The organism is Bacillus sp. FSL R5-0422 (assembly GCF_038610765.1).
In the GTDB taxonomy this organism is placed as follows: domain Bacteria; phylum Bacillota; class Bacilli; order Bacillales; family Bacillaceae; genus Bacillus; species Bacillus pumilus_O.
The window spans coordinates 2,591,310-2,821,995 of sequence record NZ_CP152014.1 but is presented as its reverse complement, the minus strand read 5'-3'; the positions used below and the strand labels follow the sequence as shown (position 1 = coordinate 2,821,995).

General features: G+C 41.4%; 240 protein-coding genes, 22 tRNA genes, 3 rRNA genes, 2 pseudogenes, 2 riboswitches and 1 other annotated feature (1 of these 270 running past the window's edge). Of the genes and pseudogenes, 190 read left to right on the top strand and 77 right to left on the bottom strand.

All coding sequences use genetic code 11. The features are described from left to right. Window positions 1–106: 106 nt before the first annotated feature. Window positions 107–313, top strand: coding sequence for a hypothetical protein (locus MKX52_RS14535; RefSeq protein ID WP_012011136.1), 207 nt, complete (start codon window positions 107–109; stop codon window positions 311–313). A 46-nt stretch (window positions 314–359) separates the two neighbouring features. Here MKX52_RS14535 and yumC read toward each other — a convergent pair whose 3' ends face one another. Then, the gene (gene yumC, locus MKX52_RS14530; RefSeq protein WP_012011135.1) at window positions 360–1,358 is read right to left on the bottom strand and encodes a ferredoxin--NADP reductase 2; all 999 of its coding nucleotides are present in this window, start codon (window positions 1,356–1,358) and stop codon (window positions 360–362) included. A 391-nt stretch (window positions 1,359–1,749) separates the two neighbouring features. Between yumC and MKX52_RS14525 the strand changes: the two genes are divergently transcribed. The 4 genes from MKX52_RS14525 to MKX52_RS14510 all read left to right on the top strand — a co-directional run bounded on the left by MKX52_RS14525 (window position 1,750) and on the right by MKX52_RS14510 (window position 4,369). Beyond that, window positions 1,750–2,967: an NAD(P)/FAD-dependent oxidoreductase gene (locus tag MKX52_RS14525; protein ID WP_161985489.1), complete on the top strand. Its 1,218-nt coding sequence runs from the start codon at window positions 1,750–1,752 to the stop codon at window positions 2,965–2,967. A 129-nt stretch (window positions 2,968–3,096) separates the two neighbouring features. Then, window positions 3,097–3,222 carry a YuiA family protein gene (locus tag MKX52_RS14520; RefSeq protein WP_157957789.1) on the top strand — a complete coding sequence of 42 codons (126 nt, stop codon included), beginning with the start codon at window positions 3,097–3,099 and terminating at the stop codon, window positions 3,220–3,222. Window positions 3,223–3,303: 81 nt separating this feature from the next. Further along, window positions 3,304–3,624, top strand: a complete 321-nt coding sequence (locus MKX52_RS14515; RefSeq protein ID WP_216887763.1) for a YuiB family protein — start codon at window positions 3,304–3,306, stop codon at window positions 3,622–3,624. 100 nt (window positions 3,625–3,724) lie between these two features. Next, on the top strand, window positions 3,725–4,369 hold the full coding sequence (locus MKX52_RS14510) for a 3D domain-containing protein (protein ID WP_342490914.1): 645 nt from the start codon (window positions 3,725–3,727) through the stop codon (window positions 4,367–4,369). A gap of 42 nt (window positions 4,370–4,411) precedes the next feature. Here MKX52_RS14510 and MKX52_RS14505 read toward each other — a convergent pair whose 3' ends face one another. Further along, complete coding sequence (locus tag MKX52_RS14505; protein ID WP_003212726.1) at window positions 4,412–4,888, bottom strand: divergent PAP2 family protein; 477 nt, start codon at window positions 4,886–4,888, stop codon at window positions 4,412–4,414. A gap of 325 nt (window positions 4,889–5,213) precedes the next feature. Between MKX52_RS14505 and MKX52_RS14500 the strand changes: the two genes are divergently transcribed. From MKX52_RS14500 to MKX52_RS14490, 3 genes are all read left to right on the top strand, one after another. After that, window positions 5,214–6,704 carry a leucyl aminopeptidase gene (locus MKX52_RS14500; protein ID WP_119125313.1) on the top strand — a complete coding sequence of 497 codons (1,491 nt, stop codon included), beginning with the start codon at window positions 5,214–5,216 and terminating at the stop codon, window positions 6,702–6,704. Between the two features lie 141 nt (window positions 6,705–6,845). Then, the gene (locus MKX52_RS14495; protein WP_058013775.1) at window positions 6,846–8,174 is read left to right on the top strand and encodes a Na+/H+ antiporter family protein; all 1,329 of its coding nucleotides are present in this window, start codon (window positions 6,846–6,848) and stop codon (window positions 8,172–8,174) included. Window positions 8,175–8,350: 176 nt separating this feature from the next. After that, window positions 8,351–9,127 carry a sporulation protein gene (locus MKX52_RS14490; RefSeq protein ID WP_342490913.1) on the top strand — a complete coding sequence of 259 codons (777 nt, stop codon included), beginning with the start codon at window positions 8,351–8,353 and terminating at the stop codon, window positions 9,125–9,127. Window positions 9,128–9,184: 57 nt separating this feature from the next. Here the strand turns inward: MKX52_RS14490 and MKX52_RS14485 are convergent, their stop codons facing one another. From MKX52_RS14485 to MKX52_RS14475, 3 genes are all read right to left on the bottom strand, one after another. Continuing rightward, on the bottom strand, window positions 9,185–9,781 hold the full coding sequence (locus MKX52_RS14485) for a biotin transporter BioY (RefSeq protein ID WP_216887759.1): 597 nt from the start codon (window positions 9,779–9,781) through the stop codon (window positions 9,185–9,187). 115 nt (window positions 9,782–9,896) lie between these two features. After that, window positions 9,897–11,033 carry an alanine dehydrogenase gene (ald, locus tag MKX52_RS14480; protein WP_044140831.1) on the bottom strand — a complete coding sequence of 379 codons (1,137 nt, stop codon included), beginning with the start codon at window positions 11,031–11,033 and terminating at the stop codon, window positions 9,897–9,899. A 110-nt stretch (window positions 11,034–11,143) separates the two neighbouring features. Beyond that, a complete protein-coding gene (locus MKX52_RS14475; RefSeq protein WP_012011124.1) occupies window positions 11,144–12,373 on the bottom strand; it encodes a PucR family transcriptional regulator in 1,230 nt (409 codons plus the stop codon). A gap of 404 nt (window positions 12,374–12,777) precedes the next feature. Here MKX52_RS14475 and MKX52_RS14470 point away from each other — a divergent pair, with 404 nt between their 5' ends. The 8 genes from MKX52_RS14470 to MKX52_RS14435 all read left to right on the top strand — a co-directional run bounded on the left by MKX52_RS14470 (window position 12,778) and on the right by MKX52_RS14435 (window position 24,154). Beyond that, on the top strand, window positions 12,778–13,071 hold the full coding sequence (locus tag MKX52_RS14470) for a WXG100 family type VII secretion target (protein WP_003213769.1): 294 nt from the start codon (window positions 12,778–12,780) through the stop codon (window positions 13,069–13,071). A 95-nt stretch (window positions 13,072–13,166) separates the two neighbouring features. Beyond that, window positions 13,167–13,406 carry an EsaB/YukD family protein gene (locus MKX52_RS14465; RefSeq protein WP_003213579.1) on the top strand — a complete coding sequence of 80 codons (240 nt, stop codon included), beginning with the start codon at window positions 13,167–13,169 and terminating at the stop codon, window positions 13,404–13,406. A 14-nt stretch (window positions 13,407–13,420) separates the two neighbouring features. Beyond that, window positions 13,421–14,737 carry a type VII secretion protein EssB gene (gene essB, locus MKX52_RS14460; protein ID WP_342490912.1) on the top strand — a complete coding sequence of 439 codons (1,317 nt, stop codon included), beginning with the start codon at window positions 13,421–13,423 and terminating at the stop codon, window positions 14,735–14,737. Between the two features lie 51 nt (window positions 14,738–14,788). Next, a complete protein-coding gene (gene essC / locus MKX52_RS14455; RefSeq protein WP_342490911.1) occupies window positions 14,789–19,264 on the top strand; it encodes a type VII secretion protein EssC in 4,476 nt (1,491 codons plus the stop codon). After that, a complete protein-coding gene (gene esaA, locus MKX52_RS14450; protein WP_342490910.1) occupies window positions 19,261–22,158 on the top strand; it encodes a type VII secretion protein EsaA in 2,898 nt (965 codons plus the stop codon). The genes essC and esaA overlap by 4 nt, the downstream gene beginning before the upstream one ends. Continuing rightward, window positions 22,148–22,633 (top strand): type VII secretion protein EssA, encoded by a 486-nt coding sequence (gene essA, locus MKX52_RS14445; protein WP_251184352.1) that lies wholly within the window; start codon window positions 22,148–22,150, stop codon window positions 22,631–22,633. Before esaA ends, essA begins: the two co-directional genes overlap by 11 nt. 98 nt (window positions 22,634–22,731) lie before the next feature. Beyond that, entirely contained in the window at window positions 22,732–23,475 is a 744-nt protein-coding gene (locus tag MKX52_RS14440; protein ID WP_342491895.1) for a (S)-benzoin forming benzil reductase, read from the top strand. A gap of 145 nt (window positions 23,476–23,620) precedes the next feature. After that, window positions 23,621–24,154 carry an HD domain-containing protein gene (locus MKX52_RS14435; RefSeq protein WP_003212819.1) on the top strand — a complete coding sequence of 178 codons (534 nt, stop codon included), beginning with the start codon at window positions 23,621–23,623 and terminating at the stop codon, window positions 24,152–24,154. Here the strand turns inward: MKX52_RS14435 and MKX52_RS14430 are convergent. Beyond that, complete coding sequence (locus MKX52_RS14430; protein WP_012011117.1) at window positions 24,151–25,635, bottom strand: alpha/beta hydrolase; 1,485 nt, start codon at window positions 25,633–25,635, stop codon at window positions 24,151–24,153. The genes MKX52_RS14435 and MKX52_RS14430 overlap by 4 nt on opposite strands. A gap of 182 nt (window positions 25,636–25,817) precedes the next feature. Between MKX52_RS14430 and MKX52_RS14425 the strand changes: the two genes are divergently transcribed. The 9 genes from MKX52_RS14425 (at window position 25,818) to MKX52_RS14385 (ending at window position 32,198) form a co-directional block, all read left to right on the top strand. After that, complete coding sequence (locus MKX52_RS14425) at window positions 25,818–26,054, top strand: YuzF family protein (RefSeq protein ID WP_003213721.1); 237 nt, start codon at window positions 25,818–25,820, stop codon at window positions 26,052–26,054. A gap of 185 nt (window positions 26,055–26,239) precedes the next feature. After that, window positions 26,240–27,343 carry an AI-2E family transporter gene (locus tag MKX52_RS14420; RefSeq protein WP_012011116.1) on the top strand — a complete coding sequence of 368 codons (1,104 nt, stop codon included), beginning with the start codon at window positions 26,240–26,242 and terminating at the stop codon, window positions 27,341–27,343. Between the two features lie 66 nt (window positions 27,344–27,409). Then, a complete protein-coding gene (locus MKX52_RS14415; protein ID WP_003213446.1) occupies window positions 27,410–27,631 on the top strand; it encodes a spore germination protein in 222 nt (73 codons plus the stop codon). Window positions 27,632–27,730: 99 nt separating this feature from the next. Continuing rightward, a complete protein-coding gene (locus MKX52_RS14410; protein ID WP_012011115.1) occupies window positions 27,731–27,952 on the top strand; it encodes a spore germination protein in 222 nt (73 codons plus the stop codon). A 97-nt stretch (window positions 27,953–28,049) separates the two neighbouring features. Beyond that, window positions 28,050–28,298 (top strand): YueH family protein, encoded by a 249-nt coding sequence (locus tag MKX52_RS14405; RefSeq protein WP_041815892.1) that lies wholly within the window; start codon window positions 28,050–28,052, stop codon window positions 28,296–28,298. A 27-nt stretch (window positions 28,299–28,325) separates the two neighbouring features. Then, window positions 28,326–28,733, top strand: coding sequence for a YueI family protein (locus tag MKX52_RS14400; protein WP_342490909.1), 408 nt, complete (start codon window positions 28,326–28,328; stop codon window positions 28,731–28,733). 60 nt (window positions 28,734–28,793) lie between these two features. Next, the gene (locus tag MKX52_RS14395; protein WP_012011112.1) at window positions 28,794–29,345 is read left to right on the top strand and encodes an isochorismatase family cysteine hydrolase; all 552 of its coding nucleotides are present in this window, start codon (window positions 28,794–28,796) and stop codon (window positions 29,343–29,345) included. A gap of 17 nt (window positions 29,346–29,362) precedes the next feature. Continuing rightward, window positions 29,363–30,832 carry a nicotinate phosphoribosyltransferase gene (locus MKX52_RS14390; protein WP_088000858.1) on the top strand — a complete coding sequence of 490 codons (1,470 nt, stop codon included), beginning with the start codon at window positions 29,363–29,365 and terminating at the stop codon, window positions 30,830–30,832. Between the two features lie 139 nt (window positions 30,833–30,971). After that, window positions 30,972–32,198, top strand: coding sequence for an HDOD domain-containing protein (locus MKX52_RS14385; RefSeq protein ID WP_012011110.1), 1,227 nt, complete (start codon window positions 30,972–30,974; stop codon window positions 32,196–32,198). A 31-nt stretch (window positions 32,199–32,229) separates the two neighbouring features. On the opposite strand, the gene MKX52_RS14380 is transcribed toward MKX52_RS14385, so the two are convergent. After that, entirely contained in the window at window positions 32,230–32,583 is a 354-nt protein-coding gene (locus MKX52_RS14380; protein ID WP_088000860.1) for an inner spore coat protein, read from the bottom strand. A 505-nt stretch (window positions 32,584–33,088) separates the two neighbouring features. On the opposite strand from MKX52_RS14380, the gene degQ reads away from it, so the two are divergent. The 6 genes from degQ (at window position 33,089) to MKX52_RS14350 (ending at window position 37,907) form a co-directional block, all read left to right on the top strand. Further along, the gene (degQ, locus tag MKX52_RS14375) at window positions 33,089–33,229 is read left to right on the top strand and encodes a degradation enzyme regulation protein DegQ (RefSeq protein ID WP_003213123.1); all 141 of its coding nucleotides are present in this window, start codon (window positions 33,089–33,091) and stop codon (window positions 33,227–33,229) included. Window positions 33,230–33,380: 151 nt separating this feature from the next. Continuing rightward, on the top strand, window positions 33,381–34,304 hold the full coding sequence (locus tag MKX52_RS14370) for a polyprenyl synthetase family protein (protein ID WP_342490908.1): 924 nt from the start codon (window positions 33,381–33,383) through the stop codon (window positions 34,302–34,304). Further along, window positions 34,273–34,452, top strand: coding sequence for a competence pheromone ComX (gene comX / locus MKX52_RS14365; protein WP_313960228.1), 180 nt, complete (start codon window positions 34,273–34,275; stop codon window positions 34,450–34,452). Before MKX52_RS14370 ends, comX begins: the two co-directional genes overlap by 32 nt. A gap of 13 nt (window positions 34,453–34,465) precedes the next feature. Continuing rightward, window positions 34,466–36,772: an ATP-binding protein gene (locus tag MKX52_RS14360; RefSeq protein WP_012011106.1), complete on the top strand. Its 2,307-nt coding sequence runs from the start codon at window positions 34,466–34,468 to the stop codon at window positions 36,770–36,772. A gap of 80 nt (window positions 36,773–36,852) precedes the next feature. Then, entirely contained in the window at window positions 36,853–37,494 is a 642-nt protein-coding gene (locus MKX52_RS14355; protein ID WP_003213500.1) for a response regulator transcription factor, read from the top strand. Between the two features lie 23 nt (window positions 37,495–37,517). After that, a complete protein-coding gene (locus tag MKX52_RS14350) occupies window positions 37,518–37,907 on the top strand; it encodes a hotdog fold thioesterase (RefSeq protein WP_342490907.1) in 390 nt (129 codons plus the stop codon). Window positions 37,908–37,992: 85 nt separating this feature from the next. Here the strand turns inward: MKX52_RS14350 and mnhG are convergent, their stop codons facing one another. From mnhG to MKX52_RS14315, 7 genes are read right to left on the bottom strand one after another with little or no spacing between them, the layout of a single operon-like run. Beyond that, the gene (gene mnhG / locus MKX52_RS14345) at window positions 37,993–38,367 is read right to left on the bottom strand and encodes a monovalent cation/H(+) antiporter subunit G (RefSeq protein ID WP_003213369.1); all 375 of its coding nucleotides are present in this window, start codon (window positions 38,365–38,367) and stop codon (window positions 37,993–37,995) included. Continuing rightward, a complete protein-coding gene (locus tag MKX52_RS14340) occupies window positions 38,351–38,632 on the bottom strand; it encodes a Na(+)/H(+) antiporter subunit F1 (protein WP_012011105.1) in 282 nt (93 codons plus the stop codon). Before MKX52_RS14340 ends, mnhG begins: the two co-directional genes overlap by 17 nt. Next, on the bottom strand, window positions 38,632–39,111 hold the full coding sequence (locus MKX52_RS14335) for a Na+/H+ antiporter subunit E (RefSeq protein WP_012011104.1): 480 nt from the start codon (window positions 39,109–39,111) through the stop codon (window positions 38,632–38,634). The genes MKX52_RS14340 and MKX52_RS14335 overlap by 1 nt, the downstream gene beginning before the upstream one ends. A 6-nt stretch (window positions 39,112–39,117) precedes the next feature. Next, on the bottom strand, window positions 39,118–40,596 hold the full coding sequence (locus tag MKX52_RS14330; protein ID WP_342490906.1) for a Na+/H+ antiporter subunit D: 1,479 nt from the start codon (window positions 40,594–40,596) through the stop codon (window positions 39,118–39,120). Further along, on the bottom strand, window positions 40,589–40,930 hold the full coding sequence (locus tag MKX52_RS14325; protein ID WP_012011102.1) for a Na(+)/H(+) antiporter subunit C: 342 nt from the start codon (window positions 40,928–40,930) through the stop codon (window positions 40,589–40,591). Before MKX52_RS14325 ends, MKX52_RS14330 begins: the two co-directional genes overlap by 8 nt. After that, a complete protein-coding gene (locus tag MKX52_RS14320; RefSeq protein WP_012011101.1) occupies window positions 40,930–41,361 on the bottom strand; it encodes a Na(+)/H(+) antiporter subunit B in 432 nt (143 codons plus the stop codon). Before MKX52_RS14320 ends, MKX52_RS14325 begins: the two co-directional genes overlap by 1 nt. Then, window positions 41,358–43,763 (bottom strand): Na+/H+ antiporter subunit A, encoded by a 2,406-nt coding sequence (locus MKX52_RS14315; RefSeq protein ID WP_342490905.1) that lies wholly within the window; start codon window positions 43,761–43,763, stop codon window positions 41,358–41,360. Before MKX52_RS14315 ends, MKX52_RS14320 begins: the two co-directional genes overlap by 4 nt. A gap of 218 nt (window positions 43,764–43,981) precedes the next feature. Between MKX52_RS14315 and MKX52_RS14310 the strand changes: the two genes are divergently transcribed. Next, window positions 43,982–44,191 carry a hypothetical protein gene (locus MKX52_RS14310; protein ID WP_012011099.1) on the top strand — a complete coding sequence of 70 codons (210 nt, stop codon included), beginning with the start codon at window positions 43,982–43,984 and terminating at the stop codon, window positions 44,189–44,191. 71 nt (window positions 44,192–44,262) lie between these two features. Here MKX52_RS14310 and MKX52_RS14305 read toward each other — a convergent pair whose 3' ends face one another. The 7 genes from MKX52_RS14305 to malK all read right to left on the bottom strand — a co-directional run bounded on the left by MKX52_RS14305 (window position 44,263) and on the right by malK (window position 53,248). Further along, window positions 44,263–45,600: a 2-hydroxycarboxylate transporter family protein gene (locus MKX52_RS14305; protein ID WP_003213451.1), complete on the bottom strand. Its 1,338-nt coding sequence runs from the start codon at window positions 45,598–45,600 to the stop codon at window positions 44,263–44,265. 175 nt (window positions 45,601–45,775) lie between these two features. Beyond that, entirely contained in the window at window positions 45,776–46,735 is a 960-nt protein-coding gene (locus tag MKX52_RS14300; RefSeq protein ID WP_003213713.1) for an ABC transporter permease, read from the bottom strand. After that, on the bottom strand, window positions 46,736–47,782 hold the full coding sequence (locus MKX52_RS14295; RefSeq protein ID WP_003212654.1) for an ABC transporter permease: 1,047 nt from the start codon (window positions 47,780–47,782) through the stop codon (window positions 46,736–46,738). Then, window positions 47,775–49,310 (bottom strand): ABC transporter ATP-binding protein, encoded by a 1,536-nt coding sequence (locus tag MKX52_RS14290; RefSeq protein ID WP_211064046.1) that lies wholly within the window; start codon window positions 49,308–49,310, stop codon window positions 47,775–47,777. The genes MKX52_RS14295 and MKX52_RS14290 overlap by 8 nt, the downstream gene beginning before the upstream one ends. A gap of 159 nt (window positions 49,311–49,469) precedes the next feature. Continuing rightward, window positions 49,470–50,552, bottom strand: a complete 1,083-nt coding sequence (locus MKX52_RS14285) for a BMP family protein (protein WP_342490904.1) — start codon at window positions 50,550–50,552, stop codon at window positions 49,470–49,472. A gap of 394 nt (window positions 50,553–50,946) precedes the next feature. After that, window positions 50,947–51,654 (bottom strand): response regulator, encoded by a 708-nt coding sequence (locus MKX52_RS14280; RefSeq protein WP_044140812.1) that lies wholly within the window; start codon window positions 51,652–51,654, stop codon window positions 50,947–50,949. Further along, entirely contained in the window at window positions 51,647–53,248 is a 1,602-nt protein-coding gene (malK, locus tag MKX52_RS14275) for a malate sensor histidine kinase MalK (protein ID WP_088000875.1), read from the bottom strand. Before malK ends, MKX52_RS14280 begins: the two co-directional genes overlap by 8 nt. 185 nt (window positions 53,249–53,433) lie before the next feature. Between malK and MKX52_RS14270 the strand changes: the two genes are divergently transcribed. Continuing rightward, entirely contained in the window at window positions 53,434–53,991 is a 558-nt protein-coding gene (locus tag MKX52_RS14270) for a YufK family protein (RefSeq protein WP_012011093.1), read from the top strand. 43 nt (window positions 53,992–54,034) lie between these two features. Here the strand turns inward: MKX52_RS14270 and MKX52_RS14265 are convergent, their stop codons facing one another. The 3 genes from MKX52_RS14265 to MKX52_RS14255 all read right to left on the bottom strand — a co-directional run bounded on the left by MKX52_RS14265 (window position 54,035) and on the right by MKX52_RS14255 (window position 57,652). Continuing rightward, on the bottom strand, window positions 54,035–54,445 hold the full coding sequence (locus tag MKX52_RS14265) for a thiol-disulfide oxidoreductase DCC family protein (protein WP_144502867.1): 411 nt from the start codon (window positions 54,443–54,445) through the stop codon (window positions 54,035–54,037). 18 nt (window positions 54,446–54,463) lie between these two features. After that, the gene (locus MKX52_RS14260) at window positions 54,464–56,365 is read right to left on the bottom strand and encodes a transglycosylase domain-containing protein (RefSeq protein ID WP_251184344.1); all 1,902 of its coding nucleotides are present in this window, start codon (window positions 56,363–56,365) and stop codon (window positions 54,464–54,466) included. 108 nt (window positions 56,366–56,473) lie between these two features. Then, on the bottom strand, window positions 56,474–57,652 hold the full coding sequence (locus MKX52_RS14255; RefSeq protein ID WP_254107562.1) for an MFS transporter: 1,179 nt from the start codon (window positions 57,650–57,652) through the stop codon (window positions 56,474–56,476). Window positions 57,653–57,870: 218 nt separating this feature from the next. Between MKX52_RS14255 and kapD the strand changes: the two genes are divergently transcribed. Continuing rightward, on the top strand, window positions 57,871–58,488 hold the full coding sequence (gene kapD, locus MKX52_RS14250) for a 3'-5' exonuclease KapD (RefSeq protein ID WP_041816319.1): 618 nt from the start codon (window positions 57,871–57,873) through the stop codon (window positions 58,486–58,488). On the opposite strand, the gene MKX52_RS14245 is transcribed toward kapD, so the two are convergent. Next, window positions 58,485–58,877: a kinase-associated lipoprotein B gene (locus MKX52_RS14245; RefSeq protein ID WP_012011088.1), complete on the bottom strand. Its 393-nt coding sequence runs from the start codon at window positions 58,875–58,877 to the stop codon at window positions 58,485–58,487. The two genes, kapD and MKX52_RS14245, sit on opposite strands and share 4 nt — an antisense overlap. Window positions 58,878–58,968: 91 nt before the next feature. Here MKX52_RS14245 and MKX52_RS14240 point away from each other — a divergent pair, with 91 nt between their 5' ends. Continuing rightward, window positions 58,969–59,148, top strand: a complete 180-nt coding sequence (locus tag MKX52_RS14240) for a hypothetical protein (protein WP_003213469.1) — start codon at window positions 58,969–58,971, stop codon at window positions 59,146–59,148. Here MKX52_RS14240 and MKX52_RS14235 read toward each other — a convergent pair whose 3' ends face one another. Beyond that, the gene (locus MKX52_RS14235) at window positions 59,149–60,441 is read right to left on the bottom strand and encodes a sensor histidine kinase (protein ID WP_216887739.1); all 1,293 of its coding nucleotides are present in this window, start codon (window positions 60,439–60,441) and stop codon (window positions 59,149–59,151) included. 133 nt (window positions 60,442–60,574) lie between these two features. Continuing rightward, the gene (locus MKX52_RS14230) at window positions 60,575–61,750 is read right to left on the bottom strand and encodes a MalY/PatB family protein (RefSeq protein WP_342490902.1); all 1,176 of its coding nucleotides are present in this window, start codon (window positions 61,748–61,750) and stop codon (window positions 60,575–60,577) included. An 83-nt stretch (window positions 61,751–61,833) separates the two neighbouring features. Here MKX52_RS14230 and MKX52_RS14225 point away from each other — a divergent pair, with 83 nt between their 5' ends. Next, the gene (locus MKX52_RS14225; protein ID WP_342490901.1) at window positions 61,834–62,094 is read left to right on the top strand and encodes a YugE family protein; all 261 of its coding nucleotides are present in this window, start codon (window positions 61,834–61,836) and stop codon (window positions 62,092–62,094) included. Here MKX52_RS14225 and MKX52_RS14220 read toward each other — a convergent pair. Continuing rightward, window positions 62,091–62,921, bottom strand: coding sequence for an alpha/beta hydrolase (locus tag MKX52_RS14220; protein WP_236832128.1), 831 nt, complete (start codon window positions 62,919–62,921; stop codon window positions 62,091–62,093). The genes MKX52_RS14225 and MKX52_RS14220 overlap by 4 nt on opposite strands. 170 nt (window positions 62,922–63,091) lie before the next feature. On the opposite strand from MKX52_RS14220, the gene MKX52_RS14215 reads away from it, so the two are divergent. From MKX52_RS14215 to yugI, 3 genes are all read left to right on the top strand, one after another. Further along, a complete protein-coding gene (locus MKX52_RS14215; protein ID WP_003213765.1) occupies window positions 63,092–63,592 on the top strand; it encodes an Lrp/AsnC family transcriptional regulator in 501 nt (166 codons plus the stop codon). After that, window positions 63,593–64,786, top strand: a complete 1,194-nt coding sequence (locus tag MKX52_RS14210; protein WP_216887733.1) for an aminotransferase — start codon at window positions 63,593–63,595, stop codon at window positions 64,784–64,786. Between the two features lie 197 nt (window positions 64,787–64,983). Further along, complete coding sequence (yugI, locus tag MKX52_RS14205) at window positions 64,984–65,376, top strand: S1 domain-containing post-transcriptional regulator GSP13 (protein ID WP_007500519.1); 393 nt, start codon at window positions 64,984–64,986, stop codon at window positions 65,374–65,376. A 68-nt stretch (window positions 65,377–65,444) separates the two neighbouring features. Here the strand turns inward: yugI and MKX52_RS14200 are convergent, their stop codons facing one another. Further along, entirely contained in the window at window positions 65,445–65,681 is a 237-nt protein-coding gene (locus MKX52_RS14200) for a DUF378 domain-containing protein (protein WP_003212952.1), read from the bottom strand. 144 nt (window positions 65,682–65,825) lie between these two features. Here MKX52_RS14200 and MKX52_RS14195 point away from each other — a divergent pair, with 144 nt between their 5' ends. From MKX52_RS14195 to MKX52_RS14175, 5 genes are all read left to right on the top strand, one after another. After that, complete coding sequence (locus tag MKX52_RS14195; protein ID WP_012011082.1) at window positions 65,826–66,989, top strand: iron-containing alcohol dehydrogenase; 1,164 nt, start codon at window positions 65,826–65,828, stop codon at window positions 66,987–66,989. Between the two features lie 120 nt (window positions 66,990–67,109). Beyond that, complete coding sequence (locus MKX52_RS14190; protein WP_144498460.1) at window positions 67,110–68,282, top strand: iron-containing alcohol dehydrogenase; 1,173 nt, start codon at window positions 67,110–67,112, stop codon at window positions 68,280–68,282. 127 nt (window positions 68,283–68,409) lie between these two features. Further along, window positions 68,410–69,765: a glucose-6-phosphate isomerase gene (locus MKX52_RS14185; protein ID WP_012011080.1), complete on the top strand. Its 1,356-nt coding sequence runs from the start codon at window positions 68,410–68,412 to the stop codon at window positions 69,763–69,765. Between the two features lie 112 nt (window positions 69,766–69,877). Beyond that, window positions 69,878–70,096 (top strand): spore germination protein, encoded by a 219-nt coding sequence (locus tag MKX52_RS14180; RefSeq protein ID WP_012011079.1) that lies wholly within the window; start codon window positions 69,878–69,880, stop codon window positions 70,094–70,096. Between the two features lie 32 nt (window positions 70,097–70,128). Further along, a complete protein-coding gene (locus tag MKX52_RS14175; protein WP_012011078.1) occupies window positions 70,129–70,530 on the top strand; it encodes a YugN-like family protein in 402 nt (133 codons plus the stop codon). Here MKX52_RS14175 and MKX52_RS14170 read toward each other — a convergent pair. Then, window positions 70,527–71,513: a potassium channel family protein gene (locus tag MKX52_RS14170; RefSeq protein ID WP_119125298.1), complete on the bottom strand. Its 987-nt coding sequence runs from the start codon at window positions 71,511–71,513 to the stop codon at window positions 70,527–70,529. The two genes, MKX52_RS14175 and MKX52_RS14170, sit on opposite strands and share 4 nt — an antisense overlap. Before the next feature lie 117 nt (window positions 71,514–71,630). On the opposite strand from MKX52_RS14170, the gene MKX52_RS14165 reads away from it, so the two are divergent. The 6 genes from MKX52_RS14165 (at window position 71,631) to MKX52_RS14140 (ending at window position 75,808) form a co-directional block, all read left to right on the top strand. Further along, window positions 71,631–71,855, top strand: a complete 225-nt coding sequence (locus MKX52_RS14165) for a hypothetical protein (protein WP_012011076.1) — start codon at window positions 71,631–71,633, stop codon at window positions 71,853–71,855. An 81-nt stretch (window positions 71,856–71,936) separates the two neighbouring features. Beyond that, window positions 71,937–72,611, top strand: coding sequence for a zinc metallopeptidase (locus tag MKX52_RS14160; RefSeq protein ID WP_041816317.1), 675 nt, complete (start codon window positions 71,937–71,939; stop codon window positions 72,609–72,611). Between the two features lie 48 nt (window positions 72,612–72,659). Then, window positions 72,660–73,952 carry a hemolysin family protein gene (locus MKX52_RS14155; protein ID WP_012011074.1) on the top strand — a complete coding sequence of 431 codons (1,293 nt, stop codon included), beginning with the start codon at window positions 72,660–72,662 and terminating at the stop codon, window positions 73,950–73,952. A gap of 133 nt (window positions 73,953–74,085) precedes the next feature. Beyond that, window positions 74,086–74,487, top strand: a complete 402-nt coding sequence (locus tag MKX52_RS14150) for a secondary thiamine-phosphate synthase enzyme YjbQ (protein WP_012011073.1) — start codon at window positions 74,086–74,088, stop codon at window positions 74,485–74,487. Window positions 74,488–74,503: 16 nt separating this feature from the next. Next, window positions 74,504–75,535, top strand: a complete 1,032-nt coding sequence (locus MKX52_RS14145; RefSeq protein WP_342490900.1) for a nitronate monooxygenase — start codon at window positions 74,504–74,506, stop codon at window positions 75,533–75,535. A 24-nt stretch (window positions 75,536–75,559) separates the two neighbouring features. Beyond that, window positions 75,560–75,808 (top strand): hypothetical protein, encoded by a 249-nt coding sequence (locus MKX52_RS14140; protein WP_012011071.1) that lies wholly within the window; start codon window positions 75,560–75,562, stop codon window positions 75,806–75,808. Window positions 75,809–75,829: 21 nt separating this feature from the next. Here MKX52_RS14140 and MKX52_RS14135 read toward each other — a convergent pair whose 3' ends face one another. Further along, a complete protein-coding gene (locus tag MKX52_RS14135) occupies window positions 75,830–76,570 on the bottom strand; it encodes a protein-glutamine gamma-glutamyltransferase (protein ID WP_342490899.1) in 741 nt (246 codons plus the stop codon). 156 nt (window positions 76,571–76,726) lie between these two features. Between MKX52_RS14135 and MKX52_RS14130 the strand changes: the two genes are divergently transcribed. The 5 genes from MKX52_RS14130 (at window position 76,727) to MKX52_RS14110 (ending at window position 85,758) form a co-directional block, all read left to right on the top strand. Further along, window positions 76,727–78,718, top strand: coding sequence for a methyl-accepting chemotaxis protein (locus tag MKX52_RS14130; protein ID WP_216887723.1), 1,992 nt, complete (start codon window positions 76,727–76,729; stop codon window positions 78,716–78,718). Window positions 78,719–78,843: 125 nt separating this feature from the next. Then, a complete protein-coding gene (locus MKX52_RS14125; protein ID WP_342490898.1) occupies window positions 78,844–80,835 on the top strand; it encodes a methyl-accepting chemotaxis protein in 1,992 nt (663 codons plus the stop codon). A 177-nt stretch (window positions 80,836–81,012) separates the two neighbouring features. Beyond that, window positions 81,013–82,989, top strand: a complete 1,977-nt coding sequence (locus MKX52_RS14120; protein WP_342490897.1) for a methyl-accepting chemotaxis protein — start codon at window positions 81,013–81,015, stop codon at window positions 82,987–82,989. A 165-nt stretch (window positions 82,990–83,154) separates the two neighbouring features. Further along, the gene (locus tag MKX52_RS14115; RefSeq protein ID WP_342490896.1) at window positions 83,155–85,143 is read left to right on the top strand and encodes a methyl-accepting chemotaxis protein; all 1,989 of its coding nucleotides are present in this window, start codon (window positions 83,155–83,157) and stop codon (window positions 85,141–85,143) included. A gap of 90 nt (window positions 85,144–85,233) precedes the next feature. Then, the gene (locus MKX52_RS14110) at window positions 85,234–85,758 is read left to right on the top strand and encodes a type 1 glutamine amidotransferase domain-containing protein (RefSeq protein WP_012011064.1); all 525 of its coding nucleotides are present in this window, start codon (window positions 85,234–85,236) and stop codon (window positions 85,756–85,758) included. A gap of 82 nt (window positions 85,759–85,840) precedes the next feature. Here MKX52_RS14110 and MKX52_RS14105 read toward each other — a convergent pair whose 3' ends face one another. Continuing rightward, a complete protein-coding gene (locus tag MKX52_RS14105) occupies window positions 85,841–86,824 on the bottom strand; it encodes a Gfo/Idh/MocA family oxidoreductase (RefSeq protein ID WP_342490895.1) in 984 nt (327 codons plus the stop codon). Between the two features lie 201 nt (window positions 86,825–87,025). Here MKX52_RS14105 and MKX52_RS14100 point away from each other — a divergent pair, with 201 nt between their 5' ends. The 4 genes from MKX52_RS14100 (at window position 87,026) to MKX52_RS14085 (ending at window position 90,137) form a co-directional block, all read left to right on the top strand. Continuing rightward, a complete protein-coding gene (locus MKX52_RS14100; RefSeq protein ID WP_342490894.1) occupies window positions 87,026–87,346 on the top strand; it encodes a hypothetical protein in 321 nt (106 codons plus the stop codon). A gap of 43 nt (window positions 87,347–87,389) precedes the next feature. Next, window positions 87,390–88,532 carry an AI-2E family transporter gene (locus tag MKX52_RS14095; protein WP_012011061.1) on the top strand — a complete coding sequence of 381 codons (1,143 nt, stop codon included), beginning with the start codon at window positions 87,390–87,392 and terminating at the stop codon, window positions 88,530–88,532. Window positions 88,533–88,659: 127 nt separating this feature from the next. Continuing rightward, window positions 88,660–89,493, top strand: a complete 834-nt coding sequence (locus tag MKX52_RS14090) for an undecaprenyl-diphosphate phosphatase (RefSeq protein WP_088000908.1) — start codon at window positions 88,660–88,662, stop codon at window positions 89,491–89,493. Window positions 89,494–89,663: 170 nt separating this feature from the next. After that, window positions 89,664–90,137, top strand: a complete 474-nt coding sequence (locus tag MKX52_RS14085) for a hypothetical protein (protein WP_003212767.1) — start codon at window positions 89,664–89,666, stop codon at window positions 90,135–90,137. 161 nt (window positions 90,138–90,298) lie between these two features. On the opposite strand, the gene bioB is transcribed toward MKX52_RS14085, so the two are convergent. From bioB to MKX52_RS14070, 3 genes are all read right to left on the bottom strand, one after another. Beyond that, the gene (bioB, locus tag MKX52_RS14080; RefSeq protein WP_342490893.1) at window positions 90,299–91,294 is read right to left on the bottom strand and encodes a biotin synthase BioB; all 996 of its coding nucleotides are present in this window, start codon (window positions 91,292–91,294) and stop codon (window positions 90,299–90,301) included. Between the two features lie 160 nt (window positions 91,295–91,454). Next, window positions 91,455–91,805: a hypothetical protein gene (locus tag MKX52_RS14075; protein WP_003213146.1), complete on the bottom strand. Its 351-nt coding sequence runs from the start codon at window positions 91,803–91,805 to the stop codon at window positions 91,455–91,457. Window positions 91,806–92,002: 197 nt separating this feature from the next. Beyond that, on the bottom strand, window positions 92,003–92,380 hold the full coding sequence (locus MKX52_RS14070) for a helix-turn-helix transcriptional regulator (RefSeq protein ID WP_012011057.1): 378 nt from the start codon (window positions 92,378–92,380) through the stop codon (window positions 92,003–92,005). 158 nt (window positions 92,381–92,538) lie between these two features. Between MKX52_RS14070 and MKX52_RS14065 the strand changes: the two genes are divergently transcribed. The 18 genes from MKX52_RS14065 to MKX52_RS13980 all read left to right on the top strand — a co-directional run bounded on the left by MKX52_RS14065 (window position 92,539) and on the right by MKX52_RS13980 (window position 103,803). Continuing rightward, window positions 92,539–92,802, top strand: coding sequence for a helix-turn-helix transcriptional regulator (locus MKX52_RS14065; protein WP_342490892.1), 264 nt, complete (start codon window positions 92,539–92,541; stop codon window positions 92,800–92,802). Further along, the gene (locus tag MKX52_RS14060) at window positions 92,799–92,951 is read left to right on the top strand and encodes a hypothetical protein (protein ID WP_186303710.1); all 153 of its coding nucleotides are present in this window, start codon (window positions 92,799–92,801) and stop codon (window positions 92,949–92,951) included. Before MKX52_RS14065 ends, MKX52_RS14060 begins: the two co-directional genes overlap by 4 nt. After that, on the top strand, window positions 92,929–93,171 hold the full coding sequence (locus tag MKX52_RS14055; protein WP_254107545.1) for a hypothetical protein: 243 nt from the start codon (window positions 92,929–92,931) through the stop codon (window positions 93,169–93,171). The genes MKX52_RS14060 and MKX52_RS14055 overlap by 23 nt, the downstream gene beginning before the upstream one ends. A gap of 32 nt (window positions 93,172–93,203) precedes the next feature. Next, on the top strand, window positions 93,204–93,608 hold the full coding sequence (locus tag MKX52_RS14050) for a holliday junction resolvase (protein ID WP_342490891.1): 405 nt from the start codon (window positions 93,204–93,206) through the stop codon (window positions 93,606–93,608). Window positions 93,609–93,620: 12 nt separating this feature from the next. Beyond that, complete coding sequence (locus MKX52_RS14045) at window positions 93,621–93,827, top strand: XtrA/YqaO family protein (RefSeq protein ID WP_012011053.1); 207 nt, start codon at window positions 93,621–93,623, stop codon at window positions 93,825–93,827. A 125-nt stretch (window positions 93,828–93,952) separates the two neighbouring features. Beyond that, window positions 93,953–94,471, top strand: a complete 519-nt coding sequence (locus tag MKX52_RS14040; protein WP_012011052.1) for a sigma-70 family RNA polymerase sigma factor — start codon at window positions 93,953–93,955, stop codon at window positions 94,469–94,471. A gap of 152 nt (window positions 94,472–94,623) precedes the next feature. Beyond that, complete coding sequence (gene terS / locus MKX52_RS14035; protein ID WP_217016318.1) at window positions 94,624–95,268, top strand: phage terminase small subunit; 645 nt, start codon at window positions 94,624–94,626, stop codon at window positions 95,266–95,268. Further along, window positions 95,265–96,578 (top strand): PBSX family phage terminase large subunit, encoded by a 1,314-nt coding sequence (locus MKX52_RS14030; protein WP_342490890.1) that lies wholly within the window; start codon window positions 95,265–95,267, stop codon window positions 96,576–96,578. Before terS ends, MKX52_RS14030 begins: the two co-directional genes overlap by 4 nt. Continuing rightward, on the top strand, window positions 96,575–98,032 hold the full coding sequence (locus MKX52_RS14025; RefSeq protein ID WP_012011049.1) for a phage portal protein: 1,458 nt from the start codon (window positions 96,575–96,577) through the stop codon (window positions 98,030–98,032). Before MKX52_RS14030 ends, MKX52_RS14025 begins: the two co-directional genes overlap by 4 nt. Window positions 98,033–98,070: 38 nt before the next feature. Beyond that, entirely contained in the window at window positions 98,071–99,159 is a 1,089-nt protein-coding gene (locus MKX52_RS14020) for an XkdF-like putative serine protease domain-containing protein (RefSeq protein WP_342490889.1), read from the top strand. Between the two features lie 22 nt (window positions 99,160–99,181). Beyond that, the gene (locus MKX52_RS14015; protein WP_088002015.1) at window positions 99,182–100,105 is read left to right on the top strand and encodes a phage major capsid protein; all 924 of its coding nucleotides are present in this window, start codon (window positions 99,182–99,184) and stop codon (window positions 100,103–100,105) included. A gap of 13 nt (window positions 100,106–100,118) precedes the next feature. After that, window positions 100,119–100,502 (top strand): DUF3199 family protein, encoded by a 384-nt coding sequence (locus MKX52_RS14010; RefSeq protein WP_342490888.1) that lies wholly within the window; start codon window positions 100,119–100,121, stop codon window positions 100,500–100,502. Continuing rightward, window positions 100,499–100,855, top strand: a complete 357-nt coding sequence (locus MKX52_RS14005; RefSeq protein ID WP_058013843.1) for a YqbH/XkdH family protein — start codon at window positions 100,499–100,501, stop codon at window positions 100,853–100,855. The genes MKX52_RS14010 and MKX52_RS14005 overlap by 4 nt, the downstream gene beginning before the upstream one ends. Beyond that, on the top strand, window positions 100,852–101,349 hold the full coding sequence (locus MKX52_RS14000) for an HK97 gp10 family phage protein (protein WP_012011044.1): 498 nt from the start codon (window positions 100,852–100,854) through the stop codon (window positions 101,347–101,349). The genes MKX52_RS14005 and MKX52_RS14000 overlap by 4 nt, the downstream gene beginning before the upstream one ends. 4 nt (window positions 101,350–101,353) lie before the next feature. Beyond that, window positions 101,354–101,809, top strand: a complete 456-nt coding sequence (locus MKX52_RS13995; RefSeq protein ID WP_342490887.1) for a phage portal protein — start codon at window positions 101,354–101,356, stop codon at window positions 101,807–101,809. Next, window positions 101,796–102,008 (top strand): hypothetical protein, encoded by a 213-nt coding sequence (locus MKX52_RS13990; RefSeq protein ID WP_012011042.1) that lies wholly within the window; start codon window positions 101,796–101,798, stop codon window positions 102,006–102,008. The genes MKX52_RS13995 and MKX52_RS13990 overlap by 14 nt, the downstream gene beginning before the upstream one ends. Window positions 102,009–102,011: 3 nt before the next feature. Continuing rightward, window positions 102,012–103,358: a phage tail sheath family protein gene (locus MKX52_RS13985; RefSeq protein ID WP_012011041.1), complete on the top strand. Its 1,347-nt coding sequence runs from the start codon at window positions 102,012–102,014 to the stop codon at window positions 103,356–103,358. A 1-nt stretch (window position 103,359) separates the two neighbouring features. Continuing rightward, the gene (locus MKX52_RS13980; RefSeq protein ID WP_003213309.1) at window positions 103,360–103,803 is read left to right on the top strand and encodes a phage tail tube protein; all 444 of its coding nucleotides are present in this window, start codon (window positions 103,360–103,362) and stop codon (window positions 103,801–103,803) included. Between the two features lie 241 nt (window positions 103,804–104,044). On the opposite strand, the gene MKX52_RS13975 is transcribed toward MKX52_RS13980, so the two are convergent. Continuing rightward, window positions 104,045–104,152, bottom strand: a complete 108-nt coding sequence (locus MKX52_RS13975) for a putative holin-like toxin (protein ID WP_082179342.1) — start codon at window positions 104,150–104,152, stop codon at window positions 104,045–104,047. A 163-nt stretch (window positions 104,153–104,315) separates the two neighbouring features. Here MKX52_RS13975 and MKX52_RS13970 point away from each other — a divergent pair, with 163 nt between their 5' ends. The 21 genes and pseudogenes from MKX52_RS13970 to MKX52_RS13870 all read left to right on the top strand — a co-directional run bounded on the left by MKX52_RS13970 (window position 104,316) and on the right by MKX52_RS13870 (window position 121,218). Continuing rightward, window positions 104,316–104,756, top strand: coding sequence for a phage portal protein (locus MKX52_RS13970; RefSeq protein ID WP_012011040.1), 441 nt, complete (start codon window positions 104,316–104,318; stop codon window positions 104,754–104,756). A 41-nt stretch (window positions 104,757–104,797) separates the two neighbouring features. Continuing rightward, the gene (locus MKX52_RS13965) at window positions 104,798–104,935 is read left to right on the top strand and encodes a hypothetical protein (protein WP_088002055.1); all 138 of its coding nucleotides are present in this window, start codon (window positions 104,798–104,800) and stop codon (window positions 104,933–104,935) included. Beyond that, window positions 104,936–109,039: a transglycosylase SLT domain-containing protein gene (locus MKX52_RS13960; RefSeq protein ID WP_342490886.1), complete on the top strand. Its 4,104-nt coding sequence runs from the start codon at window positions 104,936–104,938 to the stop codon at window positions 109,037–109,039. Next, on the top strand, window positions 109,032–109,700 hold the full coding sequence (locus tag MKX52_RS13955) for a LysM peptidoglycan-binding domain-containing protein (protein WP_012011037.1): 669 nt from the start codon (window positions 109,032–109,034) through the stop codon (window positions 109,698–109,700). Before MKX52_RS13960 ends, MKX52_RS13955 begins: the two co-directional genes overlap by 8 nt. An 11-nt stretch (window positions 109,701–109,711) precedes the next feature. Continuing rightward, the gene (locus MKX52_RS13950; protein WP_012011036.1) at window positions 109,712–110,722 is read left to right on the top strand and encodes a hypothetical protein; all 1,011 of its coding nucleotides are present in this window, start codon (window positions 109,712–109,714) and stop codon (window positions 110,720–110,722) included. Beyond that, a complete protein-coding gene (locus MKX52_RS13945) occupies window positions 110,719–110,985 on the top strand; it encodes a DUF2577 family protein (protein ID WP_088002023.1) in 267 nt (88 codons plus the stop codon). The genes MKX52_RS13950 and MKX52_RS13945 overlap by 4 nt, the downstream gene beginning before the upstream one ends. Before the next feature lie 14 nt (window positions 110,986–110,999). Continuing rightward, the gene (locus MKX52_RS13940) at window positions 111,000–111,422 is read left to right on the top strand and encodes a DUF2634 domain-containing protein (protein WP_342490885.1); all 423 of its coding nucleotides are present in this window, start codon (window positions 111,000–111,002) and stop codon (window positions 111,420–111,422) included. Then, a complete protein-coding gene (locus MKX52_RS13935) occupies window positions 111,415–112,464 on the top strand; it encodes a baseplate J/gp47 family protein (RefSeq protein WP_342490884.1) in 1,050 nt (349 codons plus the stop codon). Before MKX52_RS13940 ends, MKX52_RS13935 begins: the two co-directional genes overlap by 8 nt. Next, complete coding sequence (locus MKX52_RS13930) at window positions 112,448–113,371, top strand: YmfQ family protein (protein ID WP_342490883.1); 924 nt, start codon at window positions 112,448–112,450, stop codon at window positions 113,369–113,371. Before MKX52_RS13935 ends, MKX52_RS13930 begins: the two co-directional genes overlap by 17 nt. A gap of 11 nt (window positions 113,372–113,382) precedes the next feature. After that, entirely contained in the window at window positions 113,383–113,766 is a 384-nt protein-coding gene (locus MKX52_RS13925; protein WP_342490882.1) for a phage tail protein, read from the top strand. Between the two features lie 13 nt (window positions 113,767–113,779). Continuing rightward, the gene (locus MKX52_RS13920; RefSeq protein WP_088002031.1) at window positions 113,780–114,658 is read left to right on the top strand and encodes a hypothetical protein; all 879 of its coding nucleotides are present in this window, start codon (window positions 113,780–113,782) and stop codon (window positions 114,656–114,658) included. Between the two features lie 10 nt (window positions 114,659–114,668). Further along, window positions 114,669–114,998, top strand: a complete 330-nt coding sequence (locus MKX52_RS13915) for an XkdW family protein (protein WP_342490881.1) — start codon at window positions 114,669–114,671, stop codon at window positions 114,996–114,998. Then, window positions 114,995–115,165, top strand: a complete 171-nt coding sequence (locus MKX52_RS13910; RefSeq protein ID WP_342490880.1) for an XkdX family protein — start codon at window positions 114,995–114,997, stop codon at window positions 115,163–115,165. Before MKX52_RS13915 ends, MKX52_RS13910 begins: the two co-directional genes overlap by 4 nt. A gap of 397 nt (window positions 115,166–115,562) precedes the next feature. Then, window positions 115,563–116,777: a hypothetical protein gene (locus MKX52_RS13905; RefSeq protein ID WP_342490879.1), complete on the top strand. Its 1,215-nt coding sequence runs from the start codon at window positions 115,563–115,565 to the stop codon at window positions 116,775–116,777. A 38-nt stretch (window positions 116,778–116,815) separates the two neighbouring features. After that, window positions 116,816–116,928 (top strand): annotated as a pseudogene (locus MKX52_RS13900) (BhlA/UviB family holin-like peptide); the annotation flags it as partial. 265 nt (window positions 116,929–117,193) lie between these two features. Further along, complete coding sequence (locus MKX52_RS13895; protein ID WP_342490878.1) at window positions 117,194–118,276, top strand: pyocin knob domain-containing protein; 1,083 nt, start codon at window positions 117,194–117,196, stop codon at window positions 118,274–118,276. Window positions 118,277–118,413: 137 nt separating this feature from the next. Then, window positions 118,414–118,626, top strand: a complete 213-nt coding sequence (locus MKX52_RS13890; protein ID WP_012011023.1) for a BhlA/UviB family holin-like peptide — start codon at window positions 118,414–118,416, stop codon at window positions 118,624–118,626. An 11-nt stretch (window positions 118,627–118,637) separates the two neighbouring features. Beyond that, window positions 118,638–118,901: a phage holin gene (locus tag MKX52_RS13885; RefSeq protein ID WP_012011022.1), complete on the top strand. Its 264-nt coding sequence runs from the start codon at window positions 118,638–118,640 to the stop codon at window positions 118,899–118,901. A gap of 62 nt (window positions 118,902–118,963) precedes the next feature. Then, window positions 118,964–120,034: an acyltransferase family protein gene (locus MKX52_RS13880; protein ID WP_012011021.1), complete on the top strand. Its 1,071-nt coding sequence runs from the start codon at window positions 118,964–118,966 to the stop codon at window positions 120,032–120,034. Window positions 120,035–120,090: 56 nt separating this feature from the next. Next, a complete protein-coding gene (locus MKX52_RS13875; protein WP_342490877.1) occupies window positions 120,091–120,915 on the top strand; it encodes a peptidoglycan-binding protein in 825 nt (274 codons plus the stop codon). Between the two features lie 114 nt (window positions 120,916–121,029). Continuing rightward, the gene (locus tag MKX52_RS13870; protein ID WP_012011019.1) at window positions 121,030–121,218 is read left to right on the top strand and encodes a hypothetical protein; all 189 of its coding nucleotides are present in this window, start codon (window positions 121,030–121,032) and stop codon (window positions 121,216–121,218) included. A gap of 54 nt (window positions 121,219–121,272) precedes the next feature. Here MKX52_RS13870 and MKX52_RS13865 read toward each other — a convergent pair. Further along, window positions 121,273–121,345, bottom strand: a tRNA-Ala gene (locus MKX52_RS13865). Window positions 121,346–121,417: 72 nt separating this feature from the next. Further along, window positions 121,418–121,975, bottom strand: a complete 558-nt coding sequence (locus MKX52_RS13860; RefSeq protein ID WP_342490876.1) for a GbsR/MarR family transcriptional regulator — start codon at window positions 121,973–121,975, stop codon at window positions 121,418–121,420. A gap of 207 nt (window positions 121,976–122,182) precedes the next feature. Between MKX52_RS13860 and betB the strand changes: the two genes are divergently transcribed. Then, a complete protein-coding gene (gene betB, locus MKX52_RS13855; protein ID WP_342490875.1) occupies window positions 122,183–123,652 on the top strand; it encodes a betaine-aldehyde dehydrogenase in 1,470 nt (489 codons plus the stop codon). A gap of 27 nt (window positions 123,653–123,679) precedes the next feature. After that, window positions 123,680–124,888 carry an iron-containing alcohol dehydrogenase gene (locus MKX52_RS13850; protein ID WP_342490874.1) on the top strand — a complete coding sequence of 403 codons (1,209 nt, stop codon included), beginning with the start codon at window positions 123,680–123,682 and terminating at the stop codon, window positions 124,886–124,888. Between the two features lie 39 nt (window positions 124,889–124,927). Here MKX52_RS13850 and MKX52_RS13845 read toward each other — a convergent pair whose 3' ends face one another. Then, window positions 124,928–125,407, bottom strand: a complete 480-nt coding sequence (locus MKX52_RS13845; protein ID WP_003213650.1) for a DinB family protein — start codon at window positions 125,405–125,407, stop codon at window positions 124,928–124,930. 204 nt (window positions 125,408–125,611) lie between these two features. Here MKX52_RS13845 and MKX52_RS13840 point away from each other — a divergent pair, with 204 nt between their 5' ends. Beyond that, window positions 125,612–126,142 carry a hypothetical protein gene (locus MKX52_RS13840; RefSeq protein ID WP_034620073.1) on the top strand — a complete coding sequence of 177 codons (531 nt, stop codon included), beginning with the start codon at window positions 125,612–125,614 and terminating at the stop codon, window positions 126,140–126,142. Between the two features lie 11 nt (window positions 126,143–126,153). Further along, the gene (locus MKX52_RS13835) at window positions 126,154–127,701 is read left to right on the top strand and encodes a flotillin family protein (RefSeq protein WP_003213366.1); all 1,548 of its coding nucleotides are present in this window, start codon (window positions 126,154–126,156) and stop codon (window positions 127,699–127,701) included. Window positions 127,702–127,731: 30 nt separating this feature from the next. Here the strand turns inward: MKX52_RS13835 and ftsW are convergent, their stop codons facing one another. Genes ftsW through MKX52_RS13820 form a run of 3 tightly spaced genes read right to left on the bottom strand, consistent with a single transcriptional unit; the run spans window position 127,732 to window position 130,675 of the window. After that, window positions 127,732–128,874, bottom strand: a complete 1,143-nt coding sequence (gene ftsW, locus MKX52_RS13830; RefSeq protein ID WP_342490873.1) for a putative lipid II flippase FtsW — start codon at window positions 128,872–128,874, stop codon at window positions 127,732–127,734. Next, complete coding sequence (gene rodA / locus MKX52_RS13825; RefSeq protein ID WP_342490872.1) at window positions 128,871–130,025, bottom strand: rod shape-determining protein RodA; 1,155 nt, start codon at window positions 130,023–130,025, stop codon at window positions 128,871–128,873. Before rodA ends, ftsW begins: the two co-directional genes overlap by 4 nt. A 14-nt stretch (window positions 130,026–130,039) precedes the next feature. Further along, complete coding sequence (locus MKX52_RS13820; RefSeq protein WP_012011012.1) at window positions 130,040–130,675, bottom strand: DUF1232 domain-containing protein; 636 nt, start codon at window positions 130,673–130,675, stop codon at window positions 130,040–130,042. A gap of 168 nt (window positions 130,676–130,843) precedes the next feature. Here MKX52_RS13820 and MKX52_RS13815 point away from each other — a divergent pair, with 168 nt between their 5' ends. After that, entirely contained in the window at window positions 130,844–131,398 is a 555-nt protein-coding gene (locus MKX52_RS13815; protein ID WP_088002053.1) for a GNAT family N-acetyltransferase, read from the top strand. 240 nt (window positions 131,399–131,638) lie between these two features. Here MKX52_RS13815 and thiT read toward each other — a convergent pair whose 3' ends face one another. Then, entirely contained in the window at window positions 131,639–132,214 is a 576-nt protein-coding gene (gene thiT / locus MKX52_RS13810) for an energy-coupled thiamine transporter ThiT (RefSeq protein ID WP_342490871.1), read from the bottom strand. Window positions 132,215–132,312: 98 nt separating this feature from the next. Next, a riboswitch (TPP riboswitch) is annotated at window positions 132,313–132,414 on the bottom strand. A 436-nt stretch (window positions 132,415–132,850) separates the two neighbouring features. On the opposite strand from thiT, the gene MKX52_RS13805 reads away from it, so the two are divergent. The 24 genes from MKX52_RS13805 to MKX52_RS13690 all read left to right on the top strand — a co-directional run bounded on the left by MKX52_RS13805 (window position 132,851) and on the right by MKX52_RS13690 (window position 140,112). Next, a 16S ribosomal RNA gene (locus MKX52_RS13805) occupies window positions 132,851–134,399 on the top strand. 182 nt (window positions 134,400–134,581) lie between these two features. Continuing rightward, window positions 134,582–137,512: ribosomal RNA gene (locus MKX52_RS13800) — 23S ribosomal RNA — on the top strand. Between the two features lie 61 nt (window positions 137,513–137,573). Further along, window positions 137,574–137,689 (top strand): 5S ribosomal RNA (gene rrf, locus MKX52_RS13795). Together the 16S, 23S and 5S rRNA genes with 21 tRNA genes alongside form the textbook arrangement of a ribosomal RNA operon. 490 nt (window positions 137,690–138,179) lie before the next feature. After that, window positions 138,180–138,255 (top strand) — tRNA-Val (locus tag MKX52_RS13790). A gap of 33 nt (window positions 138,256–138,288) precedes the next feature. Beyond that, a tRNA-Thr gene (locus MKX52_RS13785) sits at window positions 138,289–138,364 on the top strand. Window positions 138,365–138,401: 37 nt separating this feature from the next. Next, window positions 138,402–138,477 (top strand) — tRNA-Lys (locus MKX52_RS13780). Between the two features lie 8 nt (window positions 138,478–138,485). Next, window positions 138,486–138,568, top strand: a tRNA-Leu gene (locus MKX52_RS13775). A 30-nt stretch (window positions 138,569–138,598) separates the two neighbouring features. Further along, window positions 138,599–138,670, top strand: a tRNA-Gly gene (locus MKX52_RS13770). Window positions 138,671–138,682: 12 nt separating this feature from the next. Continuing rightward, window positions 138,683–138,768: transfer RNA gene (locus MKX52_RS13765), tRNA-Leu, on the top strand. Window positions 138,769–138,778: 10 nt separating this feature from the next. Further along, window positions 138,779–138,855, top strand: a tRNA-Arg gene (locus MKX52_RS13760). 7 nt (window positions 138,856–138,862) lie between these two features. Next, window positions 138,863–138,939: transfer RNA gene (locus MKX52_RS13755), tRNA-Pro, on the top strand. Window positions 138,940–138,947: 8 nt separating this feature from the next. Then, window positions 138,948–139,020, top strand: a tRNA-Ala gene (locus MKX52_RS13750). Window positions 139,021–139,044: 24 nt separating this feature from the next. Beyond that, a tRNA-Met gene (locus MKX52_RS13745) sits at window positions 139,045–139,118 on the top strand. Window positions 139,119–139,122: 4 nt separating this feature from the next. Then, window positions 139,123–139,199: transfer RNA gene (locus MKX52_RS13740), tRNA-Ile, on the top strand. A 7-nt stretch (window positions 139,200–139,206) separates the two neighbouring features. Beyond that, window positions 139,207–139,299: transfer RNA gene (locus tag MKX52_RS13735), tRNA-Ser, on the top strand. Between the two features lie 29 nt (window positions 139,300–139,328). Next, a tRNA-Met gene (locus tag MKX52_RS13730) sits at window positions 139,329–139,405 on the top strand. 4 nt (window positions 139,406–139,409) lie between these two features. After that, window positions 139,410–139,486 (top strand) — tRNA-Asp (locus MKX52_RS13725). An 18-nt stretch (window positions 139,487–139,504) separates the two neighbouring features. Continuing rightward, window positions 139,505–139,577: transfer RNA gene (locus MKX52_RS13720), tRNA-Phe, on the top strand. Between the two features lie 27 nt (window positions 139,578–139,604). Beyond that, a tRNA-His gene (locus tag MKX52_RS13715) sits at window positions 139,605–139,680 on the top strand. A 9-nt stretch (window positions 139,681–139,689) separates the two neighbouring features. Then, window positions 139,690–139,763 (top strand) — tRNA-Gly (locus MKX52_RS13710). A 17-nt stretch (window positions 139,764–139,780) separates the two neighbouring features. Continuing rightward, a tRNA-Ile gene (locus MKX52_RS13705) sits at window positions 139,781–139,857 on the top strand. A 6-nt stretch (window positions 139,858–139,863) separates the two neighbouring features. Further along, window positions 139,864–139,938: transfer RNA gene (locus tag MKX52_RS13700), tRNA-Asn, on the top strand. A 4-nt stretch (window positions 139,939–139,942) separates the two neighbouring features. Continuing rightward, a tRNA-Ser gene (locus tag MKX52_RS13695) sits at window positions 139,943–140,033 on the top strand. Window positions 140,034–140,040: 7 nt separating this feature from the next. Beyond that, window positions 140,041–140,112 (top strand) — tRNA-Glu (locus tag MKX52_RS13690). Between the two features lie 78 nt (window positions 140,113–140,190). On the opposite strand, the gene MKX52_RS13685 is transcribed toward MKX52_RS13690, so the two are convergent. The 3 genes from MKX52_RS13685 to MKX52_RS13675 form a co-directional block, all read right to left on the bottom strand. Continuing rightward, window positions 140,191–140,667 carry a tryptophan-rich sensory protein gene (locus MKX52_RS13685; RefSeq protein WP_119125277.1) on the bottom strand — a complete coding sequence of 159 codons (477 nt, stop codon included), beginning with the start codon at window positions 140,665–140,667 and terminating at the stop codon, window positions 140,191–140,193. A gap of 85 nt (window positions 140,668–140,752) precedes the next feature. Next, window positions 140,753–141,487 (bottom strand): TraR/DksA C4-type zinc finger protein, encoded by a 735-nt coding sequence (locus MKX52_RS13680; RefSeq protein ID WP_342490870.1) that lies wholly within the window; start codon window positions 141,485–141,487, stop codon window positions 140,753–140,755. Between the two features lie 119 nt (window positions 141,488–141,606). Further along, complete coding sequence (locus tag MKX52_RS13675; RefSeq protein ID WP_012011005.1) at window positions 141,607–142,545, bottom strand: 1,4-dihydroxy-2-naphthoate polyprenyltransferase; 939 nt, start codon at window positions 142,543–142,545, stop codon at window positions 141,607–141,609. Window positions 142,546–142,927: 382 nt separating this feature from the next. Between MKX52_RS13675 and MKX52_RS13670 the strand changes: the two genes are divergently transcribed. The 6 genes from MKX52_RS13670 to menC all read left to right on the top strand — a co-directional run bounded on the left by MKX52_RS13670 (window position 142,928) and on the right by menC (window position 150,366). After that, entirely contained in the window at window positions 142,928–144,346 is a 1,419-nt protein-coding gene (locus MKX52_RS13670) for an isochorismate synthase MenF (protein ID WP_144504916.1), read from the top strand. Then, the gene (gene menD, locus MKX52_RS13665; protein WP_342490869.1) at window positions 144,339–146,081 is read left to right on the top strand and encodes a 2-succinyl-5-enolpyruvyl-6-hydroxy-3-cyclohexene-1-carboxylic-acid synthase; all 1,743 of its coding nucleotides are present in this window, start codon (window positions 144,339–144,341) and stop codon (window positions 146,079–146,081) included. The genes MKX52_RS13670 and menD overlap by 8 nt, the downstream gene beginning before the upstream one ends. Further along, on the top strand, window positions 146,066–146,890 hold the full coding sequence (menH, locus tag MKX52_RS13660) for a 2-succinyl-6-hydroxy-2,4-cyclohexadiene-1-carboxylate synthase (RefSeq protein WP_342490868.1): 825 nt from the start codon (window positions 146,066–146,068) through the stop codon (window positions 146,888–146,890). Before menD ends, menH begins: the two co-directional genes overlap by 16 nt. Window positions 146,891–146,904: 14 nt before the next feature. Next, complete coding sequence (gene menB / locus MKX52_RS13655) at window positions 146,905–147,723, top strand: 1,4-dihydroxy-2-naphthoyl-CoA synthase (RefSeq protein WP_012011001.1); 819 nt, start codon at window positions 146,905–146,907, stop codon at window positions 147,721–147,723. 71 nt (window positions 147,724–147,794) lie between these two features. Next, window positions 147,795–149,255: an o-succinylbenzoate--CoA ligase gene (locus MKX52_RS13650; protein ID WP_342490867.1), complete on the top strand. Its 1,461-nt coding sequence runs from the start codon at window positions 147,795–147,797 to the stop codon at window positions 149,253–149,255. Further along, window positions 149,242–150,366 carry an o-succinylbenzoate synthase gene (gene menC / locus MKX52_RS13645; RefSeq protein ID WP_144459963.1) on the top strand — a complete coding sequence of 375 codons (1,125 nt, stop codon included), beginning with the start codon at window positions 149,242–149,244 and terminating at the stop codon, window positions 150,364–150,366. Before MKX52_RS13650 ends, menC begins: the two co-directional genes overlap by 14 nt. A 106-nt stretch (window positions 150,367–150,472) precedes the next feature. On the opposite strand, the gene MKX52_RS13640 is transcribed toward menC, so the two are convergent. The 4 genes from MKX52_RS13640 to MKX52_RS13625 form a co-directional block, all read right to left on the bottom strand. After that, on the bottom strand, window positions 150,473–150,664 hold the full coding sequence (locus MKX52_RS13640) for a hypothetical protein (protein WP_012010998.1): 192 nt from the start codon (window positions 150,662–150,664) through the stop codon (window positions 150,473–150,475). A gap of 25 nt (window positions 150,665–150,689) precedes the next feature. Then, window positions 150,690–150,848 carry a DUF1540 domain-containing protein gene (locus MKX52_RS13635; protein ID WP_008360682.1) on the bottom strand — a complete coding sequence of 53 codons (159 nt, stop codon included), beginning with the start codon at window positions 150,846–150,848 and terminating at the stop codon, window positions 150,690–150,692. A gap of 68 nt (window positions 150,849–150,916) precedes the next feature. After that, window positions 150,917–151,963, bottom strand: a complete 1,047-nt coding sequence (locus MKX52_RS13630) for a cytochrome d ubiquinol oxidase subunit II (RefSeq protein ID WP_186303762.1) — start codon at window positions 151,961–151,963, stop codon at window positions 150,917–150,919. Between the two features lie 21 nt (window positions 151,964–151,984). Continuing rightward, complete coding sequence (locus MKX52_RS13625; RefSeq protein ID WP_003217550.1) at window positions 151,985–153,316, bottom strand: cytochrome ubiquinol oxidase subunit I; 1,332 nt, start codon at window positions 153,314–153,316, stop codon at window positions 151,985–151,987. 175 nt (window positions 153,317–153,491) lie between these two features. On the opposite strand from MKX52_RS13625, the gene MKX52_RS13620 reads away from it, so the two are divergent. Beyond that, complete coding sequence (locus MKX52_RS13620) at window positions 153,492–153,734, top strand: type B 50S ribosomal protein L31 (RefSeq protein ID WP_088004119.1); 243 nt, start codon at window positions 153,492–153,494, stop codon at window positions 153,732–153,734. Window positions 153,735–153,828: 94 nt separating this feature from the next. Here the strand turns inward: MKX52_RS13620 and MKX52_RS13615 are convergent, their stop codons facing one another. Then, window positions 153,829–154,818 (bottom strand): zinc ABC transporter substrate-binding protein, encoded by a 990-nt coding sequence (locus MKX52_RS13615; RefSeq protein WP_144468887.1) that lies wholly within the window; start codon window positions 154,816–154,818, stop codon window positions 153,829–153,831. 214 nt (window positions 154,819–155,032) lie between these two features. Between MKX52_RS13615 and MKX52_RS13610 the strand changes: the two genes are divergently transcribed. Beyond that, entirely contained in the window at window positions 155,033–155,596 is a 564-nt protein-coding gene (locus MKX52_RS13610; protein ID WP_012010995.1) for a carbonic anhydrase, read from the top strand. A 1-nt stretch (window position 155,597) separates the two neighbouring features. Here the strand turns inward: MKX52_RS13610 and yidD are convergent, their stop codons facing one another. Further along, window positions 155,598–155,822: a membrane protein insertion efficiency factor YidD gene (yidD, locus tag MKX52_RS13605; RefSeq protein ID WP_251183959.1), complete on the bottom strand. Its 225-nt coding sequence runs from the start codon at window positions 155,820–155,822 to the stop codon at window positions 155,598–155,600. Between the two features lie 126 nt (window positions 155,823–155,948). Between yidD and MKX52_RS13600 the strand changes: the two genes are divergently transcribed. Both MKX52_RS13600 and MKX52_RS13595 read left to right on the top strand, forming a co-directional pair. Next, complete coding sequence (locus MKX52_RS13600; protein WP_012010994.1) at window positions 155,949–156,422, top strand: S-ribosylhomocysteine lyase; 474 nt, start codon at window positions 155,949–155,951, stop codon at window positions 156,420–156,422. A gap of 114 nt (window positions 156,423–156,536) precedes the next feature. After that, window positions 156,537–156,971, top strand: a complete 435-nt coding sequence (locus MKX52_RS13595; RefSeq protein WP_251183958.1) for a FixH family protein — start codon at window positions 156,537–156,539, stop codon at window positions 156,969–156,971. Between the two features lie 8 nt (window positions 156,972–156,979). On the opposite strand, the gene ytzI is transcribed toward MKX52_RS13595, so the two are convergent. After that, window positions 156,980–157,126, bottom strand: coding sequence for a YtzI protein (gene ytzI / locus MKX52_RS13590; RefSeq protein WP_041815877.1), 147 nt, complete (start codon window positions 157,124–157,126; stop codon window positions 156,980–156,982). Between the two features lie 131 nt (window positions 157,127–157,257). Here ytzI and MKX52_RS13585 point away from each other — a divergent pair, with 131 nt between their 5' ends. The 4 genes from MKX52_RS13585 to MKX52_RS13570 all read left to right on the top strand — a co-directional run bounded on the left by MKX52_RS13585 (window position 157,258) and on the right by MKX52_RS13570 (window position 158,906). Next, a complete protein-coding gene (locus tag MKX52_RS13585; RefSeq protein ID WP_012010992.1) occupies window positions 157,258–157,695 on the top strand; it encodes a Dps family protein in 438 nt (145 codons plus the stop codon). A gap of 125 nt (window positions 157,696–157,820) precedes the next feature. After that, complete coding sequence (locus MKX52_RS13580; protein WP_003217712.1) at window positions 157,821–158,012, top strand: hypothetical protein; 192 nt, start codon at window positions 157,821–157,823, stop codon at window positions 158,010–158,012. Window positions 158,013–158,149: 137 nt separating this feature from the next. Beyond that, window positions 158,150–158,554 carry a phage holin family protein gene (locus MKX52_RS13575; RefSeq protein ID WP_012010991.1) on the top strand — a complete coding sequence of 135 codons (405 nt, stop codon included), beginning with the start codon at window positions 158,150–158,152 and terminating at the stop codon, window positions 158,552–158,554. 43 nt (window positions 158,555–158,597) lie between these two features. Then, entirely contained in the window at window positions 158,598–158,906 is a 309-nt protein-coding gene (locus tag MKX52_RS13570) for a hydrolase (RefSeq protein WP_151021625.1), read from the top strand. Window positions 158,907–158,935: 29 nt separating this feature from the next. On the opposite strand, the gene MKX52_RS13565 is transcribed toward MKX52_RS13570, so the two are convergent. Then, a complete protein-coding gene (locus MKX52_RS13565) occupies window positions 158,936–159,727 on the bottom strand; it encodes an AIM24 family protein (RefSeq protein ID WP_012010989.1) in 792 nt (263 codons plus the stop codon). 22 nt (window positions 159,728–159,749) lie between these two features. Beyond that, window positions 159,750–160,391: a TerD family protein gene (locus MKX52_RS13560; protein ID WP_251183957.1), complete on the bottom strand. Its 642-nt coding sequence runs from the start codon at window positions 160,389–160,391 to the stop codon at window positions 159,750–159,752. A 248-nt stretch (window positions 160,392–160,639) separates the two neighbouring features. On the opposite strand from MKX52_RS13560, the gene ytkD reads away from it, so the two are divergent. Beyond that, a complete protein-coding gene (gene ytkD, locus MKX52_RS13555) occupies window positions 160,640–161,116 on the top strand; it encodes an RNA deprotection pyrophosphohydrolase (RefSeq protein WP_342490866.1) in 477 nt (158 codons plus the stop codon). 32 nt (window positions 161,117–161,148) lie between these two features. Here the strand turns inward: ytkD and MKX52_RS13550 are convergent, their stop codons facing one another. Genes MKX52_RS13550 through MKX52_RS13540 form a run of 3 tightly spaced genes read right to left on the bottom strand, consistent with a single transcriptional unit; the run spans window position 161,149 to window position 163,717 of the window. Continuing rightward, window positions 161,149–161,943 carry an ABC transporter permease gene (locus MKX52_RS13550; protein ID WP_342490865.1) on the bottom strand — a complete coding sequence of 265 codons (795 nt, stop codon included), beginning with the start codon at window positions 161,941–161,943 and terminating at the stop codon, window positions 161,149–161,151. Then, window positions 161,930–162,700, bottom strand: coding sequence for an ABC transporter ATP-binding protein (locus MKX52_RS13545; protein ID WP_144469131.1), 771 nt, complete (start codon window positions 162,698–162,700; stop codon window positions 161,930–161,932). Before MKX52_RS13545 ends, MKX52_RS13550 begins: the two co-directional genes overlap by 14 nt. A gap of 15 nt (window positions 162,701–162,715) precedes the next feature. Beyond that, complete coding sequence (locus MKX52_RS13540) at window positions 162,716–163,717, bottom strand: ABC transporter substrate-binding protein (RefSeq protein WP_342490864.1); 1,002 nt, start codon at window positions 163,715–163,717, stop codon at window positions 162,716–162,718. Between the two features lie 173 nt (window positions 163,718–163,890). Here MKX52_RS13540 and MKX52_RS13535 point away from each other — a divergent pair, with 173 nt between their 5' ends. From MKX52_RS13535 to MKX52_RS13510, 6 genes are read left to right on the top strand one after another with little or no spacing between them, the layout of a single operon-like run. Next, on the top strand, window positions 163,891–164,619 hold the full coding sequence (locus MKX52_RS13535) for a carotenoid biosynthesis protein (RefSeq protein WP_012010983.1): 729 nt from the start codon (window positions 163,891–163,893) through the stop codon (window positions 164,617–164,619). Further along, the gene (locus MKX52_RS13530; protein ID WP_144459812.1) at window positions 164,588–165,334 is read left to right on the top strand and encodes a lysophospholipid acyltransferase family protein; all 747 of its coding nucleotides are present in this window, start codon (window positions 164,588–164,590) and stop codon (window positions 165,332–165,334) included. Before MKX52_RS13535 ends, MKX52_RS13530 begins: the two co-directional genes overlap by 32 nt. Further along, the gene (locus tag MKX52_RS13525) at window positions 165,319–166,446 is read left to right on the top strand and encodes a glycosyltransferase (protein WP_012010981.1); all 1,128 of its coding nucleotides are present in this window, start codon (window positions 165,319–165,321) and stop codon (window positions 166,444–166,446) included. The genes MKX52_RS13530 and MKX52_RS13525 overlap by 16 nt, the downstream gene beginning before the upstream one ends. Then, on the top strand, window positions 166,443–167,924 hold the full coding sequence (gene crtI / locus MKX52_RS13520; RefSeq protein WP_342490863.1) for a phytoene desaturase family protein: 1,482 nt from the start codon (window positions 166,443–166,445) through the stop codon (window positions 167,922–167,924). Before MKX52_RS13525 ends, crtI begins: the two co-directional genes overlap by 4 nt. A gap of 26 nt (window positions 167,925–167,950) precedes the next feature. Beyond that, window positions 167,951–168,745 carry a prolyl oligopeptidase family serine peptidase gene (locus MKX52_RS13515; protein WP_144468883.1) on the top strand — a complete coding sequence of 265 codons (795 nt, stop codon included), beginning with the start codon at window positions 167,951–167,953 and terminating at the stop codon, window positions 168,743–168,745. A gap of 39 nt (window positions 168,746–168,784) precedes the next feature. After that, the gene (locus MKX52_RS13510; RefSeq protein WP_003217584.1) at window positions 168,785–169,027 is read left to right on the top strand and encodes a DUF2584 domain-containing protein; all 243 of its coding nucleotides are present in this window, start codon (window positions 168,785–168,787) and stop codon (window positions 169,025–169,027) included. A 42-nt stretch (window positions 169,028–169,069) separates the two neighbouring features. Here MKX52_RS13510 and pckA read toward each other — a convergent pair whose 3' ends face one another. Continuing rightward, window positions 169,070–170,656, bottom strand: coding sequence for a phosphoenolpyruvate carboxykinase (ATP) (gene pckA, locus MKX52_RS13505; protein ID WP_012010978.1), 1,587 nt, complete (start codon window positions 170,654–170,656; stop codon window positions 169,070–169,072). Between the two features lie 227 nt (window positions 170,657–170,883). Beyond that, a riboswitch (SAM riboswitch) is annotated at window positions 170,884–171,017 on the top strand. A 195-nt stretch (window positions 171,018–171,212) separates the two neighbouring features. Here pckA and metK point away from each other — a divergent pair. Together metK and asnB are read left to right on the top strand one after the other, a co-directional pair. Further along, a complete protein-coding gene (gene metK / locus MKX52_RS13500) occupies window positions 171,213–172,415 on the top strand; it encodes a methionine adenosyltransferase (protein ID WP_012010977.1) in 1,203 nt (400 codons plus the stop codon). Window positions 172,416–172,563: 148 nt separating this feature from the next. Then, a complete protein-coding gene (gene asnB / locus MKX52_RS13495) occupies window positions 172,564–174,462 on the top strand; it encodes an asparagine synthase (glutamine-hydrolyzing) (protein ID WP_012010976.1) in 1,899 nt (632 codons plus the stop codon). 142 nt (window positions 174,463–174,604) lie between these two features. Here asnB and MKX52_RS13490 read toward each other — a convergent pair whose 3' ends face one another. Beyond that, on the bottom strand, window positions 174,605–175,120 hold the full coding sequence (locus MKX52_RS13490) for a gamma carbonic anhydrase family protein (protein WP_224925534.1): 516 nt from the start codon (window positions 175,118–175,120) through the stop codon (window positions 174,605–174,607). Between the two features lie 45 nt (window positions 175,121–175,165). Between MKX52_RS13490 and MKX52_RS13485 the strand changes: the two genes are divergently transcribed. Beyond that, window positions 175,166–175,945 (top strand): alpha/beta hydrolase, encoded by a 780-nt coding sequence (locus MKX52_RS13485; RefSeq protein WP_012010974.1) that lies wholly within the window; start codon window positions 175,166–175,168, stop codon window positions 175,943–175,945. A gap of 30 nt (window positions 175,946–175,975) precedes the next feature. Continuing rightward, window positions 175,976–177,055, top strand: coding sequence for a tetraprenyl-beta-curcumene synthase family protein (locus tag MKX52_RS13480; protein WP_342490862.1), 1,080 nt, complete (start codon window positions 175,976–175,978; stop codon window positions 177,053–177,055). 15 nt (window positions 177,056–177,070) lie between these two features. Here the strand turns inward: MKX52_RS13480 and MKX52_RS13475 are convergent, their stop codons facing one another. Next, on the bottom strand, window positions 177,071–177,646 hold the full coding sequence (locus MKX52_RS13475) for a class I SAM-dependent methyltransferase (RefSeq protein WP_012010972.1): 576 nt from the start codon (window positions 177,644–177,646) through the stop codon (window positions 177,071–177,073). After that, the gene (locus MKX52_RS13470) at window positions 177,643–178,608 is read right to left on the bottom strand and encodes a TIGR01212 family radical SAM protein (protein ID WP_012010971.1); all 966 of its coding nucleotides are present in this window, start codon (window positions 178,606–178,608) and stop codon (window positions 177,643–177,645) included. The genes MKX52_RS13475 and MKX52_RS13470 overlap by 4 nt, the downstream gene beginning before the upstream one ends. Before the next feature lie 152 nt (window positions 178,609–178,760). Between MKX52_RS13470 and MKX52_RS13465 the strand changes: the two genes are divergently transcribed. The 7 genes from MKX52_RS13465 to MKX52_RS13435 all read left to right on the top strand — a co-directional run bounded on the left by MKX52_RS13465 (window position 178,761) and on the right by MKX52_RS13435 (window position 183,643). Next, window positions 178,761–179,036, top strand: a complete 276-nt coding sequence (locus MKX52_RS13465) for a YtzC family protein (protein WP_088004090.1) — start codon at window positions 178,761–178,763, stop codon at window positions 179,034–179,036. Window positions 179,037–179,177: 141 nt separating this feature from the next. Then, window positions 179,178–179,357, top strand: a complete 180-nt coding sequence (locus tag MKX52_RS13460; protein WP_012010969.1) for a hypothetical protein — start codon at window positions 179,178–179,180, stop codon at window positions 179,355–179,357. 17 nt (window positions 179,358–179,374) lie between these two features. Beyond that, complete coding sequence (locus MKX52_RS13455) at window positions 179,375–179,767, top strand: GntR family transcriptional regulator (protein WP_044142160.1); 393 nt, start codon at window positions 179,375–179,377, stop codon at window positions 179,765–179,767. Continuing rightward, window positions 179,760–180,638, top strand: coding sequence for an ABC transporter ATP-binding protein (locus tag MKX52_RS13450; RefSeq protein ID WP_041815864.1), 879 nt, complete (start codon window positions 179,760–179,762; stop codon window positions 180,636–180,638). Before MKX52_RS13455 ends, MKX52_RS13450 begins: the two co-directional genes overlap by 8 nt. Further along, window positions 180,632–181,624: an ABC transporter ATP-binding protein gene (locus MKX52_RS13445; protein WP_342490861.1), complete on the top strand. Its 993-nt coding sequence runs from the start codon at window positions 180,632–180,634 to the stop codon at window positions 181,622–181,624. Before MKX52_RS13450 ends, MKX52_RS13445 begins: the two co-directional genes overlap by 7 nt. A gap of 20 nt (window positions 181,625–181,644) precedes the next feature. Next, window positions 181,645–182,343 (top strand): ABC transporter ATP-binding protein, encoded by a 699-nt coding sequence (locus tag MKX52_RS13440; protein WP_342490859.1) that lies wholly within the window; start codon window positions 181,645–181,647, stop codon window positions 182,341–182,343. Beyond that, window positions 182,333–183,643 (top strand): ABC transporter permease, encoded by a 1,311-nt coding sequence (locus MKX52_RS13435; protein ID WP_012010964.1) that lies wholly within the window; start codon window positions 182,333–182,335, stop codon window positions 183,641–183,643. The genes MKX52_RS13440 and MKX52_RS13435 overlap by 11 nt, the downstream gene beginning before the upstream one ends. Window positions 183,644–183,706: 63 nt before the next feature. Here MKX52_RS13435 and MKX52_RS13430 read toward each other — a convergent pair whose 3' ends face one another. Together MKX52_RS13430 and MKX52_RS13425 are read right to left on the bottom strand one after the other, a co-directional pair. After that, window positions 183,707–184,405, bottom strand: a complete 699-nt coding sequence (locus tag MKX52_RS13430) for a hypothetical protein (RefSeq protein WP_342490858.1) — start codon at window positions 184,403–184,405, stop codon at window positions 183,707–183,709. Between the two features lie 90 nt (window positions 184,406–184,495). Then, a complete protein-coding gene (locus MKX52_RS13425) occupies window positions 184,496–185,299 on the bottom strand; it encodes an STAS domain-containing protein (protein WP_119125264.1) in 804 nt (267 codons plus the stop codon). A 425-nt stretch (window positions 185,300–185,724) separates the two neighbouring features. Here MKX52_RS13425 and MKX52_RS13420 point away from each other — a divergent pair, with 425 nt between their 5' ends. From MKX52_RS13420 to MKX52_RS13395, 6 genes are all read left to right on the top strand, one after another. Then, a complete protein-coding gene (locus tag MKX52_RS13420; RefSeq protein WP_003217692.1) occupies window positions 185,725–186,054 on the top strand; it encodes a DUF4257 domain-containing protein in 330 nt (109 codons plus the stop codon). A 103-nt stretch (window positions 186,055–186,157) separates the two neighbouring features. Beyond that, window positions 186,158–186,379: a binding site (T-box leader), on the top strand. Between the two features lie 97 nt (window positions 186,380–186,476). Next, window positions 186,477–188,891: a leucine--tRNA ligase gene (gene leuS, locus MKX52_RS13415; RefSeq protein ID WP_342490857.1), complete on the top strand. Its 2,415-nt coding sequence runs from the start codon at window positions 186,477–186,479 to the stop codon at window positions 188,889–188,891. Window positions 188,892–189,020: 129 nt separating this feature from the next. Further along, window positions 189,021–189,923, top strand: a complete 903-nt coding sequence (locus MKX52_RS13410; protein ID WP_342490856.1) for a dienelactone hydrolase family protein — start codon at window positions 189,021–189,023, stop codon at window positions 189,921–189,923. 47 nt (window positions 189,924–189,970) lie between these two features. After that, window positions 189,971–190,720: an NAD(P)-dependent oxidoreductase gene (locus MKX52_RS13405; RefSeq protein WP_342490855.1), complete on the top strand. Its 750-nt coding sequence runs from the start codon at window positions 189,971–189,973 to the stop codon at window positions 190,718–190,720. Between the two features lie 219 nt (window positions 190,721–190,939). Beyond that, on the top strand, window positions 190,940–191,800 hold the full coding sequence (locus tag MKX52_RS13400) for a carbohydrate ABC transporter permease (RefSeq protein WP_087976618.1): 861 nt from the start codon (window positions 190,940–190,942) through the stop codon (window positions 191,798–191,800). A 25-nt stretch (window positions 191,801–191,825) separates the two neighbouring features. Further along, on the top strand, window positions 191,826–193,325 hold the full coding sequence (locus MKX52_RS13395; protein ID WP_342490854.1) for an extracellular solute-binding protein: 1,500 nt from the start codon (window positions 191,826–191,828) through the stop codon (window positions 193,323–193,325). Between the two features lie 45 nt (window positions 193,326–193,370). Here MKX52_RS13395 and MKX52_RS13390 read toward each other — a convergent pair whose 3' ends face one another. Beyond that, the gene (locus MKX52_RS13390; protein WP_342490853.1) at window positions 193,371–194,210 is read right to left on the bottom strand and encodes an aldo/keto reductase; all 840 of its coding nucleotides are present in this window, start codon (window positions 194,208–194,210) and stop codon (window positions 193,371–193,373) included. Continuing rightward, window positions 194,207–195,412, bottom strand: coding sequence for an MFS transporter (locus MKX52_RS13385; protein WP_342490852.1), 1,206 nt, complete (start codon window positions 195,410–195,412; stop codon window positions 194,207–194,209). The genes MKX52_RS13390 and MKX52_RS13385 overlap by 4 nt, the downstream gene beginning before the upstream one ends. Before the next feature lie 155 nt (window positions 195,413–195,567). Between MKX52_RS13385 and MKX52_RS13380 the strand changes: the two genes are divergently transcribed. After that, the gene (locus tag MKX52_RS13380; RefSeq protein WP_003217763.1) at window positions 195,568–195,939 is read left to right on the top strand and encodes a winged helix-turn-helix transcriptional regulator; all 372 of its coding nucleotides are present in this window, start codon (window positions 195,568–195,570) and stop codon (window positions 195,937–195,939) included. Window positions 195,940–195,976: 37 nt separating this feature from the next. Here the strand turns inward: MKX52_RS13380 and MKX52_RS13375 are convergent, their stop codons facing one another. Continuing rightward, window positions 195,977–198,277 carry a helix-turn-helix domain-containing protein gene (locus MKX52_RS13375; RefSeq protein ID WP_342490851.1) on the bottom strand — a complete coding sequence of 767 codons (2,301 nt, stop codon included), beginning with the start codon at window positions 198,275–198,277 and terminating at the stop codon, window positions 195,977–195,979. 231 nt (window positions 198,278–198,508) lie between these two features. Here MKX52_RS13375 and MKX52_RS13370 point away from each other — a divergent pair, with 231 nt between their 5' ends. From MKX52_RS13370 to MKX52_RS13340, 7 genes are all read left to right on the top strand, one after another. Then, on the top strand, window positions 198,509–199,474 hold the full coding sequence (locus tag MKX52_RS13370) for a sugar ABC transporter permease (protein ID WP_342490850.1): 966 nt from the start codon (window positions 198,509–198,511) through the stop codon (window positions 199,472–199,474). A gap of 18 nt (window positions 199,475–199,492) precedes the next feature. Continuing rightward, complete coding sequence (locus tag MKX52_RS13365; protein ID WP_342490849.1) at window positions 199,493–200,614, top strand: glycoside hydrolase family 105 protein; 1,122 nt, start codon at window positions 199,493–199,495, stop codon at window positions 200,612–200,614. Further along, complete coding sequence (locus MKX52_RS13360; protein ID WP_144503620.1) at window positions 200,611–201,135, top strand: lipoprotein YteS; 525 nt, start codon at window positions 200,611–200,613, stop codon at window positions 201,133–201,135. Before MKX52_RS13365 ends, MKX52_RS13360 begins: the two co-directional genes overlap by 4 nt. Window positions 201,136–201,152: 17 nt before the next feature. Then, on the top strand, window positions 201,153–202,445 hold the full coding sequence (locus tag MKX52_RS13355) for a Gfo/Idh/MocA family oxidoreductase (RefSeq protein WP_342490848.1): 1,293 nt from the start codon (window positions 201,153–201,155) through the stop codon (window positions 202,443–202,445). Window positions 202,446–202,466: 21 nt separating this feature from the next. Further along, window positions 202,467–203,150 (top strand): YesL family protein, encoded by a 684-nt coding sequence (locus MKX52_RS13350; RefSeq protein WP_012010947.1) that lies wholly within the window; start codon window positions 202,467–202,469, stop codon window positions 203,148–203,150. A 54-nt stretch (window positions 203,151–203,204) separates the two neighbouring features. Further along, window positions 203,205–203,516: a rhodanese-like domain-containing protein gene (locus MKX52_RS13345; RefSeq protein WP_151022976.1), complete on the top strand. Its 312-nt coding sequence runs from the start codon at window positions 203,205–203,207 to the stop codon at window positions 203,514–203,516. A gap of 101 nt (window positions 203,517–203,617) precedes the next feature. Beyond that, window positions 203,618–203,800 carry a sporulation protein Cse60 gene (locus MKX52_RS13340; protein WP_003217582.1) on the top strand — a complete coding sequence of 61 codons (183 nt, stop codon included), beginning with the start codon at window positions 203,618–203,620 and terminating at the stop codon, window positions 203,798–203,800. Between the two features lie 42 nt (window positions 203,801–203,842). On the opposite strand, the pseudogene MKX52_RS13335 reads toward MKX52_RS13340, so the two are convergent. The 4 genes and pseudogenes from MKX52_RS13335 to MKX52_RS13320 all read right to left on the bottom strand — a co-directional run bounded on the left by MKX52_RS13335 (window position 203,843) and on the right by MKX52_RS13320 (window position 207,632). Then, a pseudogene (locus MKX52_RS13335) lies at window positions 203,843–204,367 on the bottom strand (CbrC family protein). Window positions 204,368–204,493: 126 nt separating this feature from the next. Then, window positions 204,494–206,026: a BCCT family transporter gene (locus tag MKX52_RS13330; RefSeq protein ID WP_144468967.1), complete on the bottom strand. Its 1,533-nt coding sequence runs from the start codon at window positions 206,024–206,026 to the stop codon at window positions 204,494–204,496. Window positions 206,027–206,166: 140 nt separating this feature from the next. After that, window positions 206,167–206,364, bottom strand: coding sequence for a hypothetical protein (locus MKX52_RS13325; protein ID WP_012010942.1), 198 nt, complete (start codon window positions 206,362–206,364; stop codon window positions 206,167–206,169). Next, window positions 206,361–207,632 carry an NAD(P)/FAD-dependent oxidoreductase gene (locus tag MKX52_RS13320; protein ID WP_012010941.1) on the bottom strand — a complete coding sequence of 424 codons (1,272 nt, stop codon included), beginning with the start codon at window positions 207,630–207,632 and terminating at the stop codon, window positions 206,361–206,363. Before MKX52_RS13320 ends, MKX52_RS13325 begins: the two co-directional genes overlap by 4 nt. Window positions 207,633–207,807: 175 nt before the next feature. On the opposite strand from MKX52_RS13320, the gene MKX52_RS13315 reads away from it, so the two are divergent. Further along, window positions 207,808–209,430 (top strand): polysaccharide biosynthesis protein, encoded by a 1,623-nt coding sequence (locus MKX52_RS13315; protein ID WP_144469156.1) that lies wholly within the window; start codon window positions 207,808–207,810, stop codon window positions 209,428–209,430. A gap of 17 nt (window positions 209,431–209,447) precedes the next feature. Then, a complete protein-coding gene (locus MKX52_RS13310) occupies window positions 209,448–210,164 on the top strand; it encodes a pseudouridine synthase (RefSeq protein ID WP_342490847.1) in 717 nt (238 codons plus the stop codon). A gap of 196 nt (window positions 210,165–210,360) precedes the next feature. Here the strand turns inward: MKX52_RS13310 and MKX52_RS13305 are convergent, their stop codons facing one another. Next, the gene (locus MKX52_RS13305) at window positions 210,361–210,582 is read right to left on the bottom strand and encodes a DeoR family transcriptional regulator (RefSeq protein WP_008356419.1); all 222 of its coding nucleotides are present in this window, start codon (window positions 210,580–210,582) and stop codon (window positions 210,361–210,363) included. 371 nt (window positions 210,583–210,953) lie between these two features. Beyond that, window positions 210,954–212,252 carry an NCS2 family permease gene (locus MKX52_RS13300; RefSeq protein WP_144457632.1) on the bottom strand — a complete coding sequence of 433 codons (1,299 nt, stop codon included), beginning with the start codon at window positions 212,250–212,252 and terminating at the stop codon, window positions 210,954–210,956. 95 nt (window positions 212,253–212,347) lie between these two features. Here MKX52_RS13300 and pepV point away from each other — a divergent pair, with 95 nt between their 5' ends. Next, window positions 212,348–213,748: a dipeptidase PepV gene (gene pepV / locus MKX52_RS13295; RefSeq protein WP_342490846.1), complete on the top strand. Its 1,401-nt coding sequence runs from the start codon at window positions 212,348–212,350 to the stop codon at window positions 213,746–213,748. Between the two features lie 23 nt (window positions 213,749–213,771). After that, a complete protein-coding gene (locus tag MKX52_RS13290) occupies window positions 213,772–214,398 on the top strand; it encodes a Type 1 glutamine amidotransferase-like domain-containing protein (RefSeq protein WP_342490845.1) in 627 nt (208 codons plus the stop codon). Between the two features lie 51 nt (window positions 214,399–214,449). Here the strand turns inward: MKX52_RS13290 and cysK are convergent, their stop codons facing one another. Continuing rightward, window positions 214,450–215,382, bottom strand: a complete 933-nt coding sequence (gene cysK, locus MKX52_RS13285; protein ID WP_342490844.1) for a cysteine synthase A — start codon at window positions 215,380–215,382, stop codon at window positions 214,450–214,452. Window positions 215,383–215,473: 91 nt separating this feature from the next. Here cysK and thpR point away from each other — a divergent pair, with 91 nt between their 5' ends. The 4 genes from thpR to MKX52_RS13265 all read left to right on the top strand — a co-directional run bounded on the left by thpR (window position 215,474) and on the right by MKX52_RS13265 (window position 219,050). Then, window positions 215,474–216,025: an RNA 2',3'-cyclic phosphodiesterase gene (gene thpR / locus MKX52_RS13280; protein ID WP_012010934.1), complete on the top strand. Its 552-nt coding sequence runs from the start codon at window positions 215,474–215,476 to the stop codon at window positions 216,023–216,025. A 25-nt stretch (window positions 216,026–216,050) separates the two neighbouring features. Beyond that, window positions 216,051–216,986 (top strand): hypothetical protein, encoded by a 936-nt coding sequence (locus MKX52_RS13275; protein ID WP_088003520.1) that lies wholly within the window; start codon window positions 216,051–216,053, stop codon window positions 216,984–216,986. A gap of 48 nt (window positions 216,987–217,034) precedes the next feature. Beyond that, a complete protein-coding gene (locus tag MKX52_RS13270) occupies window positions 217,035–217,964 on the top strand; it encodes a YegS/Rv2252/BmrU family lipid kinase (protein ID WP_012010932.1) in 930 nt (309 codons plus the stop codon). Between the two features lie 285 nt (window positions 217,965–218,249). Beyond that, window positions 218,250–219,050: a phosphotransferase family protein gene (locus tag MKX52_RS13265; RefSeq protein WP_176372686.1), complete on the top strand. Its 801-nt coding sequence runs from the start codon at window positions 218,250–218,252 to the stop codon at window positions 219,048–219,050. Here MKX52_RS13265 and MKX52_RS13260 read toward each other — a convergent pair. Continuing rightward, window positions 219,047–219,322 (bottom strand): YtzH-like family protein, encoded by a 276-nt coding sequence (locus tag MKX52_RS13260; RefSeq protein ID WP_012010930.1) that lies wholly within the window; start codon window positions 219,320–219,322, stop codon window positions 219,047–219,049. The genes MKX52_RS13265 and MKX52_RS13260 overlap by 4 nt on opposite strands. A gap of 188 nt (window positions 219,323–219,510) precedes the next feature. On the opposite strand from MKX52_RS13260, the gene trmB reads away from it, so the two are divergent. The 3 genes from trmB to MKX52_RS13245 all read left to right on the top strand — a co-directional run bounded on the left by trmB (window position 219,511) and on the right by MKX52_RS13245 (window position 222,886). Next, window positions 219,511–220,152, top strand: coding sequence for a tRNA (guanosine(46)-N7)-methyltransferase TrmB (trmB, locus tag MKX52_RS13255; protein ID WP_342490843.1), 642 nt, complete (start codon window positions 219,511–219,513; stop codon window positions 220,150–220,152). 114 nt (window positions 220,153–220,266) lie between these two features. After that, window positions 220,267–221,115, top strand: a complete 849-nt coding sequence (locus tag MKX52_RS13250; RefSeq protein WP_342490842.1) for an MBL fold metallo-hydrolase — start codon at window positions 220,267–220,269, stop codon at window positions 221,113–221,115. 73 nt (window positions 221,116–221,188) lie between these two features. After that, window positions 221,189–222,886 carry an NAD-dependent malic enzyme gene (locus tag MKX52_RS13245; protein ID WP_119125248.1) on the top strand — a complete coding sequence of 566 codons (1,698 nt, stop codon included), beginning with the start codon at window positions 221,189–221,191 and terminating at the stop codon, window positions 222,884–222,886. A gap of 43 nt (window positions 222,887–222,929) precedes the next feature. Here the strand turns inward: MKX52_RS13245 and MKX52_RS13240 are convergent, their stop codons facing one another. After that, window positions 222,930–223,244 (bottom strand): PepSY domain-containing protein, encoded by a 315-nt coding sequence (locus MKX52_RS13240; RefSeq protein ID WP_003217759.1) that lies wholly within the window; start codon window positions 223,242–223,244, stop codon window positions 222,930–222,932. Between the two features lie 199 nt (window positions 223,245–223,443). Between MKX52_RS13240 and MKX52_RS13235 the strand changes: the two genes are divergently transcribed. After that, window positions 223,444–224,517, top strand: coding sequence for a M42 family metallopeptidase (locus MKX52_RS13235; protein WP_342490841.1), 1,074 nt, complete (start codon window positions 223,444–223,446; stop codon window positions 224,515–224,517). Between the two features lie 213 nt (window positions 224,518–224,730). On the opposite strand, the gene MKX52_RS13230 is transcribed toward MKX52_RS13235, so the two are convergent. Continuing rightward, complete coding sequence (locus MKX52_RS13230; RefSeq protein ID WP_003217634.1) at window positions 224,731–225,177, bottom strand: YtoQ family protein; 447 nt, start codon at window positions 225,175–225,177, stop codon at window positions 224,731–224,733. A gap of 200 nt (window positions 225,178–225,377) precedes the next feature. Between MKX52_RS13230 and MKX52_RS13225 the strand changes: the two genes are divergently transcribed. The 5 genes from MKX52_RS13225 to MKX52_RS13205 form a co-directional block, all read left to right on the top strand. After that, window positions 225,378–226,406, top strand: a complete 1,029-nt coding sequence (locus MKX52_RS13225) for a PTS sugar transporter subunit IIC (protein ID WP_012010924.1) — start codon at window positions 225,378–225,380, stop codon at window positions 226,404–226,406. Continuing rightward, window positions 226,393–226,713: a thioredoxin family protein gene (locus MKX52_RS13220; RefSeq protein WP_003217665.1), complete on the top strand. Its 321-nt coding sequence runs from the start codon at window positions 226,393–226,395 to the stop codon at window positions 226,711–226,713. The genes MKX52_RS13225 and MKX52_RS13220 overlap by 14 nt, the downstream gene beginning before the upstream one ends. Before the next feature lie 19 nt (window positions 226,714–226,732). Then, window positions 226,733–227,545: a DUF1444 domain-containing protein gene (locus MKX52_RS13215; protein WP_342490840.1), complete on the top strand. Its 813-nt coding sequence runs from the start codon at window positions 226,733–226,735 to the stop codon at window positions 227,543–227,545. A 16-nt stretch (window positions 227,546–227,561) separates the two neighbouring features. Continuing rightward, window positions 227,562–228,167 (top strand): YtpR family tRNA-binding protein, encoded by a 606-nt coding sequence (gene ytpR / locus MKX52_RS13210; RefSeq protein ID WP_088003557.1) that lies wholly within the window; start codon window positions 227,562–227,564, stop codon window positions 228,165–228,167. 196 nt (window positions 228,168–228,363) lie between these two features. After that, a protein-coding gene (locus MKX52_RS13205) for a DNA translocase FtsK (protein WP_088003560.1) crosses the window boundary here: on the top strand, window positions 228,364–230,686 show its 5' portion. 428 nt of this gene lie beyond the right edge of the window; only the first 2,323 of its 2,751 coding nucleotides appear in the window; it begins with the start codon at window positions 228,364–228,366; its stop codon lies beyond the right edge, outside the window.

Sequence of the window (230,686 nt, the reverse complement as noted above, 5' to 3'; positions counted from 1 at the left end):
TCGCTCAATTTTGTTACAGCTTGCTCTCACAACTGGCTATTTCCACCCGAAAAGAGTATCATGAGAACCAAACATAAACTGTAGGTAGAAAAGAGGTTGCTGAGGTTTGAGTGAACAAATCAATTGCAGGAACTGTCATGAACTGATTCCGTATCGGTCCAAAACGTGTCCAGCTTGCGGGATTGAGAAGCCGCTTCCGAAAAAGGAACGTGTGAAGGATCGGGTGATTTTGGTTGTGGCAGGGATTGTTGTGGTGCTACTTGCTGCAATGGTACTTGGAATGGCGAATGCCTATATTGGGGTTTTTAAATAGACGAAAAAGGAGTTCCGTTTGTGGGAACTCCTTTTTTTGCTTTCGCTTATTTGTTTTCAAATAAGCTTGTGGAATGAAGAGGCTGTACACGGGCTTTCGGGTCCATGTAGGCTTTCGCATTGTTGACAGCCGTTGGTGCTTCACCAAATCCGCTGGCAATCAATTTGACTTTTCCTTCATACGTACAGATGTCTCCTGCCGCATAGAAGCCTTCAATATTTGTTTCCATTGTGGATTTCACAACGATCGAGTTCTTTTCGATTTCAAGGCCCCATTGTTTAATTGGTCCAAGGGAGGAAACAAAGCCGAAGTTGACGATCACGTCATCTACATCAAGCACTTGTTTTTTGTCGCCTTTGACTTCTTCTAGCACAATCTGTTCAATGCGGTCTTCACCAATAAGCTCCGTTGGGACAAATGGCGTCACGACATTGACTTTCGAGTTGTGAAGGTTTTCTACACTGTGCTCATGTGCGCGGAATTTATCTCGGCGGTGAATAATGGAAACCTCTTTTGCGATAGGTTCAAGCATCAGCGCCCAGTCCACTGCAGAGTCTCCGCCGCCAAGAACGGCCACACGTCTCCCGGCAAATTGGTTCAAATCATTAATGAAGTAATGCAGGTTGCTTCCTTCAAATGATTCTGCTGCATCTAGCTCAAGCTTTCTCGGTTGGAATGCACCGTTACCAGCTGTGATGATGATCGTTTTAGAATAATGAATCTCTTGATTTGTTACAAGTTTAAAGATCCCATCTGCCTGCTTTTCAACCGTTTCAACTGCTTGCTCTAAGCAAATGGTTTGATCAAATTTATCCATTTGTTCCTTTAAGTTATCAACTAATTCTTGTGCGCGGATTTTTGGAAAACCAGCCACATCATAAATGTATTTTTCAGGGTAAAGAGCGGATAATTGACCGCCGAGCTGAGGAAGGCTTTCAATGATTTTCACACTTGCCTGTCTCATGCCACCGTAAAACGCAGTAAACAATCCTACTGGGCCGCCCCCGATAACGGTAATGTCATATACCTTAGAATCTTCTTGCATTCCTTTAATCCTCCCAAATGAAAATTGTTATCACTATATCATATCATACCACATAACGTCGTTTGACTTGTTTTGAAAAACTTGTCGTTTTTTGATGCCGTAGCTTTGAAAAAGAGGAAAAAGTGAGAAAGACCGTTTATCATAAGGATTTTCAGTTTAAAGCCTTGAAAATTGGATCAGAACTCGCTATTATTGTTAAGGGAACTAAATATTAATTTTTTATGAATTTTTGTCGGATACGGTCAAATGCTTTCGTTTTATGTAGGTGAAAGTTCAGATTTTCACATACTTATTTTTTTGTTTAAATTTCATAAAATGCCGGAAAGCGGTTGAGAATAACGATATGTAATTCTTTATCCGTTTTACAGCAAATTTAAAAAAGGTGGATGTGATTCCAGTGAATAAACCGAAAATCGTTGTATTAGGTGCAGGTTATGGCGGATTAATGACTGTAACAAGATTAACAAAACAGCTTGGCACAAATGATGCGGACATTACTCTTGTGAACAAGCATAATTATCATTACGAAACAACATGGTTACATGAAGCAAGTGCAGGTACGCTTCATCATGACCGCTGTCGTTATCAAATCAAAGATGTGATTAACAGTTCCCGTGTCAACTTTGTACAAGCAACAGTTGAAAGCATTAATAAGGAAGAGAAGAAAGTTGTGACATCAGATGGCGAACTTTCTTACGACTACCTTGTTGTTGCGCTTGGTGCTGTTCCTGAAACATTTGGTATTGCAGGACTGAAAGAGTATGCATTCTCAATCTCTAACATCAACTCTGCTCGTCAGCTTCGTGAGCACATTGAACTTCAATTTGCGACGTATAATACGGAAGCTGAAAAACGTCCAGAGCGCTTGACAATCGTTGTCGGCGGTGCGGGCTTCACAGGTATTGAGTTCCTTGGTGAGCTTGGAAATCGTGTGCCTGAGCTTTGCAAAGAGTATGATATTGATCAAAAAGACGTACGTATCATCTGTGTAGAAGCTGCACCAACAGCTCTTCCAGGATTCGATCCTGAATTGATCGACTATGCAATGAACTACCTTCAAGGTAAAGGTGTTGAGTTCAAAATTGGGACAGCGATCAAAGAATGTACGCCTGAAGGCATCATTGTTGGAAAAGACGATGATACTGAAGAAATCAAAGCTGAAACTGTTGTTTGGGCTGCTGGTGTACGCGGTAACCCAATCGTTGAAGAAGCTGGATTTGAAAACATGCGCGGTCGCGTAAAAGTTTCTCCAGACCTTCGTGTACCAGAAAATGATGATGTATTCATCATCGGTGACTGTTCATTGATCATCAATGAAGAAATCAACCGTCCATACCCACCAACTGCACAAATTGCAATGCAGCAAGGTGAAACAGTAGCGAAAAACCTTGGAGCACTAGTGAAAGGTGGATCTCTTGAAAGCTTTAAGCCAGACATCAAAGGAACAGTTGCTTCTCTTGGTGAACATGACGCTGTAGGTGTTGCGTTTGGTAAAAAACTTCAAGGAACAAAAGCTTCAGCAATGAAGAAAATCATCGACAACCGTTCTTTATTCATGGTTGGCGGACCAGGACTTGTTCTGAAAAAAGGAAAATTCAAGTTCTTCTAAACCGACATAGACAAAAACGTGTATCCTCGTGGATGCACGTTTTTTTTTGACAGATTTTCTTACTTGGTGATCGGGAATAAAGTATGGTATGATAAATTATCAGAAAATTTAGATAAGGGAGTGAGCAATATGAACGCACATACAAAAGAAAAAAAGTCCACTTGTCAATATTGTTCGGGGAAAGGATATTTTCAGCTATTGCTCGGCGGATCTGAAACATGTGAGGAATGTAAAGGGACAGGGAAGAAGCTTTAATCCAACTGCTTTTTCCATTGATTGACTTCATCTCTATTTCCAAGTTAAACTAATGATGGGATATTTGGGGGTGGAGATGAAGTGATCAGTTTACCAGTCGTTATTATTTCCGTTATTTTATTTTTCGTGTTATTCTTCGGCATTGGCTTTTTGCTCAATATGCTGCTGAGAATGTCATGGATAATGGCTATTTTATATCCAATTGTATGCCTTTTCATTATCAACAATCAAAAGATGATCGCTTATGTGAGAGAACCGGGCATTGCTTTTTCAGGTATAGGAGACCGCATAGTCTCTCTCGCTGCGGCTGATATTATTATCTTGTTAAGCGGTCTGATTGGTGCAATTGTATCAGGTTTTGTCATCAATGCACTTCGAAAAAGAGGATATCAAATGTTTTAACTCACTTGTAGATAGGCAAGTGGGTTTTTTTTGTTTCTCCTTTGCATAGTTTCCATTTTGTTTGGAAACAAATAGATGGGTAGAGGAGTGACAAATAAAGATGAAAACATGGATGAAACGATTGTTCATGACAGCCCTTTTTATGCTTGCTCTTTTGACGAGCTTTACGGGCATATCTGGAGTTGAGCCAAGTGATGTAGCTGCCTGGGTGAAAGAGGCGGATCCTGGCAAGCAAGTATCTTCTTTTTTCCAACAGCAAAAAAGAGAAACGATGGCACTCAAAAGTGATGAGTTGCGGGCTAATTCTCTCGAAGAAGCGTTTAATTGGAATGATTACCCGAAGCAAAAGGTTGTTGCCACAGGTTATACAGCAGGTGTGGAATCAACAGGTAAAACGAAAGAACACCATGCATATGGCATTACATATTCAGGCGTCAAAGTGAAACGTGATTTATATTCAACTGTGGCGGCGGACCCATCCGTCTTTCCAATTGGAACTGTGCTCTTTATCCCAAACTATGGCTACGGAGTGGTCGCAGATACGGGAAAAGCCATTAAAGGTCATAAGCTTGATTTATACTATGAAACCGTAGATGATGTGTATAGAGAATGGGGCAAAAAAGTGCTCGATGTGTATATCATCAAGAAGGGCGAAGGAACGTTAACGGAAAAAGACTTGAACGAGCTGAATGAAGCAAAATCAATGCAAGTATTCCGTCAGCAGTTTCAAGCCAATAAAGAATAAAAAAGCTTTGGACAAGTTTTAGGTCCAAAGCTTTTTTCGCTTCTACATGAAGTAATAGTCTAAGATGAGTGTCAGTAAGATCCCTGTTAAGCCGCCAAAGAAGACTTCAATCGGCTTATGACCAAGAAGCTCTTTCAATTTCTTTTGCTTTTCTTTTTCTTCCGCACTCGGGAAATTCTTTGCTTCAGAAACAAATCGGTTAAAATCTGTTACGAGCTTGTTCAGTACAGTAGCCTGTTCTCCTGCCTGTCTGCGTACACCTGTTGCATCGAACATGGTAATAATCGCAAAGATGGCGGAAATCGCAAAGATCGATGTATTGAGCCCGTGCTCTAAAGCCACTGCTGTTGAGAGTGCTGTTACGGCTGCGGAGTGTGAACTTGGCATTCCGCCTGTGCTTGTAATGAGCGACCAATCTAGTCGTCTAGAAATGATAAATTGAATCGGTACTTTTACAAATTGAGCAAAAAAGATGGCTGCAAGACTGGCAAGCAGCGGAAAATTCGTCAGTACGCTCATGAACAAGAAACATCCTCTCTGTAAGAAAAAATATCGTGCAAAATGATGGACTGTGTATCCTAGTATGATGAAAAAATGATAGCAGATTCAAAAGCTGCCAAGTCCATGTTCAATTATAACATTAAAGAAAGTAGATGTGGAACGAGGAGACGCGGACGGGCTATCCAAGTTTTCATCGCTTTTTCATGATGCCCTTCCGCGTGTGAAAATATAAATGTTCATCAAGTAAAGACAGACTGGCAATGATCGTATAGACCCGCAAATTTTGATATAATAGAAGTTCCAATGTGAAAAATGGAGTTCATTGAAGGAGCGTGTGATAAATATGTTTTTCTCGACAAATGAATTGCAACATAAAGATACACTGGCGATCGGACTTTTTCAAAAGAGCCAATTATCAGGAAAAGCAAAAGAAATGGATGAATTACTTGAAGGACGAATCACTGAATTATTAAAAGAAGGCGATATTTCATCTAAACGAAATCAGCTTTCGAAGTTTTTCCCATCCCCTGAAACAGGCATCAAACGCATTTATTTTGTCGGCCTTGGGAAGGAATCAGATTACACGTTTGAAGAGGCAAAAGAAGGTTTTGCGCATTTATTTAGAAAGCTTCATCAAGATAAAAAGCAAGCGGTTTCGGTTTTACTGGATACGTTTATTGGAAAGGATTTGCCTGCCCAAGATGCAGCCCATGCCCTTTCTGAAAGCTGCCTTTTAGCTACATATGAATTACAAGATTTTAAACATAAAACAAATGAACCGGATCGCTTTATTGAGTTTGTTTATGCAATGACGGATCATGATACGACTGAAATTCAGGCAAGTCTGAAAGTGGGCGAGGTCTACGGACAGTCCGTCAATTCGGCTCGTACCCTCGTGAACATGCCGCCGAATATGCTCACATCCTCTGATCTAGCTTCGTACGCGGCAGAGCTTGCATATAAATACGAATTTGAGATTGAAATTTTAGATAAAGAACAAATGGAAGAGCTCGGAATGGGCGGGATTCTAGCTGTCAATAGAGGCTCAACAGAACCACCAAAGCTCATCGTTCTGAAATATCAAGGCAAGGAAGAATGGACGGACGTGATTGGGCTTGTCGGTAAAGGCATCACATATGATACTGGTGGCTATTCGTTAAAGCCAAGAGCCAGTATGATTGGGATGAAAACTGATATGGGCGGCTCAGCCTCTGTTTTAGGTGCCATGGAAATCATCGGTGAACTGCGCCCAGAGCAAAATGTCATTGCTGTCATTGCTTCAACCGATAATATGATCTCGGCTGATGCCATGAAACCGGATGACGTCATTGTGTCGCTTAGCGGTAAAACAATCGAGGTACTGAATACGGATGCAGAGGGTCGTCTTGTTTTAGCAGATGGGGTGACATATGCGAAACAGCACGGTGCCTCTGTTCTTATAGACGTGGCGACATTAACCGGAGGAGTCATTGTGGCACTTGGAAATGAGACAACAGGCGTCATGACGAATAACGATGAACTGTATGCCCAGTTTAAAGAGGCATCAGAAGAATGCGGAGAAATGATTTGGCAGCTGCCAATCACCGAAAAAGATAAAAAGCGCGTACGAAACAGCAAAATGGCGGATCTCAATAACTCACCAGGCCGTGATGGACATGCGATCATGGCAGGAGCATTCATTGGTGAATTCGCTGAGAATACGCCTTGGGTTCACTTGGATATTGCAGGAACAGCCACAACAGAAAAGCCTTCATGCTTTGGGCCAACAGGGGCGACAGGTGTGATGGTACGGTCATTGGCCACCTTTGTGGAAAGATTTGAAGGTAAGAAATAAAGGATGAGGCTCTGCCAACTGGCGGGGCCTTTTTTATGTAGGCCATACGCCATTTGACGAAGAAAATTTTCTATGGTAACATACGTTGGTACTTTAATTATCTACTACATTAGTAAACTAAAGGATTTCGGGGGTTTCATCATGAATGCAGTTGTGATAGCGGTTCTTTTAATGTTGATATTAAGCTTGCTGCGGGTCAATGTGGTTATTGCCCTAGCACTTGGTGCTTTAGCTGGCGGACTTGCAGGTGGATTAGGCCTTGGAGGAACAGTTGAAGCCTTTACGGATGGTCTCGGAGGAAATGCGACAGTGGCGATTAGTTATGCGCTATTAGGGGCATTTGCTGCGGCGCTGACGAAAACAGGTCTTCCAGACGCCATGGTTGAAGGGGCAGTGAAGCTTCTAGGAAAAGAAGGCGACTCAAGAAGAAAAACATTATCAAAAGTACTGATCATTCTTGTGATTTTGATCGTATCTTGTTTTTCACAAAACGTCGTTCCAGTTCACATTGCCTTTATTCCAGTCTTAATTCCGCCATTATTAAAAGTGTTTAACGAGCTTCAAATTGACCGCAGACTGCTAGCGTGTGTCATGACCTTCGGACTCACTGCACCATATATTTTACTTCCAGTCGGTTTTGGACAGATTTTCCACGGGATGCTTCGTGATAACATGAAAGAGGCAGGATTAACTGTACAATTATCAGATGTTCCACTAGCCATGCTTATTCCTGTAGGGGGCATGGTGCTCGGACTTCTTGTTTCACTTTTCGTGTATCGGAAACCAAGGGTATATGAGGATCGAGATATCACGGACGTAGAAAAATCAGCTTATACGAAAAAGAGTTTATTGCTTGCAGTGCTGGCTATCCTTGTTTCACTTATTGTCCAGCTTTATTTATCTCAAAGCCTTGGTGTGGAAGGTATGATCTTCGGTGCACTGGCAGGCCTTCTTGTTCTGTTTGCCACAGGCATGATGAAACGAGATGAAGCGGATGCGCTAATTACTTCCGGTATGAATATGATGGCATTTATCGGCTTTGTCATGCTTGTAGCGGCTGGGTTTGCCAACGTATTAACGAAAACAGGAGATATTGAACAACTAGTGAAAGCATCTTCTCAATTCATTGGAAACAATCAAAGCGTAGCGGCCATTTTAATGCTATTAGTTGGTTTACTTGTGACAATGGGGATCGGTTCATCCTTTGCGACGATTCCAATCATTACAACCATTTTTGTTCCGTTATGTATGCACCTAGGATTTAGCCCACTAGCTACCATTGCTATTATTGGTTCAGCTGCGGCTGTTGGGGATGCAGGTTCACCTGCAAGTGACAGTACGCTTGGACCGACATCTGGATTGAATATGGATGGACAGCATCACCACATTTGGGGTACTTGTGTTCCAACCTTCGTATTTTATAATGTTCCGCTTGTCCTATTCGGCTGGCTTGCGGCAATTATTCTTTAACATGAAAGCTTGTAGAGAAAACGTTGTTTTTTCTATAAGCTTTTTTTGTGATGTTTTTTCATTTATTTACTTTATGAAGATTGAAAATAATCAGGACTAAAGTATGAATGAAATGAATCTTTCTTTCTCTTTCTTACGTATATATGCTGATAAAAATGAAAAGGGGAAGATGCGAGATGTCATTTTTTAAAAAGCTAGCGGCAAGTGCTGGGATTGGTGCAGCGAAAGTAGATACCATTTTGGAGAAAAACGCCTATTATCCAGGACAAGAGGTAAGGGGAACCGTCCATGTAAAGGGCGGGAAAATCTCTCAGGACATCCGCTATATCAATGTCAAGATTCAAACACAGTATGTGATTGTAAAAGATGATGAAGAGCATAGAAAATATGTGAATATCTTTACTTTACGGGTGACGGATTCTTTTACCATCCAGCCTGAAGAAAAACATGAATTTCCGTTTTCATTTATTCTTCCTATCGATACCCCGATGACGATCGGAAAAGTAGAAATTGCAGTAATGACAGACCTTGATATCCAAGGCGGAATTGATAAATCGGACTATGACCGCATTTTCGTTGAAGCACATCCTTGGGTGAGAAATGTACTGGGGGCCACTAGAAATCTTGGCTTCCACCTGAACGAAGCAGACTGTGAGCAAGCCCCTTATTTCCAGCGCCGCCTGCCATTCGTTCAAGAATTTGAGTTTATTCCGACATCAGATGACTATCGTTATATGCTTGATGAATTAGAGCTGATTTTTCTGATAGATGAAGGCGGCTTAGACATTGTGTTTGAAGTCGACCGCAGAGCAAGAGGCCTCAGAGGGTGGCTTGAGGAGATGTATAACGATGGAGAACAGCTGGTACGCTACCGCTTCAGTCCAGCAGATCTTGAAGATGTAGAAGTGCTTGAAGGGATGCTAGAAGGAATCATCGATCAATACGCAGAGTAATGATGAAAAAAGAGCCTAATGCATCAGGCTCTTTTTTTCTATGATCAATGTTTGCCCTTATGATGCCGCTTGTTGTTTTCGAAAGGACGTGGCTTTTGAAACAGAGCGATAAATTTTAGGTGCTAGCATCGCAAGTAATATCGTTAATGCGTAATCTTTCACCATAAACCAGATCATAAAGAACCACGTGGTTTGATAAGAAATCGGAGCATTCAGCCACACATTTAATGCGAGGTACGTATAAGTCGTTCCGATCAGATACATGACGGTCGTACCAGCAATAGCTGCAAGTAAAAAGAGGCCAAATCCAGGATTTTTTCTTTTTTCTAAGATGAATCCAGCTAGCCAAGCAGCAGGAATATACGATAAGACAAAACCACCGCTTTTGCCTAAAATCACCCCAAAGCCTGCTGAGAACTGTGCGAATACAGGTGCGCCAGCAATTCCAACCAAGGCATACACAATCATCGCTAATGCGCCAAGCCGTCTGCCAAGCAAAAGACCAGCAAGTACGCAAAAAAACGGCTGCATCGTAAGTGGAATTCCGCCGACCTGTAAAAACGGTACAATGGATGTGATATTCGCTCCAATCGCCATGAGTGCAGCAAACATTCCGACTAACACAAAATCAGCGGTTCTTGTTTTCTGTTGCATGATGTTTCCCCCTGTCTTATCTGTACAAATAGATTAAGGGGATGAGGGTTATTTGTCAACCTGTTTTTTATATTAGTTAACAATGAAACTCGCCCATCAAAAGGGCGGGTCTGTATTAAGCTTCTGTCATAGAAGACGCATCAATCGCTTGATGAACAGGCACATAATCATAGCCAAGATCACGTGCGACTGCTTCATATGTGATATGTCCGTTCATGACATTCACACCTTCTGCAATCGCTTTGTTTTCTTGAATAGCTTTTGCAGCGCCTTTATGAGCAATTTGCAGCGCATATGGAACGGTGACATTTGTTAAAGCAACAGTCGATGTCCGTGGAACGGCTCCAGGCATATTGGCGACAGCATAATGTAAAATACCGTGTTTTTCATAAGTAGGCTGATCATGTGTTGTGATATGATCGATTGTTTCGACAATGCCGCCTTGGTCTATGGCTACGTCTACGATGACGGAACCAGGCTTCATTTGTTTGACCATTTCTTCCGTCACAAGCGTCGGTGCTTTGGCACCTGGGATCAATACCGCACAAATGAGAAGGTCTGCCTCGCTGACTGAATCGGCGATGTTGACAGGGTTAGACATTAACGTTTTCATTTGATGACCAAATTGATCGTCCAGCTGACGTAAGCGTTCTGCGTTTACGTCAATCAGAGTGACATCTGCGCCAAGTCCAATCGCCATTTTCGCTGCGTTTGTTCCAACAACACCGCCGCCTATAATCGTGACCTTTCCTCTTGATACTCCTGGCACGCCTGCGAGCAAGATGCCTTTACCGCCTTTTGGCTTTTCTAAAAATTGTGCGCCGATTTGAGCGGCCATTCTACCTGCCACCTCAGACATAGGTGTTAAGAGAGGGAGTGATTTTCCGTCCGTTACTGTTTCATAAGCAATAGCTGTGACGCCTTTTTGTTTTAAAGCTTCAGCCAAGGAGGGCTCTGCCGCAAGATGCAGGTACGTAAATAAGATGAGTCCTTCTCTGAAATATGAATATTCCTCAGGTAATGGTTCTTTTACCTTCATGATCATATCAGAAGACGCCCACACATCTTTCGCTTGATCAAGAATTTCTGCACCAACAGATACATAATCGTCATCAGTGAATCCGCTTCCAAAACCAGCGTTTGTTTCAATCAAAATCTGATGTCCAGCTGAAAGTAATTGAGAAGCTGCTCCTGGTGTTAATGCCACTCGGTTTTCATTGTTCTTAATCTCTTTCGGAATGCCGATGATCATGTTTATTCCTCCCATGCTTATCTATTCATATTGTATGTCTAGTGTATCCTGAATGTTTAAAAAATGCTTCGGTTGAAATAAAAAATAAAAAAACGCCTCTTTGTGAAATTTCACAAATGGACGTTTTTTAGCTTCATATCAAGGTATATGGTCATTTTCTCATTCATGTTTTTTAAATCGATTTCTGCAATGTCTGTAATACGTTTTAATCTGTAATTCAATGTATTGATGTGGATGTTTAATTGCTTTGCCGCAATATTGGCATTGCTATCACAGTCAATAAACCGTTCAAGGGTTTCAACTAGGTTGGAATGATGCCTCAGGTCGTAATCTTCCAGCTTTGATAAAGAGTAACTGGAGTAAGATGAGCCCCTTCGTTTTTCAGCGAGGACATCTAAATATTGATAAATACCGAGTTCAGAAAAACTGTGTAAACGTTCGGTTTCAACAGGGAAGCGCTCCTTTGTTTTTAATACAGCAAGTGCTTCTTTATAAGATGGCTGAATATGAGAGATGTTATCGTAAATTCCACCAATCGCTGCTTGAACGTGATGGATATGATAACGGTCAGACAGTTGCTGCAGCATGCCACTTGTGAATTGTTTAATATCCTGCAGCGGGTGCTCTGTTTTTGGTGAGACAAGAATAATGAATTCGTGAAAATCCACAGTCGTTAACAACACTTGGACTTGCTGCGTTGTTTCAAGTAAATAAGATAGCTTTTTTTCTGTGTCATCTGTGAGTTCGTCACGAAGCCGGAAGATGATGATGGCATACGTGTCTGGACATCTGATACCGAGTCTTAAAAATAGGTCGAGCATCTCATCTTTTTCATGAATATGACCAGTGAGCATCTTCCAAAAAAGTTCCTGATTGCGTTCCTCTGTTTTCGATTTGCGAATTTGTAAGTTAAGTAATTTGTTTTTTACAGCATGTGCTGCCATCTTCAGAAGGTCCATGTCTTCTTCTGAAAAAGGTTGTGTGGATTCAATTGCCCAGATAAAACCGAGTACTTCTTTGTCCTTCCAGATTGAAATGGCAACCCTGCTAGATAAACCCACCTCTGCAATTTGAGGGACACGAAGCGGTTCGTCTGTTTTAAGAAGTGTAGGAATGATGCCGTCCTTCCAAAGCCGATTAATGACTTTTTCCGGTACACGGCGGGAGATAATGGTTGAAGTTCTGGCGGGATCCGTAAAATCATTATGTGTGCTATAGGCCAACAATCGATGATGCGTATCTTCTATAGTAATAGGGCAATTGAGCACATCACTAATTTGGTCTGCCACATCCTCTAAACGATCAAGACTATACTTAAATGGATCTGTCTTTTTTTTCATAAAAACCCCTGCTTTTTCGAATATTTCACGTACTTACATTATGAAGAGAAAGCGGTACGTAAATCAATAACAAAATGCCATAAATTTAAAAAAGAAATCGCTATGAGAAGCGAGCGCATCATGCTGAAAGAAGGCGAAAAAGAAATAGTACAATAATAATGTAGTAATAAATCAATAGGCGGAAAGATTCAGTGATGTGTGTCTACTCTTATTAAGAATATATGACCAAAAAAATGTTAAATACTAGATAAAGAGCGAAAATACAGTAATTCTATAGACTCATTTTGTAAAATAAAAACAGATTTGTTTGACTGTGTATCATTTCTGTTTTTATAATAATAACGTCAAAAAATAAGTGGATTAGCCCATTATATGGCGGCTATGCACGGGAGGTAATGAGGAATATGTCAGGAATTATTCGCGTAACCCCAGAAGAACTAAGAGCGACCGCTAAGCAATATGGTGTTGAAAGTCAAGAAGTGTTAAACCAAGTTGATCGTCTAAATAGAATGATCTCAGATTTAAAAGGTATGTGGGAAGGTGCTTCTAGTGAAGCGTTTGCTGATCAATACGAGCAGTTAAAGCCTTCATTCATCAAAATGTCTGATCTATTAACAGATGTCAGCAATCAGCTTGATCAAACGGCAAATACACTTGAAAGCACTGACCAAGACATCGCCAGCCAAATCCGCGGCTAATCAAAGGGAATTCCTTTCTAAGTGTGAAAAGCAGAAAAAGCGCCGAGTCTGTCAATGGATGCCGGCGCTCTTTCTATTTTGTGAGGTGGAAATTTGTGTATATCGATATTACCATCGACTTAAAAAATTATGATGGCAGTGTGTTTGATTTGAGACTATCAAATTATTTACATATTAAACAAGTCATCCATATCGCCTGGCAGGCAAAACAAATCTCACTTCCTAAGCGAGAAGGCGGCTGGGTGCGAGTAGTCAATAAGAAAGCTGTGTTTTCAGGCGAATATAAGCTGTCAGACTGTGGAATCACCACAGGAGACAGGCTGGAAATACTATGAAAGGACTTTTGTAAATGGCAGATAAAAAGAGTTCCTATTTAGAAGAACAATTAGAAGCAGTGATGAAAAAAGAGGGCGGCACCTACAGCTTCATTTTTCAAAGAGAGACCATTAAACTCTTAGACGGTTTAGAAGCGGCACCGATCAAAGACATCAACCCTTCATTTAAAAAAGAGATTCAATTAACTGAAGATGAGGTCATGATTTCTATTCAACCCCCTCCTGCCTATCAGGAATTTCGTTTCATCCATGCGAAGGATGAAAAAAGCAAATGGATTTTTTCATACCAGCTTGTCGATGCAGTGTGCAAACACGACGTGAAGCGGCTGCATCCTATTGTTTCTCCTGAAAACATTGTTTTTCATCAAGGCTTAGCTCCTGCATTTTTGCATTACGGCGTCAAAGAAAGCATCCCGCCATATGAAACGGATGAGCAACGTTTACTAAAAGAGGTCAAAGCCGTCATTCTTCGAGTGGTGGACCATGAGTACCAGTTTCAAGAATATGTGGCTTACAGCGAAACGCTGAAACTATCTGAATTGGCAAAAGAAATCAGCGAAACGCAGTCTCTGGAAGAATTGTCTGCCCTCATTCAGCAAAAGATCGAAGCGATTGAAACGAAAGAGAAAACGTTATTAACCATTCCGAAAAAGAAATGGAAGATCGAACGATATATCGGACTAGGTCTGCTTGTCCTATTAATTCCTGCATTGGTGTACACCATTTATACCTTCTTTTTTGCGATGCCGAAACAAGAAGCGTATGTGGAGGCAAACAAATATTATCTCAACAAACAGTACAGCCAAGTGGTGGATACGTTAGAAAAATATTCAGCCAATCAAATGCCGGTTTCCCTTCAATATGAACTGGCCATTTCGTATGTACAAACAAATCAAGGCAATCTGTTACTCGATCAACATAAAAAAGAAATCACAGATACATACACATTGCAGACTGATCCACAATATTTCCTTTTCTGGATTCATATTGGACAAGGCAATAGCAAGGAAGCACTTGATATTGCACGTGTCCTTGGAGACGACCGGTACATATTTACGGCACTCGTCGCCTATCGCAATGACATTCAAAACGATGACAGTCTTTCTGCAGAAGAAAAACAAAAACAGCTAGATCCAATTATTAAGGAAATGGCGAAATATGAAGAAAAAGAAACAACAAAGACAAGCACCAATGACTCCTCAGGCGGTGCAAGCCAAACAGATGAAGCAGCTGAACAAAAAGAGCAGTCAAAAGCTGATCAAGAGAAAAAAGAGAAAGAATCTGAAGTGAAAAAGAAAACCTCTCAGACGAAAAAAGATGAGAAAAAATAATTCTTTCGATACAACTGACAGTTGGTGCTGTCCCATGAGGAGGTGGAGCGTTTGAGTCTTCTTTGGGTTTTTTATGAGGAGGATTATCAAACCGTCCGTTTAGACGAGCAGTTCAATCGAGAAGCCGTGATTGGACCTGAAATAGAGCATACGGTGACAATCCCTTTACTTTCGTTTGATGAAGGAGTCATCCGTTTAACTCCCGATGAACCGAATGATGGTTTTTCCATTTATCATGGTGAAGAGAAGAAAGGCACATTGCTTCCACATGAACCATATAAGCTTGGACCACTGACACTTATTTTAATGGAAGCACATCATGATCAACACATTTATTACCTAGGAAATAGAGTCGAGCTGTCTTTTTCACGTGAGAAAAAAGATGAGATCGATGTGTGGAAAGAACAAGCGCATCCTATGTTTCAAGATGCGAGCCAGTTTACTTTAGAGAAAATCGAAGGAACTTGGTATGTCATGCCTCAGGACGAAACAATTTATGTGAACGGGAAAAAAATTCACGGGGCAGAGCGAATTGATGCCGGGGATGAGCTGTTCTGGAACTTTCTAACGGTGACATTGAAAGATGATGATTTATTGCAGGTGACTGCATATGAACCCTTTCAAACACGTTTGGAAAAAACAAGAGCACCAAGCACAGAAACAAAACAAAAATATCCTTTATATAGACGAACACCCCGTTTAATTTATGATCTGCCAGATGATCGGGTTTCCTTTAGCTTTCCTTCACAGGAGAGTGAAAATAACAGCAGAGGGCTTTGGCTTGTTGTCCTCCCGCCACTTGTGATGCTTCTTGTGATGGGAATTGTTGCGCTTGTCCAGCCGCGCGGAATCTTTATAGTCGTGTCGATGGCAATGTTTATCATGACATTAATCACATCGTCTGTTCAATACTTTAAAGAGAAATCACAACGCAAAAGACGGGAAGAGAAACGGCAGAGAGTCTATTCTCTTTACTTAGAAAATAAACGAAAAGAGCTGCAAGAGCTCTACGACCGCCAGCAATATATTTTGACATATCATTATCCGTCATTTGAACAAATGAAGTATTTAACGTCAGAAATTAGCGGCCGAATTTGGGAAAAAACACTTGTGAGTGATGATTTCTTGCAGTTGCGTCTTGGGACGGGTGCAGTCCCGTCAAGCTATGAACTATCGATGAGTGGCGGTGATATGGCCAATCGTGACATTGATGATTTAATGGAACAAACGCAGCACATGCAACAGGTTTATCGTGAAGTGAAGGATGTACCCATCACATTTGGTCTTGCCGATGGCCCAACTGGATTGATTGGAAAGCCAGCCATTGTAAAAAAGGAGCTTCATCAACTTGTCGGACAGCTTGCTTTCTCGCACAGCTATCATGATTTAAGATTTGTGTTTATTTTTCATGAGCAAGAGTATGAGAATTGGGAATGGATGAAATGGCTTCCGCATTTCCAGCTACCTCATACATACGGCAAAGGGTTTATTTACAACGAACAAACACGTGATCAGCTGTTGTCCTCGATTTATGAAATTTTACGTGAGCGTGATTTAGAAGAAGAAAAAGAGAAGAAGATCTTTACGCCTCACTTTGTGTTTATCGTGACAAATCATGAGCTCATTGCTGAACATGTGATTTTAGAGTATTTAGAAGGCAGCCGAACGGACCTTGGCATCTCCATTATTTTTGCTGCTGAAACAAAGGAAAGCTTAGCTGAAAATATCTCGACGCTTGTCCGTTATATTAACGAAGAAGAAGGAGATATTCTCATTCAGCACAAAAAAGCCGTCCGAATTCCATTTCAGCTTGATACACATGAGCGCATGGACAATGAGCTGTTTGCCAGAACGCTGAGAACATTAGATCATCAAGTTGGAATGACCAATTCGATTCCTGAAACGGTCTCCTTCCTTGATCTATTTCATGCCAAACAGGTAGACGAGATCGGCATTCGTGAAAAATGGCTCACATCAGAAACGGCCAAATCACTATCTGTGCCAATCGGTTATAAAGGGAAAAATGACATTGTAGATCTAAACCTGCACGAAAAAGCACATGGCCCGCATGGTCTGTTGGCGGGAACAACAGGATCGGGGAAAAGTGAATTTTTACAGACGTACATTTTATCGCTCGCTGTACACTTTCATCCGCATGAAGTCGCTTTTCTATTGATTGACTATAAAGGAGGCGGAATGGCGCAGCCGTTCCGAAATATTCCTCATTTACTTGGCACGATCACCAATATTGAAGGCAGCAAGAACTTTAGTGAAAGGGCGCTTGCCTCAATTAAAAGTGAGTTGAAGAAAAGACAACGCTTGTTTGATCAATATCATGTGAATCACATCAATGATTATACGAAGCTCTATAAGGAGAAAAAGGCTGAACAGGCAATGCCTCATTTATTCTTAATCTCTGATGAGTTCGCCGAATTAAAAAGTGAAGAGCCCGACTTTATTAGAGAGCTTGTCAGTGCGGCACGTATCGGCCGAAGCCTCGGGGTTCATCTCATTTTGGCTACCCAAAAACCAGGCGGGGTCATCGATGATCAGATTTGGAGTAACTCCCGCTTTAAGGTCGCACTCAAAGTACAAGATGCGTCAGACAGTAAGGAGATATTGAAAAATAGTGATGCGGCGTCCATTACCGTGACAGGACGCGGCTACTTACAAGTAGGAAACAATGAAATTTATGAATTGTTCCAATCAGCTTGGAGCGGTGCGCCGTATATGGAAGATGGCTACGGATCAGAAGATGATATTGCCATTGTGACAGATACTGGGCTTATTCCGCTTTCAGGAGTTAGTACCGAACCGGCTGTCAAAAAAGAGACAGTGTCGGAGATCTCTGCTGTTGTGGATGAAATTGAACGTATGCAGCAGGAGCTTGGGATTGAGAAGCTCCCAAGTCCATGGCTTCCACCGCTCGAAGAACGGATTCCAAAATCACGTTATGCGTCGAGTGAAGAGCATGTCTTCCATTTTGCGCTTGTCGATGAGCCAGATCAGCAGAGCCAGCATCCACTTTCTTATCAAATGATGGAAGATGGGAACATTGGGATCTTTGGTTCCTCTGGCTACGGAAAATCACTTGCTGCAACAACACTCCTCATGAGCTTTGCAGAGAGATATTCACCAGAAGAATGGCATGCGTATATTTATGACTTCGGAAACGGAACATTGCTTCCGTTAGCCAAGCTGCCGCACACAGCGGATTATTTCTTAATGGATCAAATGAGAAAGATTCAAAAGTCGATGACGCGTCTGCGGGAAGAGGTTGAATACCGCAAGCGGTTATTCAGGCAGCAAGAAATGAGTCATATCAAAATGTACAACGCCTTAAATGAGAAAAAGCTCCCATTCATTTTCATCGTGATCGACAACTTTGACATAGTTAAAGACGAAATGCATGAACTTGAATCAGAATTTATCCAACTGAGCCGTGATGGACAATCATTAGGAATTTACTTCTTGATTACAGCAACTCGGGTAAACGCAGTCCGTCAATCTCTTATGAACAACTTGAAAACAAAGGTCGTCCATTACTTAATGGATCAAGGAGAGGCATACTCGATTATTGGCAGACCGAAATTTAGCTTAGAGCCGATTCCAGGGCGAGTCATTATCAACAAAGAAGAGCTTTACTTTGCACAAATGTTCCTGCCAGTTGAAGGAGAGAACGATCTCGAGCTGTTTGAGCATTTGAAACAAGAGATCCAGCTTCTTCATGATCGCTTTGCATCAGCTGAAAAACCAAAACCTGTACCAATGCTTCCTGATAAACTAACCATTTGGGAGCTAGAGAGTCGCTTAGAAGAACAAAAACAGCCGTATGACATTCCAGTCGGACTAGATGAGGAATCTGTTGCACCTGTTTACTTTGACTTGAAGAAGAATAAACACTGCCTCATCATCGGTCAAACGCAGCGAGGAAAGACAAACGTGACAAAACTGATGCTTGATCAGCTATTAGCAGCAAAACCTGAGAAGCTAGCCGTCTTTGATTCGATAGATCGGGGTCTCTCTCATTACGCAAAAGAAGAGAACATTGATTACCTTGAAACAAAGGATGATATCACCGAATGGGCAGAGGAAATAGACCGTTTATTCAAGGGACGTGAAGAGGTGTACGTCGAAGCTGTGCGCCGTGGAGAGACTGATCAGTTGTCGTTTTCTCAAATTGTGCTTGTGATTGATGGCATTACACGTTTTCAGCAGACGATCGATCCGCGTCTTCAAGACCAATTGGCTGATTTCATGAAGTCATATGCACATCTAGGCTTTAGCCTGATCGCATCAGGGAATCATACCGAATTTAGCAAAGGCTATGATGCACTCACAAACGAAATCAAACAAGTTCGTCATGCCATGTTACTCATGAAAAAATCAGAACAAAACATCATACCGCTTCCGTATGCAAGACAAGAACCAGATATTCAGCCAGGTTTCGGATATTTGGTTGAAAACGGGAAAGAGAAGAAAATCCAAGTTCCTTTATGTGCGGTAGAAAGGAAGAGTGTTCAATGACAGAGCAGCAAAAAAGCTCCATCAAAATCATATCGACGATGATATTGATTCTGGTTCTGCCGGTTTTATTTTTCCACCTCATTGGAGATGATCCGGCAAAACAGAAAAAGAATGCCACACGTAATATTGCTGTGGTCAATGAGGATATGGGGGCGAGCGAAAGTGAAAACACCGCTCGTTTCGGACAAGATGTCGTCGCTGCCTTATCAGAGCGTCCAGATTATACATGGACTGTAGTGAACCGGAGTGCGGCGGAAAATGGATTGAAAAGCAGAAAGTATGACGCTGTCCTCTATATTCCGTCTGATTTCTCTAAAAATGTGCTGAGCTATGATAAAGACCATCCTGAAAAGGCATCCATTCAATTTTCCATTCAAGATCAGCTTAATTCAGTCAATAAAGAGAAAGTGCAAAGAGAGCTGGAAAATGCGCAGAAGAAAATGAATGAACAGATGTCGACGTTATATTGGAGTTTTGTATCACAGGAAATCGGCAATGTTAGAGAAGAGTTTGAGCATATTGTCGGCAAAGAAGTTGAATTCCAAAACACGATGTATCACTTCTATAAGCCGAATTCAAACAAACTATCAGATGCGGTTCAGCAACAGAAGAAACAAATAGAAGAATTAAAAAATGCAATGACCGATTCGCAGAAGCAATATAAAGACGGTCTGAGTACGACAGAAGAAGCAAAGAACCAGTTAAAGGATTTTGTAAAAGTAGTCGATCAATACCAGCAGTATCAAGACAAACAAAAGGACCTCTTGATCAAAGCACAATCGACAAACCAAAAACAAATTCAGCAGGGGCTCAAACAGCTCGCTGATATTCAAAACCAAAATGCCCGCAGCTTCAGTGATCAAATGGGTGGACTCAAAACAGATATCAACGAAGTACAAAGTCAGTTAAACATAACGGACAGCGCCATCCAATCTGTTCAAAAGTCGAGAGAAGACGCTATTCCTAAGCAATCGACGGGATTAACGGAACTTGTAAAGACGTCTCAGGAAGAACTGATTAAAAAGTATGAAGACCGTTACTTAGAAGACTATCGAAATAAAATATCAGCCTTGCAGACAAAGCTATTGGCAAAAAGGCAAGAGTTGATGGACGAGCCTGAGCCTCCAGTTGATTCTGAAGATGACGGGCAATCAGATCAAGATAATGAAAACCCTGAAGAGATTGGAATTAACCTAGATGAAGAAACAAATGAGCTCTCGCAAATTTCAATAGAAATGAACGACCTTGCAGATCAATTAGTAGAACAGGAGACACCGCCTTCTTCTGAAGATGGGGAAGTAGGAGAAAATGATGAAAATCCTGCTCAGCCAGATACCGGCAGCAAGAATTCATCGCAGGATGACCTAAAAGCACTCTCAACTCGCTTAGATGAAGTGAAAAAGAAAATTCAAGAGAAAGCTTCCGCTCATAATGATGAATTAAAAGACAAAGTGAGTCAAATGAGTAAAGAGCTCGAGAAGCTTACAAAAAAAGTAGAAAAGCTTGAAAAGATGTTCCTATGGTTACAAGATCGATATAATGTGATTCCAAATGAAATCAAAAGCCAGGAATCCACTATTTTAAGCAAAGTAAAAGAGCTGAAACGCAGAAACTCACCGATTGGTGGAGCATTTAATGACAATCTTTTTGAGAAAAAATTCGAAACAAAATCAACAAGAACTAAAAAATTAATGGAGTATTCCAATCAACTCTCTCAGCTAGAGCTGATGATCGCAAACGTCTATCAACCATCTAATAACTCTTCTTTATATGACAGAAAAGAAGAGAATATCCAGTCCATCCTCTCCATCAAAAAAGAGGAAACGGAAAACTGGGATACGCTCAAAAAACAAATGCTGACGTCAAACGATGATGTGTCTACTTTTATTGATGAGATGCAGAAGTTTTCAGATGGCTATGCAGAATACATTTCGACTCAGCAGGCAAGCATGGAACAGGAATTAAACACAATTTCTGAAAGTGCGGACAATGTTGCGGAGCAAATGGCTGATCAAGGAGATGCAGTGTATACAGCAGACCTTGCAGGCAGTTCAATTGTTGTCAGTGCGCAGGATTCAATTGGTCAAGAAGTGCTTCGACTTTCTGAAAATATGAGTTCGTTAACCGACCGCCAAAAAGGAGTGGCAGATTATACGAATAACATTGAAGAGAGTGTGACGACGGTCCAAGAAAAAGCGGATACGCTGAATGAAAACTGGAGCAAGAATGTTCATTCTACGAAACTTGTTCAGCAAGATTTGAAAGGTATTTTAGGAAACACATTAAGTGATAAAGGCAACAGCAACTATGTGTATAATCACTTAGCCAATCCGCTGAAAATCAGTGGTGATGTACCAGAAGAAAAAACGCAGACTGTACCCCCAGTGGTCATTTTGATCATTGTGATGATCAGTAGTTTGTTAATAGGCTTTTTCAGCTCGTATTATGCGGCCGCTCCGATGCTGGTGAAAGGTGCACTGTTTGGCATCTTAAATCTATTAGTCGGACTCATGATTAGCTTGTTTGGACTGAACATTTACAAGCTTGCAGATGATCAAGCGATTCAGTGGTCCATTTTTACAATTTTACTATTAGTGGCTTGTTCCGCCTTTATTCGCACGGCGTTCCTTTTCGGCTCTATTGCCGGATGGATGGCAGCAACGGCGCTTATTTTCTTCTTTGTCGCACCATTAATTGATTTGGTGATGCCGAATTTCCATTTCACAAATCCAGTGGCAGACGTGTACCTATCTATCCAATATGGAAATGGAGATCACTTTGGAATGGGTGTGATAGGATTAGTGATTTTAACTGTTCTCTTCATGGTCATCCCACTTGTGACAAAGCTATGGAAAGATAAAACGGAGGAACGTGATGTGACTCATGAGGCTTAATCTGTTCGTGAAAGGGATGGCACTTGGTGTCATGTCCCTTTTTCTCCTCATTCCTGCTGCTTTTGCTGCTGGTGAAGATACGGATACAAACGTCAAGCCGAATGAATATCAAGAAAAAGAACTCGATATTAACTCAAGTATATTGAGGGATCAAACGAAATACGAGCAAAGCAAAAAGACATCAACAGTTAAAACAGACATTCATTTTGCTAAACCGCCTAAAACTCCGGGAGGGTCTCTTTCACCGCAGCTTTTCAGTGATCTAAAAGAGAACCCGCCCAAAACATCAGCTCACATGATGGAAGAGATGAATATCTCTTTTCGTGATGCCGCAGTATCGACACCTTCTGGCGAAGATCAAGAGAAGCAGTCATCTGCACTGCTTCCGATCATCTTTGGTTGCTTCATCGTCTTTGGTATCGTTATGATGTTCATTCTGATTCCAAAGGTCAATGTGAAGGCTGAAAAGAAATAGCCTGTCTCTTTAAAAGAGGCAGGCTTTTCTTTATGCAGATTGCTTGAAGTCGTACCGTTTCACTACGTAAAATAAGGTTATCAAGGGAGGAGATTGTCATTCGAATTTCAATCGTTACAGGCGGATCAAAAGGATTTGGTATAGCACTTGTGAACAGGCTGCTTGCGCGCGGAGATCATGTGTACACAGCAGCAAGAAGTGCATCACCGATTTCTCATCCGAAACTTACACATACACAGGTCGATCTGACAGATGAGAAAGCAGCAGCCCAATGGCTTCAAGATTGTCTCGTGCCGCAAACACTGGCAGCAGCTGATGACATCTTATTTGTCAATAATGCAGGCATAGTGACCCCAATCAAGCGTGTGGGGCAAGGCGGACAGGATATGCTTCATCAGCATTATACGTTGAATCTTGTGATTCCTGTTTTGCTGAGTCATGTATTTGTTCAGCAGACTCAATCATTTAATGGAAAGAAAATGATCGTTCACCTTTCTTCTGGAGCGGCGAAAAATCCTTATAAAGGCTGGAGTGCGTATTGCAGCTCAAAGGCAGGGCTTGATATGTTTATGAGGACTTTGCATGAGGAGCAGAAGGACGAGGCATATCCAATTAACACGTTTTCATTTTCCCCAGGCACGATTGATACAGATATGCAGGGAGAGATTCGAAAATCATCAAAACAGGACTTCGAACAGATTGACCGTTTTCAGCAATTATATGAAACAGGCACACTAAAGAGTCCAGATGAAGTCGCAGGTATTTTGCTTGATCTTTTAGCGGATGATCCAGCTGGCGGCGTCGTATATGATGCACGTGAGTATGGAAAAAAGCAGTCATAACGACTGCTTTTTTCCGTCTTGTACAAGCAAAACCGGCTGATTTGACATAAGCTAATCTTGAGACTCATAGAAAATATAACAGAACATTTGAGTTTCTTTTCAGAATATGTTAGGATGCTAAAAATATAGATAAGGAGGGGTTTCCATGAGAAAGGTTACATTAATGGATGTTTACACCCATCCAGTTGCTCAAAAATATTTAAATCGTTCAGGAAAAGCCCATGCGATTGCTTGTGCTTATCACGCATTCAAGCTGGCGATGAAGGCTGGAATTAACCCAGATCTGGCTGTGAAAGCAGCGCTCCTACATGACATTGGCCATTATGAATGGTATACAGCCGGCGGAGAATGGGATTACGAGACATATAGACGAAATGATATTCATGCCATTAAAGGTGCAGAGCGGGCACATAAACTACTCATACGGCTCGGCGAGGAACCAAAAGCAGCCAAGGATATTGCTCTTGCAATTCTGCTTCATACAGACTCATATTTGCCAGAGGGTGACCTTCATAAGGACACACTCCAACAAATTGTGAAGAAAGCAGATGAAATGGATGAAGAGCCAGGCGGGCATCATCATTACAGACAAATAGATGAATCACTCGCAATGAAAAAAATTGCCGATTTGGATCAGAAAGTGCAGCAGGCACTTCAGCCCATGAAACGCTCTGTTTAATATGGAATGTCACCATGAATCGTTCCGTGCTGATCGACATACAATGTGCGAATAACGGTACGGTTAAACGCAGATGTCCCTGACGTAGTGAGTCCAGTGTATTGTACCGTGACGGAATAGGCACCTTCTTTTTTCAATTGAATAGCTGATGAACTACTTGTTTTCACTGGATGATCCTTTTGTGCGTCTTTAAAGTAATTGGTTTCCACTGACTTGCTTAACCGTTTAATCAGACCGCTTGAATGGGTCGATGCACCCCCTGACTTCGAAGCAGCTTCTTTAATTTCTTCATTTAATGGTGAATCAAAAGATACAAGCAGCAAATAAGGAGCCATTTTTCCAGAGTTCGATTGAATCGTCCATTTTCCAGGAACGGGTTTATTGATTTTCACATGGTGTGAATATGCGCCTTCATATGGGAAAGAAGCTTCCGATGTCTTAAGATTTGTTAAGACGTCTCCATTTGGGGCTATGATTTCGGGCTGCGTCTCCTGCCTTTCATTTAACCACTGGATCGATAAGCCATTCGTTCCTTCCTCTACATAGAACACTTCTGTTTTATCCTTTTCACTTTCTCCACCTTTCACATAAACATCTGTATTGAGCTCAGCAGAGACGGGCTCTTGTTCCTCTTTAGGTTTATTTTCAGCGCTCGAGGCATTTGCCAGCAACTGATGCTGGAACACAGGAAACATACTTGTGCCGTTTTTGATTGAATAGTGATCCCATTTTCCTGTTAAGATATTGTTTGCATATGATAATTTTGTGCTGTTTACCGTGACGGCACCATCATTTGTACCAAAGCTCTTTAAATACATGCCGCCTAAATACAGCGCACCGCCAAATGTACCCCATTCTGAACCAGAGTAGGTGACATATTTATTGGGGAACGCCTCTAGCTGATCGGTTTCACTTCGAAAAGCTGCCATCAGACCAGTTTGCAAAGAATAAAGCGCTTCGCTTTTTTGTCCAAGAATTTGCGCGAGCCAGCCCCCACCCTTGCTATATGCTAAATCCGCAAGCGGTGTCCCGTTATGAGGAGAGCCAAGCGTAATGACCTTTTCCACATAGGGATGGGCTTTGAAATACACCAAGGCGGACTGTGTATCGATCCCTCCTTTACTATGACCAATCACAATGAGTTTTCTACCAAATGCGTCATAGATTTCTTTGAGCTTTTCCGCTAATAGTTTGCCGTTCTTTTTCATGTCCTGATCTGGGTGCAAATCTATGAATGCGCTTTCGTATCCATTCTGAACAGCCTGCTTTGCCATATCGTTTCGATTGGACCAAGTGGAGGAGGAGCTGTTAATACCATGAACAAAAACAAGTGGTGGTTTTGACCCGTCTTTTTGAATGGGCTCTTCTCCTTTATACCACTTTCCTGGCGTCCCTGGGGGATCTCCAATTGTCCCTGCATACACATAACTTGCAGAGGATAGAAAGAGCATGACAGCAACAATACAAATGAGTTTTTTCAAGACAATTCACCTCTTCAAATGATTTAAATTGTTGGCAGCACCAATCTATTATACTTCTAAAAAATGTAAAAACGTACCAATTGTTAAAATATGGTATTAATGTTGTGGGGTTGCCATGAGTGACATTCACATGGGTTCATGCATACGCTGTGGGTAAATACACAAGTAAAGGGGCGGGTAGTATGGCACAACAAGGAAGTCCGCAGCTTGTTTCATTAGTTGATCCATATGTTTATCAAACATTGCAGAAAGTGGTCGGTATGAGATTAATTGTGCAAACAGTGAAAGATACGGTCCGTGGGAAATTGAAGGAAGTCATGCCGGATCATATTGTAATAGAAGCGGGGGCAAAATCAGTTTTTTATGTGCGGATCCAGCAAATCGTGTCGGTGATGCCTGATCACAGTGAAAGAGTGTAACAAGCAGACGCATAGGTGTCTGCTTTTTTTCATGCTTATAGAATGTATATCTGGGAAAAGTGCATGATATACCAATTGTTCTTTTTTTTTCAAAAAATGAGGTTCTAAAAACAAGAAGCAGTTGACAGAAGGTGGGTTGAATAGTAGTTTTTTAATAAGATCAATACGTAACAGGAGGAGCATCTTTGTTAAAATCTAAAGTTCATTTTTGGACATTCCAAATATTACTTGTTTTACTCATTGTGTATGTATCAACAAAGGTTTCGTTTTTATTTCAGCCGATTATTTTATTTGCATCAACGCTGTTTGTCCCCATCTTGCTGGCGGGTATTCTGTTTTTCATCTTTAATCCAATTGTTCGATTTTTGTCCAAGAAAATCCCTAGAACTCTCGCTATCCTGATCATTTATCTCCTGTTCATTGGACTCATCACGTTTATTGTCAATGCTGCTGGGCCGGTGATTATTTCGCAGGTCGGTGGACTTGTCAAAAGCTTCCCTGGTTATGTAACGGACATGCAGAAATTTATCAATGACTTTTCGCATTCTAAAACATTTACTTGGATGATGAGCCAAGATTATGTGTCTGTCTCAAAATTTGAACAGACGGTCGTTTCGACATTAAAAGCTTTACCGGAAAATATTGCTTCAAGCATGTCTGCGGTGTTTGGTGTGATTGCGAATATTGCCTTAGCTGTCATCACTGTTCCATTTATTTTATTTTATATGCTGAAAGACGGGCACAAGTTTCCGGACAAGCTCGTTCAGTTTTTACCAATGCCTTACCGCAAGGAAGGGCTGAAGATCTTCAAAGAATTAAACGACACGCTCGCAGCTTACATACAGGGGCAGATTATTGTCTGTTTGTTTGTTGGAGTCGCTTGTTTTATTGGATACTTATTAATTGGTGTGAAATATGCGCTTATTCTCGGTATTATCATTGCGGTGACAAATGTGATTCCATACCTTGGACCATATCTTGGCGCGGCACCTGCTGTGCTGATTGCCTTTCTTGATTCTCCTGGAAAAGCAGTAGTGACAGTGATTGTCATTCTTGTTGTGCAGCAAATTGACGGAAATGTCATTTCTCCATTGATCATTGGGAAACGCCTGAACACACATCCTTTGACCATTATCCTGTTATTAATTGGGGCAGGAAGCTTTGGCGGCATCCTTGGCATGATTTTTGCAGTGCCTGTCTATGCGCTGCTCAAAGCGATCACCCTGAATATTGTCAGATTGGTTCAGCTGCGTCAGCGCTCTCGCAAAGAGCAGCACTTAAACGTCTAGGGCAGATGCACAACGCTCCCCTTTTTGCATAAGATGATTGTCATAAGCAGATAGGGGGAGATTCTGATGCCTGCAATCGTTGGACCTATTCATATCGAGTCATTAGGAGGCAATGGTGCAGCTACTTTCGGTGATGTACTGGCCATTGCCCCATTAGCTGTAGACCACTCGACTGGCGGGGCAGGAGCCTTTAATTCAGGTGATTATATGTCTCTTACAAGTGATCCGAATGCGACGATGCTTTGGGATTTCACATTGTTTGGCCAGCCTCAATCATTTAATGCATAGAAAGACAGCTGATGCTCACATATCAGCTGTCTTTTTTTATTTGAGATACACGTATTATTGAGCTAGGCATATGATGTGGATAGAAAAGGTGGTGGAGCAATGCCAGCGATTGTTGGACCTATTCATATAGATCGTGTGTACGGAAATGGGGCGGCACATTTCGGTGATGTTTTTGCCATTTCGCCAAAAAGTGTAGATCACTCCGCCGGTGGTTCAGGTACCTATAATGCAGGGGACCTCGTCCAATTTTTTAGCAGTCCAAACGTCACATTTGTTTGGGATTCAAATCTTATTAGTCAGCAGAAGAGTTTCAATGCGTAGCCAGCTCTGAAAGGGAATTCTCTTTTCTGAAGCTGTCTTTTTTTATGGTACAATGGATATGGAAGTAAGAAGGAAAAAGAGGTGTGAACAGAGCCAAATGAAAATTAGAAAAGCACACATCACAAGCGGACAACCAAAGACCTACAATGTATATTTACATGAAAATAAAAAAGAATATAAAACGCTTGTTGCCGTACCTGATATTGAATGGAGTATCTCCATTGCGTACGAGGATGAAAAAGAGCAGCTGATCCATACGCTCGAGCATTCCTTAATGGAAAGAGCAGAAACAGACGAAGCCCGTGAACTTGCACTAAAGATTGTGCACTGGGTCACAGAAATGTAAATATAAAAACCAGGAGTGAAAACAGCGATGAAAGAAGAATCCGTAGACTTTTATTTGCAGCAAGGGATATTTGGACATGCTGAAACAAAACCCGATGAACGAAGAATGTTTCTCGGTTCATTAAGAGAACGAGCGCTTCTTGCCCTGACAAAGGGACAGGTATCACGAAATAAACCGTATCAAGAGGTCGAACAAGTATTAAAGGCCAACCGTCAGGCCACTGTTCTTTTAAATGGTGAGTTGTCCTATGCTTCTTATTCTCAATATGTGAAAATGACTAATGCCGCGGGATGTTCCTTTAAAGTGGTGAATCATCATGAGGCACATTCTCCTTTTGGTCTTGTGATAGAGCTGCCGAATGCGGTCAATCAAGAGCACATCTATATAGAAGATGAGCTGTTTCAAAAGGCTTTTTCTCAAGAATCTGTTGAATAGGTTTCCCTAGTGAAATGAATAAGCTATAATGAGTCAAAAGAGCATATGGGAGAGATGCGGATGGGCAAAGCATTGATTTGTATTGATTATACCGTTGATTTTGTTGCAGACGATGGAAAATTGACATGCGGAAAGCCTGGACAGGCGATTGAGCCTAAGATCACAGAGATCACTTCTTCGTTTATTGATGAAGGGCACTTTGTCGTCTTTGCAGTCGATCATCATGAGGAGCAAGACCCTTATCATCCAGAGACAAAGTTATTTCCGCCCCATAATATTCGCGGGACAAAGGGAATTGAACTTTATGGCAAACTAAGTTCACTATTTCACACGTCAAAGCATTTAAAACATGTCTACTATATGGAAAAAACAAGATACTCTGCTTTTGCAGGCACTCAATTAGAAATGAAACTGCGCGAGCGTGGCATCACTGAACTTCATTTAGCCGGCGTATGTACCGATATTTGTGTACTTCATACAGCTGTTGATGCGTACAATAAAGGCTTCGAACTTGTGATTCACGAGAATGCTGTAGCGAGTTTTAATGAAGCGGGGCACGAGTGGGCACTTTCTCACTTTGAGCAGTCGCTTGGTGCGAAAGTGGTTAAGTAAGGGAAGGAGAATGGAAGTTGGAGCATCGGTTTATTGACGACAGTTTATCACTACATACAGACCTTTATCAAATTAACATGGCAGAAACGTATTGGAGAGACGGCATTCATGAGAAGAAGGCAGTTTTTGAACTCTTCTTCAGAAAGCTTCCATTTGACAATGGCTTCGCTGTATTTGCTGGTTTAGAGAAAGCGATTGAATATTTATCGGATTTCTCCTTCACCGAAAGTGATCTAGCGTATTTAAAAGACGAACTCGGTTATAAAAGCGATTTCATTGATTATTTAAGCGGGTTATCCTTTACAGGCTCCCTTCATTCTATGCGAGAAGGCGAAATTGTTTTTGCCAATGAGCCAATTATGCGCATTGAGGCAACGCTTGTCGAAGCCCAGCTAATTGAAACCGCCTTGCTAAATATTGTAAACTTCCAGACGCTGATAGCGACAAAGGCAGCTCGGATTAAAGGAATCATTGAAGACGAGACAGCACTAGAATTTGGGACAAGACGTGCACATGAAATGGATGCTGCGATGTGGGGAGCAAGAGCGGCTCTTATCGGCGGCTTTCAGGCGACAAGTAATGTTCGTGCTGGGAAGCGCTTCAACATCCCAGTGTCAGGAACACATGCTCACGCACTTGTGCAAGCATATCGCGATGAATATACGGCATTTAAAAAATATGCTGAAACCCATACAGACTGTGTCTTTTTAGTCGATACGTATGATACCGTGAGATCCGGTATTCCGAATGCCATTAAGGTAGCGAAAGAATTCGGAGACAAGATCAACTTTATTGGTGTCAGACTAGATAGTGGTGATCTTGCCTACTTGTCTAAAAAAGCTAGAACGATGCTGGATGAAGCTGGATTCCATGACGCAAAAATCATTGCATCAAGTGATCTTGATGAACATACCATCATGAATTTAAAAGCACAGGGTGCCAAAATTGATGTGTGGGGTGTTGGGACAAAACTGATCACAGCATTTGATCAGCCAGCTCTCGGTGCAGTGTATAAGCTTGTGTCGATTGAAGAGAATGGTCAGATGAATGACACCATCAAAATTTCATCCAACCCAGAGAAAGTGACAACACCAGGACGTAAACGTGTGTACCGCATTATCAACCAATTGAATCATCACTCAGAGGGTGACTACATTGCGCTCGAAGACGAAGATGTTCATAGTGAGGATAAGCTAAAAATGTTCCACCCGGTGCATACATTTATCAGCAAATTTGTCACAAACTTTGTGGCGAAGGATCTACATGTCCCGATTTTCGAACAAGGAAAACTTGTATATGACAATCCGGATATTCAAACGATTCAAGCCTATGTGCAGGACAGCCTCGGACTTTTCTGGGAGGAATATAAACGAATCAGCAAACCAGAAGAATATCCAGTCGATTTGAGTCAAAAATGCTGGGATAACAAGATGCAGTTTATTCATGACGTGAAAAATAAAATTAAACTAGAGCTTTATGAAAGCTAATGTTGGAAGAAAGGAGATCATCAAGTCAGGTGATCTCTTTTTTTATTTTTTGACCGCTTCAAAATGAACCATAAGCACAATCATTTGGTATACTGAAAGCACATCTTGTTTGTCATGGCATAAAGGAGGATTGGAGCAGTTGAGGGTGTTTGTTGCGAGACAGCCTATTTTTAACAGAAAAGAACAAGTCGTATCATACGAGCTGCTTTATAGAGATAGTGAAACCAATACATATAGCGCTGAAGATGGTGACCAAGCGACAACGGACCTCATTATTAATAGTTTTTTAAATATCGGCATCGAAACATTGACAGAAGGCAAAAGATGCTACATTAATTTCACCGAAAGCTTACTTTCGTCTGATCTGCTCACCTATTTTGATCCGCATCAGCTTGTGATCGAGATATTAGAAAATGTCCCGATTACCCCAGCACTTATTATGAGATGTAAGGAATTAAAAAAATGGGGATATACGATTGCACTTGATGACTTTTTTCTAAGCGGATCACATTTCAGTGACAAGTTGCTTGAGGAACTCCTCTATTGCATTGATATTTTAAAAATCGACTTTCTAAAGACCACATCGGAAGAACGTAGAAAAATTCTACACACCTATAAAAAATATCGACTTCGTTTCCTTGCAGAAAAGGTGGAAACGCGAAGAGAATATGAAGAAGCGCTAGAAGCCGGCTTCCATTTGTTTCAAGGGTATTTCTTTAGTGAGCCGCATGTGATATCAGGACGAGCATTATCGACCAGCTTCCATGCGTATCACCAGCTATTAAATGAGCTGAGCAAGGAACAACCGAATATCCAGGTCGTCACCCATTTTATTGAAAGTGACCTTTCGCTATCATATCAATTATTAAAAATGCTTAATTCAGGCGGCATGAGACGCCTTTATCAAATCAAAAGTATCCGGCAGGCGATTATTCTGCTTGGTTTTAATGAAATTAGGCGTTGGATCTTTATTCTTTCATTTAAAGAATTGAATGTTCAAGCCAATTCAAGTCAAAAAGAAATTATTAAAATGTCCTTCATTCGGGCGAAAACATGTGAACTGATTGCGAGTCGTACCGAACGAGAGCACCCAGCCTCTTATATGCTGACAGGTATGTTTTCTCTCATTGATACACTTGTCAGGGCAGATATTACAGAACTTGTAAAAGAGCTGCCACTTTCTGATGAAGTGGGCGAGGCACTGCTTGGTTATGAAAATGATTATTCATTTGTACTAGATGTCGCCAAACGGATTGAACGAAATGAATGGGATCATGAGATGTTAGATGGGAATCTCCCGAAGCAAGAAGCCTACGGATGTTATATAGAAGCCATTGAATGGTGTCATAAAATGTTTGAATCGTAAAAGCCGCCCACGCTGAGAGCGGCTTTTTTTGTTATGCCCACTGTAAAAGAAGAAAAAGTCTGCTAGAGGCAAGAGACAAGTAGATACGAATGCCTTCTGGACTAAAGCGGATGTCGATCCCACTTTTCACACCGATTTGTTTCAGCATGCGGATGACACTTGTCGAATCAGAGCGCTCAGCAGCCTCCATTATCCGTTGTGCAAACGAAAGGGAGCTGGAAATCTGCTGTGTAATAAGTGAAGCATCAGCAACAAGTCGGGCGGATTCCTTTGCGGCTCGTTGAAATGAGTGGGCATCTACTGGAGGAAAAGTCATAGGTGTGCGCGGATGTGCACGGCTCATTGCGGGACCCTGCAAAGCAGGATAAGGAACATAGTAAAACACTTCGTCACCTCTTCTCTCATTGACGTGAAATTGGACGGATATCTGTTCTAAATGTATGTAGAAAATCAGAATAAAGAATCAAAATGATCTTTCTATCTGTATAAATCCAACATAAAAATAGGTACTTTTGCGGTCAATTTCGGTGAATGTCGTCAAAAAATTGCGGTGTCCACAATAGGGTCTGTCGTCTGACCTATAAGACTCAAAACCGAGGTTACAGGAGGGATCGTATGTTCTGTTGTGAGAGAAGCGTGACGAATGATGCCTATTCTTGTCGCAAAAATGACGCAGTTCCTTTGAAATTAAGATAAAAGTATGATTTGAAAAGTCAGAAAATGATGAAAAAAGACCTATTGAATTTTGCGGTATCACGCACACATTTTGTGCATACTTTTCGGTGAAAAAATACTCAATTACATTTACACTGTTATTAACAGATCAAATACTTATGACCCAATCACCATACACAAATACATTGATCTTCCAAAAAAGGAGAGTGGAATCGATGGAAAAGTATGAAATCGAAGAACTTAAACAATTATTATGGAAACTTGAAAACGAAATTAGAGAAACAACGGCTTCTCTTCATAACATTAACAAAAGCATTGATCAGTACGACAAATATGAATATGTGAAAATTTCTTAAAGACTTGATCATCATCAAGTCTTTTTTTTATCCAAATACATACAAAAAAAGGATATATTATTATATAATTGTTAAATAGTGATGTCAGTGGACATTTGCTCATGTCTTTTTAGTAAAATAAAAGGCGGAAGGGTGAGGGACAAGACCGAGTATGCTAAACTATCTAGAGAATACAAAAATCAAGCAGAATATGTCTGATTTTATTCAACATGCAGTCAGGCAGAAGGATTTACAAAAGCTGCTTCTAGAATTTACTGATATAAAGAATGAATTTCCCTTTGGGCAATTAGCTTACAAGCATTATGAGGCATTTGGCGGTGAAGATAAGCAAGCGATTACACAATTGGCAGTAGGGATTGAACTTCTCATCTTATCAGCCGATATATTAGATGATATTGAAGATCAGGATAAAGATTCGTATCCTTGGATGAGGTGTCAGAGCGGAGTTGCGATGAATGCGGCAAATGTTCTTTTTGCATTGAGCTTTGGAGTCTTTTCGAAGCTTGATCATGCAACGGAGCTTTTAAACAGTGTATATTCCTATTCCATTCAGTCAATGCAAGGACAGCATTTGGATATGACAGTGGAGCCGGAAAATGAGCAGGATTGTTTAAATATCATGAGATTAAAGGCAGGATCACTGTTTGTGTTACCCTGTATGTTAGGGGTTATCTTGGCAACAGGTTCTTTTGAAAAGAAGGTAGAAGAATATGCTTATTACCTAGGAATGGCGGAACAGCTTGAAAATGACTATCTAGGTCTTTTTAATAAAGATAATATTGACTTTAAAAGAATGCAAACATTACCGCTAGTTTATTTGAAAAATGAGTTTAATCCATCTAGTTCAGACTTGCTCAGTTATTTTCAATCAAAGGATAAGAGCGTCGGCTCTGAAGAATTAAAGGATAAATTAAAGAAATCAGGTGCTCAACAATATGTATTTATTATGAGAAACCTTCTCAGAAATAAGTGTAAAGAAGCGTTCAAGAAACTACATTTAGAGGCTTCAAAAAAGAAAAAACTGATACTCTTTTTAATTGGAGATGGAGAAGATGAAAATTCAGGAATTGGTTAGTTATTTAGTGGAGAATCCTTCAACATTAAATCAAATCGTTAATGGGAACGCATCATTGCTTCACGTTGATCAAGAAACTGCAAGTATAATTGTTGACGGATTCCAGAAAGAAGACGTTATTAAAGCAATCATATGGTCAACTGCTTGAGTAGATAAATATTATGAGAAAGTTATATTCTAAGTTAACAGTTATATTAGTAATCCTTAGCTTCATCTATGTGATTTACATCTCTTATATCAACGTATTTAATATTTTTGTTGGAGCAGCTGTTAAAGAAAATAGTCATGGTCAACTTGAGGTAGTGGATGTCGATAATTTTACAGATAGCTATCTAGCTGGAGTTAGGAAAGGCGATATCATACTTGAAGTAAATGGGAATAAAAAACCAGTTGAAGAAGTTAAAAGAGGTTTTTTAGCTAATGTTAAAAGTTTAGTCGTTGATAGACATGGTGATAAAATTGATTTAGAGAATGTAAGGTTATTGAGTCAAGCGAATCTGTTTATTTATCTAATACCAGTCATTCTTTATTCCATCTGTCTATTTTGTATATTTATGATTTTAAAAATGAATAAAGTAAACCAAAAAAAATCAGCTTATATTTTAGCTTTATTTCTTTTGGCGGTGTCTATAGGTTATGTAAGTTCTGGTGGTTCTGGAAAAGGAGAGGCTATCAGTCGTATTCTTGTAATCGTTACAATGAATAGTGTACCTCCACTATATATGCACTTTATGTATCAATATTTAAAAGAATTAGGAACAGAAATTATTCGTCGTCGAGTTCTTTTTTATTTGTATCTAGTTCCAGTTACTAACGTTTTATTAGTTTTATTCTATAAAAATAAAGCAGGACCAGTAGATCTATTAGCATATGTCAATTTACTTTCATTTTTTGTTCTGGCTTTCCTTTCGATTATTATCACTATAAGGGCTGCTAAAAAATTGAAAGACAATGAAGTCAGCAATGTACTTCGAGCATTTGCACTCATTTTAATCTCATCATTCAGTCCATTCATGCTATTTTTTATCATTCCTTATTTTTTTGGTATATATTTTATTTCACCTTATGTTGTTGCATCGTTTGTTCTTTTAATTCCTTTTTTCCTAGTCTATCAATTTATGTCAAATAAGCTGTATAATGTTGATTTCTTTATGGGGAGGATTAAATACTACGGTTTTTTAGCGATTACACCAACAATACTAGTGGTTGTTGTTTTTGATTTTCTTCAAAAACCGAATGCAAATTTCTATACAGTGAAATTTACAATCATCACGTACATTCTTATGCTCACCGTTTTCTACTTTAAAGAAATTATCGATTTCCGCTTTCGTTTGAAGCGTTTTTCAGAGAAGCATAATTATCAGGATAGTGTATTTAAATTTACACAGCTCATTCGTGAGGCGTCATCACTTCATCAAGTATTGTATCATTTAAAATACACCATCTTAGAAGTACTTGTTGTGAACAAAGCCTTTGTGCTTGAAGTGAAGGCAGATGGACAAATTGTTGAAATTGATGAATCAATAGAAGAAAGCCAGCTATGGAAAGATTATGTGGATCAATTTCAAGATATTTTAGGTGAAGTTGGTAAAATCATCGCGCTTGATAAAGGGTTTATGATGAAAATTGGTGAGCGGGGCGGTCACTCTTTTGTGATTTGCTGTTTATCTAATTTACGGACACCTAAGCTGACCCGAGATGAAATCTCATGGCTAAAAACATTGGCGTTTTACACAAGTGTCAGTTTAGAAAATGTCGTCAAGATCGAAGAACTGATGGAGCATCTTGAAGATTTGAAACAGCGTGAAGCGAACCCTGCTTGGTTGAAAAAAGTGATGTTTGCGATGGAAGAAAAACAGCGCTCCGATTTAGCGAGGGATCTTCATGATTCCGTGTTGCAGGATTTGATATCGCTAAAAAGACAGTCAGAGATGTTTTTAACGAATTTCCAAAACGATCAATGTCCAACCTCTATTGAACAATCGCTTATCTCTTGGAATGAACAAATGTCTAAGGTGATTCAAACGACGAGAGAAACATGTCATGAACTTCGGCCACAGCTGCTGTACGATTTAGGTTTAGTGAAGGCGATATCGAAGCTGACTTCTCAAATTCAGGAGGAAGCACCATTTCATATTCGGCTGAATACAACACGCTTTGATAAGGAGCTGGACATTGATATTGACTCCCAGCTTAATATTTATCGGATTGTTCAGGAGCTGTTATCCAATGCCTTGAAACACTCTCAAGCCAGCCAAGTGCTCGTGATGCTGATTTGTATTAAAGATCAGGTTGTTCTTCACTATGAGGATGATGGAGTTGGTTTTGACGCAAGGCACCTTGATCAGCACACGATGAGTATGGGTCTCTCTGGAATCAGAGAACGAGTCAAGGCGTTAAATGGGAAGCTTCACATTCATACAGCACCAGAAAAAGGGTTGAAGGTGAAAATTGAAATGGAATTGTAACGATTTATTAAGGAATAAGACTTGGCATCTGCCAAGTCTTTTATATAAAATGGAAGTGAGTGATTTAAAGGGAGGAAGACATGAAGAAGATATTGGTCATTGATGATCATCCGGCTGTCATGGAAGGGACAAAAAGCATTTTAGAATCAGATCAGCAGCTATCAGTCGATTGTTTAAGTCCTGATGCAGAAGCCGCCTTTTTAAAGACGCATGACTTTTCCATCTATGATGTGATTTTGATGGATTTAAATCTCGGGGATATCAATGGAATGGACATTGCGAAACAAATTCTAGAAACCAACCAACAAGTGAAAATCATCATTTATACAGGGTATGAAGTTGATGATTATTTTGAAGAGGCCATTCGGGCTGGATTGCACGGTGCAATTAGTAAAACAGAGACAAAAGACAAAATTATTGAATACATACACCGCACATTGCAAGGAGAAGTTGTCATTCAGCTATCCTATTTAAAGAAATTAATTTCACAGCAGCAAGAAAAGCCAGAACAGGCGCAGGAGACCGATCACGAGTTGTTAACAGAGCGAGAGTGTCTCATCCTGAGAGAAGTGGAAAAAGGATACACGAACCAAGAGATTGCTGACGTGCTACATTTGAGCAAACGCTCGATTGAATACAGCTTGACGTCCATCTTTAATAAGCTGAATGTTGGCTCTCGAACCGAAGCGGTGTTAATTGCAAAATCTGAAAGTGTGCTGTAAACGTGTGAAGGGAGAGAACCCTGATGGAAGTGAGTGGATCAAATACACTGCTTGAGGCACTGGGGATTGAGATTGTAGAGTGTAATGAGTCTAGGTGCGTAGCGACAATGCCAGTCGATCACAGAACAAAACAGCCTTTTGGACTGCTGCACGGAGGGGCATCTGCTGCTCTAGCAGAAACAGTGGCAAGCATGGGGGCTGCGGCTCATTTAGACTTAACTCAGCAAGTTTGCTCAGGGATTGAAATCAATGCCAATCATTTAAAATCTGTACGTGATGGAGTAGTGACAGCGACGGCTGTTCCTGTACATGTAGGTCGCTGTACAATGGTATTTCAAATTGATATTAAAGATGATCGAGACCGGCACATCTGTACGTCAAGATGCACACTTGCTGTCATTGATCGCATATAAAAAAGCTCCCGGTGCAGCGGAAGCTTTTTTTAGTTGGATTCATCCATAAAAAGAAGCTCCTCGCATGTGAGGAGCTTCTTTCGTTTTATAAGTACGAGTCTTCTTTTCGTTTAATCACGAAGTTACGAAAACCGCCATAATCATCTTGTACACTTCGTTTGTCCATCTTGACTCCAGTATTGTAGGCGGCTCTTCCAATCAAGTGTGCACCGACCGGAGCTGTTAAAAAGATAAAGACAATCCCAAGTAGAATCTTCGCAGAAATAATGCCTGCAAGAAACCATTCGTGAAAGAACACCCCAACTAATATGAGGACAACACCAAGTGTCGATGCTTTGGATGCAGCATGCATCCGTGTATAAACATCCGGCAGGCGAAGAACACCAATGGCTGAAATAAGACAAAGGATGGCGCCAAGCAGAATGAAGAAAATGACTATAGCTTTAGCGATGACGATCATTTTCAATCACTTCCCCTTTCTCAAGGAATTTGGAAAAAGCGACAGTGCCGATAAATGCAAGGATACCGAGCAGTAAAATAATTTCAAAGAACGTTGTCGTTTTCAGCAAAATGGAAACGATGGCTGTCATTCCAATTAAATTGATTCCTATCGCATCAAGTGCACTTACACGGTCAGGGATAGAGGGACCTTTGATCACTCGTATAACAAACAGAAGGGTGGATAGGGCAAGAATACCAAGTGAAATTTGTAAGATGATCTCCATTACTTACCACTCACCTCCTGAATCGCTTTTTCAAATGAAACCCGAATATCATGAATGGCTTTTTCTGCATCTTCAATATCCATTGCATGAATGTATAAAATCGACCGATCATCAGAAATATCTATGACTAGCGTACCTGGTGTCAATGTAATCATGTTAGAAAGGATGCTAATTTCCCAATCCGTTTTCAAGTCCGTACGAAAAGCGAAAATACCGGGCTTAATGGTGAGCTTTGGAGACAATACAGTCTTTAATACACTTAAATTGGCAAGAAGCAACTCCCGAATAAATATCAAGACGAGCTTAAAAATTGCATAAAGGGCATAGCCGTAAAAACGCTGAGGGAAGAATCGCCGAAGCATAAAAATGGCGACCATCCCTAGTACAAAGCCTGATACAAAGTCTGCTGCTCTGTATGTATCATTCATAAACATCCAGGTAAAGGCGAGGAGAGCGTTTAATAATATTTGAAAGGCCATGTTCATCTACTCCTTCAGCACAGCTTGAATATATTTTTCTGGTGTTGAGAGCATTTCCGCAGCTTGATTAATATAAGGGGAAATGAATTCTGTCCCTAACCCAATGGCAAGTGACAAGATCACAAGCATTACGCCAGGGTACACCATTCCTTTAATCGACGGTTTCCTTCTTCTCGTATCTTGTTCCTCGCCCCAAAATGCGAGCGTGAAAATCCTCATAATGGAATAAAGGACAAGAAGGCTGGACATTAAGACAAGGATAGAAAAGGTCATGTAACCAGCAGAAAAGCCGCCTTCTACAATCTTTAACTTTCCAACAAACCCACTCAGAGGTGGGATACCTGCTAGAGATAAAGCCGATATGAAAAACATCCACCCTAGTAAGGGCTGAGATTGAATCAGTCCGCCCATCTTTTTCAAGTGATTTGTGCCAGCATACACAAATAGTGCACCTGCCAGCATAAATAAAGCGCCTTTGATCACCATGTCATGAATGAGATAATAAATGGCCCCTTGGAGTGAAGCGGGTGTATTGGCTGCAATCCCAAACAAAATGACCCCAACGGCTGTGACAATGTTATAGATCACTATCTTTTGCACATCGGAATAGGCGAGTGAGCCTATCACACCAAATATCACCGTCAGTGCGGCTAGCCACGCCATAAGTGTATGGGTGAACCCTGTATCGTGTATAAAAATTAATGTAAAGACTCTGGCAATCGCATATAAGCCAACCTTTGTGAGCAAAGCACCAAATAGAGCGGAAATCGCCGCTGGCGGTGCATGATATGATCCTGGCAGCCAGAAATAAAGCGGGAAGATTCCAGCTTTTAAGCCAAATACAATCATGAACAGAATGGAAATAACAGTGATTAATCCTGTTTGCCCTGATTCAGCAATCTTTACACTTAAATCAGCCATATTCAGTGTACCAGTGACTGCATATAAACAAGCGACACCGACGATAAATAAAGCCGATGAGATGATATTAAATACAATGTATTTGAGCGATTCTCGAAGCTGCGGTTTTGATCCACCCAGCACAATGAGCATGTATGATGCCATTAGCAGCAATTCAAAGAATACAAACAGGTTGAAAATATCACCTGTTAAGAAGGCACCACTTACGCCAGCTAACAAAAATTGCACGCCAGAGTAATAGAAAAGCCGCTCCTTTTCCTTCCCAATCGTTTGAAAGGAGAAAAGAACTGTCACTAGCCCGACGACGGAAGCGGTCAGTACAAGGAGCGCAGCAAATTGATCGGCTACAAGGGCAATCCCAAATGGTGCTTTCCAACCTCCTAAATAGAGGGTTTGAATCCCGCTAGTAAAGATGGTTTGGACTAAATACACATTGCAGATAATGGCTGAGAGTGAAGCAAACACACTAAAGCCTCTTGAGAGCATGATGTTCTTATTCATAAAGATCAATAGTGTAGCAGCTAATAATGGTATTAAAATTGGCAGGATCACGAGATTATTCATGCTGATCATTTCCTCTCATTTGATCCATGTCATCTGTTCGCAGCTCTTGGAAGGCACGGAAGGCCATGACAAGTAAAAAGGATGTCACACCAAAAGCAATGACAATGGCTGTTAAAATTAATGCTTGTGGTAATGGGTCTACATAGGATGTGAGCCCCTTAGTTAAAATGGGTGGAGCTCCTTTTTTTAAGCCACCCATTGTTAAAAGAAGCAAATGGACGCCGTGACTTAAAACAGCAGTGCCGACGATGACCCGCAGTAGGCTTTTTGAAAGCATCAAATAGGTCGCCGTCATAAAAATAATACCGACGATAATAGACATTAGAAATTCCATTATTCCTTCTCTCCAATCGTTTGAATAATGGTCATGGTGACACCGACAACAACCAGATAGACACCGATATCAAACAGTACGGCTGTCGCCAGTTCTGTCTTTCCTAAAAACGGCAGTTGGAAATAACCAAATGCATGGGATAGAAAAGGTGCACCGAATAGAAATGATCCCATACCTGTCAGGATTGCGATGAGAAGCCCAGTCCCGGCAACATAGATAAAGTTGAACGGCAGAATGCGTCTAACTGTCTTCAGATCGTAGGCTAAGAGCAGAAGGACGACAGCACTGGCACTCATTAATCCGCCAATAAATCCTCCGCCTGGATTATTATGTCCCGCAAGAAACAGGTGAAGGGAGAAGAGCAGGATGATGAATGCAGTGATTTTGGTTGTGACTTGTAAAAGCATATCATTCGTATCAATTTTTCTCATCGGCGCACTCCTCTCTTCCGTTTTCCTTGTGTCTTTAATAATCCATAAATACCGAGTGCCGCAATCGCCAGCACGGTAATTTCAAACATTGTATCAAAGCCCCTGAAATCAACAAGGATGACATTGACAATATTGTTTCCGCCTGCAAGCTTGTAGCTGTTTTCAATAAAGTAAGACGCAATCGTATCAAGTGACTGATTGCTTGTGGAAGCGAAAGCAAGGCATGTCACAATGACGCCAACACCTACTGAAATGATGAGATTGGTCATTTTAAATTTCCTCGTTTTTTGCTTCATGCTCAGTTGTGGCAAGTGGTAGAAGCAAAGTAAAAACAGTGCAACAGAAATTGTTTCAATAATTAACTGGGTAAGGGCAAGATCAGGTGCCCTGAAAATAACAAAAAATAGTGACAGTGTGTACCCCATGACACCTAATCCGATAATGGCTGTTAAGCGAGAACGAGCAAACACAGTCGTGAGGGTTGCTGCTATCATCACTAATGAGAGAATGACCTCATACGTGCCGATTGGAGCAGCATTCTTCATATTAAATGAAAAGGCATTCTGATAAAACATTACGCCCCCAAGCACGATAATCATGAACCCAAACACATAGACAAGGTAATCACGAAGGAAACCGGTCATATAGCTGCTTGTTAGACGATAGGAGCCTTTTTCTAAGCCTATGAGTGAGCGATCATATAAGGAGTTAAATGACCATTTTTTCTTGAATATATTATATATCGGACGCCATTTTGACAACGTCAAATATCCGATAATTCCTAAAGCGACAACACCCATTGTCATATAGAGCTCTGGCTGAAAACCGTGCCATGCTTCAATTTTGACAACAAACCGTTTTCCTGGATCAAACGCTTCTGGAATAATGGCTGCAATTGCAGGTTCAATGACAGAATAAGCTAGAATATTTGGGAAGAAGAAAAAGGTGACCACAAGTGCAGCAAGGATAATTGGCGGGATGAGCATACCAATCGGTGCTTCATGCGGCTTTTTCTCTAATTGATCTAACTGAAGATTGCCTCTAAATGTTTTAAAGAGAAGCATCATACTGTAAATGAACGTAAAGACACTAGCGAGCCAAGCAATGGCTGGGAAAATAGTGCCCCATGTCGAAATATCTGTAAAGCTGATTTCAGAAATGCGTATCATACTTGTGAAAAACAGCTCTTTACTTAAGAAACCATTAAATGGCGGGAGACCAGCCATTGAAAATGTACCGATTAACGTAATCGTAAAGGTAATCGGCATAATGGTCATTAAACCGCCTAACTTCCGAATGTCCCGAGTGCCGGTTTCGTGATCAATGATACCAGCCGCCATAAAGAGACTGCCTTTAAACGTGGCATGATTAATTAAATGGAAAATCGCAGCGAGAACGGCCGCGCCGAAAAAGGCGGGGTTGTTTTCATGGATTGCAGCTGCTCCAACACCAAGCATAAGCATAATCATCCCGAGCTGACTAACGGTAGAAAAGGCAAGGATGGCTTTTAAATCGTTTTGACGAACAGCGTGGAATGATCCCCAAAATAACGTCACAAGTCCAACGATGGATATGGTCCAAAACCAAACCTCTGATATAGCAAAGATGGGACTAAAGCGGGCTACAAGGTAGATACCGGCTTTTACCATTGTGGCAGAATGTAAATAACTGCTCACAGGGGTAGGTGCTTCCATTGCATCAGGCAGCCAGATATAAAATGGGAACTGCGCTGATTTTGTAAAGGCACCTAGTAAGATCAGGATCATGGCAGGGATAAAGTAAGGTGATGCCATAATGAGCTGAAGCTGATTAACTGCTTCACGAATACTAAATGAATCAGTAATCAGATAGAGGAGGATAAAACCACCGAGCATAGCCAATCCGCCAAAAACGGTAATCAGCAGTGATTTTGTCGCTCCATAACGTGAGCGATCCCGTTTATACCAATATCCAATAAGTAGAAAAGAAGAGATACTTGTCAGCTCCCAAAACAAGTAAAGAACCACCATATTGTCAGATAGAACGACACCGAGCATAGCGGTCATAAACATTAACAAATACGTATAAAAAGAGCCGAGTTGTTCTTTTTCCTTCGATAAGTAGAAAATACTGTACAAGACGACAAGTGCACCAATACCTGTAATCAATAGCGCAAATAACAAACTAAGACCGTCTACATACACAGTGAAATTCATTCCTAGAGAAGGAATCCACTCTACCTGTGAAAATAACGTTCGTCCATTTGATGTCATCGTCATCATTTGGACAAAATAGCTAAATAATAGAATAGGCAAGATAAGAACAAACCACCCTGTATGTATACGCTTTACGTATTTAAAAAGAAAAGGCACAACAAACGCAAGCAAAAAAGGCGATAGGATGGCGAAGTGAATAAGCTGCAAGAAAATAAACCTCCTTCAATCAATATAAATTCACGTTCTAAAGAACTGGTAAATAAAATTATAGCGTAAATACAGACATAGTGCATTGGTTTGAACTGAATTACAGCAAACTGTATTTGTTTTGAGTTCTTTTGACCACAAAAATATTTTATCAAAAATAAAACTCATTGTATATTGTTTTGTATTTCGTACATGCTTTTCTTAAAGGAGCTGATTACATGAAACTAAAAGCGGGCATCAGCTTAAGCATATTCTGCACGATTTTAGGAGGAGCATTCTTCATAGAACGAAATGATCAAAAAAGGTGGCAGGCGGAAAGTGAATGGCCGCTGTTTTCAGAACATCTTCTCTACATGACCTACCAAGAAGCAAGACAATATCCATTCCAGCCAAGAGAATATATACGCGTAGTTTCTGCTGAAGAATAAATCCTTATAGGAGAAAAGAAATATAAAAAAAGCATGTGCCCGTAATAGAGCCCATGCTTTTTATTGTTTGATTAAGTAAACATTCTAAGTAAGATTGTTGCACAGATCACAGTTGCTGCTCCGCCAAGACGTGTAGAAACTTGTGCGAAAGGCATAAGACCCATTCTTCCAGAAGCTGAAAGGATGGCAACGTCACCAGTACCGCCAAGTCCACTGTGACAGCCTGTCACAATCGCAGATTCTACTGGGTACATGTTCATCAATTTCCCAACGAAGTAACCTGAACCAACCATTCCAAGAACGACAGCGATACATACACAAACGAATGGGATAGAAATCACTGTTGCTACATCATCAAGTGGAATGTATAGAATCCCTAGACCGACCATAAGCGGCCATGTAAAGCTTCTTGATACAAACTTGTAAAACTGCTGTGAGCCATCTTGCAAATGCTGAGGCATCACGTTTAAGTATTTGATTAAAGCGGCAAGGACAATCATTAAGATTGGACCTGGAATATGAACAAAGCTTTCTAATAAACCACCAAAAATGAACGTTGTACAAGCAACGAGTACACCAGCACCCATTAACCCAAAATCAACTTTTGGATCCATATCAGGCTGTTCAAAAATTTCATTTGCTTCTTTAGATTTGACAAGACGACCATTCCCGTTTAGTTCAGGACGTTTTTCACCAAGCTTTTTCATTGCGCCAGCACAGATAATGGCAATGACGTTCCCAATGACGGCAGCAGGAATTAATTGAGAAATTAATGACTCTGCTGATACACCAAGAATTTGTGAATAAGCAATAGATAATGGCAAAATCCCTTCTCCTACACCACCGGCAATAATCGGAACAATAATAAAGAAGAACGAATGATGCGGTGTGTAACCAACTAAAAGACCAACAAGAATTCCGGCAGTCACAGCTGCAATTGTACCTGCAACAAGAGGAACAAACATACGAATAAGGCCTTGTACTAAAACAGTTCGTTGCATCCCAAGAATACTACCTACTACAAGAGCAGAAATATAGAAGTAAAGGAAGTTGGACGTTTTCATAAGAGACGTAACCGCTTCCAACGAGTTCGGATTCAGAACATGAAAAAAGACCAGGAACGATGGTACGAATAAAGAAAGAATCGCCGGTCCACCAATATCTTTTAATATCGGAATACGTTGTCCTATATCTCCAAGGAAAATCCCCAAAATCATAATAACAGCGAAACCACCAAGCATATTTGCTGGAATTTTATTAAAATAAGCGGCAGTTAAAATAATCGCTGCAAGTACTAAATACACAGGTAAGTCAATAACACCAATTTTCCAAGACATGATCTTACGGAAAACGCTTTTATTATTGTCAGAATCGTCTGTAATCGATTTCAATTGTTGTGTATTAGCCACATAAACACCCCCAAATGCTATTTGTCTCAATTGTAGAAGATTCTGTGACACTCATCTATTTATTAAACTAAATTAAGTGTAATAAAAGTAAAATAAACAGGAGTTTTTATGTTTTTATCATACAAAAATCCCCTGAAGGTAGTTTATCCTTCAGGGGATTGATCATACATCGTAATTATCGTTTTCCTTTTAAATAAGGTGTCCCAAGTGCTTTCGGTGCATCTGCCCGACCGATGAAGCCAGTAAGTGCTAAAATGGTCAGCACATATGGTGCAATGAGCATATACACGTTAGGTATATCTTGGAATAGCGGCAGGAGAGAGCCAATTATACTTAAACTTTGAGCAAATCCAAAGAATAAAGCAGCGCCCATTGCGCCGAATGGGTGCCATTTACCGAACACAAGAGCAGCTAGTGCAATGAAGCCTTGTCCAGTAATGGTAGCATGTGAGAAATCAAGCGCGATGGTTGACGCATAAACAGCTCCGCCAAGACCACCAAACAGTCCACTAATAAAGACGCCAATATAGCGCATCCGGTACACTTTAATTCCCATTGTATCAGCAGCCATTGGATGTTCTCCAACTGCACGAAGACGAAGACCAAATGGCATTTTAAATAAAACAAACCAAGCAACAACCGCAAGCGCTAAAGCGAGTATGGACGTATAATAAACATCTTTAAAGAAGATATCACCAATAATCGGAATGTCACTTAAAAGGGGAATATCACCTTTATAGAAAGGTTCTGTAATTTTATCTGTTTGAGCTTTCCCATAAATGAGTTTTACGACAAACAGTGTAGCGCCAAGTGCCAGCATGTTAATCGCAACACCACTGACCGTTTGATCTGCACGGAATGTAATGGTCGCAACTGCATGAATCAAAGAGAACAATCCGCCAATTGCCATTCCGACGAGGAGCCCAAGCCACGGGGTCAAGGCGCCAAACGTATCAGCAAAAAACAAGTTAAAGATAATACTGGAAAATGCTCCGACGACCATCAAACCTTCAAGACCGATATTCACAACACCTGATCTTTCTGAAAAGACGCCTCCAAGAGCGGTTAAAATAAGTGGTGCAGCATAGACAAGTGTTGCCGGGACGATGATTTCAAGAATTTGCAGAAATCCCACTTATTTTCCCCCCTTTTTCTTCATTTGGTTCATCACAAGACGGATAATATAGCTTGAGGCGACGAAAAGAATAATGATCGCAATGACAATATCAACGACCTCAGTCGGTACGCCAGATTCAAGTGGCATATTTAAAGCACCGACCTTCAATCCACCAAGCAGCAGTGCCGCAAGAACAACACCAACAGCAGTATTTCCACCTAATAAAGCGACGGCAATTCCGTCAAAACCTACACCGGTAAACGAGCCTTTAATTGAAGCATATTCAAATGTACCAAGACCTTCCATAGCGCCTGCAAGACCTGCAAAAGCACCTGAAATGAGCATCGCATAAATGATATTGCGGCGAACGTTCATCCCGGCATAATGGGATGCCTGCTGGTTCATTCCAACAGCCCGCAATTCAAAGCCTTTAGAGGTTTTTTGAATAATGACCCACATCACGACCGCAGCGATAATAGCGACAAAAATACCATTATGCATCCGAGAGAAATCGGTGATTTGTTCAAAGAAACCAGAGCGAAGTGAGGCAGTGGCATCGATTTTTTCTGTTTTATCTTTATTATTCGTTAAGACATTTGAGATCAAATAGTTTGTCACATGAAGGGCAATGTAGTTCATCATGATCGTGACAATCACTTCATGAACATAAAAACGAGCCTTTAAAAACCCAGGGATGAAGCCCCATAATGCCCCGGCAGCAGCTGCGGTGATAAGTGCAAGCGGTAGATGGATGTACATAGGTGCATGGACAGTTGTACCAATCCATACAGCAGCTACCCAGCCAATGAGCATTTGACCTTCAACACCGATATTAAAGAGACCTGTCCGAAATGCAAAAGCAACAGCAAGTCCTGATAAAATGTAAGGTGTCACTTGTCTGATGGTTTCTCCCATATAATAGGTTTCACCGAAGACGCCATTCCAAAGGGCGCCATAGCCTTCGATGACACTATAACCGCTTGCCAGCATAATAATGGCCCCAACAAAAAGACCAAGTACGATGGCTATAAGTGGAATGAGCAGATTTGTTAAGCGATTAGACATTTGCTTCTTTCCCCACTTCCTGTTGCGTACTTCCAGCCATTAATAGACCAAGCTCTTGCTCTGTTGTTTCTTTTGGATCAACGATGGCAATAATGCTGCCTTCAAAAATAACAGCAATTTTATCACTGACATTGATAATTTCATCAAGCTCAAATGAGATGAGCAGGACGGCTTTGCCTGTGTCTCTTTGCTCAATGAGGCGCTTATGGACAAATTCAATCGCACCAACATCAAGTCCACGTGTCGGCTGAGCAGCAATTAATAAGTCAGGATTGCGGTCAACTTCACGGCCAATAATGGCTTTTTGCTGATTTCCGCCTGATAGCGCGCGCGCCTCTGTATATTCACTCGGTGTTCTGACGTCATACTCGGCAATGATTCGTTTTGCCTTTTGGTAAATATTTTTCATGTTCATCAAGCCAAATTTTGAGTATGGACGCTGATAATACGTTTGTAAGGAAATATTTTCTCCTATTGAAAAATCAAGCACTAGTCCGTGTTTATGACGGTCTTGAGGAATATGTCCTATTCCAGATTCGGTCACCTTACGAGGCGGAAGATTTTGAATGGCTTTCCCATTAAGCAGGATCGTGCCAGACTCTGATTTTTTTAGACCAGTAATGGCTTCAATTAATTCAGATTGACCATTGCCATCGACTCCAGCAATACCGACGATTTCTCCAGCCTTTACTGAGAGGTTGAGATGTTTCACCGCTTCAATACCTCGCGCGTCTTTTACCGTAAGATCTTGAATGTGAAGTACTTCCTCAGCAGGAGAGGCTTCTTTTTTGTCTGTCTTAAATGAAACTTCACGGCCGACCATGAGGCTTGCAAGCTCATCTTTGTTTGTGCTTTCCACATCAAGTGTACGAATGCCTTGGCCTTTTCGAATAATGGTGACGCGGTGACAGGCATCCATAATTTCTTTTAGCTTATGCGTAATTAAAATAATGGATTTGCCTTCGTTGATTAAGTTTTTCATAATTTGTATGAGTTCTTTAATTTCTTGAGGTGTTAAGACGGCTGTTGGTTCGTCGAAGATCAAAATATCAGCGCCGCGATAAAGTGTTTTTAAAATTTCTGCACGCTGCTGCATACCAACAGAGATGTCAGATACTTTTGCGGCAGGGTCTATTTTTAAGCCATAGCGGTCAGAAAGCTCTTGTACTTGCTGTATGGCTTGTTCTTTGTCGATCTTTCCAAATTTTTTGGGCTCTTTTCCTAAGATGATGTTTTCAGCGACGGTGAAGGTATCGACAAGCATAAAGTGTTGATGCACCATACCGATGCCTAAATCACTTGCATCATTCGGGCTAGAGATGGTCACAGGTTTTCCATGAACCTTGATTTCACCTTTTTCAGGCTGGTAAAGACCGAAAAGCACGTTCATGAGCGTTGATTTTCCAGCGCCGTTTTCACCAAGCAGCGCATGAATTTCGCCCTTTTTTAGCTGCAGCGTAATGTTGTCGTTTGCTACAATGCCAGGGAATTCTTTGCGTATATTCAACATTTCAATGACATAATCCACAGGTTTAACCGCTCCTTTTTTAGGGTGCTGATGAAGATAAAAACTAGCAAAAGAAAAGCTGCAAAACGAGGCTGCAGCTTTTCTTTTACCACCTTTTACGAATAAAGAGGAGGTAAAGGAGAAACAAGGGGATAAGACGCGCTTATCCCGATGCTCAAATTAAGCTTTAAAATCTTTTAGTTCATCACGTGTTGCAGGGATTTTAATTTCACCCTTGATGATTTTTTGTTTCCATTCTTCCACTTTCTTTAATACATCTTTACTTAGGTTGTCTTGAGATGGAGAAATGTCAAGAGCGCCTTCTTTCAGACCGTATGTGATCACTTCGCCGCCAGGGAACTTACCATCTTTTGCTTTCGTTGTTAAGTCTTGTACCGCTGTGTCGACTTTCTTCACCATAGAAGTAAGGGTGACACTTTGCTTTGTTCCAGGTACTTTTCCTTCGTCATACTGGTCTTTATCTACACCGATAACCCAAACTTTACGGTTAGGATCCGCTTTTTTTAGGTTTTTCGCTTCTGTGAAGACACCAGTTCCAGTGCCGCCAGCAGCGTGATAAATGATGTCGACGCCAGATTTGTACATGCTTTCAGCTGTTGCTTTCCCGATGTCTGCTTTATCGAATGCACCAGCATATTTCACTTCAACTTTTGCTTTCGGGTTAGCTGCTTCAACGCCTGCACGGAAACCGACTTCGAATTTTCTGACTAATTCAGAATCAACGCCGCCAACAAAACCAATTTTGTTTGATTTTGTAGAAAGAGCAGCCGCAACACCTACAAGGAATGATCCTTCGTTTTCGTTGAATACAATGCTAGCTACGTTGTCTTTTTTCACGACTGCATCAACGATAGCAAAGTGGTTTTTCTTACGTTGGTCTGCAATTTCAGATATAGCATCTTCCATTAAGAAACCAATTCCGTAAATCAAATCGAATTTCTCACGAGCAAGAGTGTTTAAGTTTGTTGTATAGTCAGCGTCTGATTTAGATTGTAAGTAATCAAAGCCGTTTTTACCTTTTTTAAGATTGTTGTCTTTTCCAAATGCTTGTAAACCTTCCCAAGCTGATTGGTTAAACGATTTGTCATCGACACCACCGACATCAGTTACCATTGCAACAGTGAATTGATCTTTATCTTTTTTGTTTTCACCGCTGTTTGAGCCAGAGTTGCCGCATGCTCCAAGGATGGTTCCTGCTGCTACGACTAAGGACAATGCTAGTCCAATTTTGCGCTTCTTCAAAACATAACCCCCTATAAAATTTAAAAGTTTCAGAAAAGTCTCGCGAAAAAAGACCGATCTACCTCTTCTCACCCGTCTGAATAGGGTATTTTATCCTGCTTTCAACTGAAATTGATAGATGGCAGGAGAGAAGATGTAAGACATCAGACTTATATCTCGTTGAACTAATCAATCATAATTTATCATTTCCAATCGAATAAATAAATAGAAATTTGTTTTATTTTTAAAAAAATGTTAAAAGGCGAAATTCAATGTCTTTTTATGTGCTGAAATATGATATAATGCCGCTTTTGTGATGTGCTCTACTACAGTGAAACCACTGATATCAAGGGGGTTGTCACATCGTGTTCCATAAAAAAACATCTGGCCTCTGTACAAGGTCAGATGTGTCAAATTATAGATATTGCTGAATTAAATTCATATTTGTTGTACTGAGTTTATATTGGAAAACAGGACGTCCAATGGTCCCATATGCCATTTCAACATCAACTACTTCGATGTCCTCAAGGAATTTCAAGTATTTTCTAATGGAGACTTGAGAGATTTCTGTATGATTCGCTAGGTCTTCGGTCGTGAAAGCCTGATGACCGAATGATTGAATACTTGTCCAGATGAGTTTGAGTGTGCTTTTGGTCAGGCCTTTTGGCAGAAGGACTTTTTCCGTCTCTGCTTTTTTATGAAAGAGCTTCGCATCTAAATCATTTTGCGAGATGCTGTTCATCGTTTGGTACAAGGCGTGTTTCCGTTTATATTCTGAGAGTGCCGATTGGAAACGTTCAAACTCAAATGGCTTGATTAAATAATCAACGGCTCCGTTTCGCATCGTTTGTTGGACCACGTCGACTTCATTTGCAGCTGAAATGACAATGACATCAACCGAATGATTTTGTTTGCGAATTTCTGATAATAATGCCAGTCCATTTTGTCCAGGCATATAAATATCGAGCAATACGAGGTGAATGGCTTCTGTTTTTAAAATATCCAGTGCCTGCTGAAAAGAGGTGGCGATTCCCTTTAATTCAAAGCCCTCAATTTGGGTCAGGTAGCGTTTGTTCAGCTCCCCAACCATTGGGTCGTCTTCTACTATTAACACATTAATCATGTGAATCCTCCTTTTGTTTATACGGAATGCGGAGACTAAAGGTCGTTCCTTCTCCTTTTTCACTCGTGACAATTAGATGTCCGTTCAATTTTTTGATGCTTTGGTCAACGAAATAGAGACCGAATCCTCTGTCTTGTCCTTTCGTTGAAAAGCCTTGATCGAACATGATGTCTTGTTCTTCTTTTGTGAGACCAACACCCGTGTCTGTAATCTCAATATGAAGCTGCTCCTGAACGTATCGGAATGAGATCGAGATGTTTTTTGTCTCAGTTTGAGAAACCGCATCGAGTGCGTTATTTAACAGGTTGCCAATGACGGTAATGAGATCATGCGTCACTGCTGGGTCCTCTGAATTTGGGACTTGTGTGCTGCATATGACTTCTAAGGTCGCGCCTTGTTCCCTGATATAACTTTGTTTTCCTAGTAAAAATCCTGCTAAAACAGAGTTTTTCACATGGTTGATGATCTCATTTGTTTCCGTCTGCTGATAGATTGCAATATCTTTGATATAAGTGCCAAGGTCATCGTAGTTTTTGAGTTGTACCAATCCTAAAATGACATGAAGCTTGTTCATAAATTCATGCGACTGGGCACGGAGGGCGTTTGCATACATTTTGACTCCGCTTAGCTGCTCCGCCAAATGTTTGACTTCTGTTTTGTCGCGGAAGGTGGCGATTGCCCCGACAATTTCACCTTTTACCGTAATCGGGACTTCATTAAAGACGAGCTCCAGTCCGTTCATTCTCACGTCGCGGTCAAGCAGCGGCTTGCGTGTATCAATGACTTGCTTTAAGCCGCTTGAAGGGAGGAGAACCTGAACATCTTGTTCTCTAGGATCAACCATAATGCCCATATTATGAAAGAGTCGTTTCGCTTCAGCATTGGCGAGCTTGATTTTACCGTGCTGATCGACGGCAAGAATCCCTTCTTTTGTTGATTCTAGCATGGCGCTTCGTTCTTTTAATAATGTAGCAATCTCATCTGGCTCTAGTCCAAACATGATTTTCTTCACTTTTCTTGCCACAATGAGTGCTCCGATGATTCCAGAAAGAAGACTGAGCGATGTGACGAAGTAGAGTGGAAGTAAGCTTTGATGAATGATCAAGTCAATTTCCTTTAACGTAATCCCTACTGCCACAGCCCCGAGCTGCTTTCCATCTTGATCATAAACCGGTACAAAAGCACGCATAGATCTGCCAAGTGTTCCAGAAGCCGTACTAATATGTTCTTTACCTTGTAATGCTGGCTCTTCATCACCGCCAGCAAACCGTTTTCCGATCTTCTGCGGATTTGGATGGGTTTTGCGAATGCCGTTCATATCCATTACGACAACGAATTCGGTTTTGGTGATTCGCTGAACACTTGTTGTATATTGACGCAGTGCTGAATACGATTGGTTTTCTTTTAATGATTTAGCTGTGATCGGAGCCTCTGCGACCATCTTGGCAGTGGAGAGGGCGATGTCACGTTCCTGCTGATGAATGTTCTTCGCTGTTTCTGACCAGATCGTAAAGAAAGTAATACAAAGGGAGATCAGGACAACAATACAAACAAAAATCGTTAGACGTGTTTGCAGTCTTAAAGTTTTTTTCACGAGTATACCCCTAACGCACGATTTTTTCGTAATAGTAATACTTTAACGGGAAAATGTAAGTTTGTGAAGGAATGTACGTGCAAAATCACAAATTTGATTTTGCTGCCAGTTTACTTTGAAAGCATCTTGTCAATCTGTTTTAAGTGAGCCATAATAAATGTGAGCTTATGAGAAAGGATCTATTTATGAAAAATACATATTTGACTGGATATTTTCCGCTGATTTCGATTTTACTATTCAGCTCTGCTTTTTCGATTTTCACAGTAGGGATTACGACTGATTTCTTGAATCAAGCAGGTATTTTAAAAGGGATGATGGAATTCTTCTCGGAACAGGGCATCAGACTTGCTCTTTTTGCTGCTTTTGCACTTGTTTATTTTATGATTTTATCTGCCTTGAAACTGATTGCAGATACGGTATTAGAGCTGGCACTACTCTTTTTCGCGAAAGATCCTGAAGGGGAGAACTTAAAGAAAATTCGGATTGCATCCGTTGTTTATTTATTTGCTGGCTTACTTGCATTTCTACTGACGCAGCAGCTGATTCTGCTTGTCGGACTATTTGTCTTAGCAGGTCTTGTCTATTTTATCTGGGTTGTGGTTCGCATTTATCAATCGCTTTCCATGCTGAATTTAATTGGTTTTATGATGTTTATTTTGCTGTTTTGGGCCACGTTTTTAATCGGCATTTTGTACTTATTTATTAAGCTTTATAACAGTGTTATGGCAAGTCTGCCTTCATAAACAGACAAAGAAAGCATCCTCCACGATCGGAGGATGCTTTTTTTTATGATAGGAACCGTTTTTGTATATCGGGTGTTGGCATCATACAAGATGTTTTTTGACCGAACCATTTGTAGCGATTTTTCGCTATCCGTTCATAAAACCAATCGCGGATAGGGCGCGGAATGGCAAGGAATACATAACTCCATCTGTAGATCCCTTTTAACTGCCGCATGGCTTTTAAGATGCCTGTCGACTTCGTATAAAGGGTGCCTTTTTCAATATAAATAAATGAATTGAATTCATCTAGAGGCAAACCGTTTTCTTTTAAAATGCGCTGTCCTGTCTCTGATTGTAATGAAGCAAACATCATTCGCTCATTTGGATCACGTTTAATCACAAACTGAACAGCGCCGCTGCACACGTTGCAGACACCATCAAATAAAATTAAATGGGGTGGATGTGTTGAATGCATGGCAATCAAACCTCCTGTTTATCTGGCGTATTGCATCGTATTTTTCCAAATACGTAAGTGCGGACTTGAGCTGTAAATAGATTCAACCGTTCCTCTATCTCTTCCAACCCATACACCCATTGTATATTGATCTGTTAGTCCGACAAACCAAATGTCTTTGTAGTCATTGGATGTCCCTGTTTTACCACCGATGTAAGGGGAACTGAAATTCGCTTTTTTCCCTGTCCCGCTTTTTACAACAGAGGCAAGTAATTTACGCATAGTGTCATTTGTCCGCTGAGAATACACTTGCTTCGGTGACTCTTTCCACTTGTAAAGGGTCTTACCATTTAAGTCTGTTACCTTTGTGATTGAATGACTTTGCGTGTAAGCTCCTTGATTACCAAAGACGGTATATGCGTCTGTTATTTCTAGCGGCGAGAAGCCCTTCGTAAATCCACCAAGTGCAGAAGGAAGGCGATAATCATCCGCGACGATATGTTCGAATGAGAATTTCTCTAAGTAGCTAAAGCCTTTTTTGACACCAACTGTATCCAGCATTCGGATCGCAGGAGTATTGTAAGAGTTCTTAAAGGCTGTTTCAAGTGTGACGGTTCCGTATGTTTTGTGACTATAGTTCTGCGGACAGTATCCGCTGCTGCAAAACTTGCCGGCACTGATTTTGCTTGAAGCTGTTGCACCGGTTTGGTCGATATAAGGACCATAGTCTAAAAGCGGCTTAATCGCAGAACCAGGCTGTCTTTGTGCTTGATAGGCGTAGTTGAAATCAAACTTTTTATAGTTCTTTCCTCCAGCAAGTGCGACTATTTGATGCGTTTCATGATTAATGACCGCTGATCCGCCTTCTACACCTTGGTAAGGTAATTGTGCATTAAGCTGATAGACGGCTCGTTGCTGTAAGGAAGGATCAAGTGCCGTATAAATTTTGACACCATCTTGAAGCAGGGCACTAACCTTTTCAGATAATTCTTTTTGAATGGCTTTTTTTGCACCATCTGTTTTCGCTTTCTTCAAGCGTTTTGTAAAGCCTTCCTGATCTGACACAAGATCGGTAAATTCCTCATTGGCATATGTCACATAGTCAGGGTAAAGGTTTTTCTTTTCACTTACGGACAGGCTGATTTTTTGTTTGACGGCTTTTTTGTATTGCTTTTTGGTGATCACACCGTCTTTCTCTAAAATACCAAGTAGTCGTTCTTGGCGCTTCTTTGTGTGTTTGAATTGCTTCAATGGATCATACAGTGTTGGGTTGTTTGGAATCGCAGAGATAAATGCCATCTGTGCAAGCGTTAAAGAACTAAGCGGCTTATCAAAATAGTAATTAGCCGCAGAACCGACACCGTAAACACCATTACTGAAATAAATCGTATTTAAATAGCTTTCGAGTATTTCATCTTTCGAGAATTTCCGCTCTAATTCGTAGGAATAGAGCAGCTCTGTAAACTTTCGGGTGAACGAACGTTCATGGCTTAAATATAAATTACGAGATAATTGCTGTGTGATCGTACTTGCGCCTTGACTGATGCCATGGTTTTTCACATTTGAAGCAAGGGCACGCACAACCCCCATAAAGTCAATGCCTTTATGGTCATAAAAGTTCCGATCCTCTGAGCGGAGGAACAGCTCCTTCACATGATCAGGGATTTTATCATACGTGACGAATACGCGGTTCTCATCGTTTGATACGATCTCGGAGATGAGAGAACCATCCCGATCATACATATAACTGTTTTGGGAAAAATCTATCTTTTCCAGCTTGATTTTTTGATCAAGCACTTCGTTCACAGGCTTCACACTTGCAGCTTCTTCCTTTGATAGATAAAAAGTCAGAGCAAACAATGGAATGAGGGCAGCAAGTAATAACCAACCAATTATTGCACGAAACATGAGGTCACTCACTTTCTTCAATTTTCTAGCCATATCGTACCATTCTTTTGCGAATACGAGAAGGTTATTTTTAGAAAAGAATGGGCTTGAAGTCTAGTGAATAAGGCTTCTACACAAGAAAAAAGAGTATCTGAAGTTGGTTCAGACACTCCTTTCTTTTGCCTTCGACTGTGAGCGAACCGCCCATAAAAATAATGCACCAAACAGAAAAATTCCGGCGGTGACATAAAAGACAGCTGGAATTCCGTAATGACTCGCGACAATGCCACCAATCACCGGACCGACAACATTCCCAAGAAAACGGAAGCTAACATTGTATCCGAGCACTTCCCCTTGCATAGAGGCAGGCGCTTTGATCCGAATATACGCCGTCGTACATGGAATAATCCCGCCGAGTGCCATCCCGTATAGAAAACGGAAAAGGACTAACATCGCATAGGAATCCGCCATTGCTTGCGGGATGAATAAAATAGAGGAGAGGATCAGAAGGGCGAGCAGCACCTTGTCATGACCAATTCGATCTCCGAGATCTCCCCATTTTCGTGTAAAGAGCAAATTGCCAAGTCCAGTTGCAGAGAACGCAAGACCCGCATAAAATGCGAGATTAACAGGGCCGTGTAAATCATGAATGTATAAAGCCAAAAGAGGCTGAATGCTAAAGTTCCCTACTTGTGTAATAAACGTTAAGAGCATCGTGACGACTAGCAAAGGCTGTTTGAAAATATGAACGAGTACTTCCTTCCGTGAATAAGAAACGCGCTTCGCTTCTTTCGAACGGATGGGCTGTTCTTTCACTCCGAAAATAATCACAATGGCTGACGCATAAATGACAGCCGCTGTGAGGAAAAACGTATAAATAAATCCGACGCTGTCTGCCATGAATCCGCCCATTAATGGGCCAAACAATCCTCCGGCTACATTACTCATCTGCATCGTACCAAGGGTTTTACCCGCAGTTGCCTTTTCCGTCTGTGCAGAGATGAGTGCCATTGAAGTCGAGATAAAGCCTGTGACAAGCCCCATAAAGAGCCTCAGGGCGAATAGTTGATAAACAGTTTGCACAAGCCCCATTAATAGAATACTTGTCGCTATTCCAATCCCGTTAATAAGCAAAATCTTTTTATAGCCATGCCGATCTCCAATTCGTCCCCAAATCGGAGAAATTAGAAAGGCCGTTAAAAACGTGACGCCAAAGACATAACCGCTCCATCTCTGGACAAATTCATTTGAATAACTGCTATCAAGAGATTCTATGTAAAGTGATAAAAAAGGGACGATCATTGTAATGCTGGCAGATACAAAAAAGTTCACAAACCACATGATGTACAAGTTTTTTTTCCTGTTTGTGATAGAGACCACCTTCTTTAAATATTTCGTGTTCCTTAATAATTATAAAGGAAAATAACCAATCTTTCATCTGATGGATAGGTTGGGCATAGTGAATCTGCATTATTTTCAAGAAAATGAAGTGATTTCAAGGTCCGTCTTAATATAATGGTATGAGAATGAAAAACTGACGAAAAAGTGAGGTGAGAATGGTGGAACAGAAGACGGTGCTTGTGGTCGATTTTGAATTTACGATGCCTGATGGAAAGTATCACCCGCAAAATTTTTTCCCTGAAATTATTGAAGCTGGAGTAGTGAAAGCGGCAAGTGAAACGATCATAGACACGTTCTCTAGCTACGTCAAACCGAAAAAGTTCCCGAAGCTGACGAAGCGATGTAAATCGTTTCTCGGTATTACGCAGCAGGATGTAGAGAGCGGAATTTCCTTTGAGGCGTTTATCGAGAAGCTTGTGTCGCTTGATGGGGGAGAGGATTGTGAGATTATTACATGGGGCAATATGGACATGAAAGTGCTGAAGCAAAACTGTATGCTCAATCACATTGGCTTTCCTTTTAAGGGCAAGCTGAGGGACCTTGCCTTTGAATATAAAACCTTTTTTGGTGATCGCACACTGACGGGGCTTCGCAAGGCGGCAAAGGAATACGGCAGCGAAGGAGCTGGTAAGCATCATAAAGCACTTGATGATGCCATGACGACTTATCAGCTGTTCACCCTTTTTGAAAAAGACAGATCCTATGTGGAAAATCCGCAAACAACCAAAATTGGTGAGCTGATCGATTTCTCTCACTTTTTTGATTCGGCTGATTAGCGGGCGTCTTCTGGAAAATAATCTTTTTCGAGAGAAGATAGGCATGCCCTTGATTTTTCTGCCCATTTTGAATCATCCGCATGAAGCGCTTGTTTTAATTTTTCTACAGCTTCTTTTAGTGATACTTGATAATCTGGTATATCGCCATCATAAGGCTTCACCATATGATGAGGGATATTCGTCTGTTCACGATAGGCCAAAGCCCGTCTTTCTTGGAAAAAAGGCACGTCTGCTTCTTTTGGGTGATGCAGGTCGCCTTGAGTGGGATGTGTCAGAACGGCTTTCACTTGAACGAGATAGGCCGAAGGTTTTACTGCTGTCACTTCCCCAACGTAAACACCTGTTTTATAAAATCCTTTCACAACTTGTCCAATTTGAATGTCTGTCATGTGAAATTCCTCCATTTCCTTCTCGCAGGAAGGTATTTCATTTCTTTTAGCCAATATAGTGAAGTAAACGAGCAAAAGGGGGGAATGGCGAATGCTGTCGTTCATCGCACTCTTTCTACTGTATTTTCCTGAAGATAAAAGGGAGTACATCCCAGCGGCAATCACCACGGTGATTTTCTTTATGGCTGCATTTATTTGCTTTCGTCTGATCGTTCGTGCGTCTAAGAAACAGGAACGAATAGATGAAAAAAAGACAAAAAAAATGGATTGATCATTTTCTTCTTGTATCTTCAGGAAACTTCACGGTAACGGTTGTACCAGACTGAAGCGAACTTTTGAAACGAATGGTCCCATGATGATTTTCAATGATAGAAAATGTCACGGTCAGTCCAAGTCCAGTTCCTTTATTTTTTAAGGTGTAATAGGGTTCGCCAAGCTTTTTCATTTGGCTTTCTGTCATTCCTACCCCGTTATCCACGAAATAAATGCATATTTTATGATTTTCTTTGGAAGCAAAAAGTTCAATTTTCCCTTCGTGTTCTGGGGCTGCTTCAATCGCATTTTTGATTAAATTAATCATGACTTGTTTGATCTTCGTTTCATCACCTTGAATGTATAAGTCTGGTTCAATGGATTGATGAATCGTGACCGATTTGAAATTCGCATAGGATGTCATCAGTGATGCACATTCCTCGAGTAATTTAGATAGGTTGAGAGATTCAATTTGATAATAATTTTGTTTCGCAATGTCAAGATAACTCGTAATAATATCCTGCGCTCTGTCTAACTCTGACAAAACGAGATTTTTATAATCTTTATTGGCGGCCGGCTCTTTTGTATTGTCACTAGAAAAGAGCAATTGAATAAAGCCTCTCACCACTGTCAGTGGATTGCGTACTTCATGGGCAACGCTTGCAGCGAGTTCACTTACAATGGTCAGCTTTTCTGATTGGACGAGCTGTGTTCTCATTTGCGCATTTTCTTTGACGAATTCAATGGAATAGATACTTAGCACGAGAAAGAATATGTAGTAAAGAGTTGAGAAAAACAACTCAAGTAACTTCTGCTGCATGATAAAGGCCGGGCTGTATTCCATTAAGCTGACCGCAAATAGTCCAATGTAAATAAAGAATCCTTTGGATAAACCGATAAGCACTCCATACATCAGCTTTTTCAGCTTCGTATATTGACGCCATTTCCGGTAAAACAAAAATGGGATGAAAAAGTAAATTGGTACGACAATGAGTCCAACCCATAAAAAAGAGCCATACATCACGAATTTGACCATGGAACTTATCAAGATAGCAACGATCCCAGCTGTGTAACCTCCGTATAAAATGGCAAGTACAAGAGGGATAGATTGAAGGCCAGTCTGCAAGTCTAAAATCGAACCAACTGGATACATAATACATAGTGCTGAAGAGATGGATGCGAATACTGTGACGAGCAGTTTATTCGTTTTTGGGAAATGAGCAGGGGTCCGGCTTAGCCATAGTGCATGATATAAAAAAATTGGAAATAGAATAAAAGATACATGGAGCAGAAAATCCTTGAACATTTCCATTTAAATGCTCTCCTCGTAAATAATTGTAATTCCTCTCATTATATCATTTCATGTACAAAGTAGATATGATAAAAGGAGGGTTTTTTTCTTTAAAAAGAACACCCGTGAGGATGTTCTTTCGATCATATAAGTCTTATTCAGATGATGGCGTAAACGCTTGATGAAGGCGTTTCAATCCTTCTTTGACTGTTGAAGCAGGGCAACCGAGATTCATCCGAATAAAGCCATCTCCCTCGAGTCCATACACGTGACCAAGCTCTAGGATCACTTTGCCTTTTTTCAGCAAATTGCGTTTCAATTCCGCTTGACTGAATTGATAATCCCGAATGTCCATCCATAATAAATAAGAAGCATCTGGTTTCATATAACGCATGTTTGGAAGATGTTCGTCAATATAGTCCATTGCCATTTTCATATTGTTTTCGAGATAAAGAACAAGTGCATCCAGCCACTCATCCCCATGGCGGTATGCTGCTTCCATCGCAGGAATCGCAAATGCATTCAGTTTAGCCAGTCCGTTTCTTTGCATTTCATTGTTGAAAAGGGTTCTTTTTTCTTCATCGGAAATAATAATGGCTGATGCTTGGAGGCCAGCTAAATTAAATGTTTTACTTGGTGCAATGCATGTCACTGTGATATGTGCTATGTCATCAGAAAGACTAGCAAATGGCACATGCGGCTTTCCGTATAGCATCAAATCAGAATGAATCTCATCTGAAACGACTGTAACACCGTGCTTGATACAGAGGTCTCCTACTCGATTTAATTCCTCTTTTGACCATGCTCTTCCTGACGGATTATGCGGATGACAGAGGAACATCAGCTTCGCTTCTGGTCTGCTTAATTTTTTCTCTAAATCATCAAAATCCATGACATAGCGGTTGTTTTCTATTTTTAAAGGATTGGTTGAGACTGTTCGTCCATTTCGTTCAATCATTTGATAAAAAGGTGTATACACAGGGGACTGTATGACGACTTCGTCACTTGGTTCTGTATAGGCTTGGACTGCAAAACTAAGTGCCGTGACAATCCCAGGTGTGAAGGTGACGGCTTCTGTCTGGATCGACCATCCGTGCCTTCTTTTGAGCCATTCAGCTACTGCCTGCTGCGTATCCTGATCTTGAAAAGCATAGCCAAATACACCGTGATCCAATCGCTTTTTTAATGCATCAAGGACGACCTGCGGTGCTTTAAAATCCATATCTGCTACCCACATTGGCAGTGCATCTGTTGTAAGGAATAAAGACTCTGCTTGATCCCATTTCACTGATTTTGAACCTTTACGTATGATCTGTTCGTCGAAATTCATGAAACCCACCTCTAGCCGTTTTTCAACCATTGTTGGTTGTGCTAAAATAAACATCACAAAATTTATTATAAGCGGTGATACCGATGAAAGATAGTCAAGCTGTAGAAGAGATGATTCAACTTATTAAGGCATGGGACCCTTTTCAATATGGGGAGGACTTTTATGAAACGGAGCCTGCTGACGTCATCAGTGCATTATACGACGCAGAAGACCCTTTATCTTTAGCAAAAGACATTCAAGCCATTTATCATCACTCATTTGAGCAGCTCCTGCCTTTTGAAAGCTGTCAACATATAGCGAATCAGCTTTTCGTCATACGAGACAGCAGCTCCTGCACACGCTAAGACAGACTGAAATGTCCAATTTGATCAGACACAAAGACCGGATTTTCCTCAGGAACGAGGTGCCCGGTTTTTTTTAATGCATGCAAGGTTGAGTTTGGCAGATCCTTGTGCAGTCTTTCTCCTATTTGGATCGGAACAATTCGATCTTCCTCACCCCAAATGAGTAGCACAGGTGTCTCCATTTTCTTGAGGACATCAGAGGTCAAATCCCCTTCGCGATGCCGAATCAAACGGAAAATCCCTCGGAAAATTTGATCATCAGAAAAAGGCTTTAAATATCCGTCCACCATTTCTTGATCAATAATGGAATGATCATGCACAACAGCCGTCAAATTTTTCATGATGCCTTGCTTCAAGAGCTTTCTTTTTAGATAGAGATAAAAATAAGGAATATATGTGCTGTAAACAAGTGATCTCTTTGATTTATTTAAATATCCTGAGCTGCACAAAAGGACTGCCTTTTCAAATAGGTCTGGCCGTTCAGATGCGGCGTATAAAGCAATTTGACCGCCCATCGAATGACCCACAAGGATTGCATGCTGAATCTGTAAGTGACCAGCTAGCTCGATAATGATCTTTGCCATGTTGCGATAGCTGTAAATAAACGTATTCGACTTCTCGGACTGTCCAAATGGCGGCAGATCGATTGCGATTAAATTGAAGTCTTGTTTCAAAAGCGGGATGAGCTTTCGATAGCTGAAGGTAGAAGAGAAAAGACCATGAATTAAGATCAATGTTTTCTTCCCCTGATTTGGATAGTGCTCGTAATAGATGTCTAAACCGAATTTACTTTTCATATAAGCTGGCTGAACAATGTCCACAATCATCACTCCGATACTTGATACTCTCTCTGTTAGGTGACTGTATTGTACCCTAAAAAGTGGATTTTAAGCTATGGTTAGCATCTTTTCCCTGCTTAGCATAATGGGAAAAACGTGCTATAATGTTCAGAAGATTTTTTAAAACTAGCTTTTTACAATCTGAGGTGTGAAATCAAATGAAACTAACAGAAAAAGAAACTGAAATATTAGAGATTTTAGATGAAAACAGCCGTGCCGATTTAAATACCATTGCAAAAATGGCAGGCGTGACAACAGAAGAAGCAGAAGCGATTATTCAAAAACTTGAAGATCAAAAAGTCATTATTGATTATTCAACCATGATTGATTGGCGTAAAGTAGACGGTCACGAAGGCGTCACAGCAATGATTGATGTCAAAGTGACACCCAAAAGAGGCGTCGGATTTGATGAAATTGCTGAACGTATTTATCGCTTTCAGGAAGTGGAGTCTGTCTATCTCATGTCAGGCGTTTATGATCTATCTGTTGTGATCCGCGGAAGATCTATGTCTGATATTGCCCGCTTTGTGTCTGAAAAATTATCGACACTTGATTCCGTTGTTTCAACAACTACCCACTTTATTTTGAAAAGATATAAACATGATGGGAAAGTGTTTGAAACAGGAGACGATGACAAAAGAATCGTGGTGTCACCTTAAATGAAAAAGTCTTATTTATCTGAAACGGTACAAAGCATTCAGCCGTCAGGTATTCGGAAATTCTTTGATTTGGCAGCCACAATGGAAGGGGTTATTTCCCTTGGTGTCGGCGAGCCAGATTTCGTGACAGCTTGGAATGTCAGAGAAGCCAGTATTATGTCATTAGAACAAGGACTTACCTCTTATACGGCGAACGCAGGCTTGTTATCTTTGCGAAAAGAATTGAGCGACTATTTATATAAGCGGTTTCACATTGATTACAGTCCTGAAGAAGAACTGATTATCACAGTTGGCGGAAGTCAGGCACTTGATTTGGCATTTCGTGCGATTTTAAACAGCGGGGATGAAGTGATCATTCCAGAGCCTTGTTTCGTAGCATATGGGGCCCTTACGACACTTGCAGGCGGAGTTCCTGTCTATTTAAGTACCTCGGCTGAAAAAGATTTCAAAGCAGACTCTGCGGATCTTCGCACGAAGCTGACGCCGAAGACAAAAGCGATTCTGCTTTGCTCACCATCAAATCCAACTGGCTCTGTTTATTCAAAGGAAGAGCTTGAAGATATTGCTCAATTTGCAAAAGAGCATGACCTTCTCGTTATCACAGATGAGATTTACGCAGAGCTGACGTACGATGAAGCTTTTACAAGCGTTGCGGCCATTCAAGATATGAAAGAAAGAACGATCCTGATTTCAGGCTTTTCTAAAGGGTTTGCTATGACAGGCTGGCGCTTAGGATATGTGGCAGCACCACCAGTACTACGCGATGCCATGCTGAAAATACACCAATATTCTATGATGTGCGCGCCTGCGATGGCACAATATGCTGCAGAAGAAGCGTTGAAAAATGGGCTTGAAGATGTAGAAAAAATGAAGAAAAGCTACAGAAGGCGTCGGAATTTGTTTGTCGGCTCTTTGAATGAACTGGGGCTCGCATGTCACCAGCCAAACGGCGCATTTTACGCTTTCCCGTCCATTAAAAGCACGGGCATGACGTCAGAACAATTTGCTGAGGAGCTGCTCCTAAGTGAAAAAGTAGCCGTTGTCCCTGGTAATGTCTTCGGACCGAGTGGTGAAGGTCATATTCGTTGTTCATATGCTTCGTCTCTTGACCATCTTCAGGAATCCCTTTCAAGAATTCAGCGCTTTTTGCAAGAACGACAAGTGAAAGAAGAAGCACCTGTCATTATTAAATAAAAAAGGCATCAATCCATTTGGACTCATGCCTCTCAAATTAGGGGGGAATACTAGAAAGCATTCTTGTTTTCAGGTATTCCCCCTTTTGAACGGATCTAAACCCAATTAAAAAATATTTTGCGTAAAAGACCGTTCTGTGATATAGTTTTTAATTGCGTATAAACGAATATTAAAACATTTATTTAGGAGTTGTTATCATGGCGACAAAGTTTGAAGTAGGCAGTGTTTACACTGGTAAAGTAACAGGATTACAAGCGTATGGTGCGTTTGTTGCATTAGATGAAGAAACTCAAGGACTTGTGCATATTTCTGAAGTAACACATGGTTTTGTAAAAGACATCAACGAGCACCTTTCAATTGGTGACGAAGTACAAGTAAAAGTTCTTTCTGTTGATGAAAATGCAGGTAAAATCAGCCTTTCTATCCGTGCGACACAAGATGCACCAGAAAGAAAAGAAAGCAAGCCAAAGAAACAAAGACCACAGCAAGTGAAAGAAGAAGCTGCTGCACCACAAGGTTTCAATACACTTAAAGATAAACTTGAAGAGTGGATTGAGCAATCTAACCGTAAAGATCTGATCAAGAAATAAAAAAAGCACCGCTTCAAACGGTGCCTTAGGCTGCCTCGTATAGGCGGCCTTTTTTTATGTCTTTTTGTTTAGCGAACCTCTGGATTCGGCTCGTCGCGGCGAACAGCTTCTTCGCTTGGCTTGAACAACAGACCAAGGTTAACAAGACCTGCAATTCCAACAAGACCATAAATAATACGTGATAATGCAGAGCCTTGTCCGCCAAAGATCGCTGCTACTAAGTCAAATTGAAAAAAGCCGATTAGTCCCCAGTTAATAGCACCGATAATCGTGAGCACGAGGGCAATACGCTGAATAGCACTCATCGTGATTCCTCCTTTCGCTACAGCATCAATACATTTATATTTTGCAGATTTTTAGCCAAACTATGCGTAAGAAAATGGATTAAAGCAAATTACTTTACTTTTGGAATGATTGAGGCGCATAATGTAGCGCGAGGAGGAGATCAAATGGATCGATTTACTTATTGGAACCCAACGAAATTAATGTTTGGAAAGGGAGAAGTTTCAGCCCTTTCAGATGAACTTAAACACTACGGAAAAAACGTATTACTTGTATATGGTGGAGGCAGTATTAAACGAAACGGCCTTTATGACCAAGTTGTCAGCATTCTAAAAGAATCAGGAGCTACAATCACTGAACTTGCTGGTGTTGAGCCAAACCCGCGCTTAACAACGGTAAGAAAAGGGGTTGAGCTTTGCAAGGAGAACAACGTTGACTTTATTTTGGCAGTTGGCGGCGGAAGTGTCATTGATGCTACGAAAGCAATCGCAGCCGGAGCGAAGTACGATGGAGATGCTTGGGATATCGTGACGCGTAAGCATGTCCCAATGGAAGCCATTCCGTTCGGTACGGTGTTAACACTTGCTGCAACAGGTTCTGAAATGAACTCTGGGTCAGTGATCACAAACTGGGAAACAAATGAGAAATATGGCTGGGGAAGTCCAGCAGTTTTCCCTAAATTCTCTATTCTTGATCCAGTGAACACTTTCACAGTGCCAAAAAACCATACGATTTATGGCATGGTTGATATGATGTCTCACGTGTTCGAACAATATTTCCATCACACAGAAAATACACCTTACCAAGACCGTATGTGTGAAGGGCTTCTTCGTACAGTCATCGAAACAGCACCGAAGCTGATTGGCGATCTAGAGAACTATGAGCTACGTGAAACGATCTTATTCACTGGAACCATTGCGCTCAATGGTATGCTGTCAATGGGAGCACGTGGTGACTGGGCATCCCACAACATCGAGCATGCGGTATCTGCTGTTTATGATATTCCTCATGCAGGCGGACTTGCGATCTTGTTCCCGAACTGGATGAAGCATGTCATTCAGGAAAACCCAGGCCGCTTTAAACAATTAGCGGTACGCGTATTCGATGTGGACCCTGCGGGCAAAACAGACGAAGAAGTGGGCTTAGAAGGAATCGACAAATTGTCGGCTTTCTGGACAAGTCTTGGCGCACCGAACCGTTTAGCGGACTATGATATCAACGACGAGAAAATTGATTTAATCGCAGATCGTGCAATGGCACGCGGTGAATTTGGTCAATTTAAAAAGCTAAACAAAGAAGATGTTCTAGCTATTTTGAATGCTTCTTTATAATTAAACAATGAAAAGATAATTGCTTTCGAGCAGTTATCTTTTTTGAGTTCGACGTGTACATATGTTAAAGTAGTCTTTCATGTTTTTGGATATATACGCTGTAAGGAGATGTATCAACAGATGGAAAATTTTATTTACTATAATCCAACGAAATTAATGTTTGGAAAAGGACAACTAGAAGGACTGAAAAGCGAACTCGCTCGTTATGGAAAACGAGTGTTACTTGTATATGGTGGCGGCAGCATTAAGAAAAATGGTCTATATGACAATGTGATTCGCGCATTAAATGAAGCAGAAGCTGAAGTATTTGAACTGTCAGGTGTTGAACCAAATCCGCGCCTCACTACGGTGAAAAAAGGAATCGACATCTGCCAAAATGAAAATATTGATTTCTTATTAGCTGTTGGCGGCGGCAGTGTGATTGACTGTACAAAAGCGATTGCAGCCGGTGCAGAATACGATGGAGATGTGTGGGACATTATCTCAAAGAAAACAACCGCTCAAAAGGCATTGCCGTTTGGCACAGTGCTGACACTTGCTGCAACTGGTTCAGAAATGAATCCAGACTCTGTCATCACAAACTGGGAAACAAATGAAAAATATGTGTGGGGCAGTTCCGTCACTCATCCTGCTTTTTCAATTTTAGACCCTGAGCACACGTATTCAGTGCCAGAAAACCAGACGGTGTACGGCATGGTCGATATGATGAGCCACGTTTTCGAGCAATACTTCCATAATGTCAAAAACACGCCTTTACAGGATCGGATGTGTTTTGCTGTTCTTCAAACAGTCATTGAGACAGCACCAAAACTACTGGAAGACTTACAAAACTATGAGCACCGTGAAACGATCCTTTACGCAGGAACGATTGCTTTAAATGGTACGCTGCAAATGGGTTACTTTGGCGACTGGGCTTCCCATACGATTGAGCATGCAGTATCGGCTGTCTATGACATTCCGCATGCAGGCGGTCTTGCAATTCTCTTCCCAAACTGGATGCGTCATACACTCGATCACAATGTGGAACGCTTTAAAAATCTTATGCTGAACATGTTTGACATCGAGACAGAAGGAAAATCTGATCGTGATATCGCATTAGAAGGAATCGACAAGCTGTCAGCCTTCTGGACAAGCCTCGGTGCACCAAGTCGTCTAGCGGATTATGACATTGGGGAAGATCAGCTGGACAAAATTGCCGACATTGCGGCGAAAGAAATGGAATACGGTGGTTTTGGTAACTTTATGAAACTTGGCCGTGATGACATTCTTTCTATTTTGAAAGCTTCTTTATAATCCTTTGTGCCGTTTCTCTCTATAGAGAAACGGCTTTTTGCTATGGGAGTGACGATCACTTGATTTCAATAGCTAGTTCCGCTAAAGTGAAAGGGACAGAACTAACGTAATGGAGGGCTTACAAGCGATGACACATATTCAATTTGACTACTCAAAAGCGTTACCTTTCTTTCAAGAGCATGAGCTTACATATTTAAAAGATTTTGTGAAGGTGGCCCATCATAATATTCATGAACAAACGGGTACAGGCAGTGATTATTTAGGCTGGGTGGACTTACCGAAGCAATATGATCGCGAAGAATTTGCCCGCATTAAAAAAAGTGCAGATAAAATTAAATCAGACTCTGATGTCTTGCTTGTTGTCGGAATCGGCGGTTCATATCTCGGCGCACGTGCGGCGATTGAATTTTTGAACCACTCTTTCTATAACACGCTGCCAAAAGGCAAACGCAAGACTCCGCAAATCATCTTTATTGGAAACAACATCAGTTCTTCTTATTTAACAGATGTGATGGATCTATTGGAAGATGCAGATTTCTCTATTAACGTCATTTCAAAATCTGGTACAACAACAGAGCCAGCGATTGCGTTCCGCATCTTTAAAAAGCTCCTTATTGAAAAATACGGTGCTGAAGAAGCGAAAAAACGTATTTATGCAACAACTGACAAAGCACGCGGTGCATTGAAAACATTAGCAACAGAAGAAGGCTACGAATCATTTATCATCCCTGATGATGTAGGTGGACGCTATTCAGTGTTAACAGCAGTAGGTCTATTACCAATCGCTGTGAGCGGTGCTGACATTGATCAGATGATGGAGGGTGCGGCAAAAGCAAGCGAAGACTTCGCTTCATCTGAGCTTTCTGAAAATGCGGCATACCAATATGCTGTTGTTCGTAATGTCCTTTACAATAAAGGCAGAACGATTGAAATGCTGATTAACTATGAGCCTGGGCTACAATACTTTGCTGAATGGTGGAAACAATTATTCGGTGAAAGTGAAGGGAAAGATGAAAAAGGAATTTATCCTTCCTCTGCGAACTTCTCAACAGATCTTCATTCACTTGGTCAATATGTCCAAGAAGGAAGAAGAGACTTGTTTGAAACAATCGTGAATGTAGACAAGCCTCGTCATGAACTTGTCATTGAAGCAGAAGAACAAGACCTTGATGGCTTGAACTATCTAGCAGGAAAAACGGTTGATTTCGTTAATAAAAAAGCATTTGAAGGAACGATGCTTGCTCATACAGATGGAAAAGTACCGAATCTGATCGTCACAATTCCTGAGATGGATGCTTATACTTTCGGATATCTCGTTTACTTCTTTGAGAAAGCATGCGCGATGTCTGGATATCTACTAGGCGTCAATCCATTTGACCAACCTGGCGTAGAAGCTTATAAAGTGAATATGTTTGCTTTATTAGGAAAACCAGGCTTCGAAGAGAAAAAAGCCGAGCTTGAAAGCCGTCTGAAACAATCGTAAGAATAATTGAGGCACACCTTGTTAAAAGGTGTGCCTTTTTTATTTTCTCACGGTTCCTGTGCAAGCCTCCTCATGTTCTGTACATAGAATAATGAGTAGAGGAGGGTGAAACATGAGAACGAATCATATTTATATTCACGATATTTCTGGCCAGGCAATCGTCAACTTTGGCAATGTCGGACGCATTTGTCCTATGAGTGCTACGAAGGAAACAGCAGGTTCCGGCAGTGCGAATGAGACAAATCAATCATCCAATCAAAGCTTATTGGATGCTACTTTTTCAAACAATGTACAAATCACAAAAGGTAGATGTATGAATTCCTCTCTTTAACGAAACCTATTAGACAAAAAGGAGGGTTTCGTATGATTCATGTACCATCCAGGCTGCCTGGTGAAAGCTTCTCACTTTACCATTTAGAAGAGACGATGAAGCCGCTCGGTTATGTGATTAATGGTAACTGGGATTACGATCATGGATACTTTGATTATAAAATTGATAATCGTGATGGCTATACTTTTCTCAGAGTTCCTTTTACAGCTGAAAAAGGCCAGCTCGATCAGCCAGGCGTTGTGGTGAAACTGGGAGATCCATTTCTCTTAAAGCATGTCTATCAAGATAAGTTAGATGATCATGCGATGGTTGGAAATGTTGGCGCATCCTTTAACCAATTCCAAGAACCAAAAGAGAAAGATGGAGATGTATCAAAAGCTTATACTGAAATTGGCTTTTCACTCGTCAAGGAATTAGAAGACGCACTGCTTTAAAGGCTGATCAGTTCATCCTCAGGATGAAGCTCATAATCAAAGGGAGGATTCAACATGGGTCCTTCTTTTTTTTGTATACCGACAACGATCACATGATGCTCTAAAAAGTGATGGAGCGCTGTTAAGAATGTTTCTCCGGTCAATGAAGCTGGAACTGGTATGATGGTGACCTGTTTATGCAAGGTCATATGACGTTTTTTCTGTAACGCTTTGAACTGTTCCTTTAAAAGAAAATGCTCGACCATTAAATGATTGACTGCATCAGAGGTATGAATGACTTGATTGGCGCCAGCACGCTCGGCATTTTTCACATATCGATCTGTTAAGATTTCAATTAAACAGTAGAGCGAGGGATTTAATCCTTTTGCTGCAAGTAATGTTAGAACACTCTGCATATCAGCTGTCACTTCATTCTCGTGCTGATCTGCGGTAATCATCAGTGCATCTGCACCTGAAATATTGGCTTTGCGAAGTGTGCCATCCTCGGTGCCGTGTCCTTTAATAAAATGAACATTCTCTAGAAGAGGTCCTTCCTTCAAGGAGTCATCAATCAGCACAATCGGCATAGCTGGGTCAATCATTTGAAATGACTGAAGCAGTTTGTTCGTTTTCTCATTCCAGCCGATAATGATGAGATGTCCCTTCCCCTTAAAAGCAACCTTTCCTTCTACATAATGGTGCTGCTTGCTGAACACAGCGGCGGCAAGCGTAGCAAAATAAGCTGTGACAAAGCTTGCGCCGATAAAAATTAGAGCCATACCCGCGACTTGTCCTGGCATGGTTTGCGGCACAAAATCACCATAGCCCACTGTAGATACTGTAATGACTGCCCACCAGATTCCATCAAAGATTGTATGATACTGCTTCGGTTCGAGAAAAACGATTAATTGTCCGAAAAAAAGAAGTAAGAAACAAATGATGACGACAATTCGAAGATAAAGTGGCCACCTTAGCCAAGCGATAAAGATACGGTTTGATTTCATCGGACTCTTCCTTTCAGGAGACTGCTATTGTCAGTATGCCCGATTGAGGAACATTTTTTCATCTTCGTCATGTAGTTCCCATATCTTAAAATAAGAGAGAAGAAGGAGGGAATGCGAATGTCGTTCGTTCAAAAGACCGTACTTCTTTTTATCGGTGCTCATTTTTTATCATCAGCGGTGATCTTACTTGTGTTTGACTTAAATGCGGTGAATCATTTTATGAATGATTTTTCATGGCTGCACTTTTTTCAAGATTTATACGGAACGGTCACCTTTTATACAGCATGCTTAGGTGTATTCTTCTTTTTCATTGGCACGGTGATCCCACTTAAAAAGACCTAGTGCTTTTTTCTGTACACCTTACATAAAAGTCATTAAAATTGTAAATAAATATATAAAATAAAAAGGAAGCTGATGAGCATGCTGTTTTTTTATTTTTTAACTTTTGCCGCATTGGGATTATCATTTTGGGCACAATTTAAAGTAAAGAATAATTTTGAAAAGTATTCAAAGGTTGAAGCATCTAGTATGAAAACAGGTGCGGAAACCGCTCGACATATTTTAGATCGCAACGGGTTATACGACGTGCCTGTTGAACCGGTAAGAGGAACTTTGACTGATCATTACGACCCGACGCAGCGTGTGGTTCGCTTATCTGAACCTGTGTACTACGGCCATTCCATTTCGGCCATTTCAGTCGCATCACACGAGGTTGGACATGCCTTGCAGCATCAGGAGTCCTATGGTGCGCTTGTCTTGAGACATAAGATCTTTCCTGTCGTGAACTTTGCATCTGGTGTTGCCCCGCTTCTTTTCCTTGGTGGAATCTTACTTGGCAGCCTTAACTTAATCGGGCTTGGGATCATTTTGTTCTCAGCGGCTGTGTTCTTTCAGCTTGTGACATTGCCTGTCGAGTTTAATGCAAGTTCTCGTGCGAAAGATATCATTGTTTCAGAAGGAATCATTAGAAGCAGTGAAGAAAGAGGCGTGAACAAGGTGTTAAATGCGGCAGCTCTTACGTACGTCGCAGCTGCCCTTGTCTCCTTGTTTGAATTGCTCCGTTTTGTAATGATCTTCCTAAATGGCCGTAATGATTAATTGATGCCAGAGGAGGTGAGCCCTTACCGTTGTTAGGTAAGGGTTTTTTTGTATATTTTAAACGTATTTTTAGTCATATTACTCATTGCTGCGACAGCATTTTTTGTTGTCACTGAATTTGCGATTGTGAAAATTAGAGGCTCTAAAATCAATCAGCTGATTGAAAGCGGTGATAAGAGAGCCATTCACGTACAAAAGCTCATATCAAATCTCGACGAATATTTATCTGCGTGTCAGCTCGGCATTACCATCACGGCTTTAGGCTTAGGGTGGCTGGGCGAGCCGACGGTCGAGCATTTTCTGCATCCGCTGTTTGAGGAGTTGGGGCTTCATTCCGCATTAACCGACATCCTATCGTTTATCATCGCATTTGTGATCATTACGTTTTTACATGTCGTTGTGGGAGAACTAGCGCCTAAAACGATTGCCATTCAAAAGGCAGAAGCAGTCAGCCTTGTGACAGCAAAGCCACTCATCTTTTTCTATAGAGTCATGTACCCGTTTATTAAAGCATTAAATGGGGCGGCACGAGGCATTGTGAAATTATTCGGTTTTCATTCTGTTAAAGAACATGAAGTGGCGATCAGTGAGGAAGAATTGCGCCTTATTTTATCTGAAAGCTATGAGAAGGGCGAGATTAACCAATCTGAGTACAAGTATGTGAATAAAATTTTTGAATTTGATAACCGAGTGGCGAGAGAGATTATGATCCCTCGTACAGAAATTTCAGCGATAGAGATTGAACAGACACTTGATGATGTGACGCATTATATGCTAAACGAAAGATACACACGTTACCCCGTCATAAAAGAAGATAAAGATCATGTGATTGGTGTCATCAATAGCAAAGATGTGTTTAAGGCGAGTTTCCTCAATCAAGATGTGACGATTGAAGACTTAATGCGTCCAGTCATTCGGGTGATTGAAAGTACACCTGTTCAAGAATTGCTCATTTTGATGCAAAAGGAACGAATTCATATGTCCGTGCTCGTAGACGAATATGGAGGAACAGCCGGGCTTGTCACAGTAGAGGACATCTTAGAGGAAATCGTGGGCGAAATTCGTGATGAATATGATCAGGATGAAACACCTCATATCGTCAAAAAAGGTGACTTCCACTATGTCATGGATGGAAAAGCCTTGATTGATGAAGTGAATGATTTATTGGATTTAGCGATAGATAATGATGATGTTGATACAATTGCTGGCTGGATGATGACACATAAATTTGATATTGAAATTGGCGATACGATTGAAGCAGAAGGCTGTGAATTTACCATCATAGATGCGGAAGACCATCATATTCGGACCATTGAAATCAAAAAGATCCACTTTTCCTAAAAACCTCGTAACTCTTGACGAGGTTTTTTTACTTGGTAAACTTTAGGTGAGATAATGCCGTCTACTTATCAACAGTGATTGACTTCACATAAAAAGGGTATGGTTTATAGAAATGAAAAAAGGAGCCGCTCATATGAAAAAAATCAATATTCAAACAAATAGACGCGATGAGATGATCGACGTGACCAGCGAGGTTCATCAATATGTCAAGGAAACAGGTAGTCAAAACGGAAGCGTCATCGTTTACTGTCCCCATACGACAGCAGGGATAACCATTAATGAAAATGCGGACCCAGATGTGAAACGAGATATGCTCCGGAGGCTTGACGAAGTCTTTCCGTGGGAACATCCGAAGGACCGCCATATGGAAGGAAATACAGCCGCCCATATGAAAGCGAGCTATATGGGTGCCTCGCAGCATGTTCTCATCCACCATGGTGATCTTGTCCTTGGCACATGGCAGGGAATTTATTTCTGTGAATTTGACGGGCCGAGACATCGCCATTTTTATATACAGGTGTCATCAAACGAGTAAGAGGTGGGGGAAATAAATGGGGGATATCACGAAATTACTGCAAATCAAATATGGGATCATCCAAGCACCAATGGCAGGAGGAGCCGTGACACCGCAGCTGGTAGCCGCTGTTTCGCAATGCGGGGGACTTGGCAGTTTGGCAAGTGGATATGTGCAGCCTGACCATTTGAGGCAGCAAATCAAACAAGTCAAACAGCTGACCACTCGCCAATTCCAGGTCAATGTATTTGTACCAGAGTCAATTTCTGAAGTCAAAAAAGAGGATGTTGCATTTTGGGAGAAGAAACTGCCAGCAAGATCAGCAGCTGATAGCCTGCCGAGCGAAAAGGAATTGTGGCATGATTTTGAACAGAAAATCAACATTCTATTGGAAGAAGACGTACCGATTGTTTCCTTTACCTTCTCTTGTCCAAATGAAAAAACGATACATCGCTTAAAACAAAAGGGGATCTTTTTAATCGGAACCGCCACAACAAAAGAGGAAGCATTGCTTTTAGAGGAAAAAGGGATGGATGCCATTGTTCTGCAAGGAAGTGAAGCAGGAGGTCACCGAGGCACCTTTTTACCTGCAAAAGGAGATGCTCTTGTGGGATTATTTAGCCTGATCTCTGACGTCAAGCCGATCTGTCATGTACCATTGATCGCCGCAGGCGGGATTACAGATCGAGCAGGTGTGGAAGCCGCTCTAGCGCTTGGAGCAGATGCGGTTCAAGTTGGCACACGATTTTTAGCCAGTCAGGAAAGTGCTGCGGCAGACGTATATAAAAAGGCAATTTTACATGCAGAAACCAGTGAAACAAAGATCACGAGGCTTTTTTCAGGGAAAAGAGCAAGAGGTATTGTGAATCAGTGGATGGAGCAAGAAAGACAAAATGAAGATAGGGTTCTTCCTTATCCGGTTCAGCATGTATGGACGACACCAATGCGAAAAGCAGCCGCTGCGGCGGGAAATCCTGATCAAATGGCCCTTTGGGCAGGACAGGGCGTTGGCCGTATTCACTCGATTTTAACCGTTGAGGAGATCATGCATGAACTGACGCACATATAAAATCATGTTGGGTGGTGTGAAAGGGTGGACATTTTAAGACATTCATACCGAAAAAAAGGACAAATTGAATTTTGGTTTGATGAATTTCCGCACTCTCCTGCCGTCCTTACGCCCATTCGTCATTACTACTTTGTTCGTTATGTAAAATGGAGCCGGCACGACCCGCCGGTCACAAGAAAAGATTTAGAAAAAATGGAGATCCTTGCGAACACGATGCTTGGCACACTGCAAGATTATCGTAAGCGCAAGGCATACAAAAGCCCCTTGTCATAACCACTAGACAAGAGGCCTTTTTTAGCTGCCAAACATTTGCCTGAGATAAATCACATCCATCCGGGTGGTCTGTGGCAATAGATAAGCAGATTGAACAGCACCTGGCCGCCTTCTCTTATTCAATTTATCGATAATTTCTGCCGCTGTTAAAATCCCAAGTCCATGTCCGTAATATTGATCTTCTCCTAAGTAAATCACATTTTCCCCGCGCCACTGTGACTGCTGATAGCTAAACTCTGGATTCTCGAAATATAAGCAATCCCCATAAATAAAATCATTCCCTCGCTCTGTATAAATCGACAATGTATCATAATGCCAATCATACAGGGTGAGACTGCGAAGCCTTCGGTTAAACTTCTCGTCTCCTACCGTTTGCAAGACGCCCATATAAAAGACGATGACAATGGCGGTGGCACATTCAAATGCATATTGTGAGCCATTTTCAAAAATGTCTTTAATGCCCCTAGATGGTTCGACTTGATAGCGTAGCTCTAATGCTCCTGCTTCAGATACGCGCCAAAAGGCTTCATTAGCACGAGACCTTTGAAAAATGGCAAATGAGGCACCACTTTTATTCAAATCTCTTGCAGCATTCATAATATTTGATCTCAATGTGACTTCAAATAACAAATCAGATGCTTGCCTGTAGCGGAATGTATCATTTGAGGCTTGTAACTGCATCAAAATGATCCGCTTTTGTCCTTCTAGCTGAAATGAAGCGAGTTGCTCATTTGTCATTGGCTGTCCTGAAAGGATAATCATATGAAAAGCGCCCCCTTTTGTATTAGCGTATGCAAGGTGCTTGGGCAAGGAATCAATTTGTGGAAATAAACAAAAAGGCATCCTTTTTATTTGAAAAACATGAAAATAATATGAACCTGTCCGATATATAACATATCGTTTAAAAGGAGGAAAAACATGAAAAATGCACTAAAATGGTTGAAAAAACCATCGATTTCTAAGAGACTGATTATTTCATTCACTCTCGTTCTTGTCTTGCCAATTATTACACTCAGTACGATTTCATATCAGATTGCCAAAGAAGAATTAGATCATGAAATCATGTACGGAGCAAACACAAGAGTCAATGAACTGAATGACATGATCCAGCAAAAGCTTGTGAATAAGGAAAATGCAGTAAAACTCTTTACTGAAACATCCTCTGCTGCAGACTTTAAGAAAAACAATCAGGATGAACTGTATGAGCATTTCGAGATATACAGTAAAATCAATGATGAAGATGTGGTTGGGTTTTATGCAGCGAGTAAAAAGCGTGATTTCATTCAGTTTCCTAAAGTAGACATGCCAAAAGGCTATGATCCAACAACGCGCGATTGGTATCAACTAGCTATGCAGGATGACAGTGGTAAGCCAGTCGTTACCAATCCATACATCTCTGCTACAACAAACGGCATGGTTGTCACGATTGCCCAGCGTCTGAAGGACGGATCGGGAGCGATTGGAATTGATATTGATGTGCAAGACATTGTCGATAAAATAAAAGAGATTAAAATTGGACGTCAAGGATATCCAATTATTGCAAATAAAAACAAACAAATTGTGGCTCATCCAGAAGAAAAATCAGGATCTAAGGTCACTGAAAATATTTCATCTATCCTTTACAGCGGAAAAGAAGGAACGTCAACTTATGAGAATAAAGGAGAACAAAAGCGTCTCGTTTTTGTGACAAATGATTTAACAGGTTGGAAAATTGCTGGAACGATGTTTGTATCAGAAACAGAAGAAGCAGCACAGCCAGTTTGGAATTCTGCCATTATTCTTTTAATTTCTTCTTTTATCCTTGGCGGTATTGCGATCTTCTTTATCGTTCGCTCCATTACAATTGGACTTCGAAAACTTGTTGATTTCTCAGAAAAGGTGAGCGAAGGTGATTTAACAGAAACCCTTGAAACCAAATCGAAGGATGAAATTGGAGATCTCACAAGAAGCTTTAGCAAAATGAGTGAATCCCTTCGTGACGTCATACGAGCGGTACAGCAATCTGTCGACAATGTGGCTTCTGCTTCCGAGGAGCTGACGGCTAGTGCCAGCCAAACAAGTCAAGCAACCGAGCATATCACAATGTCAATTGAACAATTTTCAAATGGAAATGACGCACAAAACGAGAAAGTCGAATCTAGTACGAATCAGCTTGTGGCAATGAATGAAGGATTACAAGGCATGTCACAAACGTCATCAGAAGTGGCTTCTGTCTCACTTCAATCGACAGAGGCAGCTGGTCAAGGCGGCCGAATTGTTGAAAGCACAGCGAGCCAAATGAAACATATAGATACATCTGTACAAGAAGCAGAACAAGTCATGAAGCAATTAGAATTTAAGTCTAAAGATATTACGAGTATTTTAAACGTCATTAACGGCATTGCAGATCAAACGAATCTTCTTGCGTTAAATGCAGCGATCGAAGCAGCAAGAGCAGGAGAATCAGGACGCGGCTTCTCTGTCGTGGCAGAAGAAGTGAGAAAACTAGCTGTTCAATCGGCAGACTCAGCGAAAGAAATAGAAAAGCTCATTCAAGAAATTGTGTTAGAAATTGCTAAATCTCAAGATATGTTCAAAACGGTCAATCGAGAAGTACATGCAGGACTTGGTATGACAGAGGAAGCAAAAGAAAGCTTCCAGAACATATATGAGGCGGCAGAAGGAATGTCGAAAAAACTGACGCAATTAAACGATACAGCCATTGATCTATCGAGCGGTTCGAAGCTAGTTTCACAAGCTATGCAGGAGATGCGCCAAGTCTCTAGAGAAAGTGCGGCAAACATTCAAGACATTGCGGCTTCTGCTGAAGAGCAATTGGCCTCTATGGAAGAAATTTCATCTTCTTCCGTCACACTTGCTAACATGGCAGAGGAACTAAAAGAGCTCACAAGTCAATTCAAAATTGATTAAAAAATGATGAAAAAATACCCAGAATTGTCTGGGTATTTTTTTTATGTTTAAACAGCATGTCTAGCCTGTAAAATTAAACCTTTCATCCGATAATAACTTTAGAGAAGTAAAGGGGGAAAGAGAAAATGGGAAAAATGATCCAATGGTTAAAAAAACCATCCATTTCAAAAAAATTAATCATGGCTTTTTTGGTAGTCCTTATCCTGCCAACCACTGCACTGACAATTAGTGCATTTTTTACATCAAAGACAGAGCTAGACAAACAGATTATGGGCAGTGCAATGAGTCAAGTCAATGCATTTGATACTTTAATCAATGAGAATATAGGAAATAAAGCAGATGCTGTGGCTCTGTTTACAGATTCACTCAAAGCGTCTAATCTCCAAGAAAAAAATAGAAGTGCGACCATTAAAGAATTGCAGCAATTTGGAAAAATTAATGAAAAAGATGTTTCCGCTATCTATGCAGGCTCCGAAAAAGGATTGTTTATGCAATATCCTGTTCAAAAGATGCCTGATGGCTACGATCCAAGAGAGCGCCCATGGTATCAAGAAGCGCTCAAGGCAGAAAACGGCAAACAAGTCATCACAAAACCATATGTAGCAGCTTCTACAGGCAAGATGGTCATCACCATTACTCAAAAAATGAAAGATGGCTCAGGTGTTATTGGACTTGATATGGAAATTGACACCCTGATTCAAAAGTTAAAAGAAATCAAAATTGGGCAAAAAGGCTATGCCTTCATCATGGAGAAAGATAAAACAGTTTTAGCAGATCCGACCGAAAAGGCAGGAAGTCAGGTCAATGAGAATCTAGCAAAAATTATTTATCAAAACAAAGAAGGAAGCGGCAGCTATACACTCAAAGACATAGATAAAAAGGTTGCGTATGTGACCAACGAATTAACTGGCTGGAAAATTGGTGGAACGATGCTCGTATCAGAAGTAGAAGATGCAGCAAAGCCCGTGTTCCATACAGCCATTATTGTGTTCAGTGTGACACTTATCGTAGCAGGTACCCTCATCTTCTTTATCGTCCGCTCTATATCTAAAAGGTTATCCAACCTTGCACGCTTCTCGAAAAAAGTCAGCGAAGGTGATTTGCGCGATAAGCTTCAGATCCAATCAGATGACGAAATTGGCCAAGTTGGGAAAGGCTTTAATACAATGATTGACTCATTAAGAACCCTCATTGGTGCCGTCCAAACCTCAGTTGAAAATGTCGCTTCTTCCTCAGAAGAACTGACCGCTAGCGCAGGACAAACAAGTAAAGCAACAGAGCATATTACACTAGCCATTGAACAATTCTCAAATGGAAACGAAAGTCAAAATGACAAAGTCGAATCTAGCTCAGAAGAGTTAGATGAAATGAACCGTGGCCTTCAGCACATGAATGAGTCGGCTGAATCCATTACTGCTTCATCGATCAAATCAACAGATATCGCAGGGGAAGGCGGACAGCTTGTCGAAAAAACTGCTTCTCAAATGAATGTCATTGATCAATCCGTGAAAAAAGCAGAGAACGTCATCAGCGCTCTTGAAAGTAAATCAAAAGACATTACACAAATTCTAGGTGTCATCAATGGAATTGCCGATCAAACGAATCTACTTGCGCTAAATGCAGCAATTGAGGCAGCAAGAGCTGGGGAATCCGGCAGAGGCTTCTCCGTTGTAGCAGAAGAAGTAAGAAAACTAGCTGTTCAATCAGCCAATTCGGCGAAAGAAATCGAGAATTTGATTAAAGAAATCGTTCAAGACATTGATGTATCACAAGAAGTATTCACTGCGGTGAACCGAGAAGTTCAATCAGGCTTAAGCTTCACTGAACAAACAAGAGTCAGCTTCCACAATATTTTCGAAACGACAAAAGAAATTTCTGACAAGCTTCAAACAATGAATCAAACAGTTGTTCAGCTTTCAAATGGCTCTGCACATGTGTCAGAGGCTGTCCGTGAGATTGCAGACGTATCACGTGAAAGCTCGGCAAACATTCAAGACATTGCGGCTTCAGCGGAAGAACAGCTCGCCTCTATGGAAGAAATCAGCTCCTCCTCTGCTACACTTTCATCAATGGCAGAAGAATTGCGTGATTTGATCAGCAAATTTAAAGTCGAATAGACAGAATGAAAAAGAGCCCTTCAGCTAAAGGGCTCTTTTTCCATTGAGTAAATCAAAAGAAGTGGGTAAATTTACTTATTTTGATTAGATTTTGAACATTAAGTCTTGAAAAATAATTCATATTACCTAAGAATAGAAGGGGAAGACCACAAATCATAATTCAAAAGGAGTAGAGTCATGAAAAAAATCAACTTTTTTAAGCACTTTACAATGTCGAAGAAATTAATTACTGCATTCTTAGCGATTCTCCTAGTGCCAATTCTCGTATTGGCAGCATTTTCTTATGAAGTGGCATCCAAATCTCTCAATGATGAGATTATGTCTAGTGCTGCAAATGGTGTTCAGCAATTAAACGAACTGATTAATAAAGATGTACAGCCTAAAATTGATATCGTTTCTTATTTGTCCAAATCAGTGAAAAAGAGCGAATTGACTTCTAAAAACAAGGATTTACTTAAGGTCAAATTAGAGCAATTATCGGAAACCGACGAAGAGATTGTGGAAGTATTCATTGCAGATCAAAATGGTAAACTAACCAAATATTCCGAGATTCATAAAGATAGTGCCGCGAGTGCAAAAAACGAACCTTGGTTTCAACAATTGTTGGGAGATAAGAAACTCATCATTTCAGATCCTTTTGTCGACAAGTCATCTGATGACCTGCTCATCACAATATCAGAACAGTTAGCAGATGGATCTGGTGTGATTGGGATCAACATGCGCCTGAACACGATCATAAAAGATGCAAACAGCATCAAGATTGGTAAAGAAGGCTATGCGTTTGTTGCGACTCCAGATCAGCATTATATTGCCCATAAAACAGACAAGCCTGGGGAGAAATTGACAGGTGATTTCATCACGAAGTTGTATGATAAAAAACAAGGCAGCTTCAAATATGAATACAATGGACAGCCTAAGCAAATGTTTTTTGACACAAATGAATCAACAGGTTGGAAGCTGGCTGGAACGATGTATGTTGGCGAAATTCAAGAAGCTGCACAGCCAGTACTCGACTTAACCATGATCATACTGGCAGTTACGATTGCCATAGGCGGAATCGCGATTTATTTTATTATTAAATCGATCCGAAAGCCACTGATAGCGCTCTCTGAATCGGCTGAGAAAATCAGTCAGGGTGATCTGACCCAGCATATTGAAGTTCGTACGCACGATGAAATCGGAAAGCTTGCGCAGAGCTTTAACGACATGTCAGCAAAACTGAAACAAGTCATTCAAGCTGTTCAAAATTCCATTGAAAATGTGGCTGCCTCTTCTGAAGAGTTAACAGCCAGTGCGGGACAGACCGCTCAAGCGACTGAGCATATTACATCGTCTATTGAACAGTTCTCAAACAGCAATGAACATCAAAATGATATGATTGAAAAAAGCTCAGTCCAGTTGAACGAAATGGATCGCAGCTTATCCCATATGGTCGATACGACCTCTCATATGATGGAATCGTCGATTGATTCGAGTAAAACGGCTCAGGCTGGTGGAGAACTTGTTCAAAAAACAGCAGGGCAAATGCAAACCATCGAGCAGGCAGTGAAAGAAGCAGAGCTTGTAATTCAAGGCTTAGAGCAGAAATCAAAGGATATAACGAACATTCTGGGGGTCATTAACGGCATTGCCGACCAGACCAATCTCCTAGCTTTAAATGCTGCGATAGAAGCCGCACGAGCAGGAGAAGCAGGTAGAGGTTTCTCTGTTGTTGCAGAAGAAGTTCGTAAGCTGGCAGAGCAATCAGGAAGCTCCTCAAAGGAAATTGAAAGCCTGACGAACGAGATTGTAGAGGAAATTGAAAAATCACAGAACATGTTTAAACAAGTAGCGGGTGAAGTACAATCTGGATTAAATATTACAGATGAAACGAAAATTAGCTTTGAGAAAATCACCGATAAAACATCAGAAATGACAGAACAAATGAAACAAATGAACGGAACGGCCAAAGAACTCTCGCATGGCTCAAATGATATTTCACATGCGGTGAATCAAATCAAAGAGCTTTCAAGAGAAAGCTCCGCAGGCTTCCAAGATATCGCAGCATCTGCAGAAGAACAGCTGGCATCTATGGAAGAAATCAGTTCCTCCTCTGCTACGTTATCTCAGATGGCAGAAGAGCTAAGAGAGCTCATTAAACAATTTAAAATATAAGAGTATAGAGAAGCACCTGACGTTTTGGCGTCAGGTGTTTTTTCCATTCAATACATATAATTTGGGTATTTTGGTCTTATTTAGACTTTAATAAGTTAAAAAAGTAAACAACCTAGTAGTACTTCCGATATATATACTATCTTACTAAAAGGAGTTTTCTTTTTTATGAAATTCATACAGTATTTCAGAAAGCCATCTATTTCAAAAAAGCTCGTACTCTCTTTCTTATTTATTCTTTTATGTCCAATCATTGTGTTGGCATTCTCTTCATATCATACGGCGAGTACTTCTTTAAATGATCAAATCATGCAAAGTGCAAAGGAAAATGTCGAACAGCTAGACAAAAATATTACGAAGGTTGTGAAAGTGAAAACAGACGCAGCCGATTTCTTTAGCAAATGGATCACGGAGAAAAAGCTTAAGCAAAAAGGCACAACAGATATTCAAGGGCGCTTTGAGCAGTTCATGAGTATGAATGATGACACAGAAGGTATTTTTGTCGCTTCAAGTGATGGCAAAGTGTTTTCGAGATATCCTAACAAAAAAATGCCTGCTGACTATGTCGCAACGGAGCGGGATTGGTATAAAGACGGCTGGGCGAAAAATGGAGAGCTGTCTGTTTCAGCACCCTATCCAACAGCTTCTACAGGTACGCTTGTGGTCACCATCTCTAAAAAGTTAGAGGACGGATCAGGAGTCATTGCAATGAACCTAGACATTGCGAATCTAGTAAAAGAATCAAATAGCATAAACATTGGGAAACAAGGCTATGCCTTTATCGGAAGTCCAGATCGCACCTTTGTGGCCCATCCTACGAAAAAAGCTGGAACAAAATTATCTGGTGAATGGCTAGAAAAGCTTTATTCACAAGATGAAGGTTCTATGAGTTATATGTTTGAAGGAAAAGAAAAGCAAATGGAATTCACCACAAACAAAGCGACGGGCTGGAAAATTGTCGGTACGATGTTTGTGACAGAAGTGGAAGAAGCTGCACAGCCAGTCTTTAACATGGCCGCTATCATTTTAGCTGGCGCGCTCATCATTGGTGGGATTCTAATCTTCTTGATTATCCGTTCCATTACAAAACCACTTTCTATACTTGTTTCTTCTTCAAAGAAGATCAGTGAGGGAGATTTAACAGAAAAAATTGATGTCCAGTCAAAAGATGAGATTGGACAGCTAGGCACAAGCTTTAATGAGATGAGTGAGTCATTAAGAGGTGTCATCCAAGCAGTACAAACATCTGTAGAAAATGTGGCTTCTTCATCTGAAGAACTGACGGCAAGCGCAGGTCAAACAACAAAAGCAACCGAACATATTACATCATCTATTGAAACTTTCTCAAACGGCAACGAAAATCAAAGCGAAATGGTGGAGCAAAGTGCGGCTCATTTAAAACAAATGAATGAAGGACTGAACGAAGTCGCAGAAACATCTGATGTCATCACAGCGTCATCGATTCAATCAAGAACAGTCGCCGAATCAGGCGGACAGCTTGTGGAGCAAACCGTTGGCCAGATGAAGACGATCGACCATTCAGTGAAAGAAGCTGAAGGGGTAATCAACGGACTAGAACATAAATCAAAAGACATCACAAACATCCTAGGCGTAATTAACGGCATTGCGGATCAAACCAATTTACTTGCACTCAATGCAGCCATTGAAGCAGCACGTGCAGGTGAGTCAGGCAGAGGATTCTCTGTTGTTGCAGAGGAAGTGCGAAAACTTGCAGTTCAATCATCAGATTCAGCAAAAGAGATTGAAAAGCTTGTGAAAGAAATCGTATCTGAAATCGAAACATCTCAAAATATGTTCAAATCAGTAAATGAAGAAGTGAAGAATGGTCTTTCCATTACAGATCAAACGAAAGAAAGCTTCTCACAAATTAATCAGCAAACAGCCGAAATCGCTACAAGAATTAATGACATGAATACAACAGTACGCGAGCTTTCAAAAGGATCTGAGCAAATTTCAAAAGCAGTGAATGAAATTGCAGATGTATCACGAGAAAGTTCAGCAAGCATCCAAGATATCGCTGCATCTGCTGAAGAGCAGCTTGCCTCTATGGAAGAGATTAGTTCTTCTTCTACGACTCTTTCCCAAATGGCGGAAGAATTACGTGATTTAATTAAAAAGTTCAAGATCAACGAATAAGATCAAGTGGTTCTCCTCAAGGGGAACCGCTTTTCTTTTTAAGCGATCATCTCGTACAATAGAGGAAATCGAAAGAATAGGAGAGATGTTATGCGTTTATCAGATAAGAAGGTCATTGCGTTAGTCAGTGATGATTTTGAAGATTTAGAGCTATGGTATCCGGTTCTGCGTTTAAGAGAAGAAGGGGCAACTGTGCACCTTGTAGGAGAAAAAGCAAATCATGAGTACATCGGGAAGTATGGTGTGCCGGCTGTATCTGATAAGGATTTTTATTCCATTCAAGCAGATGAATATGATGCCGTGCTTGTCCCAGGAGGTTGGGCGCCAGATAAATTGCGCCGTTATCCAGAAGTGTTAAATATCGTTCGTTCATTTGATGAAAAGGCGAAACCAATCGGGCAGATTTGCCATGCTGGCTGGGTGCTGATTTCAGCAGGAATCCTGCAAGGCAAAAAGGTGACAAGCACACCTGGTATTAAAGATGATATGACAAATGCTGGAGCAGACTGGTTTGATGAAGCAGTCGTCACAGATGGTCACATCATCTCGAGCAGACGTCCGCCAGATCTCCCTCCATATGTGAAAGCATTTGCGGATGTGTTAGCGGCAACATAATCAATGGTCTCAAAATAAAAAACAAAGGGCGAACTTGCACATCACGTTCGCCCTTTGTTCATCATTTCATGCCCCATTCATTTTATCTATCGGCAGGAAACCTCACGCCCATTTGTTTTCTCGCCTCATCCATGACAGACATGGTTTGAACAGATAAGGCAAATGTATTGACCGGAGACTGACTCATTCCTTGCTGAATACACTCAATAAAATGACAGATTTCATAATACATCGCTGGCTGATCATCTTTGAGAGAGATGTCGGTATGGTGTCCTTGCCGATCGTGGATCGTGATATGCGAAGGTCGGTGGAATTGATCAATCACCATTGTCGCATCCTCTCCTTGAATTTCCGCAGATAGATGAGATGTTGAAATTTTAGAATGAAGTAGGAGTGCTTGATGCCCGTCATATTGCATAAGGACAGAGCCGCTCCCATCTACACCAGAAGAAAGCTTGTAGCCTCTGGCAGTGATTTGATTCGGCAGACCAAATAAATAGATCACTGGGTAGACGAGATACACACCGATATCCATTAAAGAACCATTGGACAATTCAGGCTTAAAAGCATTTGGAATCTCGCCATTTCGATAGGCATCGTATCTTGAGGAATATTTACAGTAATGAGCAACCACTTGCCGAATGGGCCCGAGCTGATCAAGATGCTGTTTGATTTGAAGGAAGTTGGGCAAAAATGTCGTTTTCATCGCTTCCATCAAACACACTTGATGTTTTTTTGCTGTAGCAATCATCTCTTCCACTTCTTTTCGGTGTGAGGCAAATGGTTTTTCGCATAAAACATGCTTTTGATGCTCCATCATCAACATAGCCTGCTCCTTATGAAGGGCATTTGGGCTCGCAATATACACAGCATCAAACGTATCACTTTCTGCCATTTCATGTAAGTTCGTAAAAACTGTACCAATACCGTATTTTTCGGCAAATGCTTGGCCTTTTTCAGCGGACCGTGAATAGACGGCTGTACATGTAAAATCAGCTACTCCTTCACCGGCCTGTAAGAATCGATCTGTAATCCAGTTCGTTCCGATGACAGCAAATCGAATCATGTCGTTCCCTCCTTCTACTTTTCTCTGATTATACATCCTTTGAAAGCGTTTGTATGAAAGAACATTCTTTTTATTGAAAAGCGGATGAAACCTTTATATAGGCTGATGCGTCTTACATAAAGGATATAAATGTACGAAAAGTGGGTAGTTTCTTCCTTCGTTCGGGTAATACTCTGATAGAAGGGAGAGGAGGAAACGACCATGAAGCGCGTCCTACATATAGGAAGTACATACGTCTTTGCGCTTTTATTCATAGGAGCTGGTATTTTTCATGTCATAGAGCCGAGCGGCTTTGCTCTTATGATGCCAGGCTGGCCATTTCCATATGTAATGATCTATGCGACGGCATGCCTAGAATGGCTACTGGCTATCTTGCTGCTTTTGCCCAATGTCAGGATCGTAGCAGCAAAAACCATTGCTGTCTATCTTGTCCTCATTTTCCCTGCAAACTTATTTGCTGCGCGAGAGGGAATTCCATTTCCAGGTCAAGAAAGCACAGATCACCAAATCATGATCAGGTAGTGTACAATTTATTCATAAAATAGCCCGAGTTTGGAGGAACGATATGAATTCTATGCAAATGTGGAGCAGTCGATTTAGAAAATTTTTTCTTGATAACAAGTTTGTTCTCTTTTTACTCGTCCTGCTATTAATCGGATTGAATATCCTTGTTTTCATGAAAACATCCTTTATTTTCACACCGCTCATTGTACTCGTCAAAACCATTGCCTTACCGATTATTTTAACGGGGGTCGTGTATTATTTATTAAACCCGATTGTCAATTTGTTAGAGAGGTTTAGAGTGAAACGGATCTTTTCGATTTTGCTTTTATATATTGTCATTATTGGCATGATTACAGTAACGATTGTGTCTATTATTCCGTTTTTACAAGCGCAAATGATGAGTCTGTTTCATAACCTACCGAAATATGTTGATACGGTAGAAGATCAGATTAGACAACTAACGGGAAGCAACTTCATTACTCAAGCGCAAAAAAACATGAATTTTAACGTCTCTGAATTGGTAAGCAAAGCGTCAAGTCAAGCGACGAAAATTTTGGAAAGTACCTTTACAGGAGTGGGGACATTCTTAGGGGCGCTCACTGAAATCATCATCTCGATCGTGACCGTTCCGTTCATTCTGTTCTATTTATTAAAAGACGGTAAAAAATTACCTGACTATTTCCTAAAATTTATTCCGAATAAGTTTAGAGAACATACACATATCGTGCTTCACGAAATGAACCATCGCCTGAGCTCTTATATTCTTGGACAGATCATTGTCAGCTTCTGTATTGGTGTGCTTCTTTTAATCGGTTATCTGATTATTGGACTTGATTATGCGTTACTACTGGCCATCATTGCGGCATGTACAAGTGTAGTACCTTACCTTGGTCCGACGATTGCGATTACACCAGCAATTGTCATTGCACTTGTGACATCACCAGTGATGCTTTTAAAACTGATCATTGTCTGGACAGTGGTACAGCTCATTGAAGGGAAATTTATTTCACCTCAGGTCATGGGGAAAAACCTTCATATCCATCCGATCACAATTATCTTTGTTCTCTTAACAGCAGGTAAATTGTTTAGCGTAGTTGGCATCATTGTTGCGATTCCGACGTATGCCGTCCTGAAGGTCATCACGACCCACTTGTTTGATTGGTTCAAAATGCGATCAAATTTGTATAAAGAAGAAAAGGTTTAATGTCATAATCTTTTTTTGAAAAAAATATAGTATCATAAAGACGAGCTTTCGATGAAGGAAGCTTGTCTTTATGTGGACATAGATGGTTGACCTGTTCAAAAGATCAGAATTGAAAGGAAAGAAAATCATGAATCTATGGGATTTATTCGTGGCACTGGTTTTAGGAATTGTCGAAGGATTAACAGAGTATGCACCTGTCTCATCTACAGGTCACATGATCATTGTCGATGATCTATGGTTAAAATCAAAGGAAATCATTACGCCAGAGGCGGCAAACACATTTAAAGTCGTGATTCAGTTAGGATCTATTTTAGCTGTCATGATTGTGTTCAAGGATCGGATTTTGAACTTGTTAGGCTTAAAGAAAAATATCACCGAAGAACAAAAGCGCAGCGGGCATAAGCTGACCATTGCTCAAATCGCAGTAGGACTCGTTCCAGCCGTCATTTTAGGATTCTTATTTGAAGACTATATTGATAAATACTTGTTTGACGTGAGAACAGTTGCTGTCGGCTTGATTTTAGGCGCAGTGCTGATGCTTGTCGCTGACTGGATCAATAAACGTAAATCAGAAACAAGCTCTGTCGATAACATGACGTACAAACAGGCGCTTTATATCGGACTGTTTCAATGTTTGGCGTTATGGCCAGGCTTCTCTCGCTCAGGTTCGACGATCGCAGGTGGGGTTATTCTTGGTTTGAATCACCGTGCGGCAGCTGACTTTACATTTATCATGGCGATGCCGATTATGGCAGGCGCAAGCTTCTTAACACTTGTGAAAAATGCCGAATATTTAACAACAGACATGCTGCCATTCTTTATCGTCGGCTTTGTGAGTGCATTTGTTGTGGCTCTCTTCGTTGTTCGATTCTTCCTAAAATTGATCAATAAAATCAAGCTGGTGCCTTTTGCAATATACCGAATCATCCTAGGTGTGATTTTATTTATCCTATTCATGTAATACTGGAAACTACTCTTATTAAAGAGTAGTTTTTTGTTGTTTCAACTCTTTTAAACAGTAGAATTACCCTCTTAATTGGTAGAAAAAGAATTTTTTTCATAAAATAGTGTTTAAGAGACAGGAGAAGGGGTAGTACATAAACATACCAATTAAAGGAGGAGTTAGAAATAATGAGAAAAACAAGCAAATTTTTTGTTAGTTCTGTGATCGCTACGTCAATGGTTGCTGCCCCTCTATCTCTTACGACTTTTGGTCAAACGGCTGAAGCTGCAACGACAACAGGTGTCGATGGAAGTGTCTCGATTGATCCAGTAGCCATTGCCGATAAAATTGAACAAGCAGTAAAATCATCTCAAAATCGTGATGGATTTGTAAAAAATGCGGCTTACAGCGCTTTCTATGAAGCAGGTCAAAACTATAACGTCGTTGTCCAAAACTTAAGCCAAGATCATGACTTTAGTGGACTGAACAATGTGGTTTACTATGATAGTGTTGAATATGATGGTATTACGTTTGGTATTTGGGTATTTGAAGATGGGACGTTCGTCAATAATGGTGACGGCGGCTATATTAACTGGACATTTGTTGGCAGCTTTGACCGTGAGGAAGGAAGCGGCACTGTCGATTTCCATAAAAGATTTTAATTGTCTTCTTTTCAGCGTGATAGAAAACCTTTGCAGCCCTAGGAAGGATGAGCATCGGAGCGGAGCGAATTGAACATTCGTGAGCACCGAAGCGCAGATCTGACAACGAATGCGAGGGTTTGTCTACATGCTGAGTCTGCCGATTCACCGGCAGACTTTTTTTATAATGCACATTCTTCTATGTCAAAACCTAAATCTTCAATGATGTGATGATCCGTTTGAACCTGCTGACCTTTTGTTGTTAAATAATCACCTACGAAAATGGAATTTGCGGCATAAAGGGCAAACGGCTGAAGCGTCCGTAAATTGAATTCTCTGCCTCCAGATACTCGAATTTCCTTGGTTGGATTGACAAACCTCATAAGTGCCAACACTTTCAATGCTTTGATCGGATGTGTTCGTTCTTGATGCTCAAGTGGTGTTCCTTCAATTGCATGAAGAAAGTTGACTGGAATGGAATCCGCATCAATGGCTCTGAGCGCAAAAGCCATTTCAACAATTTGCTGGTTGGTTTCACCCATTCCAATAATAACCCCTGAGCAGGGTGACATGCCAGACTGCTTGACCTCCTTAAGGGTCGACAAGCGGTCATGATATGTATGAGTTGTCGTAATGTGAGGATGATGATCTTGATGTGTATTGATATTGTGATTGTACCGATGAACCCCTGCTTCCTTCAGCCGCTTCGCTTTGTCTTCATTTAATAACCCAAGACATGCACACACCTTCAATGGCATGGTCTCCGTGATCTCTTTTACTGCTGCCGTCACCTCCTCTAATTCTCTATGAGAAGGTGCTCTCCCGCTCGCAACAATACAATAAGTCCCCGCTTTTCTCTTCAGCGCCTCACGCGCGCCAGCCACAATCGTTTTTTGATCAAGCATTGTATATCGTTCAACCGGTGCGTTTGAAATGATCGACTGTGAACAATAACCGCAGTTTTCAGGACAATAACCACTTTTTGCGTTAAAAATCATATTTAATTTCACCTTATTTTGAAAAAAATGAAATCGTACTTGATAGGCTGCATGCATGATCGATAATAATTCTCTATCGTCCGCTTCAAGAATATCTAGCCCTTCTTGCAGCGTGATTCGTTCATTTTTCAGCGCTTTCTCTGTTATCGCTTCCCAAGACAAAGTGATTGGTTTTCCCATCATAAGCTCCTCTCATTATGTTAACTTATTTTTATTAAAAGTTAACATAAAGGGTCGTCGTTGGCAAGCATTGGATAAATGAAGTCTAACAATACACGTAGACATACAAAAAGGCGATGATCATGAAGTCATCGCCTTTTTATATGTAAAGTCATGTAGCTTATCGAACAGTAATATAGTTAATCACAAGCTCGCCTAGTGAATTATAGTAAGAAACTGTGACAGATCCGCGTTGTACGGCACGAATCCAAGTGAAGTTCGGAGCTGTTTGATCTAATTGAATGGCATATGTTGCGCCCGACACAGAAATTTGGCTTGCTGGAAGAGAGACGGCGATTGAGGAACCTACAGTAAGCGTGCGGTTCACTGTAATCACTTTATTCATAATAGGAGCTTTTGCAATAACTGGTTCTTTTGGCTGTGCAGCTGCATGAGCACCTTCAGTTTGGAAGAACGTAAGAGCACCTAAAGCAGCTAAAGACAATGTACAAGCTTTCATTAATTTTTTCATCGGTAACACTCCTTTTTTTGGTATATACATATATTAATAATAATAGTATTATATGTCAATTAAAATATGTGAAAAAAAGAGTATTTATGGTGAAAATTGTCACATATTATTCATGAGTCTTCTCTTTTTTAGGGGAAAAAGAGGCATAAAAAAAGCTGGGTGCATCCCAGCAATGTCAAGCTTTATGAAGAGAGATATCAATCGTCGTCTCGCTGTTTTGGCTGACGACCTTTTTGTTTCTCTTTTTCTTTAATGTAGTGAATAAAATCGATGGTTTGTCTTCGTGCTTCTTCGGAAAAGTCGGAGGCAGCCTTAAACGCAATTTGCAAATCAGGATCGTCTGCAAGATCGACATCAGTTCCGCCTTTGTCCTTACCTGTGAGAAGATAGTCCGTTGAGACCCCGTATAACTCGGCGATTTTCACAATCATTTCACCATCGGGCTTTCTCAAGCCATATTCCCAATTTGCATAAGTGGACATCGCCTTTAAGCCGAGTTTTTTAGCAACCGTTGACTTGCTCCATCCATGCTTCTCTCTTAATTCAGTTAAAATCTTTCCAGTCAAATTATCCATTGGAAACACCTTTTTTCATGTTATGAGTAAATTTTATCATGAATTACACGGAAAAGATAAATAATTACACAAAAAGAATAAAAAACGATTGACTTACTCGTTTCGTGTATATTATCATAATGAATATAACTTACACATATTGAGTAAGAGGTGGAAAGATGAAACTTGAAAATTTACGAGAAGAACGCATTTTACAAGGAAAAACACAAACCTATATGGCGAAAAAGTTAGGGTATAAGTACACAAGTGGCTATGCAAATATAGAAATGGGCAGAACGAAGCCTAGCTTAGAAATAGCAAAGCATATTGCAGATTTGCTAAATAGGGGTGTTCAAGAGCTTTTTTTTGATCAAAAGTTACACAAAATGAGTAATTCTTTGAAGAGTGAGGATTTCTTTGAAAAAGGGAGACAACCAAAATGAACATTGAACATCCAATGGTAGCGCAGATGAATGACTTTGGATATCCAAAAAGCTACTGGTCATATGACAAGACACGTTATGGATATCAAACAGAGATTGAGGAAAGTCTGGAGGGATTTGAAGAAAATGAAACATCAGATGACGTTTGATACCAGAAAGGAAGCTCAGCTTTGTTTAGTCCAAGCTGGCGGTTGGATCTCCTTTCATCATCAGAAACCGGTGTTTGTTTTTTCTACAGCAGAAGACAAGCAAACATACATGACCCTATTGGCGGAAAAGGTCGCTGAAGTAACAAAGGAGGAATCAAGACGACATGAAACGATGGAAGAAAATCATGACAATCCTCAAATGTTTGCTCAAAGCGAATAAAAACGAACAAGATATCCGTCAGTGGGAAAAGGATGACGGGAGATCATAATATGGTCATCCATTTCATCATTGAGACAGAGTTATTGTTAACAAAAGATAGATTGATAAAAAGAATACGGGCAGCTGCAAAAGCACAATGCCCACATAAAATAAAAGACGCACTATCACTCGAGATTCGTTTATTTGACGACATGCCGCTTGACATAGCTAACTGTCAAATCAAGCGTACATACGCAGAAAAAGGTTTGATACGCCCAGTGAACGTCAGCATCTTTCAGCCACGACTACATCATATTCAACAAGCACTTCATGCTATTGCAGATAGGGCCCCTCTACAAATTGTCGATTTAAGAGTTTCCCAGTTTTATAGTATGCGTCCAAGAATTGAAATCATTTTAAATACGATAGGTGATGGAACGAAGACCCTCACCAATTAAGGAGACAAGCATATGAACGAGCCAAAACAATTATTCATTCAAGAAAACCAGACGTTTGTCGGTGAGATGGAAACAGGAAAAATTCAAGTCATCGTGTTAGATGGGAATGTAGGAACGGCTTATCAGATAGATGTGCCTGAACATGGAAAAACCATTATACAAACGGCAAAAGGTCATTTTGCAAGAGTAGATCACGAGATTGGTTTTAAAATCAGCTAGATCACTGAACAGATCACAACATCATATGTCCAAGACGGAAAGCCTGCGGACACTGATCAAGACCCTATGAAAAGGGATTGATTGGTGTCCGTTTTTTATTTTCTTAAAAAAGGGAGAGAGCCAACATGCAAGATTTACTTATCGAATACAAACGTGCATTAAAGGATGCGAGAAAAAGATATGAACCATTTAGAGAAAAAGAAGACAAACAGCTGTCAGATCAAGAGAAGCATGATAAAAAAATTATCGCTAGTATGGTCAGCGATCTTGAGTACGTCGTAGAATGGCTTCAAATTGGCAGGCAGCCAGGTGCACGAAGAGGATTAGACAGACGTTCAGTCTATCAGCGTACCATCCTGGCGAATCCAGAAGTATTAGAGGCTTTATCACATGAATATACAATCATCCAAGAAAATGAAAGAGAATTCAGTGAACGAGACAAGAAACGAATTGACGAAGCCCTGTCTGTTTTAACGGATCGAGAAAAGGACGTATTCTTCATGCACACAACACAAGGATTATCGTTTAGCGAGATAGCGGTCATGCTGGATGTGAAAAAAGGAACTGTCCAAAAACATATGGAGAGAGCTCGGACCAAGATGTCCAAAAAAGTACAAGAACGCCTATTCGAAGCAGCTGAATAGGCGTTTTTTCTTTTACAAAATAAATGCATCAGCACTTGTCTTACAGTTGCCACCTATAGTTAGAAAGACCAAACGGATGTTTGCTAGCCCTACACAAATGATTCCTTCACAGGAAATCGTTCGAATTAAAAGGAGGCGGCAGGTGAATGTAAATGAAAGATAAACGGATAGGAGCCAAGCAAGATTATATGAAAGGGATGACGTACCAGCAAATTGCTGATCATTACAATGTCTCAATCCATACCGTGAAATCATGGAAAAGACGATACGGATGGCAAAGGCAAAAAGGTTCGTCAAAGCAGGCACACTCGATCTTCAATCAGTTTTTTTCAGATGAAACGATTGAAATCATGGAGAAAATGGGCGGGCGTACATCGCTTGATTTAATCTGGGATCAAATTCAAATTCAATATGCTGCCATTATTCGGGCGCAGCGCATTATGTATGTGTCCGATCAAGATGACATGATCAAAGAGCTGAAAAAGGCGGCATACATGCCTTCTTCATTAGAAGAAACAGTAGAAGGCATTCAACCAGAGCAAGAAATGAGCACAGAAGAATATTCGTTTCAATTTTCATGGGATCGGCATGCTACCTTTTTAAATGCCCAATCCCGTGCGATGGGAGAGCTCAGGCGTCTCATTAAACAGTTTGAAGAGCTCGCACATGCGAAGGATGAACGAAGATTAAGGCTAAAGCAAATTGAACTGACCATCGAAAAAACAAAAAAAGCAGTGCGCGAAGAAAAAGAGGAAGATCTTCACATCATGATCAAGCGAAAAGAGGATCACTCATGACGCCGTTGATTGAAAAAGAAGTCAATCCTCACTTTGAACACTTTCTATTCGATTGGAATCAGAAGTTTCAATTTTTAGTAGGCGGCTACGGCTCCTCGAAAAGCTATCACATTGCGTTAAAACTTATTTTAAAGTTACTGGAAGAAAAGCGGACAGCACTTGTCATTCGAGAAGTATATGATACGCACCGCGAATCAACCTTTTCTCTCTTACAAGAGATCGTCAGCGATCTTGGCATCGATCATGTGGTGAAGTGCCGCAGTTCGCCGCTTGCCTTGACGTTTCGAAATGGCAGCAGCATCTTATTCAAAGGACTGGACAAGCCTGAGAAATTAAAATCAATCAACAACATCTCGATTATTTGGATTGAGGAGTGTTCAGAGGTTTCTTATGAAGGCTTTAAAGAGCTGCTGGGAAGGCTGAGGCATCCGTCCTTACCGCTTTATATGATGTTATCAACCAATCCTGTTGGTCAAGATAATTGGACGTACAGACATTTCTTTCGAGATGAACAGCTGAAGCGATTTGTCTTAGATGACGAAACCTTATACAAAAAACGCACTGTTGTGATCAAAGATACGTACTATCATCACTCCACAGCGGAAGATAACCTATTTCTCCCTAAAAGCTATGTGAAGCAGCTGGATGAGCTGAAGGAATACGATCCAGACCTCTATCGAATTGCGAGGCAGGGCTATTTCGGCATCAATGGAACAAAGGTTTTTCCTCAATTCGAGGTAAGAAATCATGCTGATGTATTAGAAGCCATTCAACAGATGGATCGTCCGCTAAAACGAGCAGGCATGGATTTTGGATTTGTTGAATCATACAATGCGCTCATTCGATTAGCTGTCGATCATGAAAAAAAGTACTTATATATTTACTGGGAATATTACGACCGCGGGAAAACAGATGATGAAACAGCCGTTGACTTAAAAGAGTTCATTGAATCAAAGGAACTCATCAAAGCCGATGCAGCCGAACCTAAAACCATTCACTATTTCCGGCAGCTTGGATTTCAAATGGTGGCAGCACATAAGTTCCAAGGCTCGCGTTTGCAATATACGAAAAAGATCAAACGGTTTAAGAAAATCATTTGCTCTGATGCTTGTCCGCACTCAATCTATGAACTTCAATCACTGACCTATAAGGCAGATAAGGATGGACGTTTAGAGGAAGATGCATTTCAAATCGATCCGCATACATTATCAGCCATCTGGTATGCGCTGGATGATTATGAAGTGACGGATTTGAAACAGACTGCCTCAGAGCGTGTCCGTCCAAACAGAGAGAGGAGATCCATACAATGAAACAATTGAAAGCAACGATTATGAAGGCAAACATGTCTGATCATACAAAACAAATGTATGCAGATGAATTTTCCTATGAAAAAGATGATATTGTTCCCCCGCCTTACAACATCAATGAATTAAAAAGCATGGCAGAATATTCAACCATTCTTCAGCAATGTATTGATGCGTACAAAACGAATATTTTAGGCTTTGGATTTGGAGTGGAATACGCCTTTGACTTTAATGCAGAAGGTGTAAAACCGGCAAAAAAGAAAGCCGCAGAAAAGGAATGGACAAGACTTGAAGAGTTTACGAAATACATGAACTATGATGAGTCCGCTGATGTGATTCTTGGCTATGTCCTCGAAGACCGAGAGAAAACGGGAAATGGTTTTTTAGAGGTGCTGAGAGATGGACAAGGAAAGCCAGCAGGAATCGAGTATTTAGATGCGCTCCATATCCGCATTTGCAAGCTTAGTGAGCCAGTCGATGTTGAATTCAGTTTCACAGAAAATGGCGAATTGAAGACAATGAATCGAAAGAAACGATTCCGCAAATATGTGCAGGTGATCAACGAAAAGAAAGTCTTCTTTAAGGAGTATGGTGATCCGCGCATTTTGAACTGTGAAACAGGCAAATACGATGACACCACACCAGAGCCGCTTCGTGCAACAGAAGTGATTCATTTTAAAATTGGCAGCGGTACGTATGGGATCCCCCGCTGGATTGGCAACATCGTCAATATGTACGGAGCACGCAAGGCAGAAGAGCTGAACTATCTTTATTTTAAACAAGGGCGGCATGTACCAGGTGCCATCATTGTCGAAAATGGGATGCTGTCAGAATCCTCTTATCAGCAGCTTCAAGATTATATGGACGATATTGAAGGATCTGATCATGCACATAAATTTCTATTGCTTGAAGTTGAAGGTCTCCCGACAGAAAAAGGGTTGACGGGAGAAGAAGATGTCTCAAATGTCAAAGTAAACTTCAAATCTCTAGCCGAGATCCTGCAAGAAGATGCGCTCTTTTTAGAATACGATGAAAAAACAAGAAACAAAATCCGCTCGGCGTTTCGCCTTCCGCCAATTTACACAGGTGAGTCTCAAGACTATAACAAAGCGACAGCAGATACCGCGCGTAAAACAACAGAAGAGCAAGTATTTCAGCCGGAACGACATCTCATCACAGGAAAACTCAATACGCTTTTCCTACCGGATCTTGATATGTGGCATGTCCGTTTTCTATTAAATGGTCCTGATTTTAGAGACCCATTAGAGATTGCCAAGGTACTGACGCCATTTATTCAAGCGGGGGCAGTGTCACCTAACGATTTGCGCGATCTAGCAGGAAGAATTCTCGGAAAAACGTTAGAGGAATGGCCTGAGGAACTGTATCACCGACCTTTAGAAAGCCGTATGAAATCAGCTGAAGAAAAGCCTCAATCAGAGCCGGACCAACTAACGAAATAAACAAAAGCTGTTGCGCTTTTTTGAAAGGGGGTGAACATATGCCAAGAGAACTAAAAAACGCTAAAATTACGCATGTTTCCTACGTGGACAAAGCAGCGAACAAGAAGAAATTCTTTTTGATGAAAGCAAAGAAAAAGCGGCCCGACTTTCAAAAAGAGGTCAGTGTCCTGACAAAGGCAGAAGATGCTCATCGCCTCGTGTACGGTGTCGTGTATGAGCCGAATACGCCTGATGCACATCAAGACTTTATGACAGCAAAGGAAATTGAAAGAGCAGCGCACGGCTTTATGAAGGATGCCCGTCATATTGACAAGCAGCATGATTTTCAGGATGGTGTCGGCGAAGTGGTTGAATCATATATTGCCCCAGCTGACGTTGAAGTGGGCGGGGAGCTCATTCGAAAAGGATCTTGGGTGCTTGTGACAAAGGCCTCCCAAGAGATTTGGGATCAAATTCAAAAAGGCCACATTACAGGCTATTCAATGGCCGGAACGGCGGACATCGTCGCGATAGAAGAACAAGATCGGTTTCTATCTCAAGACACAAATGAGAGAGGGCTTTTTTCTTTGCTGAAAAATTTCTTTTTAAAAGAGGAAGGTGCAAACATGTCACAACCATTTTGGAACATTTTAGACGATCTGCTGGAAGCCTTACAGTCAAGTGATGCTGATGAGGCGGATGTAAGAGCTTCCTTAGAACAGCTCATTCCAATCGTGCAGGACATCCTGAAGACAGAGGATGTACTTCAAGCGATTGGTGAAAGGCCAGCAGATGTACAAAAAGAAGAGTCTGCTTTGACGACGGATCAAGTACAAGAGCTCGAAAAAGCAAAAAAGGCCATCGAAAACGTCTTGCAGCAGGCTGATCAACAGGAAACAGAACAAACAGGGGAAGAACCTGTCCAAAAAGTGCTCGAACAAGTCGTTGCACCAATTCGTCATCAGCTCTCTTCCTTAGAGAAATCAGCCAGCAGAGAAAAAGCAGCGATGCAGGAAGTGCTTCAGCAGCAGCTTTTGCCTATTTCAGAGCGTATTCACATGCTTGAAAAGGCAAGGGGCATATCAAAACAAACAATTCACGATACACAAAACGACACGACAAAACCCATATGGGATGGCTTACTATAAGCCGATATAAGGAGGAAACAGTGTGAGAAATCAAGAGTTGATTCGCAAGGCCGAAATGACACTTGCCAGCTTAAAAACCGGCGGTCTCATGAACGCAACCCAATCCAACACATTCATTAGAATGATGCAAAACACACCAACCGTTTTAAATGATGCCCGCATCATTCCGATGGAAAGTGATTCACAAAAAATTGAAAAAATCGGCTTTGGCCAGCGTATTTTGCGTCCAGCAGAAGAAGGTCAAGCGCTTGATGCAAAAGACCGTGTGGTCCCAGCGACAAGCACTGTCCATCTAAATGCAAAAGAGGTCATTGCAGAAATTCATATGACCTACGACAGCATTGAAAACAATATTGAAAAAGACGGAATTCAGCAGACAATTATGCAAATGCTGGCTGAACGAGCAGCAGTTGATATTGAAGAGCTCATCGTCAATGGAGATACGACTTCATCTGATCCATTTTTAGCCCAAATGGATGGTGTCAGAAAACAAGCAGTCACTCATATTGTGGATGCAAATGGAGCGGAAATTAGCCGCCAAATGTTGAAACAAGCCTATAAAGCAATGCCGTCAAAATATTTACGTGTACCTCAGGATTTCCGATTTTACACATCCCCAAGTTTAGAAGTGGAGTGGAAGGATCAAGTAGCAAACCGCCAGACAACTCTCGGAGATGCGGTGATTCAAGGCGGACTTTCTTCTGCATTCGGTGTACCGGTCAAAGGCCTTGCCAATATGCAGCCATATGACGAAGCGGGAACAGACGTATCAGATATTTTGCTGACACACCCTAAAAATATTATCGTAGGGTTTTCTCGTCATATTCGAATTGAAGTAGAAAAAGATATTCGTAGCCGGAAATTTATTATTGTTCTGACAGCGAAGCTAGACAGCAAATTTGAGGAAGAGGATGCTGTAGCAAAAGTGATGAAAGTGAAAGAGTAGGTGACAGCAGGCCATGATGATTTCTCCTGAAGAACTGCAAGCCTATTCTGTATTTGAGCGTGTGAAAAATCGATCTATAGAAAGACTGACAGCAGATATTATTGAAGCAGAAGCTGCGGTATTTCAGATCGTAGGTCATGATTTCTCAAGCGAAAAATATCAGCCCCTCCCTGAAAAAGCAAGAATCGCATTATTAAAGATGGCCCAATATTTTGCCATGTTGAATGATGATGAATCTATGATGAAGGGCTTTACGTCAGAAAAAATGGGTGATTATTCATATGCAAAGGCAGCTGATCAAGTAAAAGGCAAACCTTATGTATATGCCCTGCTTGTCGATTACATTGAACCATCATTAACTCGCGGCAGTACCAAATTAAAGGTGAGATCATTATGAGTTATCAATCTCTCTTAACAGACCGCTGTGATCTATTTCACCTTGAACATCAGGAGGCTTCCCGAGGAAAATTCGGGATTCCAGCTGATGACTTACAAATGACGCTTTCCTATCCTGATGCGCCTAGCCTGACAGATCTGGCTTGTTATGTCATAGAAAAGAATCAGTCACTTGTGCAAGAAGAGCCAAATACAGTGATTTATCAGTCCTATCTTGTCCATTTCCCTTTAGCAAGTGATATTCGCCTGCATGACAAAATGGTGTGGAATGGCGTCTCACTTAAGTTGCAGCAGCCCAAAATAGTGAAAAATCATCACATTGAAGTGATGGCAGTCAGGAAGGAAAATCTATGAAAATTGATGGACTTGACCGGCTGCTTTCGCAGCTGGAAACAGCGTGTACCGGCGGATTAAAAGCGGAATATCAAGATTGGCTAGAGGACATGGGCCTAGAGCTTTTGGACATCATTCAGGATGAGCTAATCAAGGAAAATGCTGTCGATACAGGCCGGCTTCTTAGCTCCTTTTCGCAAGGAGATAAGGAAAATCATTTTCTCATATCAAAAGGTGGTCTCACGCTTGAAGTGGGAACGCAGCTTGAATATGCCTCCTATGTCAATGACGGACATGCTACTTCTTCAAATGGAGAGCGAAGATGGGTGCCTGGCAGATGGGCCGGCAGCCGCTTTGAATATGATCCGAATGCAAAGACAGGAATGATGCTTGCCTCTCAATGGATAGATGGAAATGGCTACTGGGATCATGCTGTCATGCTTTATGAGCAAATGTTTGAACAATCGCTGGATCGAAAGCTTCAAAGCTGGTTCGATCGACATTTTGGGAGGTGATGAAATGAATCAAGAAGTCGGGGCAATCATGCATTATATTTACACACACTTTCCTGTAACAATGTATGATCGACTTTTACCAGAGCGTTTTCAAGTGCCATCCGTTTATGTACCGCCTGTAACAGTGATCAGCGGTCCAGATACGGTATCTACGTTTATGAAATCTTATTCTTTGCAAGTGAAAGTGTTTCATATGGATTCAGAAAAAGCGCATAACGCGGCAGAAATCATTGTTGATGCATTGCTTGCTGATCGTCAGATGATTCAGATGATGAGTGAAGATGGAGAGGTGCTTGATGATTATGTCCGCATAAAAAGAGTGGATACTAGAATGTTAGATCAAGGCGTAGCAGCGATTGTCCTGACGTGGGATAGCAGTTATTGGTACAACCGAGACAAACTAGCAAGCCTTGAAGACATCAACTTTTCAGATGGGGTGATCAAACGTGAGCAAGACTAAAAAAGCAGAGCCCGCTCAAGTAGCTGGCGAAGAAAAAGAATTTGGCTTTTCATTTGAGGCCTTAAAGGAGCACAGTAAGGATCTTTTTGGGGTAAAACCAGAAATCCTTGAAGGTGCTCTTTTTTATATCAAACATCAACCAATTACAAAAACAGAAGCGAAAAAGCACATTGATGCTTTTTTGTCCAAGGAGGTTTAAAGGATGAACGGAGGCACATTTACACCAGGTACAGAGAAAAAGCGTCCTGGCATTTACTTTAATTTTAAAACAACAGCAGAGCAGCGAATTACTTTAGGCGATCGAGGTACGGTGGCACTTCCTCTTGTGATGAGCTGGGGAGAACCAAAAACCTTTATTTCCGTTTCCAATATGGAAGACTTAAATAAAAAGGTTGGACTCAATATTGATGACAAGTCGCTTCTTCTTTTCCGTGAAGCAAAGAAAAAAGCGCAAACAGTCTTGCTTTACCGCTTAAACGAAGGGGAGCCAGCCAAAGCTGAAATCTCAGAAAACTTTGTGGTTACAGCTAATTATGGCGGTCTAAAAGGAAATGAGATCACCATTCAAGTGGCAGAAAATGTACTCGACAGCACCAAACGTGACGTCATTACTTATCTTGGAACAGATATTGTGGATAAGCAGATTGTGACGGATGTCAAAGATCTTGTGAAAAACAAATATGTTCAATTTTCTGGTGAAGGGGAAGCGGTGATCACAGCTGGTGTGGCACTAAGCGGCGGAAAAAACGGTGTGGCAAGTGTCGCAGATTATACAGCTTTCCTAGAAGCAGCAGAAACAGAATACTTTGATGTCATTGCGCTCCCAGTCGATAATAGTGAGCAATTAAAAGCAACCTTCGCTTCATTTATCGAGCGTCTACGTGATAAGCAAGGACGTAAGGTGCAAGGCGTTGTCGCGAACTATGCAGCTGACCAGGAAGGCATCATCAATGTGACAAGTGGTGTCGTGCTGGAAGATGGAACAGAACTAACACCAGCTCAAACAACAGCTTGGGTCGCAGGGGCTAGTGCAGGTGCAAACTTCAATCAGTCACTCACCTTTGTTGAATACGAAGGAGCAGTGGATACATTAGAACGCCTTGATAATGATCAAGTAGAATACCGATTATCACAAGGGGAGTTCCTCTTCACCTTTGATGCGAGAGATCGCACGGTGAGTGTTGAAAAAGATATTAACTCTTTAACAAGTTTCACAGCTGAAAAGAATCAGCAAATGGCGAAAAACAAAATCATTCGTGTGCTTGATGCCATCAACAATGATTTAACGTTCGAATTAAAAAATCTGATTAAATTACGCAAAGCCAATGGCAATGACATCCCAGCATCCGATGATGGAGTGCAACTTGTGAAAACACTGATTACACAGTATCTCACGCAGCTTCAAGATGGCAGCGGCATTACAGGCTTTAATTCAGAAACAGATATCGTCATCGGTCTCAATGAAGATCGTGATGGGTTTATCATCGATCTAGCTGTTCAACCAGTAGATGCAGCAGAAAAATTCTATTTCAATGTGGAGGTGAAGTAAGATGGCTTTTAAAGCGCAAAATACAATTTCAGGTAAAGAAGGTCGTCTTTTCTTAGAAGGTGAGGAGCTTGCCTTTATCAAAACGTTTGAAGCAAACGTGGAGAAAAATAAATCAGAAGTCAACGTGATGGGCCGAAGAATGACTGGTCATAAAACAACAGGGGCAAATGGAACAGGAACGGCCACATTCTATAAAGTTACATCTCGTTTCGTTCAATTAATGCTCAACTATGTGAAAAAAGGGGAAGATCCTTATTTCACTCTTCAAGCGGTGATTGACGATAAATCATCAGGCCGAGGTACTGAGCGTGTAACATTATTTGATGTCAACTTTGATTCAGCTAAAATTGCTGGACTTGATGTCGATTCAGAAGCACTAGAAGAAGAAGTTCCGTTTACGTTCGAGGACTTTGATCTTCCTGAAAAGCTGAAGAATTCTTTTTAACTTCTAGTTTGATTTATAAGAGTATCGAATATATAATCAATATATAATTATTTGTTGCGCTTGGTTTATCTATAGTGCAACTTGCATAAAATAAAAAGAAGCCAGGATGCGTCAACATCCCGGCCCCAATGTACAATTTTTGGCCCATCAAGTGGGCTGGCTTATCCCTAGGGTAGCCAAAGTAACAGTCAGAATTGAAATAGACCTAACCCTTTAACTTTTCCACGAGCTCAAGGGAGGTCTATTTTTTCTTTTTAAAAAGCGCCAACAATGTCACGACTAAAGTCAAAATGCTTAGGGTATAAATCCCAAAAGCAATCATTAAACTAATCGCTTCGAACGTTGACATAAGCATCACCCCCTTTCTAACGGGGATGAGCCAGACCGCCCTTGAGTAAGCCGTTCAATTAAATTGTACGATGTCTATTATACATGAAAAGATTGGAAAGCACATTCAAAAATGGATGTGCTTTTTTGCATTCAAAAAAACATAACAAAGGGAGTTTTTAAACATGAGCGAAAAACAAACATTTGATCTTTCATTTTTTATGCCAGGACAAACAGTAGAAGCAGAAGAGGTCAAAGTGCCGATTTCTAAGCGTTTTGTTGATAAAAAAGGGAATGTCATTCCTTTTGTCTTTAAAGCCATTACAACTGAACGCATTGATGAACTGGAAAAAGAAAACACGACCTTCAAAAATGTCAAAGGAAGAGGCCGCGTGAAAGACTTAGACAGCCAACGATTCTACGCACGTATTGCCATTGAATCAACGATTTACCCAGATTTCCGCTCAAAGGAACTAAGAGAAGCTTACAGCACACAAGATCCAGTTGAAGTCGCAAAACGTGTATTATCTGTCGGCGGTGAATACGCAAACTGGTTAAACAAGGCCATTGAAATCAACGGATTTGAAGACGAAATTGAAGATTTAGAAGAAGCAGCAAAAAACTAATAAAAGATGGGGATAAAGAAGCCGTGTTTTTATATTACGCCATGCATGAGCTTCACTACTCCCCATCTGAACTCCTAGATTTATACGAATCACCAAGACCGTTCAAAGCACTCCTATTCGGACTCATCAGCTACAAGCTAGACATGCTAGAAAAAGAAGCAAAGAAAGGAGGGAAATAATTGGCGAAACTCACTGCACGATTTGAATTAGAAGACAAAGTATCGAAGAAGCTGCTGCGAATTCAAAAGCGATTTCAAACATTTGAGAAGCAGCTCAAACCATTTAGAAAACCGGTAAAAATAAACCTGGATATAGATGACAAGAAATTAAAAAACTTCAGTTTATCGCTTCGGAAAATATCAATGATCTCCATGAGACTGGATCAAGGAATCTTTCGTGATCTGAAAGCATTAAATAATCAATTAAATATGCTCCCGAATCACTTGGTCATATCCATTCAAGCGAAGGGGCTAGATGTCATTAAATCCAGCATAAATCGTTTCAAGCAAGCGGGAACAAGCCCCATTATGCTGACGTTTAAACTAAATGATCAATTGTCAGGTAAAATGTCATCAATCAAAAAATCTATCTTTCAGCTCATGAACAGAACGTACTATATGAGATTAAACATGGTTGACCAAGCCACCGCTGCAATTCAACGAATCAAAAAGACACTCAAAAGTTTGACGATGTCTAAACACGAAATCAGAGTGTCTGTTCAAGACAATGCAAAGAGTAAGTTGAAAAAACGAGATCAAGCAGAGTCGGTTGTGAAAGAACAAAGCATCAAAAAGGAACCTGAGGCTGTTAGTCCGTCAGTGAAAACGGAAGATCCTAAACAGAGCTGGATCCAGAACCTTGCCAATAAGGGATTAAGTGAAATTCAAAAATATGCAGGTGACGTTGCAGATAAAGTGAAGGAAAAATTGAGTCCTAGAAAGTTTTGGGATGAAAAGGCACTTCCTTGGGTTGAAAATAAAATAGAAGAGTACAAGCAAGATGTGATCGGAAGAATTAAAGAGAAGATTAAATTTAATCCTGAAAAAAAACTAGACCAATTGGTGAAGGCTGGATTAGATCGACTCTTAGGTGCAAGTGATCAATCAAGTGAGAGTACCACTCAGGCACCAACAACAGCACCAACAACAGTACCAACATCAACACCATCAAATCCAGCTCCCAAAACGAAACCTCAGTCACGAGGTGGAAAAGGCTTGTTTCGCAATAGTTGTTGCCCCTGTTGTGCAAGAGGTTTAAGCAGGGGAGGATCTACTAAAACTAAAAATCGAAATGGTCGCTCACCAAGACAGACAAGAAATCCAAATGCTACATCAAGAACCGAAATGAATAGAAGACCTCCAAGTAGATTAGGGAAACTGAAAACAAATGCAGGTAAATTATTTGGGAAAATCCCTAATGGACTAAAGAAAGGTGCGGGTATCGCAGCTTCAGCTGGTGGACTTAAGGGTTTAGTGAAAGGTAGCAAGGGGTTAAGTGGATTAGGGAAAGCGATGAAAAGTATAGGTAAAGGGAGCGGCAAGTTATTAAAGAAAGTACCTATTCTAGGAAGTGTACTTAGTGCAACAAATCTCATCGGTATGAACAAAGATAATGCTGGTGAAAAGATTGGTACGACTGGAGGCGGCATCGCTGGCGGAATGGCAGGTGCTGCAGCAGGTGCAGCTATTGGAAGCGTAGTCCCAGGGATAGGTACAGCCATCGGCGGTCTAGTAGGCGGCATCGCTGGAAGTATGGGCGGAGAATCTATCGGTGAAACAATTGGAAAATGGTTTGATGGCGGCGGGTTTGAAAAGATTGGCCAAAAAGCCATTGAAATTAAAAATCAAATTGTCGAAGTTTGGTCAACAGTCGCGGCTTGGTTCACAGAAAATGTATGGACACCATTAAGCAGTACGGTTGTCACAGTCGCGACATCCATTTGGTCAAGTTTAGTCAATGCATGGACATGGATACAAGAAACGTTCAGTGCAGTAGCAGGCTGGTTTATTGAAAATGTATGGACACCGCTCAGCGACACAGTCGTTACGGTAGCAACGACCATTTGGACAAATCTAGTCAATGCATGGACATGGATACAAGAAACGTTTAGTGCAGTAGCAGGTTGGTTTATTGAAAACGTATGGACACCGCTTAGCGACACAGTCGTTACGGTAGCAACGACTATCTGGTCAAGTTTAGTCAATGCATGGACATGGATACAAGAAACGTTCAGTGCGGTAGCGGGTTGGTTTATTGAAAACGTATGGACACCACTGAGCAGTACAGTTGTTACAGTTGCTACAGGGATTTGGACCGCATTATCAAATGCATGGAAAAAGATACAGTCAATCTTTGGAGTTGTATCGACATGGTTTATGGAAAATGTGTGGAATCCACTTGTAGATACGGTAGGAACCATTAAAGACAGTTTCGCTAAAAAGTTTGAAGAAGCGTATAAATTGGTGACAGATATATGGGGTGGATTATCCAAATGGTTTGAAGACAACATTCAAAAGCCGATTGTAAAAGTAGCAGAAGCTATTGGTGATGGGTTTTCTAAAGCATTTGGTTGGGTTAAAGATTTGTTTAATAAGGCTGGTGGTGGGGTTGATTTTGTATTGAAACATGTCTTTGGAGACCCTGACAAAAAAGCCACAGGCGGCTATATCACCCAACCAACCTTATCATGGGTCGGTGAAGCTGGTAACGAATTTGTCATTCCAACTCAAAATAACCGAGGACGCGGGAAGATGCTGCTTGCTCAGGCTGCTTCTCATCTTGGAATGTCTGTTATGCCAAGCGGAGCAGCTAGAAATCAAGTATCAAGCTCTTCAGCTCCTACAGCAGTAGCTTCATCATCTTCTGTCGGTTCAATAGACGGATCTGTCTCGATGACTGGGAACATTCAAGCCTCCAGCATAGGCGAGCAATTTAATAAGGATTTTGAACAGGGATTAAATCAAAAAGTGATTACACTTGATCAATGGAAGCAAAAGAATATTCAGCAGCCTTTTGCTCAATTGACCTCAGACTCAAGTAAGTATGGTCAGCAAACAGTTGCTGCTTTTGCGAATGGTCAGCAGGTGACACCAACAGGAACAGACAGCTTTTTGCAAAGTCGTGTAAAAGCACCATACCAGCAAGTGATGACAGCATCACCAACTTGGGGTTCTGGAACGGTTAGTGGTTTTGCCACAGGTCAAAATGCCACATCAGTTGGTACTAGCCAATACGTAGATCAGCACATCAAACAACCTTTTCTACAAGCAAAACAAGACTCACCAGGCTGGGGCTCAGGAATGATGGATGCTTTTAACAACGGCATGCGTTCAAAAGCTAGTGAAGTCACACAAGCTGCCAAAGAAATGGCGAAGAAAGTAGAGCAGGCGTTTAGAGAGGAATTAGACATTCATTCCCCTTCACGCGTCATGATGAGTCTTGGGAAATTCGCATCGATCGGTGTCGTCAAAGGACTCGACTCAGTGGATGTGAAAAAATTTGCTGAAAATCAGGCTGGTTCATTAATTGGAGCTTTCAGTGGTATGGGGTCTTCAGGTCTTAGTGTTCAGCAATGGCTCATGGCAGCTCTCATGGCAACTGGCACATCGATGAACTGGCTTCCAGGTCTTATGACCATTGCACAGCATGAATCGAATGGAAATCCGAGAGCAATCAACTTATGGGATTCCAACGCCAAGAAGGGAACGCCTTCTAAAGGCTTAATGCAAACCATTGGACCGACGTTTAACTCCAATAAAGGCAAAGGCATGAATGACATTTGGAACCCAATTCATAATGCTGTAGCTGCCATTAACTACATTAAGGGCAGATATGGAACAGTCTTCAATACACCGGGATTACGAAGTATGAGAAGAGGCGGGCCTTATAAAGGCTACGCAAATGGTGGACTGATTACTCAGGAGCAAGTTGCTAGAGTCGGTGAAGGAAACAAACGCGAATGGATCATTCCTGAAGAAAGAGGCATACGCGGAAGGTATTTATTAACGCAGGCAGCCAAGGCACTTGGGATGCAAGTATATGATCCAGCAAATGCGTCTGCTCCTTTACCAGAATCACAAATGCAGCAAGTCACCTCAGCTCAGTCTTCTAGTCGTGCAGCATCGTCAAATAATAAGCAAATTACCATTCAATTTAATGGGGATCAGCATTTCCATAATGGACAAGATCAGCAATCGCTTGTCGAAAAAATTAGAGAAATGCTCGTAGATGAACTGGAAGTAGAGCTTCATACAGGAACGAAGGGGGTCGTGATTGATGGGTAAATCAGTGTATCAATTGTGGATTTCCCAAGGAAAGGACAAGTTGCGATTCCCTGTCCTTCCATCCGAACTTGAAATCACAAATAACGTACAAAATGAAACGGTAAAGGTTGCCTCTTTTGGAGAACTAACCTTTATAGATGTCCCATCGGCTAAACAAGTATCATTCACTTCATTATTTCCTAAGAAATATTCGCCAATTGTTGAATATAAAAGCATTCCATCACCAGAGAATGCGATAGCGAAAATAGAACGAATGATGCGATCAAAGAAGTCGGTGCGGCTCATTGTAACGGGGACAAAAATCAATATGACGTGTAGCATTGAAAGCTTCACTCATAAAGAAGGATCATATGATATTGGCGATCGTGAATTTACGATCGAGTTAAAGGAATACAAAACCGCATCGCCTAGGAAAATCAAACGAAAGAAAAAAGCAAAACAAACGAAAAAGAAAAGGCCTTCAAAAACACCACCAAAAATGTACACCGTCAAAAAAGGGGATACGCTATGGGCCATTTCAGGCAGATTTTATGGCGACAGTACAAAATGGCGGCGTATTTGGAATGCCAATAAATTAGCGATGATTAAACGGAGCAAACGCAATATTAAGCAGCCGGGGCATTGGATTTTCCCTGGACAAAGGTTAAAAATACCACAATAGGGGGGCTGGCATTGATCGAGCTTTTTGCCATCAGAAGCGGCACCATGTATGAGCTTGTCACAGAGAGTGTGACACTTCAGGGGCAAAGGTATCAAGCCCCTCGCTCTATTCAAGCAAATATTATTACTAAACAAGGCAGTCAAACATATTACCGTGTCTCAGAAGGGGACACGGTTCTTTTTAAATGGAAAGGAAAAGAGCTGTTCAGAGGCATTGTGTTTTCTCGGACGCCTGTTGAAGGAAAACTAACCTTTACCGCATACGACATGCTTCAATATTTGGTGAAAAACCAAGATGTCTATGTTTTTTCAAAACAAAGAGCAGATCAAATTTTGAGACGGATAGGGGCTGACTTTCAAATTCCCATGACTTCCATCGCCAATACCGGTCATGTCATAAAATCGCTAGTGTTTAAAAATGATACGAGCCTATATGACATGATTCTGAAAGCATTAAAAGAAACAAAGCGGCAAACCGGCAGAAACTATCAAATCTATTCTGCTAAAGGAAAGATGGGGCTTAGAGCTTGGCCAGATCCAGAGGACGTATGGGTCATTGAATCAGGTGTCAATCTCATTGACTATCAGTACAGTACCTCGATTGAAGAAACAGCCACTCGTGTTAAGCTGCGCACGTCTGCAGATGAACAGGGGAAAAATAAGAAAAAAGGCAGCAAATCAGAGATTGTAGTGGTCGAACAGGATAAAGCAGGTCAGAGTAAATACGGTATTTTACAACATGTTGAGACGGTTACAGGGCAAATCAACCAACCGCAGCTGCAAAAAAGAGCCAAAGTACGGCTGGCAGAGAAAAAAGGCGTGAAACAAGAAGTCAAAAGCATCCAAGCGCTGGGTATTCCTGAACTGCAAAGCGGTCTTCCAATCTATTTGAAAATCCCTGAAATCAACGTGAAAAAAACCTACTGGATCGATCAAGACAAACATGAATTTAGTGGAGTGAAACACACCATGACAATTGATGTCGTTGAGAAAAATTCCATTCCAAAGGGTGATCAAGCGTGAGGTTAAGTGAAGCAATTAAACGATTAGCAGTGAATGCTGTAGATGCCGCCTCCCCAATTGATCTAGTGGTTGGAGAAGTCACGGCAGTTTCTCCTGTAAGCATCCGGTTAAATGACAACCATAAACTGATCATTCCGGAAGAATTACTGATTTGGCCAAAGCGTCTAAATAAGGGTGAGGATGATGAACTGAAAAGGGGAGACAGCATAATGGTGCTGGCAATGGCAGGAGGGCAATCCTTCTACATCATCGACAAATTGTAAGGGAGGTGATGAACGTGGCACTCTCACCAGAGGAAGAAATTGAAGAAACAGAAGAAGACGAAGAGGTGGAAACCTCAACGACATATCGAATAGATGTTGAAACTGGCAGACTGACAGGTGAAACCATTTCAGGCATTGAAGCAATTCGACAATTCGTTTATATGACACTTAGGACAGAGCGGTATGCACATCCTATCTACAGCCACGACATTGGTACTGAGATTCAGGAGCTTTTAACGGATACAGAAGCCACGGATGAATACAAAGAAATGGAGATTCCGAGGCTGATAGAGGAAGCATTGATTGTGGACGAACGGATTGATCATATTGAAGAGATAGAGGTCACAAAGGAAAATGATTCGTTTCATGTCAAGCTAGCGATTGTCACAGATGAAGGCACATTAGAAATAGAGGAGGTGATGGAGAGCGATGTTTGAGGAACAAACGTACGAAGCACTCATGGAAAGAATGCTAGAAAGACTGCCAGATGACATAGATAAAAGAGAAAACAGCGTCATTTGGAATGCCTTGGCACCTGCTGCCGCTGAATTGGCACAGTCCTATATTTGGCTTGATCAAGTATTCGAACTGGTCTTTGCAGATACAGCACAAGGAGAGTTTTTAGATAGACGGGCTGCTGAAGTAGGAATTGAAAGAAAACCAGCGACTAAAGCGGTTTGGTCCGTAGCTATTCAGCCAGAGGATATCAACATCCCAGCTGGCTCCCGTTTTTTTATTGAAGACGTCTATTTCCAATATTCGAACGATGGCACGCTAGAATGCGAGACACCTGGCAAAGTCGGCAATGGTCAATTAACTGATCAGCCGCTGCTTTCACTTGATACAATCCCGGGGCTTGAATCAATTATCATGAAAGATTTGGTGATACCCGGACAAGAGGAAGAAGATGACGCTTCGTTATACGATCGTTACTTAATACGTGCTAGGCGGGAGGCTGTCAGTGCCAACAAGGCGCATTATAAAAAATGGGCTGAGGAAGTGACAGGTGTTGGCAGAGCGAAAGTATTCCCGCTTTGGAATGGAGAAGGAACAGTCAAAATTGTCATCACAGACGGCAATCTAGACATCGCATCAGATCTGCTTGTTAAAAGAGTACAGGAATATATTGACCCAGTGCCAGGTGTAGGAGAAGGACAAGCGCCTATCGGTTCAAAAGCGACCGTCGAAAGCGCCAAATGGCTGGACATTGACATAGAAGTAGCGGTCGAACTTCAAATGGACTGGACCCTTGAAGGAGCGCAGAAAGAAATAGAAGAAAAGGTCAAAGCGCTGTTGAAATCAATTGCATTTGAAAAGAGTACCATTCGAATGTCCGCATTAAATGATATTTTGTACCATTCAGAAAGTGTATCAGATTATGCAAACGTATTATTGAATGGGGAGTCAAAAAACTTAGTATTGCAGGACATTGAGATACCGCGTCTGAGGCAGGTGAAGGTTATTGAGCAAACAGGATGAAATGAAAAATTACTTGCCGCCATATTTTACAGAGATTTATGAAGTCGATCACCTGCTCAAAACAGAGGCGCCAGAGTTTGAGCAATTGGATGAATCCATTTTCGATTTGACGGATCAGTTCTTCCCTTTGACAGCGACATGGGGCTTGAATAGATGGGAAAGAATGCTGAAGGTGCAGCGAGAATCAGATGATTCCATTGAACTTCGCAGAGCACGTTTACTCAATATGATGTCAAACATTCCACCGATCACGTATCTTTCTTTAGAGAAATCGGTGAATCGTTTTCTGAAAAATCCAAGTGCCATCATTCGTCTGACCACCAATCGCTACCATTTCGCCTTACGTGTCAATTTAGATGATCTGCAAAACACTAGATATATTGTAGACATACTTGAAACGTTAAAGCCAGCTCATTTGGCTTATACGTTCACTGCATTTCATCATACCGATGTAAATGAAAAAAATGAACATCACGTGAGGCTCACACTGCGAAGCAGAGTGGGTTTTTTCGATCATATTCCGATTTTACTCAATGGTGAATTTGTATTAAATGGTGCGTTTTATCTGAGCGGAACACGAGGGACAACAGAGGTTCCGACTCGTTTTCGGCATTCGTTGAAGTTGAGAATGCCGCTTCAGCATAGTTCAGAGAACGCATATCGAATGAATTATGTCATGACTGGAGCGGTACATGAAACGAAGCAAGGAGCGGCATTGACTGTACGCACAAAAAATCAGCTCCAGCAACAAACCAAGAAGAAGATGACGTTCCGTCTGCCAGTACATGTCCAAACTGAGCAAGGTGGAAGCTTACTGATCAAGGATCACTACTGGATTCTCGATGGATCTGTTCCGCTGGACGGATCAAAAATGCTAGCAGCTACTTCTCAAAAAATAGAACTATAAGGAGGATCACAATGGCTGATCAATTAACCGTAACAACACTATATGCACGTCAACAAATGGCAAAGGCAAGAGCAGAAGGAACAAAACTCACAAAAGTCGTCAAAATGGCATTTGGAAATGGTGGGACGAAGGATGGGAAACCGATCTCATTAGACGGCACTGAACAAAAACTCAAAAAAGAACTCGTCCAAAAAGAGATTGATTCATTTACCTTCATGGAACCAGCAAAAATCCGTTACACCTGCACGATCGCCGAAGGAGAACTTGCAGGAGAAGTCATCAACGAACTAGCACTTGTCGACGAAACTGGCAAATTCACCGCCGTCCGAACCATGACAGACAAACAAAAAGACGGCGACATCGAATTTGTTTTTGAGATTGATGATATTTATTAATGGAGGGAATGAAATGGACATCAAATCACCTTTACCGTTTGAAACCTCTGACAAAGCACATGCCAACTTATTTAACCGGATGGTCGACACACTAGTAGAGAATGACAATACGCTCAGGCGACAAATAGAAGGAATCACCAATGAAAACTTATTTAAACTAACAGGGGATCAAGCCATTCAAGATGCATCAGTCAGCGGTGAGGAATATCCTAATGGAATTACGTTCATGGATATTGGACAAGCGAATGATACAGGATATCCTACGAGATTTGGCTTTGTGAAAAATGAAAAATTTAGTAACTTTCGATTTGTTCAATATTATTATGGGACTGGAAACGAAGCGGGTAGTTATTTTGATAGCACAGGTACGTGGTGTCGTCACTGGTGGACAGGATCGGGTTGGACCGACTGGCATAAACTATCTGGGTTCTGTCATGCCAATATAGGTACAACTGGGAAGCAGCTGTTAAACAAGGGAGAGCACCAAAAAGTCCTTTTTAATCGAAAGATAAAAGACAGTCATAACAATTTTGATATCAAAAATAATCGTTTCATCTGTCCCGAAAATGGGATGTATTTAGTAAATGCAGGTGTTTATATTGAAACCTTTCAACGATACGCAAACTTTGAATTAGCGATTTTTTTAAATGGAAAAAGGTATAAAAACATTGCACATCACAGACAAAGTCCTGGAAGCCCATCTGATACATTGAGCTTAAGTACGGGGATTTATGGTGCTGCCAATGTACCGGCTAATAAAGGGGATTATTTAGAAATTTATATGTATGCAGGATATGAAGGAGATGTTAGCCGCTACGTATCTGAGAATTCAGGCTGGTTCAACTATTTCGATATTACGGAATTAGGTGGACGTAATTTCCCGAGAGTATAGGAGGGTTTTGATGATTTTATATGAAGCCATTAAGTACAAATACCCTGATGCGGATCCGCAAAAGGATTTTGAACTGAGAAATGACGGCGAAGGTTCGTATATAAATGAGTGGCATCTAGACATGCCAAAGCCAACGGCAGAAGAATTAAAAAAATGGTGGGAGGAATCACAAGCCAATCCAAGGTATCAACCACCACTTCCACTAGATTATCTAGCGCAAGAAGTAGCAAAAGAAAAACTGATGAGAAAACAGCTTGAACATCAATGTGATCTCCTATCAAACGAATTAAAAGCGCTAAAAAATGAGATCCTTTTCATTAAAGGAGAGAGTGATAAATGAGTTATTGGGTAATGGCATTATATTTCAAATGGGTGACACCTGGATTGGTCAAACAAGCAATTGAACTAGGTGATTGTTCAATGGAAGATTTAAATGCTGGATACGAGCAAAGGGTGCTCACTTTAGAGCAGCTGAAAGAAATAGAACCAAGCTTAATCACTACTTGAAAATGATCTTGGGATAATAGAGCAGTTTTTAAAACATACAAATGATGCGAGAATACACACAGCTGAAACAGAAAAGAAGAAATGTAATGATTCCTAGAGTGATTAGATAACATTATATAGTGGAAGGCAGCATGCTGTTTATTTTGCCTGAAGGTTATCAGCCGCAGCAGGTGATTCATTTGTTGGAGTCGCTTCAGTATATGGACTCTAAGAGTACCTCGATTCCATCTTACCTTATTAGATAAGGGGATATGTTTGTGGAATATTATGTAAATAATGTCAATTAGACAGAGTTTATTAATTTGATTTTAAGTTCAGTACACGGTGAAGTCAAACATCATTACATGTGAAAAACTTACATGAACAAAGTGATAATAGATTTGAAAGGAGAATGATCATGGAGATTAAGACACCACGCACTTTTAAAACAACTGATAAAGCCCATGCTGATCTATTTAATGACATGGTTGAGGCCTTTCTTGACAATGATGTAGGTCTATTAGAGGCAATCAATAAACATATGAACGATATTAATCCACATGCATCAGAAGCAGAAAAGAAAAAATGGAATGATTCTCAGAGCTATAAGATTACAGGGGATAATGGAAGTCATCTAATTAATGTACCAACTGGTGCTAAGATTTTTGATGCGATAAAAGGGAAAGGTATGTGTACTTTTTATGCCGCTTCTGGGGTTGAAGATTCCCCAACCTCAGCAAATATCTCATTGAGAGGATTACAGACAGTAGGTGAAGATAACATTGGTACTGGCTATGCTGTAGATATTGCTGGTAATGCTTATAGCTTTTACTATAATGCTGCACATACTGCTATTAACTGGACAAAGCTCCCGTCAAATGTTGAAAGAAACAAATGGAATGATGGACAATTATCTAAGATTACCTCAGATAATGGAGGGGTGATTCTATCTATTTCTGATGGTGAAGATTTACTGGAAAAGGTTGTTTCTTTAGGCCCGAAGCATGGTACATTTTATGCCACAGGTAAAGCATTAAACAGCCCAACAACAAGATCGTGTCGTGGTATGTATCATTTTACTTCTCAAGATAGTAATGGAAAAGGTACATTTGGATGGGTCATAGCAATAGATTATAACAATTATATGTATACAAACTATCTTGACTTAAATTTGGGTTGGCAAGGCTGGAAACGTGTTTTAACAAAGGAGGATATGTCAAATACTTCTTTTGTGGATTCATATGATCAGAATAATTCTTCAGTTGTAGCCTCGGAAAATATTCCAACAAAACTGCTTTTTGGTGCCACAAGGTCAGATGATTTAGGAGAATATGATCGTTCTCGGTCTGAAATCACATTGAAAAATAGCGGGTTGTATTTAATAAGACTTTATTTAACTAGTACGAATATTCCAGTTGGATCAGATAGTGTTATCTCATGCTATGTGAACGGATCAGAATATCAGCGCTTTGGAAATTGGAACCCAGTTATTTCATCAAGTGTCTATGTGATGTTCCTTCAACAAAAATTTAAAGCAGGGGATAAGTTAACATTTTATATTACACCCAAAAATACTGGTAGAACAATTACTATTGGAACAGCTTATATTACCGTATCTCAATTGAGATGGTAAAGAATATATTAGAATACAGAGGAAAGAAGGTGATTCCAATGGATGTAGATGTGGCGTTAAAATTTTAATGACTCAAGGCCCATTTGCCGTTCACTTTTACTGGATTCTGTTTTATGTGTTCAATACAACAAAGGAACGAGAACAGAAGCTCAATGCACACTAGGTGTTGTTAAAATTATTGGTTCAAATTGCAGGAAGAAAGATTGAGTTTGACTCTGTTGTTATCGGCTCGCATCAAGCCATAGGGATTGATGGAAAAGTCTACGTTCAATAATTCATATGAATTCATTACTTTTGTTTTTCCAGTTGGAAAAAATCAACGAAATATTCTTAAATGTTTAAAAACTATTAAATCAATATTTCCTTCCCAATCTCGTCGGAAGCAAATTAAGTAATGATAGAAAGGAGAGAACAAATTGGATATAAAAACTCCTCGTTCTTTTGAAACGAGTGATAAAGCTCATGCTGATCTATTCAACGATATGTTGAAAACATTGCTTTATAACGACACTGGTATATCAGAACAATTAACTCTTCATATCGATGATTCTAGCCAACACTCTTCAGAAGTAGAAAAAAAGAAATGGAATGAGTCGCAGCTGTATAAAATTACAGGAGATAATGGAGTACAACTTTTAAATATTCCTGTTGGCTCAAAAATTTATGACTCAATTAAAGACAAAGGGACATGTACATTTTATGCGCCCAGTGGAATAGAGGATAGCCCTTCACAATTCGCCATTAGAGGGGTACAGACAGTGGGACAAAATCACATTGGAACAGGCTTTGCGATAGATACATCAGGCAATGCATATTACTTCTACTATAATTCTAGCCATTTATCTATCACTTGGACTCAGATTCCGACAGCAGCTGAAAAAGATAAATGGAACAACAGTCAGCTTCATAAAATAACAAGGGATAACGGTCAACCCTTTTATAAAAGTATAGGTGAGACCACCGACTATAACGAAATTATAGAAACAGGAATGTATCTCATTTATAATGCTGGCCTTAATGGTCCAAAAGAGATCAAAAGGGCATTTATGATTGTTATCAGTTATGGTAATACCCTGTTACAAACTATATATGATGCAGTCAATGGTTTGAACTCTTTTTATAGAATTAGGAAGACTGACTATACATGGACTGAATGGGAAAAACATCTCACGTCTTCAGATTTAAATGCTGCCTGGTATAATGTAAATCTCAATAGTAATATAAACCAATATTCAGCCAACCCATTGAAATATTCTGTCAGACAAAATATTTTATATTTGAGAGGATCATTTGAAATAGTTTCGGCTAATGAAATAGAAATTGCACGTTTAACGTATAAACCATCCTCTTTAACAGTTTTCACTTGTGCGACGGTTGGTTCATATGGGTCTGCAAGGATGTCTTTATCTAAAGATGGTATTCTAAAATTGGATGGATTAATTGCAAACGATCCGTCAAAGGTAACCCGTATTGAAATTAATGAGGAAATTCCATTATGATAGTCATCATTTGATGATACGACTATAGCTTTTTTGTGTAGTTAATATGGATCTTCACAAATGACTATCAAGACATAACATGAAACAAATACGAAGCCTAATGGCTTTATTTTTTTGCCGGAAAGAAGGTGATTCCAATGGAAGTAGATGTCGTACAAAACTTAATGACACAAGGCCCATTTGCCGTTCTCTTTTGCTGGATTCTGTTTTATGTTCTCAACACAACGAAGGAACGAGAAAATAAGCTCAATGCACAAATCGAGGCACAAAATGAAGTGTTAGCAAAGTTTAGTGAGAAATATGACGTCGTCATCGACAAACTCGATAAAATTGAACGGAATTTAAAATAGGAGGAAACATCATGAAAACATTCGACAAAGGCACTGTGATTCGCACAGTGCTTCTTTTTATTGCACTCATCAATCAAACGCTTGTCATGTTTGGGCAGACGGTGCTGCCGATTAGTGAGGAGCAAGTACAAACAGCTGGTGAGGCGCTATATGTAGCAGGTTCCACCATATTTACGATGGTGACAGCCATTATCGCTTGGTTTAAAAACAATTATGTGACCTACAAAGGTCATTTACAAAAAGATACCCTGAAACAAAGAGGGCTAACAAAATAAATGTATAGTTGCGCTGACTTCCTTCTTCGTATATCCTAAAATTGGAGTTGGAGGGAAGCCAGTTGTTAGAAAAAGATTTGAAATTAAGTAATATAAAGGGCTTGTTGATTTTTCTAGTTGTTTTTGGACACTTAATAGAACTCAATAAACAGAATTATTATCAGCTTTTTGTGTTTATTTACGCTTTTCATATGCCGCTTTTTATTTTTATCAGTGGGTATTTAGCTAAAAGAATGAAAATAAGTAAAATGATGAATCTATTTCTTTTATACATTATATTTCAGTCGTTTTTTGACTGGTTTCTTTATTTTATAGGAGAATATAAAACCCTATCCTTTCATTATGGTAAGCCGCAATTTCATTTGTGGTATATCGTAAGTATGCTCTTTTGGTATGCACTAGCTTGGGGATTATCAAAGTTAAGACTAAGTTTAATAGGGAAATTAAGTATTTTTATTATAATATTCATTGTCTGTTTTATTTCACGCCAGTACACAGGTGTGATCGTAGATACAGTGAAAGAGGTTTATCCGAATTTTACATCTTACACTCTGAGTTATCAAAGGACAATTTCATTTGCACCCTTCTTTTTTGCTGGCTTTTTTATGACAAAGGAAAGCTTGAATGCTGTTTATAAGATTGTAAAACCCTCAATGGCAAAGGTGTTACTCATAGTGACAGGATCATTAACAATTTTATTGATTGAGTTCACACCAAACTTAGAGTGGCTATTTCGCGGCAGCTTTGGAATAAAAAGATTTTTGACTCATGATGAAAGTTATTTAATGAAAATACTCCTTCATTATCTCTTGTCAGCTTGGATATGTTTGCTTGTTCTTATCGCAGTAAATAGTAAGAAGAGCATTCTGACAAAGTGGGGAGATTATTCACTAGGAATTTTCTTGTTCCATCCTGTTTTTGTGTTTATATTAAGAAAGACGGAATTCATGAATGAATGGAGCGGAGATACTCAACTTGTTTTTTATTTCGCACTAGCATTTATCATTGTGAGTTGTCTAGGCTCCAATCTTTTTGCGGCAGTCAGTTGGTTCATCACTTCCCCATATAATACAATCAAAAAATTAACATCTTTATTAAAACCAAAAGCAAAAGAAAAAAATACAAATTTCTAAGTCCCTTAGCAGGGGCTTTTTTTAATATTCAATACACTAATCAAAGGAGAAAGAACATGGCTGAAAAAATTGGATTGCAAACTCTTATAGACCGTTCCATTAGAAATATGGGTTCCGGCATTCACAAGGTTGTAAAAGAAAGCGCAATTGAAATGATCAAACAAGCATACAAAGAAGATATCTTTGTTCAGATTACTTCTGGCTACCGTTCGTTTGCAGAACAAAATAAGCTTTACGCTCAAGGTCGTACCGCTCCTGGGAAGATTGTCACCAACGCTAAAGGTGGTCAATCAAATCACAACTATGGTTTAGCGATTGATTATGTTCTATTAAGTGCGGATGGAAAAAAAGCGCTTTGGACAGTTAACGAGAAATGGCGCCGAGTAGCGCAAATCGGGAAATCACTAGGATTTTCGTGGGGCGGAGACTGGAAGAGTTTTAAGGATTACCCACACCTTGAAATGATGGGCAGTTTGACTTTAACACAGCTTCAAGCGGGTAAACGACCTATCTTGGTGTCATTTTTATCAAATAAAGTTTCTGAAAAGCCAATTAAGACAAAGCCAGTTAAAAAACTATTAGCAAATGGTTCGATAAAATCTAAAATAAGTACATCTAAAAAGTCAGACATTTTGCCATCTGGCATCTTAAAAATAACCAAGCCCTTAACAAAAGGACCACAAGTCACGGCCGTGCAAAAAGCCTTATCCTCTCTCTATTTCTACCCAGACAAAGGGGCAAAAAACAACGGGATTGATGGCTATTATGGACCAAAAACGGCGAATGCGGTCAAACGGTTCCAGCTCATGAATGGTCTAGCGGCAGACGGTATATACGGTCCGAAGACGAAGAACAAAATGGAACAATTGTTGAAAAAGTGATGATTCATAAAGTGCTATCAGCAGGAGAATGGATTTTCCCTTGCTGATAGTTAACAAAAAATGACATCATTTATGATATAATCGACCAAATCACTATCATGAGGGGAGAGTAAAATGAAAAAGGAACTGTTCCAAGTCATCATACTGTCAGTGCTGCTCATCTATTTCATTTATCACGGTATGACAAGCGATTTTCCTTTGTCTTACACAATCATACTCATCACGGCTTATGTCTCTGTGATCACGTACCGCATCATAAAAATATTAGGCTTAAGAAAAAACAAAGAACAATCAGAGCTTTAAGAAATAAATACATAAAAAAACCATCCTTGAATTCTCAAGAATGGCTTTTCGTTATGGAGCATAGCGGGATCGAACCGCTGACCTCTACGCTGCCAGCGTAGCGCTCTCCCAGCTGAGCTAATGCCCCGATGTGTTACGACATATTTTATTATAATCAATCCTCCTATAAAATTCAACCTTTAAAACGCACACACATTGTCTATTTTTCTTTCTGATCAATTTGGATATAGTCAAAGATTTCCCCTGAATGAACAGAGTTCGCTAATCGTCTCAGCCAGTCATAATAGGCTTTTGAGCTTTCAAGTTGCTCAATGAGCTGCTGGGCTTCCTCTCTTATATGTGCCTCCAACTGATCATCGTGAGCTACCTCTTGAAGCCGCACTTGCGCTTCTTCAATTGCCGCTAAATTCACCTCGACCTCTCGTTCCCATTTTTGCGGAAAGAAGTTCATGAAAAACTTAAAAAAGTCTTTTTCAGCAACAAAGCTATGTTTTCTTCGGCCGCGGTGAAAGGTCTTTTTGACAATATTCATGTCTTGCAGTTTTTTGACACCCGTACTCATACTAGGCTTACTCATTTGCAGCTCTTCACGCATTTCATCTAGCGTCATTTCCTCATTTAAATACATGGTCCCATAGAGAATACCAGCACTTCGAGTAATCCCATAGAGATCCATCGTTTCAGCTATGGAATCAATGACTAGATCTTTAGCAGCTAAAATACGTTCTTCTGCTTGCGGCTGTTCCTGCTTTTTCATCTTGTCCCTGCTTTCTATTAAGAGAATTCAATACGTTCAAAAAAATCTTTATGGACTATATGTTAACGAAAGAATGAGAAATGTCAAAAGAAATTGAAGCATATCTCCCTTTGACAGAAAAATTTGAACATGATACGTTAATTATGTTCAAAACGTTAAATTTTTATTTAACAAACTTACCAAAAAGAATCAGAGGAGGTTCCTTCTATGAGTCAAACACTATTTATAGATGGACAATGGGTTGGCGCCAAAAGCGGCGACACGCGGGATATCATCAATCCATTTAATCAAGAAGTGATCGCGAAGGTGAGTGAAGGATCAAGAAATGACGCGCAGCTCGCCATTAAAGCAGCGAGAAAAGCCTTCGATCAAGGTGACTGGGCAAACTTGCCTGGAATTGAAAGAGGAAATATGGTGTTTAAGATGGCTGAATTGATTAGACGTGATCTTGATGAACTAGCCAAATTGGAATCGCTTGATACAGGCAAAACATTAGAGGAAAGCAAAGCAGATATGGACGATATTGCGAACGTGTTCCAATATTATGCAGGGCTTGCTGACAAAGATGGCGGGGAAATCATTGCATCACCAATTCCGAACTCGAAAAGCGAATTGGTCAGAGAGGCTGTTGGTGTATGCGGGCAAATTACTCCTTGGAATTATCCATTGCTTCAAGCAAGCTGGAAAATCGCTCCTGCTCTTGCGGCGGGGAATACCATCGTATTAAAGCCAAGTGAAATCACACCGCTCACCACGATCAAAGTATTCAAACTCATGGAAGAAGCGGGCATTCCATCAGGAGTGGCAAACCTAGTCCTTGGACCAGGTGCAACGGTTGGTGATGAGCTTGCTGTGAATGATCAAGTCGATTTGATTTCATTTACAGGCGGTATTGAAACAGGCAAGAAAATCATGCAGGGAGCCAGTGGGAATGTGAAGAAAATCGCCCTTGAGCTTGGCGGAAAAAATCCGAATATTGTGTTTCAAGATGCTGATTTAGACGTAGCGGTTGATCAGGCAATGAATGCTGTGTTTTTCCATGCGGGGCAAGTGTGTTCAGCAGGTTCACGTTTGCTAGTGGAAGAATCCATTCATGATGAATTTCTAGAAGAACTGGTGAAGCGGACGAAAAAAATCAAGCTAGGCAACGGCTTTGATGAAGAAACCCAGAGCGGCCCGCTCATCTCAGCTGAGCATCGAGAAAAAGTAGAAAAATACGTCAGCATTGGGCTAGATGAAGGCGCCAAATTAGAAACAGGCGGAAAAAGACCTGACGCAGAGGAGCTTTCAAATGGGTTCTTCTACTTGCCAACGATTTTCTCAGGCTGCACGTCAGAGATGCGGATTGTCCAAGAAGAAGTCTTTGGCCCAGTATTGACAGTTGAATCCTTCCGTACAGAGGAAGAAGTAATTGAGCTGGCAAACGATACGATTTATGGATTAGCAGGGGCCGTGTGGTCTACTGATATCAGCAAGGCCGAAAGAGTCGCTCATCAATTAAGATTGGGCACAGTTTGGATCAATGATTTCCATCCTTATTTTGCTCAAGCACCTTGGGGTGGATATAGGCAATCAGGTCTAGGACGTGAGTTAGGACGCACCGGGCTCGAGGAATATACAGAGCTGAAGCATGTATATCGTAATACAAAACCCGAAGCGGTTCATTGGTTTCAATAAAAATCACACATTTGGAGGAGATTCTCTATGACATTAAATATGAAAATTGAAAGCATGCAGAAGTTCCATACATTTGAAATTCCGACTGTCATTAAACATGGCATCGGTGCAGTGAAACATGTTGGGGAAGAAGTAAAAGCATACGGTGTTTCAAAGGTATTGCTTGTAACAGACCCGGGTATTTACCTGGCGGGCGTGGTAAATCCAGTGATTGCTTCATTAAAAGAAGCGCAAATTGATGTGGTACTATTTGATAAAGTAGAGCCAAACCCGCCAGTCCGTTTAGTGAATGAAGGCTCTGCGTTATATGAAAAAGAAGGCTGTAATGGATTAGTCGCAGTAGGCGGCGGAAGCTCAATGGATACGGCAAAGGCGATCGGTGTAGAAGCGACGCATGAAGGATCAGTCCTTGATTACGAAGCGGCAGAGGGGAAAAAACCGCTTGAAAATAGAATCCCTCCGTTAACCACTATTCCAACAACGGCTGGTACAGGTTCAGAAGTGACGCAGTGGGCAGTGATCACAGATGAGGATAGAGAATTCAAATTCAACACAGGTGGACCGCTCATTGCAGCTCACCTCACAGTCATTGATCCAGAGCTTCATGTATCCATGCCGCCTCATGTGACAGCAATGACTGGAATTGATGCACTTGCACATGCGATTGAATGCTATACAATGAAATTTGCTCAGCCTATTACAGATGCGGTTGCGCTCATGGCCATTGAATATGCAGCTCATTATATTCGCCGTGCCTTTGCCGATGGTGAGGACTTAGAAGCCAGATATGGAATGGCACAAGCCGCAATGCTTGCCGGGCTTTCTTATGGAAGCGAATCAGCTGGCGCTGCACACGCGATGAGTCAAACACTCGGAGGAATGATTCCTGTAGCGCACGGTCAGTGTGTAGCAGCAATGATGGGACCAGTCATGAAGTATAATTGGAAGGGGTATCCCGAAAAATTTGCTCGTATCGCGCAAGCATTTGGTATTGATACTAGCCGAATGTCAACAGAGGAAGCAGCCAAAGCTGCTGTGAACTGGATGTATGATTTAGTGGAAGACCTAGAGGTTCCTTCATTAGAAGAGCAAGGTGTATCAAAAGAGATGATTGACCGCTTATCTAAAGAAGCAATGAAAGATCCGCAAACCATTGGAAACCCAAGAGATCTAAACGAAAAAGCGTACAACTGGATTTATGCTCGCTGTTTTGATCTAACACCTAAAACAGTGTAACAATGAAAAAAGGCTCCCAAAAGGGAGTCTTTTTATGTCTTATAGCTGTTCTTTAATTTCTTTGATTTGATGGATATGGCGTTTTTCATGTGCGCCGATAAAATCAAGATATTGCTTAAGGGATAATTCTTCAAACACAGGGTGTGCAATGACGCGCTTGAAATCATCCTCAGTAAACGTTGATAGAATTTGATTGAGCTGCTCACGTGCTGTATCAAGCTCATCTTTTAGATGTGTAGGTGTCACATGCTTGCGCTCAGGTTCAACAATACTAGGCGCAGTCGCTTTTCTAGAACGATCCTCTGCCATTTCCACCGGCTTTGGCTCATATTCTTTAATCGGTGCTTTTTTTCCTTCAGCAGCTAGATGTTTTGCTGCTACGAGGTCCATCTTTTTTAAATGATCTGCCACCTCTTGAATACTCCAAGTATCATCAGATAATTTTTGATTCAATTGTTCTTCGTTCAAACCTTGCAACTCTTGCCACAATTCTTGTCTTGCATCATGTAATAAACTCATTTTCATCACCTCAAGATCAAATTTTAACATACTGGTACATGACAATCATTCTTGAGCTATCCTTGAATTCCTTTGAAGAATTGTGAGGAAATTTGAAACCTTTACAAAAGTGGTTCGTATTACCTGTTAGAAGGAATACATTGGAGGTGAGCATGGTCTAAATGAAACAAAGGCTGTTCATTTCATGAAGAAAGGGTGAGGAAGATGGATGTGTTTGGGCTGCCACTTCAGACGCTATATTTATACATATTGATGATATCAGGAATCCTGACACTTGTTTTCGTCTTTTTCGGCGATGTGTTTGATGGATTGTTTGAAGCGATTCCTGTTCCATTCCTTCAACCAACATTAATCCTCGCATTTCTTACCTTTTTCTCGGCTGGAGGATTTATCTCTGAAAAAACAGCGATTGTAGGGAGTGGACTTGGCGCAGTCTTATCTGCCATCCTCGCAGTGGTACTTGTGACTTGTTTGAATGTCTTTGTCTTAGTCCCGCTTTCCTCTGCTGAAGAATCTCTCTCATATACGGAGGCCGACTTAAAAGGAAGAACTGGGGAGATCATTGTATCTGTTCCAAAAGACGGGTTTGGAGAAGTGCTGTTAATTAGTAATAGCGGGAAAATCTCAAAGCCCGCCGTCAGTTTCGACGAAGAGGAGATTCCATATGGAACCCGGGTGCTGGTCGTCGAAGTGAACAAAGGCGTCTTATCAGTTATACCAAATGAAGAAATCTAGGAGGGAATGCTATGCCAGGAACAACCATTTTAATTATCATTGGAATTGTGCTTGTGATTTTAATTGCACTTATTGGTGTATTTGTTTCGAAATACCGGACAGCTGGTCCAGATGAAGCATTAATCGTCACAGGAAGTTACCTCGGAAGTAAAAATGTCCACGTCGATGAAGGTGGAAACAAGATTAAGATTGTAAGAGGTGGAGGTACCTTTGTACTCCCTGTTTTTCAACAAGCAGAGCCGCTCAGCTTACTATCTAGCAAGCTAGATGTTTCAACGCCTGAAGTCTATACTGAACAAGGTGTACCAGTCATGGCAGACGGAACGGCCATCATTAAAATTGGTGGATCGATTGAAGAAATTGCTACTGCTGCAGAGCAGTTTTTAGGTAAAACAAAAGAAGACCGCGAAAACGAAGCGAGAGAAGTACTAGAAGGACACCTTCGCTCCATTTTAGGGTCAATGACAGTTGAAGAGATTTATAAAAACAGAGAGAAATTTTCTCAAGAAGTACAGCGTGTCGCTTCTCAAGACTTAGCAAAAATGGGCCTCGTCATTGTATCGTTTACCATCAAAGATGTCCGTGATAAAAATGGCTATTTAGAATCACTAGGTAAACCAAGAATTGCCCAAGTGAAACGCGATGCAGATATTGCGACAGCAGAAGCAGATAAAGAAACACGTATCAAACGTGCAGAAGCAGATAAAGATGCGAAGAAATCTGAGCTTGAGCGTGCTACTGAAATCGCTGAAGCAGAAAAAATCAATGAGCTGAAAAGAGCAGAATTCAGACGTGAACAAGATACAGCAAAAGCAAGCGCCGACCAAGCGTACGATCTTGAAACAGCTCGTAATCGTCAGCACGTAACTGAACAAGAAATGCAAGTAAAGATCATTGAACGACAGAAGCAAATTGAATTAGAAGAAAAAGAGATTCAGCGTCGTGAGCGTCAATACGATTCTGAAGTGAAAAAGAAAGCAGATGCAGACCGTTATGCTGTTGAGCAGTCAGCTGCAGCGGAAAAAGCGAAACGCCTTGCAGAAGCGGATGCTAAGAAATACAGCATTGAAGCAATGGCAAAAGCAGAAGCTGAGAAAGTCCGAATTGACGGGCTTGCCAAAGCGGAAGCGGATCGTGCGAAAGGGGAAACTGAAGCAGAGGTCATTAGACTGAAAGGACTTGCGGAAGCAGAAGCGAAAGAGAAAATCGCTGAAGCATTTGAACAGTATGGTCAGGCAGCGATCCTTGATATGATCGTGAAAATGCTTCCTGAATATGCGAAGCAAGTATCTGCACCACTTTCTAATATTGATAAAATTACGGTTGTGGATACGGGAGGTAACGGAGAAGGTAGCGGTGCCAATAAAGTCACTGGCTATGCTACAAACCTCATGTCCAGTCTGCAAGAAAGTCTGAAAGCATCCTCTGGAATCGATGTCAAAGAAATTATTGAGAACTTTTCCGGCAAAGGCAATGTGAAGCAAAGCATTCAGGAACTAACGAATGAAATCAAACAACCAAGAAAAAAAGAGATCGCTGATACTCAAATAGAAGAATAAAATCAATAGACACCTTCCATCAGAAGGTGTCTATTTGGCATTTGCCCAGTATGGATTCCTTTTTACATATGAAGAAAGATTTACGAGAATACCAGCAGATATCATCATGAACACTAGGGAGGAGCCGCCATAACTAATGAAGGGAAGCGGAATGCCTGTGATCGGAAGAAGACCAAAGACAGCGCCTAAATTAAAGACGGCTTGGAGCATGATCTGAAACGTAAGCCCAATCGTTAACAGTTTTCCAAAAGGGTCTTGTAAAGCATGCACAATTCGCATTGCGCGATACATGATGAGTAGATATGCGCCCATCACAATCAACACCCCCATGATGCCCAGCTCTTCACTGATAATGGCCATAATAAAATCCGTATGGGCTTCAGGAAGAAAGCCTAGCTTTTGAATGCTCCCTCCTAAGCCATTCCCTGTCAGCCCGCCTGAATTCATTGCGAGATACGAATGAATGAGCTGATAGCCATCTCCATCTTCATACTGAAAAGGATCACGAAAAGAAGTCAGCCGCTTCAAACGGTATGGAGCTGTCACTGCAAAAAAAGTGATGCCTGCTGCGGCAATCGATCCTAGTAAAATGAGATGGCGCGTTTTCAGTCCAGCGCACAATAAAATAATGCCGCAGCTTAATAAAATAGACACAGCTGTGCCTAAATCAGGCTGTTTTAAGATGAATAAAAAAACAAAACTTAAAAGGATCAGTGGCGGCATTACACCTCTTTTAAAAGAGGTAATGTACGCCTGTTTTTTCGCGTACACATAGGCAAAATAAATCACCATCACTAGTTTCACAGCTTCAGAAGGTTGGAGCATAAGAGAGCCCAGCTGAATCCATCGCTGAGAATTGTTTTTCACAACACCGATTCCAGGAAGCAGAACTAGAATGAGACATAGCAATGACAGCATGACAAGCCACTTGATCCATTTACGATAAATCTGATAAGGGAAAAGAGCAGCAATGAAGAAAAAGAATCCCCCAATCAGGAGCCATTGCCATTGTTTAATAAAGAAATAGCTGCCTTTCTCATACTTCACTTCTCCTAAAGGATAACTAGCACTGTACACCATCAGTAAACCAAATAAACAGAGGAACGCAATTGTTCCAACAAGAACGAGGTCGACTCTTTTGAGATGAGATAGAAAAAATGTTACCATCTTCAATTCCAATTGTCTCCGAACATATAGGATGATGATCTGATATTGACACTAAACACGAGGCCAATGGCAATCATGTTAGTGAGTAGCGCACTGCCTCCATAGCTGATAAAAGGAAGCGCGAGTCCTGTTACAGGCATTAATCCAATTGTCATTCCTACGTTTTGGAAAACTTGAAACACGATCAGCCCAACGACACCCGCACATATGTACAAACCATAAAGCGTATTCGCGTGCATAGCCACATGAATAATTCGGTAAATCATCATTAAGTACAAACACATCAAAAGGGAGGCGCCGATAAAACCAAACTCCTCACCAATGACGGCAAAGATAAAATCCGTATGCGCTTCAGGGATATTACCGCCTTGTACTTGGTGCCCCTTTGTAAAACCGCTTCCTGATAATTGACCTGATCCAATGCCGAGCATTGATTGTTTTAGCTGATACCCGTATGTTGAATCAAATTCATCGGGAGAGAGCCAGCCATAAATGCGATCAAGCTGATGTGGCTTAATGATTTTTGTGAAATGCTCAAAGTGTTCGTTGTGTAAGTAGACCAAAAATGAAAGAAATGTCACAAAAGAAGCCGTTAATGCTGCCATCATCTTGCTAGAAATCCCTGACACAAGCATCAGTGTAAAGGCGATAGATAATATGACGAGCGCTGTCCCTAAATCAGGCTGAACTAAAATGAGGAAAAAAGGGACAACGGTCCAGCAAACGACTTTACTTGTAGGAATGATACTTTCTTTAAACGAGAATCGCTGATGCTTGTATTGGTTCAGCACAGCCGCTAGAAGCAAGATCACAAAAATTTTCATGAACTCTGATGGCTGAACTTTGATTGAACCGAAGCTGATCCACCTTTGCGAACCGTTTTGACTCGTTCCAAAAAAGTGCACAAGAATAATGAGAAAAATACCACCTGCAAATAACCGAAAAGATAAACGCTCAAGCAATTCATAATCAAAGTATGCAGCTATGGCCATGAGACCAAAGCCGACGATATACCAGAAGATTTGTCTTTTGACGAAATAAAACATATCCTGCGTTTCATACTGCCCCGATCCGCTATATACAGCTATCAGGCTGATGACAAAGAAACAAATGACAGTGAGTAAAAGGATGAAGTCAATGCTGTACTGTTTTTTCATAGCTTCTTTTCCTGTTACCTATTTGTCAGCTGGTCTATGACGATTTTCACAGCCGCAGCATCATCAATGTAGCCGATCGGAAAAATATAATCTGGTATTAAATCAACAGGCATAATGAAATAAAGGAGCGCGCCCCCCATCAGCATTAATTCTCGAGAAGTACCTCGTCCGGTCATGAATAAGCTGTACATGTCTTTCAAATGCTGAAGGAATGGTCCGATGCCGTTTAGCGTCTCCATCTTTTTCTCAAACTTTGCCGAGATCGTTTCTTTTCCCTCGTTTGTTTGGCTATAGGTCTCATATTCGTTTAGCTTTTGTTTCAATTTCGTCTGACTAAATGTACCGTCATAGACCTCCTGATCTTTCAGTGTTGTTTCGATCTCTTCTACCGCTTGGATGAACGTATCACTATGTACCTTTTCGTTTTTGATTGGAAACCCAGCAGCAGCTAATAGTTGATCTAATGATAGGTTGAGAGAATCTGAAAGCCGCTGCAGATGATTCAAAGTTGGTTTTCTTTTTCCGTTCATGATTCGAGACAGTGTCGCTTTATCAATTTCTGTGTATGTGCTGAGCTCTCTTAAAGATAAAGAACGTTGTTGCAATCTTTCCTTTAAAAGAGTCCCAAGCTCAGTTGTTTTAGAATCCATTTTACGCCATCCTTTGTATGATGTATCAACTCTTCTATAGAAGAAGTCGTACTCAATATAAAGGTGTGTTGACAAAATGTCAACGGATATCCTTTACTGGTTGAATTTTAGGAAATAGGAATTTATCATAATAAAGATATGGTGAAAAAATGAGAAGGAGTGGCGCGGATGAAGGTGAGACATGCTGTACAACAAGATATTCCTAAAATCGCCGAAATACATGTGAAGAGCTGGCAGACGACTTATCAAGGTATTATCAATCAGGATTATTTGGATGGTTTAAAAATAGAAGAGCGAGAAGAGAGCTGGAGAAGAATGTCACTTGAAGGGACGTTTGTCGCAGAAGATGCCGAGGGGGTATTTGGTTTTGCTTCTTTTGGAAAACAACGTGATGAGAGGTATCCAACATATGATGGAGAACTTTACGCGATCTATTTATTGCAAAAGAAACAGAGATCAGGAGCAGGAATTGCTTTAATTGCAGAAGGAGTGCGTTATTTAATAGAGAAAGGGTATCAAAATATACTGCTGTGGGTATTTGAACAAAACTCGGCAAAGCATTTTTATCAAAAGCTTCAACCTCATTTTGTCGTTACCAGCCAGTTCGAGCTGGCTGGCGAGAAGCATGATGAAATAGGGTACGGGTGGGAGCTACCTGTATTAAATGACCATCTACACCGAATTAAATCGTCAGCTTCCAATAATAATGAGAGAAAAATGTGAAAAGCACCGCTAGCAACATATAAGAGATAAGAGGAGAAGCTTCTACTTTTCCTTTTATTCCTGCTATCTTTAAAGCTTCATAGAAACCTGCCAAAAAATAAGCAAGACTGAGAATATAACAGCACAGCATAATGGAGTAAGGGTTCATTGACGTACCTCCAACATGAAATCTTCTACTATTAATAGATTCCATAGAGCGCCAATTTATGCATAAAAAAATAACCAGCTGAAATCAGCCAGTTATTTTTTGTGAGGAAAAACCAAACGAGATGCACTTGGTATGAGTATGCAAAGAACGATACTGCAAATAATAAATGAAGGGACCATATATGTGCTGTTATAAATTAAAGAGTAAACCCAACCTGGCGTTCCTTTTGGTGCATTCTGAGAAAAGAAAACAACACCAGAAATAAAGAACGTCAACAGTCTGAAGAAACTTGCAACAAATACGGATAAAGTAATATAGAAGAATTGCTGCTTTCGTTTTTGATCCTGAATGGCTTTTTTAATCAATCCAGAAAATAGGCCACTTAGGGAAATGACAACAGATGCGACGAAATAATCGAGAAATCCTTGAACTGGTGTAGCAATAATAGGACCATTCATCAGCTGAAGGCCTGCAATAAGCACGCCAATGATAAACCCGGTTGATATTCCCCATCTAATAGACATAAGAATGACGGGGATCATAATTAGCGCAAGAGATCCGCCATTCGGCATTCTTAAAAAGAGACCTGATAAGTAATCTAATACAAGTGCAAGTGAAGTCATAATTGCGATTTCCATCAGTCGTACCAATTGGTTTGATTGCTGCATAAAAAAATCTCCCTTTTCATGAATTGAGCAAGGAGAGACCGTGTAAGGATGAGTATGTTATTCATAGAAAAACATATCGAGTTGAATACACCACATGTATTCAAATGAATCCACATTCCTACTTCAGTATTAACTGACAGGTTCAAAGGGTCAGAACAACAAGTGTTCACTCTCAGCACAAAGCTCCCCCTGCGGTTATTTAGTTTTCTTCTATTATAAATATACTAAAGACCTTCTAGATCAACAATAGAGAATTCCTGTGACAATCGATTTTTGTATGATTATATAGGTAGAGATAAGGGAAAATAAATTATTTAGAAAAAATACTTGTTTCCTCTCTCAAAAGGTGTTATATTTGTATTCGCCGCTAAAACAGCGCGGTTATTAAATAACATAAAGAAAAAAGTTATTGACTTTATCTTGATAGAATGTTATATTAATAAAGTCGCCTCTGAGAGACGGCGAAGATGATCTTTGAAAACTAAATAAGACAAAACGTACCTGTTAATTCGAGTTTTTATAAAAAATCCTATGATGTTTCATAGGTAGTCAGTCAAACGCTGACGAGGCAGGAAATGATCACATGCTAAGTTCGCTACATCGTGTAGCAACGCATGTGTGATATGCATCCTGCATACCTCGGAGAGTTTGATCCTGGCTCAGGACGAACGCTGGCGGCGTGCCTAATACATGCAAGTCGAGCGGACAGAAGGGAGCTTGCTCCCGGATGTTAGCGGCGGACGGGTGAGTAACACGTGGGTAACCTGCCTGTAAGACTGGGATAACTCCGGGAAACCGGAGCTAATACCGGATAGTTCCTTGAACCGCATGGTTCAAGGATGAAAGACGGTTTCGGCTGTCACTTACAGATGGACCCGCGGCGCATTAGCTAGTTGGTGGGGTAATGGCTCACCAAGGCGACGATGCGTAGCCGACCTGAGAGGGTGATCGGCCACACTGGGACTGAGACACGGCCCAGACTCCTACGGGAGGCAGCAGTAGGGAATCTTCCGCAATGGACGAAAGTCTGACGGAGCAACGCCGCGTGAGTGATGAAGGTTTTCGGATCGTAAAGCTCTGTTGTTAGGGAAGAACAAGTGCGAGAGTAACTGCTCGCACCTTGACGGTACCTAACCAGAAAGCCACGGCTAACTACGTGCCAGCAGCCGCGGTAATACGTAGGTGGCAAGCGTTGTCCGGAATTATTGGGCGTAAAGGGCTCGCAGGCGGTTTCTTAAGTCTGATGTGAAAGCCCCCGGCTCAACCGGGGAGGGTCATTGGAAACTGGGAAACTTGAGTGCAGAAGAGGAGAGTGGAATTCCACGTGTAGCGGTGAAATGCGTAGAGATGTGGAGGAACACCAGTGGCGAAGGCGACTCTCTGGTCTGTAACTGACGCTGAGGAGCGAAAGCGTGGGGAGCGAACAGGATTAGATACCCTGGTAGTCCACGCCGTAAACGATGAGTGCTAAGTGTTAGGGGGTTTCCGCCCCTTAGTGCTGCAGCTAACGCATTAAGCACTCCGCCTGGGGAGTACGGTCGCAAGACTGAAACTCAAAGGAATTGACGGGGGCCCGCACAAGCGGTGGAGCATGTGGTTTAATTCGAAGCAACGCGAAGAACCTTACCAGGTCTTGACATCCTCTGACAACCCTAGAGATAGGGCTTTCCCTTCGGGGACAGAGTGACAGGTGGTGCATGGTTGTCGTCAGCTCGTGTCGTGAGATGTTGGGTTAAGTCCCGCAACGAGCGCAACCCTTGATCTTAGTTGCCAGCATTTAGTTGGGCACTCTAAGGTGACTGCCGGTGACAAACCGGAGGAAGGTGGGGATGACGTCAAATCATCATGCCCCTTATGACCTGGGCTACACACGTGCTACAATGGACAGAACAAAGGGCTGCGAGACCGCAAGGTTTAGCCAATCCCATAAATCTGTTCTCAGTTCGGATCGCAGTCTGCAACTCGACTGCGTGAAGCTGGAATCGCTAGTAATCGCGGATCAGCATGCCGCGGTGAATACGTTCCCGGGCCTTGTACACACCGCCCGTCACACCACGAGAGTTTGTAACACCCGAAGTCGGTGAGGTAACCTTTATGGAGCCAGCCGCCGAAGGTGGGACAGATGATTGGGGTGAAGTCGTAACAAGGTAGCCGTATCGGAAGGTGCGGCTGGATCACCTCCTTTCTAAGGATATATGGAGCAGCGTGCGTTTTCGTCTTGTTTAGTTTTGAAGGATCATTCCTTCAAAACATGTCTCTAGCGAGACAGGATTGTTCTTTGAAAACTAGATAACAATAAGTAATACATTCACATTGAATGCAATGCAAAGTTCATCACACATAGTGATTCTTTCTAAAGTAAGAAATGGTTAAGTTAGAAAGGGCGCACGGTGGATGCCTTGGCACTAGGAGCCGATGAAGGACGGGACGAACACCGATATGCTTCGGGGAGCTGTAAGCAAGCTTTGATCCGGAGATTTCCGAATGGGGAAACCCACTGCTCGTAATGGAGTAGTATCCATACTTGAATACATAGAGTATGAGAAGGCATACCCGGGGAACTGAAACATCTAAGTACCCGGAGGAAGAGAAAGCAAATGCGATTCCCTGAGTAGCGGCGAGCGAAACGGGAACAGCCCAAACCAAGAGGCTTGCCTCTTGGGGTTGTAGGACACTCTATACGGAGTTACAAAGGAACGATATAAGCGAAGAGGTCTGGAAAGGCCCGCCAAAGAAGGTAACAGCCCTGTAACTGAAATGTTGTTCTCTCCAGAGTGGATCCTGAGTACGGCGGAACACGTGAAATTCCGTCGGAATCCGGGAGGACCATCTCCCAAGGCTAAATACTCCCTAGTGACCGATAGTGAACCAGTACCGTGAGGGAAAGGTGAAAAGCACCCCGGAAGGGGAGTGAAATAGATCCTGAAACCGTGTGCCTACAAGTAGTCAGAGCCCGTTAAAGGGTGATGGCGTGCCTTTTGTAGAATGAACCGGCGAGTTACGATCCCGTGCAAGGTTAAGCAGAAGATGCGGAGCCGCAGCGAAAGCGAGTCTGAATAGGGCGCATGAGTACGTGGTCGTAGACCCGAAACCAGGTGATCTACCCATGTCCAGGGTGAAGTTCAGGTAACACTGAATGGAGGCCCGAACCCACGCACGTTGAAAAGTGCGGGGATGAGGTGTGGGTAGGGGTGAAATGCCAATCGAACCTGGAGATAGCTGGTTCTCTCCGAAATAGCTTTAGGGCTAGCCTCAAGGTAAGAGTCTCGGAGGTAGAGCACTGATTGGACTAGGGGCCCCTACCGGGTTACCGAATTCAGTCAAACTCCGAATGCCGATGACTTATCCTTGGGAGTCAGACTGCGAGTGATAAGATCCGTAGTCGAAAGGGAAACAGCCCAGACCGCCAGCTAAGGTCCCAAAGTATACGTTAAGTGGAAAAGGATGTGGAGTTGCTTAGACAACCAGGATGTTGGCTTAGAAGCAGCCACCATTTAAAGAGTGCGTAATAGCTCACTGGTCGAGTGACTCTGCGCCGAAAATGTACCGGGGCTAAACGTATCACCGAAGCTGCGGACTGTTCTAACGAACAGTGGTAGGAGAGCGTTCTAAGTGCTGTGAAGTCAGACCGGAAGGACTGGTGGAGCGCTTAGAAGTGAGAATGCCGGTATGAGTAGCGAAAGACGGGTGAGAATCCCGTCCACCGAATGCCTAAGGTTTCCTGAGGAAGGCTCGTCCGCTCAGGGTTAGTCGGGACCTAAGCCGAGGCCGAAAGGCGTAGGCGATGGACAACAGGTTGATATTCCTGTACCACCTCCTCACCATTTGAGCAATGGGGGGACGCAGGAGGATAGGGTAAGCGCGGTATTGGATATCCGCGTCCAAGCAGTTAGGCTGGGAAATAGGCAAATCCGTTTCCCGTGAAGGCTGAGCTGTGATGGCGAGCGAAATTTAGTAGCGAAGTTCCTGATTCCACACTGCCAAGAAAAGCCTCTAGCGAGGTGAGAGGTGCCCGTACCGCAAACCGACACAGGTAGGCGAGGAGAGAATCCTAAGGTGATCGAGAGAACTCTCGTTAAGGAACTCGGCAAAATGACCCCGTAACTTCGGGAGAAGGGGTGCTTCTTAGGGTGTTAAAGCCCCGAGAAGCCGCAGTGAATAGGCCCAGGCGACTGTTTAGCAAAAACACAGGTCTCTGCGAAGCCGTAAGGCGAAGTATAGGGGCTGACGCCTGCCCGGTGCTGGAAGGTTAAGAGGAGCGCTTAGCGTAAGCGAAGGTGCGAATTGAAGCCCCAGTAAACGGCGGCCGTAACTATAACGGTCCTAAGGTAGCGAAATTCCTTGTCGGGTAAGTTCCGACCCGCACGAAAGGCGCAACGATCTGGGCACTGTCTCAACGAGAGACTCGGTGAAATTATAGTACCTGTGAAGATGCAGGTTACCCGCGACAGGACGGAAAGACCCCGTGGAGCTTTACTGCAGCCTGATATTGAATGTTGGTACAGCTTGTACAGGATAGGTAGGAGCCTTGGAAACCGGAGCGCTAGCTTCGGTGGAGGCATCGGTGGGATACTACCCTGGCTGTATTGACCTTCTAACCCGCTGCCCTTATCGGGCAGGGAGACAGTGTCAGGTGGGCAGTTTGACTGGGGCGGTCGCCTCCTAAAATGTAACGGAGGCGCCCAAAGGTTCCCTCAGAATGGTTGGAAATCATTCGCAGAGTGTAAAGGCACAAGGGAGCTTGACTGCGAGACCTACAAGTCGAGCAGGGACGAAAGTCGGGCTTAGTGATCCGGTGGTTCCGCATGGAAGGGCCATCGCTCAACGGATAAAAGCTACCCCGGGGATAACAGGCTTATCTCCCCCAAGAGTCCACATCGACGGGGAGGTTTGGCACCTCGATGTCGGCTCATCGCATCCTGGGGCTGTAGTCGGTCCCAAGGGTTGGGCTGTTCGCCCATTAAAGCGGTACGCGAGCTGGGTTCAGAACGTCGTGAGACAGTTCGGTCCCTATCCGTCGCGGGCGCAGGAAATTTGAGAGGAGCTGTCCTTAGTACGAGAGGACCGGGATGGACGCACCGCTGGTGTACCAGTTGTTCTGCCAAGGGCATCGCTGGGTAGCTATGTGCGGACGGGATAAGTGCTGAAAGCATCTAAGCATGAAGCCCCCCTCAAGATGAGATTTCCCATTCCGCAAGGAAGTAAGATCCCTGAAAGATGATCAGGTTGATAGGTCTGAGGTGGAAGCGTGGTGACACGTGGAGCTGACAGATACTAATAGATCGAGGACTTAACCTATATTCTATTGTGAAGTTTGAACATTGTTATCTAGTTTTGAGAGAACATTCTCTCCATCAGGTTTGGTGGCGATAGCGAAGAGGTCACACCCGTTCCCATACCGAACACGGAAGTTAAGCTCTTCAGCGCCGATGGTAGTTGGGGGTCTCCCCCTGTGAGAGTAGGACGCCGCCAAGCTTGTATAAGGATCAGTTCCATTTGGAACTGGTCTTTTTGTGCTTCTTGAGAAAATATGCTGCTGATTGCACTTGTTTGATGAACGTTTCAACACTCCACTCTAGCGTATTTATAAGCAGATGAAACTCTTTAAAAATGAGATCGTGTATTCCAGTTAACTATGAAATAACCAGTAAAGAGTTAGATGAATAGATGATAGAAAAGCTCTGTATTGATATTAGTAGATAATTAATTCTAATTCAGACATAATGGGTATCTAATGTGAGATGCTAATATTTATGAAGGAATTGCCCATTTTTAAAGAGAATATAGAGTGGAGGCGTTTAAGTGATGAGCGTTAGATGACGCTGATTGATTAGAGGAAATAACGGTCATTTGTTAAAAGAAATACGGGATGAAAATTGAAATAAAATTTTTTTAATATAGCCTTTACAAATGATGAAAACCTGTATATAATAATCTTTGTCGGATCGAGAGATTCCTACATAATGGAGGATTAGCTCAGCTGGGAGAGCATCTGCCTTACAAGCAGAGGGTCGGCGGTTCGAGCCCGTCATCCTCCACCATATTTATTCTTACATAATGTTAGGATAGATAAAGCCGGTGTAGCTCAACTGGTAGAGCAACTGACTTGTAATCAGTAGGTTGGGGGTTCAAGTCCTCTTGCCGGCACCAGTTTCATATGGTAAGATAGACAAGTCGCTTTTAAAGCGAGCCATTAGCTCAGTTGGTAGAGCATCTGACTTTTAATCAGAGGGTCGAAGGTTCGAGTCCTTCATGGCTCACCATGTTTCATGCGGGTGTGGCGGAATTGGCAGACGCGCTAGACTTAGGATCTAGTGTCTTTATGACGTGGGGGTTCAAGTCCCTTCACCCGCATTGCCAAATAAAATAAAGAAATCCTGTAATGCGGAAGTAGTTCAGTGGTAGAACACCACCTTGCCAAGGTGGGGGTCGCGGGTTCGAATCCCGTCTTCCGCTTATACCATCCACGCCGGGGTGGTGGAATTGGCAGACACACAGGACTTAAAATCCTGCGGTAGGTGACTACCGTGCCGGTTCAAGTCCGGCCCTCGGCATTATAAATAAGCGCCCGTAGCTCAATTGGATAGAGCGTTTGACTACGGATCAAAAGGTTAGGGGTTCGACTCCTCTCGGGCGCGCCATTAAGATCGGGAAGTAGCTCAGCTTGGTAGAGCACTTGGTTTGGGACCAAGGGGTCGCAGGTTCGAATCCTGTCTTCCCGACCATCTTTTATGGGGCCTTAGCTCAGCTGGGAGAGCGCCTGCCTTGCACGCAGGAGGTCAGCGGTTCGATCCCGCTAGGCTCCACTTTTAAAAGATTATTTTGATCATGGCGGTGTAGCTCAGCTGGCTAGAGCGTACGGTTCATACCCGTGAGGTCGGGGGTTCGATCCCCTCCGCCGCTATAAAGGACCTTTAGCTCAGTTGGTTAGAGCAGACGGCTCATAACCGTCCGGTCGTAGGTTCGAGTCCTACAAGGTCCACCATCTATACGGAGGAATACCCAAGTCCGGCTGAAGGGATCGGTCTTGAAAACCGACAGGGGTGTCAAAGCCCGCGGGGGTTCGAATCCCTCTTCCTCCGCCATATTTTTTAAAAACTTAAATTGATATCATCGCGGGGTGGAGCAGTTCGGTAGCTCGTCGGGCTCATAACCCGAAGGTCGCAGGTTCAAATCCTGCCCCCGCAACCAAAATGGTCCGGTAGTTCAGTTGGTTAGAATGCCTGCCTGTCACGCAGGAGGTCGCGGGTTCGAGTCCCGTCCGGACCGCCATTTTTAAAAAGAATACATGGCTCGGTAGCTCAGTTGGTAGAGCAACGGACTGAAAATCCGTGTGTCGGCGGTTCGATTCCGTCCCGAGCCACTTTTATAAAAAAATATTGATAGTATGGCGGTTGTGGCGAAGTGGTTAACGCACCAGATTGTGGCTCTGGCACTCGTGGGTTCGATTCCCATCAATCGCCCCATACATATTTGCGGGTGTAGTTTAGTGGTAAAACCTCAGCCTTCCAAGCTGATGTCGTGGGTTCGATTCCCATCACCCGCTCCATTTGTATATCCAATCATGGGCCTGTAGCTCAGCTGGTTAGAGCGCACGCCTGATAAGCGTGAGGTCGGTGGTTCGAGTCCACTCAGGCCCACCATGATATTCCGCAGTAGCTCAGTGGTAGAGCTATCGGCTGTTAACCGATCGGTCGTAGGTTCGAGTCCTACCTGCGGAGCCATAATGGAGAAGTACTCAAGTGGCTGAAGAGGCGCCCCTGCTAAGGGTGTAGGTCGTGCAAGCGGCGCGAGGGTTCAAATCCCTCCTTCTCCGCCATTTATCTGGCCCGTTGGTCAAGCGGTTAAGACACCGCCCTTTCACGGCGGTAACACGGGTTCGAATCCCGTACGGGTCATTTTCAAAAGAGGTCTTGTCAAAGATCTCTTTTTTATTTTCTCCAAAAAAGAAAGACCGCCATAATAACGGTCTTTTTTTACATGTTCATGGAATAGATCGTATAAGACAAGTAAGTTGCAAAGAATCCCCATAACACATAAGGAATGAGTAAAATTGGAACGACTTTGCTTAGTTTACGCGAGACGATCACAAGAGCAAGTGCTGTCAGTGCGACAAGCAGGCAATCGATCGTAGCGGCAAATAAATCTTTTTGTGTAAATTGAAAAAAACTGAAGGCCTGATTAAATACATAATTTAAAAGAAAAAGAATCCAAAATGGTAAAGTGATTTTTTGAAATCCATATTTTCCATAAATGATCGCTGCGGACAACGAGATGAGAGCAAATAAGACAGCCCATACAGCACCAATTACACCACCACTTGGTGTCCATTCCGGTTTATTTAATGCATCATACCACTCTCTGTCAATCGGAAACAGGAATCCGGCAACAGAGAATAATGCGTATGTAATAAAGAAAACAATCACTGCCCAAATGATACTTTTTCTTGCCATTAGAATCTCCTCCAATCAAATTCACTCTTAAAGTGATTTCCCACTTATTACATGATATAAACATGAAGCCCCCATTATGAGGGGACTAATGATTTTCTTCTGTATAAGGTTCTTCTTCGTACGGCTTCAAATCACCAAATACGGTCATGACGCCTTCTTCGTCCAATGCTTCTTCATAAGCTTCGTGGGCTTTATTTGGATATACCTTGCTTGCTTTTCCCTCAATATCAGCAGCTGCGAATCCCTCATAGTCTTCGACATAATCTTCATCTTCTGATTGTGTATACACATCATCGTATGTCAATGGAGGAAATTCCATATCGGACGGCGTATCAGAATTTCCGTACCGTTCTACGTCTTGATATGCATCTTCACCATCGTATGCGGCACTTTCTTCATTTTCAAATTGACCTGAGGGTGGACTTAATAAATCCTCTTCAATCGGACGGTTTTGTGAAACGGTTTGTTCTTTTGAATGTTCTGTGCATGTGACGGCACTAGGCAAGGCTTCTAAACGTTCCTTTGGGATAGGGGCTTTACAGACCTTGCAGTGGCCATAAGAGCCGTCTGTGATGGCTTGAAGTGCTTCATTGATGTCTAACAAATGTTCATGTTCCAAACTGTTTAATGCAATATCTTTCCCGCGTTCGAACAGTTCTGTCCCTTGATCACCTGGGTGATTATCATAGGCTGACAGATCTCCGACAGAATCATAAGGAAATGATACTTTTTGTTCATCGTCATGGCTTTTGGCTTCGAGTTCATGCTTTTCATCGAGAAGTCGCTGCTTCAAATGATGTAATTCGTCTTTAGACAACAAATCGATCATCCTTTCATATCAAACATAATGTTAGTATGAGCAATTTTATCTGTAAGACTAGTTCCAATTTGAAGCAATTCCTCATGAAAAAACGCCTGCGGCTGGGCAGGCGTTCTTTGTTAAGCAATATAGTATTGTAAGATCAAAGCGATTGTTAGCAGAAAACCGAAAAATGTATTGGTTTGAGCTGTCGATTTCATGGCATTCATTAATTCAATTGGTTTTTCTTTTTGCTTAAATTCTTTGATAGCTGTATATGCTTTTGGGACACTGAGTAAAACAAGAAGACTCCAAAGGCCGACAATATCTGTGAAGATATAAACAAAAATAAGTACATATGAGATCAAAAACATGGAAAGTAAAATGTTCACTGCCGCTTTTCGTCCAGCAAGGATAGCAAGTGTTTTTCGTCCATTTTCTTTATCACCGTCTAAATCGCGGATATTGTTCGATAGTAAGATGGCACCAACTAAAATAGAAATTGGTAATGAGACAAGAACAGCTTTAGACGTCAGTGTGCCTGTTTGAATATAGAAACTGATCAGAATAATTCCTAGTCCCATAAAGGCACCTGACACAAGTTCTCCAAACGGTGTATATGCAATAGGAACAGGACCGCCTGTATAGAAATAGCCTGCTGCCATACAAATGAGTCCTATCAGTGCAATCCACCAGCTAGACATCATGCAAATGTATACTCCTAGTAGTAAGGAAAGCGCAAATAGTGCATAAGCGAGGCCGAGAACTGTTTTTGGCTTTACACCATTTCTGACAATGGCGCCTCCGATACCGACAGATTTCTCGTTGTCCAATCCGCGAACAAAATCAAAGTATTCATTAAACATGTTTGTTGCGATTTGGATAAACATAGATGCAAATAGCATAGCTAAAAATAGCCCAACATGTATTTGACCACTTGGAAGTGCTAGAACAGTTCCTAAAGTAACGGGAATAAATGCTGCTGTTAATGTATGCGGTCGTAGTAAATTCCACCAAATCCGCCAGTTCTTATCAGGCTTAATCGGTGAAAGCTGATCTGATATCGATTGATGCTGCATAAAATATACTCCTTTAAATAAAAAAATACGTACACGTCCAAATTCCAGTTTAGCAAAGTTCAAAAAGGTGTCAATATATTGATGCGATGAATCCAGAAAAAGATGTTTGCTAATCGTTGCCATATCGAGAGAAAGCTTGATCTTAAAACAAGACTTTCCATTTTTCTTATAGATGCTCTCGTTTCAAGAAGCGGGAGCGAAAAAATCTAGAAAGCGTGATATAATAAGGATTCGAGGTTTTAAAAGCTGTTTTCTTTACTAAGTTCATCTGTTAAGGTTTATAATAGAAAAGCAGGTCATTCGACATATTCGAATGTTCACGTATTTTTTCATGATGGTTTTATTTTTTTATGTTATTTCATGGATTTTGGAGGAATGTATCATGGTGACAACAGTGCAAAGTACTTTCCGGCAGGAAGCGCTTGCGACATTAGAAGAAGCGAATAACGTCAACCATGCTGTTTTGATAAGCTACTCCAGAAGAGTTGACGATCTGGATCCTCTTGCCTTTTTCCAAAGCGGCGAAGCGGATTTTTTAGGCGAGCGCTTTTTTTGGTCTGATCCAGAAAGCCAAATGATATTTTCTGGACTTGGCAGAGCGGCCGTTATTAAATCATCTGAGCAAGGCAAGGAACGATTCGATACAGTCCATCAAGAATGGGAACAGCTGAAGCAGCACATGTTCCATTTTCATGATGAGAAGGAGTTAAGGCAAGCGGCTGTTGGTCCGCTTTTATTTGGTGGATTCTCATTTGATCCTTATGAAGAGAAGGCGCGTCATTGGGAAGCTTTTGGTGAGGCTCATTTTTTTGTGCCATCGATGATGCTCACTGTCTCAAAAGAAGGCACGTTTCTTACGATCAATGAATGGAAGCAGGTGGATGGGAATGTTCATCAGCTCATTCAAGAATTAGAACAAAAAGCCTCTCAATTCAAAACATTACCGCTAAGATATGATGGACAAGCTGAACTTGTTCATATGGAAGAACTAGATGTGAAGGAATGGATGAAGGCGATCCAAGAAGCGACAGACCACATTCGTGCTAACGAATATGAAAAGGTTGTTCTAGCAAGAGAAGTCTTGCTTCACTATAAAAATCAAATTGAACTCGCTCCACTGTTATCAGAATTATTAAAGCATCAAACAACAAGTTATGTATTTGCGGTTGAACAGGGGAGACAAGCATTTGTCGGAGCTACACCGGAACGTTTAGTGAAAAAAAGCGGCGGAGAGGTCTTTTCATCTTGTTTAGCAGGTTCAATTGTTCGTGGAAAAGATGAAGAGGAAGATAAAGCATTAGGCGAGGAACTGTTGCATGATGAGAAGAATTTGATTGAACATCAAATTGTTGTCAATATGATTGAACAAGCATTTGAAGCCAATTGCCTTCGCGTGCATAAACCAAATCAACCTAGTCTTTATAAAACAAAAAATATTCAACATTTGTTTACACCGATTGTGGGAGAAATTAAAAACAGTTGTTCCCTCTTTTCGTTAATTGAACAGCTCCACCCGACGCCAGCATTAGGCGGATATCCGAAAGAAAAGGCGGTTGAGGTCATTCGTGAAATCGAACCGTTGAAACGTGGCTGGTATGCAGCGCCAGTAGGGTGGATTGACTCTCAGGACAATGGAGAATTTGCTGTCGCCATTCGGTCAGGTCTTATTGAGGAAGACCATGTTCGTTTGTTCGCTGGCTGCGGCATTGTAGAGGATTCCCTTGCAAAGCAGGAGTATGAGGAAACACAAGTGAAATTAAGACCAATGCTATCTGCGCTTGGAGGTCGTCCTATTGAATAATCAAATTATGACAACATATATTGGCAGATTGATGGATGAATTTGTCCAAGGTGGCGTACAAGAGGCAGTTGTCTGTCCAGGTTCTCGTTCAACCCCGCTTGCAATGTTGGCTCTTGCCCACCAAGACATCAATGTCCATGTATTAGTGGATGAAAGGTCTGCTGCTTTTTATGCGCTAGGTCTTGCAAAAGCAAGTCAAACCCCAGTGCTGCTTATTTGTACATCAGGTACAGCAGCTGCTAACTTTTATCCAGCCATTGTAGAGGCACATTATTCTCGTGTCCCACTTATTGTTTTAACTGCTGATCGGCCGCACGAATTGAGGGAAGTTGGAGCACCTCAAGCGATTGATCAGCAATTCTTATTCGGTAAGTTTGTTAAATGGTTCACAGACTTAGCATTGCCAGAAGATAGTCAGATGATGTTACGCTATGTTCAGACAGCGGCGGCAAGAGCAAATCATATGTCGATGCAAGAGCCGAAGGGACCTGTACAAATCAATGTCCCTCTGAGAGAACCATTGCTTCCTGATTTGTCTATTCATCCTTTCGACAGAAAAGAAACAGACCGAAAAAAGGTATTAGCTACAGGACAGGCTTACCCAAATGATGATGAGCTATCTGAAATTGTGACGGTCATGAACCGTTCCAAAAAGGGACTGATTGTGTGTGGAGAGCTTCATACTCAGAAAGAAAAAGAGGCAGTGTTACGTCTTTCAAAAGACTTGCATCTTCCAATTTTAGCGGACCCGCTTTCTCATTTGCGAAATGGTCATGAGCATGCAGAGCTTATAATTGATGCGTATGATTCTTTATTAAAAGATGAAGCATTGCAGCAGCACCTATTGCCGGATATGGTGATTCGTTTTGGACCGATGCCCGTGTCTAAACCTTTATTCAAATGGCTGGAAAAACATGCGGAAGTGAATCAGATTGTTGTTGATGCTGCTGGAGGTTTTCGAGATCCTGGACTGAGTGCTTCATACATCATTGAAAGTGATGTGGCAGCTTTTGTAGATGAAGTAGTCAATAGAGCAGATCAACGTGAGGATACAAGTTTTCTAAATCGCTGGCAGCATGCTAATTCATCATTCAGAACGCATGCATCTCATTATTCTGATGAGGATCTGTCATTTGAGGGGAATGTGTACCGTCAGCTTCAGCATCTCTTACCGAAGGAGAGTGTTCTTTTTATCGGAAATAGTATGCCGATTCGTGATGTGGATACGTTTTTTGAAGCGCAATCGAAGCCTTTTCGAATGATGGCGAATCGTGGCGCAAATGGTATAGACGGCGTCGTGTCTACAGCACTTGGCACGTATGCAGCTTTGAAACAGCCAGTCACCTTAGTGATTGGAGATTTATCATTTTACCATGATATGAATGGTCTTCTTGCAGCTAAGTTGATGGACATTCCACTGACGGTTGTGCTGTTAAACAATGATGGAGGAGGCATCTTTTCGTTCCTTCCGCAGGCGTCTGAGGAACCGTATTATGAAAAACTCTTTGGTACACCGACTGGACTGAATTTTGAGTATGCTTCTAAGCTGTATGGGGGAACCTATTCGAAACCTTCAACGAAACAAGAATTCCATGATGTCTATAAGGCACATATAGAAGAGCCTGGACTTCATTTAATTGAAATTGAAACAGATCGGCATTCTCGTGTAAGCAAGCATCGTCAAATGATGGATGACATATTGGAAGAAGTGAAAAAAGAATGTCTTCTTTCATAATAAGGATGCGTGATGGTGTGGCGTACGAGGTGATAGATCAGAATCCATCAGGTGAGAATGCCACGCTATGCTTACATGGTTTTACTGGAAGTGCGGCTTCTTGGAACTTTTTGAATGCTTATATGGAAAATACAAGATTGATTCAAGTCAGCTTGCTTGGACATGGCCGCACGGACTCACCAGAAAGTATAAGAAGATATGCGATGTCGCATCAACTGGCAGATCTTGCAGAGATTTTAAACCAATTAAAGCTTCACAAAGTGAATATTCTCGGATATTCTATGGGAGGACGTATTGCTTTATCATTTGCCTCTCGTTATTCAGAGCGAGTCAACAAGTTGATTTTAGAGAGTACCTCTCCAGGGCTTCGCACGTTTAAAGAGCGGATGGCAAGACTCAAACATGATCATCAGCTCGCTCAGAAAATGAGAGATGAAGGTTTAGTGAAGTTTGTGGATTTTTGGGAGAGTATCCCACTATTTGCTTCACAAAAAACTTTATCAGCTCATGCGCAGGCTCAACTAAGAAAGGGAAGGCTGAAAGCCAACCCGCTTGGACTAGCTCGCAGCTTAGAAGGCATAGGAACAGGTTCGCAGCCCTCTGTTTGGAAGGCATTAAAGCATATGAATTTACCTGTTTTGTTGATTTGTGGAGCGCTTGATGAGAAGTTCTGCAATATCGCCACACGTATGCAGCAGGAGCTTGAAGGCAGTCAATTGATGTTGGCTGAGCAGGCTGGGCATACAGTTCATGTGGAACAACCACATTTTTTTGGTAAAATAGTTAGTGAGTTTATTACCCAAGATTAGAGGAGGAACTATTGATGGCTATTGAATGGCAAACTGAGCGTCAATATGACGAAATTTTATATGAAACGTACAATGGGATTGCAAAGATTACGATTAATCGTCCACATGTACATAACGCGTTTACACCTAAGACTGTGAGTGAATTAATTGATGCATTTTCGCGTGCTCGTGATAATTCAAATGTTGGTGTGATCGTACTTGCAGGTGCTGGCGGCAAAGCATTCTGTTCTGGTGGAGACCAAAAAGTGCGCGGTCATGGCGGTTATGTAGGAGACGACCAAATTCCGCGTCTAAATGTACTGGACTTACAGCGTTTGATTCGTGTCATTCCAAAACCTGTTGTTGCAATGGTGGCTGGTTATGCAATCGGCGGCGGACACGTTCTTCATATTGTATGTGACCTGACAATTGCAGCAGATAATGCGGTATTTGGACAAACTGGTCCAAAAGTAGGCAGCTTTGATGCTGGTTATGGTTCAGGCTACCTTGCACGTATTGTAGGTCATAAGAAAGCGAGAGAAATCTGGTACTTATGCCGTCAATACAATGCACAAGAAGCGCTTGATATGGGCCTTGTCAATACAGTTGTACCATTAGAGCAGCTTGAAGAAGAAACAGTGAAGTGGTGTGAGGAAATGCTAGAAAAGAGCCCGACTGCTTTACGATTCTTGAAGGCTGCATTTAATGCAGATACGGATGGATTAGCTGGAATTCAACAATTTGCAGGAGATGCGACTCTTCTTTATTACACAACAGATGAAGCAAAAGAAGGACGCGATTCCTTTAAGGAAAAACGCAAGCCGGACTTCGGTCAGTTCCCGCGTTTCCCTTGATTCAATCATACCGATGAAAAACAGCTTAGTGCATCAGACTAAGCTGTTTTCTTTTACGAAAAGGAGGTGTCATGATGAAGCAACCGAATTGGCTGCTCCACCGTGCTTATGTAACACCAGAAAGAGTCGCGCTCATTTATCAAGATAAAAAATGGACATTCCGCGATTTAGCTGATGAAGTCAATGAGCTTTCAAATAGACTTGCACAAACATCATTAAAAAAAGGGGAAACGGTTGGGCTTCTGATGAACAACCATCCTCAAATGGTGATGCTTGTTCATGCTTGTTTTTCAATAGGATTCAAAATCGTTCTATTGAACAATAAGTTAACAAAAGCGGAAAGACGCTTTCAACTTGAAGATGCAAAAGCAGCCGCTTTATTTACTGAACCTGTTTATGCCAGTGATCATAAGGGTGAACTTCCCGTTTATACAATGGAGACATTACCTGAAGCAGGTCAAGAGAATGTAAAGAAAATCGAAAACGATTTTGACTTGAACCAAACAGCGACGATCATGTATACATCTGGCACAACAGGACGCCCAAAAGGGGTCGAGCAAACGTTTGGTAATCATTTTCATAGTGCAGTTTCCTCTGCACTCAATATGGGCCTCAGAGAGGGTGATCGCTGGCTTATTTCACTGCCTCTTTTTCATATTAGCGGATTATCCGCTTTATTTAAGTCTGTGATTTATGGGATGACTGTCGTACTTCATCAGAAGTTTGATGTCGATGAAGTAATAGGTTCGATTGAACAGCATCGTGTGACGATGATATCTGTTGTCCAAACGATGTTATCCCGTTTATTAAGCAGACTGGAAGAATGTCCGTCTTCTTTGCGCTGTCTTTTATTAGGCGGAGGGCCTGCGCCTTTGGCGATGCTTCAAGAAAGCAAAGAGAAAGGGTTCCCTGTCTTTCAATCGTACGGCATGACAGAGACTTGTTCACAAATTGTGACCCTTGCGCCTGAATTTAGTGTAGAAAAGCTTGGATCAGCGGGAAAACCCCTTTTTGGGTGTGAGCTGAAAATTCAAGATGGTACACGCATTTGTCGTCCTTTTGAGCATGGCGAAATTATGGTGAAAGGGGCAAATGTCATGAAAGGGTACCTTTACCGTGAAGAGGCGACCGCTGCTGCCTTTGAACAAGGCTGGCTGAAAACGGGGGATATTGGCTATGTGGATGAGGAAGGTTTTTTATTTGTGCTTGACCGCCGTTCAGATTTGATTATTTCTGGCGGTGAGAATATTTATCCAGCTGAAATTGAAGCGGTCCTGTTAACACATCCGCATGTAAAGGAAGCCGGAGTGACGGGTATAGATGATGATAGATGGGGAGAGGTACCAGCTGCCTTTCTTGTCACAGATCATAAAATACCGGAGAATGAGCTCTATGCTTTATGTGAGTCGCATCTAGCAAAATATAAATGGCCTGCCTCTTTTCACTTTGTGGACGAACTGCCAAGAAATGCGTCAAATAAATTGCAGAGGCACAGACTCAAGTCAAAGGGGTTTTTAGATGATTCAAATTGAACGAGTGATTTTATATCATGTTACGATGAAGCTCAAGCAGCCATTTACCACAAGTCTTGGGACCATCTCAGATCGTGAATTTATTATTGTCGAGGTAAAAGATCAAACTGGATTGACTGGATGGGGAGAAGTGTCAGCATTTTCTTCTCCGTGGTATACGGAAGAAACCATTGAGACCTGTTACCATATGCTGAGAGCTTTCTTTATACCAAATGTGCTGACACGCACCTTTACACACCCTTCAGACATACCAGACAGCCTGTACCAATTTAAAGGGAATAGGATGGCGAAAGCGGGAATTGAAGCGGCTGTTTGGGATATTTATGCGAAGCGTGAGAATAAGTCGTTACGAGATGTATTAGGCGGCACCAAAGATAGAATACCTTCTGGAGTTGTAGCAGGGTTAGGACCCGTTGATGACATGCTAAAGCAAATACAGCAATTTGTGGACCAAGGCTATCAGCGTGTGAAGGTGAAAATTAAGCCGGGACAGGATATTGGACTCCTTAAAAAAATTAGAGAATCTTTCCCCCACCTTCCACTCATGGCGGATGCAAACTCTGCTTATGAGTTAAAGGATATAAGCAAACTCAAGCAGCTCGATGACATTCGTTTAATAATGATTGAACAGCCATTAGCTGCAGATGATATCGTCGATCATCGCCATTTGCAAAAGCATTTAAAAACACCGATATGTTTGGATGAAAGTATTTGTTCCTTAGATGACGCTAGAAAAGCTGTAGAGCTTGGCAGCTGTCAGATTATTAATGTGAAGCCTTCACGAGTTGGAGGGCTGACAGAAGCCCTTAAAATCCATACATTCAGTAAAGAGCATCAAATTCCATTATGGTGCGGGGGAATGATTGAAACAGGCATTTCCCGCGCGCAGAACGTGGCACTTGCTTCTCTTCCGCAATTTACTATTCCAGGTGATATTTCAGCTTCGTCAAAATATTGGGAGCAGGATATCATTTATCCTGAAATCAAGGTTGAAAATGGTTTTATTGAGGTGCCTCGTTCCCCAGGAATGGGTGTAGAAGTGGATTATCAAGCGCTTCGTTCTTTTTCAGATAAAATTGACGTGTTTACAAAACATGATTTTGTAATGTGAAAATGAGATATTCACCTTTTGCACATCCATTAAAAACTATATATAGTGAGAGAAAGTCTTTCCTTCCTGTCTCAACAAAAAAGAAAGAGCGGTGATCCGCTCTTTCTTACTCTTCTACCAGTTCGCTGTCATAAGCAAGCTGTCCAATATAGTGATTCATCTCACTTGGCATGTCTGCTGCATGGCCATATTCATAATCCCAAAGATTTAAAAAGGAGTGAGCAGCCTGATAAAATGCGGCTTCGTCCGCATCATGAATTTCGTCAAAAAACGTTTGAAGCAGCCGATCGTGTTTCAATGTGAAGCGCCTCCTTAAATGAGACTTAAAGGTCTTGTGGTTTAAACGTTTTACAATCCGTTTCTTCACTTTTTTCAGCCGTATTTCCTGTGTGGCTGACGACATAGATTGCATCTGCACCACAACGGTTTCCAGCATTCCAATAGGAACAGTTATTGACTTCACAAAGGATTTTTTGACTCATACAGATGACCTCCTTTTGAGTATGTCTTTCTTCTATAATGTAACCGAAATGAACCTCATCCATTCACGTTAATCTTCCTGGCGAATATAGCGCTTATCCTTCATAAACAATCTCCAGAAGAAATAGAACCCAGGAAATAAGATGATAAAACCTACAATATACGTGATAAATAATGCTCTAAATGTCACAGGGTCTGTAAATCCAGACATGATTGTAATATCTGGATAGGCCATATAAGGCAAATGGGCGCGTCCGTACACGTAGCTTGCTAAAAAATATTGAATGGTAATCGCAATGACAGCTAAACGAGGCCTGCCTTTCCGATGCTTAAACCGGCTATTTGGTAAAAATAAAGCCAGCCCTGCTAGCAAAAACATCAAGAGTGATACAAGAAGAATAGGGAAGTTCTGCATCATTTTTGTGAACAGCCAATTTGCCTCGCTTCTTAATGTCAGCATGATGAAAAAGGCCATCATGAGCGAAAGCGGACCCGTAATGAGCGCTCCTTTTCGATAAATGCTGTAAGCTTCATCTTCATCAGCCACATTTGAGAAATCAGCTAAAAGCAATGATGAAAGAAAAAGGGTGCTGAAAATGGCAAAGCCGACAAAAGAATAGACATTTGCACTCGTAAAGACCAGTCCAAGATCTAATGAGTAATTGTTGTTCTGCTTAAAGATGAATCCACCATGAGTAATCGGAAGAACCATGATGAGGATCGATGGAATGATAAAGCCGCTAATCCCTGAAATGTAAGTCACTGCTTTTCTGTATTTTTTAGGAAGAGAATGAGAAAATACGAGAAACCCGCTTCGCAGTGCAAGAAGCAATAATATAATGCTGCCGGGTATTAATAAAACAGTACCAAGGACAAAGGTCGCACCTGGAAACATGCTAAACAACGCAACAACAATTGCGACAATGAATACGTTCGTTACTTCCCATGTTGGAGAGAGGTACTTATTTGCGATATTAGCGGCCTTTGTTTGTTCTTTATTCATATAAATCATGGACCAAAATCCTGCGCCGAAATCCATTGATGCCATCACTGCATAGATAAAAACGAACCCCCATAAGATGGTGATTGCAATGAGTGCATCAGTTGTCACATCCATTTGCATCTAGATCGCTCCTTTTTAAGATTCTGTTAACCGTAGGTCTTCTTCAATCGAATGTTTTCTAAAGTAGTACGTCAGCACAATCACAGTTGCTATGCCTAAGATGAGATAGACGATGGCAAATAGGATAAAGAGTGTGCCAATTGAGCCTGATGATGTGACGACCTCTGAGGTTTTGAGCATTCGGTAAATGACCCATGGCTGACGGCCTGTACAGGCAAAGATCCAGCCGAATTCAATAGCTAAAAGACTAAGGGGTCCGCCGAATAAGTAGAGAAAAAGGAGCCACTTCGGATAATGTTCGCGTTTTAAAATTTTACGATAAAGCAGTGCTAGCACCGCAAACAAAATGAGGACTGAGCCAATAATGACCATGCCATTAAATAACGTGTGTATAAATAAAGGGGGCCACTCGTCACGCGGGAAATCATTTAAGCCTTTGACCACTGTATCAAAGCTATTCCCTGCAAGGAAACTAAGCGCCCAAGGGATTTCAATTGCTCCTTTAATTTCCTTTGAATCGGCATCAGTAAAACCACCTATTGCAAGAGGTGCATGTGATTGTGTTTCAAATAAACCTTCAGCACCTGCTAACTTTTCAGGCTGATATTCGTACAGAAGCTGAGCAGACTCATGACCATTTATGGCCGTGAGAAATGAGAAGAGGCCGCCTACAATGAGTCCAAGAAAAAGAGCTTTTCGATGAAACGTATAGAGTTTCTCATTCTTTCTTGTTTTGAGCATTTTAAAAGCGGCTACTGATGCAATGACAAAAGCACCTGTTGTAAAAGCAGACAGCACGACATGTGTCGCAGTTACGACGAAGCTTGGATTGAAAAAGGCCTTCCAAGGCTCAATATTCGTAATTTCTCCATTGACCATTTGAAAGCCAGCAGGAGTACCTTCAAATGCATGTACGTTTGTGATCAGGATCGCTGAAGCGGCTGCACCAATCACGACAAAAATAACGGTAATAATGCGCATAGCAGGTGATAGGCGATCCGCTGCGTACACATAAATAGACATAAATAATGCTTCAATAAAGAACGCATAAATTTCAATCTGAAATGGCAGTGACATGACTTTTCCGATGACTTCCATAAAACCAGGCCATAGAAGAGCGAGCTGGGTACCAGCAATCGTTCCTGTTGGAATGGCGACACCTAATAATACAGCCTGCGCTTTCGTCCACCGTTTCGCCATGACAGCATAGTGAGGATCCTTCGTTTTTTGGAAGATGAGTTCAGCTAACAAAATCATTAGCGGGATGCCGACGCCAAGCGAGGCATAAATAATGTGAAAGCCCATGGTTGTGCCGAACAGGCTTCTAGCTAAAACGAGATCAGTCAATTTTTTCTCCGCCTTTCTTATCGCTTCTCTTTTTCATGATGTTATTATTCTCCACCATTTTTAGATTATTCTTCCTGACTAAGAAAGCTTGATTTTTGACAAGTTGTAAAAGAGGGAGTAGAATATAAATATAAAACGTAATTATTACGTTTTGACAACGAAAGGAGTTTTGACATTGAAAAGAAATATTCATCCAACCTCACATGAAGTTGTATTTATGGACGTAAACAGCGGCTACCGCTTTTTGAGTAAATCGACAAAGTCATCCAATGAGACAGTAGAATGGGAAGACGGGAAAACGTACCCTGTCATAAAAGTAGAAACAAGCTCTGATACGCATCCTTTTTATACAGGACGCCAAAAATTCGGAGAAAAAGGCGGAAGAGCCGAGTTGTTTAAGAAAAAGTATCAAATGTAATATAAAAAAGCACACCCTACAATAAAGCACACACTACAATGGTGTGCTTTTTTTACAGCAAAAAAACCCCGGATCAACACCCAGGGTTTAACAATTAATCATTTAAAGCAGTTTTCAAGGTTTTTAGGTTTTGTTTCATTAAGCTAACGTAGCTTTCGCCATTTTTGGCGTCATCTTCAGTTATAGATTCTAAATTTTTAAGTGTGAGGCTTTTTGCCCCAATTTCACTGCGGATCGTATCTGAGACTTTGCTGCTGACGTTGTTTTCAAAAATCACATATTGAATGTGATGCTTTTCAGCTTTTTGAACAATGCTTTCGAGCTGCTTTTGTGAAGGCTCTTCAGAAGCGGATAATCCTAATACACTAATTTGCTCAATACCGTAGCGCTTTTCCCAATAACCGTAGGCTGCATGGGAAACAAGGATTTCTTTATGTTTTGCTTTAGATAATGTTGTGTTGAACTCTTGATCTAGCGATTGCAAATCTTTTTTTAGTTTTTCATAGTTTTTTGTGTATTCGTCTTTATGATCTGGATCTAATGAAACGAGTGTATCTTTAATGTTTTTCGCCATTTGCTGTGCATAAACAGGGTCTAACCATGCATGAGGATCTTTATCTCCGTGATCGTGTCCATCATGGTCATGTTCTTCTCCTTCATGATCGTGATCATGATCTTCCTCTTCTTCATGTGAATGCTCTTCTTTTGTCGATAACAATTTGATGCCTTCGGCTGCTTTGACTGTTTTCACGCCTTGGTCTTTTAACGTAGACGCGGTTTTGTCAGCGAATGCTTCAGCACCTGTGCCGCTGTAGATGAAGGCGTCACCTTCAGCCATTTCAACCATCGTTTTTGAACTTGGTTCAAAACTGTGTGCATCTGCATTGGCAGGGTAGACGCTTTGCGCATGAACATGAGAACCGCCAATTTTTTCAGTGAAATCTTGAATTGGGAAAATGGTGGTGTAGACGGTTAGTTTTCCATCTGCTTTTCCTTTTGAAGCATTTGTGCCCGCACTGCTTGAGCAAGCGGCAAGGCCGATCGCAAATAAAGCAGCTATTAACATATAAAAGATTTTTTTCATGTGGAAAATGTCTCCTCTCAATCTATTAGATAGAAATGATTACGATTTAATGTCCTGAGTTATTGTATCGTAATAATTACGATTTGAAAAGAGGAAAATAAAAAATTTTCACCAGAAGATGTTTCCTTTTAAAAAAATACACTGCAAAACGTGACGAAATTTCTCACATTGTGCTATATTTATTTTTAAAAAAAGATAAAGGAATGGACAACGTATGAAACTTTTAGAAGAAATCATCGAATATAATCAACAATTTATTGAAGAAAAGAAATACGAAGAGTTTACAACAACGAAGTTTCCACAGAAAAAAGCTGTCATTCTGTCATGTATGGATACAAGACTTGTCGAGCTGCTTCCACGTGCAATGAACATGAAAAATGGAGATATCAAGATCGTCAAAAGTGCTGGTGCTCTTGTGTCTCATCCATTTGGAAGTATTATGCGAAGCATTTTAGTGGCTGTTTACGAATTAAATGCTGACGAGGTTTATGTCATTGGACATCATGATTGCGGTATGAGCAAAATAGATAGCCAAACACTTTTAAACAAAGCCATTGAGCGGGGTATCCCAGAAAAACGGATTGAAGTACTGGAATACTCAGGAATTGATTTTAAACAGTGGCTCAAAAGCTTTAGTTCGGTCGAAGAGAGCGTGAAGGACAGTGTGTCCGTTGTGAAAAACCACCCACTTCTCCCATCAAATGTGCCTGTGCACGGTCTTGTCATTGATCCTGGAACTGGCAAGCTTGACGTAGTCGTCAACGGATATGAAAAGTAAGTTATTTTTCCTTTTTCGGCGGGACAGGATCGATGCCGCCAGGATGGAGCGGATGACATTTTAAAATCCGTTTGATGGTGAGCCAGCCGCCTTTTAAAGCGCCATGTGTTTTGATCGCTTCTAGCCCGTAGCTTGAGCATGTTGGATAAAACCGGCAGCTAGGCGGTGTAAGAGGGGAAATACATTTTTGATAAAAGCGTATGATGCCGATAAAAATTTGTTTCATAAAGGTTCCTCCTTGTCTGTCTTTCACAGTATAAGAAAAAAGGACAAGGAAGGAAAGTTTTATAAACTAAACTGGTCGGAGAAATATGTTATAATATAGGAAATTGCAATTATAGGAGTGGTGATTATGCCTTCAGTTGAAAGCTTTGAACTTGATCATAATGCTGTAAAAGCGCCATACGTTCGTCATTGTGGCGTTCATAAAGTGGGATCAGATGGAGAAGTCAATAAATTTGATATTCGTTTTTGTCAGCCAAACAAGCAAGCAATGAAACCTGATACGATTCATACATTAGAGCATTTACTTGCGTTTAACATTAGAACACACTCAGAGAAATATGATCATTTTGATATCATTGATATTTCTCCAATGGGCTGTCAGACAGGCTACTATTTAGTGGTCAGTGGTGCACCAACTCCAGAAGAAATCGTTGAACTTCTTGATGCAACATTCAAGGATGCAGTTGAGGTAACAGAGATTCCTGCTGCAAACGAAGAGCAATGCGGTCAAGCGAAACTTCATGACCTTGAAGGGGCAAAACGTTTGATGCGTTTCTGGCTTTCTCAAGATCAAGAAGAGCTTCTCAAAGTATTTGGTTAATCAATCATAAACCGGACATGATGATGTCCGGTTTTTTTGTATTCGATCATGAGATGTCAAAATAGGGGATATTTGTTAAAATGGACATGTCAGTAATAGAAGGGGGAACTCTGGATGCGAAAAATGTTGGGAATGATAGTATTGCTTTTGTTACTAAGTGCATGTGGGAACTCTGCAGCAAATAGTGGCAAAGGGGAAGTGCCTGAACTATTAGAAGTGAAGCTTACAGGACCTGAACAAGTGGAGAAAAATGAAAGCGTTATAGTAAAAGCAGCTGTCACATATGGTGATACGCCTGTCGATGATGCAGACGAAGTTCAATTTGAAGTGTGGAAAGATGGCGATAAGGATAACAGCAAGATGATTCAGCCAAAGAAAGAGAACAAAGGTGTATATGAATTACATACAGCCTTTAAAAAAGATGGCCTTTATATCATACAAGTCCATGTGACAGCTAAACAGCAGCATAATATGCCAAAGATGAACATCCATGTAGGTGATGTGAAAAAAGAGAATTCATCTACTGAAGAAGAAACCTCACATCATTAAGTGTCATTTTATTTCGGGTTAGGACGTTGGTTTGGTTCAGCATCCTGTGGTGTGTCGATTTTATGCTTATATTCATAAGCCTTCGATGTTGTCCACAGCGATAAAAAGACAACGATTGAGATAATGATAAAGCTGATAATCCCAAGTAGCAGCATCTAGCTCCCTCCTTATTTCCATATTAACATATATTTCATGCAGTCAAAATAGAAGAAATTCATGGCAGGTTTCAGTATAATAGGAAAAGGGTATTCTCATACTAAACGCAATTACATAAGGAGGAATAAACATGTCTGAAAAATTATTACACGTCGTCAATAAACAAGTAGCAGATTGGACTGTGCTTTACGTAAAATTACATAACTATCACTGGTACGTAAAGGGAAAAGACTTCTTTACACTCCATGAGAAATTTGAGGAACTTTATACAGAAACAGCGACATACATTGATGATTTGGCTGAGCGTATGCTTGCGTTAAATGGACAACCTGTTGCGACAATGAAAGAATGCTTAGAAATTTCTAGCATTCAAGAAGCTGAAGGAAATGAATCAGCGGAGCAAATGGTGAAAAATCTATATGATGATTTCTCCAATATTGCTGAAGAATTAAAGCAAGGAATGGAGCTGGCTGGAGAAGTTGGCGATGAAACAACCGGTGATATGCTGCTTGCAATTCATCAATCTATTGAGAAACACAACTGGATGCTTAAAGCATATTTAGGTTAATACGTATGTGGAAGGAATGTCGATCGTCAAGAGATCGACATTCCTTTTTTGTTGGAAACGGGACAGACAGCCCATTGAAATCATAGGGCTTTCAGCCGAAGAGAAAAGAGAAGGGAGGGGAGAAAATGTCTTCTATTGCAGGAATGATGAGTCAGCAAGTCGCGAGCATTCAAAAAACACTTAATATTAGTTTGTTGAATTCACAGCTTGCTACGAATACAGCACAAGCCATGGTCATGCTGGATCAAGTCCAGCAGCAGCCTCAAGCTGTTCAGCCAAAGGATTCAGACGCTCGCTTTATCGATGTGAGAGTCTAAAGATGGAAGCCGCCGCACAAGGCGGCTTTTTTTCTTTAAAAGACGACGCCTTTATTTTTTGTCGTCCAAGCTATTGCGAGGAACTGACATATACTATTGAGGTAAGGAGTTCCACTCTGAAAGGATGTTGATGCCAAGTGAGCAAAGATTTAGGCATCTTTTCGTTGTTTACAGTCAGTTTGTCAGCGATGGGCTTTCTGTTTGGTGGAGCAGGATATTTACTGATGATATTAGTAACACTCATGGCGATTGAATTAATTTGTTCAAGCCTAAGAGAATCTTTGACAGGACAGCTCACAATGAAACGTTTTTCTACGCGGCTTGTTCGAAAGATTGTGACGGTCTTTTTAATATCGATGGCGCATTTCTTTGATGTCATGCTGAAGACAAACGGGATGATTAAGGATTTAGCGATCATCTTTTATATTATTTATGAATCTTACCAAATCGTCTCGACAGCCAATGCCCTCGGAATTCCTATTCCACAGTTGTTTATTGATGTGTTGGACATGTTAAAAAATAAATTGCGCAAAAAGCCGTAATTTCTTCGTAACTGGTCATACTAAAGGAAAAAGGATGAATCAGATGACGAGACACACATATTATGTATCCGTACAAGATGGATCGATATCGCAGCATAGAGATGCGGCGGCTTGGCAATTTCAAATAGAAGCAGATGATGATCAAATTTTGCAGCTGAGGGAATATTTCGATGAACAGTATATGACCGATTGGAAAGGCTTCTTTCGAGCGCATGTTCCGTATCTTGAATATCATTATGACAGTCCGAACGATGAAATGGATCGAAAAAGAAAAGAGATATACTCAATGATTTTCGAGCTCGGCAATGAAGAGACAAAGAATTTTATTGAAACAAATGGATTAATGAATTGAAAAAGCATGTAGAGATTTTCTACATGCTTTTATTTTCGCGGTTGTAAGATGCCTCCGATAAGATCACTAAGCCCGCCTCTATTCTCTTGCTGAGATGACTGTGAATTCGTAAATTCATGAGATGAGCCCTGGCTCTGAGGCTTGTAACGGTTATCGTCTAAACCGACCCGTAAGCCGGATGTACGCTCAGATGGCTGAATAATAACAATTTGGTCTTGTTCTTGGAACTCAAATAAGTATGATTCACCAGATGTTTGTCCGATGAGGGTCTTCCAGTTCACATCTAATTTGACCTTCGGTGCTTTACCTGTCCAAGCGACAATGGCGTCAGGATCTACACGGCAAGGAGCTTTTAAAATGAGCGGGTTTCCATTTGTTTTAATGGCGACCTGCGCCCCGTGGCCTTGGTAGGAGAGCTTTGATGTAAATAGTCCTTTTTGTGATAATATCCCAACGCCTACTGGTGTCACACCGTAATGACATTCCTCGGTAAAAGCAAGTAAATCCTCACTTTCTACACTGACATGCTGCCAAGGACCGCTCGGCTCAAGATTAATCACTGTCACGTGCTCGCTGGAATCAGCCAAATAACAAGTGCCTTGTCCACTGACTTCCATCACTTCAAGGTTTTCACCTGTCAATTTCCTGCTGATATGGTTAAATACTTGGCTAACCATATTTCCTTTGTTCGTTCCGAGTAGTCGTTTGCGATATTGAAACGTACCTTGATCGGCAATCATTGCGCCTTTTTTCGCAAAAAAGATTCCGCTTCCTTCTGCTTGTAAAGTGAGTTCTTCTATTGTGTTGAAATGAAATCCCATTGGTGCCTGCTCCTTCCATGCGTCAAGATGTGAATCCGTAGATGCGGCATAAATCATGTAAATCTAGCGTAGTTCCTTGCCCGGTTGCGATGATTTTCCATTCTTCCTTATTTCTGATGAGTTGAGCGCAAATGATGGAGGTACAATACGAATAATCTTCTGTTAATTGAAAGGTACAAATCTCTTGTTGTGAGATTTGATCAGTCAGATGCACATAGGCGTTGGTCACTTGTCCAAAATGATGCTTGCGCTCGTGAGCATCATGTATTGTGGCTGTTACAACGATTTTATGAATATCAGGGGAGACTCTGCTTAATTGCATAATGATCATCTCATTGTCTCGATACCCGCCGCCTACTTGATGATCACCAAGGTGACGAACAGCTCCGTCTAAGCTTTGCTGCTGGTGATAATAGATCAGATGGTTTGGAGACAACAGTTTGTCCTCTTCATTTAAGAGAAACACTTGCGTATCTAAATCAATTGGCTGGCCAGCCAAATCCCAGCCAAGCCCGATTTGAATTTGGTCGATATTCGGATTGTCTTTTGTTAACTCTAGCTTTTGCCCTTTGATGAGATGTTTCTTGATCATCTCATGAGGGGCGTCTTCTTTTTCAATTTTACTGGACGTATGCGCTTGGTCTTTCTCTTGTTTTATCCTCATGCTGTTTTCCTCCTCGTCGTCATAGGACAAACACTCATTGATTTACGTCATTAAGGGATAAAAGGTTTCATGATTAAAATGGGGTGAAGTTGGGGATGATAAAAAGGTTTTAGCAACAATACCTCATTTTAAATACAGACGGAATGAAACCACTCGTTTGTTTCACTTTTGATAAAAATTCTTCAGAGAAATGTGATCTGTGGTATGATGTTTTACAAGAAGCAAGGACAGGATATGAGGGATTTCACATGCATGTATTTAAAGATTATTATCATAATACGGTCAAGCTCTCCTTTGAAAAGAAGCCTTTTTCAAGTCATCCAAAGCATGTTTGGGCCATCTGCCGTTATCAGGGGAAATGGCTGCTCACGGAACATGAGGATCGGGGCTATGAGTTTCCAGGAGGGAAAGTTGAGCCAAATGAAGAAGCAGACCAAGCCGCTATACGTGAGATTCAAGAAGAGACGGGTGCTGTCGTTCGTGAATTAACGTATATTGGCCAATATCAGGTGCTAGGTAGAGAAAAGGTCATCGTAAAAAATATTTATTTCGCTGATATTGAAAGGCTCGTGAAGCAAGACACGTATTTTGAAACGAAAGGACCTGTTCTTTTCGCAGACTTGCCAAGATCCATCGCAAAAAATAAGAATTTCAGTTTTATTATGAAAGATGATGTGTTAAGAAAAAGTCTGGCTTATTTAGAAAAGAACGGTTTGATTCGTTAAAAAAAGCGCAGGGAGATCTCCCTGTGCTTTTATTATTTTTGGAGAAAACGGCGTTCGAGCCATTCCACAAGCTGGTACATGATGGTCGCAAACACGGCGATAATGAAAAGACTTAAGAACACGAGTGTAAAGTTGAAGACTTGAAAGCCGTAAATGATCATGTAGCCGAGCCCTTTTGAGGATACAAGAAATTCTCCTACAATGACCCCAACCCAAGAAAGACCTACATTCACTTTAATGGCAGAAATCATCGTTGGAATACTAGCTGGCAAAATGACCTCTCGAAAGACAACTCTTTTTCTCGCACCAAAGGTTTTCATCACCTTTAAATAATTCTCATCGACCTCTTGAAAGGCAGTGTAAATGACGATCGTCGTTATGATCACACTAATGATCGCACCCATGGCGACGATGCTGATCATACCAGGTCCAAGGGCAACAATTAAAATGGGGGCGAGGGCAACTTTTGGCATGGCATTTAAAATGACTAAATAAGGGTCAAGAACGTTTGCTAATCGGGTGGACCACCATAAGGCGGCAGCGAGCAAAATGCCGCAAAAGGTACCAAGTAGAAAACCGAGCACTGTTTCAAATAATGTAATACTCATATGATTCATTAAAGAACCATCTTGAATTTTTTGCACAAACAATTGGCAGACCGCTGATGGTGAACTGAAAATAAGCGGATCAATGAATCTGAAATGACTGGCAAGCTCCCAAAGCGAAAAGAAGCTGGCGAATATGATGAGCTGATAGATACGTGTGATCCGTTTTTCCATTCGGTATTTTTTGCGATATGCTTCATGTAATAGATCACTGTGTTTCAACTGTTTTCAGCTCCTTCCAAATCGTTTGAAAGAGCTCTTGGAAATGCGGGGTCTGTCTCGCTTCAAAAGGAGAGAGAGCCCTTATGTCGTCTGGAACGGTAAAGATTCGCTGGATAGAGCCTGGGTGTTTTGAGAATAAGAAAATGCGGTCACTCATCGCAATGGCTTCGCCAATGTCATGTGTCACAAGGACTGCTGTTTTTTGATAGTTTTTTAATGTGTCAAAGACGAGATCTTCTAATGTGAGTTTTGTTTGATAGTCTAGCGCTGAAAATGGCTCATCAAGTAAAAGCAGACCGGGATCAACTGCAAGCGTTCGGGCGAGAGCCGCACGCTGCCTCATTCCGCCAGACAGCTCCTTCGGATATTTTTCCTCTACTTCATGTAGTCCAAGCTTAGGTAGTAAATCAAGGGCAGCTGAGACGGACTCATGTGAATCTTGTTTCGCAATTTTTAACCCGAGGATCACATTTTCCTTAATGGTCTTCCAAGGAAACAAATAATCTTGCTGGAGCATATAGCCGATTTGATGCTCCTGTTGATTGGGTTCTTTTCCTTCGATTAAAATTCGACCTTCAGAGGGCGGTGTGATTCCTGCGATGATAGACAGCAAGGTGGTTTTTCCGCAGCCGCTGGGACCAATAAATGAGATGAATTCACCTTGGTCTATCTCCAAATTGATGTGCTGTATAGCCGTTGTTTTTTCTTTTAAAGAGAAGTACGTATGGGTCACATGGTCAATTTGAAGGAAAGACATGTGCTACCTCCTATTCTATTTGTGATCTGTGACCTTCTTTGCAATGGAGGAATCGACAAGTTGTTTGTACGGGATAAATTCCGGCAATTCACCGCTTTTCTTCATGATTTCCTGCAATTTGTTCCATTCCTCTTCATTCAAAAGGGGATCTGTTGCAAAGGAATCTTGCTGTTTGTAGCGTTTGATCGCAGTTGATAAGACATCAAGATCTGTATCAGGAAAATGAGATTGAATGGCCTTTGCGATCTCCTCAGGCTGTTTGGCTTCTACCCATTTCTGCGCTTTGTAAATGGCGCGGGTGAAGGCTTCAGCGCTCTCTTTGTTTTCCTCTAAGTAACTCTTCTTTGCCATGAAGGTGGTATATGGCACCTTGCCAGAAGCTTCTCCAAAGGAGGCGGTAATGTACCCTTTACCTTCTTTTTCGAGTAAGGAAGCGGTCGGTTCGAATAACTGCACAAAATCGCCAGTTCCAGAGGAGAACGCACCTGAAATGTTGGCAAAATCAATATTTTGAATCATACGAAGATCCTTTTTTACATCAATGCCTTCTTTTTTCAAGACATATTCACCGACCATTTGCGGCATGCCGCCTTTCCGCTGTCCTAAGAAGTCTTTTCCTTTTAATTGATCCCAAGAGAATTGGTTTACTTTCTCCCTTGAAACAAGAAATGTGCCGTCTGTTTGTGTCAGCTGTGCAAAGTTCATGACAGAATCCTTTGTGTCTTGAGCCTCTACATAGATAGAGGATTCAGAGCCGGTCAGGGCGATATCAGCACCGCCTGATAAGAGAGCTGTCATCGTTTTATCGCCGCCCCAAGTGGTTTTCAGTTCAACCTCCAGGCCTTCTTCTTTGAAGAAACCCTCAGATAGTGCGACATAAAGCGGAGCATAAAAGACCGAATGGGTCACCTCGGCTACTTGTACGGTCTGCTCCTGTTCTTTTTTACAGGCGACAAATGGAATAAAGAGCAGGACGACGACGATGAATGCCAGTCTGACTTTGATGGAACGATTCAAGAGTAATTCGCCTCCTTTGTTCTAGATCACTATTAAAGTATGTGAAAAGGGATTTTTGGTGAGTGCCTAGATAAAAATAAGAAGCGCATTGTTTATTTATAGAACGCGTCTTTTTTTCTATACTAGAGGCATGAAGGCTTTCTTGAATTTGGCAGAAATAAAGGAGCGGTTTCGTGTATAGATTGAGTTGGGTTTTTGTTGGATGGTATTTAGTAGGTCTGATCTTAATGGTCTTTTTTGAAGTGCCAGCATGGCTTCAGTTTGCAAACGGAATCTTTCTTGTGCTGTATGCTTGCTGCGTCATCGAGATCGGGCGACAGATTTATGGCTCATGGGGATTTGTCATCAAAAGGGCAGCCATTGTCGGGGTGCTTACATTTACAGTTGAGTGGATAGGGATCACAACGGGGTTCCCATTTGGGGCCTATGACTATTATCCGACGTTAGGTTTTCTAGTGGCGGGGGTGCCATTAACCATTGCGTTTGCATGGGTTGGCGTGTTTTTAAATAGCCTTTTTTTATCCAGTCAGCAGTCAAAGTGGAGACGAGCCATCGAAACGGGGATATGGATTGTGTTGCTTGACCTTATTTTAGATCCAGTAGCAGCAGAGCGGAAGTTTTGGGTGTGGTATGACGGCGGCGGGTTTTATGGTATTCCTTTTGAGAATTTTGTGAGCTGGGGTATGATTGGAGCAGGACTTTCATTTCTTTTCCCGCTTGTCTCAATTGATCAAAAGGCACTCAGCTGGACGAGTCGTATTTATCAGGCGATGGTGTTCTTTTTTGGTCTTCTGGCATTAAAGGGTGGACTCGATGTCATTTTTTATTTAGCACTCATCATTGTTATTTTGTGTGAAGGAAGGGTTCGATTTGAAAGAAAGCGACAAAAGTCGATCGTTTAGACGTCTATTTTCACTTTATCTAGAGCGATATTTACTTCATAAGCATTTCCGCTGTGTCATGATGAAAGGCTCGGTCGATCCGAAGGAAAACCTGCCTGTTCTTTATCTCGCCAATCATAGCTCATGGTGGGATGGTCTGATCATTTTTCTTTTAACAGAAAAAGCGTCTGAATTTGATCACTACATGATGATGGAAGAGAAACAGCTGAAGCAATATGCTTTTTTTCGTAAACTTGGGGCGTTTCCGGTTCATAAAGAGAACTTAAAAAGTGTGAAACACGCTTTAATGACAGCAAAAGAGAACATGGAGGACGGCGGAGCGGTCTGGCTTTTTCCACAGGGGAAAATTATGCATCAGGACGTGCGGCCGCTTGAACTGGAAGGCGGGGCTTCTTTTTTAGTGAGGCAATTTGAACAAGTTGTGGTGAAGCCTGTCACCTTGCAGTATACATTTAATCAATTTCAAAAGCCGACAGTTTCTGTTATGTTCGGCGATGATGCCATCGTATCTGGAAGCTCCCTGCGAAGCAAGGATATGACGCGTATGCTTGGCGATCTGCTTGAAACGCAGTTAAACAGACATCAAGCACAGATCATTGCAGATCCTGATTTTTCAACAAACGAAGAATTTAAACAGATCACAAGGACAAGTCAGTCAACAAGTGATGCGTTTGATTCTTTTAAAAAGTGGGTGAAAACATGGCGCTCTTCTTAACTGTGATCAGCGTGCTCCTGCTTTGCCAGTTTCTATTCACGATATGGAATATGAAGCAGTTTCCCGTGTTAAAGCCCGCTTCTTTTTCATCAGACGAACCCATTTCGTTATCGATCCTGATTCCGGCTAGAAATGAGGAGAAACGGATAGAAGCCTGTCTTCAGTCGATCGTTGATCAGCGTCTTTTTCCGAAAGAGGTGATTGTACTTGATGATCATTCGACCGATCAGACAAGAGCGGTTGTGGAGCGATTCTCACAAACATATCCATGGATTCATGTGCAGTCAGGTCAGGCATTAAAGCAAGGGTGGCTAGGAAAATCATATGCTTGTTCTCAGCTTGCTGAAGCAGCGGCTTCTGATTGGCTATTCTTTTTAGATGCGGATGTCCGGTTGAAACGGGGAGCAATAGAAGCTGTGTACGAGCAGTTATGCGCGCAAAAAACCGGCATGCTGTCAGGCTTCCCAGAGCAAAAAACCGGCACTTTCTTTGAGCATCTTGTCGTTCCCATGATGATGTTTACCATTGGTTGTCATCTGCCTGTGAAGTGGGTCAGAAAATCAAAGAATCCGGCTTTTGCCGCCGCGCATGGAGGATTTATTGCCATTGAAAAGAATTGCTATCACGACATCGGCGGACATGAAGCGATTAAGGATTCGCTAGTGGATGATATGGCATTGGCTAGACGGGTGAAGGAACAAGGGTTTCCGTTCACTCTTGCAAGCATTCATCCGTTTGTGTATATGAGAATGTATGAGAGTGGCCAAGAGGTATGGGAAGGTTACAGGAAAAACTTGTTTCCAGGTGTCAATCGAAGCATTGCTTTGTTAAGCAGTGTCTTTTGTTTATACACCCTGCTTTATTTGGCACCAATCATTTGCTTGATGGTGGCTTTGTTAAAGCTGGATGTGCTTAGTATATGCTTAGCCATTCTTTGCTACGGACTAGGTGTGTCGATCAAAGCGGCAATTGATATTGAGAACGGAAGAACTTCTGCAATGGCCTTTTTATTACCGGTCAGCATTTTGAGTCTGATCGCCATTGGCTTTGCTTCTATGAAAATCGGTCTGAAAAAAGAAGGGTATGAATGGAAAGGGAGAAGGTACGAATGAAAAAAGTGATCATCATCGGTGGCGGGCTGGGCGGATTATCAGCAGCGATCCGTTTACAATCACGCGGGGTTCAGGTCACCATATTAGAAAAAGAAGCGGCTTTAGGCGGGAAATTGCAGCGCCATCAGGAGGCTGGCTACTCTTTTGATTTAGGACCGAGTACCATTACAATGAAGTCGTACTTTGAGGAAGTATTTGCTTCCTGTCATAGACGGATGGAGGATTACGTGATATTTTATCCGATTTCTCCTCTGACCAAAAATGTTTTTTCAGATGGACATACGGTTGAATTTACACCCAATATCGAGCAGATGGAATCACAAATTGCAGCATTCAGTCCTGAAGATGCAAAGCAATACCGTCCATTTTTACAGGAATCAAAGATGCTTTTTGAACAGGCTGAGGATCAGTTTTTAAATCGTTTGTTACTGACGTGGAAGGATAAGGCGAATGTAAAACTCGTGAAAGCCCTTCTCTCTGTCAAACCGTTTACAACCGTTCAACGCTTGCTCCGAAAATATTTCCGTCATCCTCATACACTGGCGATGTTCGGGCGGTATGCGACATACATCGGCTCTTCTCCCTATGAGGCACCGGCTATTTTTAATATGATGGCGTATTTAGAAGGAGAGAAAGGGATTTATGGCATAAAGGGCGGTACATATCGTTTAGTTGAAGCATTTGAGACTTTGGCAAAGGAATTAGGTGTACAGATTCATCTGAATGAACAAGTCAACAAGATTCATGTGAAGGACCGGCGAATTACAGGAGTAGAAACGGCTCACCAGATGTATGAAGCTGATCAAGTTATTGCAGGAGCGGACGCGCTGACTGTCTACCGCCATCTGATTGATGAAAAAGACCGCCCAAGCTTTTTAAATCAAAAGCTTGCTACTATTGAACCGTCATTATCTGGCTTTGTTCTCTTATTAGGTGTACCTAAGGTCTATGATCAGCTGTCCCATCACAATGTGTTTTTCCCAGAGAATTATGAGCAAGAATTCAAGGATATTTTTCAACAAAAACAATTGCCTCAAGATCCGGCGCTCTACATATGTTATTCAGGTCATTCAGAACCAGCTTTAAGCGGAGGACCGGGAAGAAGCAACTTGTTTGTACTGGCGAATGCGCCTTATGTGACAAAAGAGCAAGATTGGGACATGCTAAAGGAGACATATCAGCAGCATGTGAAAACAAAATTAAAGGAAAAGGGTCTCTTTGATATAGATCAGGTGACCGAATATGAAGCGGTTCAAACTCCGCTTGATCTGCAGCAGAAAACGGGCGCATTTCATGGAGCCATTTATGGGATGTCTTCCAACTCATTTAAGCAGGCGTTCTTCCGTATCAATAATCAGTCAAAGGACATTGAAGGACTTTGGTTTGTTGGAGGAACAAGTCATCCGGGCGGAGGCACGCCGATGGTAACAAAATCAGGTCAGCTCGTTGCAGAAGCGATCATCAAGCAATTAACGTAAGAACAGATGAAAAGGAGAGAAATCAAGTGATTGTGGAAAAAAGAAGGTTTCCGTCCCCCCATCCGCAGATTCACTTATTTACAGTGACCTATGAGGCAGATGGACTTCGGATCAAAGGGCTGCTCGCTGAACCTGCTGGAGAAGGTCATTATGACGGCTTTTTGTATTTAAGAGGCGGCATAAAAAATGTGGGAATGGTGAGACCAGGCCGGATTGTGCAATTTGCCGCGCAGGGATTTGTCGTATTTGCCCCTTTTTACCGAGGAAATCAAGGAGGCGAAGGGAACGAAGACTTTGCTGGAGAGGACCGGAAAGATGCTTTTGCTGCCTTTCAATTGTTAAAGCATCACAAAAAGGTGAAGCAGGATCGTATTCATATCTTTGGTTTTTCGCGCGGAGGCATTATGGGCATTTGGACTGCTGTCGAAATGAAACAAGAGGCGGCTTCCTTTGTGACATGGGGAGGCGTTAGTGATATGAAGCTTACCTATGAAGAGCGTGTGGATATGAGAAGGATGATGAAACGTGTGATTGGCGGTCCCCCGCACAAGGTGCCAGAGGCCTATGAGGACAGAACACCTTTAAATGATGTGGACAAAATTGAAGCGCCTGTTCTGATCATCCACGGAGAAGAGGATCAGAATGTATCCATTGAGCATGCGTATTTATTAGAAGATGCGCTGCGCCAGCACGGGAAGTCAGTGGAGACTTGGTATTTCCATGGGTACAACCATTATTTTCCGCCGCAGCATAATCGGGAAATTGTCAGAAGGCTGACGACGTGGATGCACAGCCGGAAAAGCGGAAATGTGGTAAAATAAGCAGTATAACGAAATTTAGAAAGTAGGGGGATTTTCAATATGGGAATGCCTGTTGAATTTAATACAATGATTGTCACGAAGGGAAAAGAGACAAGAATTGAAGAGAATGTATTTGAACTCATGAAGGAAGGATACCGCATTTATCCATTAAATATTCCGCTTGAGGTGCGTAAAACGAAAGACGGAGAAAAAACAGGGACAGCACATGTTGAAAAGCTGGAGCTTACAGACAATGTGACTAAGGTCACTTATCGTCTCGTATCATTACATTCAACAAACTAACAAAAAAGCTGAGGGAGCGATTCCTCAGCTTTTTTTATTTGATTATACGAGTGGTCCGCCTTTAGCTTCAATGTCACTTGCTGCGTGGCTGAATTTTTGGAAGTTCTTTTTAAATTCATTGGCAAGGAAGTGTGCTTTTTCTTGATAAGCCTCTTGGTCATCCCATGTTTTAGAAGGTTGAAGCACTTCATCTGGTACGCCAGGAATATGAAGCGGGATGTGTAATCCAAAGATGTCATCAGTGATCATTTCGGCGTTGTCGAGGTCACCTTCGATCGCTGCTTGCACCATTGCTCTTGTATGCGCTAGGTTCATACGTTTGCCTGTACCATAGCCTCCGCCAGTCCAGCCTGTGTTCACAAGGAATACTTTTGCGCCGTGCTCATCAATTTTCTTGCCAAGCATTTCAGCATAGACGTGAGCTGGAAGCGGCAAGAATGGAGAACCGAAGCAAGTAGAGAATGTCGTTTCTGGTGATGTAACACCGCGCTCAGTTCCTGCTAATTTACTTGTGTAACCGCTCAAGAAATGGTACATCGCCTGTTCTTTTGTTAAACGGCTGATTGGAGGTAAAACGCCAAATGCATCAGCTGTTAAGAAGACAATGGCAGATGGGTGTCCTGCGATACTTGGCTTCACGATGTTATCAATCATTTCAATTGGGTAAGCAGCACGTGTGTTTTCAGTGAAGAATGTGTCGTCATAATCCGCTTCACGTGTTTCTTCATCAAGCACGACATTTTCAAGAACTGATCCGAAGCTGATGGCTTTGTAAATTTGCGGTTCTTTTTCTTCGCTTAAGTTCACACATTTCGCATAGCATCCGCCCTCAATATTGAAGACTCCTGAGCCAGACCAGCCATGTTCATCGTCACCGATCAGCTTGCGGCTTGCGCTAGCTGAAAGCGTCGTTTTTCCAGTACCTGAAAGGCCAAAGAATAGTGCGACATCGCCTTCTTGACCGACGTTTGCTGAGCAGTGCATCGATAAAATATCTTGCTCAGGAAGCAGGTAGTTCATGACAGAGAAAATGGACTTTTTCATCTCTCCTGCATATTCTGTTCCACCAATCAGAATGGTGCGTTTTTCAAAAGAAACGATAATAAACGTTTCAGAGTTTGTGCCATCTGTTTCAGGATCTGCTTTAAAATGCGGTGCAGATAAGATGGTGAAAGGTTTTTCGTTTGAAGAAGGTGTTGATCCGTCAGGTCTGATGAATAGTTGCTTTGCAAAGAGATTGTGCCATGCGAATTCGTTCACCACTGTAATTGGCATACGGTATCTTTCATCTGCGCCGGCAAATCCTTCAAAGACGAATAATTCATCACGTTCTTTTAAGTATGACACAACCTTTGTATATAAACGGTCAAATGCTTCTTTAGAAATCGGCTGGTTGACTTGACCCCAATCAATTTTATGTTCAGAGCTTTCTTCTTTTACGATAAATTTATCTTTAGGCGAACGTCCTGTGTAGGCACCCGTTGTAGCACGGACAGCTCCTGTTGATGTTAAAACGCCTTCATCACGTGCCAAAATCTTTTCAACAAGTTTCGGAACAGATAAATTTTGGTGCGTATTTTCTAATGAGAGCAATGACTGCAAATCTTCTTTTAAATCCACTGAGTTCATAAAAAAACCCTTCCTTTACCGTTGAATTTGTTTTGTTTCGATTAGTATAACACATTCATAATAATAGTCTATACTATTTAAATGTTTTTGTGTGTGTTTTTTCATTTCTGCTCTGAAAATATGCTTTTTGGTGATGCTAATATTGAGGTGAAAAAAAGGGAAGATAATTCTGATGAAGCATTGACATGACGCAAGTGTTTAAGATAAGATATCTTATTGAACGGATACTCTTATCCCGAGTTGGTGGAGGGACAGGCCCGATGAAGCCCAGCAACCGGTTTCTTATGAAAAGGCATGAATATGCTGAGAAACCAAGGTGCTAACCTGATGCAAGGTACAAGAACACCTTGAGCGATAAGAGTGAAAGGCATGCGATCTCAGACCCTTTCCTCGCAATGAAGGAAATGGTTTTTTTATTTTTGGGATATCATATGAACAAATTGCCAATAACATCTCTAATAGAAACGTTTTCAAATATAAGAGGGAACGAGTTCCGTATCATATTGGAGACCTCATCTCGGGATGATGTGGTCTTGTACAGGAGGAAATAGCCATTATGAGTCAAAATCGTCGTTTATTTACTTCAGAATCAGTGACAGAAGGACATCCGGATAAAATCTGTGACCAAATTTCAGACAGCATTTTGGATGAAATTCTAAAGAAAGATCCAAATGCACGTGTTGCCTGTGAAACTTCTGTTACAACGGGTCTCGTATTAGTAAGCGGAGAAATTACAACGTCTACTTATGTCGATATTCCAAAGACGGTGCGTGACACGATTAAGGAAATTGGCTACACACGTGCGAAATATGGTTTTGATGCGGAAACATGTGCAGTGCTCACATCCATTGATGAACAGTCTGCTGATATTGCGCAAGGTGTAGACAAAGCGCTTGAAGCACGTGAAGGCACAATGACTGAAGAAGAACTTGATGCGATCGGTGCAGGTGACCAAGGATTAATGTTTGGTTTTGCCAACAACGAAACTGAAGAACTTATGCCGCTACCAATTTCACTAGCGCATAAATTATCTCTCCGTTTAACTGAAGTACGCAAGGATCAAACACTTGCCTACCTTCGTCCAGATGGAAAAACACAAGTAACAGTAGAATATGATGATCAAAATAAACCTGTTCGTATTGATACAGTGGTTATTTCTACGCAGCATGCACCAGAAGTGACGCTTGAACAAATTCAAAGCGACTTAAAAGAGCATGTCATCAGCCCTGTCGTTCCAAGTGAACTAATTGATGAACAGACAAAATACTTTATTAACCCAACTGGTCGTTTCGTGATCGGCGGACCTCAAGGGGATGCTGGTTTAACTGGACGTAAAATCATCGTTGATACGTATGGCGGATACGCTCGTCATGGCGGTGGTGCTTTCTCTGGGAAGGACGCAACAAAGGTTGACCGTTCAGCGGCATATGCTGCTCGTTACGTAGCGAAAAACATCGTAGCTGCCGGCCTTGCTGATTCTTGTGAAGTACAACTTGCTTATGCAATTGGTGTTGCACAGCCTGTATCGATTTCAATTGATACTTTCGGAACAGGAAAAGCTTCTGAAGAAAAATTAATTGAAGTGGTTCGTGCGAACTTCGATCTTCGTCCAGCTGGCATTATTAAAATGCTTGACCTGCGTCGTCCGATCTACAAACAAACAGCTGCATACGGACATTTCGGCCGTCATGATTTAGATCTTCCGTGGGAAAAAACAGATAAAGCCGATACACTTCGTCAAGAAGCATTAGGACAATAACAACATAGAAAACCGCTTATTTTAAGCGGTTTTCCTTTTGATTAAAAAAAATTATACAAAAAGCGAAAAAATGTGAAACAAAAACGGACAAATAACTGTCTAATTATAGGTCTACTTTTAAGAAATAACATAACGTGGAGGCAATAATATGTGTGGGTTTGTTGGTGTGTTTAATCACCGTCCATTGTCCGAAACTACTGAGCAGGAAGAGTTAATTAAACAAATGAACCGTCTCATCGTTCACCGTGGTCCGGATGATGAGGGTTACTTTCATGATGAGCATGTAGGATTTGGATTTAGACGTTTAAGTATTATAGATGTTGAGCACGGAAAGCAGCCGCTTTCTTATGAAGATGAAAAGTATTGGATTATTTTTAACGGGGAAATTTATAACTATGTGGAGCTGAAGGAAGAGCTTGTGAAAAAGGGCTATACGTTCAGCACAGATTCTGATACGGAAGTACTGCTTGCCACATACCGTCATTATAAAGAAGAAGCGGCTTCTAAGCTTCGCGGCATGTTTGCCTTTTTAATTTGGGATAAAGAAGCGCAGCAATTATATGGCGCAAGAGATCCGTTTGGCATCAAACCGCTTTATTTTACACAAGTGGAAGAGCAAGTGTACTTTGCGTCTGAGCGCAAAAGCTTGATGGCTGTGAACGAGAACATCCTATTTGATGAGACTTCATTGCAGCAGTATATGTCATTCCAATTCGTTCCTGAGCCAAATACGCTTGATCAAAAGGTGCATAAAGTTGAGCCTGGTCATCAGTTTATTTTACGCCCAGGGCAAGAGATCGAATTTAAGACATACTGGAAAGTTCAATTCAAACCTGAGCAAACACAAGAACAGAAGTTAATCGAAGAAGTACGCGATGCAATCTATGATTCTGTGAATGTTCACATGAGAAGTGATGTACCTGTTGGTTCATTCCTATCAGGTGGTATTGATTCTTCCTTCATCGTGTCTGTCGCAAAGGAATTACACCCTGAGCTAAAGACATTCTCTGTTGGCTTCCAGCAGGATGGCTTTAGTGAAGTTGATGTTGCGAAAGAAACAGCTGATAAGCTAGGCTTACAAAACTTCAGCGCCGTCATTTCTCCAGAGGAATATATGAACGAGCTTCCGAAGATTGTCTGGCATTTAGACGATCCTTTAGCTGATCCGGCGGCGATTCCATTGTACTTCGTGGCAAAAGAAGCGAAAAAACAAGTGACGGTTGTTCTTTCAGGTGAAGGAGCGGACGAGCTGTTCGGTGGATATAATATTTACCGTGAGCCTCTTTCTCTTAAACCATTTGAATCTGTACCAACTATGCTGAAAAAGCTTCTTCTTCGTCTGGCTCGTTTAATGCCAGAAGGAATGAAAGGGAAGAGCTTTATCGTTCGCGGTTGTACGCCATTAGAGGAACGTTATATCGGTAATGCGAAAATTTTTGAAGAGCCAGTGAAGAAAAACCTTTTAAAGCATTATGATCCAAGCATCACGTATCGTGATGTAACGAAGACATACTTTGAGGAAAGCGCTGGCTACAGTGATATTAACAAAATGCAATATGTTGATATCCATACGTGGATGCGCGGGGACATCTTATTGAAAGCAGATAAGATGACGATGGCGAATTCTCTTGAGCTTCGTGTTCCATTCCTTGATAAGGTCGTTTTCGAAGCGGCTTCTAAAATTCCAGAAGAGCTGAAAACAAAAGATGGCACAACGAAATATTTATTGCGTAAAGCAGCAGAAGGCATTGTGCCTGACCATGTGTTAAATCGTAAAAAGCTTGGTTTCCCTGTGCCAATTCGTCATTGGCTGAAAAATGAGATGAATGCTTGGGCGAAAGACATCATCAAAAACAGTCAAACAGATGAATACATTAATAAAGAGTATGTGCTTGATTTATTAAATGAGCATTGTGCTGGTAAAGCAGATCATAGCCGCAAGATTTGGACCGTCCTTATCTTTATGATTTGGCATAGCATTTATGTAGAGCGCAGCATTGATCCAGAGCAGTTGAATCATCAACCGAAAGAAGTCATCTTTAGTTAATGAAAAAAGGTTTTCAGCACAAAGCTGAAAACCTTTTTTGTCATGATAGAAAGCGGCGGAAAAGGGTAAAATAACAAGCGGTTCATAGTTATTGCTTAATATCCTGAAAAAAACATGATAAAGTGAAGATACGTGTATGATGTTAACGGGATATAAGGGAACGATAGTATTGTCCTTTTTCTACATATTCTCTACGGATTCTGTCCATGTCTTGGATATCTTCATCTGTTAATTGACGGACGATCTTGGCTGGACGGCCGAAAGCGAGTGATCCTTTTGGGATAACCTTTCCTTGAGGGACTAGACTACCTGCACCGATAAAGGCACCTTCGCCAATTTCTGCACCATCGAGAATGATGGACCCCATACCAATGAGGGCATTTTTTCGAATGATTGAACTATGTAATGTGACTTGGTGTCCAATGGTAGCACCATCTTCTATAAGAAGTGTTTTTCCAGGACTTTGATGCAGACAGGATAAATCTTGAATATTGACGTTTTTTCCAATTCTCACAGGAGCGACATCGCCTCTGATGACAGTTTGGAACCACACGCTTGAATATTCTCCAATCGTGACATCTCCAGTAATGGTGGCGTTATCTGCGACAAAGACCGATTCATGAATCTCAGGTGTAAACTGATGATATGGATAAATCACTTTTTCTACTTCCTTTCTTAATACAACATTTGTGAGGTGTTTACTTTGTGGACTTGGCATGCTGAAAGACCAGTTGGTACAATTGTGATAGTACATGGTGCAAGTGAATATCACGGCCGATATAAATGGCTGATCGAAATGTGGCGAAATGCCGGCTATCACGTCGTCATGGGTGACCTGCCTGGGCAAGGGACATCGACACGTGCGCGCGGCCACATTCGTTCGTTTCAAGAATACATTGATACAGTAGATGAATGGATCGAACATGCGAAATCATTCAGGCTTCCTACTTTTTTACTTGGACACAGTATGGGCGGACTCATTTCAATTGAGTGGGTCAAGCAGTATACCCATACGAAGATTGATGGCCTTATTTTATCATCACCTTGTTTAGGTCTGCAATTTAAACCGAAGAAGCTAATGGATTTTGCATCAAAAGGTTTAAATGTGCTCGCACCGTCCTTTAAAGTCGAGTCAGGGCTGTCGATTGAACTAGCCACACGAAATCAGGCTGTGATTGAAGCAGACTCCAATGACTCCCTTTACGTAACAAAGGTGTCGGTTCGCTGGTACCGAGAGCTGATCAAAAATATTGATGCGGCCATGCAGCCAACGAATGTTTTTAAAACAATTCCGCTCCTTTTAATGCAGGCGGGTGATGATAAGATCGTCGACAAGACGAGGGTGATTAAATGGTTCAATGGCATTGAATCAACCAATAAGTCGTATCGTGAATGGGAAGACCTGTATCACGAAATTTTTAATGAACCGGAAAGAGAAGATGTGTTTAAGGCAGCAAGAGCCTTTACAGATCAATATATTTGATGGTGAGCTTTAAGTTAGGGGTGGATTGATTTGTCAGTACCAGAGCGTCCTTTTGCACTGATGACCAAGGTGTATAAAGATATTTTTCCGCTTGTACATCAGGAGCTGAAAAAGTGGCGGGCTCATGCAGAAATGATTGAAAATGAAGAACTGCGTACGCAGGCATTAGCGAGCATATCAAGTAAAACCTTTCACTGCGAAGGCGGAGGCATTTTATCTCTTCTAGCAGGTGAGTCGAAAGAAACGTGTATTGAATTCATTGTGGCGTATCAAACCATCAGTGATTACTTAGATAACCTATGTGACCGCAGTACGTCGCTTGATCCAAAAGATTTTCATATGCTGCATCAAGCAATGAGAGATGCGCTTGATATACATGCTGAGCCCAAGCCTTACTACCAATTCCGTGATGATCAAGAGGATCATGGGTATTTACACGCGCTTGTCCGCACATGCCAAGACGTGCTGTCGCGCCTTAATCATTATCCGATCATTCAGCCATATTTACACACGCTGTGCGATTACTACAGTGATTTGCAAGTACATAAACACGTCGTCCCTCATGAGCGGGTTCCGCGGCTAGAATCGTGGTTCCGCCAATATGAAAAGGATTTGCCTAAGATGGAATGGTATGAATTTTCAGCTTGTGCAGGATCAACGTTAGGGATTTTCTGTCTTGTGGCGTATGCGCTTCAGCCAGACTTTACAGAAACGCAGGCGAAGCAAATTTATGAAAGTTATTTCCCTTATATTCAAGGTCTGCACATTTTACTTGATTATTTAATTGACCAAGAAGAAGATCGGCTTGGAGGAGATCTAAACTTTTGCTCCTACTATGCTTCTCATCATGAGATGATGGATAGACTTCAGCATTTTATTGAAAAAGCGGATGAACAGCTAAAAGGCATTCCGCACGAAAACTTTCACAAATTGATTAACAGAGGATTATTGGCCGTCTATTTGTCCGATGAAAAGGTGACAGCCCAAAAAGAGATGAATATGCTGGCAAAACGGCTGATCAGATCAAGTGGGAAAACATCGTTCTTTTTCTATATCAATGGAAGAGCTTACCGGACTTATCAGAAAATGCCGTGGATGAAATCCTCATAAAAAAGCTCAAATCCATTAGGATTTGAGCTTTTTTTCAATAGCGACCACAAAAGGCGGGTCGTTTTGAATATTCATGTATTGATATGATAAAACTTGTACCTTTTCATGAGAAAGTGATCTGCAATAGTCGAGAAGCACTTCTTTTTCTCTTTTCCCTTCAGGGTGTCCATGATAGATCACAAGGACGATCAGACCTCCGGGTTTAAGCCAGTCGAGGAGCTGCTTAATGGCTTCAATGGTTGTATGAGCTTGAGTAGTGACAGCTTTATCGCCTCCGGGCAAGTACCCAAGGTTAAACACCGCACCTGAGATCTGTTCATAAACATCTCTTGGCAGGTGATGAGCTAGTTTTTCATGACCATCGTGAATCAGATGAACATAAGGATATCCCTCGCCAAGCCTTTTACGTGTCTGCTCTATGGCTTCTTCTTGTACGTCGAATGCGAAAACTTGTCCATCAGGACCGACAAGATCAGCTAAATAGAGAGTATCGTGGCCATTGCCCATCGTTGCATCAATAACGATATCACCTTTTTGACAAGCACGTTCTAACAGCTCTTTACTAAAAGGGAGCATGCGTTTCAAGATCATTTTGCTGCTTCTTCCAATCTGACGAAGCGTTTGCCTTGGTAGCTGTTACGTCTTTCAAGCTCAGCATTAATGGCATTTAATACTTCCCACTTGTTTACACTCCACATTGGACCAACCATTAATTCAATCGGGCCATCGCCTGTAATACGATGAATAATCATTTCTGGTGGCAGGATCTCCAGCTGATCACAAACAAGCTGAACATATTCCTCCTGGCTTAGAAACTCCAGTTTGCCTTTTTCATATTGCTTGACCATAGGAGTTCCTTTTAAAAGGTGAAGTAAATGAATTTTAATTCCTTGCACATCTAAATCAGCCACAGCTTTTGCTGTCTCCATCATCATGTCGCGGTTTTCAAGAGGTAAGCCGTTGATGATATGCGAGCAGACACGAATGCCGTGTTTTCGAAGTTTTTCTACACCTTCTACGTAGCATTCGTAATCATGGGCACGGTTAATGAGCATCGCTGTCCGTTCATGAACTGTTTGAAGACCAAGCTCTACCCAAAGATAAGTCCGCTCATTTAATTCAGCTAAATACTCCACCACGTCATCTGGCAGGCAGTCAGGTCTTGTCGCAATTGATAAACCGACCACACCATCCAAATTCATCACGGTTTCAAATTTTTCCTTTAAAACAGGAAGCGGGGCGTGTGTGTTTGTGTACGCCTGAAAATATGCCATATATTTTCCGTCTTTCCATTTTGTATGCATCCGGTCTTTGATTTCGTTAAATTGAGTGACGAGATCATCCGCTCTGTTTCCTGCAAAGTCACCAGATCCTGCGGCACTGCAAAATGTACAGCCTCCATGGGCTACAGTACCATCACGGTTTGGGCAGTCAAAGCCGCCATCTAAGGCCACTTTAAATACTTTATGACCAAAGTGCTCTCGCAAATGATAGTTCCATGTGTGATAGCGTTTCTCGCTGTTTGAATATAAAAAAGGGTTATGCTGATCCAAGTCAGTAACCTCCTTGCGTAATAATAGGCATCCTTAAAGTTTAACAAAAATCATGAAGGAGGACAATTGAATCTGTCCAACATTTTCTTTAGTGAAAAAGCTTTACGTGGGCAAAATAGGCGGGAGTAATGATGAAATGGAGGGAATGCCGGATGGCAACAAGGCAGTCAATCGATGAATTTATCCAAAAAAGTACTGAAACCCTTGAGTTTGCAAACGAGCAATTTGATTTGAACTTACGCCAAGAGCATTATAACGAGGACGAGTTTTCTAAGGCACAGCTTATGCTCGAAGATACGGTGAACGAATTAGAAAAATTAAAGGATGTCGCCAATGACCAGCAAAGAGAGCGGTTAGACAGAGCGCGTGTTCAAATTCAAAGCTTGCAAAATCAAATGATTTTAGGTATTTCTTACGACAACGAATGATGAACAGATCCTTTTTTAAGGGTCTGTTTTTTATTTTTTGAAAGGTTATTGACTTTTCGCTTGAGTGTCTATATTGTATTAAGTGTACTACATCAACTAATACACTAAAGACACTTAAAAAGTGAAGAAAGGTGTTCAACCATGAAAAAAGAAAAAAAACCAATCAATTTGAAGTGGATGGTGCTGGCTGTTTTGTTAGCATGTACATTTTTTTTCGTTCTCGTTTTCATTGGTTTTGAAGTTCAAAAAGATTTGATACTTAATTCAATCCCTTTAATGCAAGGGCATGAACAAGCAATAGGACTGCAAAAGCATGAATGAGGAAAGAGGGAGCCATCATGATTCAAATAGATCCACGAAGCGCTGCGCCAATATATGAACAAATCATTGAGCAGTTAAAAATTTTATGTCTAAAAGGTGTAATGAAACCTGGAGACAAACTGCCCTCTGTCAGAGAGCTCGCCACTATTATCATCGCCAATCCAAACACCGTCAGTAAAGCATATAAGGAGCTTGAGCGGGAAGGAATTATTGAAACATTAAGAGGCCGCGGAACGTATGTAACAGAAGAGGCTCAGTTAAAGCTGAATGAAGGGAAGGTATTGGAGATGAAGGAGCAATTAAGACAACTCATTATAGAAGCTCATTATGCCGGTATTGATATTCAACAACTGAAGGAATGGATAGAAGAAATCGGCTCAAGTCTTGAGGGAGGAAAAAAAGTTGATTGAGGTTAGAAATGTATCGAAGACATTAAACGGACGTGAAGTACTCAGTAACGTTTCCTTCAAATTAGGCGAAGGTGAGATCTTTGGTTTGCTTGGTAGGAATGGCTCTGGTAAAACAACTCTTCTCCGCTTGATTCAGCAAATTCTTCTTCCTGATGAAGGAGAGATTTATTTTAAAGACGTGCTTGTGAAAGACCACCCGTTAGTGAAGCAAAATATTGTGTATATGCCAGTCGTCAATCCTTACTTTGACAGATACAATTACGGGCAGCTTGTCCAGCTGTTAAAGCATATTTACCCGAAGTTTGACGTGACATATGCCAATGAACTTGTGAATCGCTATGAAATTCCCGAAAAAGTAAAATACCGCGAACTATCGACAGGGTTAAAAAAGCAGCTCTCATTAATTTTAAGCTTTGCGATCAAGCCAGCCGTGATTCTATTAGATGAACCGACAGATGGTATTGATGCCGTCACAAGAAATGATGTCCTTCAACTCATGATCGACGAGGTAGCGGAACGTGAAACGTCGATTCTCATCACATCGCACCGATTAGAGGATATTGAGCGTATGTGTAACCGAATCGGGTTTTTAGAAGGAAATCAACTCACAAGTGTCATGGATCTTGATGAATTAAAGAATGATTATGTCAAAATCCAGATGGCTTTTGAAGAAGATATGAACTTGAGTATACGAAAAAATGGCGTTGCGATATTAGATCAAGCGGGCATTTTTTATACAGCGCTTGTTCTTAAAACCGATGTAGAGGCTAAAGAGTACTTAAAGTCGCTACAGCCAAAAGTTTGGCATGAACTGCCTGTGAATTTAGAAGAAGTATTCATTGCAAAGTTTGGAGGGAAACGGAGATGGTAAAGCGGCAATTATTATATAAGGAATGGAAGCAATCAGAGCTGACATTTATTTTAGTGATGCTGGTTGCAGTCTTTACGACGCCATTATCCTTTTTGCTTGGATACTCATCCTTTCAAACTTGTTTAAATGATCCGACATGTATAACAGTAGATAATGGATTTTATTATAATTTCAGTTCTGATATTTTTATCGCCCTCTCATGGACTATGGGTTTGGTTTTTGCGATTATCCAGCTGGGATATGAAAGAAATAAAGGACAAATTGATTTTACTTTATCCTTGCCGTTTAGCAGAAGTACCATTTTTCATACAAAGTTTTTCTTAGGTGCCGGAATTATCACACTCGTTCATGTATTGTCATATGCCTTCACTTACTTACTCATATTAGGCATCCAACCAAAAGAGACGTTTGACTTTAATAGTAGTTACCTCATTGCACTTGTGTCTACCCTAATGATTTATAGTTTGTGTCTTGCAGCAGGTGCTTTAACAGGAAGCGCAATTAGTCAAGCCATTGTCACATTCAGTACATCGATATTGCCATATTTATTAATTTGGCTTCCGATGTTCCATTTGGATTTTATTTTCAAAACGGATAGATCATGGGTCGATGCAAGTTTTGACCATTTTATTATGCCGATATCTCCTATCACTTATATTACAGATTTTAAATATCGAGATGCAAGTGACTATCCAACATGGTTCACTGGTGAAGAATTCATCATACCCATTGTGATGATGATTGTATTTTATCTCATTGGTTTGTTTAGCTTTATGAAGCATCCTATTGAACGAAATGGCCGTTTCTTCCTTTATGCAAAAATGGATAGACCGATTCAGATTTTGGTCATTGCCTTCGGTGTTCTAGGGTTTGGATGGGTTGGATTTTCTTCTGACACCTCCATATTGGGTTATATTGTCGGCATGATCATCGGCGGTGTTGTAGGCGCACTAACAAGTTATTTCTTAATATATCGAAAAAGATAAACAGAGAGTAGGGAGTAGAGATGATTCAGATTCAATCGTTAGATCATGTATTTAAAATCGGTAAAAAGGGCAGAGAGAATGAGATTCCTGTGCTAAAAGGGATTGACCTATCTATTAAAAGAGGCGACATTGCTTGTATAGTGGGACGAAGTGGCTCGGGGAAATCTACCCTATTGAACTTAATTTCAGGATATATTACGCCGACGGGCGGACAAATTGTCATTGATGGTACCGATGTGACCGGCTTTAATGAAAAAGAATGGGCGGATTTCCGCTTAGATCACTTTGGTTTTATCTTTCAAAGCTTTCAATTGATCGGGAGCTTAACAACGTATGAAAATGTTGAACTTCCGCTCACTTTAAAAGGTGTGAAGCCGTCTGAACGAAAGTCGAAAGTAAATGAAATGCTGAAACGAGTAGGTCTAGAACATCATGCAGGGCATTATCCGAATGAGTTGTCAGGCGGGCAGCAGCAGCGTGTGAGTATTGCAAGAGCCTTGATTTTAAATCCATCTATTATTCTAGCGGATGAACCAACAGGCAGTCTAGATTCAGAAACTGAAGGAGAAATTTTAGCTTTTATCCAGCAGCTCAATCGTGAAAAAGGAATCACATTTGTCATCATTACACATGACGATGAAGTCGCTTCAATCGCAGATACCACGTTTCAGCTCCATGATGGTGTATTAAAGAAAGGGGAACAATCCATTGAAATTTAGAGATCAGGTCAAATTCATTAGAAGAAACATGAAGAAAAATAGACTGCGTGTGTTTATGACCATTCTTGCGACGACAATGGCATGCTCTTTCTTAATCGTTTTAGCATCTGTCGGCTTTGGTCTGCAAAAATCAGCGCAAGATGAAATTATGAAACAGCAAATCATTACTGAAGTGAAAGTGTTAGGCAAGGAAAAAGGTGACGTCAAAGTAGATGATTTAAAAAAATATGATCATGTGAAATCTGTCGTCTCAAGAACAGCGATCAATCCATCGGTTAACGTCGAGCTTGGTGACCGCTCAAGTGAAACGCAGGCAGCTCTAACCGATATGAAAGAAGAAAAAGAAGCAGGGCTTGAACTAGACCGAGGAAAAGTTCCGACATCAGCGAACGAAATTGTGGTCGGGTATCATATGGCTGAACAACTGTGGACAAAAAAAGAACGCCAAGCCTATGAAAAAAAATTAAATCAGACATCAAATGGCGAAGAAATGCCAGAGGAGCCTAAGGGCTACACAAAAGATATTTTAAATAAAGTGATTCAAGTCAAAGTACCAAAACTCAACGAAGAAAATGAAGTCGTCAAAGAAAAAACATTCGATTTCCGTGTAGTAGGTGTGTTGAAAAAGCCAAACCTGGAGTGGCAAGAAGATCATAAAATTCTTATTCCAAATGCGTATGAAAAGGAATTTGGTCAAGTACTCGATCTATCTCCCGAGGCAGGAAATGTCGAGAAAATGACCTCTGTCTATGCAGATAAATTCGACAATGTCGGTGCACTCACGAATAAGCTCACAGATGAGGGCTACCAAGTCATTTCTGTGACGAATCAGCTCGAAGGAATGGACATGTTCTTTACAGTCTTCAAAATTGGACTTATTTTTGTTGGATGTATTGCAGTCATTATTTCTGCGATTGGGATTTTCAATACGATGACAATGGCAGTAACAGAGCGGACACAAGAAATTGGGATTATGAAAGCCATTGGCGCGAATCCATCCATTATCAAGCGAATGTTCCTTATGGAAAGTGCTTATATTGGGGTGATTGGGTCGATCATTGGTATTATCATCTCATATATCATTAGTTTCGCCGTTAACTTAATCATTCCAGCCATTTTATCGTCTATGTCAGAGGGAGGGTCAAGTGAACAATTCTCGATTACCTTCTCCTACATTCCACTTAGCCTTGTGATTACAGCAACAGTGATTAGTGCAGGGGTAGCCATCCTTTCAGGGCTCAACCCAGCACGTAAAGCAACAAAAACGAATGTATTAGCAGCATTAAGAAGAGAAATCTAAAAAAAGAACCTCCTAAGACACCCGATGGGTCTGATAGGAGGTTCTTTTTTTCATGACATAGGGCTATTGCTTAGGTGCCCGGTACCCTGCACGCTCTGCTTCTTCTACGGAGCAAAACATTTTAGTTACATTTTTGGTTCTAGAGTAGTATCTGCTGCTCGGTGTGTGATAAATACCGTTGACACTTCCTTTGATGTTACAGGCTGCTGATTCTTTTTTTGTTTCCTTCTGTGATTCATGACCGCCTGTGCTTTTTCCCTCATCTTTAGGAGCGGAGCGTTGAGCGGTAGAAGACTCCGTATCGTTGCCGCTTTTCTTGTTCTCTTTTTTAAGATTTTCGTTGCTTGAGGCAAGCTTGTCTATTTTCTCTTCAAGCGCTTGAATGGTCTTTTCTTGCTTTTTGACTGTTTCTTTTTCTGCGGTGATGGTTTCTAGCTTTTTCGCTAGTTTTTCTTTATCCTTTGTTGCGTCCTCTAAAGAAGCTGTCAGTTCCTCTTTATCAGCTTTTAAGCGCGTTATGTCAGAAGTGAGCTGTTTTTGATCCTTTAAGAGCTGTTCTGAAGATGGATCTGCTTGTGCCTTCGGTGCATCTGTGGCAGCAAACGGTATTGACATAATGGAAAAGATGAGACCCAAGATCAAGAAAGGATAAAATAATTTCTTTGAAAAGATTTGCGTATTCTGGTGTTTGAGTAATAAGAAATTGACGGCATATCCTATGGCAAAACAAACACATAAAAGACCTATGATGAGTAACACCATTATCTAGTAGCCCCCCCTACATCTTTCGTTACACCTATTATACCTCATTTTTCCATTTTTAGGGGGCGTTTTAACTAAAAAAACCCTGTTTTACACAGGGTTTTCAGCTATTGGTAATCCTTTGATTGCTTCCTTAACTGTCAAATAAGTAATTGTATCATGGAAATCTGTATCTAAGTCTTTCATCTTCATGGCAAGCTGCGGTTTGATCCCTGTGATGATCAGTTCCGTTCCAGTTAAATTGAGAAGATGATGCAACTTGAAAATGCGTGCTGCAACGGAATCATCGACATCGATTAAACCAGAAAGATCGACAATCAAATAATCATCCTTAGAATCATCTAATATACAAGTTAACTTCGCGACAATGGCATCAAAGCGTTCTTCAGATAGTTTTCCAATGAGTGGTAGAGCAGATACACCATTTTTGATTGGGACGATTGGCGTCGAAAGAGAGGTGACTTCCTGTAAGGAATCTTCTAGGAGTTGTTCATATTCTTTCTGTTTCGTAATATCCTTTTGAAAGCCAATAAAAAATGTTTTATCGTCTTGTTCAATGTATAGAGGATCTATATTGAGTTCATTCCAAAAAAAAGTACCGTCTTTTTTATAATTTTTTAGCTGTGTGGTAATAGGTGTTTTATTCTGAATTCCTTGACGTATTAAATCGAGCTGCTTTTGATCTGTGTCTTTCCCTTGAAGGAATCGACAATTACGCCCAAGAATCTCATCTGGTTTGTATCCAGTCATGTGTGTAAAGCCATGATTCACATAAATGATAGGGTTATCCTCTAAAGAAGGGTCTGTAATGACAACACCGATCCGCGCATGATCTAGCGCTTTTTTTATGAGTTCAAGCTGTTTTTGTAAGCCGAAGATGTTCGAGCTGACCATATTACCCTCCTTTGTTGCTGCTATCAGACATATCAAATGGTTGTCTTTTCAACCAAAGGTATTCCTTACTAACGTAACATAACATATGTTCTGTTTCAACGATTGCAATGGCTTTGTTAAATTTGTCATCATAGTTTGTCCTCCATTAGAATATAGTAAGTAAGGAGACTTTTCTTTAGAAAAAGAAGGAATCAATTGCTCATAATTCATAAAATGACAAAAATAGTTAATATGGATTAGGTAAAAATGATTCCAATGCATCAAGATTGTTTTGGGTCATTCACATATAATGGAAGAAACAAGCTTTTTTTCTTCGTTAGAGAGAATAGACCTTTTACATGGATTATGACGGAACAGCAGAATGGCATTACAGGGGGCTGGACAGCCTGAAGTCGCTTTACTATTCTAAGGGCTTTAGGAAGGTGATGAAAATGCTGCAACAAGTCATTATTGCTTGTGCCATTGGAGGGGTCATGGGCATTCTCGGTCACGTAAAGAAAAAAGGCAGGCTAGAGAAGCCCAGAATGACAAAAAAGTTTATTTATTTAGGGTTTATTGAAGATTGGCTCGTTGGGATGATTGCCGCTACACTGCTTGTCTTATCCTCAAATCCCGAATCTAGTCTGCACTTGGTCATCTTATCAATTATTTCAGGTTACGGAGGAGAAGCAGTTCTGCGAAGCTTTGACTTTGTAAGAGAACAGCATTCACAGAATGCAGACTCCAACCGTCATAACCGCTCTCCACACGAATAATATCCTCTACTTTACCCTGATCTAGGGTACATTCCCATTGTATACAAACCTGCTTGCACTTATGATCATAATTCTATAAAATACTACTTAGATGACGGTTACGATAAGAACAGTGAAGAGGAGTAGTAGGAAAGCAGTATTTGTCTTTAGAGAATTGACGGCTGGTGAAAGTCAATCAAATCTGCTTCTGAACTCGCCTCAGAGTTGCAGTTGCGTTAAAGCTTCTGTCGCATGTCTGCGTTAAAGATATTAAGTGAGCGTACAAACAGAAAGTTACGCTAACAAGGGTGGTACCGCGGGAACCAAAAAATCTCTCGTCCCTTTCCAGGGATGAGGGTTTTTTGTTGATTTTAGAAAAATCTGAATTCTTGCAGTGGTCATCTGAGCAGATACAGCCGTACATATTAAAGGAGGTTTTCACATTGAGTTTTCAGCATCGGGAAATTGAAAAGAAGTGGCAGGATTATTGGCTGACACATAAAACATTCGCCACATCTGACTCGGAAGATAAACCAAAGTTCTATGCACTTGATATGTTTCCATATCCATCAGGAGCAGGGCTTCATGTCGGGCATCCTGAGGGCTACACAGCAACGGATATTTTATCACGCATGAAACGTATGCAGGGATATGATGTTCTTCATCCAATGGGATGGGACGCATTTGGTCTTCCAGCAGAACAGTATGCGCTAGATACAGGGAATGATCCGGCGGTCTTTACAGAAGAGAACATCAATAACTTCCGCCGCCAAATTCAATCACTCGGGTTCTCGTATGATTGGGATCGAGAAATCAACACGACTGATCCTAATTATTATAAATGGACACAATGGATTTTCTTGAAATTGTACGAAAAGGGATTGGCGTATATCGATGAAGTACCTGTGAACTGGTGCCCAGCTCTTGGAACAGTCCTTGCAAATGAAGAAGTCATTGATGGAAAAAGTGAACGCGGAGGACATCCAGTTGAAAGACGTCCGATGAAGCAATGGATGCTAAAGATTACGGCTTATGCGGACAGGCTGTTAGAAGATTTAGAAGACATTGATTGGCCTGAAAGCATTAAAGATATGCAGCGTAACTGGATCGGTCGTTCAGAAGGTGCACACGTTCATTTCGAAATAGAAGGACATGACGAACAGTTTACTGTATTTACAACTCGTCCTGATACATTGTTTGGTGCAACCTATGCGGTACTTGCACCAGAACATGCACTGGTTGAAAAAATTATAACAGCTACTCAAAAAGAGGCAGTCGAAGCATATATAAAAGAAATTCAATCTAAGAGCGACTTAGAGCGTACAGATCTTGCAAAAACAAAGACGGGTATTTTTACTGGCGCTTATGCCGTCAATCCATTAAATGGTGAAAAGATGCCGATCTGGATTGCAGATTACGTGCTGGCTACTTATGGAACAGGTGCGATTATGGCGGTACCTGCCCATGATGAGCGTGACTATGAATTTGCCAAAACATTTGATCTTCCAATCAAGGCAGTTGTCGAAGGCGGAGACATTGAAAAAGAAGCTTACACAGGTGATGGAAAACACATCAACTCTGATTTCCTTGATGGATTAGGAAAAGAAGAAGCGATTGAAAAAGTCATTGCATGGTTGGAAGAACATCAAAAAGGCGAAAAGAAAGTCACTTATCGTTTAAGAGATTGGCTATTTAGCCGCCAGCGTTATTGGGGTGAGCCAATTCCAATTATTCATTGGGAGGACGGAACGTCTTCAGCTGTTTCTGAGGAAGACCTTCCACTAATTTTGCCTAAGACGACTGAGATTAAGCCAAGTGGTACAGGTGAATCACCTTTAGCCAATATCAAAGATTGGGTTGAGGTTGTCGATCCTGTTACAGGTAAAAAAGGACGCCGTGAAACCAATACAATGCCGCAATGGGCAGGCAGTTGCTGGTATTTCTTACGTTATATTGACCCGCATAACTCAGAAGAACTTGCATCTCCTGAGAAGTTAAAGAAATGGCTTCCGGTTGATGTATATATCGGCGGAGCAGAACATGCTGTACTTCATCTTCTATATGCGCGCTTCTGGCATAAGTTCTTGTATGATATTGGTGTTGTTCCAACAAAAGAACCTTTCATGAAATTGTTCAACCAAGGAATGATTCTTGGGGAAAATAATGAAAAAATGAGTAAATCAAAAGGAAATGTTGTCAATCCAGATGATATCGTAGAATCTCATGGTGCGGATACTTTACGACTTTATGAAATGTTCATGGGACCTTTAGATGCATCAATCGCTTGGTCTGAAACAGGACTTGATGGTGCTCGCCGTTTCCTTGATCGAGTATGGCGTCTCTTCACAAATGAAGATGGCACAATCAGTGATAAAGTAACGGAGCAAACTGGAGGCGCCTTAGAACGCAGCTATCATGAAACTGTGATGAAGGTAACAGACCATTATGAAGGCCTACGCTTCAATACAGGGATTTCACAATTAATGGTGTTTATCAACGATGCCTACAAGGCTGATACATTGCCGAAAGAATATGCAGAAGGCTTTGTGAAACTTCTTTCTCCAATTGCACCGCATCTAGCGGAAGAGCTTTGGAATAAACTTGGTCATGAAGGGTCTATTTCTTATGAAGCATGGCCACAATATGACGAGTCAAAGCTTGTCGACGATGAAGTAGAAATTGTCGTACAGTTGAATGGGAAAGTGAAAGCAAAATTAACTGTTCCTGCTGATGCCACTAAAGAACAATTAGAAGATCTTGCGAAAAGTGATGCACGTGTAAAAGAACAGCTTGAAGGGAAAACCATTCGCAAAGTGATTGCGGTTCCTGGGAAGCTTGTCAATATTGTTGCGAATTAATGATGACACCCATCGGTATGAACCGGTGGGTGTTCTTTATTTCCCGGGACATAATTTTGTCGAAAACAAGGTGATTGCACGATCGATCTCGTATGTTAACAGGTGATAACAAAAGGAGGAGTGACGTCAATGGAAAAGGAAAGCAAACGTGAACAACTGCTCAGTCTGTTAGGAGAAATGCCAGATCGCCATCGCGTGGAGGCATATACGTTAAAGATCGAGGATCGAGAATCGTATGTAGTCGAAACACTTATTCTTTCAATCAATGGTGTAGAGGAAGTGCCCGCTTATTTTGTGAAGCCGAAGGATACGGTAAAAAAAAGACCCGTTGTGCTCTTTCAGCACTCTCATGGCGGGAACTACGTCGATGGGAAGGAAGAACTCATTAAGGGTGCTCATTATTTGCAAGAAACTTCATATGCGAAAGAGTTCACTTCAAAAGGCTATAGCGTTCTGGCTATTGATCATGCAGGGTTTGGTGAAAGAAGGGGAAGAACCGAAAGTGAAATTTTTAAGGAAATGCTTTTAACAGGGAAAGTGATGTGGGGCATGATGCTGTATGAAAGCATGTGCGCAATCGATTATGTGTTATCTCGATCTGACGTGCTGCCGGACCGGTTAGCTGTTTTTGGAATGTCAATGGGTGGGCTTCTTTCCTGGTGGACAGCTGCACTTGATGAGAGAGTCGGTGTGTGTATTGATCTTTGCGCACAGGTCGATCACCACACATTAATTGAAACAAACAATCTAGACAGGCATAGCTTTTATTACTATGTACCAAGCTTAGCAAATCACTTTACGGCAGCTGATATTCAGGAAATGATTTTTCCAAGGCCGCATTTAAGCTTAGTTGGAAAACTTGATTCACTCACGCCTGCTGAAGGCGTCGCACGCATTCAAAAGAAATTGAGCCAAACTTATCAAGCGGCTTCATTGAAAGAACGGTATCAGCTTGTTGGTCTTCATGCAGGTCATTTTGAAACAGCTGCAATGCGCCACGAGGCTACTCGATTCTTAAAAAAATGGCTGTAATCAATTAAGGCTTGGACATACTACGTCATGAAAGGAGGAGACAGAGGATGAAAATCACGATCATTGGCGGGTGTGGTGTGATCGGCCGTATTTTAACAAAAGCGCTCTCTTCTGAATGCGAGATCACTATCATTGATCAAACGAGCTGTCTAAAAGGAGTCATTTTGGCAGATGCAACGAATGAACAGGAATTATATGAGGCGATCCCGCGAGATACAGATGTCATCATACACCTTTTAAACATGGAGATGACACATGATGTGATGAATCGTGAGGAGTTTGAAAAAATGAGTGATATTTTTTGGAGAAGCTCTTATTCTATGTTTCGATCAGCTGCAAGGCTTGGCATTCGAAAAGTCATTTTTGCAAGCAGCAATCACGTGACCGATCGTTATGAAAAAGATGGCCGTTCCTTACTAGGGCGACATATGACAACAGACGATGTACCTGCGACTAAAAATGTGTATGGTATTTTAAAATTTGCTTCTGAACAGCTAGGCCGGTTGTTCCACGATCAAACTGGAATGTCTGTTATCAATTTGCGGATTGGAACAGTTGTGACAGATGAGATGGAAGCATTACACGAGAAAGAACGGACGAAACGAACACTTCTTTCACATGAAGATCTAGTAGGGATAATAAAGGCGGCAATGGAAACGGCCGTGCCCTTTGGAACATATTACGCTGTATCAGAAAACGAAGAAAAGCCTTGGTCTACGGAAAACACGAAGCAGGAATTGGGCTACAATCCTCATATGAATACGACGGAAATCCTTGAAGAAAATGATCAGGCATAGGGCATAATCATATCATTAGCTGATGATCTTATTCTTTTGTTTCATGAGCATAAAAGCACGACTGACAGGATGGATCCAGTTGGACTGTCAAGATGATTATAGACGCTTTCTTCCCCCGTTTGTTACATTTTAATCACGATATCGTCACAGGCTGCAGCTAATTTTCGGATAAAATGATAACGCTTTCAAAGGAAGGGTGTGATGAACATCGATCGTTCTATGAAAGGCCGATTGTTCAACTTATTTAATTACTCTTTTCTACTCATGTTCGCATTAATATGTGTGCTTCCGTTCATCCATGTCATTGCTGCCTCTTTTGCTACAGTAGAAGAGGTCATCACGAAGAAGTTTATCTTATTCCCGACCACGTTTTCTTTAGAGGCCTATCGGTATATTTTCTCGACGGATATTGTGTACCGCAGCCTTATTGTGTCCATTCTTGTCACACTCGTTGGAACAGCTGTCAGCATGTTTTTGTCCTCACTTATGGCATATGGGCTGTCTCGTCAGGAGCTAAAAGGCCGGAGAACATTGATGTTTCTCGTTGTCTTCACGATGCTGTTTAGCGGTGGGATGATTCCGACGTTTATTGTGGTGAAAACGCTTGGGCTGCTTGATACCTATTGGTCACTGATTCTACCGGTTGCGATCAATGCGTTCAATTTGATCATTTTGAAAAACTTTTTTCAAAACATTCCGGCAAGCCTTGAGGAATCAGCGAAGATGGATGGCTGTAACGATTTAGGAATTTTCTTTAAAATTGTGCTGCCGCTTTCTTTGCCTGCTATTGCGACCATTTCACTTTTTTATGCCGTGACGTATTGGAATACGTATATGACCGCCATCCTGTATTTAAATGATTCAGTGAAGTGGCCGATTCAGGTGCTGCTCAGGCAGATTGTCATTGTTTCGAGCGGAATGCAAGGGGATATGTCGGATATGGGATCATCCACACCACCGCCAGACCAAACGATTAAAATGGCTGTCATTGTGGTAGCAACGATTCCCGTTCTGCTTGTCTATCCATTTATCCAAAAGCATTTCAATAAAGGGGCATTATTAGGTTCTGTAAAAGGTTAAAAAGAAGGAACAACGGAGGGATCTTATGGGGAGAAAGAAATTATGGTTGATTGCGTTTGTCCTGTTATTTGCAGCAAGCGGTATTTTATCTGCATGTTCAAGCAAAGGAGCAAGTTCATCAGATGAAAAGGTTGATTTAGACAAAAAAGTAAAGCTGACATGGATGGCGATTCTCTATCATCAGCAGCCGCCGAAAGATTCGGTTTTAAAAGAGATTGAGAAGCTCACAAACACAGAACTTGATATTACGTGGGTGCCTGATGCTGTGAAGGAAGACCGGTTGAATTCTGCACTTGCCGCAGGGAATTTGCCGCAGATCGTGACGATTCAAGACATTAAGAATTCGTCTGCTATTAATGCGTTCAGATCAGGTATGTTCTGGGAAGTTGGTCCGTATTTAAAGGATTATCCAAATTTAAGTAAGATGAACAAACTGATTAATAAAAACGCCTCTATAGATGGTAAGCTTTATGGCATTTATAGAGAGAGACCACTTTCAAGACAAGGAATTGTCATTCGAAAGGATTGGCTTGGAAATTTAAATTTGGATACACCAAAAACGTTGGATGATCTTTATGAGGTAGCGAAAGCTTTTACTGAAAAAGATCCGAATCAAAACGGAAAAGCGGATACAATTGGCTTTACGGATCGGAATGATTTGATTTATGGGGCATTTAAAACACTTGGTTCATATGAGGGAATGCCAACAGATTGGAAAGAAGATAACGGCAAATTCACGCCAGATTTTATGACAGATGAGTATATGAATACGATGAAATATATGAAAAAATTACGTGATAATGGCTATATCAACAAAGACTTCCCTGTCACAAGCAAAACGCAGCAACAGGAATTATTCTCACAAGGAAAAGCAGGGATCTATGTTGGAAATATGGTAGACGCAGTGAACTTGAGAGATGACGCGACAGATAAAAACATGAAAGTCGATATACTGAACCGAATCAAAGGCCCAGATGGCAAAGAACGAGTGTGGGCATCAGGTGGTCATAATGGCATCTTCGCATTTCCTAAAACGAGCGTGAAATCAGAGGCAGAATTAAAGCGAATTTTGGCCTTCTTTGATCGCATTGCAGAAGAAGATGTCTATGGGCTGATGACGTACGGTATAGATGGTGAGCATTATAAGAAAGAAGAAGGGAATACATTTGTCAGGGAAGAAAGCCAAGTGAAAAGCTGGCAGACAGATGTACAGCCGCTTGTCAGTCTAGTAGGCATTGATAAACGGTACTTGAAAAATAAAGGGGATGCGGTTCGTACAAAATATGAAGAGCTAGAAGAAGACAACCAAAAGATCATCGTCGCCAATCCTGCTGAAAGCCTGTATTCAGAAACAGCCTCAGAACGAGGAAATGAATTGAAAAAAATCATTGATGATGCGACCTATAAGTTCATTCTTGGAGACATCAGTGAAGATCAATTTAAAAAAGATGTAGAGAAGTGGAAATCAAATGGCGGTAATAAAATCATTGAAGAATATGAAGCTTCTTTTAAGAAATCAAAATAATCAATAAAAACACCCCCGCACAGTTAAAAAGCGGGGGTGTTTTCATTAAAAGTCAAAGTTGTCTGGGTCTGGACCGATACGTTTGTTTTCATTTAAATCAGAAAGACGATTCATATCCTCATCAGATAATGCAAAATCAAATATGTCTGCATTTTCTTTTAAACGATGCGCTTTTGTTGATTTTGGAATGGTGATGATGCCTTTTTGCACATCCCAGCGCAAAATAATTTGAGCGGGTGTTTTGCCGTATGTGTCTGCCAGTTCTTTGATCACCGGATGATGAAGCAGTTCCCCCTGCATGAGCGGTGACCATGCTTCCATTTGAATGCCATGTGTGTTCAAATACGTATAAAGTGCTTCCTGCGTCAGTTTTGGGTGAAACTCCACTTGATTGATGGCTGGTATGATGTCTGCATCTTTTAATAGTTCGTCTAGATGATGCGGCTGGAAGTTGCTCACACCAATGGCTCTGACCTTGCCTTCACGATACAACGTTTCAAGCGCACGCCAAGCGTCTTTATATTTTCCCTCAACCGGCCAATGGATTAAATATAGATCAAGGTAGTCAAGCTGAAGTTTTTTCAAGCTTTCCTCATATGCTTTTAGCGTGGATTCATATCCTAAATCGGCATTCCACACTTTTGATGTCACAAAAAGATCTTCGCGGCGAAGTCCTGTTTCTGTAAGACCAAGCTGTATGCCTCGTCCGACCCCTTCCTCATTGCCATAAATAGCCGCTGTATCAATACTGCGATAGCCTAATTGAATGGCTTTTTTGACGGCGTCTATTAATTCTTCGCCATCTTCCACCTTGAATACACCAAGACCAAATCCTGGCATGTGGACTCCATTGTTTAATGTTTTTGTACTTTGTAAATGATTCATATTGAACACTCCTTTAGATGGTTTGATTTTTGTTCTTGTTGTTCGATTCGAAAACTAATCATCGTGAGAATCGCAGCAATCAGGACCATAATGCCGCCGACCCAGCCTGTATGCACAAGCCCAAGAGTATCTGTCACGATGCCGCCTAAAAATGAGCCGATGGCGATACCGGCATTAAAGGCAGCGATATTCATAGCGGAAGCGACGTCGACTGCTCCTGGTGTGTATCTTTCTGCAAAGTCAACGACAGCGACTTGCAGCCCAGGTACATTCATGAAAGCAAACAGTCCCATCAGCATGACAGTTGCAATGCCTAGCACCGTAAATCCAGCAGTCAAGCTAAGGATAAACAAAATGATGCTTTGGATGATAAACATGTAAATCAGTGCTTTCATTGGCTTCTCATTAGCAACCTTTCCGCCAATGACATTTCCGGCTGCGATCGTGATTCCGTATAAAAGCAGAATCAATGCCACTGCCCCTGGCGCAAGACCTGTCACATGCTGTAAGAGAGGGGATAAGTACGTAAAGACGACAAATGTTCCTCCGTATCCTGTTGCTGTAATGACAAATAGAAGCAAGATTCTTTTTGTTTTTAATAAAACAGCTTGATCCTTAAATGATGTTTTTACGCTTTGTTTTAATTGAGATGGAACAAGAAAATAGTTAGATATTAGTGCGATTAGACCAATGATGACAATCACACCGAATGATGTCCGCCACCCAAGTTCATGACCAAGAAATGTCCCGAATGGTACGCCCGTCACAGTCGCAACTGTTAATCCGGTGAACATAAAGGCAATCGCGCTTGCCCGTTTTTCTTTCACTACAAGGCTTGCAGCGATCGTAGAGCCAATGGACATAAAGATTCCATGGGATAAGGCTGAAATGACCCGGCCGATTAATAGTATTGAAAAGGTCGGAGCCATCGTGGCAAGTGTATTTCCAATCAAAAAGACGAGCATAATGAGCAAAAGCAATGTCTTTCTTTTCATCGTTGAAGTCAGAGAAGTCAAAATAGGCGCGCCGAATGTCACACCAAGAGCATATAAAGAGACGGTCCAGCCCGCCTGACTGACGCTCACTCCAAAGTCCTCTGAAATCATTGGCAAAAGACCGACACTAATAAACTCAGTGGTTCCTATAGCAAAAGCACTAATAGCTAGTGCGAGAAGGGCAAGGTGGTTTTGTTTTTTCTTCATGAATCAGTTCATATCCTTTTGTGATGACATTTTGATAGACGAAGCCGATCGGCAAGAGTTATTATCTAACATAGATGACGAAAAAAAAAGTACGTACTTTTTTGTAATATAGGTACTAAAAAGTGCCTGTTTGTATAAAGAGGAGTGAGGATTCAATGGAAAAGAAAAAATATAATATCTCCGTGGAAGCGACCCTTGAGGTCATTGGCGGAAAGTGGAAGTGCGTGATTTTATGTCATTTAACTCATGGGAAAAAACGCACAAGTGAATTGAAGCGGCTCATGCCAAACATCACACAAAAAATGCTTACACAGCAGCTGAGAGAGCTTGAAAGTGATGGAGTGATTAACCGGATTGTGTATGAGCAAGTACCGCCTAAAGTGGAATATGAATTAAGTGAATACGGTCAGTCGCTCGAAAGAATTCTGAATGCGCTATGTGATTGGGGAGCAGCTCATATTGAACGTGTGTACGGAGAGCCGCTTTCAGTGCTAGAAGACAGCATTTTAAATGAACAGTTTAAATAAAAAAGTCCCGCTTTTTGAGAGAGCGGGACTTTTTGTCTTATATGCCTTTTTTCTGGTCACGGTATTTGCCTGGGGTCGTGCCTTCTAGTTTTTTGAAGGAACGGATGAAGTTTTGCGGGTTTTTATATTTCAGTTTTTCCGAAATTTCTTTGACGGACATATCGGTTTCCACGAGCCAGTTTTTGGCGACATGGTGTCTGTAGGATGAGAGATATTCACTAAAAGGGATATCCATTTCCTTTCTAAAGATACTGCTTAAATAATTTGGGTTGTAATGCAGGCGTGTGGCGATTTCATCCAATGTGAGATCAGAATCGAATTCTTGATGGATGATATGAATGATCTTTTCTGAGATGTTTTTGTATTGTGATTCCTCGCGTGCACTTAGCTGGTCAATAATCGGCCGAATGATCTCATGTTTCAGCCATGCTTCGGTATCTTCAAACGTTTTAAATTCAAAAATTGTATCATACAGCATTTTATTGTCTTCGACCTCAAACAGTTCAATGCCAAGCAAATGCATTAGCTCAATCAAATTGTTTAAAAAACGGGCGAGGGCGATATGGTACTCATGCGGTCCCGCATTTTTAGAGAAAATGGATTGAAGGAGCACATGTAAATAGTGATCTGCTTTCCCTTGATCACCCGCTTTTATTGCATCAAATAAATCATGCTGCAACTGCTTTGGAAAATGGGTTTTAAACGTTTTTCCTTGCTGGATATGTTCATATAAGATAATGGACTTTTTCTCTGCTTTGAGCCTGTATTTTAAGGCCTCTTTTCCTTCAATGTAAGCCTGTTTTGCCATAGTGAGCTCCTGAAACTGGCGGCTGATTCCGATGCTGATCGATAAACCAAGCTCTTCCTCGATACGTAGCTGAATGGTTTCTGCTAATTGGTTTAAATATTCAGTAAATTCTTCATCTGACTTTAAGTGATTTAGGATAATCGTCGTTTGATGTTGATTGACAACTGTTGGCTGAAGGTGCTCCTCTTGTGGAATAATCTGCTCAACCAGTCCATTGATCGCAAATAAAAGTAAGTCTGCATCCTTTTTTTCATAAGGTGTTCCTTTTAGCGTATCGATTTGGGTCACAAGCATGGATAAGTGAGACCAGCCCTGAGGGAATCCTAAACTTTGGAACCGGTTGTTAATCTCTTCTTCTGTCAGCTTTCCGAGCAATAGCCGTACCATAAAGTATTGCTGGAGGTGCGTGACTTGCTGTTCAATCCGTTCCTCTAAATCATTGTTTTGATCCTTCATTTGTTTAATACTCGACTCAATCAACTCAAATTCATTTTGAAAAGGCTGCTTTTGCAAAAAGGATTCATTACGTGCAAAGGACTCGTATAACAAGCGGATTGGTTTATAAAAATGTCTGGAGCCAAACCATGAAAATAGCAATGAAAGCGCTAACAAAATAAAGCAGATAATAAAGGTGATCCACCCTATTGATTTCGTTTGTGCCTTGAGTTCTGGTATGGAAACAAAGGAGAGGTACGTCCATTCGTTATAGTCTGATTTTTGAAACGTAATTTGATAGTTTAGTTCCTCGATCTTCATGTTAAATTGACCTGATCGTTCTTCACTTGATAGGACATGCTTGACGAACTCTTGATTTTTCAAGGATTCACCAATTTGTTTTTTGCGGTTATGTAACAGCACTTTTCCATTCGTATCTATAACAAGCATACTGTCAGATTGAGAGAAGTCAGGCATATTGTTAGCAATCGTACAGCTCGGAATGCTGGCGACAGCGATCCCTTTTTTCTGGACACTGTTCATCGGAAGTTGTTTGATTAAGTTCACATTGTATTTGCAAAAGGAAGCCTTTCCTTCTTTTGTCGCAACAAGTGGATTATTCTCTTCAAGTGCCCAGCTAGAATGACTCGGAATATTGAGGTAAGAGGTGAGCGCTTTCTCTTGATCTCCGCTCGTGACATGATAAAGCCCCGAATTGTTCATGTACCAGTCTTCTATTTTACTGACGAGTGTAATATTGGAAAGATCGGTGTCAAAGGTTTGCAAGTAGTTTAGTTCCTGCTGTACTTGATTATAAAGCTGGAATTGGTCTGGATTTAAAGGTTCTGCCAGTGTTTGAAGGAGAGGCGGCGAACTGACATAGTGAGTGAGAGAATGATCAACAGTCTTTAAAATATGCTCAATATTGGATTGCGTTTGTTTCACACTGTCTAGCTTTTCATTTGAGATATTTTCGAGTGCTGTTTTTTGTGAATGCTGATAAGAAAAAATACCGACAATGATGACAGGAATCGTACTAAGCATGAAAAAAAACGTGACGAGCTTGTAATAAAACTTATATTGCCTTCTTTTCATAAAACCCCCCATTTCAAACAGAACAATCTTTTCCTCTTTATTTATTAATCCAAAAATTTGGTAGGTTTGTCAATAATCATTTTCTGAGATTAGGATCATTTTCTCATGTTTTATATAACGTTTTGAGTAGCCCCCCCTGAGTAAATATGATCTGATGATATGATTGTAGACGGATTTTTCATCCTTAAGATACAGTTAACACATGCATCAGCATGAGGGGAGGCTTTATCTATGAAAACAGAGGATGTCACTGCCAAGGGTGTGCCTGCGGCAGCTTTGAAAAAAGAAAAGAGAAAGCGCTTACTTAATCAAATGCTTAGTCAGAAGTTTTTGTATGTCATGATTTTACCAGGGCTCATTTATTTTCTTGTCTTTAAATATGTGCCGATGTGGGGGCTGATCATTGCCTTTCAAGATTACCAGCCGTTTCTCGGTATTCTTGGCAGTGAGTGGGTTGGCTTCAAACACTTTATTCGATTGTTTACAGAACCAACATTTTTCATTTTATTAAAAAATACACTGATTTTATTTGCCATGAATGTCGTGATTTTCTTTCCAATTCCAATCTTATTGGCACTGCTTTTAAACGAGGTCAGATTGGCATTGTTTAAGAAATTTGTTCAGACGATGATATACATTCCTCACTTCATGTCATGGGTGATTGTCGTGTCCTTATCCTTTGTTTTGTTAACAGTAGATGGCGGATTAATCAATGAATTGATTGCTTTCTTTGGAGGGGAAAAGATTAACTTCCTTCTTAGTCAGGAATGGTTCAGGCCGATGTACATTTTACAAGTGATCTGGCGAGAAGCAGGCTGGTCGACGATTATTTACCTTGCGGCGATTACAGCGGTAGATCCGCAGCTATATGAAGCAGCGAAAATGGATGGAGCCGGCAGACTGAGACAAATGTGGCATATCACGCTTCCTGCCATTAAAAGTGTGATTGTCGTTCTACTAATTTTGAAAATTGGTGACACATTAGAGCTTGGCTTTGAGCATGTCTACTTATTACTCAATGCAACGAACCGGGAAGTAGCAGAAATCTTTGATACGTACGTTTATACAGCTGGTCTGAAGCAAGGACAATTTAGCTATAGTACCGCTGTTGGTCTATTTAAAGCAGCTGTTGGACTCATTTTGGTTATGCTGGCGAACCGTTTAGCGAAGAAATTTGGGGAAGAAGGTATTTACTAAAAAGGGAGATGAAGAGGAATGACATTAGCGACTGAAAAAGGATCACCACTTGAGCATGCAGAGAAATTAGCACAAACAATTATGAAAGCGCATACACCAATAGAGCTGCCTCCAGCTGGAAGATGGCATTATCATCAAGGCGTTTTTCTTTGCGGTGTGATGAAGCTATATGAGTCAACGGGGAACGAGACGTATTTCAATTATGTGAAAAGCTACGCAGATTCGCTCATTGATGAGTATGGAAACCTGTTATTTCGGAGAGATGAGCTTGATGCGATCCAAGCAGGGCTCATTTTATTCCCTCTTTATGAACGAACAGGAGAGAAGCGGTATGTGCTGGCAGCAGAGAAGCTCCGCGGGCTTTATCGCACATTGAATCGCACGTCTGAAGGCGGATTTTGGCATAAAGACAATTATGCTTATCAAATGTGGCTGGATGGTCTCTACATGGGAGGACCCTTTGCGTTAAAGTATGCAAAGCTGAAAGGTGAAGAGGAGCTGGTGGAGCTGGTGGATATGGTGATCCATCAAGAGCATCTCATGAGAAAGCATACAAAAGATGAAAAAACCGGTCTGTATTATCACGCTTGGGACGAACGAAAAGTGATGCCATGGGCGGATCAAAAGACAGGCTGTTCTCCCGAGTTTTGGGCAAGGTCATTTGGCTGGTATGTCCTTGCATTAGCAGACATGATCGAGGATCTGCCAGAGCAGCATGAAGGGAGAAAAGTGTGGAAGGAAACGCTGATAGACATGCTGGAAAGTGTAGCTAGGTACCAGGATCAAGACACAGGTTTATGGCATCAAATCATTGATAAAGGGACGCATAGCGACAATTGGCTTGAAAGCTCTGGATCGTGTTTATTCATGTACGCCATGGCAAAAGCCATGAACGAAGGATATGTCAGCCTCCGCTACACAGATCATGTGGTGAAAGCATATCAAGGCTTAATTCAGCATAAGACGGCTGAGACAGAAACCGGTGATTTTACCATCAATGATATATGTATCGGAACATCTGCTGGGTTTTACGATTACTACGTCGGTAGAGAGAGAAGCACAAATGATTTGCACGGGGCAGGCGCTTTTATTATGGCATTAACTGAGCTAGAGAAGCTGTCTGTTTTTCAAAAGGCATGAAGAGGAAAAAAAAGGCTGCGGCATGGCTCTTCAGCTTCATCGCCGCCTTTTGTTTGTCAGCCTGTCATGGGAAAACAAACGGTATCGATGTTCTGATTTTTTCTGACATGTCCAAGGGGATGAAGGATCAATTAGTCGAGAAGGCTTTTCAAACGGAACAAGAAACGTATAGCGTCCACATCTTTCCAGCGATTCCTGAAAAACTTCTTGTGGAAATTACTGCAAAAGAGGGGGACATCATGCTTGTCCCGGAAGAGATGTTTCGAACGTATGATGATCCTGAAAGCTTTCAATTGCTTGAAGAGATGGGCATAGATGATCAAGCGGCAGGGCCATATACGACCGAGGATCAAAAGACAGGGAATACGGTCGATTATGCGGTTCAAGTTAACAAAGGCACGAAAAAGCTAAACGGCTATACCTTTCGATTACACCGAGATATGGTCGCTTTTATTCCCGTGTATGCAGACAAATCCAAAGAGGCGCTGTCTCTCATGAAACAGCTTCGTGAAAATCGATAGAAAAAGGGGTGGGGACTGTGAAACGGGTCGTAGTTTGCGGACTCAGTCATCGTGCGTTTAATATGTTTATTAAACCGCTCACAGAGGATTTCAATGAGCATTACAGGATTACAGGACTATTAGATATAGATCATCATCGGTATACACTTTGTCAGAAGCGTTTTCCATCACTGCGGGGCGTCTCGTTTTTTCATGAAGAGGCATTTGATCAAATGGTGAAGGAAGCAAAGCCAGATATCGTCATCGTGGCAGGAAGGGATGACACCCATGTCACGTATATTTTGCAAGCACTTGACCATGACCTCGATGTCATCACTGAAAAGCCGATGGTTACAACAGCTAAAGACGCCAAAAAAGTAATGGAAAAAGAAAAGGAAAGTAAAGGGAAGGTCACAGTCACTTTCAATTATCGCTACAACCCATTTCATCGAAAAATCAAAGAACTCATTTTAGAAGGAAAGATTGGAAGGGTTACATCTGTTGAACTGAGCTGGCTCATTGATACGTATCATGGCGCTAGTTATTTCAAAAGGTGGAACCGCACGCGGCAATTCTCTGGCGGACTATCCGTTCATAAATCAACGCATCATTTTGATTTGGTCAATTGGTGGATCAATCAAAAACCAAAGCAAGTATTTGCCTATGGGGCACTGAACTATTACGGAGATCAAAGTCCTTGGAATCCTTTGCAGGGGGAAGAAAATAGGTATTGCGGAACATGTCATGTGAAGGATACATGTCATTATGAAGCAAGGTGGAATCCGAGAGTAGAACGCACAAGGGTCGAGGACGATCATATCGAATCCGGTCAGGAGCAAACGCAGCAATACGCCAATTATCGCCCAGACGCCTGTATTTTTGATGAGGAAATTGACATTGAGGATACATATGTGGCATCAGTGGCATATGACCAAGGGGCTCTTTTCAGCTATTCGATTCAATTCTCAGCACCCTACGAAGGATATCGGCTTGCTATCAATGGGACGAAGGGGCGTATTGAAACAAATGAGTTTCATGTGCCATCAAGAATTCCTTTTCAATTCCCAGAACAGACGATTTCTTATTATCCGATGTTTGGGGCAAAAGAGACGATTGAAGTCGTGAAGCAGCCTGGGGGACATGGCGGCGGAGATCCTCTGCTTTTGGCGGATTTATTTATCGGGAAAGATCCTTTAATTCACTATGACATATCAGCAGGAGCAGAGGCTGGTGCTTATTCGATTGCACTTGGAGAAGGCATGTGGCGGTCTGTTGCAGAGAAACGCCCAATCGACATAGACGAGCTTCTTCAAAAAGAGACGGTGTCATAAGAAGGAGAGGAGGGAAAAGAGATGGATCATGATGGTTCAATGAGCAGAATGCTGCGAATGTGTGAGTGGGTGATGAGACTCGCCTATACGAATTTGCTATGGCTGCTGTTCACCTTGATGGGGTTTGGGATCTTTGGATTGATGCCTGCGACCACTGCGTTATTTTCGGTGATGAGAAAGTGGATACAAGGGCATGAGCAAGTGAGCGTTTTCAGGACTTTTTGGAAGGTGTACCGTGTGGAGTTTGTACGCTCTAATTTAATAGGAGTGGCGCTACTGATCATAGGGACGATTATATATGTAGACCTTGCGTTTATTTATCCAACGAGCTGGTTTTTGCATGTGCTTCGTTTTGCCATTTATATCTTTGGTTTTCTCTTTGTTGTGAGCTTGTTTTATATTTTTCCGCTGCTGGCTCATTATGATTGGAAAAAACGTCTCTATTTGAAATTCTCTCTTTTGCTCGGTATCTCCTATTTGCAATATACACTTTGTATGCTCGTTTTCTCGGCTCTGCTATTTGTTCTCTTTGCTTATTTGCCGGGAATCGTACCGTTCTTTAGTGTGAGTATACTCGCCTATGTCCATATGTGGCTGGCCTATCAAGTATTCAAAAAAGTAGAGTTTGACAGTGAGCAACGGGCAGCCGAAGTGAAGAAACGCCTGCCATCTTTCCTACAATCGAAGCGGGTGAATACACAGTGATGCAGTTCATTTGCTATAATGGTGTCACCGTGATGAAAAGGAGTGATAAGCGCCGTGTCAGTTAAAGAAATCTCAATAGAAGAATTAAAACAAAAGCTAGAGCAAGAAGAAGCGGTTCAGCTTGTTGATGTGCGTGAGAACGAGGAAGTAGCAGAAGGAATGATTCCTGAAGCGATCCACATTCGAATGGGAGATATCCCGGAGAAACTGGATGCATTCGATCAAACGCAAGAATATTATATAATTTGCCGGTCTGGTAAACGTAGTGAAAATGTCTGTTATTTCCTAGAAGACCAAGGCTATCAAGCGACCAATGTCGTTGGCGGAATGCTTGCTTGGACTGGAGAAACAAAACCGAAGCTGTAAACAGAAGTCCTTTCATCTCATAGATGAAAGGCTTCTTTTGTTCATATGCCCGCCCTAATGTGCATAAAGATAGAGTAGCGAGAGAAGGGAGAGTGGCATATGTGCTAAAGGTAGCTGTATTTGATGAAGAGCACGAAAAAGATTTGCAGAGCGAAATCAACCTTTTTTTAAAAGGAATGGATGACGACCAAATCATTGACATCAAGTACAATGTAGCGGTGATCTGTGAGCAAGGTGGAGAACAGCTCTACTGTTTTTCTGCACTCATTTTATATAAAAAATAGATGGTATCAAAAAAGGACCTGTTTGAAGGGTCCTTCTTTTGTTTAACTAGCGTCAATATATAAACGATGCTTGTTGCAGTAGACACATTGAAAGAGGTAGCCTTGCAGATCTCCGCCGTTGACGAGCCATTGTTTTAGGTTCTCTTTCGTTAATCCTCCGCCGCTGCAAATGTCTTCGATATCTTCTGTGAGCTCTTCCTCTAAATGTTCTATCTCTTTCCAACCGACATACTGGACGATCGCGCAAAAATCTCCGCAATGACTTAACCAATATTCCTGCTGTCAGCCGCGATAACCTGGTGTTCTATAGATCAGTTCATCTATATATTTCTCTTCATCAACGTCATCACAGCTTGCATCGTCTTGAAACATACCATTGTATTTTTTAGCGGCTGAACCATCTTTGATGCACCAAGGGCATATTCCTTCCACATCTTCAACAGTATAAAATGCACCATGATACACATATTCTCTTACTTTCTCGCAAACAGGACATGTCGTCTGTTCTTTTTTGATCACATGTAACGAAATTGGATCTGGGTTGTACTTGAATGTAGGTAACGTCATATAAACCTCCATGTTGAGAATCATTTCATCCTATTATTTTAAAGGAATGTGAAAGAGCATGACCATCTTAAATTGTTTGTATAGAAAAAAGCCGTTCACATGAGGAACGGCTTTTTTCATACACATTTATGCTTTTTTTACTCTTGGACTTCTTGGTTTATTGATTTTGTTAGCTTGTTTGATGGCTCTTCGTTCAGCATTTAATGATTTATACAGTGACACAACCATCAAGATAATGACAATGGAGAACGGCAAGGCGGCGAGTTTTGCTGTATTTTGCAAGGCTTGAAGTCCGCCTGAAAATAATAGCACTGCCGCAACAGCTGATTGGATAATGCCCCAACTGATCTTTACACTATTCGCAGGATTTAATGAGCCATAGGTTGTCTGCATTCCTAGAACAAAGGTGGCTGAATCTGCTGATGTGATAAAGAATACAGCAATTAAAATTAGTGCCAAAATGGATGTAATCATGGCAAGCGGGTATTGATTTAAAACACCAAACAGCATCGTTTCAGTCGGCATACCAGCTACATCTATAATATTTTTTTGTTGTAAATCCATAGCTGATACTCCGAAGATAGAGAACCATAGGAACACGAGGATTGAAGGAGCCACTAAGACACCAATTAAAAATTCTCGAATGGTTCTTCCGCGTGAGACTCTCGCAATAAAAATGCCGACGAATGGAGACCAAGAGATCCACCATGCCCAATAAAAAATCGTCCAACCATTAATCCATTCTCTCTTTTCTGGATCATTTGGTGATAATCTAAAGCTCATTTGTACAATATTCGATAAGTATTGTCCGATCGAATCTGTAAATGAATTTAAAATAAAAACAGTTGGTCCAGCAAAGAGTAAAAAGATCATGAGTATAGCAGCAAATATCATATTCGAATTACTTAAATATTTAATACCTTTACCAATTCCGCTCCAAGCAGAGATCAAGAACAGAACAGTTACGATCGCAATAATAATGAGCTGAGTCAAAAAGTTATTTGGAATGCCGAATAAATAGGTTAATCCACCATTAATTTGTGCGGCACCTAGCCCTAAACTTGTGGCTACGCCAACTACTGTTGCAAACACTGCGATACAATCGATCGTTTTTCCAATCCATCCATGAATTCTGTTTCCGAATACTGGGTATAAGGTGGAACTAATTAATCCAGGCGCATCTTTTCTAAATTTAAAGTATGCGATGCATAATGCGACAATCGCATAAATGGCCCATGCATGAAGTCCCCAGTGGAAAAATGTATAACGAAGGGAATCGCGGAAGGCTTGTGCAGTTTCAGTCTCTCCTGTTGGTGATTGAATTGCATAGTGACTGATTGGTTCAGCGGCCCCATAAAAGACAAGACCAATTCCCATACCGGCACTAAATAGCATCGCAAACCAAGAAAAAAGGCCAAATTCAGGCTCTTCACCTGGTTTTCCTAACGTAATTTTTCCGATTGGACTAAAAATAAAGAATAGACAAAAGCCGACAAGTAGTGAAATCACTATCAAATAATACCAGCCAAAGTCGTTTGTAATGTAAGTTTGAATCTGATCTGTGACATTTTGTAATGTTTCTGGAGAAAAAGCTCCCCACATAACGGCAACAAATGTGATCGCAATCACAATCCAAAATACACTTGATACGTTTTTCACACCATCTCACTCTCCTGTTGTTCTACACGTTTAAGCAGAGGATTTTGTTTAATATCCCCTATCTCAACTATTTTCAAACAAAAAGAGTCGAGTTTCTCACTCGACCTCTACTTTACCGTAACATGTTTTGCTTCCATTAATCAACTATCGATATGTGAAGATGATTTTTCTTCAATTCGTTTGCGAAGTCGGTAGACATATTCTTTTAAGCAAACAGCGAAAATAGTAAAGGCTAACACAACTGCGACTTTTAACGGGTTAATAGACAATTTTAAGAAGACAGCGGCTGTCAAACTAATCACCACTGCTAGGATAATCGGAAGTGCACGTCTAATCATGAAAATCTCTCCTTTGCTTCAAGTGCAGCATTCATACCGGCAAGTCTGCCAGTCACAAGTGCTGACGTGATATTGTATCCGCCTGTATAACCATGAATGTCTAAGATTTCTCCGCAGAAATATAGACCGGGCATTTTTTTAGACGCCATTTTTTTCGGTTCAATTTCTTTCACAGAAACGCCGCCCCCTGTGACAAACGCTTTGTCCAAAGAGAGGGTACCGTTCGCATGAACGATAAAATGTTTGCAATCATGGACGAATGCGCGCAGTTTATCCTTAGCAAGACCCGAAAATGTATCTTGAGGATCTATCCCGTTTCGCTCTAACAAAAACAATAAGTAGCGTTCTTGCATCCAAGACTTCAGAACATTTTTAATGGCTTTTTTCGGTTCTTCTTTTAAGTCTTGATGTAGTTTTTGGAAAAGCTCCTCGTCATTAAGCTTTGGATATAAGTCTATTTGCAGACGGACGGTCGGCTGTTTCTTTAATTCTTTCACCACAAATCCGCTGCATCTAAGAACAGCTGGGCCGGATAAACCAAAGTGTGTAAAGATCATATCCATGACATGTGTGACGACGGGTTTCCCTTTTTTATTTAAAACACTGACAGCCACACTTCTTAAAGAAAGCCCTTGGAGCACTTTTTCTTTAATAAAACGCTCATCTGATGTGACCGGTACTTCTGTTGGGAAGAGCTCTGTAATCGTATGACCAGCGGCTTCTGCCCAAGCGTAGCCGTCACCAGTAGAACCAGTATGCGGCACACTTTTTCCGCCAACAGCAATCACAACGGCATTACTTGAAATTTTTTCATCATTATTTGTAACAATTCCAGCTGCTTGTCCGTCTTGATACAGAACTGTTTTAATCTTCTCATTCGTTCGAATGGTCACATTGAGGTTGCGAAGCCTGTCTAAAAGGGCATCAACAACAGATTGTGCTTTGTTTGAGACAGGGAACATACGTCCATGGTCTTCTTCTTTAAGTTCAATGCCAAGGTTTTCAAAAAAAGAAATAATATCCTCGTTATTGAACTCAGAAAATGCACTATATAAAAAGCGGCCGTTTCCGGGAATATGCTTGATGATTTCTTCTACTGGAAGGCGGTTCGTGACGTTACAGCGTCCACCGCCAGAAATGGCGAGCTTTCTGCCAAGTTTGGTTCCTTTGTCAATTAACAGAACAGTTGCACCGTGCTCTGCTGATGCAATCGCGGCCATCAGTCCAGAAGGTCCACCGCCAATGACAATGACATCATAATGTTTCATGTTACATTCCTCTTTCTACTTTCAGTCATTTATCTATTATAACGAAAATTGGGTAAGGCTGAAATATGAATTGATTGGTTTTGTGCCTTCTGTATTGGATTTGTTACCTGTGCGTCGAAATGATGTGGTAAAATAGTTGAGTTGAATATTCATTAGAAAAATGGTGGTTAAGCGCATGTCTAATAAACTGCTTCGTGGTACGTTGGTTTTAACGATAGGGACTTATCTCTCTCGTATTCTTGGTATGATTTATTTAATTCCATTTAGCGCAATGGTTGGAGCTACTGGTGGAGCGCTATTTCAATATGGATACAATCAGTATACGATCTTTTTAAGTATTGCTACGCTTGGTTTCCCAACAGCGGTATCAAAATTTGTTTCTAAATATAATGCAATTGGCGATTATGAGACAACAAGAAAAATGTTCAGGGCAGGTATGTCGGTCATGCTTGTCACCGGGATTATCGCCTTTTCTATTTTATATTTAACCGCACCGATTTTTGCGAAGATTCAGCTTGGCGGATCGAATGAAACAGGCGGTTTGACTGTCGATCAAGTAGTATATGTGATTCGGATGGTCAGTTTAGGTCTTTTGGTTGTACCTATTATGAGTCTTGTGCGAGGGTACTTCCAAGGGCACTCTATGATGGGACCGACAGCTGTTTCCCAAGTTATTGAGCAGCTTGTCAGAATCATCTTCCTATTAACAGCAACGTTCATTATATTAAAAGTGTTTGACGGCGGTCTTGTCATTGCTGTCGGTTATGCTACATTTGCAGCACTGATCGGCGCATTTGGCGGGTTATTCACGCTTTATTTATATTGGCTGAAGCGCAAGGATCGGCTCTTATCGATGCAGCCGAATACAGGTGCTTCCTCTGACTTATCATATAAGCAAATGTTTACAGAGCTATTTAGCTATGCGGCACCGTATGTGTTTGTTGGACTGGCGATACCAATTTATTCTTATATTGATACAAATACGATTAACAGAGCCATGATTGCATCAGGACATCAGGATATTAGTACAGCGGTCTTGTCTATCGTGACGTTATATTTACCGAAGCTCGTGATGATTCCTGTGTCGCTTGCAACAGCGTTTGGCTTAACCTTGATTCCAACGATTACGGAATCATTTACAGCTCGTAACTACAAGCTACTCAATAGACAAATTGATCAGACGATGCAGGTTATTTTATTTTTCGTGCTGCCTGCTTCATTTGGTATCTCAGCATTGGCTGGACCGGTTTATTGGTTTTTCTATCCCTCTGTTCATCCTGAGATTGGGATGTCTATTTTGTTCTGGTATGCACCTGTTGCGTTATTGTTTTCTCTATTCACCATTAACGCAGCGATTTTGCAGGGAATTAACAAGCAAAAGTTTGCCATCGTCAGTCTGTTGTTAGGGATCATCATTAAAACGGTTCTGAACATTCCACTCATCAGCTGGCTACAAGGAAATGGCTCTGTGCTTGCGACTGCCTTAGGTTATAGTGCATCCATCTTGTATATGTTTATCATGATTAAGCGCCATGCTGGCTATTCATTCCGCAGGATTTTCAAACGATTTATTCTCATTGGTATTTTAACTGCGATTATGGCTGTCGTGGCGTATGTGACATGTCAGCTTGTGAGCCAAGTGATATCGTATGAAGGTGGAATTGTTAATGCGGGTATCGTCATTCTGATTTCAATGATCACTGGTGGCGGTGTGTATCTGTTCTTATCTTATAAGGTTGGATTACTTGAGCGTGTACTCGGCAGCCGTATGCCGAAATTTTTAAGAAAAAAGAGTTAAGAAGAGGTGGAGTTTTCATGAGGCTTGATAAATTGCTTGCTAGCAGCGGCTTTGGTTCAAGAAAAGATGTAAAGAAGCTGGTCAAGGCACGGGCAGTCACCGTGAATGGAGAACTGGCGAAGCAGGTGAAAGATCATGTTGATCCATCGAATGATGAAGTGCTCGTGCACGGAGAGCGTGTAGAGTATAAAGAATTCATTTACTTAATGATGAACAAACCAGATGGGGTCATCTCAGCAACAGAAGATGTGCGGGATGAAACGGTCGTCGATTTACTTGAGCCTGAGGATATCGCAAGGGAGCCATTTCCTGTGGGCAGACTGGATAAGGATACAGTCGGTCTTCTCCTCCTCACAAATGATGGACAGCTTGCACATCAATTACTTTCTCCAAAAAAGCATGTGCCAAAAACGTACGAAGTTCATTTGAAATATCCATTAGGAGATCAAGACATCAATCGCCTTGAAGAGGGTGTTATCATTTTAGATGATTACCGTACGAAGCCGGCGAAGGTTGAAGTAGATGCGAATGAAAGTGAAGATACACGCATCCGTTTAACAATTACTGAAGGAAAGTACCATCAAGTGAAGCTCATGGCGCAAGCAGTGGGAAATGAAGTCATCTTTTTAAAAAGACGCTCGATGGGGGCTGTCTCTTTAGATGAAGATCTAGCACCCGGGGAGTACCGTGAATTGACGGATGAAGAATTAGACAGCTTAATCAATCGACCATAAATATAGAACAAAAGAAAAGAACCGGTATATCGCCGGTTCTTTTAGCGTGTAGACAAACCTTCGCATTCGTTGTCAGTCCTGTGCTTCGGTGCTCGTCCTTCTTAGACTTCAAAGGTTTTCTATCACGCTGAAAAAAAGACAAAAGCACCGGCATATTTGCCGGTGCTTTTTGTTATATGGACAGTTCATTATGCGCTTAAGATGATATTTTTACTTTTTTTCTCGTTGTTTCCCATTTGCCTCTGCTTGGACTATGAACAAGATCGTTATAGGCAAGCACGTTTAAGTCTCTTTGAATGGTTCTAGGTGTGATCCCGAATTCATCAACCAGCTCTTGTGTCGTCACAAGACCTTTCTCTTGAATGAACATATAGACTGATTTTATTCGAGTCATCATACGGTTTGTTGAAGGTTTCAAAAAACCACTCCCTATCAATAAGATCGGATGGACTTGACTAACCACAACTTACTACACTAAAACTGCGAAATAAGGACATGCAACAATGGTAAATGTTCGTGTTTCTTAATGTTTTATTCTATTATACACGTTATTATGCATCTAGTTCCACCAAAAAGTCAACTTTACGTGTTTTTTAACTTGTCTTCATGAATGGAGTTATGGTATATACCATGTTTTGAATCCGGTTACAACCCAATAGGCGTAAGGGGTATGAAGATTATTGTAACGTTTAAACCTTCAAAAAATAAACACAGAAAATTTACAAAATAAAAAATTCACTGATCTCAAAAAGACACATCCCCTGTTAGAATGTGCCTGTTTTGTTTCTGTTATCCTTCTAAAAAAAAGAGCTGTATGAAAAATAAAATGGCAAAGATGAGAACAAGAACATGTACTTCTCTCCATTTTCCTTTTGCCAGTTTCACAAGTGGATAAGAAATAAATCCAAGTGAAATTCCGGTTGAAATACTAGATGTCAGCGGCATGGAAAGAATCACAAGAAAAGCAGGAAATGCTTCGTCTAGCTCATTCCAGCGAATGCGTGACACGGAGTTCATCATCAAGCACCCGACAATGATGAGAACAGGTGATGTGATGGACGGTAAAGAAGAAATAGCCTGAACAAGCGGGCCGAAAAACAATGCCACAATAAACAATGCAGCGACTGTTAAAGACGTTAGCCCGGTTCTTCCACCAGCAGCAACCCCAGAGGATGATTCAATATAAGCTGTCGTTGGGCTTGTTCCAAACATAGAACCAATCGTCGTTGCAGCAGAGTCAGCAAGCAGGGCTCTGCGTACCTTTGGCAGCTGCCCGTTTTTCATGAGTCCGGCTTGTTCAGCCACTCCGATCATTGTGCCCGTTGTATCAAAAATCGTCACTAGTAAGAAGGAGAAGACGACCGCATACAAATGATGAGAGAATACATCACCAAAGGCAGCGAATGGATTTGTAATCAGCATACCTTCTGGCAGGGCAGGAATGTCCATCAGCATTTTAGGGAAATGAAGCTGTCCTGTTATGAGGGCAATTAGCGTCGTGGCTAACATGCCGATAAACAGAGCACCATTGATTTGAAGTACCATTAAAATAACAGAGATCATTAAGCCGACAAGCGTTAAAATGACAACAGGCGAGCTCAAGTTGCCAAGCTTCACTAGATTTTCCGGATCAGCTGTGATAATCCCAGACTGACGGAGCCCGATAAAAGCAATAAAAAGCCCGATTCCGGCTGTAATGCCGTATTTTAAATTATCTGGAATGGCTTGAATCAGTTGTTTTCTAAGGGATGTTAACGATAAAATAACAAAGAGTATACCAGCAACAAATACCGCACTGAACGCTGTTTGATAGCTGATGCCGCCACCACCGACAACTGTAAAGGTGAAATAGACATTCAGCCCCATACCTGGTGCAATCGCAATTGGATAATTTGCAAATAGTGCCATCCAGAGCGTACCGACGACAGCAGCGATAATTGTTGCAGTAAAGACTTGGTCAAAAGGAATGCCTGCTTTTGAAAGAATTCCTGGGTTAACGGCAACAATATAGACCATAGTAAAGAATGTCGTCATACCAGCGATTAATTCTCTCTTTATGTTGGTTTGGTTTTCTTTTAACTGAAACATAAAATCCTCCATTTACGAACATTATTACAAAACAATTAATATAATATTCGTTTTATGGGTGGAATGCAACCTTTTTTCAAGGAGGAATGGAAAAAATGAATTGGGAAGCTGAAGTCATACGAAAAAAAGACGATTTGATTAAGGACACACAATCTTTTTTACAAATTGAGAGTGTGCTGGATGAAGAAGGTGGAAAAGAAGGAAAGCCATTTGGTGAAAAAGTCGATCAAGCCCTTCAGTATATGCTGAAAAAAGGGGAGGACGAAGGCTTCACAGTCAAGAATGTGGATGGCTATGCAGGTCATATTGAATATGGAGAAGGCGAAGACATTGTAGGTGTGCTCTGCCATGTGGACGTTGTGCCTGCTGGTGACGGCTGGACAACCCCGCCATTTTCAGCGGACATAAGAGAAAATAAAATATTCGCCCGAGGCGCCATTGATGATAAAGGACCAACTATGGCGGCTTTCTACGCGCTAAAGATGTTAAAAGATACAGGGATGAAGCTGTCAAAAAAGATTCGAATGATCATTGGAACAGATGAAGAAAGTGATTGGCGCTGTGTGGACCATTATTTCAAGCATGAGGCGATGCCGCAAATTGGATTTGCCCCAGATGCTGATTTTCCGATTATTCATTCTGAAAAAGGGATCATTGATGCCATTGTGTCATTTACATATCAACATACAGAACAACATCAGCGCTATACACTCAAGCAATTCACATCGGGTATGCGGCTGAATATGGTGCCGGATGAGGCAACTGCCACTGTGACAGCGGCACAAGACCACGATGTTGAGTCATTAAAAACAGCTTTTGAAGCATATCTTGCTGACAATCAATTATCAGGTGAGGTAAAGATTGCAGCGAATGAACTACATTTCACATTAAAAGGTGAATCAGTTCATGCCATGGAGCCTGCGCATGGCACAAATGCAGGCATTCATATGGCCAATTTCCTCAGTGGACAAGAAATAGATCAAGACGGGCTTGCTTTTACTTCTCAAATCAACGCTTTATTTGATCAAGATACTAGAGGGAAAAAGCTAGGAATTGCTTGTAAAGATGATATTAGCGGAGATTTAACTTTAAATGTTGGCACGATCCGCTATACACAAAACGAAGAAGCGAAGCTAGGATTAAATGTCCGCTATCCAGTGACAGCAGATGGCAAGGACGTTAAAAAAGGGATCGAAGGCATCAAAGGGGCCACCCTTCTGAAATTTGACGACAGCCCTCCGCATCACGTCTCAAAAGATCATCCACTTGTGAAAACATTGCAGCGGGTATATGAGGAACAAACTGGAAATCCAGCTCATCTGATTGCAATTGGTGGAGGGACGTATGCAAGATCTTTAGAAGCGGGCGTTGCCTTTGGTCCTCTCTTCCCTGGCAGACCAGATTGCGCACATCAGAAGGATGAATATATCGAAATCGACGATCTACTAAGAGCAACCGCACTATATGCACAAGCCATGTATGAATTGGCAAAATAGAAAAAGAGAAGAGGGGATTCACAGTGAAAAAAATGTTCTTATGCTCTTCATTCAAAGACAGCTATTCTCTCTTGTCTGATTTTACGGGTGAATCGTTAAAAGGAAAACGCGTGACATTCTTCCCAACAGCTAGTGTTGTGGAAGAAGTCACGCATTATGTGGAGGCAGCGAAAGAAGCCTTTCATCAACTCGGTATGCAGCTAGAAACTGTTCAGATAGCTGAGCAGTCTACCGAAGAAATCACAAAGATGATCAAACAAAATGATGTGATGTATGTATCAGGAGGCAACACTTTCTATTTACTGCAGGAATTGAGAAAACACGGTCTCGATGACGTGCTGAAAGAAGAAATCAATAAAGGAAAGCTGTACATCGGCGAATCGGCAGGGAGTATCATCATGGCGCCAAGCATTGAATATATCTCCTTGATGGATGAGCGGCAGAAGGCACCAGAGCTTTCATCCTATCAAGGTTTCAATGAGGTAAGCCGCTATCCAGTACCGCATGTGCATAATACCTATTTAGGAGATGCTGCGCAGCAAATCCTAAAGCAGTATGAAAAGACGCTCGATTTATGCCCGCTTACTGATGAACAGGCTTTACTCATCACAGGGGAGCAGGCTGTGATAAAGACTGCTGAATCAGCCTAACCGCAAAACGAAGAAAAAAGGAACAGGGGGTTCATTGCCCCTGTTCCTTTTTTAATCTTGAAAAACATCACTTGATAAGTATCGTTCGCCTGTATCAGCTGTCATACAGATCACAATTTGATCTGCCGGCAATTGCTTGGCTGTTTCAATCGCAGCATAGCAGGCTGCACCAGATGATGGACCAACTAAAATCCCTTCAAGCCGGGCAAGCTGTCGTGTAATTGTGTACGCATCTTCATCGCTTACTTGCACAATCTCATCATAGACATGCTCGTTTAAAATTTGGGGAATAAATCCTGGGCTTGTGCCAACAAGTTTATGCTTGCCAGGTGTCCCGCCAGATAAAACTGGTGATCCCTTTGGCTCTGCTACACGTATGGTCAATTGAGGGAATGCTTTCTTTAATTCCTCACCAGTACCTGTAATGGTTCCGCCAGTTCCAGCTGTTGCGACAAAGGCTCCTAGAGGCTTTCCAATTTGTTTGACAGCATCCATAATTTCAACAGCGGTTGTGCCTCTATGGGCATCTGGATTCGCCCTATTATCAAATTGCATCGGGATAAAGCTATGAGGAATTTGAGCTGCCAGTTCCTCTGCTTTGCGAATACAGCCTGGCATTTTTTCTTCCCCTGGGGTCAAAATGACCTGCGCCCCGTAAGCCTTTAAAATATTGATTCGTTCCTTTGTCATCGTATCAGGCATCACAAGGATAGCTTGGTACCCTCTAGCTGCTGCGTTCATGGCTAATCCAATCCCTGTATTCCCGCTCGTCGGTTCAATGATGGTCGCTCCTTTTGTCAGCTTACCTTGTTTTTCAGCCTCGACGATCATATTGTAAGCAGCGCGGTCCTTCACACTACCGCTAGGATTAAACGATTCTAGCTTTAAATAAACAGCTGCCGCATTGTCTGGCTGAAGCCGCTGTAATTGAACAAGTGGTGTATCGCCAATCAGCTCAGCTATATTTTGTGCTACCTTCATCATGTGACACCCTTTCTTCTCTTTCCGCATTTCTTTAGTTATACTATCATCAATGGGGATTCGTAAAGTTTGTGAAAAAAGGACAGGTGATATTGTGTCAGAGAACCGTCATTATTTTATTGGGATTCATATCCCTGAACAACTTGCGTCTCAAATTAAAAAGGACATTGATCAAAGAAGCGGACTGTCTTTTCAAAAATGGACAGCACCACATGATTATCATGTGACCTTGATCTTTTTAGGGGCCATTTCAGAAGAACGCTTAAAAAAGATCATCGAGCTGCTTGAGGTCCTCTCAAAGGAAGCCGCTGCATTTTCACTAGAGCTGAATGAGGTGGGACAGTTTGGCACGAAGGAACGCCCGAGAGTCTTTTTTGCAAAACCTGATGAAAGTGAACCGCTCATGCTATTAAGAGAAAAGGTGAAAGAAGCCGTATTGTCAGCAGGACATCCTGTTGAAAAGAGACCGTTTCATCCGCATATGACGATTGCGCGCAAATGGAATGCGGATCATTCTTTTGCAGAACAAGCGCCTTTACGCAAAGAGCCATACGTGATAGAGGTTTCTAGTATCACTCTATATGAAATACGACCAAGAGAAACCCCGCGTTATTACGCAATTAAACAATTTGCACTACATAAATGATTCTAAAAGTTGGAGTGAGCAGCAGATGGCGCAAATTATCAAAATTCAAGATTATATATCACGATATGAACAAGACCCGCATCATTACATCAATCAATTTATTCGATTGAAAAAGCAAAGGTGGGACGAGTTAAAAAAAGCGTCAAAAGAGAAGACGCAGCATTCATTTGACCAAATTTCTGAACAAGCGCCTGAACAAGAGGAGGAAAAGAGAAAGAAATTCTCCTTAAAGAGAAAGCAAAAAGAAGCCGATATGAAGAAGGAACGGGACCTAAGTCTTTTTAACGAGCCAACAGATATAGAGCAAGGTGTCTTTACAAACGTTCCTACTGATGAAACGAAGCTCATTCATTTTTTTAAGGATCATCTATATGATGTTCAATTAAAATGGGCCAGCTCGACGATTTCCCATATTTCAACCGTTTCCCATCACATTCGGTATGATGAAAAGCTGCGCATGCTTGCTAGGCAGCTTCCGGATTCATATTTTGTGATGTACAAACCGGTGCTGCTCATTCAAAAAGCAGAGATGGAATTATGTCCAGTCCTCATTACGCCGCTGGAAGTGATTTGTTTATCCTTCCTAGAGGCAGAACCTGACAGCGTATATATCGGAACGAAGGAACGTTTTTGGGAAAAGCGGGCGAATGGGAAAGCGGTTCAGTCCGTTTTGAATCCTTGCGCAAGCCTTCTACGCTCTGGCACCGTCGTGTCAAAGATTTTACAGCAAAGCGGTGTCGATCTTCCTGTGAAGAAAATCCTGATCAGCCGTACCTCTTATATTGACTTACCGGAAGTTCCATACGGGATGGAGGTTGTCGATAAGAAGAAGGCGGAAGATTGGTTTGAAAAGCAGCGGAAAAATACCGCTCCGACAAAGCATCAGCAATTTAAGGCGACAAAAGCATTGCTTGCTTATGGTGAATCAGACAGCAAAAGAAGGCAGGAATGGCTCGATTAAAGGGATAATGGAAGGTCACGAAAAAAGAGACCTGAGTGGAGCTAATATATGAATGAATGGTACTTTATCGTTAATCCAGCAGCAGGACATGGAAAAGGACTTCGTACATGGAGGAGCATAGAGAAAGAATTACAAAAGGTGGAGATCTCATATCGATCGTTTCTCACCCAGCATGAAGGTCATGCAGAAGTATTGGCAAGACAAATTAGCGCCATGCAAGATGACAGGCTGAAGCGCCTGATTGTCATTGGTGGTGACGGCACCATTCATGAAGTCCTGAATGGCTTAAAGGAAATGGATCATGTGCAGCTAAGCTTTGTCCCCGCTGGTCATTGGAATGATGCGGCGAAGGGCCTTGGCATCCATCGTCAAGATGTCCTAAAAGAAGTGAGAAAGCAAAAGAGAATGCTCACCAAAACATTTTCTCTCGGCTCCTTTCAAGATCACGCAGAAAGCGCACAGTCCGTTCTCTTTCTCAATCATATCGGTGCTGGGTTTGATGCACATGTGCTAAGGAAAACAGTGCATTTTAGAGGGAAAAAGTGGCTGAAACGGCTAAGGCTTGGGTTTATCATCTATCCTCTGTCATTTCTCCATTCTTTATGGTCCTTTAAGCCGTTCGACCTTGCACTGTTTATTGAAAACGAGAAGAAGGTCTTTCGCCAAGTGTGGTTTGTGATTGTTTGTAATCACCCCTATTACGGAGGCGGGCTGGAAGCAGCGCCAGAAGTGAGCGCAAGACAGCCGGGCTTTCAAACGCTCGTTGTCACAGATTTGAATCCATTTAAAGTGCTCTTGTTTCTAAGTGCGATGGTGTTTCGTAAGCACCTTGGAATGAAGGGAGTTACCCTGTTTCAACACGAGGAAGCGTACTTGGAGGCAGACGGAAAAATCATATTTCATGCAGATGGTGAAGTAATTGGTGCAACACCTGTTTTTGTGAAGGCGAGTGATCGCTCCTTAAAATTACGTGCTTAAATCATGTCTCGTGAATGTCCTAATCAAAGAACCATGAAAAAAGCCTTTCTTTTCATAAGGTTCTTGTCCTGATTTTCTAGTTTTGCTTGACGAGTATAAGAAGGTAACGATAAAATCTATAGGACGGCTATTGTTTAGCATCTCATTCTCAATAGCTGTCCTTTTTGTTTTTATGATCATATAAATAAAAAAAGAAACAGCCTATTGACCTTCAATCGGCTGAATTTTGTCGACTAAAAAAGCATGATTTAAAATATTTTAAGAAATGATGGGTTGAAAATTGATATGAACTGGTTGGGACAAATATTAGGTAGCGAATGGCACATCTCTCCTGCTGGAGGCGCTACGGGAGATGCGTACTTCGCAACACACAATGACCAAAAGCTATTTTTAAAACGCAATACGTCACCGTTTCTTGCGGTTTTGTCAGCTGAAGGCATTGTGCCGAAGCTTGTCTGGACAAAACGGATGGAAAATGGGGATGTCATCACTGCACAGCACTGGCTGAGCGGCAGAGAGCTGAAGCCAAAGGACATGAATGACCGTCCTGTCGCAGAGCAGCTAAGAAAAATTCATACATCGAAAGAATTGCTTGATATGCTGAAACGATTAGAGAAGCACTCTCTAGACCCAGCATCCATTCTGAAACATTTAAAACAGTCCATATTAAAAGAGCAAATTGATACGCGTGACGTCACACGTGCTATCCAATACTTAGAGAAGCATGTGGAGGCAGTTCAATTTGAAGACAAGGTCGTGTGTCATTGTGACCTCAATCATAATAATTGGCTGCTGACAGATGAAAACCAGCTTTACTTAATCGATTGGGATGGGGCGATGATTGCTGACCCAGCCATTGATCTTGGACCACTTTTATACCATTATGTTGAAGAAGAAAACTGGGAAAGCTGGCTCTCAATGTACGGTGCCCCGCTGACGGACAATTTGCGAAAACGGATGGCTTGGTATGTCCTCGCTGAAACCGTATCGTTTGTCGTGTGGCATAAAAGAAAAGGAAATGAAAAAGCACAGCAAGAAGTGAAAGCGGAGCTGAGCGCACTCTTACAGCGGTTAAACATTCATTAAGACAGAGGAATATTCTCGACCCACTCTGACAAATGCGATTGATGCGCCTCAATATGTGCATCAATTGAATGGACAGAAGTGCCCTTTTGGCTGTAATCATAAATATCTGTTAATAATTGACGAATGTCGGCATCAAGGTCTTCTTTTGCCAGCATTAATTGAATCACGCGTCCCACCTGTTCATATTCTGCAACAGTCCCGCAGCAATCCAACTGGTGATCGGTTAAAATATCTTTGATTAATTGAAGCTGATGTTGACGGTTTAATCCCATACGTATGCTCCTTTTCTGCGTGTCATTTATGAGGTTAAACTGTGCATTCAGCGCCCAATTTATACATGCGTAAGACCAGCTCAGGCGAAGGGTTGGTCTTTTTCATATGCGCATAAAGATGCCGTCTTGCGGGTCTTTAGGTTTCATGGTATCTTGATAAAATGTAAAGAAAATAGAGGTGTATCAAATTGAGAATGCGACATAAACCATGGGCTGATGATTACTTAGCTGAAAATGCTCATATTGCCTTAGCGAACCCCGAGCAATATAAAGGGAAGTGGCATGAGCTGTTTAGAAATGATCATCCAATCAATATCGAAGTTGGCACAGGGAAAGGGAGCTTTATCGCTGGCATGGGCAAGCTTCATCCTGATATCAACTATATTGGCATTGAATTATTTAAAAGTGTTATTGTGACAGCAGTAGACAAAATCAAAGAGACAGATGTTGAAAATGTAAAGCTTTTGAACATTAATGCGGAAACGCTGACAGATGTGTTTGCTGAAAATGAGATTGACCGGGTGTATCTGAATTTCTCTGATCCGTGGCCAAAAGCAAGGCATGAAAAGCGCAGATTGACGTTTAAGGCCTTTTTAGAGCGATATGAACATATTCTCCGTCCAGGCGGTGAGTTGCATTTCAAAACAGACAACCGCGGGTTATTTGAATATTCCTTAAAGAGCTTTTCTGCATATGGCCTTCTTTTAACGTATGTAAGCTTAGATTTACATAAGGACGGACTAGAAGGAAATGTGATGACGGAATACGAAGAGAAATTCTCGTCTATGGGACAACCTATCTATCGATCAGAAGTGAAATTTCCAGAATAACAAATAACATCAAGCTGGCTGCAAAAAAAATGCAGTCAGCTTTTTTCGTGAAAAGATTGATGCATGCGATTTTCAGCTGTATTTGCTACGATAGAAAAAGGAGGGATGACAGCAATGGAGACAATGAAAATAGGTGACATGGAACTATTTTGGTTAAACGGGGGAGATACACATATGGACGGCGGTGCGATGTTTGGTGTAGTGCCAAAGCCGCTATGGTCAAAAAAATACCCGGTGAACGATCGCAATCAAATTGAACTGCGGTGTGACCCGATCCTCATACGATGGAATGGTCTTCATTTTTTAGTGGACTCCGGTATCGGATCAGGTAAGCTGACGGATATACAAAAACGCAATTACGGCGTAACAGAAGAGACGAAATTGGAAGAGTCACTTGCGGCACTTGGCCTGCAACCAGCAGATATTGATTACGTCTTAATGACGCATCTTCACTTCGATCATGCAAGCGGATTAACAAAACTCGAAGGAGAAAAGCTCGTGTCTGTTTTTCCGCAAGCAAAAATCATCACATCCAAAATCGAATGGGATGAAATGAGGGCGCCTAACATCCGCTCAAGAAATACATATTGGAAAGAAAACTGGGAGCCCATAGCAGATCAAGTGGTGCCGTTTGAAGAAAGCATCGAAGTAATAGAAGGCATTCAGCTGCATCATACAGGTGGTCATAGCAATGGTCATAGCATCTTAACGCTCACAAGTCAGGGCGAAACAGCGATTCATTTAGCTGACATCATGCCAACGCACGCTCATAAAAACCCATTATGGGTCCTTGCTTATGATGATTACCCAATGACTTCAATTCCAGCTAAGCAAAAATGGCAGGCATTTGCAGAAGAAAAAAATGCGTGGTACTTGTTTTATCATGATGCAATTTACCGCGCTGTTAAGTGGGATGAAGACGGGCAAATCACACATGAAATCAAAAGAGAAACAGGAAGATAAAAGATCATCTGCATGTTTTTTCGCCTTTCACACAAAATAACGACAAAATGAACTTGTGAAAGGAAGAGTGCAGGTGAACCAATCTTATCGTGTACATGGAGATGTCATTGAAACACCGTTAAGAGGGATGGAAGTCATGTCCGTCCCTTATTTAAACAAAGGGGTTGCATTTACGAAGGAAGAGCGGGAAGAGCTTGGTTTAAAGGGGTTTTTACCGCCTAAGGTTTTAACATTAGAGGATCAGGCGAAGCGTGCCTATGAGCAGTTCAAGGCACAGCCGGATGAACTCGGGAAAAATGTGTATTTAACATCACTTCATGACAGAAACGAAGTGCTTTTTTACAAATTACTAAATGAGCACTTAGCAGAGATGCTGCCGATTGTCTACACACCGACGGTTGGAACAGCCATTCAGCGTTATAGCCATGAGTATCGAAAGCCAAGAGGCCTTTATTTATCAATTGATGATTTGGAAGGCATGGAAGAGATATTTGCCTCATACGGTGTGGATGAATCCATTGACTTAATCGTTGCGACAGATGCAGAAGGTATTTTAGGGATTGGAGACTGGGGAGTTGGCGGTATTGCCATTTCAGTCGGGAAACTTGCAGTTTATACAGCCGCAGCAGGCATTGATCCTAGCCGCGTGCTGGCTGTTGTACTAGATGCCGGGACGAATCAGGAAAGTCTCTTGAATGATCCGCTTTATGTTGGAAATCAGCATTCCCGCGTTCGCGGTGAGCGGTATGATCAGTTCATCGATCAATATGTTGAGCTTGCCCGCGCAACCTTTCCAAATGCACTTCTTCACTGGGAAGACTTTGGGACAAAAAATGCACGAGCCATATTGGAAAAATATAAGGAACAAATTTGTACATTTAATGATGACATTCAAGGGACTGGAGCTGTGTCACTTGCTGCGGTTCTGGCATGTGCAAAAGCTTCGAAGGTTCCGCTGAAAGATCACCGAATCGTCATTTTTGGAGCGGGTACGGCAGGAATTGGCATAGCGGAGCAGATCCGTGATGCGATCGTCAGGGATGGAGTCAAAGAAGAGGAATCATATGGTCGTTTCTGGTGTATTGATAAAACAGGATTGCTTACAGATGATTCACCTGACATTCAGCCATTTCAAAAGCCATATGCAAGACGTTCTGACGAAGTAAAGGATTATGCCCGCAATGGCCCTAAGCATTCCATTGATTTATTAGAGGTCGTCAAACAGGCAAAACCAACCATCTTAATTGGCACTTCGACAGTAGGAGGAGCATTTACAGAGGAAATTGTGAAAGAAATGGCGTCACACGTAGAGCGCCCAGCCATTTTACCGATGTCTAATCCGACACCTCTTTCAGAAGCAAAGCCTAAAGATCTCATTGAGTGGACAGAAGGACGCGCCCTTGTGACAACAGGAAGCCCATTTGATCCTGTCGAATATGGCGGCGTCACATATGAAATTGGGCAAGCGAATAATGCTCTTGTGTTCCCAGGGCTTGGCCTTGGAACGATTGTGTCTAAAGCACGCCTCATGACAGACAGCATGTTTGTTGCGAGTGCTGAAGCGATTGCCAGCATGGTCAATGTCGGAAAACCGGGTGCAGCAATGCTGCCAAGTGTGGATCAGCTTCGAACCGTTTCAGCGACAGTGGCTGTCCGTGTGGCGCAAGCAGCGATTGATGAAGGAATTGCAGAGGAAACACCTGAGGATCTCATTCAGGCTGTACAGGACGCTATGTGGCATCCTGTGTACAAAAAAATCAAAGCCATATAAAAAAGAAGCTTCGCAAGGATACACCTTTGCGAAGCTTTCTTTATCAAGCCACAGAATCAATGACATCCACAATCATGCCTGTTTTGGCATCAATCATGACTTCGTACTGTTCAAGCTCGCCAAATGCTGAGCGAGTAATACCAGATTTGTACACATCAATCGTTTCACCATTTACGGTATACGGTTCTGGTACAGTATAAATCCAAGAGCCATCAATCGGGCCGCGCTGTTTAAAAGCGGATTTCACAATTTTTAATGCTTTTTCAGACGAGATATACGTAGGGAAAAATACTTTCTTTGCAACAATTGCAGCGGCTACGCCAATACTCGCACCAATCAGAACATGTTTTAACTTCAACGTGCTGCACCTCCGTATTGCTGTTTTTTCCATTATACAAAACTTGTCCATTGATGTTAAGGAATCCGAATACTTGAAAGCATATTCAAAATTTCTGGAGAGATACTTGGAAAACCGAAAGAATTCTTATAGTATAAAGTGAGTGTTATTTTTATAGGAATATATATGGTCATTACATAGAAACGAGGTAAATCGTAGAATGAATGAAGAAACATTGTCGCTTTTCCGAAATTTAACAGAATTACAAGGCACCCCAGGTAATGAGCACCATGTGCGTGCTTTTATGAAAAAGGAACTTGAAAAATATTCTGACGAACTCATTCAGGATCGTCTTGGCGGTGTGTTTGGGGTACGCAAGGGACCAGAGAACGCACCTAAAATTATGGTGGCTGGTCATATGGATGAAGTGGGCTTCATGGTTTCATCCATTACAAAAAACGGGATGATACGCTTTCAAACACTCGGCGGCTGGTGGAGTCAAGTCATGCTGGCTCAGCGTGTCGACGTTCACACCGATCACGGTCCAATTCCTGGTGTCGTCTCTAGTACACCTCCTCATCTTCTAACACCAGAACAAAAAAACAAACCTGTGAAACCATCAGACATGCTCATTGATATTGGTGCGGACAGTGAAGAAGAGGCAAAAGAACTTGGCATTCGTCCAGGACAGCAAATCGTGCCTGCAACAGTCTTTACCCCGATGGCGAATCCTAAGAAGATTTTAGCGAAGGCTTGGGATAACCGCTATGGCTGCGGACTTGCGATTGAATTATTAAAAGAAATAAAAGACGAACCACTTTCATGTCATCTGTATTCAGGTGCAACGGTTCAGGAAGAAGTAGGGCTTAGAGGGGCAGAAGTAGCTGCGAATATGATTCAGCCGGATCTGTTCTTTGCTTTAGATGCAAGCCCCGCAAACGATGTGACAGGTGACAAAACCCAATTTGGCCAGCTTGGAAAAGGTGCACTTCTGCGAATTTTTGATCGAACCATGATTACGCACCGCGGGATGAGAGACTTTGTGCTCGATACGGCTGAGTCAAACAGTATTCCATACCAATATTTCGTATCACCAGGTGGTACGGATGCTGGACGTGTTCATATTTCAAACCAAGGCGTGCCTTCTGCTGTCATTGGAGTGTGCGCTCGCTACATTCACACAAGTCATTCAGTATTGCATGTGGATGACTACGCAGCGGCAAAAGAATTAATTGTCCGTCTTGTGAAAAACTGTGATCAAAGTACAGTGGATTCTATTTATCAACAGGTGTAAATATAATCAGCATGTAGACAAACCCTCGCATTCTTTGTCAGGACTGCGTTCTGGTGCTCATGAATGTTCAATTCGCTCCACTCCGGTACTCGTCCTTCCTAGAATTCAAAGGTTTTCTATCACGCTGAAAAGAAGACAAAGGGCTAAAATAAAGATCATTTTAGCCCTTTGTCAACAATCTAAGGCTGCCTCTTTTAAGAGAGCAGCCTTTTGTTATTGCTGTTCAAACACGTAAGATAACGCCTTGATTGCTTGGTTCACGGTTTCTACAGTGATATTCGCTTTATTTGATAGCTCCTTTAGTGGATGGTGCAGTTCTTTTGGACGGATCAAAATGAGAGGTTTCCCTTTCGCGATGGCAGCAGATGCATCCATTGCCGTGTTCCACTGTTTATATTTCTCACCAAAGCGGGCAATGACGACGTCTGCCTTGTTTAATAAAATCTCAGTACGAAAATTGTTCAAATCAGAAGCAGCATCATCTTTGAAAATGGCATTCGGCTGTTCACCTAAAATGTCCTCACCGATGTGATCGGAGCGGTCATGATTCTCCATTGGACCTACAAATGTCACTGGCAGTTTCAACGATTGGCTTTTCTCCTTGATTTCATCACGCCACTGGCTATGAATTTCTCCTGCTAAATAGACAGTTAATTGCATAACGATCTCCTCCTTTTGTACAAACTTAGTAAAGGTTTGCCCTGTTTCTTTTCATGTTACACAAGAAGTGCTTGATAAAGCAAAAAAAATATGATTATGATATTCATGGTAGAGACTATTTTTCATCGTAAGAATACTACATATAATGGGAAGGACAGGCCTCTTCGTCTTTCCTATGAGAAAGCAGGAAGACGACGTTGATGACTTATTTGAAAAGAAAGGGAATTTCCCTTTCGCCAAAAGTGTACTTCATTGAAGCATTATCTTATATGGCTTTAGGTCTATTTGCTACATTAGTAGTAGGTCTGATTTTAAAAACAGCAGGCGGTCTGTTATCACTTCCGCTCATTATTAAAATGGGTACACTCGCAATGGGGCTTATGGGACCAGCGATTGGGGTAGCCGTTGCGTACCGGTTACAGGCATCACCTCTGGTCATTTTTGCAAGTGTTGTCTCAGGTGCTGCAGGGGCAGAGCTTGGTGGACCTGCTGGCAGTTTTGTCGCAGCATTAATTGGTGTGGAAATTGGTAAGCTTGTCAGTGGTGAGACAAAAATTGATATCATTTTGACACCACTTGTCACCATCATCACTGGTTTTTTCACCGCTACTTTGATCGGCCCTGGGATTGAAGCTATGATGACAGGGCTTGGCAGGCTCATCATGTGGGGGACTGACCAAAGTCCGCTGATCATGGGCATGCTAGTAGCGACCATTGTTGGACTTGCCCTCAGCTCACCAATTTCAAGTGCTGCACTTGCGCTTATGCTTGACTTAAGTGGTCTTGCTGCTGGTGCTGCAACGATCGGCTGCTGCGCTCAAATGGTCGGCTTTGCCGCTGCAGGTTTTAGAGAAAATCGTTTTGGCGGACTTGCCGCTGTCGGTATTGGCACGTCAAAATTGCAGCTACCGAACATTGTGAAAAATCCCCTTATCCTTATTCCGCCGACGGTAGCGGGCCTCATTCTCGCGCCAATTGGTATTATTGGCTTTGGGATGGTCAATAATGCGGCAGGGGCAGGAATGGGAACGAGCGGTCTTGTTGGACAGCTCATGACACTAACCGTTATGGGGTTTCATCCATCCGTTTTTCTAGCGATTACTCTTTTGCATATCGTTGGCCCGGCAGTGATTAGTTTGGTAGTATCAGAATGGATGAGAAAGAAAGGCTATATACAATTCGGAGATTTAACCATACAAACTGGAGGAATGAAACATGAAAAAAATTGAATCAAACGAAGAATTACAAAAAGTGATTCAAGAAGACTTAACCGTACTGCTATTTTCAGCGGACTGGTGCCCAGACTGCACCTTTATCGAACCATTCTTGCCAGAGCTTGAAGCAAACTACCCAGAATTTGAGTACTTTTATGTGGATAGAGATCAATTTATTGATACTTGCGCAGAGTGGGAAATTTACGGCATTCCAAGCTTTTTAGTATTTAAAAATGGACAAGAGATTAACCGCTTTGTCAGCAAGGATCGTAAAACGAAGGAAGAGATTGAAGCATTTTTAACAGATTCTCTTTCTAAATAATGAAAGGAGAGTCTCAACCATGGCAAAAATGACATCAAGACAGCTTGCGAATGAACTCAAAAGCCGTCTGACAAATGACAACTGGTCACACCAGTTTGACCGAGAAAAAGATACACTTCGTATTGAAGATAAACAAACAGGTAAAGGGATCACACTAGAGCTCCCGCCGATCATTGCAAAGTGGGAAGTAAAGCCTGATGAAACATTGGACGAGATCGTCTATTATGTGAAAGAGGCGCTAAGTGCCATGAAAGGCGAAGCGCAGCACATCTCAGGAAAAGAAAAGCAAATTTATCCGGTCATTCGATCTACTTCCTTTCCCGAGGCATCAAGTGATGGCATCCCGCTCGTTTTTGATGAGCATACAGCTGAAACGAGAATCTACTATGCACTTGACCTTGGAAGCACCTACAGATTAATTGATGAAAAGATGCTTCAAAAGGAAAACTGGACAAAAGAACGAATCAAGGAAACTGCTAGCTTCAATGTCCGCTCACTTGAAACTGTAGTGAAAATGGATGAAGTGGCAGGCAACCGGTTTTATTTCTTCCGTGCGAATGACGGATATGATGCGAGCAGACTTTTAAATGAATCGATCTTACAAGAATACGCGCAAAAAATAGAAGGGCAGATGGCTATCTCTGTTCCCCATCAAGATGTATTCATTATTGCAGATGTTTGCAATGAATCAGGCTATGATATTTTAGGACAGATGTCGATGAGCTTCTTCGCCAGCGGCACGGTTCCGATTACCGCATTGTCATTTTTATATGATGAGGGTAAGCTTGAACCGATCTTTATTCTTGCTAAAAGCAGACCAAAACAGCAGTAGAAGGGAATTTTGAAGAATGAATGTTTTTTATAATGCAGAAGGTGTAGGCGACACACTCCTTATTTCATTGAAAGATGTGACGAGAGAAGAAGTAGGTCATGAGACGTTTGGAGATGTCGTAAGAATCTTCAATCAAGAAACAAAAGAAACAACAGGCTTTAATATCTTCAATGCGTCCACTTACATGAAAATTGAAGAAAACGGCTCTGTACCGCTTTCTGAAACAATTGTTCAAGATATCAACGAAATTTTAAACCGCAACGGTGTTAGTGAAACGTTGACTGTCGATCTATCACCAAAATTTGTTGTCGGTTATGTAAAGGAAAAAGAAAAGCATCCGAATGCAGATAAACTAAACATTTGTCAAGTGGATGTTGGCGATGAAACATTACAAATCGTGTGCGGTGCACCAAACGTTGATCAAGGACAATATGTCGTGGTTGCGAAGGTTGGCGCAGTGATGCCAAGCGGTTTAATCATCAAAGATGCTGAGCTAAGAGGTGTTCCATCAAGCGGAATGATTTGTTCAGCAAAAGAACTAGATCTTCCAGACGCGCCTGCTGAAAAAGGGATTCTTGTTCTAGAGGGAAGCCATCAAGCTGGCGAACCCTTTCAAGCTTAACCTCCCATAAACGGGCACATCAGAGCGAAGAATGTGTTATACCAAAAGTCACTAAGTACGTACTTAGTGACTTTTTTTCATCTACAGACAGTACAAATAGCAAGGAGCGGCACTTTTCTCGCTTTTCTGCATGAAAAAGCAATGGTATACTAAAAATCGCCCAAGAAAACGTAAGGGGAGTTAAAGTGAGTGATAAATGATGAGTTGGTTAGATAAATTTTTTAGTGTATTTTTAGGTGAAGAACAGAAAGAAGAAAAAGCTGTGAGACCTGAAGAAGGTCCAGTTGCACCAAAGCAACCAGTCTTTGAACAGCATAAAGAATATAAAAAAATTGAAGATACAAAAGTCTATTATGAATATCCGACAGGCAACTTCCGCTTTCCGCTTGTTCCAGATGAACCTCAGCGTGACGGAGTAAAGCAGGAAAGAAGACGCCCGAAGCAAGGCCAGCCATTGGCTAAGCAGAAGACCTATGAGTCAAAACAAACGGTGCAGCCTGACACCAATAAAAAGCCATTCAAACCAGAACAGATTCCATCACCAATTTATGGCTATCATCAGGATATGCGTCCAAAACGAACAGAAGCAAAAGAAGAATTATCTTCTGTTCAAATGAAAGCAGCAGAAACAGCGCAACGTGTCACCCTGTTATCAGAAGAGGCAGAGCGTGAACGAAATGTCAGACAGCAAATGAACATTCCATCAATACGGAAAGAAAATCGAATGGAAGAAACAGTTCCAGCCCCAGCAGAAGAAAGAGTGGACGTCAAAACAGACGTGACCCCGCTTACTTTGCAAGAGGAACTCGCTTATCACGATCACGTTCAATCGACGATGGAGCGTTTAAATGAAGAGCCTCTTAATCAAACAGAGGAAAAAGAGCCAGCCTTTTCTGAGCCTCAAGACCATATAGAAGCTGACTTACATAATCAGCAAGCCGAAGTATATCACGAACCGCCGGTAGAAACTGAGCCTGTACAGGATGTTTCGGGTGAAAACGAAGAAATACAAGACGAGCTGGTAGAACAGTTTGTCGACCATACTCAGGAAATAGAACCATTGACATTCGAAACAGCGGAAAACACGCATTCCGCTATTGAAATGGAAGTAGACATGCCGGCAGAAGAAGTAGAGGTACTAGACGACATCTCAGCAGAACCGGTCGAAGAAATAGAAGCTGATTCCACCTTAGACCATCAAGAAGAAGTGCCACCACCGCATGCATTGGAAGAAACTGAACCAGTTGCTGAGCATGATCTGCAAGAGGATCAAGTGTTAGAAGAAGCGGAAATAGTAGAAGATCAAGTGATGCCAATAGAACAAGAAGCAGACGAACAGACAGCTACTGAACGAGTAGAACCGGTCATAGAGCAGCAAGAAAAGCAAGAACCAGTGCATGAAGTGATGGAAGAAAAACCGAAACAGGCATCTCCTCAGCCACAACGTGCAAGCGGACAAACCTCAACGGTTCCTTTTAACGTCATGATGTTAAAAAGTGATCAGCGCGTGCAAGGACAAAAGAAAGCAGCAGATGCAAAGGGATATGTGTTTCCAAGCCTCGCCCTTTTAGACGTACCTCCAGCTCAAAAAGAAGAGGACGGGACATGGGTGAAAGAGCGGGCAGAGCTGCTCAATGCCACGCTGAAAAATTTCAATGTCAGAGCAAGTGTTGTTCATGTCACGCAAGGCCCTTCTGTGACAAGGTTTGAAGTACATCCAGAACCAGGTGTCAAAGTGAACAAAATCACGAACCTGTCAGATGATATTAAACTCAGTTTGTCCGCAAAGGATATACGAATTGAAGCACCGATTCCAGGAAAGAACACGATCGGGATTGAAGTGCCGAACCTTCACAGTAAAATGGTTTTCTTAAGAGAGATGATCAGAAGCAGTGCGTTTAGAGACAATCCATCTCCTTTAACAGCAGCACTCGGATTAGATATCTCAGGACAGCCTGTTGTTGTTGATCTGCAAAAAATGCCGCACGGCTTAATTGCTGGAGCAACAGGTTCAGGAAAAAGTGTCTGCATCAATACCATTTTAGTGAGCTTAATGTTTAAAGCATCACCAGATGAAGTGAAAATGCTGTTAATCGATCCTAAAATGGTTGAATTAGCGCCGTATAATCATATTCCGCACCTCGTGAGTCCTGTCATCACTGATGCCAAGACAGCGACAGCTGCTCTGAAATGGGTAGTAGATGAAATGGAAAGACGCTACGAGTTGTTTGCGCACTCTGGTGTGAGAGAAATTAAACGATTCAATGAGCTTGTTAAAGAAAAACAAATGGGTGAAAAATTGCCTTATCTTGTTGTAGTGATCGATGAGCTCGCTGATTTAATGATGGTCGCACCAAATGAAGTCGAAGAAAGCATTTGCCGAATTGCGCAGAAAGCAAGAGCATGCGGCATTCACTTATTGATTGCGACACAAAGACCTTCTGTTGATGTCATCACAGGTCTAATTAAAGCCAATATTCCAACAAGAATTGCTTTCTCTGTCTCAAGTCAGGTCGATT

Bases quoted from the DNA above. Each gene is read 5' to 3' on its own strand.
- MKX52_RS14260 (WP_251184344.1), bottom strand. From the start codon at position 56,365: ATGGCTAGAAAATTGAAGAAAGTGAGTGACCTCATGTTTCGTGCAATA.
- MKX52_RS14185 (WP_012011080.1), top strand. From the start codon at position 68,410: ATGACACATATTCAATTTGACTACTCAAAAGCGTTACCTTTCTTTCAA.
- MKX52_RS13570 (WP_151021625.1), top strand. From the start codon at position 158,598: ATGACGAGACACACATATTATGTATCCGTACAAGATGGATCGATATCG.
- MKX52_RS13860 (WP_342490876.1), bottom strand. From the start codon at position 121,975: ATGAAAAAGCAGGAACAGCCGCAAGCAGAAGAACGTATTTTAGCTGCT.
- MKX52_RS13985 (WP_012011041.1), top strand. From the start codon at position 102,012: ATGAACGGAGGCACATTTACACCAGGTACAGAGAAAAAGCGTCCTGGC.
- MKX52_RS14410 (WP_012011115.1), top strand. From the start codon at position 27,731: ATGCCAGCGATTGTTGGACCTATTCATATAGATCGTGTGTACGGAAAT.
- MKX52_RS13360 (WP_144503620.1), top strand. From the start codon at position 200,611: ATGAAGAGGAAAAAAAAGGCTGCGGCATGGCTCTTCAGCTTCATCGCC.
- MKX52_RS13320 (WP_012010941.1), bottom strand. From the start codon at position 207,632: ATGAAACATTATGATGTCATTGTCATTGGCGGTGGACCTTCTGGACTG.
- MKX52_RS13510 (WP_003217584.1), top strand. From the start codon at position 168,785: ATGGGAATGCCTGTTGAATTTAATACAATGATTGTCACGAAGGGAAAA.
- MKX52_RS14105 (WP_342490895.1), bottom strand. From the start codon at position 86,824: ATGATTCGATTTGCTGTCATCGGAACGAACTGGATTACAGATCGATTC.
- MKX52_RS13850 (WP_342490874.1), top strand. From the start codon at position 123,680: ATGACATTAAATATGAAAATTGAAAGCATGCAGAAGTTCCATACATTT.
- MKX52_RS13425 (WP_119125264.1), bottom strand. From the start codon at position 185,299: ATGGTCAGCTCGAACATCTTCGGCTTACAAAAACAGCTTGAACTCATA.
- MKX52_RS14495 (WP_058013775.1), top strand. From the start codon at position 6,846: ATGAATGCAGTTGTGATAGCGGTTCTTTTAATGTTGATATTAAGCTTG.
- comX (WP_313960228.1), top strand. From the start codon at position 34,273: ATGGAGAAGATGAAAATTCAGGAATTGGTTAGTTATTTAGTGGAGAAT.
- MKX52_RS14245 (WP_012011088.1), bottom strand. From the start codon at position 58,877: ATGACAGACATTCAAATTGGACAAGTTGTGAAAGGATTTTATAAAACA.
- essA (WP_251184352.1), top strand. From the start codon at position 22,148: ATGAGGCTTAATCTGTTCGTGAAAGGGATGGCACTTGGTGTCATGTCC.
- MKX52_RS13250 (WP_342490842.1), top strand. From the start codon at position 220,267: ATGGAGACAATGAAAATAGGTGACATGGAACTATTTTGGTTAAACGGG.
- MKX52_RS13615 (WP_144468887.1), bottom strand. From the start codon at position 154,818: ATGAAAAAAATCTTTTATATGTTAATAGCTGCTTTATTTGCGATCGGC.
- MKX52_RS13260 (WP_012010930.1), bottom strand. From the start codon at position 219,322: ATGGGATTAAACCGTCAACATCAGCTTCAATTAATCAAAGATATTTTA.
- pckA (WP_012010978.1), bottom strand. From the start codon at position 170,656: ATGAACTCAGTGGATTTAAAAGAAGATTTGCAGTCATTGCTCTCATTA.
- MKX52_RS14045 (WP_012011053.1), top strand. From the start codon at position 93,621: ATGAACGAGCCAAAACAATTATTCATTCAAGAAAACCAGACGTTTGTC.
- MKX52_RS14470 (WP_003213769.1), top strand. From the start codon at position 12,778: ATGTCAGGAATTATTCGCGTAACCCCAGAAGAACTAAGAGCGACCGCT.
- menC (WP_144459963.1), top strand. From the start codon at position 149,242: ATGATTCAAATTGAACGAGTGATTTTATATCATGTTACGATGAAGCTC.
- MKX52_RS14425 (WP_003213721.1), top strand. From the start codon at position 25,818: ATGGCACAACAAGGAAGTCCGCAGCTTGTTTCATTAGTTGATCCATAT.
- MKX52_RS13350 (WP_012010947.1), top strand. From the start codon at position 202,467: ATGGATCATGATGGTTCAATGAGCAGAATGCTGCGAATGTGTGAGTGG.
- MKX52_RS14110 (WP_012011064.1), top strand. From the start codon at position 85,234: ATGCGTTTATCAGATAAGAAGGTCATTGCGTTAGTCAGTGATGATTTT.
- MKX52_RS14190 (WP_144498460.1), top strand. From the start codon at position 67,110: ATGGAAAATTTTATTTACTATAATCCAACGAAATTAATGTTTGGAAAA.
- MKX52_RS13905 (WP_342490879.1), top strand. From the start codon at position 115,563: ATGGAGATTAAGACACCACGCACTTTTAAAACAACTGATAAAGCCCAT.
- MKX52_RS13400 (WP_087976618.1), top strand. From the start codon at position 190,940: ATGAAAGGCCGATTGTTCAACTTATTTAATTACTCTTTTCTACTCATG.
- MKX52_RS14215 (WP_003213765.1), top strand. From the start codon at position 63,092: ATGAAACTAACAGAAAAAGAAACTGAAATATTAGAGATTTTAGATGAA.
- MKX52_RS13220 (WP_003217665.1), top strand. From the start codon at position 226,393: ATGAAAAAAATTGAATCAAACGAAGAATTACAAAAAGTGATTCAAGAA.
- MKX52_RS13270 (WP_012010932.1), top strand. From the start codon at position 217,035: ATGAATGAATGGTACTTTATCGTTAATCCAGCAGCAGGACATGGAAAA.
- menB (WP_012011001.1), top strand. From the start codon at position 146,905: ATGGCTATTGAATGGCAAACTGAGCGTCAATATGACGAAATTTTATAT.
- MKX52_RS14095 (WP_012011061.1), top strand. From the start codon at position 87,390: ATGAATTCTATGCAAATGTGGAGCAGTCGATTTAGAAAATTTTTTCTT.
- MKX52_RS13585 (WP_012010992.1), top strand. From the start codon at position 157,258: ATGTCTGAAAAATTATTACACGTCGTCAATAAACAAGTAGCAGATTGG.
- MKX52_RS14050 (WP_342490891.1), top strand. From the start codon at position 93,204: ATGACGGGAGATCATAATATGGTCATCCATTTCATCATTGAGACAGAG.
- metK (WP_012010977.1), top strand. From the start codon at position 171,213: ATGAGTCAAAATCGTCGTTTATTTACTTCAGAATCAGTGACAGAAGGA.
- MKX52_RS14010 (WP_342490888.1), top strand. From the start codon at position 100,119: ATGATGATTTCTCCTGAAGAACTGCAAGCCTATTCTGTATTTGAGCGT.
- MKX52_RS13235 (WP_342490841.1), top strand. From the start codon at position 223,444: ATGAATGAAGAAACATTGTCGCTTTTCCGAAATTTAACAGAATTACAA.
- MKX52_RS13215 (WP_342490840.1), top strand. From the start codon at position 226,733: ATGGCAAAAATGACATCAAGACAGCTTGCGAATGAACTCAAAAGCCGT.
- MKX52_RS13375 (WP_342490851.1), bottom strand. From the start codon at position 198,277: ATGAAAAGAAGGCAATATAAGTTTTATTACAAGCTCGTCACGTTTTTT.
- MKX52_RS14320 (WP_012011101.1), bottom strand. From the start codon at position 41,361: ATGAGAAAAATTGATACGAATGATATGCTTTTACAAGTCACAACCAAA.
- MKX52_RS13430 (WP_342490858.1), bottom strand. From the start codon at position 184,405: ATGGTGTTACTCATCATAGGTCTTTTATGTGTTTGTTTTGCCATAGGA.
- MKX52_RS13685 (WP_119125277.1), bottom strand. From the start codon at position 140,667: ATGGCAAGAAAAAGTATCATTTGGGCAGTGATTGTTTTCTTTATTACA.
- MKX52_RS13840 (WP_034620073.1), top strand. From the start codon at position 125,612: ATGGATGTGTTTGGGCTGCCACTTCAGACGCTATATTTATACATATTG.
- ytzI (WP_041815877.1), bottom strand. From the start codon at position 157,126: ATGCTGCTACTTGGGATTATCAGCTTTATCATTATCTCAATCGTTGTC.
- essB (WP_342490912.1), top strand. From the start codon at position 13,421: ATGGCAGATAAAAAGAGTTCCTATTTAGAAGAACAATTAGAAGCAGTG.
- MKX52_RS13890 (WP_012011023.1), top strand. From the start codon at position 118,414: ATGGAAGTAGATGTCGTACAAAACTTAATGACACAAGGCCCATTTGCC.
- MKX52_RS14225 (WP_342490901.1), top strand. From the start codon at position 61,834: ATGAAAGATAGTCAAGCTGTAGAAGAGATGATTCAACTTATTAAGGCA.
- MKX52_RS13475 (WP_012010972.1), bottom strand. From the start codon at position 177,646: ATGATCTTGAAACGCATGCTCCCTTTTAGTAAAGAGCTGTTAGAACGT.
- MKX52_RS13325 (WP_012010942.1), bottom strand. From the start codon at position 206,364: ATGATTAGACGTGCACTTCCGATTATCCTAGCAGTGGTGATTAGTTTG.
- MKX52_RS13390 (WP_342490853.1), bottom strand. From the start codon at position 194,210: ATGAATCATTTACAAAGTACAAAAACATTAAACAATGGAGTCCACATG.
- MKX52_RS13610 (WP_012010995.1), top strand. From the start codon at position 155,033: ATGAAACTTTTAGAAGAAATCATCGAATATAATCAACAATTTATTGAA.
- MKX52_RS14235 (WP_216887739.1), bottom strand. From the start codon at position 60,441: ATGGAAATGTTCAAGGATTTTCTGCTCCATGTATCTTTTATTCTATTT.
- esaA (WP_342490910.1), top strand. From the start codon at position 19,261: ATGACAGAGCAGCAAAAAAGCTCCATCAAAATCATATCGACGATGATA.
- MKX52_RS13935 (WP_342490884.1), top strand. From the start codon at position 111,415: ATGTTTGAGGAACAAACGTACGAAGCACTCATGGAAAGAATGCTAGAA.
- terS (WP_217016318.1), top strand. From the start codon at position 94,624: ATGAAAGATAAACGGATAGGAGCCAAGCAAGATTATATGAAAGGGATG.
- MKX52_RS14005 (WP_058013843.1), top strand. From the start codon at position 100,499: ATGAGTTATCAATCTCTCTTAACAGACCGCTGTGATCTATTTCACCTT.
- rodA (WP_342490872.1), bottom strand. From the start codon at position 130,025: ATGAAAAAACAGTACAGCATTGACTTCATCCTTTTACTCACTGTCATT.
- MKX52_RS14355 (WP_003213500.1), top strand. From the start codon at position 36,853: ATGAAGAAGATATTGGTCATTGATGATCATCCGGCTGTCATGGAAGGG.
- MKX52_RS14165 (WP_012011076.1), top strand. From the start codon at position 71,631: ATGTCGTTCGTTCAAAAGACCGTACTTCTTTTTATCGGTGCTCATTTT.
- MKX52_RS14370 (WP_342490908.1), top strand. From the start codon at position 33,381: ATGCTAAACTATCTAGAGAATACAAAAATCAAGCAGAATATGTCTGAT.
- MKX52_RS13980 (WP_003213309.1), top strand. From the start codon at position 103,360: ATGGCTTTTAAAGCGCAAAATACAATTTCAGGTAAAGAAGGTCGTCTT.
- MKX52_RS14195 (WP_012011082.1), top strand. From the start codon at position 65,826: ATGGATCGATTTACTTATTGGAACCCAACGAAATTAATGTTTGGAAAG.
- MKX52_RS14400 (WP_342490909.1), top strand. From the start codon at position 28,326: ATGAAAGAAGAATCCGTAGACTTTTATTTGCAGCAAGGGATATTTGGA.
- MKX52_RS13300 (WP_144457632.1), bottom strand. From the start codon at position 212,252: ATGTTTCAGTTAAAAGAAAACCAAACCAACATAAAGAGAGAATTAATC.
- thiT (WP_342490871.1), bottom strand. From the start codon at position 132,214: ATGCAGCAATCAAACCAATTGGTACGACTGATGGAAATCGCAATTATG.
- MKX52_RS13820 (WP_012011012.1), bottom strand. From the start codon at position 130,675: ATGGATTCTAAAACAACTGAGCTTGGGACTCTTTTAAAGGAAAGATTG.
- ytkD (WP_342490866.1), top strand. From the start codon at position 160,640: ATGCATGTATTTAAAGATTATTATCATAATACGGTCAAGCTCTCCTTT.
- MKX52_RS13455 (WP_044142160.1), top strand. From the start codon at position 179,375: ATGATTCAAATAGATCCACGAAGCGCTGCGCCAATATATGAACAAATC.
- MKX52_RS14130 (WP_216887723.1), top strand. From the start codon at position 76,727: ATGAAAAATGCACTAAAATGGTTGAAAAAACCATCGATTTCTAAGAGA.
- MKX52_RS14500 (WP_119125313.1), top strand. From the start codon at position 5,214: ATGTTTTTCTCGACAAATGAATTGCAACATAAAGATACACTGGCGATC.
- MKX52_RS14340 (WP_012011105.1), bottom strand. From the start codon at position 38,632: ATGGAGATCATCTTACAAATTTCACTTGGTATTCTTGCCCTATCCACC.
- asnB (WP_012010976.1), top strand. From the start codon at position 172,564: ATGTGTGGGTTTGTTGGTGTGTTTAATCACCGTCCATTGTCCGAAACT.
- MKX52_RS13560 (WP_251183957.1), bottom strand. From the start codon at position 160,391: ATGAGGATAAAACAAGAGAAAGACCAAGCGCATACGTCCAGTAAAATT.
- MKX52_RS14485 (WP_216887759.1), bottom strand. From the start codon at position 9,781: ATGCAACAGAAAACAAGAACCGCTGATTTTGTGTTAGTCGGAATGTTT.
- MKX52_RS14230 (WP_342490902.1), bottom strand. From the start codon at position 61,750: ATGAATTTCGACGAACAGATCATACGTAAAGGTTCAAAATCAGTGAAA.
- MKX52_RS14310 (WP_012011099.1), top strand. From the start codon at position 43,982: ATGAAACTAAAAGCGGGCATCAGCTTAAGCATATTCTGCACGATTTTA.
- cysK (WP_342490844.1), bottom strand. From the start codon at position 215,382: ATGATGAAGGTAGCACAAAATATAGCTGAGCTGATTGGCGATACACCA.
- MKX52_RS13875 (WP_342490877.1), top strand. From the start codon at position 120,091: ATGGCTGAAAAAATTGGATTGCAAACTCTTATAGACCGTTCCATTAGA.
- MKX52_RS13580 (WP_003217712.1), top strand. From the start codon at position 157,821: ATGTCTTCTATTGCAGGAATGATGAGTCAGCAAGTCGCGAGCATTCAA.
- MKX52_RS13370 (WP_342490850.1), top strand. From the start codon at position 198,509: ATGAAAACAGAGGATGTCACTGCCAAGGGTGTGCCTGCGGCAGCTTTG.
- MKX52_RS14265 (WP_144502867.1), bottom strand. From the start codon at position 54,445: ATGCATTCAACACATCCACCCCATTTAATTTTATTTGATGGTGTCTGC.
- MKX52_RS13845 (WP_003213650.1), bottom strand. From the start codon at position 125,407: ATGAGTTTATTACATGATGCAAGACAAGAATTGTGGCAAGAGTTGCAA.
- crtI (WP_342490863.1), top strand. From the start codon at position 166,443: ATGAAAAAAGTGATCATCATCGGTGGCGGGCTGGGCGGATTATCAGCA.
- MKX52_RS14255 (WP_254107562.1), bottom strand. From the start codon at position 57,652: ATGTGGTTTGTGAACTTTTTTGTATCTGCCAGCATTACAATGATCGTC.
- MKX52_RS13595 (WP_251183958.1), top strand. From the start codon at position 156,537: ATGCGAAAAATGTTGGGAATGATAGTATTGCTTTTGTTACTAAGTGCA.
- MKX52_RS13920 (WP_088002031.1), top strand. From the start codon at position 113,780: ATGGACATCAAATCACCTTTACCGTTTGAAACCTCTGACAAAGCACAT.
- MKX52_RS13870 (WP_012011019.1), top strand. From the start codon at position 121,030: ATGAAAAAGGAACTGTTCCAAGTCATCATACTGTCAGTGCTGCTCATC.
- MKX52_RS13815 (WP_088002053.1), top strand. From the start codon at position 130,844: ATGAAGGTGAGACATGCTGTACAACAAGATATTCCTAAAATCGCCGAA.
- MKX52_RS13380 (WP_003217763.1), top strand. From the start codon at position 195,568: ATGGAAAAGAAAAAATATAATATCTCCGTGGAAGCGACCCTTGAGGTC.
- bioB (WP_342490893.1), bottom strand. From the start codon at position 91,294: ATGGGAAAACCAATCACTTTGTCTTGGGAAGCGATAACAGAGAAAGCG.
- yumC (WP_012011135.1), bottom strand. From the start codon at position 1,358: ATGCAAGAAGATTCTAAGGTATATGACATTACCGTTATCGGGGGCGGC.
- MKX52_RS14040 (WP_012011052.1), top strand. From the start codon at position 93,953: ATGCAAGATTTACTTATCGAATACAAACGTGCATTAAAGGATGCGAGA.
- MKX52_RS14280 (WP_044140812.1), bottom strand. From the start codon at position 51,654: ATGATTAATGTGTTAATAGTAGAAGACGACCCAATGGTTGGGGAGCTG.
- MKX52_RS14350 (WP_342490907.1), top strand. From the start codon at position 37,518: ATGGAAGTGAGTGGATCAAATACACTGCTTGAGGCACTGGGGATTGAG.
- MKX52_RS14145 (WP_342490900.1), top strand. From the start codon at position 74,504: ATGGGGGATATCACGAAATTACTGCAAATCAAATATGGGATCATCCAA.
- MKX52_RS13405 (WP_342490855.1), top strand. From the start codon at position 189,971: ATGAAAATCACGATCATTGGCGGGTGTGGTGTGATCGGCCGTATTTTA.
- MKX52_RS13565 (WP_012010989.1), bottom strand. From the start codon at position 159,727: ATGGGATTTCATTTCAACACAATAGAAGAACTCACTTTACAAGCAGAA.
- MKX52_RS14025 (WP_012011049.1), top strand. From the start codon at position 96,575: ATGAAACAATTGAAAGCAACGATTATGAAGGCAAACATGTCTGATCAT.
- MKX52_RS13670 (WP_144504916.1), top strand. From the start codon at position 142,928: ATGGTGACAACAGTGCAAAGTACTTTCCGGCAGGAAGCGCTTGCGACA.
- MKX52_RS14395 (WP_012011112.1), top strand. From the start codon at position 28,794: ATGGGCAAAGCATTGATTTGTATTGATTATACCGTTGATTTTGTTGCA.
- MKX52_RS13635 (WP_008360682.1), bottom strand. From the start codon at position 150,848: ATGAGTCAAAAAATCCTTTGTGAAGTCAATAACTGTTCCTATTGGAAT.
- MKX52_RS14490 (WP_342490913.1), top strand. From the start codon at position 8,351: ATGTCATTTTTTAAAAAGCTAGCGGCAAGTGCTGGGATTGGTGCAGCG.
- MKX52_RS14510 (WP_342490914.1), top strand. From the start codon at position 3,725: ATGAAAACATGGATGAAACGATTGTTCATGACAGCCCTTTTTATGCTT.
- MKX52_RS14125 (WP_342490898.1), top strand. From the start codon at position 78,844: ATGGGAAAAATGATCCAATGGTTAAAAAAACCATCCATTTCAAAAAAA.
- MKX52_RS14175 (WP_012011078.1), top strand. From the start codon at position 70,129: ATGATTCATGTACCATCCAGGCTGCCTGGTGAAAGCTTCTCACTTTAC.
- MKX52_RS13885 (WP_012011022.1), top strand. From the start codon at position 118,638: ATGAAAACATTCGACAAAGGCACTGTGATTCGCACAGTGCTTCTTTTT.
- yidD (WP_251183959.1), bottom strand. From the start codon at position 155,822: ATGAAACAAATTTTTATCGGCATCATACGCTTTTATCAAAAATGTATT.
- MKX52_RS13365 (WP_342490849.1), top strand. From the start codon at position 199,493: ATGACATTAGCGACTGAAAAAGGATCACCACTTGAGCATGCAGAGAAA.
- MKX52_RS13955 (WP_012011037.1), top strand. From the start codon at position 109,032: ATGGGTAAATCAGTGTATCAATTGTGGATTTCCCAAGGAAAGGACAAG.
- MKX52_RS14295 (WP_003212654.1), bottom strand. From the start codon at position 47,782: ATGTCTAATCGCTTAACAAATCTGCTCATTCCACTTATAGCCATCGTA.
- MKX52_RS13915 (WP_342490881.1), top strand. From the start codon at position 114,669: ATGATTTTATATGAAGCCATTAAGTACAAATACCCTGATGCGGATCCG.
- MKX52_RS14220 (WP_236832128.1), bottom strand. From the start codon at position 62,921: ATGATTGTGGACATTGTTCAGCCAGCTTATATGAAAAGTAAATTCGGT.
- MKX52_RS13525 (WP_012010981.1), top strand. From the start codon at position 165,319: ATGGCGCTCTTCTTAACTGTGATCAGCGTGCTCCTGCTTTGCCAGTTT.
- MKX52_RS14405 (WP_041815892.1), top strand. From the start codon at position 28,050: ATGAAAATTAGAAAAGCACACATCACAAGCGGACAACCAAAGACCTAC.
- MKX52_RS14085 (WP_003212767.1), top strand. From the start codon at position 89,664: ATGAGAAAAACAAGCAAATTTTTTGTTAGTTCTGTGATCGCTACGTCA.
- MKX52_RS13385 (WP_342490852.1), bottom strand. From the start codon at position 195,412: ATGAAGAAAAAACAAAACCACCTTGCCCTTCTCGCACTAGCTATTAGT.
- MKX52_RS14100 (WP_342490894.1), top strand. From the start codon at position 87,026: ATGAAGCGCGTCCTACATATAGGAAGTACATACGTCTTTGCGCTTTTA.
- MKX52_RS13440 (WP_342490859.1), top strand. From the start codon at position 181,645: ATGATTCAGATTCAATCGTTAGATCATGTATTTAAAATCGGTAAAAAG.
- MKX52_RS13970 (WP_012011040.1), top strand. From the start codon at position 104,316: ATGAGCGAAAAACAAACATTTGATCTTTCATTTTTTATGCCAGGACAA.
- MKX52_RS13545 (WP_144469131.1), bottom strand. From the start codon at position 162,700: ATGTCTTTCCTTCAAATTGACCATGTGACCCATACGTACTTCTCTTTA.
- MKX52_RS14330 (WP_342490906.1), bottom strand. From the start codon at position 40,596: ATGAATAATCTCGTGATCCTGCCAATTTTAATACCATTATTAGCTGCT.
- MKX52_RS14475 (WP_012011124.1), bottom strand. From the start codon at position 12,373: ATGAAAAAAAAGACAGATCCATTTAAGTATAGTCTTGATCGTTTAGAG.
- MKX52_RS13600 (WP_012010994.1), top strand. From the start codon at position 155,949: ATGCCTTCAGTTGAAAGCTTTGAACTTGATCATAATGCTGTAAAAGCG.
- MKX52_RS13675 (WP_012011005.1), bottom strand. From the start codon at position 142,545: ATGCAGCATCAATCGATATCAGATCAGCTTTCACCGATTAAGCCTGAT.
- MKX52_RS13420 (WP_003217692.1), top strand. From the start codon at position 185,725: ATGAAAATGCTGCAACAAGTCATTATTGCTTGTGCCATTGGAGGGGTC.
- MKX52_RS14415 (WP_003213446.1), top strand. From the start codon at position 27,410: ATGCCTGCAATCGTTGGACCTATTCATATCGAGTCATTAGGAGGCAAT.
- MKX52_RS14270 (WP_012011093.1), top strand. From the start codon at position 53,434: ATGAAAAATACATATTTGACTGGATATTTTCCGCTGATTTCGATTTTA.
- yugI (WP_007500519.1), top strand. From the start codon at position 64,984: ATGGCGACAAAGTTTGAAGTAGGCAGTGTTTACACTGGTAAAGTAACA.
- MKX52_RS13410 (WP_342490856.1), top strand. From the start codon at position 189,021: ATGGAAAAGGAAAGCAAACGTGAACAACTGCTCAGTCTGTTAGGAGAA.
- MKX52_RS14020 (WP_342490889.1), top strand. From the start codon at position 98,071: ATGCCAAGAGAACTAAAAAACGCTAAAATTACGCATGTTTCCTACGTG.
- ytpR (WP_088003557.1), top strand. From the start codon at position 227,562: ATGAATGTTTTTTATAATGCAGAAGGTGTAGGCGACACACTCCTTATT.
- MKX52_RS13395 (WP_342490854.1), top strand. From the start codon at position 191,826: ATGGGGAGAAAGAAATTATGGTTGATTGCGTTTGTCCTGTTATTTGCA.
- MKX52_RS14055 (WP_254107545.1), top strand. From the start codon at position 92,929: ATGAAACATCAGATGACGTTTGATACCAGAAAGGAAGCTCAGCTTTGT.
- MKX52_RS13275 (WP_088003520.1), top strand. From the start codon at position 216,051: ATGGCGCAAATTATCAAAATTCAAGATTATATATCACGATATGAACAA.
- MKX52_RS14200 (WP_003212952.1), bottom strand. From the start codon at position 65,681: ATGAGTGCTATTCAGCGTATTGCCCTCGTGCTCACGATTATCGGTGCT.
- MKX52_RS13315 (WP_144469156.1), top strand. From the start codon at position 207,808: ATGTCTAATAAACTGCTTCGTGGTACGTTGGTTTTAACGATAGGGACT.
- MKX52_RS14520 (WP_157957789.1), top strand. From the start codon at position 3,097: ATGAACGCACATACAAAAGAAAAAAAGTCCACTTGTCAATATTGTTCG.
- betB (WP_342490875.1), top strand. From the start codon at position 122,183: ATGAGTCAAACACTATTTATAGATGGACAATGGGTTGGCGCCAAAAGC.
- MKX52_RS13310 (WP_342490847.1), top strand. From the start codon at position 209,448: ATGAGGCTTGATAAATTGCTTGCTAGCAGCGGCTTTGGTTCAAGAAAA.
- MKX52_RS14505 (WP_003212726.1), bottom strand. From the start codon at position 4,888: ATGAGCGTACTGACGAATTTTCCGCTGCTTGCCAGTCTTGCAGCCATC.
- MKX52_RS13225 (WP_012010924.1), top strand. From the start codon at position 225,378: ATGACTTATTTGAAAAGAAAGGGAATTTCCCTTTCGCCAAAAGTGTAC.
- MKX52_RS14360 (WP_012011106.1), top strand. From the start codon at position 34,466: ATGAGAAAGTTATATTCTAAGTTAACAGTTATATTAGTAATCCTTAGC.
- MKX52_RS13630 (WP_186303762.1), bottom strand. From the start codon at position 151,963: ATGGATGTGACAACTGATGCACTCATTGCAATCACCATCTTATGGGGG.
- MKX52_RS14000 (WP_012011044.1), top strand. From the start codon at position 100,852: ATGAAAATTGATGGACTTGACCGGCTGCTTTCGCAGCTGGAAACAGCG.
- MKX52_RS14335 (WP_012011104.1), bottom strand. From the start codon at position 39,111: ATGGCCTTTCAAATATTATTAAACGCTCTCCTCGCCTTTACCTGGATG.
- pepV (WP_342490846.1), top strand. From the start codon at position 212,348: ATGAATTGGGAAGCTGAAGTCATACGAAAAAAAGACGATTTGATTAAG.
- MKX52_RS13465 (WP_088004090.1), top strand. From the start codon at position 178,761: ATGGCAACAAGGCAGTCAATCGATGAATTTATCCAAAAAAGTACTGAA.
- MKX52_RS14170 (WP_119125298.1), bottom strand. From the start codon at position 71,513: ATGAAATCAAACCGTATCTTTATCGCTTGGCTAAGGTGGCCACTTTAT.
- MKX52_RS13995 (WP_342490887.1), top strand. From the start codon at position 101,354: ATGAATCAAGAAGTCGGGGCAATCATGCATTATATTTACACACACTTT.
- MKX52_RS14090 (WP_088000908.1), top strand. From the start codon at position 88,660: ATGAATCTATGGGATTTATTCGTGGCACTGGTTTTAGGAATTGTCGAA.
- MKX52_RS14115 (WP_342490896.1), top strand. From the start codon at position 83,155: ATGAAATTCATACAGTATTTCAGAAAGCCATCTATTTCAAAAAAGCTC.
- MKX52_RS14075 (WP_003213146.1), bottom strand. From the start codon at position 91,805: ATGAAAAAATTAATGAAAGCTTGTACATTGTCTTTAGCTGCTTTAGGT.
- MKX52_RS14070 (WP_012011057.1), bottom strand. From the start codon at position 92,380: ATGGATAATTTGACTGGAAAGATTTTAACTGAATTAAGAGAGAAGCAT.
- MKX52_RS13975 (WP_082179342.1), bottom strand. From the start codon at position 104,152: ATGTCAACGTTCGAAGCGATTAGTTTAATGATTGCTTTTGGGATTTAT.
- MKX52_RS14435 (WP_003212819.1), top strand. From the start codon at position 23,621: ATGAGAAAGGTTACATTAATGGATGTTTACACCCATCCAGTTGCTCAA.
- MKX52_RS14150 (WP_012011073.1), top strand. From the start codon at position 74,086: ATGAAAAAAATCAATATTCAAACAAATAGACGCGATGAGATGATCGAC.
- MKX52_RS13445 (WP_342490861.1), top strand. From the start codon at position 180,632: ATGGTAAAGCGGCAATTATTATATAAGGAATGGAAGCAATCAGAGCTG.
- MKX52_RS14210 (WP_216887733.1), top strand. From the start codon at position 63,593: ATGAAAAAGTCTTATTTATCTGAAACGGTACAAAGCATTCAGCCGTCA.
- menH (WP_342490868.1), top strand. From the start codon at position 146,066: ATGTCTTCTTTCATAATAAGGATGCGTGATGGTGTGGCGTACGAGGTG.
- MKX52_RS13965 (WP_088002055.1), top strand. From the start codon at position 104,798: ATGCATGAGCTTCACTACTCCCCATCTGAACTCCTAGATTTATACGAA.
- MKX52_RS14325 (WP_012011102.1), bottom strand. From the start codon at position 40,930: ATGGAATTTCTAATGTCTATTATCGTCGGTATTATTTTTATGACGGCG.
- MKX52_RS13265 (WP_176372686.1), top strand. From the start codon at position 218,250: ATGAACTGGTTGGGACAAATATTAGGTAGCGAATGGCACATCTCTCCT.
- MKX52_RS13650 (WP_342490867.1), top strand. From the start codon at position 147,795: ATGATGAAGCAACCGAATTGGCTGCTCCACCGTGCTTATGTAACACCA.
- mnhG (WP_003213369.1), bottom strand. From the start codon at position 38,367: ATGATCGTCATCGCTAAAGCTATAGTCATTTTCTTCATTCTGCTTGGC.
- MKX52_RS14060 (WP_186303710.1), top strand. From the start codon at position 92,799: ATGAACATTGAACATCCAATGGTAGCGCAGATGAATGACTTTGGATAT.
- MKX52_RS14065 (WP_342490892.1), top strand. From the start codon at position 92,539: ATGAAACTTGAAAATTTACGAGAAGAACGCATTTTACAAGGAAAAACA.
- MKX52_RS14180 (WP_012011079.1), top strand. From the start codon at position 69,878: ATGAGAACGAATCATATTTATATTCACGATATTTCTGGCCAGGCAATC.
- MKX52_RS13910 (WP_342490880.1), top strand. From the start codon at position 114,995: ATGAGTTATTGGGTAATGGCATTATATTTCAAATGGGTGACACCTGGA.
- MKX52_RS13230 (WP_003217634.1), bottom strand. From the start codon at position 225,177: ATGCAATTAACTGTCTATTTAGCAGGAGAAATTCATAGCCAGTGGCGT.
- MKX52_RS14135 (WP_342490899.1), bottom strand. From the start codon at position 76,570: ATGATTATCCTTTCAGGACAGCCAATGACAAATGAGCAACTCGCTTCA.
- MKX52_RS14030 (WP_342490890.1), top strand. From the start codon at position 95,265: ATGACGCCGTTGATTGAAAAAGAAGTCAATCCTCACTTTGAACACTTT.
- degQ (WP_003213123.1), top strand. From the start codon at position 33,089: ATGGAAAAGTATGAAATCGAAGAACTTAAACAATTATTATGGAAACTT.
- MKX52_RS13835 (WP_003213366.1), top strand. From the start codon at position 126,154: ATGCCAGGAACAACCATTTTAATTATCATTGGAATTGTGCTTGTGATT.
- MKX52_RS13925 (WP_342490882.1), top strand. From the start codon at position 113,383: ATGGCTGATCAATTAACCGTAACAACACTATATGCACGTCAACAAATG.
- ald (WP_044140831.1), bottom strand. From the start codon at position 11,033: ATGATCATCGGCATTCCGAAAGAGATTAAGAACAATGAAAACCGAGTG.
- MKX52_RS14240 (WP_003213469.1), top strand. From the start codon at position 58,969: ATGCTGTCGTTCATCGCACTCTTTCTACTGTATTTTCCTGAAGATAAA.
- MKX52_RS13460 (WP_012010969.1), top strand. From the start codon at position 179,178: ATGAAAAAAGAAAAAAAACCAATCAATTTGAAGTGGATGGTGCTGGCT.
- MKX52_RS14120 (WP_342490897.1), top strand. From the start codon at position 81,013: ATGAAAAAAATCAACTTTTTTAAGCACTTTACAATGTCGAAGAAATTA.